The following is a 199,206-nucleotide window of genomic DNA, read 5'->3' as shown; positions in this document are numbered from 1 at the left end:
TAGCCGCGAAGAATCCAACGCGGTGCATGGCACCGGCTGCGCCGGTGTTCGCGGCTAAAGCCGCTCCCACAGGGCCCTGCTAATTCAATGAGTTATGTGCAGTTCTATGGGGGCAGGCCTTTCAGGCCTGCATCGCCGTCACGAACTGGCGCACCATCGAACCTGCATCCCGCCTGCAAGCCATCGCCACAGTACTCTTACACCCTCCTTCCAGCGCCACGAAGCTGACTGAGGCTGGCGCAATCTCACGCATGCATTCCGGCAACAACGCCACCCCAAACCCCGCCTGAATCAGCTGCAACTGGGTGGTCTTGCGCGACAGCACCTGCGCCGCGCGCGGGAAAAAGCCTGCCTCCATGCACATCGAGGCCGACAGGTAGCTCAGCCCGCCACGGTCCCGGTGCGGAATGGAAATGAAGCGCTCTTCCCGCAGTTGTTCCAGTTTCACCTGTGGCGCGCTGGCCAAGGGATGCGCGGCGGCGACCGCCAGCAGCAGGGGTTCGCTGAACAGTTCATGCAGCACCACCCCTTCATGCTGGCGCAGCACCGGCAAGCGCAGCAGGCCGATATCCAACCGCCCGGCAGCGATATCCTCCAGTTGCGCCTCCGACGACTGCTGGGCAATTTCCAGCGAAACCCCTGGGTTGTCGCGCAAGTAGCCGCCCAGGCGAGCCAGCAACGGGCCGGTCAGCGGTACGGTACTGGAGTGGTTCAGGCGCAGGCTGCCCTGCAACCCTTCGCCAATATCGCGGGTAACCCTCTCGGCCTGCGCCAGGTCGGCCAGCAAGCGCCGCGCCCGTTCCAGGAAGGCCTGGCCAGCCAGTGTCAGCCGCGGCAGGCGCGCTGTGCGCTCGAACAGCGGCGTGCCCAGTTGCTGCTCCAGTTCCTTGATCTGCCGGCTCAGCGCCGACTGGGCGATGTACAGCCGCTCGGCGGCAGCGCTGAAGCTGCCGCATTCGGCGATTTCCACGAAGTAACGCAATTGGCGGATCGACGTCATGTCATGCCTTTTCGAGATGAGTGTGGCGACAAAGGCATATTAGTCGGCATGGCTCATGGCTGGCTAACCTTTGCCTGTCTTCCCAGGAGCTGCTGCCATGCTCGCCCAACTGTCGTTTTCCGGCCTTGACTGGCTGTCCATCCTGCTTGGTGTCGGCGCTGCCTACATCGTCTTCGGCATCGCCGGTTTCGGCACCGCGCTGGTGGCCGGCCCAGTGCTGATCCACTTCATGCCGCTGTCGCGGATCATCCCGCTGCTGGTGCTGCTGGACTTCGTCGCCGCCTTCGGCAACCTGTTGCCCTCGCGCCGTGATGTCGTGCGCGGCGAACTGCTGCGGCTGCTGCCGTTCATGGCCATTGGCTGCACGCTGGGCGTGGTATTCCTGCTACAGCTGAAGTCCGACCTGTTGCTGCTGCTGATGGGCCTGTTCGTCACGGCCTATGCCTTGTACGGGCTGGCGGTGAAGGTGCGGCCGGCCAGTTTGTCGGGTTTCTGGGCAATGCCGATGGGCACGGCAGGCGGGCTGTTCGGTGCCTTGTTCGGCAGCGGCGGCTTCCTTTATGCCCTGTACCTGAGCGCGCGGCTGGAGGTGAAGGAGCAGGTGCGCGCTACCCAGAGCGCGCTGATCAGTTGCAGTACGGTGGTGCGCCTGACACTGTTCCTGATCGCAGGTGTCTATGCCGACCAGAACCTGCTGCTGCTCGCCGCCTGCCTGTTGCCGGTCATGCTCGTCGGCCTCTGGGTAGGGCGCAGGCTCACCCACCGGCTGTCCCGCGAAGCTTTCGTGCGCCTGGTCACCTGGCTGGTGCTGGCCAGCGGCCTGGCGCTGATCGGTCGCTACCTGAGCGCCTGAGCAGGCGGTAGAATTGCGCCAATACCGCAGTTTTTTCAGGCTTGTCCCGTTCATGAACACCCAGAGCATCATCGTTCCCAAGCTGTCTACCGTCCCGGTGCACGAAGCCCGGGCCCGCGCCATCCTGCGCTGGCTGGTGCGCGAGAAAGTCGTCGAGGAACAGCTGACCACCTGTGGCCGCACCGGCAACCGCATGGGCCATGCCCTGGCCGAAGGTGCCCGCAAAGTGGCCCTGCACCCGCAGAAACTGCCCTTCGGCGAGCAGGTCAACGGCCTGGAGGTAATGCTCAAGCGCTGCATCTATACCCCTACCGAAGGTTTCCTCGAAGAGGCCGGTTGCCCCGAGTGCCGGCGCGAGGTGGGTGAGCCGCTGTTCGAAAGCCTGGAAGAATGGATGCCGGCGGTGAGCGACAACTTCACCTGCCCGTTGTGCGGCTTCGAAGATGACATCAATGGCTTCATTTACCTGCAGCCATGTGCCTTTTCCAACCTGGGGTTCATCTTCAACAACTGGGGCGAGGCCGGGTTCACCCAGGCCTTTCTCGACAGCTTCGCCGACTGGCTCGACCAGCCGGTGACCGTGGTACAGGTAAAACTGCCACAAGGCTGACCGAAGGCCCTTATTTTGCATTGAGCGGCGCGCCGTGCATGAGTATAATGGCGCGCTTCCATTTTTCCCGCCCGGGAGCCCCCGCGATGCTGCGTATCAGCCAAGAAGCCCTGACCTTCGACGATATCCTCCTTGTACCTGGCTATTCCGAGGTACTGCCCAATGAAGTCAGTCTCAAGACCCGTTTGACCCGCGGCATCGAGCTGAACATTCCGCTGGTTTCCGCTGCCATGGATACCGTGACCGAAGCGCGCCTGGCCATTGCCATGGCCCAGGAAGGCGGCATCGGCATCATCCACAAGAACATGACCATCGAACAGCAGGCCAGCGAAGTCCGCAAGGTCAAGAAGTTCGAGGCTGGCGTGGTCAAGGACCCGATCACCATCGACGCCGACGCCACCGTGCGCGACCTGTTCGACCTGACCCGCCTGAACAACATCTCCGGCGTTCCGGTGCTGGCGAACGGCGACCTGGTCGGCATCGTCACCTCCCGTGACGTGCGCTTCGAAAGCCGCCTGGACGCCAAGGTCCGCGACGTGATGACCCCGAAAGAGCGTCTGGTCACCGTCCGCGAAGGCGCCGACAAGAACGAAGTCCGTGAGCTGCTGCACAAGCACCGCCTGGAAAAAGTCCTGATCGTTGACGACAAGTTCAACCTCAAGGGCATGATGACCGTCAAGGACATCGAAAAGGCCAAGGCCTACCCGCTGGCCAGCAAGGACGACCAGGGTCGCCTGCGCGTCGGCGCCGCGGTCGGCACCGGCAAGGACACCGGCGAGCGCGTTGCCGCCCTGGTGGCTGCTGGCGTTGACGTGGTGGTGGTCGACACCGCCCACGGTCACTCCAAAGGTGTGATCGACCGCGTTCGCTGGGTCAAGGAAACCTACCCGCAAGTGCAGGTGATCGGCGGCAACATCGCCACCGGCGCTGCCGCCAAGGCTCTGGCCGAAGCTGGCGCTGACGCGGTCAAGGTCGGTATCGGCCCGGGCTCGATCTGCACCACCCGTATCGTTGCCGGTGTCGGCGTGCCGCAAATCAGCGCCATCGCCAACGTTGCCGCTGCACTGGAAGGCACTGGCGTGCCGCTGATCGCCGACGGCGGCATCCGCTTCTCGGGTGACCTGTCCAAGGCCATCGTCGCCGGCGCTTCCTGCGTGATGATGGGTTCGATGTTCGCCGGTACCGAAGAGGCTCCGGGTGAAGTCGAACTGTTCCAGGGCCGTTCCTACAAGGCCTACCGCGGCATGGGCTCGCTGGGTGCCATGGCACAGGCGCAAGGCTCGTCCGACCGCTACTTCCAGGACTCCTCGGCCGGCGCCGAGAAGCTGGTACCGGAAGGCATCGAAGGCCGTGTTCCCTACAAGGGCGCCCTGGCCGCGATCATCCACCAGCTGATGGGCGGCCTGCGTTCGTCCATGGGCTACACCGGCAGCGCAACCATCGAAGAGATGCGCACCAAGCCGGAATTCGTGCGCATCACCGGTGCCGGCATGGCCGAGTCCCACGTGCATGACGTGCAGATCACCAAAGAAGCCCCTAACTACCGCGTAGGCTGAGGCTTCAAGCAATACAAGCATGCGGGGCTGTCATGACAGCCCCGCGTCGTTTCCGATTTCCACTGACGAGATTGAGTCATGGCCCTCGACATTCACGCTCACCGCATCCTGATCCTCGATTTCGGTTCCCAGTACACCCAGCTGATCGCCCGCCGCGTGCGCGAAATCGGCGTGTACTGCGAGCTGCATCCGTTCGACATGGACGATGAAGCGATCCGCGAATTCAACCCGCGCGGCATCATCCTCGCCGGCGGCCCCGAGTCGGTCCACGAAGCCAACAGCCCGCGCGCCCCGCAGGCGGTGTTCGACCTGAACGTACCCGTGCTGGGCATCTGCTACGGCATGCAGACCATGGCCGAGCAGATGGGCGGCAAGGTCGAAGGTTCCGACCTGCGTGAATTCGGTTATGCCCGCGTGGACGTGGTCGGCAAGAGCCGCCTGCTCGACGGCATCGAAGACCACATCGACGCCGACGGCGTACTGGGCCTGGACGTGTGGATGAGCCACGGCGACAAGGTCACCCAGATGCCGGGCAACTTCCACGTACTGGCCAGCACCCCGAGCTGCCCGATCGCCGGCATGTTCGACGACGCGCGCGGCTACTACGGCGTGCAGTTCCACCCGGAAGTGACCCACACCAAGCAGGGCGGTCGCATCCTGTCCCGCTTCGTGCAGGACATCTGCGGCTGTGAAGCCCTGTGGACTCCGTCCAACATCGTCGAAGACGCCATTGCCCAGGTGCGTGAGCAGGTTGGTTCGGCCAACGTCCTGCTGGGCCTGTCCGGCGGCGTCGACAGCTCCGTCGTTGCCGCACTGCTGCACCGCGCCATCGGCGACCAACTGACTTGCGTATTCGTCGACAACGGCCTGCTGCGCCTGCACGAAGGCGACCAGGTGATGGCCATGTTCAAGGAGAACATGGGCGTCAAGGTCATCCGCGCCGACGCTGAAAAGCAGTTCCTCGACAACTTGGCCGGCGAAGCCGACCCGGAGAAGAAGCGCAAGATCATCGGCCGCACCTTCATCGACGTGTTCGATGCCGAAGCCAGCAAGCTGGAAAACATCCAGTTCCTCGCCCAGGGCACCATCTACCCGGACGTGATCGAATCGGCTGGCGCCAAGAGCGGCAAGGCCCACGTGATCAAGTCGCACCACAACGTCGGTGGCCTGCCTGAGGAAATGAACCTCAAGCTGGTCGAGCCGCTGCGTGAACTGTTCAAGGACGAAGTGCGCAAGATCGGCCTGGAGCTGGGCCTGCCGTACGACATGGTCTACCGCCACCCGTTCCCGGGCCCGGGCCTGGGCGTGCGTATCCTCGGTGAAGTGAAGAAGGAATACGCCGACATCCTGCGTCGCGCCGACCACATCTTCATCGAAGAGCTGCGCAAGGCCGACTGGTACCACAAGACCAGCCAGGCATTCGTGGTGTTCCAGCCGGTCAAGTCGGTTGGCGTCGTTGGCGATGGCCGTCGCTACGCCTGGGTCGTGGCCCTGCGTGCCGTCGAGACCGTGGATTTCATGACCGCGCGCTGGGCGCACCTGCCGTACGAACTGCTGGAAACCGTCAGCGGCCGTATCATCAACGAAATCGACGGTATCTCGCGCGTTACCTACGACGTGTCGAGCAAGCCGCCGGCCACTATCGAGTGGGAATGATCCCGCGTCCGGCATAAACCGGCAGCGACTTGCGTACAAAGTCCAGAAGCCCGCTTGATTGCGGGCTTCTGGTTTTAGCAGTCTGACAATTTGGCAGGCTGGCTCCGGTCGGAACCTTTTTCTGGTCCTTGTTCGCTATCGAATACCCAAAGCCCGAAGCCACGCATCGACCTGCCCAAACGCATCTAGCTGCCACTGTTCTGGGGTGCGATCGCCCAAGATCTGTGTTTCTTCAACAAAGCCGCGTACACAAGTGGGGCCAAAGCCCTCTACGCAGTCGAACTTTTTGGCGATAAATGTATAGCCGGCCTTTCCACTGGCTCATTTCGACCATTTCAGTTTCTCTTGTCGAAGAAAATCAGCCGCCTCGCGTCCTCGCTCTCCCGATTTGGAGAGATCAAGGTAGGTCTGCACAGGGCTGGTGCAAATGACTCCGGGGGCGGGCTCCACGATGTCGTCTAATAATCCTTGATCATCAAGCAGATAAACGATCACGTTCTCCCCTTTGTTACTGGGAGATAGTTTCAGAGTCGAGCGCAGTTTTTCCATCCCCTGCAAATCGGCGTAGAAGTAGTGGGTTCCAGTGCGTCCATACGGTGCCAGCCACATTGCTGCGGTAAACGAAGCCATTGCTGCAGTTACTTTCCCGTCTTGCTGTGGATGAAGCGTACGGATAGCTTCGTCAAACAATGCGCCATGCAGCGTCGTGTAAAAGCCTATTCGTTTGTGTGGGGGCGGTTCGTAATCCTCGCGCCAGGCATCGAGTAAAGCATCAGGATCAGACAGGAATATCCCTTGCTCTGAGCGTTCGGCCCACTCACGGTCCAGCAGCCCTGAGCGAACGTTGCTCACCAGGCCGAGACTGACACCAGCTGCTTCCGCCAGCTCAGCAACTCGCCATGGGTGCGCAGGCTCACGCAGAAGGCGCCGTAATACCTGAGCTGACTTTGGCTTGAACAAGGAGCGCAGTTCACGTCGTTCGGCTGTTGGTTTGCTGGCGACCTGACGAGAAATGAAGAACGTGCCAAAGGCAAACCGGGCATTCCCCTCCAGGTCGAGATACGCGACGTTGTACTGCCTGCACAATGCTTGAGCTTCGACTGACAAATAGGGCGCGATCAGTACAGGGACTACCGACTCAGGCTGGCGCCGTACATAGTCCTGTAGATGGAGTAGCGCAGCGCGAACATGACGAGGTTGCGCATTTGATTTCACCTCAGCTACCAGTGTGTGCCGTTCGCCGAATACCTCGAGTTGGGCGACCAGGTCTATTTCGTCGTTTCGCTTGGCTAAGCTGACTTCCAGCCGCTCGGCAGCCGGGACCTCGGCCAGGATGCTGCGGAGTGCATCGGCAGACCGCTCTTCAATTTTCATTGGATCTGCTAATTTCATCATCCGTTGAAAATAGGGCTTTTAATGAAAATCTGTCAAGTTTTTCAGTCGAATCACCAATTTCAGCGCTTGTTGAAAACATCTTTTTGACTGAAATTCGAGATACAGGGAGCCTGGAACCCTACTCGGCCCCGGGAGAATGCCCGAAATACGCCTTGTAGGCATGGCAGAAATTGGCAGGGTTGGCGTAGCCGACATGGTAGGCAACCTGCGATACCTGCCATCGACGCTCCAGCAGAAGGGCGCGGGCCAGTTCCATTCTTTGTTGCCGAACGTATTGCAGGAGCGACCGGCCGTATTCGTGGCTGAACGCGCGGCGCATGGTGGTTTCGCTCACCCCCAATTGGCGAGCGAGGGCTGCAGCAGTGGGCGGGGCGTTCAGGTTTTCGTCGAGCTGGCGGCGCGTTTCAACGGCCAGATCGCGGCGCCCCCGGTCCTGAATCTTCTCGGCAGACCTGTGCCCGATCAGGTGGTTGGCCAGCTCCAGCACGATGGCCAGGCTCAGGCTCTCGCAATGCAGGCGCCTGAGCCCGCCGGTGTAGGGCGACAGATAGAGCTGCTGGAACAGGCGGCTCACCGCTGGGCACTGTGGCAACTGGTCGAAGCGCATGCCATCGGCGACCAGCGCCAGCAGAGGCTTCAGCTGCGCGTCGTCCCGGGCCAGCTCGTGCAGGTAATCGCCAGCAATACGTACCCCGGCCATACGGGCGTGACTGTTGGCGGGCAATTGGTCCTGCGCCTCCAGGCTTTCACCAAGGCCCAGTATGTGCAATTCGCCAGGGGCATAACTGTTGAGCCTTCCGTCCACCGTGTGCTGCCACGCCCCGTCGAACACCTGCACGATGCACAGGCTTTGCGGCAGCACTTTGTCGATCTTCAGCGGCTCCGGAAATTGCAGGTTGCAATCGAAGTACTGCAACCCGTCGTGTACCGTCTGCGCCCGATAGTGGCCGGACGCGCTGCCCATCACCCGTGCGCTGCTCGCGTCCAGTACACCGGCCTCGGCGAGTGACCCGGGGCTATCGAATGAAAAGTCGGTGTCGAGGTAGGGGCTGATCGATCGCATGTGCGCTAGGCATCCTTGGCTGAGGGCGGCATGGCCGGAAATGGTAACGCGTGCACATTTTCAGCGACAGCCATTGTGCGCACGGCGCTGTCTGTTGTGCGAACCGGTCAGCGGGGTTGGCTATTCGGACCAGGCTTATTTCAATGGGCGTTTGTTCCGATTCAGGATGGAAAAGACATGCTCGCTTATCGCAAATGGACTGCCCTTCTGGTGGCTGCGCTCAGCCTGTGGCTGGGCCAGGTTCACGCTGAAGAACGGCCGGAAGTGGCTGACCAGGTAATTGCCTACACGGGGACGCAAGGTGCCAAGGTGTGGACGCTGCGCATCGGTGAACGCGCCGCCAACGAAGCGCTGGTACAAATCGAGGGCGTCGATCACGACTGGAACATGCGCATCCAGAAAATGCAGGTGGAGAAAACCAGCAGGGATACCCGTTACTCCACCACCGTGGATGGCAAGAAATACGTTGTGCTGATCATCCAGGGCAACTGGGGCGGCGAACTGTATCTGCCGGGTGAGGCTCAGGCAATGCAGGTCGGCTATTCGGAAGGGCTGTCGCATCAGGGCAATGCCCAGGCATTCCTTACCGATTACCTGGCAGCACAGAACACGGAGGCGCAATGACCATGGGCGAGTTCAACGACCCGCTGTCCGAACTGTCTGGCTCGCTCGGCCAGGACTATGAGCAAAGCCGTGCCGCCCAGCGCGACCGAGTGATCGCTGAGCTCAAGCAAGTGATCGAGCGCGTGCCCGAGCAGAGCGAGTTCACCAACTCCCGGCGTTACCGGGTCTGGGGGCCAATATTGTTGCTGGGTTCCCTGATCATCACGGCCGTGACATTCAACCCTGAACGCTTGGGGGCAGTTGCAGCTGGTGTCTTCATCACCTTGATTGCAGCAGCGGTGACCTGGCAACACCGTAATGCCGGTACCCAGGTATTCATGCGCCTGACCCGCCGGCAATTGTTTGTCGATACGCTGGATGCACCGGTAGACCTGGCGGAAGTGGAAGACGTTTCGGTCAAGGATGAAGGGCTGGTCATGGTGCAGACGCTGGAAATGAGCAGCGAAGCCGTCCTGCCAAAGCATCATGTGGTGAAACTGCAGTTCTTCGGTAACCAGGCCATGGTGTTGAAGAAACCGCGACCGCAGATCCGCATCATGTCCGCAGGCCTGGCGAGCAACGGACGCAAGCTGGGGAACGAGGAAGTGCTCGCGCTGCTGGCGGCCTACCGCGATGCGGCACATGCGCAACGGCAACTGGATCTGTTGCAGACCGATGGATAACGGCGAACGCGAAGCCCACCTCGCGTACCTGCAGGAGCAGGCTGATGGCCCCACCGACAGCTTTGTACTGCTGGAGCGCTCGCTCGGCAAGGCGCTGGCCTGCGCTGTGATTGGCCTGCTGTTCGGTGCACTGGGGATATGGCTGACCGCTCTGGCGGTGCAGTTCAGTCCCGGTGCCAGCAGCGGTGTCCTCTGGCTGATGTCTGGTTTCGGTCTCGGCCTGGCCGGCGTCGGGGTGGCGGGGCTAGCCTGCGCCGTCGTGCTATACCGCCGGCACGGCAAGCGAGTGCTGAGCGTAACGCCAGATACCCTGTGCTTCGCCAACGCGCAGGCGCCGACCCCACTGCATTCCTTCGACGGTTTCGAGGTCGAGCAGGGTTACTTCACCACCCGGCTGATCTTTACCGTGTCGGCGTTCAGCCATGCACCAGCGCTGGCACCGGCCTGTTTCAGGGCGCTGGCCTCGCCTGACGCGGTGGTCGTCGCGGGCGGCTTGCGCGTCAGGCTGTGGTTGTGCACGCCCGTCGTGGCCGGGCGACGCCTTGGCCTGCAGGAACTGGTGGATCTGCTTTATGCCTATGTGCAAGCGGCCCAGGCCAGGCGTACGTTGGCGCAGTTGTATCCGGGCGTGGCGCGTCTGGGTGAAGCGGCCAGATGAGCCTGATCGTGACCATTGGCGCTATGGGGCAATGAGGCGCTTCGGTTGGGGCCTGATCCTGCTGCTGCTGCCACTGGTGCTGTTCGGCTGGGGTAAAGTGCAGTACTGGCGGGCTGACACGGCGCAGGATCAGGCCCGGACCATACGGCAATGGCTGGCTGCCCCCAGTGAGACGTTGCTACGGCAATTGCCGTGGGAAGCCCGCAAGGAGCTTGCCAGGCATCTCGATCCGCGGCAGGCCCTGCAGCGCCAACTGGACCTGCTCGATGCGGATCGCCACTGGGTAAGCGTACGCAAGATGATGGCCAGTGTGAGCTGCTGGCTGGCGGTGGCCGCTTTGCTGGCAGGCCTCTGGGCCTGGCTCAAGCTGAAGTTGGACGCCTGGCGGGCGCTGCGTTCTGCGGCCTACCTGCATGAGCGCATGATGGCCAGCTGGCAGGGCCTGGGCTGTTGCTTGAGCATTTACATGGTCATGCTTGCCGGTTCGCTTTGCCTGTCGTTGCTCTACGAGGCAAGTTCCGGAGCGAGCCGCGCAGCGCAGGGCGGCATGACGGTGCTGATCGTGGTGCTGCCGCTGGCCTCTGTTCTGGTTGTGTGTGTTCGCCAGGTCTGGCGAATGCGTCGGCAGTGGCCGCTGATGCAGTCTCCGACCGCCAGTTTTCTAGCCCGCCCGCTCGGCAGGCAGGCGACTCCAGCGGTGTGGCAGTGGATCGAGACCTTGGCAGCGCAACTGCACGCGCCGGCCCCGGACCATATCGTGGTCGGGCTTGACCAAGGGTTTTTCGTCACCAGCGTCCCGATCCTGCTGCAGCCCGACGGGCAGGTCCTCAGGGGGCGCACATTGTATCTGCCTCTACCTTGCCTGGCCGCCTTGAGCCAGGCCGAGGCGGCCTCGATCATCGGTCACGAACTGGGCCATTTCAGGCGCCGTGATACGGAGCGGGGCAGCGAAACCAGTGCGCGATTCAGCCTGATGTGCGCGCATTATTCGGCCATGGTCGGCGACGAGGATGCTCCGCGCTGGGTGGTTCGGCCCACCTTGTGGCTGGCCGGGCAGTTCTTGCACCATTTCCAGCTTGCGGTTCATCACTGGGGGCGTGCACAGGAATTGCTGGCTGATCGGGCAGGTGCCGAGGTCGCTGGCCCGAAGCTGTTCGTACAGGCGCTGTTACGGGTGATTGCCCTGGGTCAGGTGATCGACGGCTTGTTGGTCGCACACGGTGGCAGCAACCTTTTGCAGGCGCTGGCGGCGCACCTGCAAGGCACGCCGTTGCAACTGGGCGAGGAAGTGTTGGGGCTGGCCACTACTCATCCGTTCGATACGCACCCCGACATAGCCACGCGTCTGAACAACCTGGACATCCTGCTCGACCCGCACTTGCTGCAGGTGGCCTTGCGCGTGCCGTCCGTTGGGGACCAGCAATGGTTCAACGACCTTTGTCTGGCCCCCGACAGCACGTGCGATAGCAAGGCTGCTGGTAGCATCCAAAGAGACTTCACTTAATATTTCCCATTTGCAGGTGTATCGTATTCGCCCTTCATCGTCAGCCATGCTGGCAGCTTGATTGCGCAGAACACGAGGTACCCGCACCGATGTCCTTCACCCGTCGACAAATGCTCAAGGGCCTGACCGGCCTGGTTGTGGTTGGCCTGGGCGCCGGTGGCGCGGCGCGTTACTGGCTGGGCAAGGTCGAAGATGACAACGCCGGCCATGACTACGAGCTGATCGCAGCGCCCTTGGACGTGGAACTGGTGCCTGGGCACAAGACCGAGGCCTGGGCCTTCGGCCCGTCGGCACCGGGTACCGAACTGCGCGTGCGCCAGGGTACCTGGCTGCGGGTGCGCTTCATCAACCACCTGCCGGTCGAAACCACCATCCACTGGCACGGTATCCGCCTGCCGCTGGAAATGGACGGCGTGCCCTATGTGTCGCAACTGCCGGTCAAGCCGGGCGAGTATTTCGACTACAAGTTCCGTGTGCCGGATGCCGGCAGTTACTGGTACCACCCGCACGTCAGCAGCTCCGAAGAGCTGGGCCGTGGCCTGGTCGGCCCGCTGATCGTCGAGGAGCGCGAGCCGACCGGCTTCCAGCATGAGCGCACGCTCAGCCTGAAGAACTGGCACGTGGACGAGCAGGGCGCCTGGTTGCCGTTCAGCATCCCGCGTGAGGCGGCGCGCAACGGCACCGCCGGGCGCCTGATCACCATCAATGGCCAGGCCGATTCGGTCACCGAGCTGCCAGCCGGCCAGGTTGTGCGGGTGCGTCTGCTTAACCTGGACAACACCTGGACCTACCGCATCAACCTCAAGGGCAACTGCGAGGCAAGAATCTATGCCCTGGACGGCAACCCGGTAACCCCGCGCCCATTGGACGATGACTACTGGCTCGGCCCAGGCATGCGTATCTGCCTGGCTATCCGTATTCCCGAGGCGGGGGAGGAGATCTCCCTGCGCGACGGTTTCGTGCGCCTGGGCACCCTGCGTTCGGTGGCCAGTAACGACGCGCCGAGCGACTGGCCGCCGGCGCTACCGCCCAACCCGATCGCCGAGCCGGACCTGGAGAATGCCGAAAAGCTCAACTTCAATTTCGAGTGGGCGGCGAAAGTCTCGGTCACTACGGACCAGGATAGGCCGTCGAGCATGTGGCAGATCAACGGCCAGGCCTGGGATATCACCGACAAGACTTGCGCCGATCGGCCGATTGCCACGCTGAAGAAGGGCAAGAGCTACATCTTCGAGCTGAAGAACATGACCCAGTACCAGCACCCGATCCACCTGCACGGCATGAGCTTCAAGGTGATCGGCTCCAACCGCCACGACATCAAGGAGCCGTGGTTCACCGATACCTACCTGCTGGGCAAGAACGAGCGCGCCCAGGTGGCGCTGGTGGCGGATAACCCGGGCACCTGGATGTTCCACTGCCACGTCATCGACCACATGGAAACCGGCCTGATGGCCGCGATCGCGGTGGTCTGATGCGCCCGCAGATCATCGATCGCAGCCGCGATCAGGAATTCATGCGCCTGGCCCTGGCCCTGGCCGCCGAAGGCGCGGCCATGGGCGAGGTGCCGGTGGGCGCGGTACTGGTGCAGCATGGGCAGGTGATCGGGCAGGGCTTCAATCGGCCGATCATCGACAGTGACCCCAGTGCGCACGCCGAGATGGTGGCCATTCGCGCGGCGGCGAAATCCGCCAGCAACTACCGGCTGCCCGGCAGCACCCTGTATGTGACCCTGGAACCGTGCAGCATGTGTGCGGGGTTGATCGTGCATTCGCGGGTGATGCGGGTGGTGTACGGCGCGCTGGAGCCCAAGGCGGGGATCGTGCAGAGCCAGGGGCAGTTCTTCGGGCAAGGCTTCCTGAACCACCGGGTGATGGTGGAGGGCGGGGTGCTGGCGGAGGAGTGCGGGCAGATCCTCAGTGACTTCTTCAAGGCTCGCCGGGCCAAGTCTTGACCTGTTCCGGCCCCTTCGCGGGTAAACCCGCTCCCACAGGAATACCACTATCTTCAAAACCTGTGATGTACCTGTGGGAGCGGGTTTACCCGCGAAGAGGCCGGTGCAGGCCTACATCGGCGGCGACTGCTCTGCCGGCTTGTCCTTGTTCACCCCGGGCACATGCAGGCTGCCCTCGGCCACCTGGCCTTCGAGCTGCGGCTGGGTCACCCAGGTGAGGATGTCGTAGTAGCGACGGATGTTGGCCACGAAATGCACCGGCTCGCCGCCACGTGCATAACCGTATTTGGTCTGCCGATACCACTGCTTCTGCGAAAGCCGCGGCAGCATCTTCTTCACGTCCAGCCACTTGTTCGGGTTGAGCTTCTCGCGCTTGGCCAGGGTGCGGGCGTCTTCCAGGTGGCCGGTGCCGACGTTGTAGGCGGCCAGGGCGAACCAGGTGCGGTCCGGTTCCTGGATGCTATCGTCGAGCTCTTCCTTGATCTTCATGAAGTACTTGGCGCCGCCCTGGATGCTCTGCTTCGGGTCCAGGCGGTTGGACACGCCCATCGCCTGGGCGGTGCGCTGGGTCAGCATCATCAGGCCGCGCACGCCGGTCTTGGAGGTGACCTCGGGCTGCCACATCGATTCCTGGTAGCCGATGGCGGCCAGCAGGCGCCAGTCCACCTGCTCGACCTTGGCGTAGCTCTTGAAGTGCTTCTCGTACTTGGGCAGGCGCTGCTGCAGGTGCTGGGCGAAGGTGTAGGCACCCACATAGCCCAGTACGTCGACATGGCCGTAGTAGCGGTCCTTCAGGCGTTGCAGGGTGCCGTTCTTCTGTGCCTTGTCGAGGAACTCGTTGACCTCGTTGAGCAGGCTGTTGTCTTCACCGGCCGCTACCGCCCAGCGCTGGTCGCGGGTGTCGCCCAGGTCGAAGGCAACCCGCACGTTGGGGAAGTACACCTGGTTCATCGCCAGCTCGTTGGAGTCGACCAGGGTCAGGTCGATCTGGCCTTCGTCGACCATGCGCAGCAGGTCGACCACCTCGACGGCGTCGGATTCTTCGTATTCCAGGCCCGGGTACTGCTTTTTCAGCTCGGCCAGCTGGTCGGCGTGGCTGCTGCCCTTGAGCACCATGATCTTCTTGCCGACCAGGCCCTTGGCGTTGGTGGGGCGCGTGCGGCCGTTGCGGTAGATGACCTGTGGGGTCACTTCCAGGTAAGGGTGGGAGTACCTGACCTGGGCCTTGCGCCGCTCGCTGGTGACCAGGCCGGCCGCTGCCAGCACCGGGCCGGAGGGCTTGCCGAGGCTGTCGTACAGCTCGTCGAGGTTGTCGGCGGTCTCGATCTGCAGCTTCACGCCGAGATCCTCGGCGAAATGCTGGACCAGCTCGTACTCGAAGCCGGTTTCGCCGTTGCGGTCCTGGAAGTAGGTAGCCGGGCTGTTGCGGGTGATCACGCGCAGCACGCCATCCTCCTTCACGCGCTCGAGGGTGCTGGGTTTTTCAACGCAGGCACCGAGCAGCAGAAAGAGTCCGGTTGCGAAAAGCCATCTGGCGCAACGCTGGCGCAAAGCAGTGTGGGCGAACATAGGTTGCAGTATACGCAAAGGACTGGCCCAACCATATCTCGACAACTGTTAGCTTGTCTGGTAGCGCTTTATGTGCAATGGCGGCCTGGTCCCCTTGTAGGAGCGGCCTTGTGTCGCGATGGGGCGCGCAGCGGCCCCGGGATATTTGCGGCGGAGCTGAAAATCCGGGGCCGTTGCGCGCCCCATCGCGACACAAGGCCGCTCCTACAGGGCGAGCGAGGCAGGTGTATTTTTTTGACCCGCAAGTCCGGTTCCGCCGCCCGGCAGCCGTGGCTTAGAGCGGGTGCCGAAACCCTTCGAATTAGGCTAGAATGCACGGCCTCTAAGCACACCCCTTCCTGAGGCTGTCCCGACGATGTTGATCCTGCGCGGCGCTCCTGCCCTTTCTGCCTTTCGCCACGGTAAATTACTCGAGCAACTGAGCCAGAAAGTCCCCGCTGTTACTGGTTTGTATGCCGAATTTGCCCACTTCGCCGATGTCGACGGCGAGCTGACCGCCGACCAGCAGCAGGTGCTGGGGCGTCTGCTCAAGTACGGCCCGAGCGTGCCGGTACAGGAGCCGAGCGGCCGCCTGTTCCTGGTCGTGCCGCGCCTGGGCACCATTTCGCCGTGGGCCAGCAAGGCCAGCGACATCGCCCACAACTGCGGCCTGCAGTCGATCCAGCGCCTGGAGCGCGGTATCGCCTACTACGTTGCCGGCAACCTGAGCGAAGCCGACGCCGAACTGATCGCCGCCGAGCTGCACGACCGCATGACCCAGCGCGTGCTCGGCCAGCTGGAGCAGGCCGCTGACCTGTTCAGCCATGCCCAGCCCAAGCCGATGACCTCGGTGGACATCCTCGCCGGTGGCCGTGACGCCTTGGCCAAGGCCAACATCGACCTGGGCCTGGCCCTGGCCGAAGACGAGATCGACTACCTGGTCAACGCCTTCCAGGGCCTCAAGCGCAACCCGAACGACATCGAACTGATGATGTTCGCCCAGGCCAACTCCGAGCACTGCCGCCACAAGATCTTCAACGCCAGTTGGGACATCGACGGCCAGGCTCAGGAAAAGAGCCTGTTCGGCATGATCAAGAACACCTACCAGATGCACAACGAAGGTGTGCTGTCTGCGTACAAGGACAACGCCTCGGTGATCGTCGGCAACGTTGCCGGCCGTTTCTTCCCGAACCCTGAAACCCGCCAGTACGGCGCGGTGCAGGAGCCGGTGCACATCCTGATGAAGGTCGAGACGCACAACCACCCGACCGCCATCGCCCCGTTCTCCGGCGCCTCCACTGGCTCCGGCGGTGAAATCCGCGACGAAGGCGCGACCGGCCGTGGCGCCAAGCCCAAGGCAGGCCTGACCGGCTTCACCGTTTCCAACCTGCGTATCCCGGGCTTCGAACAGCCGTGGGAGCAGGCCTACGGCAAGCCTGAGCGCATCGTCGACGCCCTCGACATCATGATCGAAGGCCCACTGGGTGGCGCTGCGTTCAACAACGAATTCGGTCGCCCGGCGCTGACCGGCTACTTCCGTACCTTCGAGCAGGCCATCAACACCCCGCACGGTGAAGAAGTGCGCGGCTACCACAAGCCGATCATGCTGGCCGGTGGCATGGGCAACATCCGTGAAGACCACGTGCAGAAGGGCGAGATCACCGTCGGCGCCAAGCTGATCGTGCTCGGTGGCCCGGCCATGCTGATCGGCCTGGGCGGCGGCGCCGCTTCGTCGGTGGCTACCGGTGCCAGCTCGGCTGACCTGGACTTCGCTTCGGTACAGCGCGAAAACCCGGAAATGGAGCGCCGTTGCCAGGAGGTCATCGACCGCTGCTGGCAGCTGGGCGACAACAACCCGATCGCCTTCATCCACGACGTTGGCGCCGGCGGTATCTCCAACGCCTTCCCTGAGCTGGTCAACGACGGTGGCCGTGGTGGCCGCTTCGAACTGCGCAACGTGCCCAACGACGAGCCGGGCATGGCCCCGCACGAAATCTGGAGCAACGAATCGCAGGAGCGTTACGTGCTGGCGGTCAGCGCCGTCGACTTCGAGCGCTTCAAGGCAATCTGCGAGCGTGAGCGTTGCCCGTTTGCCGTAGTGGGTGAAGCGACTGAAGAGAAGCACCTGACCGTAAGCGACAGCCATTTCGGCAACACGCCGGTAGACATGCCGCTCGACGTACTGCTGGGCAAGCCGCCACGCATGCACCGTTCGGTTACCCGCGAAGCCGAGCTGGGCGATGACTTCGACCCGAGCAAGCTGGACCTGGACAACGCCGTTCAGCGCGTCCTCAGCCACCCGGCCGTGGCCAGCAAGAGCTTCCTGATCACCATCGGCGACCGCACCATCACCGGCCTGGTAGCTCGTGACCAGATGGTCGGCCCGTGGCAGGTACCGGTGGCCGACTGCGCCGTCACCGCCACCAGCTTCGACGTCTACACCGGTGAAGCCATGGCCATGGGCGAGCGTACCCCACTGGCGCTGCTGGATGCCCCGGCGTCCGGCCGCATGGCAATTGGCGAGACACTGACCAACCTGGCTGCCTCGCGCATCGAGAAGCTGTCTGACATCAAACTGTCGGCCAACTGGATGTCTGCCGCCGGCCACCCAGGTGAAGACGCCCGCCTGTACGACACCGTCAAGGCTGTCGGCATGGAGCTGTGCCCGGAGCTGGGCATTACCATTCCGGTCGGCAAAGACTCGATGTCGATGAAGACCAAGTGGAGCGACGAGGGCGTCGAGAAGAGCGTTACCTCGCCAATGTCGCTGATCATCACCGGCTTCGCCCCGGTCACCGACATCCGCAAGACCCTGACCCCGCAACTGCGCATGGACAAGGGCGAGACCGACCTGATCCTGATCGACCTGGGCCGCGGCAAGAACCGCATGGGCGCCTCGATCCTGGCACAGACCTACGGCAAGATCGCTGCCCAGGCACCGGACGTCGACGACGCCGAAGACCTGAAGGCGTTCTTCGCCGTGATCCAGGGCCTGAACGAAGATGGCCACCTGCTGGCCTACCACGACCGCTCCGACGGCGGCCTGGTCACCACCGTGCTGGAAATGGCCTTCGCCGGCCACTGCGGCCTCGACCTGCACCTCGACCCGCTGACCGACAGCCAGGGCGACGTGCCGGCCATCCTCTTCAACGAAGAGCTGGGCGCGGTCATCCAGGTTCGCCAGGATGCCACCCCCGATGTACTGGCACAGTTCAGCGCCGCTGGCCTGGGTGAAGGCTGCGTCGCGGTGATCGGCAAGCCGGTCAACAACGGTGAAGTGTCCATCAGCCTGAACGGCGAAGTGCTGTTCGACGACGACCGCCGCATGCTGCAGCGCCAGTGGGCCGAGACCAGCTACCAGATCCAGCGCCTGCGCGACCACGCCGACTGCGCCGACCAGGAATTCGACCTGCTGCTCGAGGAAGACAACCCGGGCTTGTCGGTCAAGCTGGGCTTCGACGTCAACGACGACATCGCCGCGCCGTACATCAAGAAGGGCGTGCGCCCGCAAGTGGCCATCCTGCGCGAGCAGGGCGTCAACGGCCAGGTCGAGATGGCAGCCGCCTTCGACCGTGCCGGCTTCGCCGCCATCGACGTGCACATGAGCGACATCCTCGCTGGCCGTGTCGACTTCGAGGCCTTCAAGGGCCTGGTCGCCTGCGGTGGCTTCTCCTACGGCGACGTGCTGGGTGCCGGTGAAGGCTGGGCCAAGTCGGCGCTGTTCAACAGCCGCGCCCGTGACGCCTTCCAGGCCTTCTTTGAGCGTACCGACAGCTTCGCCCTGGGCGTGTGCAACGGTTGCCAGATGATGTCCAACCTGCACGAGCTGATCCCGGGCACCGAGCACTGGCCGCACTTCGTGCGCAACCGCTCGGAGCAGTTCGAGGCGCGTGTGGCCATGGTCGAAGTGCAGAAGTCCAACTCGATCTTCCTGCAGGGCATGGCCGGTTCGCGCATGCCGATCGCCATCGCCCACGGTGAAGGCCATGCCGAGTTCGCCAGCGAAGAAGCACTGCTGGCAGCCGACCTGTCCGGTTGCGTGGCCCTGCGCTACGTCGACAACCACGGCAAGGTCACCGAAGCCTACCCGGCCAACCCGAACGGCTCGCCGCGTGGTATCACCGGCCTCACCAGCCGCGACGGCCGCGTGACCATCATGATGCCGCACCCGGAGCGCGTGTTCCGTGCTGTGCAGAACTCCTGGCGCCCGGATGAGTGGCAGGAAGATGCCGCGCTGATGCGTATGTTCCGTAACGCACGGGTGTGGGTGAACTAAGGCGTGTACAAGCTCGCCTTCTTCGTCCCCGCCAGCCACGTCGAAGTGGTCAAGGCCGCTGTGTTCGCCGCGGGTGGCGGGCGCATCGGCGACTATGACCACTGCGCCTGGCAGACGCTGGGCCAGGGCCAGTTCCGCCCGCTGGACGGCAGCCAGCCGTTCCTCGGGCAAACCGGCCAGGTCGAGGTGGTGGAGGAGTGGAAGGTGGAGCTGGTGGTGGCTGACGACCTGATTGCCCAGGTCGTCGCTGCACTCAAGCAGAGCCACCCGTACGAGACGCCAGCCTACGAAGTCTGGCGGCTCGCCGAGTTCTAGACCGCATCAAGGCTATTCGCGGGTAAACCCGCTCCCACAGGGATCGCACAACCCTCGGATATTGTGCGATCCCTGTGGGAGCGGGTTTACCCGCGAAGAGGCACTACAATCCAGCCACAATCTCCTTGCCCTGCCCAGGCCGCTTCAACCACCCACAAGCCAGCAACCCCACCTCGAACAGCACCCACATCGGCACCGCCAGCATCGTCTGCGAAAACACATCCGGCGGCGTCAGGATCATCCCCACCACAAAGCAGCCGACGATCACGTAGGGCCTGCTGCGTCGCAACGTAGCCACATCGGCCAACCCCACCCAGACCACGATAAACGTCGCTACCGGGATCTCGAACGCCAGCCCGAACGCCAGAAACAGCGCCAGGATAAAGTCCAGGTACTGGCTGATATCGGTCATCATCGCCACGCCCTCTGGTGTCACGCTGGCAAAGAAGCCGAACATCATCGGGAACACCAGGAAGAAGGCGAAGGCCATGCCGGCGTAGAACAGCACGATGCTCGACACCAGCAACGGCAGGGCAATGCGCCGTTCACGGCGGTACAGCCCCGGCGCCAGAAAGCCCCAGGCCTGCTGCAGCAGCAGCGGCATGGCGACGAACACTGCGCACATCGCGGTCAGCTTGAACGGTGTAAGGAACGGCGAAGTGACGCTGGTGGCGATCATGCTCGCACCTTCCGGCAAGAAGCGCCGCAGCGGTTCGGAGATCAGCGTGTACAGCGTCTGGGCGAAGGGGAACAGCCCGGCGAACACCAGCGCCACCAGCGCCAAGCAACGCACCAGGCGTTTGCGCAGGTCGCGCAGGTGTTCGGTCAGCGGCATGCTCGCCGCCGGGTCCATGGCAATGCTCATGAAAGGTTTTCCTTGGGGGGAGCGACCGTGGCCGCATCATTGGCCGGCTCCGCGTTCAGGCTGATGCCTTGGCGGATCTCCTGTTCCAGGCGCTGCAAAGGCGCACTGTCGAGAGTGGGTAGCTCGACAGCGGGCAGTTCGATCTCCCGCTCTACCTGCGTGCGCAGGGCGTGCATGGCCCTGCGTGCCTGGCCCAGGCCGCGCCCGAGGGTGCGTGCCGCCACCGGCAGGCGCTCCGGGCCTAAAACCAACAGCGCGACGATGCCGACCAGCAGCAACTCGCTGAAGCCTACCTCGAACATCAGGGCTGACGGTCCGCTTGAGGCTGTTGTGTGGCCTGGCCAGTCAGCGGTGCCTGTTGCTGCACCTGCGCCTGGCCAGGGGCGTTGGCGTCATTGTCGCCGCCCATGGACTTGCGAAAACCCTGGATCGCCTCGCCCATATCGCTGCCCAGGCCTTTGAGGCGCTTGGTACCAAACAGCAGGAATACGATCAGCAGTACGATCACCAGTTGCCAGATTCCAATGCCACCCATTGCGACCACTCCTGTAAGGTCATGAAAAGGAAAGACAATCCTGCCTCGCGCAGATGACGTACACATGACGAACGGTCACTGCCATCTACCTGCAACACCGGGCGTGTTGACTGGCGTCTTTATTCGGACAGAGGCAGGCAAGGATGGGTGGCAGGCAACAGCAGGGCGCGGCCCTGCTGATGGTGATGGTGGTGCTGGCGATGCTGGCGGCGGGCATGGCCTGGCTGGTGGAAGATGGCCGGCGCCAGGTCGATGATGTGCGCCTGTTGCACCAGCGGGTGCAGGCGCGGGCGATGGAGCAGGCCGGCCTGGCCTATGCCGAGCAGGCCCTGCGTGACCCCAGCTGGCGGCTTAGCCCGCTGTTCTGGCAGGCCTTGCGCGGGCAGCCGTTGAACTACGATTTTGGCGCCGGCCAGGCGCAGTTGCGGGTGCGCGATCAGCACACCTGTTTCAACGTCAATGCGCTGCTTGGCGCTGACGGCGAGCGTGCTGCGCGCCAGTTGCGTTACCTGCTGGGCGACGACATGGCTGCCGAGCGCCTGGTCGATGCCCTGGCCGACTGGCTGGATGCCGACAGCGATACCCGCCTGCAGGGCGCCGAGAGCGCCCAGTACCTGCGCCAGCAACCACCGCGCCTGGCGGCCAACCAGCCAATGCTCGATACCAGCGAGCTGAACCTGCTATTGGAACCGGATGCCAGCCGCCAAAGCCGTTACCCAATGCTGTGCGCCTTGCCGCAGACCAGCGGCTGGCGGCTGAATGCCAATGCCTTGGGGCTGGAGCATCTGCCGTTGCTGGAAGCGCTGTATGAAGGGCGTTATCCGCGCTCGTTGCTCAGCCGCATCATCAGCGGCCGGCCGGCGTCGGGGTATGTGGATGCAACTGCGCTACGCCAGGCCCTGGGGGCGGTGGATGACGAAACCTTCGAGCGCTTGAGCGAAGGGCTGCTGCTGAACAGCGGGTACTTCCTGTTGCAGCTGTCGTTCGCGGAGGAGGGGCGGGTGATACGCAGCGAGTTCCAGGTGGAGGCGCTGGGGGTGGTGCAATGGCATGCCCGGGTGCCGGCGCAGCAAGTGCGGGTGCGTAGCCGTGAGCCGACGGTGTGGTAGGGCTTGAGATTGCCGGGGCTGCTTTGCAGCCCATCGCGACACAAGGCCGCTCCTACAGGGGAATGCGATCCCTTCGAACGGTTGAGCGCAGCGAGTTCCAGGTGGAGGCGCTGGGGGGCAATGGCATGCCCGGGTGCCGGCGCAGCAAGTGCGGGTGCGTAGCCGCGAGCCGATGGTGTGGTAAGGCTTGAGATTGCCGGGGCTGCTTTGCAGCCCTATCGCGACACAAGGCCGCTCCTACAGGGGGAATGCGATCCCTTGTAGGAGCGGCCTTGTGTCGCGATAGGGCCGCAAAGCGGCCCCCGTGCACAGATCGATCAGGCGGTGCCGATCTCCCCGCCATCGATACGCTGGATCACCACCGTCGCAGCCCGCGGCCTTACCGTGGTACCTGTCGGGGTGGCATCGGTGGCCTTGTCGGTATACGGCCAGTTCTCCGGGTGCTGGATGTTGACGAACAGCGTCTTGTTGTCCGGGGTAAAGGTAATCCCGGTCACTTCGCAGCCATTCGGCCCGACGAAGAAGCGGCGCAGGTCCACCTGGTTCTGTGCGTTCACCGGCACCTGCTTGCCGCTGGCATCCACCAGGTTGGTGGGGATCACTGCCAGCAGCTGGTCGTTGGTGTAGTCGGTCACGGTGCTCTCGCCGTTGTCGGTCTCGAACCACAGCACGCCACGGCTATCGAAGCTCATGCCGTCCGGGCTGGCGAACTGGTTCAGTTCGGTCAGGCCGGAGCGGTTGATGTCGGCGGTGCCGGCGGCGTTGGCGCCGAACACGAAGATGTCCCAGGTGAAGCTCAGCTGGTCGTCGCTGTCGTGCCAGCGGATGATGTGGCCGTGACGGTTCGGGCCGCGCGGGTTGGCTGCATCGACCTTTTCCGGGGTGCGCGCGCTGTTGTTGGTCAGGGTCAGGTACACGTCGCCGTTGAGCGGGTTGACCGTGGTCCATTCCGGGCGGTCCATCGGCGTTGCGCCCACGGCATCGGCAGCACCGCGGGTGTTGAGGATGATGCCCGGCAGGTCGCCATACAGTGCGCCCAGGGTACTGCCGCCAGTGGTGGCGGTGCCTACGTCCAGCAGCAGCCATACACCGGTGCCGTCGGCATTGAAGCGGGCGACGTAGAGCTTGCCCTGGTCGAGGTACTTGGCGCCGGTGGCCAGGCGGTCGGCCGGGTTGGCGTCGGCGGCGTCCCACACTGCGGTGGACACCCACTTGTACAGGTACTCGTTGTTCGAGTCGTCACCCATGTACCACACCAGCGGCTTGCCGGCGACGGGCAGGCCCGGGGCGCAGCCTTCGTGGCGGAAGCGGCCCAGCGCCGTGCGCTTGGTGGCCAGGGTGTTGCTGTTGTACGGGTCGATTTCGACGATATAGCCGTAGGTGCTGGCTTCGTTGCGGTAGTCGTCGGTGGCGCTGGCGCCTTTGACGGTGACGTCGAAACGGGCGAATTCGTCGGCCACTTCGCTGCTGTCACCGGCCGCGGTTTCCCACTTGTATTGGCCGCTGGAGGTGCCCACGCCAATGCGGCGCTGGTCTTCGGGGCGGGTGCCCTTGTTGACGAAGATGCCTGGCCAGTTCTCTTCACAGGTCAGGTAGGTGCCCCACGGGGTATAGCCGTTGCCGCAGTTGTTGTTGGTACCGCGGCAGTGGGTGCCGGCGGTGGAGTACTTGGTCTTGACGTGCTCGGTACCCCGTAGCGGGCCGGTGATTTCCATGCGCGAGGCGGTAGTGAAGCGGCGGTTGAGCGGGTCGTTGTCGACCACCTGCCAGCGGCCGCCGATTTTCTGCAGGCGCACCACGCCGGCGCCGTGGGCGTTGATTTCCTTGCGCACTTCCTCGACCGGGCGCTTGCCGTTCACATCGGTGGTCGGGCCGGCAGGGTGCAGGGCGGCGGTGTCGATGTACTCGAAGTTGATCGCCAGCAGGCCGTCTTCGGAGCTGCCATTGATGGGGAAGAAGTGCATGCCGTCATGGTGCATGCCCATGGCGTTGGCCTGGTCGGTCGAGGTGTTGCTGCCGTCGGACTTCCACGGGTTGCCGTTGCTGTTGATCGGCGTGCCCCAGGGCGCCAGCACGTAGGCGCTGTAGCCGGCGGCAACCACGCAGGCGTCGGTGCGCGAGCCCGGGATGGACTGGAAGCCCAGTGCCAGTTTCGGCACTTCCGGCTCAGTCACGGGTGGCTCGGTGACCGGCGGCTCGGTGACCGGATCATCGTGATCGGAACCACCACCGTCGAAGCAGCCTGTCAGGCCGGTACCGGCAATCATGGCGATGGCGGCTCCCAGGCTGCCGCGCATCACGCTGCGGCGGCTCAGGTAGGCGTCCATGACGCTGGCCATCGGCAGGTTGCCGCTTTGGTTCCGGTCCAGGTTGTCGCCGGTATCTCGACTCATCAGGGTGTCCTTATGTTGGCTGAGTTAGAGGAAACCGCGACTTTAGTGCGCAAATATGATGATTCATTGGCAGAAATGTTAAGGGGGTTTTAAAACAACTTGCTCTTAGAAGTGTGCTGTACAGATCACTTTGGAATGGCTGTCGGATTTCTGCCATCAAACTGTAATGCCAACGCCGCAACATCCGGGGCCCTGAATGAACATGGATAAGGATGGCGGGTTCGATGGCAAGCAGTGTGCACAGGCGCGAAGTGATCGGCTGGATGGGTATCGGTGCTTTGGCTCCGTTGCTCGGCGCCTGCTCCGCCTTCCCTGGGCAGCAGGGCGGCAACGCCAGCCTCGACCTGCTGTATGTGGCCGATACCCTCGATGCCCGCCAGCCTGGCCAGGCGGTGGTGCCGGCCACCCGCCTGGGGCCGGTCAGCCACCTGGGCCGCGCCCCATGGATGACCGGCAGCAGTGCCAGCATCGCCTACCCGAAACTGGCGCCGCTGCTCGATGCCAGCCAGGCTGCATCTGCCCAGCTGGGCGGCTACGCGGTGCTGGCTGCGTTGCTCGAGCAGCTGCGCGGCGAGGCTGGGGCGGGCAACAGCCTGACCCTGGAAAACGGCCAGGGCTGGAATGGCAGTGGCCTGGCCTACCTGACCCAAGGCGAAAGCGGCCTGCAGGGCAGCCAGCTGCTGGGCAGCGAAGCGCGGGTCAGCAGCGACGAGCGCGTGCTGTGGCCACAGCGCAGCCCGGCGCTGTATCGCCAGGCTGGCGCCGTTACCCTGGGCGCCGGGCTGGCAGACACGCAACGCCTGGCGTTGGGCCTGGAAGCCTTGCACGTCTTCGAACGCGGCGGTGCACGTATTGCCGTGGTCGGCGTGACCGACCCCTACGCCCAGGACCAGAAAGCCTCCCTTAAACAGTGGTACCAGTCATTGCAGCCGGTGTTCGAACAAGCCCGGCGCGAGGCCGACCTGGTGGTGGCCATGGCCGATGTCGGTACCGGGCCGGGTCTGTGGCTGGCCGAGCGGGTGGCGCAGATCGACGTGCTGCTGTGTGCCCGCGGCCAGGACCTGTGGCCGGCGCCGGTCGAGGTGAGCCAGGCCAGCGGCCGCCGCGTGCCGGTGCTGTTCGCCGGTTGCCGGGGCAGCGGCGCCTTCCGCCTGCGCTGCCAACGCGTGGCCGGGCTGTGGCAGTTCGACGGGCGTTTCTTCCCGGCCTTTGAGCAACAGCTGGCACCCGTCGCGCAACAGCGTGTCGGGGCATTGCAGGCAGAATTGCGCCAGCAGCGCGCCGGCCACGCGGCCTGGCTCGATCAGCCGCTGGCCCGCGCGCCCCAGGCGCTGTGGCGCCGCGATACCCGAGGCGGCAGCTGGGACCGCCTGCTGCATCAGGCCCTGGCCGACGACAGCAGCATGCCGGTGCTGCTGCCGGGCCTGCGTTACGACTACCCGCTGCCCGCCGGGGCGGCCATTACCCGCGAACACCTGATCAGCCTCACCGGTGGCTACCCGGCACCGGTGGTCGAAGCGCCGGCCCGGCAGGTCGAGCAAGTGTTGGAAAACGCTGCGGAGCAACTGTTCGGCGACCCGCTGCTGCTGGACAACAGCCAGGACCTGCCGCGCTGGCAGGGCCAGGCCTGGCGTGTCAGCTACAGCCCGCAAGGCAAGCGCATCAGTGGCCTGGAACCGGTGCAGGGCCTGTGCCGCACCTTTGGCCTGCAATTCGAAACCCAGGCCGGCGAGCCGCTGTGGCAACGGGTCGAAGCCTGGCTCGCCCGCCAGGCGAGCGACTGGCAACTTGCGCCGCTGCAACTGCCCGAAGTGCGCTACGTGCAGGGGCACCCGGGCTGGCACCCAAGGCAACTGGCCTCGTGATGCTCGCCTCGCGCCTGCTGACTGGCGCTGGCCTGACCCTGGCCGGCTGGCTGGCCGCCCAGTGCGTGCTGCAACTGGGCCGCCAGCCGCAACCGGCCACTGCGCCCGCCGCGCCCGCCAAGCCGCTGCCTGGCTTGATGGTCGGCCAATGGCAGGTACCCGTCGACGACGGCGCCATCGCCATCACCCGTCTGCCATTGCAATACCTGGGTGGCCTCAAGGCCCAGCCGCTGGCCTCCAGTGTGGTGGTGCTGCGCTATGGCGAGCAGGTGCGCACCTTGGCCCGCGGCCAGCGCCTGGCACCAGGGATCGTGCTGCAGGACATCGACAGCGATGGCCTGATTTTCAACAACCAGGGGCGGCGTGAACGCCTGCCCTGGCCGCCACGCTCCGCCGTGACCGGCTTCAAGCGGCAAGGATGAACGATGCCTGTTAGATATTGCGTGGCGGCCGCGCTGAGCCTGGCCCTGTCCATGGCCTGTGCTGAAGAGCCGGTGTTCGACGACAACGGCACGCCCATGTACGAGGTGAACTTCGTCGACACCGAACTGGGCGAGTTCATCGACAGCGTGTCGCGCATAACCGGCACCACCTTCATCGTCGACCCCCGGGTCAAGGGCAAGGTCACCGTGCGCACCGTCGACCTGCACGACGCCGATGCCATCTACGACATCTTCCTGGCCCAGCTGCGCGCCCAGGGCTACGCCACTGTCGACCTGCCCAACGGCAGCGTGAAGATCGTTCCCGACCAGGCCGCTCGCCTGGAGCCGGTGCCGGTGGAGGCGGGAGGGCAGCAGGGGGAAGGCAGCGACAGCGTGGCCACGCGGGTATTCAATGTGCGCAACGCCGCCAGCGAGCAGGTGCTGGGCATTCTCAAACCCCTGATCGACCCACGGGTCGGTGTGATCACACCTTATCCGGCGGCGCACCAGTTGGTAGTTACCGACTGGCGCAGCAACCTGGAACGTATCGCCAGCTTGCTGCGCCAGCTCGACCGCCCCCAGGACGCACCAGGCAGCGGCAGTACCCAGGTCATCTACCTGCGCCATGCCAATGCGGGCGAAGTGGTCAAGGTGTTGCGCGGGCTCAGCCAGGAAGGCATGGCGCCCTCTGAAGGTGCGGGCGAAGCAGAGGGCAAGGACAGGCCCGTAGTGCCTGTCGCCGGAGGCTCGGGCATCCGCCTGGAATACGAAGAAGGCACCAACGCCGTGGTCATGGTCGGCCCCGACAGCGAGCTGGCCGCCTACCGCGCCATCGTCGAGCAGTTGGACATCCGCCGTGCCCAGGTAGTGGTGGAAGCGATCATCGCCGAGGTGTCCGACAGCAGCGCCCAGGAACTGGGCGTGCAGTGGCTGTTCGCTGACGAGAAGTTCGGTGCCGGTATCGTCAATTTCGGCAGCAACGGGGTAAACATCGCCAGCATCGCCGGGGCCGCTGCCAGTGGCGACAACGAGGCCCTTGGCGACCTGCTGTCCAGCACCACCGGCGCCATGGCGGGTATCGGCCATTTCGGCGGCGGCTTCAACTTCGCCATGCTGGTCAACGCGCTGAAGGGCAAGAGCGGCTTCAACCTGCTGTCCACGCCCACCCTGCTGACCCTGGACAACGCCGAGGCGTCGATCCTGGTCGGCCAGGAAGTGCCCTTCGTCACAGGATCGGTGACGCAGAACAATGCCAACCCGTACCAGACCATCGAGCGCAAGGAAGTCGGGGTGAAGCTGCGCATCAAGCCGCAGATCAACGTCGACAACAGCGTGCGCCTGGACATCGTCCAGGAAGTGTCGTCGATTGCCGACACTACGGCTGCCAGCGACGTGATCACCAACAAGCGCGAGATCAAGACCAAGGTCATGGTCGAGGACAACGGCCTGGTGATCCTCGGCGGCCTGATCAGCGACGAACTGAGCACCAGCGACCAGCGCGTGCCGCTGCTTGGCGATATCCCTTACCTGGGCCGGCTGTTCCGCTCCGACGCCACCAAGAACACCAAGCAGAACCTGATGGTGTTCATCCGCCCGCGCATCCTGCGTGACGGGCCGAGCCTGGCCGGGCTCAGCGAAGACAAGTACCGCACCTTGCAGCAGACCACACCGCTGCAGTTGCCCGACCTTGCGGATGCGCAAGACGCTACGCCGTTGTTGCAGGTGTTCCCCTCCAGCCGTGCACGGCTGGAAGGCGGTGACTGGTGATGCTGCCTTATCGCCAGGCACGGCAGAGCGGGGTGGCCATGGCCCCTGCGGAGCAGGGCTGGCAGCTATGGTTGCGGCACGACGCCGACAGCGCCCAATTGCAGGAGCTGCTGCGCGTGCACGGCCAGCCCAGCCTGCTCGAATACCTGGAGCCTGCACTGTTCGACGAACGCCTCGGCCAGCTGTACCAGGCCGGCGATGCTGCCACCGAGGCGCTGATCGAAGGCATCGGCGACCAGGTCGACCTGGACAGCCTGATGAGCGAAATGCCGCGCATCGAGGACCTGCTGGAAAGCGACGACGAAGCCCCGGTGATCCGCCTGATCAACGGCCTGTTCGGCCAGGCCCTGCGCCTGCGCGCTTCGGACATTCATATAGAAACCTTCGAGCAGAGCCTGGTGGTGCGCCTGCGGGTCGATGGCCACCTGCGCGAAGTGTTGCGCCCACCGCGTGCGCTGTCGGCCATGCTGGTGTCGCGGATCAAGGTCATGGCCCGTCTGGACATCGCCGAAAAGCGCCAGCCCCAGGATGGCCGTATCACCCTGCGTGCGGCGGGGCGCGAAGTGGATGTGCGGGTCTCGACACTGCCCGGCATCCACGGTGAACGGGTGGTGATGCGCGTGCTCGACAAGCAGGCCAGCCTGCTGGCGCTGGGCAACCTGGGCATGCCGGCGGCGGTGTTGCAGGGCCTGCGCAGTTGCCTGGCACGGCCCAACGGCATCGTGCTGTCCACGGGGCCGACCGGTTCGGGCAAGACCACTACCCTGTATGCCAGCCTCAACAGCCTCAACGACGGCAGCCGCAACATCCTCACTGTCGAGGACCCGGTGGAATACGCTATCGCCGGCATCGGCCAGACCGCTATCAACCCGCGTGCCGGGCTGACCTTTGCCAGCGGCCTGCGCGCCATCCTGCGCCAGGACCCGGACGTGATCATGCTCGGCGAAATCCGTGACCAGGAGACCGCGCAGATCGCCGTGCAAGCCAGCCTCACCGGCCACCTGGTGTTGTCCACGCTGCACACCAACAGTGCGGTGGGCGCGGTGACCCGCCTGCGCGACATGGGCATCGAACCGTTCCTGATCGCCTCGTGCCTGCGCGGCGTACTGGCCCAGCGCCTGGTGCGGCGCTTGTGCAGTTGCGCCGTCGCGCACCCGCTGCAGCCGGCGGAACGCGACCTGTGGCCCGAGCTGGCGGCGCTGGGCAGCAGCTACCACGCGGTGGGCTGCGAGCAATGCCAGGGCAGCGGGTATGTCGGGCGCCTGGGCCTGTATGAATTCATCGAGCTGGATGCCGGGCTGATCGGCCTGTTGTACGACGGCGCCAGTGAACTGGCCATGCAGGACTACCTGGCCGAGCGCCGGCAGAGCCTGGTGGCGATGGCCAGCGACTGCCTGGCCCGTGGCGAGACCAGCCTGGCCGAAGTACTACGCGTGGTGCAGGGCTGAGCCATGCCGACCTATCGCTACCAGGCCGTCGACCTCGCCGGCAAGACCCACAAGGCCAGCTTGCAGGCCGACAGCGAACGCCACGCCCGCCAGTTGTTGCGTGAGCAGGGCCTGTTTGCCCGCCGCTTGCAGCGTCACGAAGCCGGCACCCGGCAACCCCGGCGCCAGCGCCTGAGCCGCGCCCAGCTGTGCGAACTGACTCGTCAGCTGGCCACCCTGACCGGTGCCGGCATCCCTCTGGTCGACGCCCTGGCAACCCTGGAACGGCAACTGCGCCAGCCCGCCCTGCACAGTGTGCTGGTGGCCTTGCGCGGCTCGTTGGCCGAAGGCCTGGGCCTGGCCCGCAGCCTGGCGCGTCAGGGGGCGCCGTTTGCCGGCCTGTACTGCGCGCTGGTCGAGGCCGGCGAGCGGTCCGGGCGCCTGGCCCAGGTGCTGACCCGCCTTGCCGACCACCTGGAGCAGGTACAACGACAACAGCACAAGGCACGTACCGCGCTGATCTACCCCACCGTGTTGATGGGAGTGTCGCTTGCCGTGGTGGTAGGCCTGATGACCTTCGTCGTACCCAAGCTCACCGAACAATTCGCCCATGCCGGGCAGAGCCTGCCGCTCATTACATCGCTGCTGATCGGCCTGAGCCAAGGGCTGGTGCAGGCCGGGCCCTGGCTTTTGGGGCTGGCCCTGTTGCTCGGCGCGCTCGGCGGCTGGTTGCTGCGCAAGCCGCACTGGTGCCTGCGCCGCGACCAGCTGCTGCTACGCCTGCCACATATCGGCAGCCTGCTTCAGGTGCTGGAAAGCGCGCGCCTGGCACGCAGCCTGGCAATCCTCAGCGGCAGCGGCGTGGCCCTGCTCGAAGCCCTGCAAGTGGCCACCGAAACCGTCGGCAACCGGCGTATCCGCCTGGCCATGGAGCAGGTGCGCCAGCAGGTGCAGGGCGGCACCAGCCTGCATCGCGCACTGGATGCCAGCCAGCAGTTCCCGCCGCTGCTGGTGAACATGGTCGGCAGCGGCGAGGCCAGCGGCACTTTGGCCGACATGCTCGAGCGCGTGGCCGACGACCAGGAGCGCGGCTTCGCCCGCCAGGTCGATACCGCCATGGCGCTGTTCGAACCCCTGATGATCCTGGTGATGGGCGCCGTGGTGCTGTTCATCGTGCTGGCGGTGCTGTTGCCGATCATGCAACTCAACCAGGGCCTGCAACTGTGACGACAAGGAGTACTGCCATGCAGCATCGACGTAACCGCCAGCGCGGTTTCACCCTCATGGAAATCATGGTGGTGATCTTCATCATCGGCCTGCTGATCGCCGTGGTCGCGCCCAGCGTGCTGGGCAACCAGGACAAGGCCATGAAGCAGAAAGTGATGGCCGACCTGGCCACCCTGGAGCAGGCGCTGGACATGTACCGCCTGGACAACCTGCGCTTCCCCAGTAGCGAGCAGGGCCTGGCCGCGCTGGTGAAAAAGCCGGCCCAGGAACCGCTGCCACGGGCCTGGCGCAGCGACGGCTACGTGCGCCGCCTGCCGGACGACCCGTGGGGTACCCCGTACCAGTACCGCATGCCCGGCGAGCATGGCCGGGTCGACGTGTACTCGCTGGGCGCCGACGGCCTGCCGGGCGGCGAAGGCCAGGATGCCGACCTGGGTAACTGGGAGCTGTAACGGGTGCGTCGTCAGCGGGGCTTCAGCCTGATCGAATTGCTGGTGGTGCTGGCCATCGCCGGGCTGATGACCGGATTGGCGGTGGCCGGGTTCGGCAACAGCCAGGCCAGTGTCGACCAGGCGCTGCAACGGCTGGCGAGCGAGATCCGGGCGCAGGCCGCGCTGGCCCGGCATACCGGGCAGCTGCGCGGGCTGCGCTGGAATGGCCAGCGCCCGGAGTTCGTCCGGCGCGAGGGTAATGGCTGGGAGGTCGAAGCTGTCGCCCTTGGTGACTGGCCCAAGGGCCTGCGCCCGGACTGGCCGGCCAGCCCACAGCCGCGCCTGTTGTTCACCCCGCATGGCTGGGCGCAACCGGGCAACGTGCGCTGGCGCTGGGCCGATGGCAGCGAGCAATGGGCCTGGAGCCGCGATGGCCGCTTGCAGGTGGTGGTCGCCCCATGAAGCGGCATCAGCGTGGTTTCACCCTGCTTGAGGTGACCGTGGCCCTGGCGATTGCCGCGGTGCTGGCAGTGATCACCAGCCAGGTTTTGCGCCAGCGCCTGGCGGTGCAGGACAACCTGCAGCAACACCGCCTTGGCCTGCTATGCGCGCGAGAACTGCAAACCCGCTTTGCCGTCGAGCAGTACTGGCCGGCGGCAAACCAGGTTGGAGGTGAACTGAGCCAGGGCGGCCAGCGCTGCCACTGGCAACTGCAGCTGCGCCGCACCGGCGTACGTGACCTGCGCCGTGGCGAGCTGCTGTTGTTCGCCGACCGCGACCAGCGCCTGCCGCTAGGCCAGTACACCGTGTTTCTGGAGCGGCCATGAGTTACAGAAACCGTGAAGCTTGCGCGGTCCCTGTGGGAGCGGGCATGCCCGCGAAGCAGGCGACTCGGTGTATGGCACCAGCTTCGCCGGTGTTCGCGGGCGCGCCCGCTCCCACAGGAAGGGCGCATACCCGTCAGCCCTGGACCCAGCCCAGCAAGCACCGCCAGGCCGGCCTGCCCCTGGAGCGGCCATGAGTTACAGAGATTGTGAAGCTTGCGCGGTCCCTGTGGGAGCGGGTTTACCCGCGAAGCAGGCACCGCGGTGCATGGCACCGGCTGCGCCGGTGTTCGCGGGCGCGCCCGCTCCCACAGGGAGGGCGTATACCCGTCAGCCTTGGACCCAGCCGAGCAAGCACCGCCAGGCCGGCCTTACCCTGATCGAGCTGATGGTCGCCCTGGCACTCACTGCTGTGCTCGGCATCATGCTCGCCGCCCTGGTCAACGGCTGGCTCAAGGTTCGCGAGCGCCTGCAGGTCACCGCGCAGGAAACCTCGGTGCTGGACTTCTGCCTGGCTCTGGAGCGTCGCTTCGATAGCCCGGTAATGCGCCGGGTCTACGACCAGCGCCTGCCCTTGGCAAGCCGCTGGCTGGACTGGCAACCGGCAAGCAACCAGTTGCTCTGGGTCGCCAGCACCGGCATGCCGGAAGCCGAGGGCGGCTCGCGCCTGCAGCGCCAGCGCCTGCGCTTCGAGGCCCGCGAGCAGCGCCTGCTGCTGGAAAGCTCGGCCGACCTCTACGCCGCCGCCGCCCCACGCTGGGTCCAGCGCGAGCGGCTCGACCGGGTCAGCGCCATGAATGTTCTCTATTACCAGGGCGGCCGCTGGCTGGCCTGGCCTTCCGACCAACCTGCGCACCCCGGCCGTGGCGTGCGTCTGGAACTGCAGCGTGACGGAGCACCCTATGTCTGCACCTTCGCCCTCCCGTGGGGGCGCTCATGAAGTTTGAATGGCGGCGGCGCAGCTCGACCCAGCCGTGGTTGTTGCTGCGACCAGGCGTTGTCTGGCACTGGGCGCTGGCCGAGGGCGGCCTTGTGCAACGCCAAGGGCAGGGCGAGCCCCCGGCGAACCTGCAGGCCCGTGTGGCGTTGATCCTGCCTGCCGAGGCCTGCAGCTACTTCCGCGTGCCGGCACCGCCGGGGCTCAAGCGTGAAGAATGGCCGCTGTTGCTCGAAGACCGCTTGCTGCAGGCCATTGACGAGGTGACATGCGCCTGCCTGGCCCGCGAGCCCGGCCATCTTCGGTTACTGGTAGTGGCTCGTCAGCAACTGGAGGACTGGCGCGGGCAGTGCGCCGAATGGGGCTTGCAGGTGGCACGTTGCTGGGCAGAACTACAGCTGCTGCCGCCGCCCGAGTCGGGACATGCCTGGCAATGGCAGCGCACACCCGGCATGTATTTGTACAAAGGGCTGGCCGAAGACAGGCAGGAGCACTGGCTGGCCTGGCCGGATGCATTGGGCGAGGTGCCACGGCAACCGTGGGCGGAGCTGCAAAAGGTTCCGCTGAGCGGTGACTGGCCCAGTACGCTGGCACCGCTCGATTCATTGCCCGGCCTGTTCGAGCGTACCCGCAAGGTGCGCTCGCTGCCAGTGGTGTCCCGGCCGCAGCAACGGCTGCTCGCGGCCTGTCTGGTACTGGCTGCCGTCTGGGGCGGGCTGTGGTTGAGCAAGCAGTGGGCCCAGGCGCAACTCTGGCGCAGCCAGGTCGTCGCCGTGACCGGTGAGCAGGCCAGCCCCCGGCAAGCCGCGCAGGCCCTCAAGCGCCTGCGCGAAAATGAATTGCAACAGCAGCTGCGCACGCGCCAGCTTGAAGACCTGCAGGCGGCGTTGCAGGCCTGGCTGCGTGACCACCCCGGCTGGCGCCTGCAAGCGGTGCGCTTCGATGGCCAGCGCTGGCACCTGCGTCTGGAGGGTGAAGGCAGTGCGCCGCCATGGAGCGACATGGCAACAGCTGCCGGGGCCTCGGTCCAGGTGCAGGACGGCCAAGTGGTGTTCGACCTGGGAGCAGCCTCATGAACCGGGACTGGGTACAGCGTCATCGCTTGAAGTTCGCCTGGGCACTGATTGCCCTGTTGCTGACCTTCCTGGCCCTGCGCGCAGGCCTTGCGCAATGGCGCGAGCTCAGCCAGTGGCGCGGGCTGGCCGAACAGGCCGCCAGCCTGCAAGGCGGCCCGGGGCTGAACCTGGAGCGGCTCCGACAGTCGGCCCAGGCGCGGCAGATCGAACTGGCCGAGGTCGATGCGCAGGGCAAGACCTGGCAACTGCGTGGGCAGGTGGCAGACGAGCGCGTACTGCAAGGCTGGTTGCAAAGCCTGCGTGCAGAAGGTGCACAGCTACTGCAATGGGGGCTGGAGCAGGATGGCAAGGGCCTGCGCTTCAATCTGGTGATGCAGCCATGAGCCGCAAGGGCATGGCGTGGGTTGTGCTGGTGTTCGTGGTGTCGGTATTGGTTGAGCTTCCGGCCAATTGGGTGGTGCGTGCATTCGGCCTGCCAATGCGTGACGCCAGTGGCAGCCTGTGGCAAGGCCAGGCCCAACAGTTGGGCCCCGTCGGGCCTTTGCACTGGACGGTCCAGCCTTGGCGCTTGCAGGCGAATGCGCAGCTGGGCTTTCAGGGCCAGGCCTGGCAGTTGCGCGCCGAAGGCTGGCCGTGGCGCTGGCGGCTCGACGCCTCTGCGGTGGGCGCCCAGGCGACCGTTCCGACGGATTACCGCCTGGCGGGACAGTGGCAGGGGGCATTGCGAATTCAGGGGGCAGGGCGCCAATGCCTTGCCAGCGAAGGCCGCATGACGGTAACCGACCTTGCCCTGAGCGAGCCCTGGTCACTGGGCCTGGGGCAGGGCTGGCTGGAAATGGACTGCCAAAGCGGCTGGCGCCTGCGCGGGCAGTTGGTGCAGCAGGGGCAGCATCAACTGGCCGTGGATGCCGACCTGCCAGGGCGCCGGGTGCAGGTAGTGTTCGAGTTGCAGTCGGAGGCGGCGCTGACGCCTTTGTTGCGTGGGGTGCAGTGGCTTGGGCCGCAGGCATTGGCAGGGCAGCAAGACTTGCGTTGGTAAGGGGAAATGCGTGGAGATTGCATGAAGGCTGGGAGGTGATCGGTTTGAGTCTTGAGTGGGGCGCATATCGAGCGCCGCGCGGGCGGCACTCGATCGGGCAGACGCCTGAAATGCCCCGACAAACCTCAGGGCCGAATTTCGATCAACGTGCCATCCCGCACCAGGTCCCACACTTCCTGCATGTCGCGGTTACGCATGGCAATACAGCCGTCCGTCCAGTCCAGGGTGTGGAAGTACCACTCCGGATACTCGTCGTTGATCGGCGTGCCATGGATCATGATCATGCTGCCGGCGCTCACCCCTTCGCGGGTGGCACGGGCGGCATCGGTGATGTTCGGGTAGTTGATGTGCATGGCCAGGTTGAAGCGGTCGCTCTGCTTGCGCCAGTCCAGCCAGTACAGGCCCTCGGGGGTTTTCTTGTCGCCTTCGCGCTCCTTGGCGCCCTTTGGCTGCTTGCCCAGCGAGATACGGTAGGTCTTCAGCGGTTCGCCACGGCTGATCAGCTGCAGGCGGCGCTCGGACTTGATCACCAGTACCTTGTCGATCAGCGGTTGCATGGCCTGCTGCGAAGGCGATGGGGTTTGCGCTGCCGGCTGGGGCTTGCGGATGATGGTCTCGGTGAAGGCCGCCTGGGACACCGAGGTAACGCAAAGGCAGAAAAGGGCAAGCAACCAGCGCATGTAACGGTATCCCTGAAGGCTTCTAGGTGGTGGGCGAGACGTTCATCGGCGGCAGGTATTCATGGCCTATGGGGTAGTGCTGCCCGATGCGATCGCGATAGTAGCATTCTAGTGTGCGAGTGACGGTGCGGAAAGCCAGCTCGCCCCACGGTATCTCATGTTCCTCGAACAGTCGCACCTCCAGGCTTTCGACACCGACCGCGAAATCAAGGTCCGCCAGCTCGGCGCGGAAGAACACGTGCACCTGGTTGATGTGTGGCAGGTCGAACAGCTGGTACAGGTTCATGCTGCCGACCTGGGCGCAGGCCTCCTCGACGGTTTCGCGACGGGCGGCCTGGTCCAGGGTTTCGCCGTTTTCCATGAAACCGGCAGGCAAGGTCCAGAAACCGCGGCGTGGCTCAATGGCGCGCCGGCACAGCAGCACCTGGCTGCCCCAGGTCGGCAACACGCCGGCTACGATGTTGGGGTTCTGGTAATGGATGGTCTGACAAGACTCGCAGACATACCGCAGGCGGCTGTCGCCATCGGGGATCCGCTGAGTGACCGGCTGGCCGCACGCGCTGCAGAATTTCATGTGTCGTTCCTTTTTACTCTGGGCTATCTTGGCGCGCCGGCCGTGCTGCCGCAAGCGCACGGGGCTTGGGTGCTTCGCGCCTTTGGTGCATCATGCAAGGCAGGCCTTGGATACGAGCGTGCGCAATGCTGGACGAGCTACTTCGCCGAATGAGCAACCACCAACCCGCATCACTGGAAACCGACCGGCGGTTCCCCGAAGCGGCGGTCCTCTTGCCCATTACCCGCAGCGAAGCGCCCGAACTGGTCCTGACCCTGCGCGCCAAGGGCCTGTCCACCCACGGCGGCGAAGTGGCCTTTCCCGGTGGCCGCCGCGACCCGGAAGACCCGGACCTGGTGTTCACCGCGCTGCGTGAAGCCGAAGAAGAAATCGGCCTGCCGCCAGGCCTTGTGGAAGTGATCGGCCCACTCAGCCCGCTTATTTCGCTGCACGGCCTGAAAGTGACGCCATTCGTCGGGATCATCCCCGATTTTGTCGAATACCGTGCCAATGATGCCGAGATCGCGGCAGTATTCACCGTGCCCCTGGAATTCTTCCGCCAGGACCCGCGCGACCATACCCACCGTATCGATTACCAGGGGCGCAGCTGGTATGTGCCCAGCTATCGCTATGGCGAATACAAGATCTGGGGGTTGTCGGCGATCATGATCGTCGAACTGGTCAACCTGCTGTTCGATGCCGGCATCAGCCTGCACCAGCCCCCTGAGCGTTACATCGAAAACTGAGCGGGGCCAACCCCGTCGTCTGCGTTGCAGCCTGAGGAGCAAGCATGAAATACCGCCTGGGCGACCTGCGGGTCGAGAGCCACCCCACCAGTTGGGCCGCACCCAACGCCACGCTGATCGGCAAGGTGCGCCTGCAGGCCGATGCCAGCGTGTGGTTTGGCGCGGTGCTGCGCGGGGACAACGAGCTGATCGACATTGGCGAGGGCAGCAACGTGCAGGATGGCACGGTGATGCACACCGACATGGGCTCGCCGCTGACCCTGGGCAAGGGCGTGACCGTTGGCCACAACGCCATGCTGCATGGTTGCACAGTGGGCGACTACAGCCTGGTCGGTATCAACGCGGTCATCCTCAACGGCGCACGCATCGGCAAGCATTGCATCATCGGCGCCAATGCGCTGATTGCAGAAGGCAAGGAGATCCCCGACGGTTCGCTGGTGATGGGCTCGCCGGGCAAGGTGGTGCGCGAGCTGACCGAACAGCAGAAGCGCATGCTCGAAGCCAGTGCCGCGCATTACGTGCACAATGCCCAGCGTTATGCACGGGAGTTGGTGGTTGACGATGAGTGATGTGGTAGAGCGGCCGGTGGCCTCGCCGTGCGTGAGTATCTGTGCGCTGGACGAGCAGGATATCTGCACAGGTTGCCAGCGAACCGTGGCCGAGATCGGCCGCTGGGGGCGGATGGACAACGACGAGCGCAGGGCGGTGCTGAAGCTGTGCCATGAGCGGGCAGTAGCTGCCGGCCTGATTATCGGTCGCTAAATACCTTGTCGGCTTCATCGCCGACCATGTAGGAGCGGCCTTGTGTCGCGATGGGCTGCAAAGCAGCCCCAGTAATTTGTGCATCAGCGCTGAAATCCAGGGGCTGCTTTGCAGCCCATCGCGACACAAGGCCGCTCCTACAGGGAGTACCGTTGCCTGCCGATGAAGCCAGCGGTAATCTGTGCGGCTTGCCCACAGACTACCCGCCATGTTCTATCTGATTGCCTACATCAGCAGCGTAGTGCTGATCAACTACGCCTTCTCCAGCGCGCCACACCTGGACATCATCTGGTCCGCCTGGGGCGGCCTGGTGTTCATCCTGCGCGACATGGTGCAGACCCGCTTCGGCCATGGCGCCCTGGCCGCCATGCTGGCAGCACTGGTGCTGTCCTATGTCACTTCGGAGCCGGCCATCGCCCTGGCCAGCGCCACCGCGTTCTTCATTTCCGAACTGATCGACTGGCTGGTGTTCAGCATCACCCGCCGGCCGCTGCGCGACCGCTTGTGGCTGAGTTCGGCGCTGAGCATCCCGGTGGACACCTTCATCTTCTTCGGCATGATCGGCGCCCTGACCCCAGCCGTGATTGGCACCGCCATGGCCTCGAAATTCGCCGGTGTCACCGCCGTGTGGCTGGCCATGGCATTTCGCGCCCGGCGGGCCGCCGTGGCGGGTTGATGGTGTAGAATAGCGGTCCTTTTTCAGCGGGCGGCGCCAAGCCTGGTGCGGCCCCGGACGCCTTCGAGGACCTGAAATGACCCGTATCGGAACCCCCTTGTCGCCCACCGCGACCCGTGTACTGCTCTGCGGCTGTGGCGAGCTGGGCAAGGAAGTGGTGATCGAGCTGCAGCGCCTGGGCGTCGAAGTGATCGCCGTCGATCGCTACGCCAATGCCCCGGCAATGCAGGTGGCGCACCGCAGCCACGTGGTCAACATGCTCGATGGCGTGGCCCTGCGCGCGGTGATCGAGGCCGAGAAGCCGCACTACATCGTCCCTGAAATCGAAGCCATCGCCACCGCCACCTTGGTCGAGCTGGAAAACGAAGGCTTCAACGTGGTGCCGACCGCCCGCGCCACCCAGCTCACCATGAACCGTGAAGGCATCCGCCGCCTGGCCGCCGAAGAACTGGACCTGCCAACCTCGCCGTACCATTTCGCCGACACCTACGAAGACTACGCCAAGGCCGTGGCCGATGTTGGCTACCCATGCGTGGTCAAACCGGTGATGAGCTCGTCGGGCAAGGGCCAGAGCCTGCTGCGCAGCGATGCCGACCTGCAGAAGTCGTGGGACTACGCCCAGGAAGGCGGCCGCGCCGGCAAAGGCCGGGTCATCGTCGAGGGCTTCATCGACTTCGAATACGAAATCACCCTGCTGACCGTGCGCCACGTTGGCGGCACCACCTTCCTCGAGCCAGTCGGCCACCGCCAGGAGAAGGGCGACTACCAGGAATCGTGGCAGCCGCAGGCCATGAGCCCGAAGGCGCTGGCCGAGTCGCAGCGGGTGGCCAAGGCAGTCACCGATGCCCTGGGCGGTCGTGGCCTGTTTGGCGTGGAACTGTTCGTGAAGGGCGACCAGGTGTGGTTCAGCGAAGTCTCGCCACGCCCGCATGACACCGGCCTGGTGACCCTGATTTCCCAGGACCTGTCGCAGTTTGCCCTGCATGCCCGGGCCATTCTTGGCCTGCCGATTCCGGTAGTGCGCCAGTTCGGCCCTTCGGCTTCGGCGGTGATCTTGCCCGAGGGGCAGTCGCAGCAGACCAGCTTTGCCAACCTGGGCGCGGCGCTGAGCGAGCCGGATACCGCCATTCGCCTGTTCGGCAAGCCGGAAATCAACGGTACCCGCCGCATGGGCGTGTGCCTGGCGCGTGACGAGTCGGTCGAAGCGGCGCGTGCCAAGGCGACCCGTGCTTCGCAGGCGGTCAAGGTCGAGTTCTGATCCGATTGGGGCTGCGTTGCAGCCCTTCGCGGGCACGCCCGCTCCCACAGGTTTCGGCGCTACCCCTGTGGGAGCGGGCGTGCCCACGAAGGGCCGCAACACGGCCCCAATTACTTCCAGATGCGTATTGCGGGTCTCTTTCAGGCACCGCACGGCAATCAAGCTGATCACCGCCGCCACCGACACATAACCCCCCACCCAGCTCAACCCACCCATGCTCACCAGCTTCTGGGCAAAGAACGGTGCCGCCGATGCGCCGACGATGCCGCCCAGGTTATACGCCGCCGAAGCGCCGGTATAACGCACGTGGGTCGGGAACAGTTCAGGCAGCAGTGCCCCCATCGGCGCAAAGGTCACGCCCATCAGGAACAGTTCGATGGCCAGGAACAGCGCCACACCTGCGGTCGACCCCGAAGTCAGCAGCGGCTCCATGGTAAAGCCCGAGGCCACTGCCAGCAGGCCGCCGACGATCAGCACCGGTTTGCGCCCGTAGCGGTCGCTGAGCCAGGCCGACAGTGGTGTGGCCAGGGCCATGAACACCACCGCGAAGCACAACAGGCCAAGGAACGTCTCGCGGCTGTAGCCCAGCGTGGTCACGCCATAGCTCAGCGAGAACACGGTGGAGATGTAGAACAGCGCGTAGCACACCACCATCGCCGCTGCGCCCAGCAGGGTCGGCAGCCAGTATCTGGAAAACAGGTCGACCACCGGCATTTTCACTCGCTCGTGGCGGGCGACGGCCTTGGCGAACACCGGGCTTTCTTCAAGCTTCAGGCGCACATACAGGCCCACCAGTACCAGCGCGGCGCTGAGCAGGAACGGAATGCGCCAACCCCAATCGCGGAACTGCTCGTCGCTGAGCACCAGGGCCAGGGTCAGGAACAGGCCGTTGGCAGCCAAAAAGCCGATCGACGGGCCCAGCTGCGGGAACATGCCGAACCAGGCGCGCTTGCCTTCCGGCGCGTTCTCGGTGGCCAGCAAGGCCGCGCCACCCCATTCGCCACCCAGGCCCAGGCCTTGGCCAAAGCGCAGCAGGCAGAGAATGATCGGCGCCCATACACCAATGCTGTCGTAGCCCGGCAGCACGCCGATGGCCGTGGTGGACACGCCCATCAGCAGCAGCGAGGCGACCAGGGTCGACTTGCGGCCGATACGGTCGCCAAAGTGGCCGAACAGTGCCGAGCCCAGCGGGCGCGCCAGGAAGGCGATACCGAAGGTGAGGAAGGCCGCCAGCATCTGCGCGGTGCCTGACCCGGACGGGAAGAACACCGGGCCGATCACCAGGGCGGCGGCAGTGGCGTAGACGTAGAAATCGTAGAACTCGATGGCGGTGCCGATGAAGCTGGCGGTGGCTACCCGCGCGGGCGAGTTGACCGGTGCGGCAGGCGCTTCGGCATAGGTGCTGCTGGTTGTCATTGAATAGGTCCCTGACAGTCTGGTCCGGCTCCATTGGGATAAGCCCCGCGGCGTGCAATGCAAAAGGGCAGGCACGGTGGCGCGGGCGCCGGAGCGTTTTGTTGTTGTGTGCGCCCGACTGACGATAGCCCAAGGGGGATAGGGGCGGGGGCGGGCACTGTTCGGGGTGTTGAAGCAGGACCGCAGGGCGTGTCAGTGGAGCGGACTGGCCGTGGAGCGCCGGGTGCGGGTAGCAGGCGGGACGGCGGGGCTGGGTAAGCGTGACCCGAGTATAGCTATCGGGTCACGGTCCACACCAGTACCTTGCTGGCACAATTGTCCTCTGTTTCGAGGATTTCCAGGCGATAGCGGCCGATCTTCAGGCAAACGGCGCTTTCCGGGATGCTTTCCAGCGCTTCGGTGACCAGCCCGTTGAGGGTTTTCGGCCCGCCGTCGCAGGGCAGGTGCCAGCCCAGGCTGCGGTTGATCTCGCGCAGCGAAGCGGTGCCGTCTATGACAAAGGTGCCATCGGGCTGCGGGTGCACGTGAGGGTTGTCCAGGCTGTGTTCATCCTCGAACTCGCCAACGATCTCCTCGAGGATGTCTTCCAGGGTGACGATCCCCAGCACTTCGCCGTACTCGTCCACCACCACGCCCATGCGGCGCTGCTGTTTGTGGAAGTTCAGCAGCTGCATTTGCAGGGGCGTGCTCTCGGGCACGAAATAGGGCTCGTAGCAGGCGCCGAGCAGCATCTCCAAGGTCAGCTCGGCCTTGGGCAGCAGGTGGCTGATCAGCTTGGTATTGAGGATTGCTTCAACCTGGTTGATGTCGCTGTGGTACACCGGCAGGCGGGTGTGGCGGCTGACGATCAGTTGCTCGATGATGCGCTCGATCGGCTCGTCGAGGCTGATGCCGTCCACTTCGTTGCGCGGTACCAGGATGTCGTTGACGGTCATCTTGTCCAGTGACTGCAAGCCGTCGAGCAGGCCGTGGCGCGGTGCTTCGTGTTCCTCATCCTCGTCGAACTCGTCGGCTTCCTGCGGGTGCAGGGCCACGGCCGTGGGTTGCACGCGGAACGGACGCAGGATCAGTTTGGCAATGCCATCCAGCAGGTAGGCCAGCGGTTGCAACAGGGCGAGGGGTGCTTTCAGCAGGCTGGTGCCGAGGCTGACGAACGCCTGCGGGTTGCGCCGGGCCAGGCGCCGCGGCAGGTATTCGGCAAACACCAGCAGGACGAGGGTGGCGGCCAACCCGGCCAGCCAGAAGCCGTGCTCGCCGCTATGGCGCTGGCCAACCAGGCAGGCCAGGCCCAGCACCAGCAGCTTGCCCAGGCTGGCGCACAGCACCAGGGCCTGGGCCGGCAGCACGGGCTGGCCATCCTCGCCGGTGCGCAGCGCGCCATTGAGTTGCAGGCGGGCGGCATCCACCGCGGTGAACAGCGCCGACCACAACAGCGCCAGTGCCAGGGTGCCGAATAGCGGTGCGTACGGCAGGGTATCCATGGGCGGCCGTCAGATATGCAGGATGAATTCGCGAACCAGCTTGCTGCCGAAATAGGCCAGCATCAGCAGGCAGAAACCGGCCAGCGTCCAGCGGATGGCCTTGTGGCCACGCCAGCCCAGGCGGGTGCGGCCCCACAGCAGCACGCTGAACACCACCCAGGCGACACAGGCCAGCAGGGTCTTGTGTGCCAGGTGCTGGGCGAACAGGTTGTCGAGGAACAGCCAGCCGGAGATCAGCGACAGCGACAGCAGGCACCAGCCGGCCCAGAGGAAGCCGAACAGCAGGCTTTCCATGGTTTGCAGCGGCGGGAAGTTGCGGATCAGCCCGGACGGGTGCTTGTTCTTCAGCTGGCGGTCCTGCAGCAGCAACAGCAGTGCCTGGAACACCGCGATGGTGAACAGCCCGTAGGCCAGGATCGACAGCAGGATATGCGCGAGGATGCCCGGCTCTTCGTTGACCAGCGGCACCGTGCCGGGGGGCGCGAACTGGGCCAGCAGCGCGGTCACCGCGCCCAGCGGGAACAGCAGCACCAGCAGGTTTTCCACGGGTATGCGCAAGCAGGCCAGCAGAGTCAGGGCGATGACCGCCACGGCGATCAGGCTGGCGGCACTGAAGAAGTCCAGGCTCAGGCCCAGCGGGGTGATCAGCTGGAAGAACAGCGCACCGGCCTGGGCGAGTACCGCGAAGGCACCCAGCAGGGCAAGCAGGCGCTTGTCGGCCTTGCGGTTCTGGGCAAGGTAAGAGCCCTGGTAGATTGCCGCAGCTATATATAGGCCGGCGGCGATCAGGTTGGGGATGAGGCTGGGTGAGGAGAACATAAGTCCTGGTTGGCGAGCCTTAAAGAGACGGAGTTTGGCATAGATCGCGCTGGTCTAGGAAGACTGGCAGACCGCGGTGCGGCATTCGCGGGTGAACCCGCTCCCACAGGTACGGCGCCGGTTTCGAATGTGGTGCAGACCCTGTGGGAGCGGGTTCACCCGCGAAGAGGCCGGCACAGCCACCGAATATCTACCAGGCCGCCAGCAAGGTGTGCGCCGCCGCCGCACTTCGCTATAATCGCCGCCTTGCTGTGCCCGGCGGGTATGCATTCCCCCCTGGGCGCCTGACAAACCTCGGCTTTTACTGGGCCTGAAAGGATCACCATGTTCGAAAACCTGACCGACCGCCTGTCACAGACGCTGCGCCATGTCACCGGCAAGGCCAAGCTGACCGAAGACAATATCAAGGACACGCTGCGCGAAGTGCGCATGGCCCTGCTCGAGGCCGACGTTGCCCTGCCGGTGGTCAAGGATTTCGTCAACAGCGTCAAGGACCGTGCAGTCGGCACCGAAGTATCGCGCAGCCTGACCCCGGGCCAGGCGTTCGTGAAGATCGTCCAGGCCGAGCTGGAAAGCCTGATGGGCGCGGCCAACGAAGACCTCGCGCTGAACGCCGCCCCGCCCGCCGTGGTGCTGATGGCCGGCCTGCAGGGCGCCGGTAAGACCACCACCGCCGGCAAGCTGGCGCGCTTCCTCAAGGAGCGCAAGAAAAAGAGCGTGATGGTGGTGTCCGCCGACGTCTACCGCCCGGCAGCGATCAAGCAGCTGGAAACCCTGGCCAACGACATCGGCGTCACCTTCTTCCCGTCCGACATCAGCCAGAAGCCGGTGGCCATCGCCGAAGCGGCCATCCGCGAAGCCAAGCTGAAGTTCATCGACGTGGTCATCGTCGACACCGCCGGCCGTCTGCACATCGACGCCGACATGATGGACGAGATCAAGGCGCTGCATGCCGCGGTCAAGCCGATCGAGACCCTGTTCGTGGTCGACGCCATGACCGGTCAGGACGCCGCCAACACCGCCAAGGCCTTTGGCGAGGCGCTGCCGCTGACCGGCGTGGTGCTGACCAAGGTCGACGGTGACGCCCGTGGCGGTGCCGCGCTGTCGGTGCGTGCCATCACCGGCAAGCCGATCAAGTTCATCGGTATGGGCGAGAAGACCGAAGCCCTCGAACCGTTCCACCCCGACCGCGTCGCCTCGCGCATCCTCGGCATGGGTGACGTGCTCAGCCTGATCGAGCAGGCCGAGCAGAACATCGACAAGGCCAAGGCCGACAAGCTGGCCAAGAAGCTGAAGAAGGGCAAGGGCTTCGACCTCGAAGACTTCCGCGACCAGCTGCAGCAGATGAAGAACATGGGCGGCCTCGGCGGCCTGATGGACAAGCTGCCGAGCATCGGCGGGGTCAACCTGTCGCAGATGGGCAACGCCCAGGGCGCCGCCGAGAAGCAGTTCAAGCAGATGGAAGCGATCATCAACTCCATGACCCCGGCCGAGCGCCGTGATCCGGAGCTGATCAGCGGCTCGCGCAAGCGCCGTATCGCCATCGGTTCCGGCACCCAGGTGCAGGACGTCGGCCGCCTGATCAAGCAGCACAAGCAAATGCAGAAGATGATGAAGAAATTCTCCGCCAAGGGCGGCATGGCCAAGATGATGCGCGGCCTTGGCGGGATGCTGCCGGGCGGCGGCATGCCGAAGCTGTAAACCCTATTCCGGGGGCCTGCCGTTTGTCCGGCAGGCGCCCAGAACCCCCGCCGTGGCGGGGCAATGGCCGCGGATTTCGCGGCTCAACCGGCAGATCTGGACGGCAGGGCAGGGCCTTGCCGAAAAAGTCATTTGCAAATGTCCGTGTATTCCCCGAGAATATGCGGCCTTTTGGGCACCCGTGTGCCTATTTGGCATTCAGATTTGCAGTACCAGCTGCTGTATCAACTGCAGCACCGACTATAGGAACGATGTTCACATGGTAACCATTCGTCTGGCCCGTGGCGGCTCGAAAAAGCGCCCATTCTACCACCTGACCGTGACCAACTCGCGTAACGCCCGTGACGGCCGTTTCGTTGAGCGCGTAGGTTTCTTCAACCCGATCGCTGCTGGCGCCGAAGTCAAGCTGTCGGTCAACCAAGAGCGCGTCAACTACTGGCTGAGCCAGGGTGCACAGCCGTCTGAGCGCGTTGCTCAGCTGCTGAAGGACGCTGCCAAGGCTGCTGCCTGAGTAGTATGAACGCGACGCCAGAAAAGGCTGACGACCTCATCGTCGTTGGCAAGATTTTTTCGGTTCACGGCGTTCGCGGCGAGGTGAAGGTGTATTCCTTTACCGATCCGATTGAAAACCTGTTGGATTATCCGCGCTGGACGCTTCGGCACGAAGGCAAGGTAAAGCAGGTCGAGCTGGTCAACGGTCGTGGCTCCCAGAAGGGCCTGGTCGTGAAACTGAAAGGCCTCGATGATCGTGATGAAGCCCGTCTTCTGAGCGGTTACGAAATCTGCATTCCGCGGAGCCTTTTGCCCAACCTGGCTGCTGACGAGTACTACTGGTACCAGTTGGTGGGCCTGAAGGTCATCAACCAGGACGAACAACTGTTCGGCAAGGTCGATCACCTGTTGGAGACCGGTGCGAACGATGTAATGGTGGTCAAGCCCTGCGCAGGCAGCCTGGATGATCGCGAGCGTCTGTTGCCCTATACGGCGCAATGCGTGCTCGACATCGACCTGGAAGCAGGCGTGATGCGGGTTGAATGGGACGCGGACTTCTAAACGATGGGTAACCTTCGCGTAGACGTCATCACGTTGTTCCCCGAGATGTTCTCGGCCATCACGGAGTACGGCATTACCAGCCGCGCGGTGAAACAGGGGTTGCTTCAGGTGACTTGCTGGAACCCGCGGGACTACACCACAGATCGTCACCACACGGTGGATGATCGGCCGTTTGGCGGTGGTCCGGGCATGGTGATGAAAATCAAGCCTCTGGAAGACGCCCTGGTTAGCGCCAGGCAAGCGACCGGAGCAGCGGCGAAGGTGATCTACCTTTCGCCACAAGGCCGCAAGCTGACTCAGCAGGCGGTCAAAGGCCTGGCCGAACAGGAATCGTTGATCCTGATCGCCGGTCGTTATGAAGGCATCGACGAGCGCTTTATCGAGGCTCATGTCGATGAGGAGTGGTCGATTGGCGACTATGTGCTTTCCGGTGGCGAGCTGCCGGCCATGGTACTGATCGATGCGGTTACACGGCTGCTGCCCGGAGCTTTAGGGCATGTGGATTCGGCGGAAGAAGATTCCTTCACCGACGGTCTGCTCGATTGCCCGCACTACACCCGGCCTGAGGTGTATGCGGATCAGCGTGTTCCCGACGTGTTGCTAAGTGGCAACCATGCACACATCCGGCGTTGGAGAATGAAGCAGTCCCTTGGTAGGACCTTCGAACGACGCGCCGATCTTCTGGAAAGTCGCTCGCTTTCTGGAGAAGAGAAGAAGCTGCTCGAGGAATATCTCCGCGAGCGGGACGATAGTTAAACGTATCGATGGTGGATCACGTATCCATCTTAGGAGCACAGCATGACCAACAAGATCATCCAGCAGCTCGAAGCCGAGCAGATGAGCAAGGAAATCCCGACCTTCGCACCAGGCGACACCGTTGTCGTTCAGGTTAAAGTGAAGGAAGGTGAGCGTTCCCGTCTGCAGGCGTTCGAAGGCGTCGTTATCGCCAAGCGTAACCGCGGTCTGAACAGCGCCTTCACCGTGCGCAAGATCTCCAGCGGCGTTGGCGTAGAGCGTACCTTCCAGACCTACAGCCCGCAAATCGACAGCCTGGCCGTGAAACGTCGTGGTGACGTGCGTAAAGCCAAGCTGTACTACCTGCGCGACCTGTCCGGCAAAGCCGCTCGCATCAAGGAAAAACTGTCCTGAGTGCAGTTTGCCCGGTGGCCAAGGCCGCCTAGCGAGAAAAAAGCAGCCTTCGGGCTGCTTTTTTGCGTTTTGAACCCCCGAAGATGTGATTGCCATGACTACCCGAGACCAGGAAATCCTGCGCCGCACCGAGCTGTCGGTGACCCGCGTGACCAAGGCGGTGTTCCCCAACACCACCAACCACCACAACACCCTGTTCGGCGGCACCGCCCTGGCCTGGATGGACGAAGTGTCGTTCATCGCCGCCACGCGCTTCTGCCGCCTGCCGCTGGTGACGGTGTCCACTGACCGCATCGACTTCAAGCACCCGATCCCGGCGGGCTCGATCGTCGAGTTGGTGGGGTCGGTCATCAAGGTGGGTAATACCAGCTTGCAGGTGCAGGTGGATGTGTTCGTCGAGAACATGTACCTGGACGGGCGCGAGCGAGCGATTCATGGGGTGTTCAGCTTCGTCGCCATCGACGAGGACAAGCGGCCGGTGCCGGTTTTGCCCCAGGCCTGAGTTCTCCTGCACTGGCCCTTTCGCGGCTAAAGCCGCTCCCACAGGGATCGCACATACCTCAAGGGCGGTGATATCTCTGTGGGAGCGGCTTTAGCCGCGAAGAGGCCAGTACAGACAACAATTATGCTGCTGTGAAACACTAAGCCACCTCCAACACCCAGCAGCCCCGAATGCCCGCCCTAGACCACCCCCTGATCGACCAGTTCCTCGACGCCCTGTGGCTTGAAAAGGGTCTGTCCGACAACACCCGCATGTCCTACCGCAGCGACCTGGCTCTGTTCAACGGCTGGCTGCAGGAGCACAGCGTCAGCTTGCCCGACGCCGGCCGCGACCTGATTCTCGACCACCTGGCCTGGCGCCTCGACCAGGGCTACAAGCCACGCTCCACGGCACGCTTCCTGTCCGGCCTGCGCGGCTTCTTCCGCTACCTGTTGCGGGAAAAGCTGGTGGCCATCGACCCGACCCTGCAAGTCGACATGCCGCAACTGGGCAAGCCGCTGCCCAAGTCGTTGTCCGAAGCCGACGTCGAAGCCTTGCTGCAGGCCCCGGACCTGGGCGAAGCCATCGGCCAGCGTGACCGCGCCATGCTCGAAGTGCTTTACGCCTGCGGCCTGCGGGTCACCGAACTGGTCAGCCTGGCCCTCGACCAGGTCAACCTGCGCCAGGGCGTGCTGCGGGTGATGGGCAAGGGCAGCAAGGAGCGCCTGGTGCCCATGGGCGAAGAGGCGGTGGTGTGGCTGCAACGCTACCTGCGCGATGGCCGCGCCGAACTGCTCAATGGCCGCCCCAGCGATGTCTTGTTCCCCAGCCAGCGTGGCGAGCAGATGACCCGCCAGACCTTCTGGCATCGCATCAAGCACCATGCCCGGGTCGCCGGCATCGACAAACCGCTGTCGCCGCACACCCTGCGCCATGCCTTCGCTACTCATCTGCTCAACCATGGCGCCGACCTGCGCGTGGTGCAGATGCTGCTGGGCCACAGTGACCTGTCGACCACGCAGATCTACACCCATGTCGCCAAGGCCCGCCTGCAGCAATTGCACGCCCAGCACCACCCGCGTGGATGAATGTTTTTCATGTTCCGCCGACCGGTCCTTGCAAGGCCCTTCACCGGCGGTGTGATGTGGTAGGCTTGGGCGGTTTGCACCAAGGGCCGCACGGTCACCGCGTATTTTCCGCAGGTGGCGCCCTCCGGCCCCTGTCCGCCTTCAGGAGTTCCCATGCGCGTGACCCAGTTTTTCGCCGCCGCCGCGTTGGCGCTGGCCAGTACCTTTGCCGTTGCTGCGGCAACCGACAGCAATGCCACTGCCGAGCAGGCCATCCGTAAGTCGTTGCAGAACCTCGAGCTGGAAGTGCCCGTCGAAAGCGTGGCCAGCAGCCCGGTCAGTGGCCTGTATGAAGTCAAGCTGCAGGGCGGCCGCGTGCTTTATGCCAGCGGCGACGGCCAGTTCGTGATGCAGGGCTACCTGTTCCAGATCCAGGACGGCAAGCCGGTCAACCTCACCGAGAAGACCGAGCGCCTGGGCATTGCCAAGCTCATCAACGGCATTCCAGCCGCCGAGATGGTGGTTTATCCTGCCAAGGGCGAGACCAAGTCGCACATCACGGTATTCACCGACACCACCTGCCCGTACTGCCACAAGCTGCACGCCGAGGTGCCCGAGCTCAACCGCCGCGGTATCGAAGTGCGCTATGTCGCCTTCCCGCGTCAGGGTCTCGGTTCGCCGGGTGACCAGCAGTTGCAGGCCGTCTGGTGTTCCAGCGACCGCCGTGCGGCGATGGACAAGATGGTCGAGGGTGAGGAAATCAAGGCCGCCAAGTGCGCCAACCCGGTCAGCAAGCAGTTCCAGCTGGGCCAGTCGATCGGCGTCAACGGCACGCCGGCGATCGTCCTTGAAAGCGGCCAGGTCATTCCGGGCTACCAGCCGGCACCGCAGGTCGCCAAGCTGGCGCTGGCCAAGTAATCCAATTCAGTACGCCGTCGTCATGGGGTGACGGCATGTTTCACGGTCGGCATAGGTGTCGGCCGTTCAATGGGGAGTTCACAGTGAAACCGGTCAAAGTAGGCATCTGTGGGTTGGGGACCGTCGGTGGCGGAACCTTCAATGTACTTCAGCGCAACGCCGAGGAGATCGCCCGCCGTGCCGGGCGCGGTATTGAAGTGGCACAGATTGCCATGCGCTCGCAGAACCCGAACTGCCAGATTACCGGTACCCCCATTACCGCTGATGTGTTCGAAGTTGCGAGCAACCCGGAAATCGACATTGTCATCGAGCTGATCGGTGGCTACACCGTGGCCCGCGAGCTGGTGCTCAAGGCCATCGAAAACGGCAAGCACGTGGTCACCGCCAACAAGGCGCTGATTGCCGTGCACGGCAATGAAATCTTCGCCAAGGCCCGCGAGAAGGGCGTGATCGTCGCCTTCGAAGCGGCCGTGGCCGGTGGCATCCCGGTGATCAAGGCCATCCGCGAAGGCCTGTCGGCCAACCACATCAACTGGCTGGCCGGCATCATCAACGGCACCGGCAACTTCATCCTCACCGAAATGCGTGAGAAGGGCCGCGCCTTCCCGGACGTGCTGGCCGAAGCCCAGGCGCTGGGTTACGCCGAAGCGGACCCGACTTTCGACGTTGAAGGCATCGATGCCGCGCACAAGCTGACCATCCTGGCTTCGATCGCTTTCGGCATCCCGCTGCAATTCGACAAGGCCTACACCGAAGGCATCACCCAGCTGACCACTGCTGACGTGAATTATGCCGAGGCCCTGGGCTACCGCATCAAGCACCTGGGTGTGGCTCGCCGCACTGCCGAAGGTATCGAGCTGCGCGTACACCCGACGCTGATCCCGGCCGACCGCCTGATCGCCAACGTCAACGGCGTGATGAACGCCGTCATGGTCAACGGCGACGCCGCCGGTTCCACCCTGTACTACGGCGCCGGTGCCGGCATGGAGCCTACCGCTTCGTCGGTGGTCGGCGATCTGGTCGATGTGGTCCGTGCCATGACCTCCGACCCGGAAAATCGCGTACCGCACCTGGCCTTCCAGCCGGATTCGCTGTCGGCCCACCCGATCCTGCCGATCGAGGCCTGTGAAAGCGCCTACTACCTGCGCATCCAGGCCAAGGATCACCCGGGCGTACTGGCCCAGGTGGCCAGCATCCTCTCGGAGCGTGGCATCAACATCGAGTCGATCATGCAGAAGGAAGCCGAGGAACAGGACGGCCTGGTGCCGATGATCCTGCTGACCCATCGCGTGGTCGAGCAGCGTATCAACGACGCCATCGTCGCCCTGGAAGCCCTGCAGGACGTGGTCGGCAAGGTCGTGCGCATTCGCGTCGAGCAGCTCAACTAACAATAGTGCCGGCGGGCCGCCAGTGCGGCCCCGGCCCCAGCATCGAAGGTTTGCACCCATGCGCTATATCAGTACCCGCGGCCAGGCTCCGGCCCTCAATTTCGAAGACGTCCTGCTGGCTGGCCTGGCCAGCGACGGCGGCCTGTACGTCCCGGAAAACCTGCCACGCTTCACCCAGGAAGAAATCGCCTCGTGGGCCGGCCTGCCGTACCACGAACTTGCCTTCCGGGTGATGCGCCCGTTCGTCGAAGGCAGCATCGCCGACGCCGACTTCAAGAAGATCCTCGAAGAAACCTACGGCGAGTTCGCCCACGCCGCGGTTGCCCCGCTGCGTCAGCTGAACAGCAACGAGTGGGTGCTGGAGCTGTTCCACGGCCCGACCCTGGCGTTCAAGGACTTCGCCCTGCAACTGCTCGGCCGCCTGCTGGACCACGTGCTGGCCAAGCGCAACGAGCGCGTGGTGATCATTGGCGCCACCAGCGGTGACACCGGTTCCGCCGCCATCGAAGGTTGCCGTCGTTGCGACAACGTCGACATCTTCATCCTGCACCCGCACCAGCGCGTGTCGGAAGTGCAGCGCCGGCAGATGACCACCATCTTCGGCGACAACATCCACAACATCGCCATCGAAGGCAACTTCGACGACTGCCAGGAAATGGTCAAGGCCAGCTTCGCCGACCAGTCGTTCCTCAAGGGCACCCGCCTGGTTGCGGTCAACTCGATCAACTGGGCGCGGATCATGGCCCAGATCGTCTACTACTTCCACGCTGCCCTGCAGCTGGGTGGCCCGGCGCGTTCCGTGGCGTTCTCGGTGCCGACCGGCAACTTCGGCGACATCTTCGCCGGCTACCTGGCACGTAACATGGGGCTGCCGGTCAGCCAGCTGATCGTCGCCACCAACCGCAACGACATCCTGCACCGCTTCATGAGCGGCAACCAGTACGTCAAGGAAACCCTGCACGCGACTCTGTCGCCGTCGATGGACATCATGGTCTCGTCCAACTTCGAGCGCCTGCTGTTCGACCTGCACGGCCGCAACGGCGGCGCCATTGCCGAACTGATGGCCAACTTCAAGCAAGGTGGCGGCTTCAGTGTCGAGCAAGACCGCTGGACCGAAGCGCGCAAGCTGTTCGACTCGCTGGCAGTGAGTGACGAGCAGACCTGCGAAACCATCGCCGAAGTGTTCGCCGCCACCGGCGAAGTGCTTGACCCGCACACCGCAATCGGCGTCAAGGCCGCCCGTGAGTGCCGCCGTAGCCTGGACACGCCGATGGTGGTGCTGGGTACCGCGCACCCGGTCAAGTTCCCGGAAGCGGTGGAGAAGGCCGGTGTTGGCAAGGCGCTGGAGCTGCCGGCGCACCTCAGCGACCTGTTCAGCCGTGAAGAGCGTTGCACGGTGCTGGCCAATGACCTGAAGGCTGTGCAGGGCTTTGTCAGCCAGCATGGCAACCGCGGCAAGCCACTGTAACGGCGTTGCTTTCCGGGGCTGCTACGCAGCCCTTTCGCGACACAAGGCCGCTCCCACAGGAGAATCGCGTTCCCCTGTAGGAGCGGCCTTGTGTCGCGATGGGCCGCAAAGCGGCCCCAAAATCTAGGCCTTTTCCCACATCTCCATCAGAAACTTCCTATTCGGCCCGCCCAGCGCAAAGCCTAAATTAGCCGGTCCTCCCATCAGGAGCGGCTCATGCACCAGCCCTACGTGTTGATCCACCAGGCTCGCCCATCCCATCAGATCCTCCTGCACCAGGCCCTCAATGCCCAAGGCATGTTCCATGTGCGCATCAGCGAAACCAGCGCAGACCTCGACGCCTGCCTGAACGCCGATCACCGCCCCGATCTGTTGATCCTTGACCACGCCATGCCAACCCGGGCCGGCCTTGCCTTGCTCGAACACCAGCACCGAACCCGCGCTTTGCTGTTCGTCGGCCAGGCTACCCCCAAGCGCCACAACCTTGCCCAAGAGGCCAGAAACCGGGGCCTGTGGGTGCTCGCCGAACTGCCCTGGCCGCTGTCGATGCCAAGCCTGCAGCGTGCCCTGCAAGCACTGCAGGCGCGCCCGTGGCGGCGTATTCAAACTGTCACGTCCGCCCCGCATGCTCACTGAAGCAGCCGCGGTGTAACGAACTTTCCGCTGCGCCTGTTGGTCAGTTCCTCTATATCCCACCACGCAGCGAGTGATCCGGATGGAAAGAATCTGCAGACTGCTCAACGAAGCCCTGACCCCCTATCAGACCCACCTCGGCGTCGCCGATGCCCAGGGTAATCGCCAATTGACCATTCACGACCGCCTCGCCGGCATCACCCTGCGGCGCACGGTGAGCGAGCGCCAGTTGCAGGAACAAAGCCTGTTGATCGACCTGGTGGATGGCCTGCACCGCGACCTGCAGATCGCCGAAGGGCGTTTGCAGCCCTGTGTGATCGCGGCATTGCAGCAGCGCCAGCAACCCCATGGAACCTTTGCCTGAGTGGTTTATCAGACACTGTAGGGGCAGCCGGGCCAGTGCTTTGCTCCGGCGCTGGCAAGGCTGTCACGGGAAGCCCCCAAGGGCTTTCGCTTGGCCCCGGGCGTGTTTCCCCAGCGCCCGGGGTTTCTTTTTGAGTTGCCTGCACCGGCCCTATCGCCGGCAAGCCAGCTCCCACAGTTACTGCACATGGCTTGAGGTTGATGCGGTCGAGGTGGGAGCTGGCTTGCCGGCGATAGGGCCGGTGCAGGCAATCAGTGGCCTTCGAAGAAACGCTTGCTCTCTTCCAGGTAATCTTCCTGCAACGCCGGGTCCAGCCAGCGTGCATACAACCCCGGCAACACATCCCGGCGCAAGGCAGGCAGCAGTTGGTCGATGTGCACAATCGCTTCACGCCCCAGCTCGCTGTTCGAACAACCTACATGCAGAAACTGGTAGCGGTTGACCCCTTGCACAGGATGAAACCGGTAGTCAGCCAGTGCCCCGCCTTGCTGCTCCACCAGGTAGCGCACTTCGGGCCAGTAGCCGAGCACCATGCGCAGGCGCCCGAGCTGTTGCATCTGTAGCAGGTTGGCGGTGGCGTCGTTGCCGTAGTGGCGGCTGAACGCGCTGTCGGGCAACTGGCGCAGGATGGCGTCGATCTGCGTGCCATAGCTGCGCTCGGCGACAACCCCCAGCTTCAGCGGGGCCTTGCTCAGCAGGCCATGCAGGTCTACCTCCTGGCCGTCGAGGTAAGGCGCCACCAGCGCCTCGCTGTCCTTGCGCAGCACCAGGCCGCCACTGAGCACGCCCAGGGAGGGCACGGAAAACCTCACATATTCGGCGCGTTCCGGCGTCCACAGCAGGGTCGGGTCGCAGGTGAAGCTTTTCGGGTCCTGCAGCATCTGGATGCCGCGGGCGCGGTTGACCCGCACGATGCTGTGGTCGTACTCGGGCATCTGCCTGATCAGCAGGGGCAACAGCTGGTCGATCACCCCTTGGCCTTTCTCCGGCCCTTCCAGAATGGTGAACGGCGGCAGGTCGCGTACCAGCCAGAAGAGGCGCTCCTTGGCGCTGACAGGCTGCAACAGCAATGCGGGCAGCAGCCCGCACAGCAGGACCAGGTGACGTAGGCAACGGGCAGCGCGCATGGACCAGGGCCGCGCCAGGGTCAGACCGTGCCTGCTGCGCGCAGGCTGGCGATGGCCGCCGCGTCGTAGCCCAGGTTGCCGAGCAGCGCTTCGGTGTGTTCGCCCAGCGCCGGGCCTACCCACTCGGTGGAGCCTGGGGTGTCCGACAGCTTGGGCACGATGCCCGGCATGCGGAATGGCTTGCCGTCCGGCAGCTTGGCCTGCAGGAACATTTCGCGTGCCAGGTACTGCGGGTCGTTGAACATGTCCTCGGCCGAATAGATGCGGCTGGCCGGCACTTCGGCGGTGTTCAGCACCTGTATCAGTTGCTCCAGCGGCAGGCTGTTGGCCCAGCGGTCGATTACCCCGTACAGCTCGTCACGGCGCAGGTCGCGGCCATCGTTGGTGGCCAGGGTCGGGTCGTCGGCCAGGTCGGTGCGGCCAATGGCCTGCATGAAGCGCTTGAAGATCGCATCGCCGTTGGCGCCGATCTGCACATGCTTGCCGTCGGCGCTGGTGTGAATGGAGGAGGGCGTGATGCCCGGCATGATGTTGCCGGTGCGTTCGCGGATAAAACCGAACACATCGAACTCCGGGACCATGCTTTCCATCATGGCGAAGATCGCTTCGTACAGGGCCACGTCCACCACTTGGCCCTGGCCGCCGTTGACTTCACGGTGTCGCAGCGCCATCAGTGCGCCGATCACCCCCCACAGGGCAGCAATCGAGTCACCGATGGAAATGCCCGTGCGCACCGGTGGGCGGTCGTCGAAGCCGGTGATGTAGCGCAGGCCGCCCATCGACTCGCCCACGGCGCCGAAGCCCGGCTGGTCCTTCATCGGCCCGGTCTGGCCGAAGCCCGACAGGCGCACCATTACCAGGCGCGGGTTGAGCGCGTGCAGCACGTCCCAGCCCAGGCCGAGTTTTTCCAGCACGCCCGGGCGGAAGTTCTCGATCAGGATGTCGGCGTCGGCCAGCAGGCGCTTGAGAATCTCGCGGCCCTCTGGGTGCTTGAGGTTGAGGGTGAGCGACTGCTTGTTGCGAGCCTGCACGAACCACCACAGCGAGGTGCCCTCGTACAGCTTGCGCCATTTGCGCAACGGGTCGCCACCATCGGGCGATTCGACCTTGACTACCTCGGCGCCGAATTCGGCACAGATGCGCGAGGCGAACGGGCCAGCGATGAGGGTGCCGAGTTCGACAACTTTTAGACCGGCGAGGGGTTTGCTGGGCGTAGTCATGGGGCATCCGTGGCAGCTGGGCAGATGCGTGGTTTTATCATAGGTCCGAAGCGGCAGATACTGCTGCGGGGCAACGAAGGGCAGTATCGGTTAGACTGTGTCACTTTTTCTCTGCGCAAGAAGCCCGTCGACCATGGCCCAGCCGTCCACCACCTACAAATTCGAACTGAACCTGACCGACCTCGACCGCGGCGTGTACGAAAACGTCCGTCAGACCATCGCCCGCCACCCTTCGGAAACCGAAGAGCGCATGGCCGTACGCCTGCTGGCCTATGCCCTGTGGTACAACGAGAACCTGTCGTTCGGCCGTGGCCTGTCCGATGTGGACGAAGCGGCGCTTTGGGAAAAGAGCCTGGACGATCGCATCCTGCACTGGATCGAAGTGGGCCAGCCGGACGCCGACCGACTGACCTGGTGTTCGCGCCGCACCGAGCGTACCAGCCTGCTGGCCTACGGCAGCCTGCGCGTATGGCAGAACAAGGTGGTAGACGCGGTCAAGGGCTTGAAGAACCTGAGCATTGCCGCCGTGCCGCAGGAGGTGCTGGAAACTCTCGCCACCGACATGCCCCGCACCATCAAGTGGGACGTGATGATCAGTGAAGGCACCTTGTTCGTCACCGACGACCGTGGCCAGCACGAAGTGCAGCTGGAGTGGCTGCTTGGTGAGCGCGGCTGAAGCACCCCATGCGTATCGAACCTCGCCCGCTGCCGCCGACCCTGCCATTCCTGGGTAACCTGCCACCCTTGCTGACCCGCCTGTACGCTGCGCGCGGCGTGCAGAGCGAGGCCGAGCTGGACAAAAGCCTCGCGCGCCTGCTGCCGTACCAGCAGCTGAAGGGCATCGAGGCCGGTGTGGATCTGCTGGTCGAGGCTATCGACCAGCGCCAGCGCATCCTCATCGTCGGCGACTTCGATGCCGACGGCGCCACTGCCAGCACTGTCGGCGTGCTGGGCCTGCGCCTGCTGGGCGCGGCCCATGTCGACTACCTCGTGCCCAACCGCTTCGAATACGGTTACGGCCTGACCCCGGAAATCGTCGAGGTGGCGCTGCAACGCCAGCCGCAGCTGCTGATCACCGTGGACAACGGTATTTCCAGCGTCGACGGTGTGGCAGCCGCCAAGGCCGCCGGGCTCAAGGTGCTGGTCACCGACCACCACCTGCCCGGTGCGGAGTTGCCCGACGCCGACGCCATCATCAACCCCAACCAGCCGGGCTGCAGTTTCCCAAGCAAGGCGCTGGCCGGGGTAGGGGTGATCTTCTACGTGCTGATGGCCCTGCGTGCGCGCCTGCGTAGCCTGGGGCGCTACGAAACGCAGCCGCAGCCGAACATCGGCGAATTGCTCGACCTGGTTGCCCTGGGCAGCGTCGCCGACGTGGTGCCATTGGATGCCAACAACCGCATCCTGGTGCACCAGGGCCTCGAGCGCATTCGCGCCGGCCGCGCCCGGCCGGGGCTCAAGGCCATTCTTGAAGTGGCCCGTCGCGATCACCGGCGCATCACCTCGACCGACCTTGGCTTCATCCTGGGCCCGCGGCTGAACGCTGCCGGGCGCCTGGACGACATGAGCCTGGGCATCGAATGCCTGCTGTGTGAAGACGCGGCCCTGGCCCAGGACATGGCCCAGCAGCTGGACGACCTGAACCAGGACCGCAAGTCCATCGAACAGGGCATGCAGCGCGAGGCCCTGGCCCAGCTCAAGGACCTGCCTGTCGAGTCGATGCCATATGGCCTGTGCCTGTTCGATGCCGACTGGCACCAGGGGGTTATCGGTATTCTGGCTTCGCGCCTGAAGGAGCGTTACCACCGGCCGACCATCGCTTTCGCCGACGCTGGCGAGGGCATGCTCAAAGGGTCGGCGCGTTCGGTGCCGGGGTTCCATATTCGCGATGCGCTGGATGCCGTGGCGGCGCGCCACCCGCAGTTGATCAGCAAGTTCGGCGGCCACGCGATGGCGGCGGGGTTGTCGTTGCCTGAGGCCAATTTCCCGGCATTTGCCGAGGCGTTCGACGAAGAAGTGCGACGCCAGCTGCGCGAAGAGGACCTGACCGGTCGGCTGTTGTCCGACGGCAGCCTGGCGGTGGAGGAGTTCCACCTCGACCTGGCCAAGGCCCTGCGCCATGCCGGGCCCTGGGGGCAGCACTTCCCCGAGCCGCTGTTCCATGGCGTGTTCCAGCTGGTGGAGCAGCGCGTGGTGGGCGAGCGGCACCTGAAGGTGGTGCTCAAGAGCGAGTGCGGCTCGGTGCGGCTGGACGGCATTGCCTTTGGCATTGACCGCGAAGTGTGGCCGAACCCGACGGTGCGTTGGGTCGAGTTGGCGTACAAGCTGGATGTGAACGAGTTTCGTGGCAATGAAAGTGTGCAGTTGATGATTGCCCACATGGAGCCGCGTTGACGGTAGATACCGCCGCTGCTGACGGCCTGGCGTTGGCCCGTTGTGGGAGCGGGTTCACCCGCGAACACCGGCGAAGCCGGTGCCATCCACCGCGTCGCCTGCTTCGCGGGTAAACCCGCCCACAAGGCTCTGCGGCGGGCTGGCGAATGTGCTCCATGTGCGATCGATGATCACATCAAACTCAGCGCGCCATACCTAACTCGGCATCATCCATCAGCGCCTTGGCCATTGCACTGAGATAGTGCGCAGCCCAGATCATCATGGGTTTCTCATCCATCAGCCCGACGATGGTCAACTCCCGCACATAGCCCATCAATTCCGAAGCCTGATCGCGGGCGTCTCGGCACGGAATGCCCGCTTCGATGCGAAATAATGGGTGGGTCTGGTTTTCACCCTGAAAGAAAGTGGTCTTGCCGACGGTGAACTGGGTGTCTTCTGTAGTCATTTTTCTAGCAATTCCTTGAAGGTTAAAGGAGTTGCCACCGCCGTTTCCACACGAAGGGCGGCAACTGTATGCAGGGTGGAAAACCGGCCTTCAAGGAACCCGGTAGGCCAAAAGGCCTCCCGCACACAGCTGCCATTACGACAGGAACTTGAAGGTTGACCGGGTTTCCACACCCGCATCGCTGGATTTCAGCGACCTGAAAAGACTAAGTGGCAGTGTTTCCAGGAACAATCAGACGCCTGTCGACAGAACATGTAGGGTATTTCCTCAGGCCAGGTGTCACCAGATCCGACTCGTAGGGGATATCTGAAATGCCTGTCAGAGGGCTTGCCTTTAGCGACGGTCAGGGCTGCCATGTGCCTGCCTTGAGAGTGATGTCGCCTAGGAGATCGAGCGCCGCCCGCGCGGCGCTTCGCAGCACAAGGCTGCTCCTACATCTGTTTCGGGCCAGTTAATCCTGAGGCAAAGGCGCGCGCCCCCTGGCGTTCACCTCGATATTGCGTCGGGCAAACAAGGCGGTCGTGTGCGCAGGTACAGGCGTTACTGGCCCGAAACAGATGTAGGAGCAGCCTTGTGCTGCGAAGCGCCGCGCGGGCGGCGCTCGATCTCATAGGCGCCACCACTCTCGATCCAACCCCCCCCTCGCATCCCACCCGAAATCCCATGGAACCTCCCCCCCAACCATTCTGGTCTAGTCTGAAGTTATGACCGGACCTGGGCCAGGGACGTGCAATTGAGTGTCCGGGCCGGATCACCATTGGAGTCCTTGGGAGGTGCCCTCATGAGCCTGCTGCTCGAGCCTTACACCCTGCGTCAGCTGACCCTGCCCAACCGCATCGCCGTTTCGCCGATGTGCCAGTATTCCGCCGTCGATGGCCTGGCCAACGATTGGCACCTCGTCCATTTAGGCAGCCGCGCCGTGGGTGGCGCTGGCCTGGTAATCACTGAAGCCGTGGCGGTGACCGCCGATGGCCGCATCACCGCTGAAGACCTCGGCCTGTGGGACGACGCTCAGATCGCCCCGCTGCAACGCATCACCCGTTTCATCACCGCCCAGGGGAGCGTGCCCGGTATCCAGCTGGCTCACGCCGGGCGCAAGGCCAGCACCTATCGCCCGTGGCTGGGCAAGCAAGGCAGCGTCAAGCTCGAAGAGGGCGGCTGGCAGCCGGTGGGCCCGTCGAAAATCGCCTTCGACCCGCAGCACACCGCGCCGCGTGAATTGACCAAGGATGAAATCGATCAGGTGATCGCCGCCTTCGTCGCCTCGACCGAGCGCGCCCTGAAGGCCGGTTTCAAGGTGGTCGAGATCCACGCCGCCCATGGCTACCTGTTGCATCAGTTCCTGTCGCCGCTGAGCAACCAGCGTCGCGACGAATACGGCAGTTGCTTCGAAAACCGCATCCGCCTGACCCTGCAGGTGGTCGAGGCCGTGCGCAAGGTCTGGCCTGCCGAGTTACCGCTGTTCGTGCGGGTATCGGCGACCGACTGGGTCGAGGACGGCTGGAACCCGGATGAAACCGTCGAACTGGCCCGCCGCCTGCGTGGCTTGGGCGTCGACCTGATCGACGTGTCCTCCGGCGGCACCTCGGTCAACGCCGAAATCCCCACCGGCCCGGGCTACCAGACGCGCTTCGCCGAGCGTGTGCGCAAGGAATCGGAAATCGCCACCGGCACCGTGGGCATGATCACCGAACCTGCCCAGGCCGAGCACATTCTGCGCACTGGCCAGGCCGACATCATCTTCCTCGCCCGCGAACTGCTGCGCGACCCTTACTGGCCGCTGCACGCCGACGACGACCTGGGTGGCAACAAAGCTACCTGGCCTGCGCAATACCAGCGTGCCACCAGCCGGGCCAACCCGATTCACGAGTCGGACCTGCGGGATTGACCTGACCCAAGCATTACGCGGTCGTTGTAGGAGCGGCCTTGTGTCGCGAAAGGGCTGCGAAGCGGCCCCAGGTTTCCAGCTCTGCCGCTGATATTGCCGGGGCCGCTTTGCGGCCCTTTCGCGACACAAGGCCGCTCCTACAACGACCGCGTCGGCATCTCAATTCAGCTATAGGCAGCCTTGCTGAGAATATCGCTTACCCACTGGTTGATACTCTTCTCGGCCAGCTCGGCCTTGGCCGCCACACTGGCATGAAGGGTAGGCTCCAGGCGCAGGCTGAGCTTGCCGGAGTAGGTTTTCTGTGGCTCACGGCCCAGGCGTTGGCAAGTCTCAAGATAATCGTCCACGGCGTCTTCAAATGCCTGGCGCAGCTCACTGATCGATTCGCCATGGAAACCGATCACATCGCGAATACCTGCGACATGGCCGATCAGTAACTGGTCTTCGTCGCTGTATTCGATACGAGCGGCGTAGCCGCGGTAGGTCATGACATTCATGGTATTACTCCTGCCTGCTCGAGGAACTGGCGGGCGTCTCTTAGTTGATAGGGCTTGGCGTGCCTGTCCGGATGAGGGCGATGGAAGGTTGCTACAGCGCCATTGAGTTCAAAGCGAACCCGTGACCCTCTTCCTTCGATGACCCGGGCACCCAGTGATACCAACATTGACTCCAGTCGCACCCATTCCAGCGTCCTGGGAACCGGCTTTTTCAGTACTGCTTCGAGTGTGGCTTGCTGATGGTTATTCATGGTATCAGATTATGATACCAATGAGAGGGGCTCAATGGATGAGTAGTAGGATGAAGGGGATCGTGCTTGAAGGAAACGTCTGAGATGTTGACCGAGGGGATGCAAAGCCCCTCGGTCAACACGACCGCTTAATGCTTGATCATCACATGCCGCACACAGGTGTAGTCCTCCAGCCCATACATTGACATGTCCTTGCCATACCCCGAATGCTTCTGCCCGCCATGGGGCATTTCGCTGACCAGCATGAAGTGGGTGTTCACCCATGTGCAGCCATACTGCAGGCGCGCTGCCAGGCGGTGGGCGCGGCCGGTGTCGCGGGTCCATACCGATGAGGCGAGGCCGTAGTTGGAGTCGTTGGCCCATTCCAGCGCCTGCGCTTCGTCGTTGAAGCGGGTCACCGACACTACCGGGCCGAACACTTCGTTACGCACGATTTCGTCGTCCTGCAGGGCGTCGGCCAGCACGGTCGGTTCGAAGAAGAAACCGTCGCCATCAATCGCCTTGCCACCGGTAACCAGGCGAATGTGCGGCTGGGCGATGGCCCGTTGCACCAGCCCTGCGACCTTGTCGCGGTGCTGGGCACTGATCAGTGGCCCCAGTTCGGTGTCCTCGGCTTCCTGCAGGCCTGGCTTTAGGCTGGCCACTGCGGCCCCCAGGCGTTCGACGAAACGATCATAGATGCCATCCTGCACGTACAGCCGACAGGCGGCGGTGCAGTCCTGGCCGGCGTTGTAGAAGCCGAAGGTACGGATGCCGTCGATGGCGGCATCGATGTCGGCATCGTCGAACACCAGCACCGGGGCCTTGCCGCCCAGTTCCATGTGCATGCGTTTCACGCTGTCGGCGGTGGCGCTGATGATGTGCGCGCCGGTGGGGATCGAGCCGGTCAGCGACACCATGCGCACCTTGGGGTGGTTGACCAGCGGGTTGCCGACCGTCTGGCCACGGCCGAAGAGGATGTTCAGCACCCCCGGTGGCAGCAGGTCCTGGGCCAGTTCGCCGAGGCGCAGGGCGGTCAGCGGGGTCAGCTCGGAGGGTTTGATCACCACCGTGTTGCCGGCAGCCAGGGCCGGGGCGATCTTCCACGCCAGCATCATCAACGGGTAGTTCCACGGTGCGATCGAGGCCACCACGCCCAGCGGGTCGCGGCGGATCATCGAAGTATGGCCCGGCAGGTATTCGCCGGCTGCCGAGCCGCCCAGGCAGCGCGCCGCACCGGCGAAGTAGCGGAACACGTCGGCAATTGCCGGGATCTCGTCATTCAGCGCGGCGCTCAGCGGCTTGCCGCAGTTCTGCGATTCCAGTCGGGCCAGTTCATCGCCATGGGCTTCGATAGCGTCGGCCAGCGCCAGCAAGGCTTGCGAGCGTTCCTTGGGGCTGGTTTGCGACCAGCTGTCGAAGGCCTGGTCGGCGGCGCGCACGGCGCTGTCCACCTGGGCCTCGCTGGCTTCGTTGATCTGCGCCAGGGCACTGCCCAGCGCCGGGTTGAGCACGGTCCAGGCCGGGCCTTCGCCAGCGACCAGCTGGCCATTGATCAGCATCTGCGTTTGCATCGGGGACTCCTCCAGGGTCATTTGCCGCTGCCCGCGACGCTTTCACCGCCACGGGTCAGGTAATAGGCGCCAAGGATCGGCAGCATGGTCACCAGCATCACCAGCATGGCGACCACGTTGGTCACCGGCACGTCGCGCGGGCGGCTGAGCTGGTTGAGCAGCCAGATCGGCAGGGTGCGTTCGTGGCCGGCAGTGAAGGTGGTGACGATGATTTCGTCGAACGACAGGGCAAAGGCCAGCATGCCACCGGCCAGCAGCGCCGAGCCGAGGTTGGGCAGGATGATGTAGCGGAAGGTCTGCCAGCCGTCGGCGCCCAGGTCCATCGAGGCTTCGATCAGGCTCTGCGAAGTACGCCGCAGGCGGGCGATCACGTTGTTGTAGACGATCACCACGCAGAACGTGGCGTGGCCGACCACGATGGTGAACACCCCGGGCTCGATCCCCAGGGTCTTGAACGCCGAGAGCAGGGCGATACCGGTGATGATGCCGGGCAGGGCGATGGGCAGGATCAGCATCAGCGAAATGCTCTCCTTGCCGAAAAAGCTGCGCCGGTACAGCGCCGCCGAGGCCAGCGTGCCGAGCACCAGGGCGATCAGCGTGGCCAGGCAGGCCACTTGCAGTGACAGCTTGATCGCTTCCAGCACATCGGGCCGGGCGAAGGCCACGGCGAACCACTTCAGGGTAAAGCCCTTGGGCGGGAAGCTGAACGCCGCGTCTTCGGTGTTGAAGGCATACAGGAAGATGATCAGGATCGGGAAGTGCAGGAACAGCAAGCCGCCCCAGGCCGCCAGGCGCAGCCCGGTCGAGGCTTTTTCAGAGTGCATCGAAGGCCCCCAGTCGCTTGACGATGGACAGGTACACCGCGATCAGCACGATCGGCACTAGGGTGAACGCGGCGGCCATCGGCATGTTGCCGATCGCCCCTTGCTGGGCATAGACCATGCTGCCGATGAAGTAGCCGGGTGGGCCGATCAGCTGCGGCACGATGAAGTCGCCCAGGGTCAGCGAGAAGGTGAAGATCGAGCCGGCGGCAATGCCCGGGATCGACAGCGGCAGTATCACCTGCACGAAGGTTTGCCCGGGCCGGGCGCCGAGGTCTGCCGAGGCTTGCAGCAGCGATGGCGGCAAGCGTTCCAGCGAGGCCTGGATCGGCAGGATCATGAACGGCAGCCAGATGTACACGAACACCATGAAGCGCCCCAGGTGCGAAGTCGACAGCGTGCTGCCGCCCACGCCCGGCACCGCCAGCACCGTTTGCAGCAGGGTATCCAGGTGCAGTTGCTGGACGAACCATTGGGCCACGCCACCCTTGGCCAGCAGCAAGGTCCAGGCGTAGGTCTTGACGATGTAGCTGGCCCACATCGGCATCATCACTGCGATGTAGAAAAATGCCTTGGTCTTGCCGCTGGTGTAGCGCGCCATGTAGTAGGCGATGGGGAAGGCCAGCACCGCGCTGGCCAGCGACACCGCCAGCGCCATTCCCAGGGTGCGCAGGATGATGTCGAAGTTCGACGGGTTGAACAGCGCGGCGAAATTGCCCAGGGTCAGGTCCGGGGTCACCGCCATGGTGAAGTCGTCGAAGGTATAGAAGCCTTGCCACAGCAGGTTCAGCAGCGAACCCAGGTAGATAGCGCCGAACCAGGTCAGCGGTGGGATCAGCAGCAGGGCCAGGTACAGGTTGGGGCGCCGGTACAGCAGGTTGGACAGGCCGCGCAGTGTGCTCATGTCAGCGGCCCTCGGTTTCCTGCAGCACCGTCATGGCTTCGCGGGGCCAGTGCGCCTGTACCCGTTGCCCGGGTTGCCAGGCCTGTGCCTGCGCCTGCCAGCGGTCGTTGGCCTGGCTCACCGCCAGCAGCTGGCCGCTGTCCAGTTGCAGCTCGTAGCGGGTGGCACTGCCCTGGTACTGGATATCGCGCAGCTGGCCGCTGACCTGGACGTGCTGGCCGGCTGTGGCCGGGTCGCCGAGGCGGATGTGTTCGGGGCGGATGGAGAAGGGCGCCGGGCTGCCATTGAGGGCCATGGCCAGTTCGCCACGCACCACATTGGAGGTGCCGACAAATTCGGCGACGAAGGTGGTGGCCGGTTGCATGTAAAGGTTGCGCGGGGTGTCGACCTGCTCGATACGGCCGCGGTTGAACACTGCGACGCGATCGGACATCGACAGCGCCTCGGTCTGGTCGTGGGTGACGAAGATGAAGGTGATGCCCAGCTGGCGCTGCAGCTTTTTCAGCTCGCCCTGCATCTGTTCGCGCAACCTAAGGTCCAGCGCGCCAAGCGGCTCGTCCAGCAGCAGTACCCGTGGCCGGTTGACCAGCGCGCGGGCCAGGGCCACGCGTTGGCGTTGGCCACCGGACAACTGCACTGGCTTGCGTGCGCCGTAGCCGGCCAGGGCCACCATTGCCAGGGCTTCTTCGGCGCGGCTGTGGCGTTCGGCCTTGGCCACGCCTTTTACCTTCAGGCCGTAGGCGATGTTGTCCAGTACGTTCATGTGCGGGAACAGGGCGTAGTCCTGGAATACGGTGTTGACGTCGCGCTGGTAGGGCGGTACGCCCGCAGCCTCGACACCGTGGATGCGGATCGAACCGCTGCTGGGTTGCTCGAAGCCGGCGATCAGGCGCAGGCAGGTGGTCTTGCCCGAACCAGAGGGGCCGAGCATGGAGAAGAATTCGCCATCGATGATGTCGATGCTGACCTGGTCGACGGCCTTGACCTCGCCGAAGGTGCGGGAAACCTGGGTGAACTGGACGGCTAGGGGCATGCATAGGCTCCGGACAACTGGCTTACTCCTGTGCTGGCCTCTTCGCGGGTGAACCCGCTCCTACAGGTTCATCACCGCCTGTAAGGGTGGTGCTTTACCTGTGGGAGCGGGTTCACCCGCGAAGAGGCCGGCACAGGCATTCAGGTAACCTCAGCGCCCGCCCATGATCGCAATGTAATCCTGGGTCCAGCGGCTATACGGCACGAACTTGCCGCCCTGGGCCTGCGGGGTTTTCCAGAAGGCGATCTTGTCGAAGTTGTCGAAACCGTTGGTCTTGCAGCCCTCGGCCCCCAGCAGCTCGCTGCCGGTGCAGGCCGCCGGCACCGCCGGCAACGAACCGAACCAGGCCGCCACATCACCCTGTACTTTCGGCTGCAGCGACCAGTCCATCCATTTGTAGGCACAGTTGGGGTGCTTGGCCTCGCTGTGCAGCATGGTGGTGTCGGCCCAGCCGGTCGCGCCTTCCTTGGGAATGGTCGAGGCCACGGGCTGCTTCTCGGCCTTGAGGCCATTGACCATGTAGCCCCAGGAGCTGGAGGCAACCACGCCTTCGTTCTTCACGTCGCTCATCTGCACCGTGGCGTCATGCCAGTAGCGGTGGATCAGCGGTTGCTGCTGGCGCAGCAGCTCCAGCACGGCCTTGTACTGCGCTTCGCTCAGCTCGTACGGGTCCTGGATGCCCAGCTCCGGCTTGGCTGCCTTCAGGTACAACGCCGCATCGGCGATGTAGATCGGCCCATCGTAGGCCTGCACGCGGCCCTTGTTCGGCTTGCCGTCGGGCAGGTTCTGCGGCTCGAACAGCACGCCCCAGCTGGTAGGCGCCTGCTTGAACACATCGGTGTTGTACAGCAGCACGTTCGGCCCCCATTGGTAAGGGGTGCCGTAGACCTGCTTGTCGACCACGTACCAGCCACCGTTCTGCAGCCGTGGGTCGATGTTCTTCCAGTTGGGGATCAAGGCGGTGTTGATCGGCTGTACCCGCTTGCCCGCGATCAGCCGCAGCGAGGCATCGCCCGAGGCGGTGACCAGGTCGTAGCCGCCCTTGGTCATCAGGCTGACCATCTCGTCCGAGGTGGCGGCGGTCTTGACGCTGACCTTGCAGCCGGTTTCCTTCTCGAATCCGGTCACCCAGTCGTAGGCCTTGTCGCTTTCACCGCGCTCGATGTAGCCGGGCCAGGCGACGATGTCCAGGCGGCCCTCGCCGGGCCCCAGGGCCTTGGGCGGTTCGGCAGCCTGCAGGCTGGCGTTGGCCAGCACGGCGCAGGCGGTTGCGCCGAGCAATGCGGTCTTGTGCACTGACATGGTGTTCCCTCTTCTTGGAGATTTTGGTCGGGGCAGTCATCAAGCAAGCCGTGAAGCGATCGTCATGAACGTGGTGCGGTTAGCGCGGTATTGGCGATATCGAGTCTAGTTGGCTTTTTGCCAGCCAATGCAACATCCGGAAGCAAATCCCCCCATGGCGATCGGGCGGGCAGGGCTTAACCTGACGGCTCCCTTGGCCAACGTGGAGACCGTTTGATGAATACCCGGGGATTGCTCGACCAGTTGCTCAAGTCCGGCCAGGACTTGCTCGCCAGCCAGGCCGGCAAGGGCAGCTCTGGCAAGCCAGGCGCCAGTGCCGGCGGCCTTGGCAGCCTGCTTTCCGGTGCCGGTGGCGGCGCCCTGGCGGCGGGCGCCATGGGCTTGCTGCTGGGCAACAAGAAGGCCCGCAAATATGGCGGCAAGGCCCTCACCTATGGCGGCCTGGCCGCGCTCGGTGTGCTGGCCTACAAGGCCTACGGCAACTGGCAGGCGCGCCAGCAGGTGGCCGCCACCGAGCCACAGACCGTCGACCGCCTGCCGCCGGCCCAGGCCGAGCTGCACAGCCAGGCGGTACTGCGGGCGCTGGTGGCGGCGGCCAAGTCCGATGGCCATATCGACGAACGCGAGCGTGCGCTGATCGAGGGTGAATTCACCCGCCTGGACAACGACCGCGAGTTGCAGCACTGGCTGCATGCCGAGCTGAACAAGCCGCTGGACCCGGCCGAAGTGGCCCGTGCCGCGCAAACGCCGGAAATGGCCGCCGAGATGTACCTGGCCAGCGTGATGATGGTCGACCAGGAAAACTTCATGGAGCGCGCCTACCTGGACGAACTGGCCCGCCAGCTGCGCCTGGACCCGGCCCTGCGTCAGGAACTGGAAAGCCAGGCAAGGCAGGCGGTAGTGCAGTAGCAGCGCTTGTCACGACATTTTCAGCGTCTGTGAGATCGAGCGCCGCCCGCGCGGCGCTTCGCAGCGCAAGGCTGCTCCTACATCTGTTTCGGGCCAGTAACGCCTGTACCAATGCACGCGACCGCCTTGTTTGTCCGGCATGACATCGGGGTGGACGCCAAGGGGACGCGCGCCTACGGTGCAGGAATGATTGGCCCGAAACAGATGTAGGAGCAGCCTTGCGCTGCGAAGCGCCGCGCGGGCGGCGCTCGATCTCACAGGCGCTGAAAATATCGCGACAAGCACCCGGTAGCTTTTACTCCATTCCCACATTTCAGCCGCATGAGCGCTGGGCGCCTGGGCTATACTTCGGCGATTTTTCCCGCTCGTTGTGAATTCCTGAGGGCTGAATGTGAAGAACTGGACCTTGCGCCAACGGATCCTGGCAAGTTTCGCCGTGATCATCGCCATCATGCTGCTGATGATCGTGGCCGCCTACTCGCAGTTGGTGACCATCGCATCCGCCGAGCAGGCAGTGGGGACCGACAGCATTCCCGGCCTCTACTACAGCTCGATGATCCGCAGTGCCTGGGTCGACAGTTACGTCACCAGCCAGCAGCTGGTGGGGCTGTCCAATCACCGCGAATTCACCTCGGCCGACGCGGAGCTGTTCAAGAGCTTCCAGGACCGCCTGAAAGAGCACATGGCCAGCTACCAGGGCACCATTCAGGATGATGACGACCAGGCGCGCTTCGACGCCTTCATCCAGATGGAAGTTGCCTACCTCAAGATCGTCGACCAGGTGCTGGAAGCCTATCGACAGCGCAACTATGCGGAAGCCCAGCGGTTGATCACCGATGTGCTCACCCCAGCCTGGCTCGAAGGCCGCAAGCACCTGAACGAAGTGATCGAGCACAACCGCGCCTCCGCCGACACCGACACCAACGAGATCGTCGGCGCCGTAAGCACGGCCAAAGGTAGCATGATAGTTTCGCTGCTGCTGGCGATCATCGCCGCCGGTATCTGCGGCCTGTTGCTGATGCGCGCCATCACCGCGCCCATGCAGCGCATTGTCCATGCCCTCGACAAACTGCGCTCGGGCGACCTGAGCATGCGCCTGAGCCTGGACCGCAAGGACGAATTCGGCGCCATCGAAAGCGGCTTCAACGAAATGGCCGAGGCCCTGGCCAACCTGGTGGCCCAGGCCCAGCGTTCGTCGGTGCAGGTGACCACCTCGGTGACCGAAATCGCCGCAACCTCCAAGCAACAGCAGGCCACCGCCACCGAAACGGCCGCCACCACCACCGAAATCGGCGCCACCTCGCGGGAAATCGCCGCCACTTCGCGTGACCTGGTGCGCACCATGACCGAGGTCACCTCGGCCGCCGACCAGGCCTCCAGCCTGGCCGGTTCCGGTCAGCAGGGCCTGGCACGCATGGAAGAAACCATGCACCAGGTGATGGGCGCCGCCGACCTGGTCAACGCCAAGCTGGGCATCCTCAACGAAAAGGCCAGCAACATCACCCAGATGGTGGTGACCATCGTCAAGGTCGCCGACCAGACCAACCTGCTGTCGCTCAACGCTGCCATCGAAGCGGAAAAGGCCGGCGAGTACGGCCGCGGCTTTGCCGTGGTAGCCACCGAAGTGCGCCGCCTGGCCGACCAGACCGCCGTGGCCACCTACGATATCGAGCAGATGGTGCGCGAGATCCAGTCGGCGGTGTCGGCCGGGGTCATGGGCATGGACAAGTTTTCCGAAGAAGTGCGCCGCGGCATGTTCGAAGTGCAGCAGGTGGGCGAACAGCTCAGCCAGATCATCCACCAGGTGCAGGCCCTGGCACGGCGAGTGCTGATGGTCAACGAAGGCATGCAGGCACAGGCCACCGGTGCCGAGCAGATCAACCAGGCGCTGGCCCAGCTCAGCGATGCCAGCACCCAGACGGTCGAATCGCTGCGCCAGGCCAGTTTCGCCATCGATGAGCTGAGCCAGGTGGCCGCTGGCCTGCGTGGCGGCGTGTCGCGCTTCAAAGTCTGACTGCGATGAACGACTTGCAACCGCGCGCCGCGCGGGCGGTCAACGCCAAGGGGGCGTTGTACCTGCAGTTTCGCATCCGGGAGCAACGCTTTGCCCTGAGCGTGCACGAAGTGATCGAGGTGCTGCCGCGCCAGCCGCTCAAGCCGATCGCCAAGGCGCCTGCCTGGGTCGCAGGCATCCTTGCACACCGGGGCCTGCTGGTACCGGTGGTCGACCTGGCGGCATTGAGCTTCGGCCAGCCGGCGGCGCAGCGCACCAGTACCCGCCTGGTGCTGGTGCACTACCGAGGCGGCCTGCAGCTTGGCCTGATCCTGGAGCAGGCCACCGAAACCCTGCGTTGCCACCCCGACGAGTTCCAGCCGTATGGCGTGGACAGCGGTGAAGCCCCGTACCTGGGGCCGGTGCGTCAGGACGAGCAGGGCTTGTTGCAGCGCATCGAAGTCAACGATCTGCTGCCCGATGCCGTGCACGAGTTGCTGTACGCGGATGATCCGACAGGGATGCCGACATGAACGAACAGCATTTTTTCCGCTTCCTGCGCGAACGCATCGGCCTGGACGTGGAGTCGGTGGGCGCGCCCATGGTCGAGCGTGCGCTGCGCCAGCGCTGCGTGGCCGTGAACGCTGCGGACCTGGATGATTACTGGCTGCACCTGCAGCAGTCGATGGATGAGCAACAGGCGCTGATCGAAGCGGTCATCGTCCCGGAAACCTGGTTCTTCCGTTACCCCGAGTCCTTCACCGCCTTGGCCAGCCTGGCGCACAAGCGCCTGGCCGAGCTGGCCGGGGCGCGCCCGCTGCGCCTGCTCAGCCTGCCTTGCTCGACAGGCGAGGAACCCTATTCGCTGGCCATGGCCTTGCTCGATGCCGGTATCGCGCCGGGGGCGTTCATGATCGACGGCATGGACATCAGCCCCAGTTCCGTGGCCAAGGCCGGGCAGGCCGTGTACGGGCGCAATGCCTTCCGTGGCAGCGACCTGGGCTTTCGCGAGCGTTACTTCGATGCCCTCGAAGAAGGCCACCTCCTGCATGAGCGGGTGCGCGAGCAAGTCAGCCTGCAGGTGGGCAACGTGCTCGATCCGGCGCTGGCCAGCCGCGATGGCCTGTACGACTTCGTGTTCTGTCGCAACCTGCTGATCTATTTCGACGTGCCGACCCAACAACGGGTGTTCGAAGTGCTCAAGCGCTTGTTGCACCCACAGGGTGTGCTGTTCATCGGCCCGGCCGAAGGCAGCTTGCTGGCGCGATTGGGCATGCGCCCGCTGGGGATTGCCCAGTCGTTCGCCTACGTGCGCCAGGAGGGTGGCGGCGCTGCGCTGGCTACGCCCCCGGTCCAGCCCTTGCGGCGCACATCGCCAGCACCGGCCAAGCCAGGCTATCCGTTACCGAGCGCAGCGTCGTCACCGCGCCCACTGCGAGTGCTGCCCGTGGCCGTCAAGCCAGCGCCGGCGCGCGAGCACAAGCGCGAGGAGGCAAGCGAGTTGCTGGCCAGCATTGCCCGGCTTGCCAATGCCGGCGCCAGCGAGCAAGCCCGTGCCGAATGCCAGCGCTACCTGGGCCAGTTCGCGCCTTCGGCGCAGGTTTACTACTGGCTGGGGCTGCTCAGCGATACCGAAGGCGATGCGCAGCAGGCACTGACCCACTATCGCAAAGCCCTGTACCTGGAACCGCAGCACCCTGAGGCGCTGGTGCACCTGGCGGCCTTGCTGGCGGCCCAGGGCGACCTTGCCGGTGCCCGGCGCCTGCAGGAGCGCGCCGCACGGGTTGGCAGGGAGTCTGAACGATGAAGGAATCCGCGATGCAATTGCTCGCCGAGGATGACGCGCACATCGACGACTGCTGGAACCGCATTGGCGTGCACGGCGACAAGCAGTGCCCGCTGCTGGAACGTCACGTTCACTGCCGCAACTGCGAGGTATATGCCGCAGCGGCCACACGCCTGCTCGACCGCTACGCGCTGATGCAGGACCACCAGGCTGCCGCGGCGCCACCGGTCGAGGAAAACACCGGCCGCTCCATGCTGCTGTTCCGCCTGGGCGAAGAGTGGCTGGCGCTGGCCACCGCCTGCCTGGCCGAAATTGCCCCGCTGCAGGCGGTGCATTCGCTGCCGCACCAGCGCTCGCGGGTGTTGCAGGGGGTGGCCAACGTGCGCGGTGCGCTGGTGCCGTGCCTGTCACTGGCCGACCTGCTGGGTGTGCAGGCCAGCGCTGCCGAGCAACGTAGCGGCCGGGCGATGCCACGCATGCTGATCCTGGCTGCGGATGGCGGGCCGGTGGTGATGGCGGTCGAGGAAATCGACGGCATTCACCGGCTCGACCCGCTGCTGCTGGGCAGCGGCCAGGACGCCTCCCACTTCACCGCAGCGGTCCTGCAATGGCGTGGCCGCAGCGTGCGGGTGCTGGACGATCAACACTTACTGTCTGCCGTGCAGCGGAGCCTGTCATGACCCCAGAGCAAATGCGCGACGCATCGTTGCTCGAACTGTTCAGCCTGGAGGCCGAGGCGCAGACCCAGGTGCTCAGCGTCGGCCTGATGGCACTGGAGCGTAATCCCACGCAGGCCGACCAGCTCGAGGCTTGCATGCGCGCGGCCCACTCGCTGAAGGGCGCGGCGCGGATTGTCGGGGTGGACGCTGGCGTCAGCGTCGCCCACGTCATGGAGGACTGCCTGGTGGCCGCCCAGGAGGGCCGCCTGCGGCTGAGCGCCGAGCATATCGATACCCTGTTGCAGGGCACCGACCTGTTGATGCGCATCGCCACGCCTGGCGATGCCGGGGCGCAGGCGACCCTGCCGGTGTTCCTTGCGCAAATGGCCAACCTGCTCGACCCGGGGGCGGCAGCCGTGCCCCCCGCGCCGCCAGCCGTGCCAGCGCTGCCGGAAGCGCCGGTGCAAACCGTGCAAACCGAACCTTTGCCGCTGCCTGTCGAACCCTTGGAGCCTGAGCCCGAGCCCGAGCTGGCCCCACGTCGCAAGGCCGGCAAGCGCACTGGCGAAGGTACGGAGCGGGTGCTGCGGGTCACCGCCGATCGCCTCAACAGCCTGCTCGACCTGTCCAGCAAGTCGCTGGTGGAAACCCAGCGGCTCAAGCCTTACCTGGCCACCCTGCAGCGCCTCAAGCGCATGCACGGCCAGGGCATGCAGGCGCTTGATGGCCTGCGCATGCAACTGGAGGACAGTGGCCAGAGCAGCGAGGTGCTCGAAGCCCTGGCACAGACCCAGCGCCTGCTGGCGGAAACCCAGCAGATCCTGCAGCAGCAGGCTGCCGACCTGGACGAGTTCGGCTGGCAGGCCAGCCAGCGCGCACAATTGCTGTACGACACCGCGCTGGCCTGCCGGATGCGGCCGTTTGCCGATGTGCTGACCGGCCAGAGCCGCATGGTGCGCGACCTTGGCCGTTCGCTGGGCAAGCCGGTGCGGCTGCTGGTGGAAGGGGACAAGACCCAGGTCGACCGCGATGTGTTGGAAAAGCTCGAAGCACCGCTGACCCACCTGTTGCGCAATGCGGTCGACCACGGCATCGAGCTGCCCGAGCGGCGCCTGCTGGCGGGCAAGGCGGAGGAGGGGGTGATCCGCCTGCGGGCCTCGCACCAGGCCGGAATGCTCAGCCTGGAACTGATCGACGACGGTGCCGGCATCGACCTCGAGCGCCTGCGCAGCAGCATTGTCGGGCGTGCCCTGTCGCCCGCTGACACAGTGGCGCGGATGAGCGAGCAAGAGTTGCTGACGTTCCTGTTCTTGCCCGGTTTCAGCCTGCGCGACAAGGTCACCGAGGTGTCCGGGCGCGGCGTGGGCCTGGATGCGGTGCAGCACATGATCCGTGAACTGCGCGGTTCGATCGAGCTGACCCAGCTGGCCGGGCAGGGCTGCCGTTTCCACCTGCAGGTGCCACTGACCCTGTCGGTGGTGCGCAGCCTGGTGGTCGAGGTGGGCGGCGAGGCGTATGCCTTCCCGCTCGCCCATATCGAACGCACGCTGGAAGTGAGCGCCGAAGAGATCGTGCAGATCGAGGGGCGCCAGCACTTCTGGCACGAAGGCCGGCACATCGGCCTGGTGGCGGCCAGCCAACTGCTCAACCGCCCGGCCGGGCAAACGCAGGAGAGCAGCCTGCGGGTGGTGGTGATCCGCGAGCGCGAGCAACTGTACGGCGTGGCCGTGGAGCGGCTGGTGGGCGAGCGGGTGCTGGTGGTGATGCCGCTCGACCCACGGCTGGGCAAGGTGCAGGACATTTCTTCCGGCGCCTTGCTCGACGATGGCTCGGTGGTGCTGATCGTCGATGTCGAGGACCTGCTGCGCTCGGTGGAGAAACTGCTCAGCACCGGCAGCCTGGAACGCATCGAGCGCGGCAGCAGCGGCGCCCGTGGCGTGGCGCGCCAGCGCATCCTGGTGGTCGACGATTCGCTGACCGTGCGAGAACTGCAGCGCAAGCTGCTCGGCAACCGTGGCTACGACGTGGCCGTGGCGGTGGATGGCATGGACGGCTGGAACGCCTTGCGTGGCGAAGACTTCGACCTGCTGATCACCGACATCGACATGCCGCGCATGGACGGCATCGAGCTGGTCACCCTGGTGCGCCGCGACCAGCGCCTGCAATCGCTGCCGGTGATGGTGGTGTCCTACAAGGACCGTGAGGAAGACCGACGGCGTGGCCTGGATGCCGGCGCCGACTACTATTTGGCAAAGGCCAGTTTCCATGACGATGCGTTGCTGGATGCTGTAGTTGAGCTGATCGGAGGTGCTCAGGGATGAAGATCGCCATCGTCAACGACATGCCCATGGCCGTGGAGGCGCTGCGCCGGGCGGTCGCCTTGGAGCCGGCGCATGAGGTGGTATGGGTGGCCAGCAATGGCGCCGAGGCGGTGCAGCGCTGCACCGAGCAGCAGCCAGACCTGATCCTCATGGACCTGATCATGCCGGTCATGGATGGCGTCGAGGCCACCCGGCGGATCATGGCCGAAACCCCATGCGCCATCGTCATCGTCACGGTCGACCGCAAGCAGAACGTGCACCGGGTGTTCGAAGCCATGGGCTACGGCGCCCTCGACGTGGTATACACGCCGGCGCTGGGCGCGGGCGATCCCCGTGAAGCGGCGGCGCCACTGCTGCGCAAAATCCTCAATATCGGCTGGCTGATCGGCCAGCAGCGTGCGCCTGCCGCCCGCCCGGTGGCCACGCCGCTGCGCGAGGCTTCCCAGCGCCGCGGCCTGGTGGCGATCGGCTCGTCGGCAGGTGGCCCTGCGGCGCTGGAAGTGTTGCTGCAGGGCCTGCCGGCGGCGTTTCCGGCGGCCATCGTGCTGGTCCAGCATGTGGACCAGGTGTTTGCCGCGGGCATGGCCGAATGGCTCAGCAGCGCTGCCGGGCTGCCGGTGCGCCTGGCCCGGGAAGGCGAGCCGCCGCAGCCGGGGCAGGTGTTGCTGGCAGGCACCAATCACCACATCCGCCTGCTACAGAACGGCCAACTGGCCTACACTGCCGAACCTGTCAATGAAATTTACCGGCCCTCGATCGATGTGTTCTTCGAGAGTGTGGCGCGCTATTGGACCGGCGATGCGGTGGGCGTGTTGCTTACCGGCATGGGCCGCGATGGTGCCCAGGGCCTGAAGCTGATGCGCCAGCAGGGCTTCCTGACCATTGCCCAGGACCAGGCCAGCAGTGCGGTGTACGGGATGCCCAAGGCCGCTGCGGCCATCGATGCCGCAGTGGAAATCCGCCCGCTGGAACGCATAGCCGGGCGCTTGATGGAATTTTTCGCAAAATGACGAAGTGTATTGAATCACGCCGCCAGGCCGGCAGTGATCGGGTGAACAGGTATGAATGATTTACCGATCGAAGGTTTCACGACCCCCAACGAGAACTCGGCGATGGTGCTGCTGGTCGACGACCAGGCCATGATCGGCGAGGCGGTGCGGCGTGGCCTGGCCCATGAAGAGAACATCGACTTCCACTTCTGCGCCGACCCGCACCAGGCGGTGGCCCAGGCCGTGCGCATCAAGCCCACGGTGATTTTGCAGGACCTGATCATGCCTGGCCTGGACGGGCTGACCCTGGTGCGTGAATACCGCAACAACCCGGCGACCCAGGATATCCCGATCATCGTCCTGTCGACCAAGGAAGACCCGCTGGTCAAGAGCGCGGCCTTTGCTGCCGGGGCCAACGATTACCTGGTCAAGCTGCCGGATACCATCGAGCTGGTGGCGCGCATCCGCTATCACTCGCGTTCCTACCTGACCCTGTTGCAGCGCGACGAGGCCTACCGCGCCCTGCGCGTCAGCCAGCAGCAACTGCTCGATACCAACCTGATGCTGCAGCGGCTGATGAACTCCGATGGCCTGACCGGGTTGTCCAACCGCCGCCACTTCGACGAGTACCTGGAACTGGAGTGGCGCCGGGCCATGCGTGAGCAGCAGCAGTTGTCGCTGCTGATGATCGACGTGGACTACTTCAAGGCCTACAACGACAGCTTTGGCCACCTGGCCGGTGACGAGGCCTTGCGCCAGGTGGCCGAGGCGATCCGCGGCTCGTGCTCGCGGCCAACCGACCTGCCGGCGCGCTATGGTGGCGAGGAATTCGTCCTGGTATTGCCCAACACCACGCCGGGCGGGGCACGGCTGGTGGCCGAGAAGCTGCGCCAGACCGTGCTCGGCCTGGGCATCCCGCACACCGCGCCGGTGCCCGACTCGTATCTGACCGTGAGCATTGGCCTGGCCACCCAGACTCCGTCCATCGGCAGCCATAGCCGGCAACTGATCTCGGCTGCGGACAAAGGCCTGTACCAGGCCAAGAATGGTGGGCGCAACCAGGTTGGTATCGCCTGACAGGGCCTGCACCGTACCCTTGTAGGAGCGGCCTTGTGTCGCGATGGGGCGCGCAGCGGCCCCGGAATTCAGCTTCGCAGCAGATACTGCAAGGGGCCGCTGCGCGCCCCATCGCGACACAAGGCCGCTCCTACACGAGTAATTGCGGCCATTCGGGCGCCCGGCGGGTCTGCCGCCCTGCGGCGGACTCGGTTATACTCGCAGGCTTTTCACCGAATTCGTGCGAGTAGCCAGCCCATGGAAATCCAACCGATCCTGAACACCATCAAGGACCTCACCGAGCGTTCCCAGTCCATTCGGGGGTATCTTTGACTACGATCACAAGCATGACCGCCTGATCGAAGTCAACCGCGAGCTGGAAGACCCCAACGTCTGGAACAAGCCCGAGTACGCCCAGGCCCTGGGCCGCGAGCGTGCCATGCTGGCACAGGTCGTCGAGACCCTGGACAAGCTGTCCGGTGGCCTGGCCGACTGCCAGGACCTGCTCGACATGGCCGTCGAGGAAAATGACGAAGGCGCCGTCGGCGACGTCGTGACCGAACTGGAAGGCCTGGAAGAAAAACTGGCCCAGCTCGAGTTCCGTCGCATGTTCAGCGGCGAGATGGACATGAACAACGCCTACCTGGACATCCAGGCCGGCTCCGGTGGTACCGAGGCGCAGGACTGGGCCAACATCCTGCTGCGCATGTACCTGCGCTGGGCCGACAAGCGTGGTTTCGATGCCACCATCATCGAGCTTTCCGAAGGTGAAGTCGCCGGCATCAAGGGCGCCACCGTGCATATCAAGGGCGAGTACGCCTTCGGCTGGCTGCGCACCGAGATCGGCGTGCACCGCCTGGTACGCAAGAGCCCGTTCGACTCAGGTGCCCGTCGCCACACCTCGTTCTCGGCGGTGTTCGTGTCGCCCGAGATCGACGACAAGGTCGAGATCGAGATCAACCCGGCCGACCTGCGTATCGACACCTACCGTTCCTCCGGTGCCGGTGGTCAGCACGTGAACACCACCGACTCGGCGGTGCGTATTACCCACGTACCGACCAACACCGTGGTGGCCTGCCAGAACGAACGCTCCCAGCACGCCAACAAGGACACCGCCATGAAAATGCTGCGGGCCAAGTTGTACGAGCTGGAAATGCAGAAGCGCAACGCCGCCTCGCAGGCGCTGGAAGACAGCAAGTCGGACATCGGCTGGGGCCACCAGATCCGCTCCTACGTGCTGGATGACTCGCGTATCAAGGACCTGCGTACCGGTGTCGAGCGCAGCGACTGCCAGAAGGTGCTGGACGGCGACCTCGACCAGTACCTGGAAGCGAGCCTCAAGCAGGGGCTGTAAACCGCACACAACCGCCGCGGTACCTGGCCTGGGGCCGGTATCGCGTGCCCTGCCCGAAAGGGGCACCGAACACCTGATGGAAAGAATGACGAAATGAGCGACCTCAAGACCGAAGCGCAAGACCTGCAACAGGAAGAAAACGCCCTGATCGCCCTGCGCAAGGAAAAGCTTGCCGCCGAGCGCGCCAAAGGCAATGCCTTCCCCAATGACTTCCGTCGCGACAGCTACTGCAACGACCTGCAGAAGCAGTATGCGGACAAGACCAAGGAAGAACTGGAAGCTGCAGCGATTCCGGTCAAGGTTGCCGGCCGCATCATGCTCAACCGCGGCTCGTTCATGGTCATTCAGGACATGACTGGCCGTATCCAGGTCTACGTCAACCGCAAGACCCTGCCGGAAGAAACCCTGGCCGCGGTCAAGACCTGGGACCTGGGCGACATCATCAGCGCCGAAGGCACCCTGGCCCGTTCCGGCAAGGGCGACCTGTACGTCGAAATGACCAACGTGCGCCTGCTGACCAAGTCGCTGCGCCCGCTGCCCGACAAGCACCACGGCCTGACCGACACCGAGCAGCGCTACCGCCAGCGTTACGTCGACCTGATGGTCAATGAAGAAACCCGCCACACCTTCCGTGTGCGTTCGCAGGTGATCTCGCACATTCGCAAGTTCCTCATCGAGCGCGACTTCCTCGAAGTCGAGACGCCGATGCTGCAAACCATCCCGGGTGGTGCTGCGGCCAAGCCGTTCGAAACCCACCACAACGCCCTGGACATGGCCATGTTCCTGCGTATCGCGCCGGAGCTGTACCTCAAGCGCCTGGTGGTTGGTGGCTTCGAGAAGGTGTTCGAGATCAACCGCAACTTCCGTAACGAAGGCGTTTCGACTCGTCACAACCCTGAATTCACCATGCTCGAGTTCTACCAGGCCTACGCCGACTACCGCGACAACATGGACCTCACCGAGGAACTGTTCCGCGAGCTGGCGCAGCTGGTACTGGGCACTACCGACGTGCCGTACGGCGACAAGGTGTTCCACTTCGGCGAGCCGTTCGCCCGCCTGTCGGTATTCGACTCGATCCTCAAGTACAACCCGGAGCTGACCGCTGCCGACCTGCAGGACGTCGACCGCGCCCGCGACATCGCCAAAAAGGCCGGCGCCAAGGTGCTGGGCCACGAAGGCCTGGGCAAGCTGCAGGTGATGATTTTCGAAGAGCTGGTCGAGCACAAGCTGGAGCAGCCGCACTTCATTACCGAGTACCCGTTCGAAGTGTCGCCGCTGGCCCGTCGCAACGACGACAACCCGGCTGTTACCGACCGTTTCGAGCTGTTCATCGGTGGCCGCGAGATCGCCAACGCCTACTCCGAGCTCAACGATGCCGAAGACCAGGCCGAGCGCTTCCTGGCCCAGGTGGCCGAGAAGGACGCTGGTGACGACGAAGCCATGCACTACGACGCCGACTTCGTTCGCGCCCTGGAGTACGGCATGCCGCCGACTGCAGGTGAAGGCATCGGCATCGACCGCCTGGTGATGCTGCTGACCAACTCGCCGTCGATCCGCGACGTGATCCTGTTCCCGCACATGCGTCCGCAGGCCTGAGTGAATTGAATGAGCCGCCTTTCGAGGCGGCTTTTTCTTGCCCGTACACTTGAATTGCCTGTACCGGCCCTTTCGCGGCTAAAGCCGCTCCCACAGGGACCCCACTACCCTCAGGCTGGTGCGGTCCCTGTGGGAGCGGCTTTAGCCGCGAAGAGGCCGGCACTGACGAAACACTGTCCATGAGGTACACCCCGTGACACCCGCAATGCCTCACCAGGGCGCCGCCGGCATCGCCACCGCCGTCGCCGAAAGCGTGCAATACCAAGGCCGCAAGACTGCCCGCCAGGGCAGCGAGCAGCGTCGCCAACTGATCCTCGACGCCGCCATGCGCATTGTCGTGCGCGATGGCGTACGCGGTGTGCGCCATCGCGCCGTCGCCGCCGAGGCCGGTGTGCCATTGTCGGCCACCACCTACTACTTCAAGGATATCGAGGACCTGCTCACCGATACCTTTGCCCAGTACGTCGAACGCAGCGCCGCCTACATGGCCAAGCTGTGGGCCAATACCGAGGTGGTGTTGCGCCAGTTGCTGGCCGAGGGTGACGGCAGCCCGCAGGCGCGGGCACGCCTGGCTGACGAGGTAGCGCGCATGACAGCCGACTACGTACAGCGGCAACTGTTGAACCGCCGCGACTTCCTGATGGCCGAGCAGGCCTTCCGCCAGGAGGCGCTGCTTTGCCCGCGCCTGGCTCAACTGGTGTGCGCCCATGAACAGATCCTGCTGCATGGCACCCGCCAATTGCTGCAGGTGGTGGGCTCGCAGCAACCGGAACAGGACGCCCAAATGTTGACGGCGATTATCGAGCAGATGGAATATCAGGGCCTGCTCAAGGATGCGAACGCGCAAGCCGATGGGCAGATGCTCGCTATGCTTAGCCGATACCTGCAGCTGGTGCTGGCATCGGCCTGAGCCGAGACCGACTTTTCAAGGAGAACCTGATGAAAGCCTGGCGTGTGGTGTTGTTGACTTTGTCATTCCTGCTGCTGGGCGGTTGTCTGGTGACCTTCCACGAGCCCTTGCCGAGCAACCAGGCGGCGCCCAAGGCCCTGCTGGGCAAGTGGAGCAGCAAGGACGCCTGGGGCGAGCCGCTGAAGCTGGTGATCAGCCGTAGCGGCGGCGATGCCTACAAGGCAGTGGCCACGGCCAAGGGCAAGGCCCCCGAGGAATACGTGTTCACCGTGTCGCGCCACGGCAACCGCTGGTACCTGTCGGCTGGCGTGCCGAAGCGCCTGGGTGGCAACTTCCTGATCGGCGGTTTCGATATCGTCGATGGCAAGGAACTGGTGGTCTACAACCTGGATGTCGAGCAGGTGCAGCAGGCGGTGGACAAGAAGGAGCTGACCGGGCGCAGCACCGAGGTGCCGGAGGACAACGGCGACGGCGTGCTGATCGACAGCCCGTCGGCGCGGGTGCTGGCGTACCTGGACGACCCGGCCAACTCCGACCTGTTCGTTGAAGTGGCGCGGTTCCAGCGTTCCGGCAAATGACCGCGCTGGCTTCTTCGCGGCTGAAGCCGCTCCCACAGGGATTGCAGTACCTGTAGGAGCGGCTTTAGCCGCGAAGAGGGCGGTTCAGGCAATGCAAGGCTTGGCACTTTGTTCCAATAAGGAGTCCCCCGGTGGACGAATACCAGCAAACCATCCGTGCCCTGTCCGACCGCATCGTCGCGGCCCAGACCCCGATCCGGGTGCTGGACGCGGTGAAGTGGGACGACAACATCCGCCAGGGCTTCCTCAAGGCCAAGGGCAAGGAGCCGCCGGCCGTCGACCGTGCCTACTACCAGTCGCGCCCGCTGGCGTTCGACTCCAGCGCGGTCAAGGCCGAGTTCCAGGGCATCGAGCGCGACATCATTCGCCAGCTCGGCCAGTTCAACCCGGTCGGGCAGATCATGAAGCGCATGTGCCGCGAATACCGCATGGTGGTGCGCATGCTCGAAGCGCGCGGCACCGAGGATTTCGGGCTGATCTCCCAGGAACTGTACGGCGCTGCCTCGGATGCCTTCCACGCTGGTGATCCGACCTTGGCCGACCTCGGCCTGATGCTGTCGGACTACCTGAACAACATCGATGGCCGTGGCGACCTCAAGGACGAACCGAAGAACCTCACGGCCAAGGAGGCCGTGGAAATCCTCCAGCACCGGCTGAACAAGGTGTTCGGCGAGGCCGAGGAGACCATCCGTGTGTTCGAGTCCGACGGCATCGTCGCCGATGCCGCGGCCGGGGCCGACTACATCAAGGTGCGTGCCGACGCCATGTTCAACGCCCGTGACGTGCGCGCCCTGGAGGTGCACGAAGGGCTGGTGCATGTTGGCACCACGCTCAACGGCCTGAACCAGCCGATCTGTACCTTCCTGGCCAAGGGCCCGCCCTCGTCGACGGTGACCCAGGAAGGCCTGGCCATCCTCATGGAGGTGATCGCCTTCGCCTCCTACCCCAGCCGCCTGCGCAAGCTCACCAATCGCACCCGCGCCATCCACATGGTCGAGGAGGGTGCCGATTTCATGCAGATCTACAACTTCTTCCGCGAGCAGGGGTTCGAGATGGCGCAGAGCTACAGCAACGCCAGCCGGGTGTTCCGTGGGTCGGTGCCCAATGGCCTGCCATTTACCAAGGACTTGTCCTACCTCAAAGGCTTCATCATGGTTTACAACTACATTCAGTTGGCCGTGAAGAAGGGCAAGCTCGAACAGATCCCGTTGCTGTTCTGTGGCAAGACCACCCTGGAAGACATGCGTACCCTGCGACAGCTGGTAGAGGAAGGCCTGGTCGAGCCGCCCAAGTACCTGCCCGAGCAGTTCCGCGACCTCAATGCGCTGTCGGCCTGGATGTGCTTCTCCAACTTCCTCAACCACCTGAGCCTGGACCGCATTGAAGCCGACTACGCGAACATTCTCTGAGTGCTGCCGCCTGCTGGCCCTGGGTTTGATCCTGCTGGGCCTGGGCGGTTGCAGCAGCCTGCTGTTCTATCCCGAGCGCGGCCAGCCGTTCACGCCCGAGCGGGCCAAGCTCGAGTACCGCGATGTCACCCTGACCACTGCTGATGGCATCCGCCTGCACGGCTGGTGGTTGCCGGCCAAGGCCGGGGTCGAGGTCAAGGGCACGGTGCTGCACCTGCATGGCAATGGCGGCAACCTGCCTGGGCACCTGGGCGGCAGCTACTGGCTGCCGGAACAGGGCTACCAGGTGTTGATGATCGATTACCGCGGCTATGGCCTGTCCCAGGGCGAGCCGAGCCTGCCCGAGGTGTACCAGGACATCGCCGCGGCCATGGCCTGGCTGGAGCAGGCCCCCGAGGTCAAGGGCAAGCCGCTGGTACTGCTGGGGCAGAGCCTTGGCGGGGCCATGGCCATTCACTACCTGGCGGCCCACCCGGAGCAGCGCCAGCGTTTCAGTGCCCTGGTGTTCGACGGTGTGCCGGCCAGTTACCGTGCGGTCGGGCGCTTTGCCCTCAGCACCTCGTGGATGACCTGGCCGCTGCAGGTGCCGCTGTCGTGGCTGGTGCCGGACGGCGACAGCGCGATCCGCTCGATCGAGCAGCTGAGCAGCCCGCCCAAGCTGTTCTTCCACAGCATCGACGACACCCTGGTGCCGATGGACAATGGCATCCGCCTGTACCAGCACGCGCCAGCGCCGCGGGTGCTGCAGCTGACCCGTGGTGGCCACGTGCAGACCTTCGCCGACCGGACCTGGCGCCAGGTGATGCTGCGTTTCCTCGACGACCCCAGCCATTTCAACGGCCTGCGGCGGCTGGCCGAAGTACCCAATTACCCTGACGAGAAGAACAAGCAATGAGTGAAGAACGCAACGCCATCCCGCTGATCCTGACCGGTGTCGGCAGCATCATCGTGACGGTGGGGGCCTTGTGGTACTACGGTTACCTGCATTTTGCCAAGCCCGAGGATGCCCTGTTGTTGCAGGACTTCACCATGCTCAAGACCATCCCCGGCGAGGACTACAAGGTCTCGCTGGACCCGGCGGCACAAGTGGCCCAATGCGTCGATGGCGTGCTGGTGCTGTTCGACACCCAGCAGAAAGGCCTGACCGGGGTGCTGGTGGACAACCGCAAGCGCGCGGTGCGTTGCATGGGCGAGGAAACCCCGCAGCAGGTGCAGTGAGCCATTATCTCTGCTGCCTGTGCTGGCCCTTTCGCGGCTAAAGCCGCTCCTACAGGGACCGCGCCAGTCCCTGTGGGAGCGGCTTTAGCCGCGAAGAGGCCGGAACAGGCAAAAGAAAGCCCCGCTTCGATCGCGGGGCTTGTCAGTTCAGCTAGCCAGCCTTACTGCTGTACCTGGCTCACCGAGCGTGGTGCTACCGGCTGGTTGTCGTTGGAGATGGTCACCTCCACCCGACGGTTCTGCGCACGCCCCGAATTGCTCGAGTTGTCCGCTACCGGGTACTCCTTGCCATAGCCCTGGGCGACGATGCGCGCCGGGTCGACGCCGGCACGTACCAGTGCCATGCGCACGCTGTTGGCGCGGCGCTCCGACAGGCCCTGGTTGTAGTTGGCCGAGCCGACGCTGTCGGTGTAACCCTCGACGATCACCTTGCGTTCCGGGTTTTCCTGGAGGAACTGCGCCAGCTTGGTGACGTTCGGGTAGGCGTTGCTCTTGAGTTCGGCCTTGTTGAAGTCGAACAGCACGTCACCGAAGGTGACCAGCGTGCCGCGGTCGGTCTGCTTGGCGTTGAGGCTGTCCTGCAGCTTGGCGATCTGTGCGTCGCGGGCGTCCAGCTTGGCCTGGGCGCGCTGGGCCGAGGCGTTCTTCAGTTCGCCTTCGGCGGTGCGCAGGGCGATGGTCTGCTTGGCCACCTCGACGCGCTGGTTGGTCAGGTAGGCCAACTGGTCGACCTTCTTCTCGTCTTCACGGTCCATGTAGGCCTTGTCGGCCTTGTTCAGCCAGTCCTGGGCGTCCTTGGTCTCCAGCGCGGCAACCTTGCTCGATTGCGGGTCGCTCTGCAGCGAGGAGAAGTTGGTGCGGGCCGATTCGAGGTTGGCGTTAGGGTCGTGCGAGCAGGCAGCAAGGCCGACGCTCAGGGCCAGCAGGGCGGGAATCATGACGTAGTTGCGCATAGTGTTCATCCTTTGATCGTGTGCGAAGGCCGAGGTGGGCGGGGCAGGGCTCACTGAGCGCTGCGCAGGCCTTCCTCACGTACGTCCTGAACGCCCTCGCGGGCATCCTGCACGGCCTTCTGGGCCTTGGCCGCCTGGGCCTTGCGTTCGGCGAGGCGGGCGTCCCACTCGGCCTGTTCGGCCAGGCGCCTGGCGTCGTCGTACTTCTTGTCATGCATGGCGATCTCGGCCTGCTTGAACTTGTCCTGTGCCGCTTTCATTTCCACGGCGGCGAACTCGGTGCCGCCAGCGCTGACGGCCGAGTTCACGGCGGACTGGGTGACTGCATACTGCTCGGTGGGCGGGTTGCCCGCACAGCCGGCCAGGACCAGGCTGCTGCCCAGGGCCAGCGCTGCCAGCTTGAACCCGCGCACATGAGTGGATGAGGGTTTGTAGATGCGGGTGTTCTTGGTGGTCAGTTCCATTGGATCACTCCTGTTTACGACGTTGTCCGTAGCAGTCCATCGCTCGTTCCCTGACACGTGCACGCGCTTCAGCTCAACGGTGCACAACGGCAGGTGTGCAGGGTTTTAGCGTGATGGCTATTGGCTGTGACTGGCGCGTTTTTCGGATAGTTCAGAAAAAATTGATCATGTTTGGGGTTTGTGGCGCCTGGGAGATCGAGCGCCGCCCGCGCGGCGCTTCGCAGCGCAAGGCTGCTCCTACATCTGTTTCGGGCCAATTATTCCTGTGAGGTTTGTGCGCGAACGCTTTGGGGCATGGCTCGATATCGCGTTGTACGAACAAGGCGGTCGCGTGCACTGGCACAGGCGTTACCGGCCCGAAACAGATGTAGGAGCAGCCTTGCGCTGCGAAGCGCCGCGCGGGCGGCGCTCGATCTCCCGGGCGCTACAAAACTCATGACCTACACCTTCGCTATTCGCTATCGGCCCCAGGGTTGCTCAGGGCGTGCAGATGCTTTCGCGAAAGTGACAGAAAGCGCGGTGTAGGACCGATGTCCTCGTACAGCGGGTCGCCTTCCTCATCGGTGGCAATGACCTGGCGGCCTTGCACATAGGGGAAGCTGGCTTCCAGTTCCTCGAGGGCTGCCGCGACCAGCTCACCGAGCAGTTCCTCGGCGGTGCGCTTGGGGTACATGTCGATCAGCGCGGCCAGGCGCGCTTCGGACTCAAGGTCCAGATGCAGGACATGGCCCGTGGGGCTGAGGGTACCGGCGGCATTCTGTTCCCAGTGCTGGGCGAGTTCACGGATTTTCATGATGACCTCTGTTGACGCCTGAAAGGGCTGCAATGCATGGGAGTGTCGTGCTTTCACTTTAGTTTGCTTTGGCCGATCACGGCTTGCCATCGGCGCCTGGCTGTGGGCACTCTTGGGGCGAATACCGCGCACCCCTGTGGGAGCGGGTTCACCCGCGAACACCGGCGCAGCCGGTGCCAGGCACCGCGCTGGATGCTTCGCGGGTGAACCCGCCCCCACAGGGGATCGCGTAAAGGCTGAAAAAGGGATGCAATGCGCCAGAGCCGCGCCGGAGAGAGGGCCAATGACCGATATCGATGTGCGTTTGCGTGAAGATGTCCATGTGTTGGGTGAGCTGCTCGGCGACACCATTCGCCAGCAGCATGGCGAGGCGTTCCTGCAGAAGATCGAGGACATCCGCCACAGTGCCAAGGCCGACCGCCGCGTTGCCGGCGAGCAACTGAGCTCGACCCTGGCGGACCTGGCCGATGAAGACTTGCTACCCGTGGCCAGGGCCTTCAACCAGTTCCTTAACCTGGCCAACATGGCCGAGCAGTACCAGTTGATCCGCCGCCGCGACGCCGACCAGCCCGAGCCGTTCGAGGCCCGGGTGCTGCCCGAGCTGCTGGCGCGCCTGAAGCAGGCCGGGCACAGCAATGATGCCCTGGCCCGGCAATTGGCCAAGCTCGACATCCAGCTGGTGCTCACCGCTCACCCCACCGAAGTGGCCCGCCGCACCCTGATCCAGAAGTACGACGCCATCGCCGGCCAACTGGCAGCCCAGGACCACCGCGACCTGACCCCGGGCGAACGCCAGCAGGTGCGCGAGCGCCTGCGCCGGCTGATCGCCGAGGCCTGGCACACCGAAGAAATCCGCCGCACCCGACCGACGCCGGTGGACGAAGCCAAGTGGGGCTTTGCGGTGATCGAGCATTCGCTGTGGCACGCCATCCCCAGCCACTTGCGCAAGGTCGACAAGGCCCTGCTGGAGGCTACCGGCCTGCGCCTGCCGCTGGAGGCGGCGCCGATCCGCTTCGCCTCGTGGATGGGCGGTGACCGTGATGGCAACCCCAACGTGACCGCAGCGGTCACCCGCGAAGTCCTGCTGCTGGCGCGCTGGATGGCTGCCGACCTGTTCCTGCGCGACATCGATGCGCTGGCGTCCGAGTTGTCCATGCAGCAGGCCGACGATGCCCTGCGCGAGCGGGTCGGCGACAGTGCCGAACCCTACCGTTCGCTGCTCAAGCAACTGCGCGATCGCCTGCGGGCGACGCGCGCCTGGGCGCATTCGGCATTGACCAGCAGCCAGCCGGCCAGTGCCGAGGTGCTGGTGGACAACCGCGACCTGATCGCGCCGCTGGAGCTGTGCTACCAGTCCCTGCACGCCTGCGGCATGGGTGTGATCGCCGAAGGCCCGTTGCTCGACTGCCTGCGCCGCGCCGTGACCTTCGGCCTGTTCCTGGTCCGCCTGGACGTGCGCCAGGACGCCGCCCGCCACCGTGATGCGTTGAGCGAGATTACCGACTACCTGGGCCTGGGGCGCTATGCCGACTGGGATGAAGAGCAGCGCATCGAGTTCCTCCAGGCCGAGCTGAAAAACCGCCGGCCACTGCTGCCCGCGCACTTCAAGCCACAGGCCGATACCGCCGAGGTACTGGCCACCTGCCGGGAAATTGCCGCCGCGCCGGCCGCCTCGCTGGGCTCTTACGTCATCTCCATGGCCGGTGCTGCCTCGGATGTGCTGGCGGTGCAGCTGCTGTTGAAGGAGGCCGGCCTGACTCGGCCCATGCGCGTGGTGCCGCTGTTCGAGACCCTGGCCGACCTCGACAATGCCGGCCCGGTGATGCAGCGCCTGCTCGGCCTGCCAGGCTACCGCGCCAACCTGCGCGGCCCGCAGGAAGTGATGATCGGCTATTCCGACTCGGCCAAGGACGCTGGTACCACGGCTGCGGCCTGGGCGCAGTACCGGGCCCAGGAAAACCTGGTGCGTATCTGCGCCGAGCACCAGGTCGAGTTGCTGCTGTTCCACGGCCGTGGCGGCACGGTAGGCCGCGGCGGTGGCCCGGCCCACGCGGCGATCCTGTCGCAGCCACCGGGTTCGGTGGCCGGGCGCTTCCGCACCACCGAGCAGGGCGAGATGATCCGCTTCAAGTTCGGCTTGCCGGGCATCGCCGAGCAGAACCTGAACCTGTACCTGGCCGCCGTGCTCGAAGCCACCTTGTTGCCACCGCCACCACCGCAGCCGGCCTGGCGCGAGGTGATGGACCAGCTGGCCGCCGATGGCGTCAAGGCCTACCGCGGCGTGGTGCGGGAGAACCCCGATTTTGTCGAGTACTTCCGCCAGTCCACCCCGGAGCAGGAACTGGGGCGCCTGCCGCTGGGCAGCCGCCCGGCCAAGCGCCGCGCCGGTGGCATCGAAAGCCTGCGGGCCATTCCGTGGATCTTCGGCTGGACCCAGACCCGTCTGATGCTGCCGGCCTGGCTTGGCTGGGAAACGGCATTGAACAATGCCCTGGCCCGTGGCCAGGGTGAACTGCTGGCGCAGATGCGCGAGCAATGGCCGTTCTTCCGCACCCGCATCGACATGCTCGAGATGGTGCTGGCCGAGGCCGATGCGCAGATCGCCGAGGCCTACGACGAACGTCTAGTGCAACCGCACTTGCTGCCTTTGGGTGCGCACCTGCGCGACCTATTGTCGCAGTCGTGCCAGGTGGTACTGGGCCTTACCGGGCAGCCGGTGCTACTGGCGCACAGCCCCGAGACGCTGGAATTCATCAGCCTGCGCAATACCTATCTGGACCCGTTGCACCGCCTGCAGGCCGAGTTGCTGGCCCGCTCGCGCAGCCGCGAAGCCGCTCTGGACAGCCCGTTGGAGCAGGCCTTGCTGGTGACTGTGGCGGGTATTGCAGCCGGCCTGCGCAACACCGGCTGAGGGTAGGCCTGGGGCTTCCCGGGCAGGTACCGTGCGGGGCGTGGAAGTGGGCGAAGAGGGTGGTTGCGCCGGGCGCAACCGCCTGCCAGGCCAGCCGTAGGTGGCGCATTCCTGCAACTTTGGGACGCTTGTCTGGCTGCCGGGCGCTGTGTATCTTGAGCAGCCTTCTGACCGATTTATGGTCATACCCGATTTTCCGGACTTGGCCCTGGTCGCCGAATCCATTGAATTTCATAAAAAAATTTGAGGAGCACGAGATGCGCGTAATTCTGCTGGGAGCTCCCGGGGCCGGTAAAGGTACTCAGGCAAAGTTCATCACCGAAAAGTTCGGTATCCCCCAGATTTCCACCGGTGACATGCTGCGTGCCGCCGTCAAGGCCGGTACCCCGCTGGGCCTGGAACTGAAGAAAGTCATGGATGCCGGCCAGCTGGTCTCCGACGAGTTGATCATCAGCCTGGTCAAGGAGCGCATCGCCCAGCCTGATTGCGCCAAGGGCTGCCTGTTCGATGGCTTCCCACGTACCATCCCGCAAGCCGAAGCCATGGTCGCTGCCGGTGTCGACATCGACGCCGTCGTGGAGATCGCCGTGGACGACGAGGAAATCGTCGGCCGCATGGCTGGCCGCCGCGTGCACCTGGCCTCGGGCCGCACCTACCACATTCAGTACAACCCGCCGAAAGTGGAAGGCAAGGACGACGAGACGGGTGAAGACCTGATCCAGCGTGATGACGACAAGGAAGAGACCGTTCGCCATCGCCTGTCGGTCTACCACAGCCAGACCAAGCCGCTGGTGGACTTCTACCAGAAGCTGTCCGCCGCCAATGCCGGCAAGCCGAAGTACAGCCACATCGAAGGCGTCGGCTCGGTCGAAGCCATCACTGCCAAGGTCCTGGCAGCCCTGAGCTGATCCAGCGCCCGACGCACCTCGACAACGGCCCGCTTGCGGGCCGTTGTCGTTTGTGGCCCTGTTGCCACATGCGATCCCTGTAGGAGCGGCCTTGTGTCGCGATGGGGCGCGCAGCGGCCCCAAAAACTCAGCTTCGCCGCGAAAATTGCAGGGGCCGCTTTGCGGCCCATCGCGACACAAGGCCGCTCCTACAGGGACCGCGCCAGCCGAGCGGGCAATGGCCGTACGGCTGCCCCTTCGGGACACAACGCCGCCGCTGCTCTATACTGCCGCTCTTTTCCCCCTAGTACCTGGATACCCGTTCGATGACCACCCTCCTGGCCCTGGATACCGCCACCGAAGCCTGTTCCGTCGCACTGCTGCATGACGGCAAGGTAACCAGCCATTACGAGGTGATCCCGCGCATGCATGCCCAGAAGCTGCTGCCGATGATCAAGCAGCTGCTGGCCGAGTCCGGCGTGGCGCTGAATGCGCTGGATGCCATCGCCTTTGGCCGTGGCCCGGGCGCGTTCACCGGCGTGCGCATTGCCATCGGTGTGGTCCAGGGCCTGGCCTTCGCCCTGGAGCGCCCGGTTTTGCCGGTGTCCAACCTGGCCGCACTGGCCCAGGGCGCGCTGCGCGAGCACGGCGTGCAGCAAGTGGCGGCCGCCATCGATGCGCGCATGGATGAAGTGTATTGGGGCTGCTATCAGGCCACCGAGGGCGAAATGCGCCTGGTCGGCCAGGAGGCAGTGCTGCCGCCCGAGCAGGTGGTGCTGCCGGCGGGCAGCGCTGGCGAGTGGTTCGGTGCCGGTACCGGTTGGGGCTATGCCGAGCGCCTGGCGGTGCAGGTGGCAGCCAGCAATGCCAGTGCCTTGCCCAACGCCCTGGACATCCTCAGCCTGGCCAGCTTTGCCTGGGCACGCGGCGAGGCGATCGTTGCCGAACAGGCACAACCGGTCTACCTGCGCGATAATGTAGCGACACCCAAGAAGCGCTGAGTGTTGTTCGTCGGTTATCGCCGATGACACTAAAACCTTTTGCGCGATCTGTGGTCCAGTTATCACTCGAGCATTAGCGATGGAACCCTGATGCTGCTAAATTGCCATCATTGGTTCTGAGTGCTCATGCCATGCGTATCGACGGTTTCTCATCGCAGTCCTACCCGATCAAGCGCACCCCACGCAAGGCAGCGGTGCGTGACGAGGCCATCGATGATGCCGAGGTGATCGAGGAGGTCGAAACCGCCCCTCAGGAAGCCACCGCCCGCCGTCGCAGCGGTGGCCTGCCAGCCCGCCAGCAGGACATGATCTTCCCCCGCGCCCGTGACCGCCGCACCGCTACCGCATTGGCCAGCTACCTGAGCACCGCCGGTTTTACCGACTGGGACATGGAAGTGCTGGGGCTCGACCTGTACATTTAGTGGATGAGTCCATCACCACTGCCTTATTTTCTCGGTTGCCCGTCCTGGAGCGAAAACGCCTGGCGCGACTACCTGTATCCCGCCGACGCCAACAGCAGTGAAATGCTCGGCTACTACAGCCAGGTGTTCAACGCCGTCGAGGGCAATACCACTTTCTACGCACGTCCCGCACCCGGCACCATTGCGCGCTGGGCGCAGATCATGCCCGAACACTTCCGCTTCACTGCCAAGTTCCCGCGGGACATCAGCCATGAAGGCGACCTGCGCGATCAGCTGGAACCGGCCTTTGACTTCACCCGCCTGATGGCCCCGCTGGGCCAGCGCGTAGCGCCGTACTGGCTGCAGTTGCCGGCCCAGTTCAGCCCCGCACGGCTGGGCGAGCTTTGCCACTTCCTTGACGAAGTCGGAGTGCCGGTGGCCGTGGAGGTGCGCAACCAGGCCTTCTTCGCCAAGGGTGAAGAAGAGCGGTTGCTCAACCGCCTGCTGCATGAGCGTGGCGTGGAGCGTATCTGCCTCGACCCGCGTGCCTTGTTCAGCTGCACCTCCCGTGACCCCGCCGTGCTGCATGCGCAGGCGAAGAAGCCCAAGGTACCGCCACGCCCGGCAGCCTTCAGCCAGCACCCGCAGGTGCGCTTCATCGGCCACCCGCAGCTGGAGGCCAACGAGGCCTTTCTTACCCCCTGGGTGGACAAGGTCGCCGCCTGGATCGAGGAAGGCCGCAACCCCTACATCTTCCTGCACACCTCGGACAACCGCCTGGCCGCCGCGTTGGCCCAGCGCTTTCACCAACGCCTGATGCAGCGCCTGCCGGGCCTTGCCGCGTTGCCGGAATTGCCGCGCACCCCCGAGGTCGAACAACTGGGGCTACTCTGACCTTTTCCTGACTGCCGGAGGTTGAACCATGGATGTGCAAACCCTGCGAGCCGAAGCCTTCAAGGCCCTGCACGAGCGTGACAGCGCCTTCGTCATCCCCAACCCGTGGGATGCCGGCTCGGCCAAGTTGCTGGCCAGCCTGGGCTTCGAGGCGCTGGCCACCACCAGTGCAGGCCTGGCTTTCAGCCTGGGCCGTCCGGACGCCGAAGGCGCCTTGAGCCTGGACGATACCCTCGATAATGCTGGCGAGATTGTCGACGCTACCCCCTTGCCGGTGGCCGCTGACCTGGAGAACGGCTTTGGCGACCTGCCCGAAGATTGCGCCCAGACCATTCTGCGGGCCGCCGAAGTCGGCTTGGTGGGTGGCTCTATCGAGGATGCCAGTGGTCACAGCGATACGCCGATCTATGATTTCGGGCTGGCAGTAGAGCGTGTGCGCGCAGCCGTGCAGGCCGCACGCAGCCTGCCGTTCCCGTTCACCCTGTGCGCCCGGGCAGAGAACCTGCTGCACGGGCGCATGGACCTGGACGATACCATCCTGCGCCTGCAGGCCTATGCCGAGGCCGGTGCTGATGTGCTCTATGCGCCCGGGCTGCGTACTGTCGAGGAAATCCGCGCGGTGGTGCAGGCCGTCGCGCCGCGGCCGGTGAATGTGCTGATGGGCATGGCGGGCGTGCCGCTGAGCGTCAACCAGTTGCAGGACCTGGGTGTACGCCGCATCAGCGTCGGCTCGTCGCTTGCCCGTGCCGCGTTGGGGGCCTTCCACCGGGCTGCGCTGGAGATTCGCGATGAGGGCACCTTCGGCTACGGTGAGCAGGCGCTGCCGTTCGCCCAACTCAACGACCTGTTCCGCCGCTGATGAGGGCCGTGCTGGCGTTGCTGGCCGGCCTGTCGTTGCTTGCGGGGCTGGCCTGGCACCTGGGTTGGCGGCTGCCCGCCGCGTGGAACCCGTGGGCGCCGCTGGACGTGCGTCAGCCCCCCAACCTGCTGACCCCCTACAAGCTGTCCCGCCTTCGTGATGACCCGATGCTGTGTCGCCTGGCACTTCAAACCAGCCAGTTGCGCTACCGGGCACAAGCCGACAGTTCGGCTGCTGCCGACTGCCCATTGCGAAACGTATGGCGTATCGACGGTGGTCAGGCGCGGCTCGGCGGCAGCTTCCTGGCCAGTTGTCCGTTGGCAGTGGCGTATGCACTGTTCGAAAACCATGGCCTGCAGCCTGTAGCGCAACGGGTGTTGGGGCAGCCGGTGGTTCAGGTCGACCACCTGGGCAGTTTTGCCTGCCGCAATGTCTACCACCGCAAGCAGGGCCGGCTGAGCCAGCACGCCACGGCCGATGCCTTGGACATCAGTGGCTTTCGCCTGCGGGACGGCCAGCGCATCGTCCTTGCGCGGGACTGGCAGGCGGGCGGGCAGAAAGCGGAATTCCTTCGTCAGGTGCAGCAGGCGGCCTGTGACAGCTTCAGCACGGTACTGGGGCCGGACTACAACGCTGCACACCACAACCACTTTCATGTGGACATGGGCCGCTGGCAGATCTGTCGTTGAGCGTGGGCGCGTTCAGGCGTGGGCGCGCACGTTGTTCAGCACCACCGGGCGTGCCCAGTGGATGTCGAACTCCAGGTCGGTCTGCTGCTTGGCCAGGGTGGCGTCATCGAACGGTTCGGGCGCCGGGTCCAGCAGGTTGGTCTCGAACTCGGCGATCGGCAGGAACAGCGAGCGTGGGGTAGGGCCGGGGCCGGGTTCGGCAATCGGGTGACCTTGGCTCATCACCACCGGGCGTAGCCAGCTGTTGCTGATGTCGAGCTGGCGCTGCTGCTCGATCAACTCGACTGCGCTGAACGGCTCGGGGGCGGGCGGCAGCAGGTTGGCTTCGAGTTCTGCCTTGGGCAGGAACAGTGGCTCGGGCGGTGCCACCTCGGTGTCGTGTACCGGGCAGGCACGCTGGGCGTCGATCAGGGCCAGCGCACGGGCGCCGCCGATCGGCTCGCCGCTGCTCTGGTCGTATTGCACGAACGACTGGCTGACGCTGTCTACCGGCTCTTCCTGCTGCTCGGCCATGGCCCGGGCAAAAAAATCCTGCCACAGGTGGCTGACGCCCCCGAGTGCCTGGGTGTTGTGCTGACTGTAGTTGCCGACAGGCGACAGGTAGGTCAAGCCGATGGGAAGAGTATCTGACATGGCAGTCGCGCGCGTTGTGCTCTGGCAGAATAGCGGGATATTGCCTGTATCGGCCGAAGTAGCCGGTACATTAACGGCTGGGTTCAATTTCTAGGTGTGAATGATGGAAGAGCAGGGCACAGGTATCCGGGTCGAGGCGCTGTCGGCTGAATTCGAGGCGCAAGCCGCTGCATGGGCACAGCGCCTTGAGTTGCCGCTGCTGGACGATGCTGCCGGGTTTGCCGTGCAGGTGGGCGTTGATGGCTTGCAGATCCAGCAATTGGGCCCGCAGGCCCCGGGGCCGGTGCGGGTCGACTTTGTCGAAGGCCAGGCCGCGCACCGGCGCATGTTCGGTGGTGGCAACGGGCAGATGATCGCCAAGGCGGTGGGCATTGCCCAAGGCGTGCGTCCGCAGGTGCTGGATGCCACCGCCGGGCTGGGCAAGGACGCGTTCGTGCTGGCCAGCCTGGGCTGCCAGATGACCCTTATCGAACGCCAGCCGCTGATTGCCGCGTTGCTGGAGGATGGCCTGGCGCGGGCGCGGTCGGATGAAGAGGTGGGGCCGATCGTGGGGCGCATGCGCCTGCTGACCGGCAACGCCATCGAGCGCATGCGCGCCTGGGAAGGCGAGGCGCCACAGGTGATCTACCTCGACCCGATGTTCCCGCACCGGGACAAGAGTGCGCTGGTGAAGAAGGAAATGCGTGTGTTCCGCCCATTGGTCGGTGATGACCTGGATGCCCCGGCCCTGCTCGAAGCTGCCCTGGCGCTGGCCAGCCACCGGGTGGTGGTGAAGCGGCCGCGCAAGGCGCCGGCCATCGACGGGCCGAAGCCGAGCCACAGCCTGGAGGGCAAGTCGAGCCGGTATGACATTTACCCGAAGAAGGCCCTCAAGGCCTGAGCTTTCCCGATGTGGCCGGCTAGCGCGGGTCATTGTGGGAGCGGGCGTGCCCGCGAAGTCGGCAACTCGGTGCCTGGCACCGGCTCCGCCGGTGTTCGCGGGCACACCCGCTCCCACAATGACCGCGCTGCTTGAATGCCATGTATGTCATTGACATTGCTTCAGGGGCGGAATGCCCGCAAGAACACCCCAACTACCTCGCGCACATGCGCCTCGGCCTCATCCCCCTCCAGCGGCCCCGCGCACCCCAGCAGCAATCGGTAATCCGGTGCGCCCTTGACCAGGCAGAAGAAGTGCTCCGCCGCACGCAGCGGGTTGTCGATGCGCAGCAGCCCGCGCTCGTGCGCCCCGCGCAGCAATGCTTCCATCCCCGCCAGCACGCGCTTGGGCCCGGCTTCGTAGAAGTACTCGCCAAAGCTCGGGTCCAGGCTGCCCTGGGCCATGATCAGGCGGCTGAGCTTGACCGCTTCATCGCTGCTGATCAGCGCCTGGAAGCCACGGGCAATGGTCAGCAGCACCTCTTCCAGCGGCGCCCCCTCGGGGTACTCGAACAGCAGGTCGGGCAACTGGATCTGGCAGGTTGCCATGACCGCCGAGCCGAAAAGCGTCTGCTTGTCGGTGAAGTGGCTGTATACGGTGAGCTTTGAAACACCTGCCGCCGCAGCGACCGCATCCATGCTGGTGTTGGCGTAGCCAAGGCTGAGGAACAGGGCCTTGGCTGCTTCGAGAATCGCCTCGCGTTTGGCCAGATCCTTGGGCCGGCCCGGGCCGATGGGGGCGTCGTTGGACATTGTGGTCTGCATCTGGTTAAAGAAACACCATCTTAACGGGTCAGGCGCCATCCGGCTAAAGCCTGCGGGCAAAACCTGCTGTTTGTCAGCGAAAAGCTGATCGACAGTGAGGTAGGAGATCGAGTGCAACAAAGCCCAACGCATGGCGAAAAATTGACGGGTTCCAGATGCGCTGGACCCGCTCGGGGTAGTTGCCGAACTCGCGCGCACTGGCGGAATGAAAGTGCTGGTGCTCAAGGGGGTGTACGAGACCGTCCCCGTTGCCCAGGCCATCGAGGAGGGCGTGCTTGGCATCGTACTGGTCGAGGATTCGCCGTCGAGGCGAGTGCTTTGGCGGAGAAGAACACGATCTCCGTCGGTCTTGGTCGCAGTCAAGGTCACCAGGTTGTTGGCGGTCAGGATCTTCGAGTCATCGGGGTTACTGGTGTCGGGGTGCACGATGGCGCGAAGCTGGTCGAGGGTAACGGAACCGTTGCTGGCGACGCTTACGGTGAACACCAGATGGTTGCCGATGGCGAACGGCCTTCCACCACGGCGCCATTGAGCGACAGGTTGACTGCCGAGCCGGTGGCCGTGTCGGTCAGGCCAGAGGCGCTCGTCACGACGCGCAGGGCATAGGTGAGCGTACCGGCACCATCGTTGCCGAAGGCCGAGGTGAAGTTGGCGGCGATGCCGATGAACACCTTGTTCAGCAGATTGACGGCATCGTCAGGATTGCCCGTGTTCGGGTGCTTCAGCGGCTGGTATTCCACCGTCTAGATCTTGCCGCCTCTTCCCGGCATCCGTTGCCTGATTTAATATACTCTCCAGTACAAATATTGAATGTGCCCTCCGCGAAAGGATTCATCATGTTGCGCCATGCCTTGTCCATCGCTCTGTCCGCCGCTGCCGTGCTGTTGCTGGCGGCGTGCGGCCAGGAAGCCGCCCCACCTGCAGCGCCGCGCCCGGCGCTGGTGGTGCAGCCGCAGCCGGCCGAAGCCGCTGCCGACAGTTACCCCGGCGAAGTGCGGGCGCGCTTCGAGCCGGAACTGGCTTTCCGCATTAGCGGCAAGGTCAGCAAACGCCTGGTCGAGGAAGGGCAGCGGGTCAAGGCCGACCAGCCGCTGGCCGAGCTGGACCCGCAGGATGTGCGCCTGCAACTGGAAGCCAACCGTGCCCAGCTGGCGGCCGCCGAGGCCAACCTGTCGCTGGTGCGCGCCGAGCGCGATCGCTACCAGAAGCTGCTGGACCGGCAGATGGTCAGCCATTCCCAGTTCGACAACGCCGAAAACCTCTACCGCGCCGGCCTGGCCCGGCTGAAACAGGCCAAGGCCGAGTTCGACGTGGCTGGCAACCAGGCTGAATATGCTGTGCTGCGCGCACCCCAGGCCGGGGTGATTGCCAAGCGCCAGGTGGAAGTGGGCCAGGTGGTCGCCGCAGGGCAGACCGTGTTCACCCTGGCCGCCGATGGCGAGCGGGAAGTGGCCATCGGCCTGCCGGAGCAGCAGTTCGCCCGCTTCGCCGTGGGCCAGCCGGTGAGCGTGGAGTTGTGGTCGCACCCGCAAGAGCGCTTTCAGGGGCGTATCCGCGAGTTGTCACCGGCCGCCGACCCGCGTTCGCGCACCTTTGCTGCCCGCATCGCCTTTACCACGGCCGCCACGCCGGCGGAGCTGGGCCAGAGCGCCCGGGTGTTCATCGCCCACGAAGGGCTGATCCCGCTGGCGGTGCCGCTGTCGGCAGTCACTGCGGAAAACGGCCAGGCCTACGTCTGGCGGGTCAACAAGGACAGCCGCCTGGAGCGGGCAGTGGTGCGCCTGGGGCCCTACGGCGCCGACAGCGTGCCCGTGCTCGAAGGCCTCGCTCCCGGCGACTGGGTAGTCGCCGCGGGTGGCCATGTATTACGCGAGGGCCAGGAGATACGCCCCGTGGACCGTACCAACCGCGTAGTGAACCTGACGGCCAAGGAGTAAGTCCCGATGGGTTTCAACCTTTCTGCCTGGGCGCTGCGCAACCGCCAGATCGTCCTGTTCCTGATGATCCTGCTGGCGGCCATTGGCGCCATGTCCTACACCAAACTCGGCCAGAGCGAGGACCCGCCGTTCACTTTCAAGGCCATGGTCATCCGTACCCTGTGGCCCGGTGCCACTGCCGAGGAAGTGTCGCGCCAGGTCACCGAGCGTATCGAGAAGAAGCTGATGGAAACCGGCGAGTACGAGCGGATCGTGTCGTTCTCTCGCCCGGGCGAATCGCAGGTCACCTTCATGGCCCGCGACTCGCTGCATTCCAAGGACATCCCCGAGCTGTGGTACCAGATCCGCAAGAAGGTCGCGGACATCCGCCACACCTTGCCGCCGGAAATCCAGGGCCCGTTCTTCAATGACGAGTTCGGCACTACCTTCGGCAATATCTATGCGCTGACGGGTGAGGGCTTCGATTACGCGGTGCTCAAGGACTATGCCGACCGTATCCAGATCCAGTTGCAGCGGGTCAAGGACGTGGGCAAGGTCGAGCTGATCGGCCTGCAGGACGAGAAAATCTGGATCGAGCTGTCCAACCTCAAGCTGGCCACCCTCGGCGTGCCGCTGGAGGCCGTGCAGCAGGCCCTGCAGGAGCAGAATGCGGTCAGCACCGCCGGCTTCTTCGAAACGCCCAGCGAGCGCCTGCAACTGCGGGTGAGCGGGCGCTTCGACAGCGTCGAGCAGATTCGCCAGTTCCCCATCCGCGTGGGGGACCGCACCTTCCGTATCGGCGATGTGGCCGAGGTGCACCGCGGCTTCAACGACCCACCCGCACCGCGCATGCGCTTCATGGGCGAGGATGCCATTGGCCTGGCGGTTTCGATGAAGGACGGCGGCGACATCCTGGTGCTGGGCAAGGCATTGGAAAGCGAGTTCGAGCGCCTGGCGCGCAGCCTGCCGGCCGGCATGGAGCTGCGCAAGGTCTCGGACCAGCCAGCGGCGGTCAAGGCTGGCGTGGGCGAGTTTGTCCAGGTGCTGGTCGAGGCGCTGGTCATCGTGCTGCTGGTGAGCTTCTTCTCGCTGGGCCTGCGCACGGGGCTGGTGGTGGCGCTGGCCATCCCGCTGGTGCTGGCCATGACCTTCGCCGCCATGCACTACTTCGGCATCGGCCTGCACAAGATCTCCCTTGGCGCGCTGGTGCTGGCCCTGGGCTTGCTGGTCGATGATGCGATCATTGCCGTGGAGATGATGGCGATCAAGATGGAGCAGGGCTACGACCGCCTCAAGGCGGCCAGCTACGCCTGGAGCAGCACCGCCTTCCCGATGCTCACCGGCACCCTGATCACGGCGGCGGGCTTCCTGCCCATTGCCACGGCAGCCTCCAGTACGGGCGAATACACCCGTTCGATCTTCCAGGTGGTGACCATCGCCTTGCTGACCTCCTGGGTGGCCGCCGTGGTATTCGTGCCTTACCTGGGCGAGCGCCTGCTGCCGGACTTGGCCAGGCTGCATGCCGCGCGCCATGGCAAGGATGGCCACGCGCCAGACCCTTACGCCACACCGTTCTACCAGCGGGTGCGGCGTGTGGTGGAGTGGTGCGTGCGGCGGCGCAAGACGGTGATCCTGCTGACTATTGCCGCCTTTGTCGGCAGTATCCTGCTGTTCCGCTTCGTGCCCCAGCAGTTCTTCCCGGCCTCCGGGCGGCCGGAACTGATGGTCGACCTGAAACTGGCCGAGGGTGCCTCGCTGGCCAACACCGCCGAGCGGGTCAAGCAACTGGAGGCGTTGCTCAAGCAGCAGGAGGGTATCGACAACTACGTGGCCTATGTGGGCACCGGTTCGCCGCGTTTCTACCTGCCGCTGGACCAGCAGCTGCCGGCGGCCAGCTTCGCCCAGTTCGTGGTACTGGCCAAGTCGATGGAAGACCGCGAGCGCCTGCGCAGCTGGCTGATCAGCACCGTGGACCAGCAGTTCCCCGACCTGCGTGCCCGGGTCACCCGCCTGGAAAACGGCCCGCCCGTGGGTTACCCGGTGCAGTTCCGGGTGACTGGCGAGCACATCGAGACGGCGCGTGCGCTGGCCCGCGAAGTGGCCGACAAGGTGCGCCAGAACCCGCATGTGGTCAACGTTCACCTGGACTGGGAGGAGCCGAGCAAGGCGGTGTTCCTCGAGATCGACCAGGACCGCGCCCGCGCCCTGGGCGTGAGCACCGCGCACCTGTCGAGCTTCCTGCAAAGCTCGCTGACCGGCACCACGGTCAGCCAGTACCGCGAGGACAACGAGCTGATCGAGATCCTGCTGCGCGGCACCCGCCAGGAACGCAACGAGCTGGGCAACCTCGGCAGCCTGGCATTGCCGACCGACAATGGCCAGAGCGTGGCGCTGTCGCAGGTTGCGACTCTGGAGTACGGCTTCGAGGAAGGCATCATCTGGCACCGTAACCGCTTGCCGACGGTGACCGTGCGCGCCGATATCTACGACAAGGAGCAGCCGGCGACGCTGGTGAAGCAGATAGAACCGACCCTGCATGACATCCGCGCCAAGCTGCCGGATGGCTATTTGTTGGAAGTGGGCGGCACGGTGGAGGACTCAGAGCGCGGGCAGAAGTCGGTGAATGCCGGCATGCCGCTGTTCGTGGTGGTGGTGCTGAGCTTGCTGATGATCCAGCTGCGCAGCTTCTCGCGCACGGTGATGGTGTTCCTCACCGCGCCGCTGGGGCTGATTGGCGTGACCCTGTTCCTGCTGGTGTTCCGCCAGCCGTTCGGCTTTGTCGCCATGCTCGGCACCATTGCCCTGGCGGGGATGATCATGCGCAACTCGGTGATCCTGGTGGACCAGATCGAGCAGGACATCGCGGCGGGGCTGGAGCGCTGGCAGGCGATCATCGAAGCCACGGTGCGGCGCTTCCGCCCGATCGTGCTGACCGCACTGGCAGCGGTGCTGGCGATGATTCCGTTGTCGCGCAGTGTGTTCTACGGGCCGATGGCGGTGGCGATCATGGGCGGGTTGATCGTGGCCACGGTGCTGACCCTGCTGTTCTTGCCGGCGTTGTATGCGGCTTGGTTCAGGGTGAAGAAGGGCTGAAGGCCGCAGGGGAGGGCTTTGCCCTCCTATCGCGACACAAGGCCGCTCCCACAAAGGTCCTGCATTCGCCGATCTATGTAGGAGCGGCCTTGTGTCGCGATGGGCTGCAAAGCAGCCCCCAGGGGGCCCTCAGAGGGCGCCGAAGACCTTCTTGGCCAGGCTGGTAGCCGCTTCAGCCGGGTTCTGGCGAATGCTCTGCTCCTGCTTGGCAATCATCTCGAACAGGCCATCCAGTGCCTTTTCAGTCACGTAGTTCTCGATGCTGGCGCTCTTGGCATCGACCACACCCAACGCCACGGCCTGCCCGGCAAAGTTGTTGTACTGCTGAGCCAGGCCAACCTTGTCGGTAGCCTGCTTGACGATCGGCAGGAACTTGGCGCGGATCTGCTCGCGGCTGCTCTTGTTCAGGTACTGGGTAGCCGAGTCGTCACCGCCGCTGAGGATGCCCTTGGCATCGGTCACGCTCATGTTCTTCACGGCATCTACCAGAATCGCCTGGGCCTGCGGCACGGCAGCCTCGGCGGCCTTGTTCATGCTGGTTTCCAGGGCTTCGACCTGTTCACCCTTGCCGAACATCTTCATCGCCTTGGCGGCCTTGCCCAGGTTGCCTGGCAGTTCGATGCGCACGTCCGGGTTGTTGCTGAAGCCGCCCGGGGTGCTCAGCTGCTTGACGGCCAGTTGTGCGCCTTGGGTCAGGGCATCCTTCAGGCCGCCGGTGGCGTCTTTCTGGGTCAGGTCGCCCAGCGACAGGGCCAGGGCACTGGCCGACAGCAGCAGGCCGGCGCACAGGGTGGTGAAACGCAGGGAAGTGCGGATCATGAAGCTTTCCTTGTAGACAGATGAATACGGGTATCAGCGAACCGGATCGACCTTGATCCGCACGGGCTGTGGGTCAGTGCCGTCGAGCATGACGCCGTGATGTTCGGTGTTGATGAACAGCAGCTTGCCGTCCAGCTCGATGCGCGCGCTTACCGCATAGCGGTGGCCGGGCTTGACCTGGGCCGGGTCGAAGGTGAGGTGAAACGGCAGCGGTACGTTGCCTTTGACCGGGCCGGCCTGGCGGGCCAGGGTCACCGCCGGGGCGTCCATCAGCGAGACGTCCTGCAGTTCCACGCTGAGGGTGGCGGCAGGTGGCAGGGCGCTGCGCTGCAGGTAGAAGACTTCGCCATCCAGGCTGGCCTGGTTGGACGGGGTGTGGCTGGAACAGGCTGCGAGCAAGGATGCGCAACACAGCATAAAGAGCTTTTTCATGGTATCTCCGAAGTCCTTGGCGTTGGCTTGTGGCCAACCCCAGGGACTTTAGCGGATTTTCCCGGCTGATAAAGCCTCAGATGGTGGAAGTTTCCAGCCCGTCTTCACGGTGCAATGCCACCTGGCGGATCGACAGGCGCAGCTCCGCCGACAGCACGCGCTTGGCCACGCCTTCGGCCAGCTCGCCGAGCTTGTCGTGATAACCCAGCTTGCCCTGGGCATCTGCATGCAGCACGCCTTGCTCGAGCAGGGTCTGGATGAAGTGGCGGAACAAGGTCTTGTCGAAGAACTCCGGAGCGTTCAGGCCGTGCAGGATCGACAGGCGCTGGGCCATCATCACGCACAGGTCTTCCAGTTCTTCGGCGCTGAGGCTGTTCTGGCCGCTGTTCAGCAGCAGCGAGGTGGCCATGTAGAAACGCTGCAGGGTCTGGGTGATGGTGCGGGCGAGCAGGGTCAGCAACACGAACTGCCGCGAGCTGGGTGCCGGGCGAATGTAGGTGTCGTTGTCCTGGCGCAGCAGCCCTTGCTCGACCAGTGCGGTCAGCCACTGGTCGATCACCGCATCCAGTTGCTCCGGCGTCCAGCGCAGGAACAGTTCGGCCTGCAGGTAGGGGTACAGCGCGTGCACATACTGGCCCAGCAGTTCGCGGCTCATGCGCGAACTGCTGAGGAAGAAGCTGGCCAGCAGCGCCGGCAGGGCGAAGATGTGCAGCACGTTGTTGCGGTAATAGGTCATGAGTACCGCGTTGCCTTCATCCAGATACAGGATGCGGCCCAGGGCGTCCTTCTGCACGGCCACCAGGTTCATGCCGCGCACGTGCTCGATCAGCGCTTGGCCGTCGCCGTCGGGCAGGGTGGTGTGCGGCGAGTAGGGCACCTGGCGCAGCAAGGCCAGGTACAGGTCGAGCACGCGGGTCAGGGCGCGCTCGTCCAGGGCCAGGCGGCTGGTGGACAGCAGCGCCAGGGCTACCAGGTTGACCGGGTTGATCGCGGCCGCCTCGTTGAGGTGGCGGGCCACGGTTTCGCCCAGGCGGGTGGTGGTGGCGTTGAGCCAGGCCGGGCGGTATTGCGGGCCGTGGTCCTGTTCACGCCAGCCGGGCTGTTGCTGGTCGAGGAAGCCGGCCAGGCGGATCGGCTCGCCGAAGTTCACGTATACCTGGCCAAAGCGCTGCTTGAGCGCGCCGAACACCTTGAAGATATCGAAGATCGACTCTTTCTTCTTGCTGGCACCGCGCAGCTCGCCCAGGTAGGTGCGGCCTTCGAGCACGCGCTCGTAGCCGATGTACACCGGCACGAACACGATCGGCGTGCGCGACGAACGCAGGAAGCTGCGCAGGGTGATGGCCAGCATCCCGGTGCGCGGCTGCAGCATGCGCCCGGTGCGCGAGCGGCCGCCTTCGACGAAGTACTCGACCGGGAAGCCCTTGGTGTACAGGGTGTGCAGGTACTCGTTGAACACCGCGGTGTACAGCGGGTTGCCCTTGAACGTGCGGCGCATGAAGAAGGCACCGCCACGGCGCAGCAGGTTACCCACCAGCGGCATGTTGAGGTTGATGCCCGCGGCCACGTGCGGCGGTGTCAGGCCGTTGCGGAACAGCAGGTACGACAGCAGCAGGTAGTCGATATGGCTGCGGTGGCACGGCACATAGATCACTTCGTGGCCGGGGGCGATGCCTTGCACCTGCTCGATGTGGTTGACCTTGATGCCGTCGTAGATCTTGTTCCAGAACCAGCTCAGCACCACTTCGAGGAAGCGGATGGCGGTGTAGGTGTAGTCCGAGGCGATCTCGTTGCCATAGCGCAGAGCCTGGGCTTCGGCCTTGGCCAGCGGCAGGTTTTCGCGCTGCGCCTCATCGACGATGGCCTGGCGCACCTGGGGCGCGTGGATCAGGCCCTTGACCAGGTTGCGCCGATGCGAGATGTCCGGGCCGATGACGGCGGTCTTGAGGTTGCGAAAGTGCACGCGCATCAGGCGCTGGGCCATGCGCACGGTGCGCTCGTGGCCCTTGTTGTGCTGTACCAGTTCGCGCAGGTGGATGGGCGCGGAGAACTGCACCCGGGTCTTGCGCCCGAGGATCAGCACGGTCAGCAGCCGGCGCAGGCGCCCGGTAACCGCCCAGCTGTCGGCGAACAGCAACTTCCACGGGCTGGATTCACTTGCCGGGGTCTGGCCCCAGAACACACTGACCGGAATGATCTGCGCATCCTCTTCGGCATGCTGGCTGACGGCGGCGACCAGGCGCTCCAGGGTAGGCGGGGCGCCGCGCTTGTCATGACGGCCGAGCCAGTCCGGGTCCGGGGTCAGGTAGAAGAATGCCGCCGGTTCCTGCAGCGGGCCAACCGCCACCGGCAGCACCGGGCGCGGCAGGCCTGCCTTGGTGCATTCATGGTCGAGCACGGCCAGGTCGGTGAGCGCGGGCGAGGGCAGGGCATAGAAAACCGGGCGGCTGCGGTCGAGCTTGAGGGTGAGGGAGGACTGGTTGATGGTCTCGGAGCGCACCCACAGGTACAACAGGCGACGCAGGGCGCCGAAGATCAGGCGGCGCAGGGGGGAACGGGTCATGGGGTGTGTGCCCTGGGTGTGATTTTCAGGTGGGTATCCAGCCAATTAGTCTGCCGTATCCGCGCAAGTTCAGCAAAAATCGCCGAACGGCGCGACGGTCATCAAATTTTTTTGTTCTGTGTCATATACTCGGCCTGCCACTTGCAAGATATTTGCGCAAGCGGCGTCGACACAGGGAGGGACTCTGTGTCTGCAAGGCGATCTTCACAATAAAAATCCGGAGTAGTTCAGATGTCGTCTCGTGAGACTGGGAATGTAAAGTGGTTCAACGATGCCAAGGGTTATGGCTTCATTCAGCGCGAAGGTGGTGCGGATGTATTCGTCCACTATCGGGCGATCCGCGGTGAGGGGCATCGTACCCTGGTCGAAGGACAGCGGGTGGAATACGCCTGCGTGCAGGGCCAGAAAGGCCTGCAAGCCGAGGACGTGGTAGGCCTCTGAGCCTCTGCTGTAATGGCCGGCTGACGCGGCCTGTGTTGGAGCGGCCTTGTGTCGCGAAAGGGCTGCGTAGCGGCCCCGACAACAGGTGCCGTGCCGCCATTGTCAGGGGGCCGCTTTGCGGCCCTTCGCGACACAAGGCCGCTCCTACAGGAATCAACCTCCGGTACGCCAGGTGATTTCCTCTTCACCGTCGGCGCTGATGCGGACCCAGCGGTCGGCATCTTCTTCCCCATCTTCCTCCACCCAGCCACCTGGCGCGCAGCGCACTTCCACGCCCAGTGCGGCGAATGCGGCGCGGGCGCAGGCAACGTCATCGGCCCACGGCGTCTGGTCACTTTCAAGGTACAGGCTGTTCCATTTCCCTACAGCCTTGGGTAACCAGGTGACCGGAATGTTACCGGCCTGGCATTTGAAGGTATGGCCTTTCTGCTTCCATTCGCTGCATGGGCCGATTGCCTGGGCGAGCCACTCGGCAATCTGCTTGTGGTCGACGTCGGCGTCCTTCAGGTAGATCTCGATATCAGGTTGGCGCATAAGGGCTCCGGGTGTGCTCAGTCTTGGCGCACGAAATAGTCATAACGCATGGAAACCGTGACCTCGAACGGCTCGGGCTGGTCGATCACCCGGGCACGCTTTTCGGCACTGGCGCGCCAGCCGTGCGGTGTCATGGCCAGCAGGTCGGCGCGGGCCTTGGGCGCGGCCAGGCTCAGGCGGAACTCCAGGGTTTCGCTGTGGGCATGGGCCATGCCTTCGGGGACCAGGGCCAGGTGTTTGTCGTCGGCGTAAGGGCGTACTTCATCGTAGAGCACTTCGCGCAGCTCCATCAGGTGGCCGCTGGTGGGGCCGACCCGCATCAAGCCGCCGCCGGGGCTGAGCAGGCGCTTGGCCTCGGCCCAGTCCAGCGGGCTGAACACGCTGGCGATGAACTGGCAGCTGGCGTCGGCCAGCGGCACGCGGGCCATGCTGGCGACCATCCAGGTAACCTCGGGCGCGCGGCGGCAGGCACGCTTGACCGCCTCACGGGAGATGTCCAGGGCGTAGCCGTCGGCAGCCGGCAGGGCCTGGGCGATCTGCGCGGTGTAGTAACCCTCGCCACAGCCGATGTCCAGCCAGGCACCGGGCTGGCGCTCGGCGGCCAGCTCGGCCAGGCGGCGCGCCACCGGCGCGTAGTGGCCGGCGTCGAGGAAATCGCGGCGGGCTTCGACCATGGCCTGGTTGTCACCCGGGTCGCGGCTGTTCTTGTGCTGCACCGGCAGCAGGTTCAGGTAACCCTGGCGGGCGCGGTCGAAGCGGTGGCCGGCCGGGCACACCACACCGTTGTCGAGCCGGCTCAGCGGTGCCTGGCAAAGAGGGCAGGCGAGCATCAGGCGAGCAACCGGACCAGGGTCTGGTAATAGATTTCGGTCAGCAGGTCGAGGTCGCTGGCCAGGATCCGCTCATCCACCTGGTGGATGGTGGCGTTGACCGGGCCGAGCTCGACCACCTGGGTGCCCATGGTGGCGATGAAGCGGCCATCGGAAGTACCGCCGCTGGTGGACGGCTGGGTGTCGCGGCCGGTGACGCCTTTGATGCTGGCCGAGACGGCGTCCAGCAGTTCGCCCGGTTCGGTGAGGAACGGCAGACCCGACAGTGCCCAGTCGATCGACCAGTCCAGTTCATGCTTGTCGAGGATCGCCGACACCCGCGCCTGCAGGCCTTCGACGGTCGACTCGGTGGAGAAGCGGAAGTTGAACAGTGCGGTCAGCTCGCCCGGGACCACGTTGGTGGCGCCGGTGCCGGAGTTGAGGTTGGAGATCTGGAAACTGGTCGGGGGGAAGAACGCATTGCCTTCGTCCCAGTGCTCGGCCGCCAGTTCCGCCAGGGCCGGTGCGGCCAGGTGGATCGGGTTGCGCGCCAGGTGCGGGTAGGCCACATGGCCCTGCTTGCCGCGCACGGTCAGCTTGGCGCCCAGCGAGCCACGGCGGCCGTTCTTGACCACGTCACCCAGCAGGGTGGTGCTGGAGGGTTCGCCGACGATGCACCAGTCCAGGCGCTCGTTGCGTGCTTTCAGGCGCTCGACCACGGCCTTGGTGCCATGGTGGGCCGGGCCTTCCTCGTCGCTGGTGATCAGGAACGCGACCTTGCCGCGGTGGTCCGGGTAGTCCTGCACGAAGCGCTCGCTGGCAATCACCATGGAGGCCAGGCTGCCTTTCATGTCGGCGGCGCCACGGCCGCAGAGCATGCCGTCGGCGTCGATCAGCGCTTCGAACGGCTCATGCTGCCATTGCTGCACCGGGCCGGTCGGTACCACGTCGGTGTGGCCGGCAAAACACAGCACCGGGCCATTCTGGCTGCCGTGGGTGGCCCAGAAATTGTCGACGTCCTCGAAGCGCATCGGCTCGAGCTGGAAGCCCACGGCGCCCAGGCGGTTCATCATCTGCGCCTGGCAGTCGGCGTCGACGGGGGTGACCGAGGGGCGGCGGATCAGGTCGCAGGCCAGTTGAAGGGTAGGCGAGAGCTCGGCAGGGGCCGTCATGGGGGACTCCGGGGCAAGGCAAGGCGGGGAAATCTGAGGGGCGTTATCTTATATCAAACCGTCAGGCCAATGGGGCCGCTTTGCGGCCCATCGCGACACAAGGCCGCTCCTACAGGCGATCTCGCCATATCTGACGGGATGCGATCCCCTGTAGGAGCGGCCTTGTGTCGCGATAGGGGCGCAAAGCGCCCCCGGCATTCTCAAGCCTGCTGCGCCTCGACGGCCTTTTCCCCAGGCTTGGGCAGCGAAGACAGGAACGCCATCACCAGCGCCGCCACATAAGGCAACGACTGCACCAGCAACATCGCCACCCAGAAGCGCATGTCCGAGCTCGGCAGCCCCTGTACCAGGTAGATGCCCAGCGCTGCGCCCCACAGCAGCAACATGATGAACAGCTCTTCCCGCGCCTCGGAAATCGCCACCAGCAGCCCGTGGCTGTCGGCGTTCTTCGGTGTGCGGAAGAACGGCATGCTGCTGGTGAAGAACCCGTACAGCACCGCCTTGGCAATGGTATGCGACAGCGCCAGCCCGGCCAGCGCCGCAGCAAAGGCATCCTTCAGGTTCACCCCTACCGCGCGGCGGTAGAGGAAGATGATCTTGCCGACCTTGAAGAAGAACAGTGCCAGCGGTGGAATGGCAAAGATCATCAGCGGCGGGTCGACCCGGTGCGGCACGATGATCATCGCCGCCGACCACAGCAGCGCGCCGATGGTGAAGAAGATGTTCATGCCATCGGCGATCCATGGCAGCCAGCCGGCCAGGAAGTGGTAGCGCTGGCCGCGGGTCAGCTCGCTGCCCTTGCCGCGCAGCAGGGCGCTGGCGTGGTGCTTGATGATCTGGATGGCGCCGTAGGCCCAGCGGAAGCGTTGCTTCTTGAAGTCGATGAAGGTGTCGGGCATCAGGCCCTTGCCGTAGCTGTTGTGGGCATAGGCGGCCGACAGGCCCTTCTCGAATACCCGCAAGCCCAGTTCGGCGTCCTCGCAGATGCACCACTCGGCCCAGCCCAGCTCTTCCAGCACGCTGCGCCGGGTCATGGTCATGGTGCCGTGCTGGATGATCGCGTCACGGTCGTTGCGGGTGACCATGCCGATGTGGAAGAAGCCCTTGTACTCGCTGTAGCAAAGCTTCTTGAAGGCGCTTTCGTGCTGGTCGCGGTAGTCCTGCGGCGACTGCACCACGGCAATCTTCGGGTCGGCGAAGTGCGGCACCATGTGCTTGAGCCAGTTGCGGTCGACGCAGTAGTCCGAGTCGATCACCGCGATCACTTCGGCATCCTTGGCGGTGTGCGGGATCAGGTAGTTCAGCGCGCCGCCCTTGAAACCGGCCAGGGGCGCGACGTGGAAGAACCTGAAGCGCTCGCCGAGCTTCTCGCAATGGGCCTTGAGCGGTTCCCACACGGCCGGGTCCTTGGTGTTGTTGTCGATCACCAGCACTTCGTAGTCGGGGTAGTCCAGCGCGGCCAGGGCATCGAGGGTCTGTTTGACCATTTCCGGCGGCTCGTTGTAGCACGGCACATGCACCGACACCTTGGGCCGGTAGGCGCTGTCGGCCTGCACCGGCAGGAATTCGCGCCGGCGCTTGTGTATCCATACCGCCTCGGCCAGCTCGTGGGCCTCGGTCAGCAGCACGATGAACACGCCCAGCGCGCCGAGGGCCAGCAGCACGCCCACGGTCAGGCTGAACCAGGTGCTGTATTGCTGGCTGTAGTCGTAGGCGATCCATACCAGCACCGACCCGCACAGGAAGGTGATGAAGGTCAGGAAGGTGCGGCCGCGCTGGCGCAGGGCCGAACCGTCGATGAACAGCACCATCAGGGCAATCATCGCCAGCACCACCGAGGCCACCGCCAGGGCGCGCCATTGCGGGATCGCCACCACCGGGCCGTCAAAGTTGAATTTTTGCTGGCGTTCGGCGTTGTACACGCCCCAGTAGGCGCCCACCGAGCCTTCGTCACTGGCCTTCCACGGCTGGTCGTAGGCCTCGATGACGAAGTAATTGTAACCACGGCGGTTGAGGGTGTTGACCAGGGTACGCAGGTAGATGGCCTGGTCGGCCTGGGTGGCATCGGCGCCGCCGCGCATGCGGCCGTTGCTCGGCCAGCCGACTTCCGACAGCAGCAGGGGTTTGCGCGGGAACTGGTGCTTCAGTTCGCGGGCGCGGTCGAGCACGAACTCGACCGAATCCTTCATCGGCACGAACTCCCAGTACGGCAGGATGTGCGCGGCAATCAGGTCGACGTGCTTGGCCAGCTGCGGGTTTTCCTTCCAGATGTGCCATTGCTCACTGGTGGTCACCGGCACCTTTACTGCTGCGCGTACTCGGTCCAGGTACTTGATCAGGTTTTCCGGGGTGACTTCTTCGCGGAACAGTGCCTCGTTACCGACCACAACCCGCACCACGCTGCGCGAGGTGTTGGCCAGCTGGATGGCCGTGGCGATTTCGCGTTCGTTGCGCTCCAGGTCCGGGCTGATCCAGATGCCCAGCGTCACCCGCAGGCCGAATTCCTCGGCCAGGCGCGGGATATCCGCCTGGGTGCCCTCCACGGTGTAGATCCGGATGCTGTCGGTCAGTTTGCTCAACTGCTCCAGGTCCTGGCGCATCTCGTCGTCACTGGGGTACTGGCCCTTCTGCGGGCTTTCGCCCAGACGGAACGGTGAATACGAGAATCCAGAGATCTGTTCTGGCCAGGCGGGGGCGGAGACCGGGCGGTTGATCAGTGCCCAGAACCCGGTGAACAACGCGGCGATGGCCAGGACCACGACCAGGTTCAGGCCGAATTTACGTGAAGACATTGTCGTCCATATGTGTCGAAGTGATAGGACATTAAAGCAGGGTTGGTAGTCTCTTTCCTAACGATGCAGGCCATGGGCCCGCTGGCATATAATGCGCGCCGGTTTTTTGGGGTATGAACATGAGCACAGAAGATCCACGCTTCGCCGGCGTTGCCCGGCTGTATGGCGACCAGGGGCTGCACCGTCTGGGCCAGGCCCATGTGGCCGTGGTCGGTATTGGCGGGGTAGGCTCGTGGGCGGCGGAAGCGCTGGCCCGCAGTGGCGTGGGCGAGATCACCCTGTTCGACCTCGACGATGTGTGCGTGAGCAACACCAACCGCCAGGCCCATGCCCTGGATGGGCAGGTGGGGCGGCCCAAGGTCGAGGTCATGGCCGAGCGCCTGCGGGCGATCAACCCGGCGTGCACGGTGCATGCAGTGGCCGACTTCGTCACCCGCGACACCATGGTCGAGTACATTACCGAGAACCTAGACTGTGTGATCGACTGCATCGACAGCGTCATGGCCAAGGCGGCGCTGATTGCCTGGTGCCGGCGGCGCAAGATCGCCATCGTCACCACGGGTGGCGCCGGTGGGCAGATCGACCCGACACAGATCCAGATCGCCGACCTGAACAAGACCTTCAACGACCCGCTGGCCTCGCGGGTGCGTTCCACCCTGCGCCGCGACTACAACTTCTCGCGCAATGTCAGCCGCAACTATGGCGTGCCATGCGTGTTCTCCAGCGAACAGCTGCGCTACCCCAAGGGCGATGGCAGCGTTTGCCTGCAGAAAAGCTTCGTGGGTGAGGGCGTGCGGCTGGACTGCGCGGGTGGCTTTGGCGCGGTGATGATGGTGACCGCGACCTTTGGCATGGTGGCGGCGAGCAAGGCGGTGGAAAAACTGGTAGCGGGGGCGCGGCGGCCTTCGGAGCGGATCAAGCCTGAATAACTGTTTCTGCCCCACTCGGTCCTTGTAGGAGCGGCCTTGTGTCGCGAAAGGGGCGCGTAGTGGCCCCAGGTTCCCAGTTCCACCACAGAGATTGATGGGGCCGCTTTGCGGCCCTTTCGCGACACAAGGCCGCTCCTACAGGTACAGCGCCAGCCAAAACGCCACGCGATACCTGTGGGAGCGGGCGAGCCCGCGAAGAGGCCAGCACCGATTCAACGGTTGGACGCCAGCTCCGCCATCCGCTGCAACACCGCATGCAGCCCATTGCTGCGCGACGGCGAAAGCTGGCGCTCCAGGCCCAGCTGAGTGAACCACTCACGCAGATCGAGCCCGGCGAGCTCTTCACTGGCCAACCCCTGCACCCGCACCAGCAACAGCGCCAGCAGCCCACGCAACAGGCGTGCATCGCTGCTGGCCTTGAACCGCCACAGGCCCTCGACCTGCTCGGCCACCAGCCATACCAGGCTTTCGCAGCCATGCACCCGGTTGGCCTCGGTCTTTTCAATGTCCGCCAGCGGTTCCAGCCGGTCGCCCCATTGCATCAGCAGCCGCGCACGCTGTTCCCAGCCCTTGCCCTGCTCGAAAGCTTCCAGCGCCTGGCGCGCCTGATCCGGCAGGGTCATCGCAACAGCTCCAGGCCTTGATCCAGCGCCGCGAAGAAACGCTGCAAGTCATCGCTGTCGTTATACAGCCCCAATGACACGCGGATTGCACCCTCCAGGCCCAGGCCCTGCAGCAGCGGCATGGCACAGTGGTGCCCGGCACGCACGGCAATGCCTTGCTCGGTCAGCAGGTGGGCGATGTCGGCGTTATGCACGCCGTCGATGACGAAACTGGCAAGGGCCGCCTGTGGCGTGCCCAGGATGCGCACGCCATCGCGGTCCGCCAGGCCACGCAGCAGGTACTGGTGCAGGCTGGTTTCATGGGCTTCGAGCGCCTGGGCATCGAGGCTGGCCAGGTAGTCCAGGGTTGCACCCAGGCCGATCACCCCGGCGATCGGCGGCGTGCCTGCCTCGAACCCCAGCGGTGCCGGGCGGAAGCTGGCGCTGTGGTATTCGGCCAGTTGCACCATCTCACCGCCGAACTGCCAGTGGTGCAGCAGTTCCAGCGCCTGGCTGCGGCCGTACAGCACACCGACGCCTTCCGGGCCGTACAGCTTGTGGCTGGAGAACACATAGAAGTCGCAGCCAAGCTGCTGCACATCATGGCGGCCATGCACCACGCCCTGGGCACCGTCGACCACGGTCAGCGCGCCTTGGGCGCGGGCATGGGCCAGCAGCGCCGGCAGCGGCTGCCAGGTACCCAGTACGTTGGACAGCTGGCTCACCGCCAGCACCCGGGTGCGCGGGCCGATCAGTTGAAGCGCCTGGTCCAGGTCGATGCGGCCATGGGCATCCAGCGGCAGCACCACCAGGCGCAGGTTGCGCCGGCGCGCCAGCTGTTGCCAGGGCAGCAGGTTGGCATGGTGCTCCAGGGTACTGACGGCAATTTCGTCACCGGCCTCGAAGCGGTGTTCCAGGCCATAGGCCAGCAGGTTCAGCGCCGAAGTGGCACCGTGGGTGAAGATGATCTGCCGCGAGTCTGCCGCATTGAGCCAGGCGGCAACCTTGTCGCGGCTGGTTTCGAAGGCCTGGGTCGCCAGTGCGCCGGGCAAGTGCTGGGCTCGGTGCACGTTGGCCGCGCCATGGCCGTAGTAATGGCTCAGGGCGTCGAGCAGGGCTTGCGGCTTCTGGGTCGTGGCGGCGCTGTCCAGGTAGGTCTGGTGCTGCCGTTGCAGGGCGGCGATGGCGGGAAAATCGGCACGCCAGGGGGAGGGCTGAAACATGGTCGCGGGGCCTGGAATGAAAATCGGGTCTGGCGTGGTGCCAGACCCGATCTTAACATTTCAAACGCTGAGAATCCGCTGTTCGCGAGCAAGCTCGCTCCGGCAGCGGTTGAAGGGTTCTCAGTTGTGCGCGTGCAGCGCCTCGTTCAGCTCGATGGCCGACTTGTGGGTCTTGCACTCCACCGCGCCGTTCAGCGAGTTGCGGCGGAACAGCAGGTCGGTCTGGCCGGCCAGGTCGCGGGCCTTGACCACTTTGACCAGCTGGTTGTTCTCGTCCAGCAGGTTCACCTTGGTACCGGCGGTGATGTACAGGCCGGCTTCGACGGTGTTGCGGTCGCCCAGCGGAATGCCGATACCGGCGTTGGCGCCGATCAGGCAGCCTTCGCCAACCTTGATGACGATGTTGCCGCCACCGGACAGGGTGCCCATGGTCGAGCAGCCGCCGCCCAGGTCCGAGCCCTTGCCGACGAATACGCCAGCGGAAACGCGGCCTTCGATCATGCCCGGGCCTTCGGTGCCAGCATTAAAGTTGACGAAGCCTTCGTGCATGATGGTGGTGCCTTCGCCGATGTAGGCGCCCAGGCGCACGCGGGCGGTGTCGGCGATACGCACGCCGGCCGGGACCACGTAGTCGGTCATTTTCGGGAACTTGTCCACCGAGAACACTTCCAGCAGCTCGCCCTTCAGGCGCGCTTCCAGTTGCAGTTCGGCGAGTTCGGCCAGGTCGACCGCGCCCTGGTTGGTCCAGGCCACGTTCGGCAGCAGCGGGAAGATGCCGGCCAGGCTCACGCCGTGCGGCTTGACCAGGCGGTGCGACAGCAGGTGCAGCTTGAGGTAGGCCTCTGGGGTCGAGGTCAGCGCGGCGTCTTCGGCCAGCAGGGTGGCGACCAGCGGCTTGTGGCTTTCGGCCAGGCGGGTCAGCAGGGCGGCCTGGGCGGCATCCACGCCTTTCACAGCTTCGGCCAGTTGCGCGGCCTGGGCGTTGCTGAAGGCGATGGCCTGGTTGCCACCTTGGTAACCGAGAACAGGGGCTACTGCAGCGACCAGTTCGGCGCTCGGGTTGAGCAGCGGTTGTGCGTAGAACACTTCCAGCCAGGCGCCCTGGCGGTTCTGGGAGCCGACACCGAAGGCCAGGCTGAACAGGGTATTGGACATGTGATTACCTCGTGCGAAATAGGGTAGGGGCTCAGGCCAGGGCAGCGGCGTACAGGTCGGGCTTGAAGCCGACCAGAGTGCGCGCGCCAAGGTCGAGCACCGGGCGCTTGATCATCGACGGCTGGGCCAGCATCAGCTCGACGGCCTTGGCCTGGTCGAGGTCGGCCTTGCTGGCGTCGTCCAGCTTGCGGAAGGTGGTGCCGGCACGGTTGAGGATGACTTCCCAGCCGTGTTCGTCGCACCAGCGGTTCAGGCTGTCACGGTCGATGCCTTGGGCCTTGTAGTCGTGGAATTCGTAGGCGATGGCCTGGTCTTCGAGCCAGGTACGTGCCTTTTTCATGGTGTCACAGGCTTTGATGCCGTAGAGCGTGTAGGTCATTTGTGTACATTGGGGATCACAGGCTGCCCCAATCTCTCCGTTTTCCGATTTCAGTCGCGGGATTATGCGGGAACGATCCTGTGAGCGCCACGGGTGTGCATGTCTTGGGTCTTGCAGTGTGTCGGAGACCGAGCGCCGCCCGCGCGGCGCATCGCAGCACAAGGCTGCTCCTACATCTGTTTCGGGCCAGTAACGCCTGTGCCAGTGCACGCGACCGCCTTGTTCGTACAACGCGATATCGAGCCATGCGCCAAAGCGTTCGCGCACAAAACTCACAGGAAAAATTGGCCCGAAACAGATGTAGGAGCAGCCTTGTGCTGCGAAGCGCCGCGCGGGCGGCGCTCGATCTCACAGGCACTGCAAGACTCAGGCATGCATCTGCCGGGCGATAAGGGGTCGAGCCTGCGCCACCGACAAACCGCAGTATCATCATGTTACATATTCATCCGCCACCTGCGACTATCGTGCAGCGGCCCCGATTCCCCCATCGCCGCTAACATATTGTTTCAATGGCGATGTTTCGCCCTGTTGTCGTTTCTGGTTCACAAAGGAAGCTTTCCCGGATGCAGTCCGCCTACACCGTCCTCATCCTGCTGACGCTGGTCAGCGTGTCGAAGCTGGTCGGCCGCATGATTCCGCTGCCCTTGCCGCTGGTACAGATCGCCGCCGGCGCCTTGCTTGCGTGGCCGACACTGGGCCTGCATGTGGCACTGGACCCCGAGCTGTTCCTGTTCCTGTTCCTGCCGCCGTTGCTGTTCGCCGACGGCTGGCGCATTCCCAAGCGCGAGTTGTGGCGCATTCGTGGGCCGGTGGTGGCGCTGGCCGTGGGTCTGGTGCTGTTTACCGTGGTCGGGGCCGGTTACTTCATTCACTGGCTGCTGCCGAGCATCCCGCTGCCCGTGGCCTTCGCCCTGGCCGCAGTGTTGTCGCCAACCGACGCCGTGGCGGTTTCGGCCATTACCCAGGACCGCCTGCCCACCCCGCTGATGCACATGCTCCAGGGCGAGGCCCTGATGAACGATGCCTCGGGCCTGGTGACCTTCAAGTTCGCCCTGGCGGCGGCGATCACCGGGGTTTTCTCGCTGACCGACGCAAGCTTCAGCTTCGTACTGGTCGCCCTGGGCGGCCTGGCGGTGGGCGTGGCCCTGAGCTGGCTGATCGGCCGCCTGCGTGCCTGGATGATCGCCCGCGGCTGGGACGACCCGGCCACCCACGTGGTGTTCATGTTGCTGCTGCCGTTCGCTGCCTACGTGCTGGCCGAGCGCCTGGGCGTGTCGGGCATCCTTTCGGCGGTGGCGGCTGGCATGATGCAGAGCTGGCTCGACCTGCTGCCACGGCAGACCAGCACGCGCCTGCTCAACCGCAGCGTGTGGTCGCTGCTGGAGTTCGCTTTCAACGGCCTGATCTTCCTGCTGCTGGGCCTGCAGTTACCGGACATCATCAAGGCCGTGGTCAGCCATGAACCCACCGTCTGGCCGACCCTGGCCTGGCGCTGCCTGGACGTGGTGGCGATCTTTGTGGCGCTGATCTTGCTGCGGTTCATCTGGGTCCAGAGCATCTGGCGCTCGATCGGTGTGGTACGCCGCTGGCGCGGCAAGCCGGCGCTGGTGCTGATGCCCACGGCGCGCTCCTGCTGGTTGCTGACCCTGGGTGGTGTGCGTGGTGCGGTCACCCTGGCCGGCGTGATGTCGATTCCGTTGCTGATGGGAGCAGGCAAGGCCTTCCCGGAGCGTGACCTGCTGATCTTCATTGCGGCCGGGGTGATTCTGCTGTCGTTGATCAGTGCCTGTATCGCGTTGCCGCTGTTGCTGCGCGGGGTGACCAAGAGCCCGGACGAGCGCTTGCATCAGGAAGTGCAGGAGGCCTGGCGACGCACGGCCGAGGCGGCGATCCATGCGCTGGAGGCAGAGGAAGTGATCGACAGCAATGCGCCGCAGGATGCCGCGCAGGCGACCCTGGCGACCGAGTTGAAGGCGCGCTTGATGGCGGAATACCGCGATGAGCTGGACAGCTACAACGACAGTGCCGAAGCCAAGGCGCTGGCCGAGCAGATGGACCTGCTGGAGCGGCGTTTGCGCTTGCGGGCGCTGCGGGCGCAGCGGCTGGAGCTGTATGAGCTGCATCGCCAGCATCTGGTGGGGGATGAAGTGGTGCGGCAGGTGCTGGGTGAGCTGGATATGAGTGAAGCGAACCTAGGGTCAGTCAGGTAGACCGCAGGGGGCCGCTTTGCGGCCCTGTGGGAGCGGGTTTACCCGCGAATCAGGCGACGCGGTGCATGGCACCGGCTGTGCCGGTGTTCGCGGGTAAACCCGCTCCTACAGGTACTGCACAACACTCGAGAGTTGTACGGCCCCTGTCGAATCAGCGGTTCTGCAGGAACTCGCGAATCCGCTCCGCCGCCTCGATGCACTCGGCCAGCGGTGCAACCAGTGCCATGCGCACACGCCCGGCGCCCGGGTTCACGCCATCCACTTCGCGCGACAGGTACGACCCCGGCACCACCGTCACATGCTGGGCCTCGAACAGGTCGCGAGTGAACTCGGCATCGCCGCCGGGCACCTTGGCCCACAGGTAGAAGCTGCCATCCGGGCGCTGCACGTCCAGCACCGGCTGCAGGATATCCAGCACGGCATCGTACTTGGCGCGGTACTGGTCGCGGTTCTCGCGCACATGCGCCTCGTCCTGCCAGGCAGCGATGCTGGCCAGCTGGGTTTGTACCGGCATGGCGCAGCCGTGGTAGGTACGGTACAGCAGGAACGGCTTGATGATCTCGGCGTCACCGGCGACGAAGCCCGAGCGCAGGCCCGGCAGGTTGGAGCGCTTGGACAGGCTGTGGAATACCACGCAGCGCTTGAAGTCGCTGCGGCCCAGTTCCGCACATGCAGTCAGCAGGCCTGGTGGCGGGGCATCCTCGTCGAAGTACAGCTCGCTGTAGCACTCGTCGGCGGCAATCACGAAGTCGTGCTCGTCGGCCAGGGCAATCAGCTTCTTCAGGGTGTCCATCGGCACCAGTGCGCCGGTGGGGTTGCCCGGCGAGCACAGGAACAGGATCTGGCAACGCTTCCACACTTCAGCCGGCACGGCGTCGAAGTCGGGGTTGAAACCGTTGCTTTCCAGGCACGGCAGGTAGTGCGGGGTGGCACCGGCCAGCAGCGCTGCGCCTTCGTAGATCTGGTAGAACGGGTTGGGGCTGACCACCAGGCCGTCATCGGCGCGGTTGACCACGGCCTGGGTGAAGGCGAACAGCGCTTCACGGGTGCCGTTGACCGGCAGGATGTGGCGGTCGGCATCCAGCCAGCCGGCGGGTACGCCGAAGCGCCGCTCGCACCACTGGCCGATGGCCTGGCGCAGGGCGGGCAGGCCGATGGTGCTCGGGTACACCGCCAGCTTGTCGAGGTTGTCGGCCATGGCCTGGGCGACGAACGCCGGCGATTCGTGCTTCGGCTCACCGATCGACAGGGCGATGGCGCGCTTGTCCGCCGCAGGTGCAACGCTGCCCAGCAGGGCGCGGAGTTTTTCGAACGGGTAGGGCTGAAGCTGGGTCAAGGCATGGTTCATCGGCGCAAGGTCTCGTCAATCGTCTAGTCGTTAAAAGGTCACGCGGGTGGGGCTGGCATCGCTGGCCTGGCCGGCCTGCAGCTGCTGGACGATGGCTTCCTGCAGTCGGCTGCACAGCTGTGGGTCGGACAGCGGCTGGTTGTCGGCATCGGTGATGAAGAACACGTCTTCCACCCGCTCGCCAAGGGTGGCGATCTTGGCGTTCTGCAGCGACAGGTCGAACTCCAGGAAGATCCGCCCCAGCCGGGCCAGCAGGCCTGGGCGGTCGGGCGCGGTGATTTCGAGGATGGTCACCGGCCGCTGGGCATCGTTGAGGATGGTCACCTGTGGCGGGAAGTCGAAGTGCTTGAGCTGGCGCGGTACCCGGCGCTGGATGATGGTCGGGTAGTCCTCGGGGTTGCGCAGCGCTTCGGTCAGGCCGTCGCGAATCTGCTTGACCCGCTGCGGGTTGTCGCCGATCGAGCCGCCGTCGTTGTCCAGCACGATGTAGGTGTCGAGGGTGAACTGGCTGCTCGAGGTGATGATCCGCGCGTCATGAATGTTCAGGTTCAGCTGCGACATGGCCGCCACCGTCACGGCGAAAAAGTCGTGCTGGTCGGGGGCATAGATGAAGATCTGCGTGCCACCCTCGAACTCGCGCTGGGTGGTTTCCTTGATCAGCACCAGCGGCCCGCCATCGGCCGGCTGCTGGAGGATCGCGTCACTGTGCCAGGCCACGTCGGCGGCGGTGTGCTTGAGGAAGTAGTCATCGCCCAGCTGCGACCACAGCTGCTCGACGTCGTCCGGGTCGGTGCCTTCGCGCACCAGGATATCCAGCGCCGCCGATTGGGTCTGGCGAATCTGCTCCTCGCGGTCCAGCGGGTTTTCCAGGCCACGGCGCAGGGCGCGCTTGGTCTCGGTGTACAGCTGGCGCAGCAGGCTGGCCCGCCACGAGTTCCACAGGCTGGGGTTGGTGGCGTTGATATCGGCCACGGTCAGCACGTACAGGTAGTCCAGGCGCGTCTCGTCGCCCACGTGCAGGGCAAAATCGTTGATCACCTGAGGGTCGGACAGGTCCTTGCGCTGGGCGGTGGTCGACATCACCAGGTGGTTCTGCACCAGCCAGACGATCAGCCGGCTGTCCCAGGCCGGCAACTGGTGGCGCTCGCAGAACTTCTGCGCATCCACGGCGCCCAGCTCGGAATGGTCGCCCTGGCGGCCCTTGCCGATGTCGTGGTACAGACCGGCCAGGTAGATCAGCTCGGGCTTGGGCAGGCGGCCCATGAGCTTGCTGGCCAGCGGGAATTTCTCGGACACCGGCGTGTATTGCAGCTTGCGCAGGTGCTTGATGAGGTTGAGGGTGTGCGCATCGACCGTATAGATGTGGAACAGGTCGTGCTGCATCTGCCCGACGATCAGGCCGAACTCCGGCAGGTAGCGGCCGAGGATGCCGTAGCGGTTCATCCGCCGCAGGTTGCGGTGGATGCCGATTTCGCATTTGAACAGCTCGATGAACAGGCTGGTGTTGCGGATATCGGTGCGGAAGGTATCGTCGATCAGGTGCCGGTGCTCGCGCAGCAGCCGCACGGTATCGGCGCGTACGCCCTTGATCTCGGGGTGCTGGGCCATCAGCACGAAGATTTCCAGCATGGCGAACGGCGTGCGCTTGAACACGTTCGGCCTGGCCGCTTCTATGTAGCCGTCATGCAGGCGGAAGCGCGCGTTCAGCGGCTGGGTGGTGCCGCTGTCGTCATCGGCGAGGATGACCTCCTCGAAGTGCTGGATGATCAGGTCGCACAGCTGGCTGATGCTCATCACCACCCGGTAGTACTGCTGCATGAACTGCTCGATCGCCCGCTTGGGGTTGTCGTCGCTGTAGCCCAGCAGCGCGGCGATGCTGCGCTGGTGGTCGAACAGCAGGCGGTCCTCGGCGCGCCCGGCCAGCATGTGCAAGGCGTAGCGCACCCTCCACAGGAAGTCCTGGGACGAGGCCAGCAGCTCGTTCTCGCTTTCCAGCAGGAAACCTTCGCCGGCCAGCGCGTGCAGGTTGAGGGTGCCGTACTGGCGGCGGGCCACCCACAGCACTGTCTGGATGTCGCGCAGGCCGCCGGGTGAACCTTTCACATTGGGTTCGAGGTTGTACTCGGTGTCGTTGTACTTGTGGTGGCGGGCCTTGAGTTCGGCTCGCTTGGCCAGGAAGAAGTCCTTGCTCGGCCACATGTGCGCAGTGCTGGTCACCTCCAGCATGCGCTGGCGCAGGGCCTCGGGGCCGGCAATGGTGCGGCTTTCCATCAGGTTGGTGATGACCGTCAGGTCGGCACGGGCCTGCTCGGCGCACTCGTCGACGGTGCGCACGCTCTGGCCCACTTCCAGGCCGATGTCCCACAGCAGGGTGAGAAACCGTTCGATGGCGTCGCGGTACTGCTCGTGTTCGGCAGCACCCAGCAGGATCAGCAGGTCGATATCCGAATGCGGGTGCAGCTCGCCGCGCCCGTAGCCACCCACCGCGACCAGGGCGATGCCGCTCTGGTCGCCCCAGTCGAACTGGTTCCAGGCCTGTTGCAGGATGTTGTCGACGAGCCAGGCACGGGCCTCGATCAGTGGGCGGATTTCGCTGCCACTGCGGAAACGCTTGTCAAGCACCTCGCCGGCCTGGCGGATGGCTTTCTTGAAGGCGGCGATGGGGCTCGCCTTGAGGGCCAGTTCCGCCTGGAACTGGCCGCGGTCGAACAGCTCGGGGTCCACCTGGGGCATCGCGTCACGTTCCTGTCGTGGGGGTGGCCTGTGGGAGTGAGGTCAGGCCGAGGTGCGCGGGATGGTGTCGTCCTTGCGCAGGGTGAAGATCTCGTAGCCGGTCGCGGTCACCACCAGGGTGTGTTCCCACTGGGCCGAGAGCTTGCGGTCCTTGGTGATGGCGGTCCAGCCGTCGCCCAGCACCTTGGTGTCGGCCTTGCCCTGGTTGATCATCGGCTCGATGGTGAAGGTCATGCCTTCCTTCAGCTCCATGCCGGTGCCGGCGCGGCCATAGTGCAGGATCTGCGGCTCTTCGTGGAACACCTTGCCGATGCCGTGGCCGCAGAACTCGCGCACCACCGAGAAGCCGTTCTTTTCAGCGTGCTTCTGGATCACTTCGCCGATGTCGCCCAGGCGGCAGCCCGGCTTGACCAGTTCGATGGCCTTGTACATGCACTCCTGGGTGACCTTGGACAGGCGCTCGGCCCATACCGGCACGGTGCCGACGTGGAACATGCGGCTGGTGTCGCCGTGGTAGCCGTCCTTGATCACGGTGACGTCGATGTTCAGCGTGTCACCGTCCTTGAGCGGCTTGTCGTTGGGGATGCCGTGGCAGACCACATGGTTGATCGAGGTGCAGATCGACTTCGGGTAGCCCTTGTAGTTGAGCGGTGCCGGGATGGCCTGCTGGACGTTGACGATGTAGTCGTGGCACAGGCGGTCCAGCTCTTCGGTGGTGACACCGGGCTTGACGTGTTCCTCGATCATTTCCAGCACGTCGGCGGCCAGGCGGCCAGCGATGCGCATCTTCTCGATGTCTTCTGCGGTCTTGATGGTGACGGTCATTACAGGCTCTCTACAGCGCCGCATGCGGCGCGAACAAACGGGAAAGGCCGGATTCTAGCAGAGCAGGGCGCCGATCGGTCGGGATAAAGGCGGCCATGCTGCTGTCTACAGCTGGCATTCTGGCGCGAAAGCCGGGGTGCTGCAAAAACCGCTGACGGACGCAACAGTATCCGGGTTCCGTTCGGCCGCGGTCTGTGGTATAAAATGCGCCGCTTTCGGGGACGACCCCGTCAGCACTTAACCCACACACGTGTCGACACGATGACCTGGGTGCCCCGAGTTGCAGAATTCGCGGGTTGGTCATTGGGATACGTGGAGGCCCAACCCGACTTATCAAGGAACTATCATGTCCCAAGTCAACATGCGCGATATGCTGAAGGCCGGTGTGCACTTCGGCCACCAGACCCGTTACTGGAACCCGAAAATGGGCAAGTACATTTTCGGCGCGCGTAACAAGATCCACATCGTCAACCTGGAAAAAACCCTGCCAATGTTCAACGACGCTCTGTCGTTCGTAGAGCGCCTGGCCCAGGGCAAGAACAAGATCCTGTTCGTCGGCACCAAGCGTTCCGCCGGCAAGATCGTCGCCGAGCAAGCTGCTCGTTGCGGTTCGCCGTACGTTGACCACCGTTGGTTGGGCGGCATGCTGACCAACTACAAGACCATCCGCGCTTCGATCAAGCGTCTGCGCGACCTGGAAACCCAGGCCGAAGACGGCACTTTCGCCAAGCTGACCAAGAAAGAAGCCCTGATGCGCTCCCGCGACCTGGAAAAACTGGATCGCAGCCTGGGCGGCATCAAGGACATGGGCGGTCTGCCAGACGCTCTGTTCGTTATCGACGTTGATCACGAGCGCATCGCGATCACCGAAGCCAACAAGCTGGGCATCCCGGTTATCGGCGTTGTCGATACCAACAGCAGCCCGGAAGGTGTTGACTACATCATCCCAGGTAACGATGACGCCATCCGCGCTATCGAGCTGTACATGACTTCGATGGCTGACGCAGTCATCCGCGGCCGTAACAACGTTGCCGGCGGCACCGAAGTTTACGCTGAAGAAGCGGCTGCACCTGCTGCCGAGTAATTAGACGCTAGCGTCGACTTGGCACGCAAAAAGGGGGCTCTGCCCCCTTTTTGCCACCTTGAAATCCTGCTGTCAGCATCGGCCCCGCATCATGGGCTCGCTGAGATAAACACAGCGGATTTGCAGAATTGAACGCCCGTGACGAACGGGTGGAATGGTTGAAAAACTTTCCAAGAGGATTTTGAAATGGCAGCAATTACTGCAGCGCTGGTCAAAGAACTGCGCGAGCGTACCGGCGAAGGCATGATGGATTGCAAGAAGGCCCTGGAAAAGGCCGGCGGCGACATCGAAAAAGCCATTGACGACATGCGTGCCTCGGGCGCCATCAAGGCCGCCAAAAAGGCTGGCAACGTCGCTGCTGAAGGCGCTATCGCCGTCAAGACCGACGGTAAATCCGCCGTCCTGCTGGAAGTGAACTCGCAGACCGACTTCCTGGCCCTGCAAGACGACTTCAAGAACTTCGTTGCCGACAGCATCGAAGAAGCCTTCGCCCAGAAGCTGACCGACGCTGCTCCGCTGATCGCCTCGCGTGAAGCTGCTCGTGAAGCCCTGGTTGCCAAGTGCGGCGAGAACGTCAACATCCGTCGCCTGGTGCGCGTTGAAGGTGACGTTGTCGGTGCCTACCTGCACGGCAACAAGATCGGCGCTGCCGTTGTCCTGAAAGGCGGCGACGTCGATCTGGCCAAGAACATCGCCATGCACGTTGCAGCTTCGAACCCTGAGTTCCTGCTGCCGTCGGAAGTATCGGCCGAAGCCATCGAGCGCGAGAAGGGCGTCTTCCTGCAGCTGAACGCTGACAAGATCGCCGGCAAGCCGGAAAACATCGTCGAGAACATGATCAAAGGTCGTATCTCGAAGTTCCTGGCCGAAGCCTCGCTGGTCGAGCAAGCCTTCGTCATGAACCCGGAAGTCAAGGTTGGCGAGCTGGCCAAGAAAGCCGGTGCTGAAATCGTTTCCTTCACCTACTTCAAAGTAGGCGAAGGCATCGAGAAGCCAGTCGACGACTTCGCTGCTGAAGTTGCCGCTCAGGTAGCTGCTGCCAAGCAGTAAGACAGCCCCGTCTGTCGCCCCGAAGAGGCTGCCCGCTCACGCGCGCAGCCTCTTTGTCAAAACGGCGAAGGGTTTATAAAACCTGCCGCCGCTGGCACCAAAACGGTGCCACGCTACAGTTAGCAGGCTGCAAACAGCCCGCACGAATTTTCTAAAAGTACGCCGCAGGAGAGACTCGCAATGGCTCAGCAGGTGAGTGGTCGCCAACCTCGCTATAAACGCATTTTGCTCAAACTTAGCGGCGAGGCCCTGATGGGCTCGGAAGACTTCGGGATCGACCCGAAAGTGCTGGATCGCATGGCCCTCGAAGTTGGCCAGCTGGTAGGGATCGGTGTCCAGGTCGGCCTGGTGATCGGTGGTGGCAACCTGTTCCGCGGCGCCGCGCTCAGCGCAGCCGGCATGGACCGCGTCACCGGTGACCACATGGGCATGCTGGCCACCGTGATGAACGGCCTGGCCATGCGCGACGCGCTGGAGCGCTCGAACATCCCGGCCCTGGTCATGTCGGCCATTTCCATGGTCGGTGTCACCGATCATTACGATCGTCGCAAAGCTATTCGCCACCTCAACTCCGGGGATGTGGTAATTTTCTCCGCCGGTACCGGCAACCCGTTCTTCACCACCGACTCCGCAGCCTGCCTGCGCGCCATCGAAATCGATGCCGACGTGGTGCTGAAGGCGACCAAGGTCGATGGTGTGTACACTGCCGATCCATTCAAGGACCCGCATGCCGAGAAGTTCGATCACCTGACCTACGACGAGGTCCTGGATCGCAAGCTGGGTGTGATGGACCTGACCGCAATCTGCCTGTGCCGTGACCACAAGATGCCATTGCGGGTATTCAACATGAACAAGCCTGGCGCCCTGCTGAACATCGTGGTGGGTGGCGCTGAAGGTACTCTGATCGAGGAAGGCCAAGCATGATCAACGACATCAAGAAAGACGCGCAGGAGCGCATGACCAAGTCCCTCGAGGCCCTGGCCCGCAACCTGGCGGCAATCCGCACCGGTCGCGCCCACCCGAGCATCCTGGACAGCGTCAAGGTCCCGGCCTGGGGTAGCGAGATGCCGCTGAACCAGGTGGCCGCGATCACCGTCGAAGATGCCCGCACCCTGAAGATCGTCGCTCACGACAAGAACCTCAGCGCCGCCATCGAGAAGGCCATCCTCACCTCCGACCTGGGCCTGAACCCGTCCAGTGCCGGCACCACCATCCGCGTGCCGATGCCGGCCCTGACCGAGGAAACCCGCAAGGGCTACACCAAGCAGGCCAGCGGCGTTGCCGAGGATGCCAAGGTAGCCGTGCGCAACGTGCGCCGTGACGCCCTGGCCGACCTGAAGAAGCTGACCAAGGACAAGGAAATCAGCGAAGACGAAGAGCGTCGTGCCGCTGACGAAATCCAGAAACTGACCGACAAGTACGTTGCCGAAGTCGATGCCGCCTTCAAAGCCAAGGAAAAGGACCTGATGGCCGTCTAAGGCCGGGGTTTTTTAATGGAAAAGACCAAGCCAGCGGCGCCGTCCTCGGTGCCGCGTCATGTCGCGATCATCATGGATGGCAACAACCGCTGGGCGAAAAAGCGCCTGTTGCCCGGCGTTGCCGGGCACAAGGCGGGTGTCGACGCCGTTCGCGCGGTCATCGAAGTCTGTGCCGAGTCCGGGGTCGAGGTGCTGACCCTGTTCGCCTTCTCCAGTGAGAACTGGCAGCGCCCCGCCGAAGAGGTCGGTGCGCTGATGGAGCTGTTCTTCTCGGCCCTGCGCCGCGAGGCCAAGCGCCTCAACGAGAACAACATCAGCCTGCGTATCATCGGTGACCGTTCGCGTTTCCATCCCGAGCTGCAAGCCGCCATGCGCGAGGCCGAGGCGCTGACCGCCGGCAACAACCGCTTCATCCTGCAGATCGCGGCCAACTACGGTGGCCAGTGGGACATCGCCCAGGCCGCCCAACGGCTGGCGCGGGAAGTGCAAGCCGGGCACCTGCGCCCGGAAGACATCACCCCGGGCCTGCTGCAGACCTGCCTGGCAACCGGCGAGCTGCCGCTGCCGGACCTGTGCATCCGCACTGGTGGCGAGCACCGCATCAGCAACTTCCTGTTGTGGCAGCTGGCCTACGCCGAGCTGTATTTCTCCGACCTTTACTGGCCGGACTTCAAACACGAGGCCATGCGCAACGCCCTGGCCGATTTCGCTTCGCGCCAGCGCCGCTTCGGTAAGACCAGCGAGCAGGTCGAGGCTGGAGCTCGTGCTTAATGCTTAAACAACGCATCATTACCGCGCTGATCCTGCTGCCGATCGCGCTGGGTGGCTTCTTCCTGCTCAACGGTGGGGATTTCGCCCTGTTCATCGGCTTCGTGGTGACCCTCGGCGCCTGGGAGTGGGCGCGCCTGGCCGGGCTCATGGCCCAGCCGCTGCGCATCGCCTATGCCGTGGTCGTCGCCGGAGCGCTGATGTTGCTGTACATCCTTCCGGAGCTGGCACCCTGGGTGCTGGGCGCTGCGGTGATCTGGTGGGGGTTGGCCACCTGGCTGGTGCTTACCTACCCGCGCAGCAGCGAGCTGTGGGCCAGTGCCGCCTGCCGGTTGCTGATCGGCCTGCTGGTATTGCTGCCTGCCTGGCAGGGGCTGGTGCTGCTCAAGCACTGGCCGCTGGGTAACTGGCTGATCCTGTCGGTCATGGTGTTGGTGTGGGCTGCCGATATTGGCGCGTACTTCTCCGGCCGTGCCTTCGGCAAGCGCAAGCTGGCGCCTCAGGTCAGCCCCGGCAAGAGCTGGGAAGGCGTATATGGCGGCCTGGCGGTCAGCCTGGTGATCACCCTGGTGGTCGGTATCAGCCGCGACTGGGGCTTCGGCCAGATCCTGCTGGGCCTGCTGGGTGCCGCGCTGGTGGTCATGTCTTCGGTGGTCGGTGACCTGACCGAAAGCATGTTCAAGCGCCGTTCCGGCATCAAGGACAGCAGCAACCTGTTGCCCGGCCATGGCGGGGTGCTCGACCGCATCGACAGCCTGACTGCGGCGATCCCGATTTTCGCCGTGCTGCTGTGGGCCGCCGAATGGGGTGTGATGTGAGTCGTCCGCAGCGTATTACCGTGCTCGGGGCCACCGGCTCCATCGGCCTGAGCACGCTGGATGTCATCGCGCGCCATCCCGACCGCTACCAGGTGTTCGCCCTGAGTGGCTATTCGCGTATCGACGAATTGCAGGCCCTGTGCGTGCGTCATCGCCCGGCATTCGCTGTGGTGCCGAGCGCCGAGGCGGCCGCGCGACTGCGCGAAAGCCTGGCAGCAGCGGGCTGCGCTACCGAGGTGCTGGAAGGCGAGGCCGGGCTGTGCCAGGTGGCTTCTGCGTCGGAAGTGGACGCAGTGATGGCGGCCATCGTCGGCGCCGCCGGCCTGCGCCCCACCCTGGCGGCGGTCGAGGCGGGCAAGAAGGTGTTGCTGGCCAACAAGGAGGCGCTGGTGATGTCCGGCGCGCTGTTCATGGAGGCAGTGCGGCGCAGTGGCGCCGTGCTGCTGCCGATCGACAGCGAGCACAATGCGATTTTCCAATGCATGCCCGGCGACTACGCGCGCGGCCTGAGTGCCGTCGGCGTACGCCGGATCCTGCTCACCGCCTCCGGTGGCCCGTTCCGCGAGACCCCCGTCCAGGCGCTGCTGGATGTCACCCCGGAACAGGCCTGTGCGCACCCCAACTGGTCCATGGGGCGCAAGATTTCCGTGGATTCGGCGAGCATGATGAACAAGGGGCTGGAGCTGATCGAGGCCTGCTGGTTGTTCGATGCCGCACCGGCCAAGGTCGAGGTGGTGGTGCACCCGCAGAGCGTGATCCACTCCCTGGTGGATTATGTCGACGGTTCGGTGCTGGCGCAGCTGGGTAACCCGGATATGCGTACGCCTATCGCCAACGCCCTGGCCTGGCCCGAGCGGATCGATTCCGGGGTGGCACCGCTGGACCTGTTCGCCATCGCCCGTCTGGATTTCCAGGCGCCCGACGAACAGCGCTTCCCTTGCCTGCGCCTGGCGCGGCAGGCTGCCGAGGCCGGCAACAGCGCACCGGCCGTGCTCAATGCGGCCAACGAGGTTGCGGTCGAGGCATTTCTCCAGCGGCGTATCCGCTTCCCGGAGATCGCGGGTATGATCGAACAGGTGCTCGATCAGGAGCCCGTCGTACCGCTGCCGTCGCTGGACGCGGTGTTCGCCGCCGACCAGCGTGCCCGGGAGCTTTCCCGTGAGTGGCTGAGGCGTCACGGTCGCTGATGCAGGCCCGCCACGGTTCACGAGGGGGCTGGGCATGATGCCAGCCCGCTGAACATCATTCGGAGATGGATATGACAGCGCTCTACATGATTATCGGCACCCTCGTAGCCTTGGGTGTACTGGTCACTTTCCATGAATTCGGCCACTTCTGGGTGGCACGCCGCTGCGGTGTCAAGGTGCTGCGCTTCTCGGTGGGCTTCGGCACGCCGCTGCTGCGCTGGCATGACCGCCATGGCACCGAGTTCGTGGTCGCTGCGATCCCGCTGGGTGGTTACGTCAAGATGCTCGACGAGCGCGAGGGTGACGTGCCGCCGGCGCTGATCGAGCAGTCGTTCAACCGCAAGTCCGTGCGCCAGCGCATCGCGATCGTCGCGGCGGGCCCGGTTGCCAACTTCCTGCTGGCCATCCTGTTCTTCTGGGTGCTGGCGATGCTGGGTACCCAGCAGATCCGCCCGGTGATCGGTGCGGTCGATGCTGGCAGCCTGGCAGCATCGGCAGGCCTGACCGCAGGTCAGGAAATCGTCTCCATCGACGGCAAGCCGACCAATGGTTGGTCTGCGGTCAACCTGCAACTGGTTCGCCGCCTGGGCGAGAGCGGCACCCTGCAGGTTGGCGTGCGTGAAGAGGGCGCCAGCGCCGAGCGCCAGCTGCAGGTGAAGCTGGACAGCTGGCTCAAGGGCGCCGACGAGCCGGACCCGATCCAGTCCCTTGGGCTGCACCCTTGGCGCCCGGCGATCGTGCCGGTGTTGGCCGAGATCGATCCGAAGGGGCCGGCTGCCGCTGCGGGCCTGAAAACCGGTGACAAGCTGCTGGCCCTCGATGGCGTGGCAGTGAGCGAATGGCAGCAGGTGGTCGATGCCGTGCGGGCCCGCCCGCAAGTCAAGGTTGTGGTGCGTGTCGAGCGCGATGGTGCTGCGCTGGACGTCCCGGTCACCCTGGCGCGCAAGGGCGAGGGCAAGGCGGCCGGCGGCTATCTTGGCGCCGGGGTAAAAGGTGGCGAATGGCCTGCCAACATGCTCCGCGAAGTCAGCTACGGCCCGCTGGATGCGGTGGGTGAAGGCTTGTCACGCACCTGGAACATGAGCGTCCTGACCCTTGAATCGCTGAAGAAAATGCTGTTCGGGGAGCTCTCGGTAAAAAACTTGAGCGGACCGATAACCATTGCTAAAGTGGCGGGCGCTTCAGCCCAGTCCGGCGTGGGGGATTTCCTGAATTTCCTGGCCTACCTGAGCATAAGCCTGGGGGTTCTTAACCTGCTGCCCATCCCGGTTCTGGATGGGGGGCATTTGCTGTTTTACCTGGTCGAGTGGGCGCGCGGTCGTCCGCTGTCGGATCGGGTGCAAGGTTGGGGGGTCCAGATCGGTATCAGTTTGGTCATAGGGGTGATGTTGCTCGCCCTGATCAACGATCTGGGTCGACTATAAAGCTTCGCTCAATTGCGAAACCTGCCGTCTTGTTGCGGCGGGCTGTTTATTGCCAGTTGGAATAAAAGGACTTCATGAAACGTCTGCTGCTAACTGCGGTCATGTCCGCACTGATGATCGCTGAAGTTCACGCCGAGTCCTTCACCATCTCCGATATCCGCGTCAACGGCCTGCAGCGGGTTTCCGCCGGCAGTGTCTTCGGTGCCTTGCCGCTGAACGTCGGCGACCAGGCCGATGACCGCCGACTGGTGGAGTCGACCCGTTCCCTGTTCAAGACCGGCTTCTTCCAGGACATCCAGCTGAACCGCGATGGCAATGTCCTGATCATCAACGTGGTCGAGCGCCCTTCGGTGTCGAGCATCGAGATCGAAGGCAACAAGGCCATCAGCACCGAAGACCTGATGAAGGGCCTGAAGCAATCCGGCCTGGCCGAAGGCGAGATCTTCCAGCGTGCCACCCTCGAAGGTGTGCGTAACGAACTGCAGCGCCAGTACGTGGCCCAGGGCCGCTACTCGGCCGAGGGCGACGCCGAGGTGGTGCCGCAGCCGCGCAACCGTGTGGCGCTGAAGATCAAGATCAACGAAGGCACCGTCGCCGCCATCCAGCACATCAACATCGTTGGCAACAACGTGTTCGACGACGAGACCCTGGCGCAGCTGTTCGAGCTGAAGACCACCAACTGGCTGTCGTTCTTCAAGAACGACGACAAGTACGCCCGCGAAAAGCTCTCCGGTGACCTGGAGCGCCTGCGTTCCTACTACCTGGACCGCGGCTACATCAACATGGACATCGCCTCCACCCAGGTGTCCATCACGCCGGACAAGAAACACGTCTACATCACCGTCAACATCAACGAAGGCGAGAAGTACACCGTCCGCGACGTGAAGCTGTCCGGTGACCTGAAGGTGCCGGAAGACCAGGTCAAGTCGCTGCTGCTGGTGCAGCCCGGCCAGGTGTTCTCGCGCAAGGTGATGACCAGCACTTCCGAGCTGATCACCCGCCGCCTTGGTAACGAAGGCTACACCTTCGCCAACGTCAACGGCGTGCCGCAGCCGAACGATGAAGACCACACCGTCGACATCATGTTCGTGGTCGACCCGGGCAAGCGTGCCTACGTCAACCGCATCAACTACCGCGGCAACACCAAGACCGAAGACGAAGTGCTGCGTCGCGAAATGCGCCAGATGGAAGGCGGCTGGGCCTCGACCTACCTGATCGACCAGTCCAAGACCCGTCTGGAACGCCTGGGCTTCTTCAAGGAAGTGAACGTCGAGACCCCGCCGGTGCCGGGCACCGACGACCAGGTCGACGTCAACTACAGCGTCGAAGAACAGGCCTCCGGCTCGATCACCGCCAGCGTCGGTTTCGCCCAGAGCGCCGGCCTGATCCTCGGTGGCTCGATCAGCCAGAGCAACTTCCTCGGTACCGGTAACAAGGTGTCGATCGGCCTGACCCGTTCGGAATACCAGACCCGCTACAACTTCGGCTTCGTTGACCCCTACTTCACTGCCGATGGCGTGAGCCTGGGCTACAACGCCTTCTACCGCAGCACCGACTACGACGACCTCGACGTCGACGTGGCCAGCTACGCGGTGGACAGCTACGGTGCGGGCGTCAGCCTCGGTTACCCGATCAGCGAGACATCGCGCCTGACCTATGGCCTGAGCGTGCAGCAGGACAAGATCAAGACCGGCAAGTACACCGTTGACGAGATCTTCGATTTCCTCGAAGAGGAAGGCGACAACTTCCTGAACTTCAAGGCCTCGATCGGCTGGTCCGAGTCGACCCTGAACAAAGGTGTGCTGGCAACCCGTGGTCACTCCCAGAGCCTGACCCTGGAATCCACCATTCCGGGCAGCGACCTGTCGTTCTTCAAGCTCGACTACCGCGGCCAGCTGTTCAAGCCGATCACCAACGACTACACCCTGCGCCTGCACACCGAGCTGGGTTATGGTGACGGTTATGGCAGCACCTCTGGCCTGCCGTTCTACGAGAACTACTTCGCGGGTGGCTTCAACTCCGTCCGTGGCTTCAAGGACAGCAGCCTGGGCCCACGCAGTACCCCAAGCCGCGGCGAGGCCAACGGTGGCAAGCCGGGTACCATCGCCGACCCGGACCAGGATCCGTTGCCGTTTGGTGGCAACGTACTGGTACAAGGTGGTGTCGAGCTGCTGTTCCCGCTGCCGTTCGTCAAGGACCAGCGTTCGCTGCGCACTTCCGTGTTCTGGGACGTGGGTAACGTGTTCGACACCAATTGCGGCAACCAGCCGGATTGCGAGAAGGTCGGTTTCTCGGGCATGGCCAGTTCGGTCGGCCTGGGCGTGACCTGGATCACCGCACTGGGCCCGCTGAGCTTCAGCCTGGCAATGCCGGTCAAGAAGCCGGACGATGCCGACACCCAGGTGTTCCAATTCTCTCTGGGCCAGACCTTCTGAGGTCGGCCCTCGCTTAATGACAACGGTTTATCCAGGAGTGCATCGTGCGTAAGTTGACCCAACTGGCCGTAGTGGCCGCGGCGCTGGTCGCCACCCCGGCTTTCGCCGAAATGAAGGTTGCCGTCCTGAACTATCAGATGGCCCTGCTGGAGTCGGATGCCGCCAAGAAATACGCGGTGGATGCCGAGAAGAAGTTCGGTCCGCAACTGACCAAGCTGAAAAGCCTGGAAAGCAGCGCCAAGGGCATCCAGGACCGTCTGATCAAGGGCGGCGACAAGATGCAGCAGCAGGAGCGCGAGCGCCTGGAGCTCGAGTTCAAGCAGAAGGCCCGTGACTTCCAGTTCCAGTCCAAGGAACTGAACGAAGCCAAGGCCGTTGCCGACCGCGACATGCTCAAGCAGCTGAAGCCGAAGCTGGATGGCGCTGTCGAGGAAGTGATCAAGAAAGGCGGTTACGACCTGGTCCTCGAGCGTGGCGCGGTCATCGATGTCAAGCCTCAGTACGACATCACCCGCCAGGTCATCGAGCGCATGAACCAAGCCCGTTGATATGACCGTGACCATGACGCTAGGCCAGTTGGCCGAGGCCCTCGGCGCCACCCTCAAGGGGCCCGAGGCGCTGCAGATTACCGGGCTGGCCACCTTGCAGGAGGCTGGCCCAGGTCAGTTGAGCTTCCTCGCCAACCCGCAGTACCGCAAATTCCTGGATAGCAGCCAGGCGGCCGCGGTGCTGCTGAAGGCGGCGGACGCCGAAGGCTTTGCCGGCAATGCGCTGATCGTCGCCGATCCGTACCTGGCCTACGCGCGCATTTCCCACCTGTTCGACCCCAAACCCAAGGCTGTGGCGGGTATTCATCCCAGCGCCGTGGTGGCCGAGGACGCGCAGGTGGACGCCAGTGCCAGCATCGGGCCGTTCGCGGTCATCGAAAGCGGTGCGCGCATCGCGGCCAATGTCAGCGTGGGTGCACACAGCGTGGTCGGTGCCCGTTGCGTGATCGGTGAAGGTGGCTGGCTGGCCCCACGGGTCACCCTGTACCATGATGTGACCATCGGCAAGCGTGTGGTCATCCAGTCGGGTGCGGTGATCGGCGGTGAAGGCTTCGGCTTTGCCAACGAGAAGGGCGTGTGGCGCAAGATCGCCCAGATCGGTGGTGTAACCATCGGCGACGACGTGGAAATCGGTGTCAACACCGCGGTCGATCGTGGCGCGCTGTCGGATACGCGGATCGCTGATGGGGTCAAGCTCGATAACCAGATCCAGATCGCCCACAACGTGCAGATCGGTGAGCACACGGCCATGGCCGCCTGCGTCGGAATTTCCGGCAGCACGCGCATCGGCAAGCATTGCACCATTGCCGGAGGTGTCGGCATGGTGGGCCATATCGATGTCTGTGATAACGTTTTCGTGTCCGGGATGACCATGGTGACCCGTTCGATCACCGAACCGGGTGCCTATTCTTCCGGCACTGCCATGCAGCCACTGGCTGAATGGCGCAAGAGCGCCGCGCGTATCCGCCACCTGGACGACATGGCCAAGCGTCTCCAGCAGCTGGAAAAACGCGTCGATACCGTGACCTCAGGTGGCCAGCCGACATCAGAAGGCTGATACCATTCCCTGAGCAAGAGTGAACAGTCGCTAGCTGGCTCCTCTTTGGACTGCAAAAGGAGCGTGTGGTCAGCACCTGCGCTCCCTATTCTTATTACAGGCTTCCCCCCCGAAATGATGGACATCAACGAGATTCGCGAATACCTGCCTCACCGTTACCCGTTCCTGCTGGTGGACCGCGTGACGGAGCTGGACTACGAGGCCCAGAGCATTCGTGCCTACAAGAATGTCAGCATCAACGAGCCGTTCTTCAACGGCCATTTCCCGGCTCACCCGATCATGCCGGGCGTCCTGATCATCGAAGCCATGGCACAGGCCGCGGGTATCCTCGGTTTCAAGATGCTCGACGCCAAGCCGGCCGATGGCACCCTGTACTACTTCGTCGGCTCCGACAAGCTGCGTTTCCGTCAGCCGGTACTGCCGGGTGACCAGTTGGTGCTGGAAGCCAAGTTCCTCAGCCGCAAGAGCATGATCTGGAAATTCGAGTGCCGCGCCCTGGTCGACGGCAAGCCGGTTTGCTCGGCAGAAATCACCTGCGCGGAACGCTCCCTATGAATTCGATTGATCCTCGGGCCATTATCGACCCGTCGGCCAAGCTGGCCGATGGTGTCGAGGTCGGCCCCTGGTCGATCGTTGGCCCCGATGTGGAAATCGGGGAGGGCACCGTTATCGGCCCGCATGTTGTGCTCAAAGGGCCGACCCGCATCGGCAAGCACAACCGTATCTTTCAGTTTTCCTCGATCGGCGAAGACACCCCGGACCTCAAGTACAAGGGTGAGCCGACGCGCCTGGTGATCGGCGATCACAATGTGATCCGCGAAGGGGTGACCATTCACCGCGGCACCGTCCAGGACCGTGCGGAAACCACCGTGGGCGACCACAACCTGATCATGGCCTATGCCCACATCGGCCACGACAGCGTCATCGGCAACCACTGCATCCTGGTCAACAACACGGCCCTGGCCGGCCATGTACACGTGGGGGACTGGGCGATCCTGTCCGGCTACACCCTGGTGCACCAGTACTGCCATATCGGTGCCCACGCGTTTTCCGGCATGGGCACGGCGATCGGCAAGGATGTCCCGGCCTTCGTCACCGTGTTCGGCAGCCCGGCCGAAGCCCGCAGCATGAACTTCGAAGGCATGCGCCGCCGGGGTTTCAGCGACGAGGTGATCCATGTGCTGCGCCGTTGCTACAAGATCGTCTATCGCCAGGGCCTGACCGTCGAAGACGCGCTCAAGGAGCTGGACGAACTGGCTGCGAAGCACCCTGAGGTCGATCTGTTCCGTCAGTCGATCGTGAACTCCGCCCGCGGCATCACCCGCTGACATGGCCCAGCTTTGCGTAGCCTTGGTCGCAGGTGAGGCCAGCGGCGACATTCTCGGTTCCGGCTTGATGCGTGCCATCAAGGCGCGCCACCCCGACGTACGGTTCATCGGCGTTGGCGGCCCCTTGATGGAAGCCGAAGGCCTGCAATCCTATTTCCCCATGGAACGCCTGGCCGTCATGGGCCTGGTCGAAGTTCTGGGGCGCCTGCGCGAGTTGCTCAAGCGCCGCAAGCTGCTGATCGAGACCCTGATCGGCGAAAAGCCCGATGTGTTCATCGGCATCGATGCCCCCGACTTCACCCTCAACATCGAACTGAAACTGCGTCAGGCCGGGATCAAGACCGTGCACTACGTCAGCCCGTCGGTCTGGGCCTGGCGGCAGAAGCGTGTGCTGAAGATTCGCGAAGGCTGCGACCTGATGCTGACGCTGTTGCCATTCGAGGCGCGGTTCTATGAAGAGCAGGGCGTACCGGTGCGCTTCGTCGGCCACCCGTTGGCCGACACCATCCCGCTCGAAGCCGACCGCCCTGCCGCACGTGCCGCGCTGGGCCTGGGCGAAGGGCCGGTGGTCGCGTTGATGCCGGGCAGCCGGGGCGGCGAAGTAGGGCGGCTGGGCGCACTGTTCCTGGATGCTGCCGAACGGCTGCGCCAGCAGGTACCGGGCGTGCGTTTCGTGCTGCCCTGCGCCAATGCCGCACGTCGCGCCCAGGTCGAGCAGATGCTCGAAGGGCGCCAGCTGCCGCTGACCCTGCTCGATGGCCAGTCGCACCAGGCCCTGGCGGCCTGTGACGCGGTGCTGATCGCCTCGGGTACCGCCACCCTCGAAGCACTGCTGTACAAGCGACCGATGGTGGTGGCCTATCGCCTGGCGCCCCTGACCTACTGGATCCTCAAGCGCCTGGTAAAGAGCCCCTACGTGTCGTTGCCGAACCTGCTGGCCCAGCGCGTGCTGGTACCCGAGTTGCTGCAGGATGGCGCCACCAGCGAAGCCCTGGCCAATACCCTGGCGCCGCTGGTGGCCGATGGCAGCCAGCAGACCGAAAGTTTCGACGAAATTCACCGCACCCTGCGCCGTGACGCCTCCAACCAGGCGGCCGAGGCGGTACTGGCCTTGCTCAAGGACCGCTGACATGCAAATTGGACTGGACTTCAACCTGGTCGAAGACCTGGTCGCCGGCGTCGACGAAGTGGGCCGTGGCCCGCTGTGCGGCGCGGTGGTGACCGCGGCGGTGATCCTCGACCCGGCGCGCCCGATCCTCGGCCTGAACGATTCGAAGAAACTCACCGAAGCCAAGCGCGAGGCGCTGTTCGACGAGATCTGCGAAAAGGCCCTGAGCTTCTGCATCGCCCGCGCCGAGGTCGAGGAAATCGACCGCCTGAACATCCTGCATGCGACCATGCTGGCCATGCAGCGCGCCGTGGAAGGCCTGCACATTACACCGAAGCTGGCCCTGATCGACGGCAACCGCTGCCCGAAACTCGCCGTACCGGCGTCGCCGGTAGTCAAGGGCGATAGCCAGGTGCCGGCCATCGCGGCGGCGTCGATCCTGGCCAAGGTGACCCGTGACCGGGAGATGAGCGCATTCGAGCTGATCTACCCGGGTTATGGCATTGGCGGACACAAGGGCTACCCAACCCCAGTGCACCTCGAGGCGCTGGCACGCTTGGGGCCTACGCCCATTCATCGGCGTTCCTTTGCCCCTGTGCGGGCCGCGTGGGATGCACGTGAAGGCGTCACCGACTCCCTTATCTGAGCTCTGGGGCCGCCTTGCGGCCCGATCGCGACACAAGGCCGCTCCTACAGGCGATCGCGTAACTTCTGTAGGAGCGGCCTTGTGTCGCGACAGGGCTGCGAAGCAGCCCCAAAAAAACATCCCCATTTAAGCTACAATCCCGCCCTTGTCGTTCAGCACTGCTACAGGATCTTCCATGTCGGTTCCCTTCGTTCACCTGCGCGTCCACTCCGAATTCTCGCTGGTCGACGGCCTGGTGCGGATCAAGCCGCTGGCCAAGGCGCTGGCCGGGATGAACATGCCGGCGGTGGCGATCACCGACCAGAGCAACATGTGCTCGCTGGTCAAGTTCTACAAGACTGCCATGGGCGCCGGCATCAAGCCGATCTGCGGCGCTGACCTGTGGCTGGCCGCTGCCGACCCGGAAGCACCGCTGTCGCGTATCTGCTTCCTGGCCATGAACCCCAAGGGCTACCGCAACCTCACCGAGCTGATCTCGCGCGGCTGGACCGAGGGCCAGCGCAACGGCCTGGTCATCCTCCAGCGTGAATGGATCGCCCCCGCCAGCGAGGGCCTGATCGCCCTTTCCGCAGGCAAGGAAGGCGATATCGGCATGGCCTTGCTGGCCGGCAAGGACGATGAAGCCGAGGCCCTGCTGCAAGACTGGATGGGCATGTTCCCCGAGCGCTTCTACGTCGAAGTGCAGCGCACCAACCGCGCCCGCGACGAGGAGTACGTGCACGCCGCCGTGGCGTTGGCCGACAAGTTCGGCGCTCCGCTGGTGGCAACCAACGATGTGCGCTTCATCAAGCAGTCCGACTTCGACGCCCACGAAACCCGAGTATGCATCGGTGAGGGGTGGACCCTCGACGACCCGCGTCGGCCAAGGATGTACAGCGACCAGCAGTACCTGAAGTCGGCCGAGGAAATGGCCGAGCTGTTCAGCGACCTGCCCGATGCCATCGCCAACACTGTCGAGATCGCCAAGCGCTGCAACATCCAGGTGCAGCTGGGCAAGTACTTCCTGCCCGACTTCCCAACGCCCAACGGCATGGGCATCGATGACTACCTGCGGCATGTGTCCCACGAAGGCCTGGAAGAGCGCCTGGCGGTGCTGTGGCCGAAAGAGACCACGCCCAATTACGAAGAGAAGCGCCAGGTCTACCTGGACCGCCTGAAGTTCGAACTGGACATCATCATCCAGATGGGCTTCCCCGGTTACTTCCTGATCGTCATGGACTTCATCAAGTGGGCCAAGAACAACGACGTACCGGTTGGCCCGGGCCGAGGATCGGGTGCCGGCTCGCTGGTGGCGTACGTGCTGAAGATCACCGACCTCGATCCGCTGGCCTACGACCTGCTGTTCGAGCGCTTCCTCAACCCTGAACGTATTTCCATGCCCGACTTCGACGTCGACTTCTGCATGGATGGCCGTGACCGGGTGATCGACTACGTGGCCGAAGCCTATGGCCGCAACGCGGTCAGCCAGATCATCACCTTCGGTACCATGGCGGCGAAGGCGGTGGTGCGAGACGTGGCGCGGGTACAGGGCAAGTCCTACGGCCTGGCCGACCGCCTGTCGAAGATGATCCCCTTCGAAGTGGGCATGACCCTGGAGAAGGCCTACGAGCAGGAAGAGATCCTGCGTGACTTCCTCAAGGGCGACGAAGACGCCCGCGAGATCTGGGACATGGCCCTGAAGCTCGAGGGCGTGACGCGCGGTACCGGCAAGCACGCCGGTGGTGTGGTCATCGCCCCGACCAAGCTCACCGACTTCTCGCCGATCGCCTGTGACGAAGAGGGCGGCGGCCTGGTAACCCAGTTCGACAAGGATGACGTCGAGGCTGCCGGCCTGGTGAAGTTCGACTTCCTCGGCCTGCGGACCCTGACCATCATCAAGTGGGCGATGGAGATCATCAACCGCGAGCAGGCCAAGAAGAACCTGCCCGACGTCAACATCGACTTCATCCCGCTGGACGACCGCAAGACCTACGAGCTGTTGCAGAAGGCCGAAACCACGGCGGTGTTCCAGCTTGAATCGCGTGGCATGAAGGAGCTGATCAAGAAGCTCAAGCCCGACTGTCTGGAAGACCTGATCGCACTGGTGGCACTGTTCCGCCCGGGCCCGCTGCAATCGGGCATGGTGGACGACTTCATCAACCGCAAGCACGGTCGCGCCGAGCTGGCTTACCCGCACTCCGACTATCAGTACGAGGGCCTGAAACCGGTACTGGCACCGACCTACGGCATCATCCTGTACCAGGAGCAGGTGATGCAGATCGCCCAGGTCATGGCTGGCTATACCCTCGGCGGCGCCGACATGCTGCGCCGTGCGATGGGTAAGAAAAAGCCCGAGGAAATGGCCAAGCAGCGCGGTGGTTTCATCGAAGGCTGCGTGGCCAACAATATCGATGCGGATCTTGCGGGTAACATTTTCGACCTGGTAGAGAAGTTCGCCGGCTACGGCTTCAACAAATCCCACTCCGCCGCCTATGGCCTGGTGTCGTACCAGACCGCCTGGCTGAAAACCCACTACCCGGCGCCATTCATGGCTGCGGTGTTGTCGGCGGATATGCACAACACCGACAAGGTGGTGGTGCTGGTCGAGGAAGTGCGCAGCATGAAGCTGCGCCTCGACGCGCCGGACGTGAACTTCTCCGACTTCAAGTTCACCGTCAACAATGACGGGCGCATCGTCTACGGCCTGGGCGCCATCAAGGGCGTCGGCGAAGGCCCGGTGGAGGCGATCGTCGAGGCCCGCGCCCAGGGTGGCCCGTTCAAGGACCTGTTCGATTTCTGTGAGCGCATCGACCTCAAGCGGGTGAACAAGCGTACCCTCGACGCGCTGATCCGCAGTGGCGCGCTGGACCGCCTGGGCCCGCACTTCCATGACGAGATCAAGGCCTACCACGCCAACATCGACATCAACCGTGCAACCTTGCTCTCGGCGCTGGGCGAGGCCATCAAAGCTGCCGAGCAGGCCGCCCACACCGCCGACAGTGGCCACGTCGACCTGTTCGGCGGCATGTTCGAAGCGGCGGATGCCGACGTCTACGCCAACCACCGCAAGGTGCGCGAACTGACCCTCAAGGAACGCCTGAAGGGCGAGAAGGACACCCTCGGCCTGTACCTCACCGGCCACCCGATCGACGAGTACGAGACCGAGATCCGCCGCTTCGCCCGCCAGCGCATCATCGACCTCAAGCCGTCACGCGAAACCCAGACCATCGCCGGCATGATCATTGCCCTGCGGGTGATGAAGAACAAGAAGGGCGACAAGATGGGCTTCGTCACCCTGGACGACCGCTCCGGGCGCATCGAGGCGTCGCTGTTTGCCGACGCCTTCATGGCGGCACAGTCCTTGCTGCAGACCGATGCCATGGTGGTGGTCGAAGGCGAGGTCAGCAACGACGATTTCTCTGGTGGCCTGCGCCTGCGGGTGAAGCAGGTGATGACCATGGAGGATGCGCGCACCAAGCTGGCCGAGAGCCTGCGCCTGAAGGTGGCACACGAAGCGCTCAAGGGCGACCGGCTGAAGTGGCTGGGCGAGCTGATTACCCGCCATCGCGGCGCTTGCCCGATCACCCTCGAGTACACCGGCAGCGACGCCAAGGCCATGCTGCAGTTCGGCGAGCAGTGGGCGATCGACCCGGCCGATGGGCTGATTCAGGCGCTGCGTGACCAGTTCGGGCGTGAGAACGTCTTCCTGCAATATCGTTGAACCGACAAAAATTTAATCTCGACCTGAATGCGCCTGATCCCTTAAGGTAGGGCGCCAAACGGATCAACCGGCCGGCCGCCTGGCCGTAGACCCAAGACGGATGACTATGAACCCGAATTTTCTCGATTTCGAACAGCCGATTGCCGACCTGCAAGCCAAGATCGAAGGCCTGCGCCTGGTAGGCAACGACAACTCGCTGAACATCAGCGATGAAATTGCCCGTCTGCAAGACAAGAGCAACACCCTGACCGAAAGCATCTTCGGCAACCTGACCAGCTGGCAGATCGCCCGCCTGGCCCGTCATCCGCGTCGTCCTTACACCCTGGACTACCTGGAGCACATCTTCACCGAGTTCGAAGAGCTGCACGGCGACCGCCACTTCGCCGACGACGCTGCCATCGTCGGTGGTACCGCGCGCCTGGACGGCAAGCCGGTCATGGTCATCGGCCACCAGAAGGGCCGTGAAGTGCGCGAGAAGGTACGCCGCAACTTCGGCATGCCGCGCCCTGAAGGCTACCGCAAGGCCTGCCGCCTGATGGAAATGGCCGAGCGCTTCAAGATGCCGATCCTGACCTTCATCGACACTCCGGGCGCCTACCCGGGCATCGACGCCGAAGAGCGCAACCAGAGCGAGGCCATCGCCTGGAACCTGCGCGTGATGGCGCGCCTGAAAACCCCGATCATCGCCACCGTGATCGGCGAGGGTGGTTCCGGCGGTGCGCTGGCCATCGGCGTGTGCGACCAGTTGAACATGCTGCAGTACTCCACCTACTCGGTGATCTCGCCGGAAGGCTGTGCCTCGATCCTGTGGAAGACTGCCGACAAGGCAGCCGATGCAGCCGAGGCCATGGGCATCACTGCCGAGCGCCTGAAGAGCCTGAACATCGTCGACAAGGTCATCCAGGAGCCGCTGGGCGGCGCCCACCGTGACCCGGCGAAGATGTCGGAAAGCATCCGTGCCGACCTGGTACAGCAGCTGGACATGCTCGGCAAGCTCGACCATGACGCGCTGCTGGCCCGCCGTTACGATCGCCTGATGAGCTACGGTCTCTGAGACACCCTGGGGCCGCTATGCAGCCCTTTCGCGACACAAGGCCGCTCCTACAGGGGATTGCGTAATCCTGTAGGAGCGGCCTTGTGTCGCGAAAGGGGTGCGCAGCGCCCCCGGCAATCTCAAGCCATGTGAGGCCCCAATGATCAACCTCACCCCCTGGCTCAACGCCCCCACCTGGTACATCGCCTTCTCCGGCGGCCTCGATTCCACCGTCCTCCTGCACCTGCTGGCCGACTACGCCCGCAATCACGCATCCCCTCCACTGCGCGCCCTCCACGTCCACCACGGCCTGCAATCCGCCGCCGATGCCTGGCCCGCCCACTGCCAAACCGTCTGCGACAATCTCGGCATCGAACTCCAGGTCATCCACGTCCAGGTCGCCCCCGGCGCCAGCCTCGAACAGGCCGCCCGCGACGCCCGCTATGCTGCCTTCAGGCAAGCCCTCGGCCCAGGCGACATCCTGTTCACCGGCCAGCACCGCGACGACCAGGCCGAAACCCTGCTGTTCCGCCTGCTGCGCGGCGCAGGCCTGCGTGGCCTGGCTGCAATGCCGGGGCAGCGGGCGCTAGGGCAGGGCAGCCTGGTCAGGCCATTGCTGGGCTGTTCCCGCCAGCAACTGCAGGACCATGCCCAGGCCAATGGGCTGGCCTGGATCGAAGATCCGTCAAACGCTGACACACAATTTGCCCGCAACTACCTGCGCAGCGAAGTGTTTCCGCTGCTTAAGCAACGTTGGCCGCAGGCCAGCCAGAACCTGGCCCGCGCCGCCGAGCACCTGGGCGAAGCCCAAGGCCTGCTGGACGAGCTGGCCCAGGACGACCTGGCGCTCGCCGGGGAGGGCGCGCCGGTGGCTTGGCCGGGGCTGGACTCCCTCGACCTGGCTACTCTGGTGGCGCTGTCGCCGGCCCGTCAGCGCAATGCCCTGCAATACTGGCTGAGCCGCCGTACCCGCCTGCCCGACACCCGGCACTGGGCCGGCTGGGCGGACCTGCGCGATGCCGCCGCCGATGCCCAGCCCGCCTGGCAGCTTGCCGATGGGCAACTGCTGCGCAGTCATGGGCGCATCTGGTGGTTGAGCGGTGACTGGCTGCAGCTGCCCGTCGGCAAACTGGCCTGGGCCGATCCCGCCAAGCCTTTGCCGTTGCCGGGTAACGGCAGTGTGCGTCTTGTTGGCGCAGCGCCGCTGCACGGCTTGCGCATTGCCTACCGTCAGGGCGGTGAAGTGCTGGACCTCCCCGGCCGCGGCCGGCGCGACCTCAAGCGCCTGCTCAACGAGCTGCAGGTGCCGCTTTTCCTGCGCCCGCGCTTGCCACTGCTGTACCAGGGCGAGCGCCTGCTGGCGGTGGCCAACCTGCCCGGGCTGGTGCAGGCTGATTGCCAGCTTTCCTGGCAGTTGCCGACGAACGCGCAAGGTTTGAGCTGAAGGGTACATTCGGGTAGACTACCCTCCCTTCTTGATACAGCTTCTGTGGGTTCCGCGAAAACACAGGAGTTGCCGATTACCAAGCAGTTTTTTGCTGGGCTGATTCTGGAAATGACGAGCGAGCTCCATGCCGGGGATACCCCTGGTCTGTACAGACGCGGCAGTTTTTCGAGATGCACTGTGATTGACGCAGGTGATCGGGGGCTTCGGCCTTCCTTCGCTTTCTCCGGCGGCGCTGGCCGCCTTAACGCAGACTTCTAGGGTTTTTCATGACGCGCTACATATTCGTCACGGGCGGTGTTGTTTCTTCATTGGGGAAAGGCATTGCCTCGGCTTCCCTGGCGGCCATCCTGGAAGCGCGGGGCCTGAAGGTCACCATGCTCAAGCTGGATCCGTACATCAACGTCGATCCGGGCACCATGAGCCCGTTCCAGCACGGTGAAGTGTTCGTCACCCACGATGGCGCCGAGACCGACCTCGACCTGGGCCACTACGAGCGGTTCATCCGCACCACCATGACCCAGAACAACAACTTCACCACCGGCCGCATCTACGAGCACGTACTGCGCAAGGAGCGTCGTGGTGACTACCTGGGCGCGACCATCCAGGTCATCCCGCACATCACCGACGAAATCAAGCGTCGCATCATCAAGGGTGCCGGCGATGCCGACGTGGCCCTGGTGGAAATCGGCGGTACCGTGGGTGACATCGAGTCGCAGCCGTTCCTCGAGGCCATCCGCCAGCTGCGCGTCGAAGTGGGCTCCAAGCGCGCCATGCTGATGCACCTGACCCTGGTCCCGTACATCGCCACCGCTGGCGAGACCAAGACCAAGCCGACCCAGCACTCGGTCAAGGAGCTGCGCTCCATCGGCCTGCAGCCTGACGTGCTGATCTGCCGCTCCGACCACCCGGTCGATGCTTCGTCGCGTCGCAAGATCGCGCTGTTCACCAACGTTGAAGAGCGTGCGGTGATTTCGCTGGAAGACGTCGACACCATCTACAAGATCCCGGGCGTGCTGCACGCACAGGGCCTGGACGACTTCGTCGTCGAGCGTTTCGGCCTGCAGTGCAATGGCGCCGACCTGTCCGAGTGGGACCAGGTGGTCGATGCCAAGCTCAACCCCGAGCACGAAGTGACCATCGCCATGGTCGGCAAGTACATGGAGCTGCTGGATGCGTACAAGTCGCTGATCGAAGCGATGAGCCACGCCGGCATCACCAACCGCACCAAGGTCAACCTGCGCTACATCGACTCGGAAGACATCGAGAACCAGGGCACCAGCCTGCTCGAAGGCGCCGATGCCATCCTGGTACCGGGCGGTTTCGGCCTGCGCGGCGTGGAAGGCAAGATCACCGCGGTGCAATACGCCCGTGAGAACAAGGTGCCGTACCTGGGTATCTGCCTGGGCATGCAGGTGGCCGTGATCGAATTCGCCCGTAACGTGATGGGCTGGAAAGACGCCAACTCCACCGAGTTCGACCGCAACAGCGGCCACCCGGTCGTCGGCCTGATCACCGAGTGGGCCGATGCCACCGGTGCCGTCGAAACCCGCAGCGAAGCCTCCGACCTGGGTGGCACCATGCGCCTGGGTGCACAGGACTGCCAGCTGGCCGCCGGCTCCAAGGTGCACGACTGCTACGGCAAGGACGTGATCACCGAGCGTCACCGTCACCGCTACGAAGTGAACAACAACCTGCTGCCACAACTGGTCGACGCCGGCCTGGTGGTTTCCGGCCGTTCCGAAGACGGTGCGCTGGTGGAAGTGGTCGAGTCCAAGGACCACCCATGGTTCGTCGCCTGCCAGTTCCACCCGGAATTCACCTCGACTCCGCGTGACGGCCACCCGCTGTTCAGCGGCTTCGTCAAGGCAGCCCTGGCTCAGAAGAACAAGGCCTGATCAATGACCCAGAAGATCATTCGCGTCGGTAACATCGAGATCGCCAACGACAAGCCGTTCGTCCTGTTCGGCGGCATGAACGTCCTGGAGTCCCGTGACCTGGCAATGAAGGTCTGCGAGGAGTACGTGCGGGTGACCGAGAAGCTCGGTATCCCGTACGTGTTCAAGGCCAGCTTCGACAAGGCCAACCGTTCGTCGGTAACCTCGTACCGTGGCCCGGGCATGGAAGAGGGGCTGAAGATCTTCGAAGAGATCAAGCGCACCTTCAACGTGCCGGTCATCACCGACGTGCACGAGCCTTACCAGGCCGAGCCTGTAGCCAAGGTGTGCGACATCATCCAGCTGCCGGCCTTCCTGTCGCGGCAGACCGACCTGGTGGTGGCCATGGCCAAGACCGGCGCGGTGATCAACATCAAGAAGGCCCAGTTCCTCGCACCCCAGGAAATGAAGCACATCCTGACCAAGTGCGAGGAGGCCGGTAACGACCAGTTGATCCTCTGCGAGCGTGGTTCGAGCTTCGGCTACAACAACCTGGTGGTGGACATGCTCGGCTTCGGCATCATGAAGCAGTTCGAGTACCCGGTGTTCTTCGATGTGACCCACGCCCTGCAGATGCCGGGTGGTCGCGCCGATTCCGCCGGTGGTCGCCGCGCCCAGGTCACCGACCTGGCCAAGGCCGGCATGAGCCAGGGCCTGGCCGGGCTGTTCCTCGAAGCCCACCCCGACCCGGACAACGCCAAGTGCGATGGCCCATGCGCCCTGCGCCTGGACAAACTGGAGCCGTTCCTGGCCCAGCTCAAGCAACTGGACGACCTGGTGAAAAGTTTTCCGACGGTAGAAACCGCGTAAAGCTCGATTCTCGGGTAAAGTACCGTCCGATCCACCCCTGACCAGTCGGTCAGGGGTTCCCTTCACCCGGCCTGCCCACTGCAAGTCCGCCCGGTGAACGTCAAGAATTTCCTAAGCTAAGTTGTTTTCGTCAATTCTGGAGTGCTTACAACAATGGCAAAAATCGTCGACATCAAAGGTCGTGAAGTTCTCGATTCGCGTGGCAACCCCACCGTGGAAGCCGATGTACTGCTCGACAACGGCATCATCGGCAGCGCCTGCGCGCCGTCCGGTGCTTCCACTGGCTCGCGCGAAGCGCTGGAGCTGCGTGATGGCGACAAGAGCCGTTACCTGGGCAAGGGCGTGCTGAAGGCCGTCGCCAACATCAACGGCCCGATCCGTGACCTTCTGCTGGGCAAGGACCCTGCCGACCAGAAGGGCCTGGACCGCGCCATGATCGAACTGGACGGTACCGAGAACAAGGCCAAGCTGGGCGCCAACGCCATCCTGGCCGTTTCCCTGGCTGCCGCCAAGGCCGCTGCCCAGGACCAGGACCTGCCGCTGTACGCGCACATCGCCAACCTGAACGGCACCCCGGGCCAGTACTCGATGCCGGTACCGATGATGAACATCATCAACGGTGGCGAGCACGCCGACAACAACGTCGACATCCAGGAGTTCATGGTTCAGCCAGTTGGCGCCAAGACCTTCTCCGACGGCCTGCGCATGGGCACCGAAATCTTCCACCACCTCAAAGCCGTGCTGAAGGCCCGTGGCCTGAACACCGCCGTTGGTGACGAGGGTGGTTTCGCCCCTAACCTGGCTTCCAACGAAGACGCCCTGGGCGCCATCGCCGAAGCCGTCGAGAAAGCCGGCTACAAGCTGGGCACCGACGTGACCCTGGCCCTGGACTGCGCGGCTTCCGAGTTCTACGAAGACGGCAAGTACAACCTGTCTGGCGAAGGTAAGTCGTTCGACGCCGAAGGCTTTGCCGAGTACCTGAAAGGCCTGACCGAGCGCTTCCCGATCATCTCGATCGAAGACGGCCTGGACGAGTCCGACTGGGCTGGCTGGAAGATCCTCACCGACAAGATCGGCACCAAGGTGCAGCTGGTTGGCGACGACCTGTTCGTGACCAACACCAAGATCCTCAAGGAAGGCATCGAGAAGGGCATCGGTAACTCGATCCTGATCAAGTTCAACCAGATCGGCTCGCTGACCGAAACCCTGGAAGCCATCCAGATGGCCAAGGCTGCTGGCTACACCGCGGTGATTTCGCACCGTTCCGGTGAAACCGAAGACTCGACCATTGCCGACCTGGCCGTGGGTACCGCTGCTGGCCAGATCAAGACTGGCTCGCTGTGCCGTTCCGACCGCGTTTCCAAGTACAACCAGCTGCTGCGCATCGAAGAGCAACTGGGTGCCAAAGCGGTTTACCGCGGTCGTGCCGAGTTTCGCGGCTAAGCAAGAGATGGTAAAAAGACAGCAGCCGGAGTTGTAGGAACGTTCGTACTGTTCTTTCCTACATTCCAACGGGTTTCTGTCGACGAAGCCTGGCCTCGGCCAGGCTTCGTGCTATTCGAGGCCCCGAAGTAAAAAGTACCCGGCAGCCTTTTTAACCTGGATAACGTGATGCGCAGTCCCTATTGGTTGTTCCTCGTCCTGCTCCTGCTGCTGGGTGGCCTGCAGTACCGCCTGTGGGTGGGTAATGGCAGCCTGGCGCAAGTGACCGAGCTGAAGCAGCAGATTGCCGAGCAGCATGCCGAAAACGAGCGCTTGCTCGAGCGCAACCGCGTGCTCGATGCCGAAGTGCTGGAGCTGAAAAAAGGCATGGAGACCGTTGAAGAGCGGGCTCGCCACGAATTGGGGATGGTCAAAGAGGGCGAAACCCTCTTCCAGTTGCCACAGAAATGATCGAAACCTTACCGGCCTTCTGGGCCGTGATTCCTGCTGCGGGCGTAGGTGCCCGCATGGCTGCCGACCGCCCCAAGCAGTACCTGGAGCTGGCCGGGCAGACCATTCTCGAGCACAGCCTCGACTGTTTTCTTGGCCACCCGATGCTCAAGGGCGTGGTGGTCAGCATTGCCGAAGATGACCCGTACTGGCCTCGCCTGCGCTGTGCCAGCGACCCGCGCATCCAGCGCGCCGCAGGCGGCCGCGAGCGTGCCGACTCGGTACTCAATGCCTTGCTGATGCTGCATGCCCAAGGGGCGGCGGACAGCGACTGGGTGCTGGTGCATGATGCCGCGCGACCGAACCTGGCGCGCAGCGATCTGGACAAGCTGTTGTCGGAGTTGGCGGACGACCCGGTGGGTGGTCTGCTGGCGGTGCCGGCGCGCGATACCCTCAAGCGGGCCGATGCCGATGGTCGGGTGGGCGCTACCGTCGACCGCAGCACCATCTGGCAGGCCTATACGCCGCAGATGTTCCGCCTGGGGGCGTTGCATCGGGCGCTGGCCGAGTGCCTGGTGTCGGATGTGCTGGTAACCGACGAGTCCTCCGCCATCGAGTGGTCCGGCCAGGCGCCGCGGCTGGTCGAAGGGCGCAGCGACAACATAAAGGTAACCCGGCCGGAAGACCTGGAGTGGTTGCGCCAGCGTTGGGCAGGGCGCCGCTGAATTTCTTGCTCCTGTGCCGGCCTCTTCGCGGGTAAACCCGCTCCCACAGGTATCGCACATCCCTTAAAGTTTGCGCTGTACCTGTGGGAGCGGGTTTACCCGCGAAGAGGCCAGACCGGTCAGCACAAGGTTTCAGTTCAAACGATACTCCGGCAGCCCCGCCAACCCTTCCTTCAGGTAATCCACCAGCCGCCGTACCTTCGGCGACAGGTGCCGTTGCTGCGGATACAGCGCCCACACTGCGGTATTCGGTGGCTGGTGCGCCTCCAGCAACGACACCAGCGCACCACTGTTCAAGTGCTCCAGCACGTAGTAATCCGGCAACTGGCACAACCCCATCCCCTGCAGCGCCGCGTCCAGCACCGCCTGCCCGCTGTTGCAACGCCAGTTGCCCTGCACTCGCTGGCTGATCTCGCGGCCGTCCTGCTGCAGCGCCCACAAATCCGAGCTGCCCACCAGGCAATTGTGCCGCGCCAGTTCCGACAGGCTGTGTGGCCGACCGTAACGTTCCAGGTAGGCCGGCGAAGCGCACAGGTACATGCGCCGGGGCGCCAGGCGGGTTGCCACCAGTCGTGAATCGGCCAGCCGGCCCAGGCGGATGGCCAGGTCCATGCCTTCATGCACCAGGTCGAGGGTATGGTTGCTCAGTTCCACATCCACCCGCAGCTGCGGGTACAGCGCCATGAACCGTGTCACCAGCGGCACGATGAAGCGCTCGCCATAAGCCACCGCGCAGGTCATGCGCAGCAACCCCTTGGGCTCGCTGGCCAAGTCGCCCATGGCGCGCAGGGCTTCCTCGCGGCCATCCTGCAGGCGCTGGCAGTGCTGCAGGAATGTCTGCCCGGCCTCGCTCAGGGTCACCCGCCGGGTACTGCGGTACAGCAGGCGCGTCTGCAGCCGTTCCTCCAGCCGGGCGATCTGCCGGCTGATGTGCGACGAGGAAACCCCCAGGCGCTCGGCGGCCGCGGTGAACTGGCCCGACTCGGCCACGGCGACGAACTCGTCGATGCCTTCCCAGCGGCTGCTCATTGATTATCCCTGTATGGCAATAATGTTTTGTCTTTGGCCGGATTATTCATCAAAAGGCGGTGAATTACACTGCCAGACTGAATCGACCCTCTGTCTGGAGACCTTTGATGATCAAGTCCCGTGCTGCCGTAGCCTTCGAAGCCAAGAAACCCCTGGAAATCGTCGAAGTCGACGTGGCCATGCCCAAGGCCGGTGAAGTGCTGCTGCGCGTGGTCGCCAGCGGTGTCTGCCACACCGACGCCTACACCCTGTCGGGCGCCGACCCGGAGGGCATCTTCCCGTCGATCCTCGGCCACGAAGGTGGCGCGATCGTCGAGGCGGTAGGCGAGGGCGTCACCTCGGTCGCCGTCGGTGACCACGTCATCCCGCTGTACACCCCGGAATGCGGCAAGTGCAAGTTCTGCCTCTCGGGCAAGACCAACCTGTGCCAGGCCATCCGCGCCACCCAGGGCAAGGGCCTGATGCCGGACGGCACCACGCGCTTCTCCTACAAAGGCCAGCAACTGTTCCACTACATGGGTACCTCGACCTTCTCCGAGTACACCGTGCTGCCGGAAATCTCCGTGGCCAAGATCCAGAAAGAAGCGCCGCTGGAAAAGGTCTGCCTGCTGGGTTGTGGTGTCACCACCGGTATCGGCGCGGTGCTCAACACCGCCAAGGTCAAGCCGGGTGACACCGTGGCCATCTTCGGCCTGGGCGGCATCGGCCTGTCGGCAGTGATCGGTGCGGTCAAGGCCAAGGCGTCGCGCATCATTGCCATCGACATCAACCCGGCCAAGTTCGAAATCGCCCGCCAGCTGGGTGCCACCGACTGCATCAACCCGAAAGACTACGACCGCCCGATCCAGGAAGTGATCGTCGACCTCACCGACGGCGGCGTGGACTTCTCCTTCGAGTGCATCGGCAACGTGCAGCTGATGCGTGCTGCGCTGGAGTGCTGCCACAAGGGCTGGGGCGAATCGGTGATCATCGGCGTGGCCGGTGCCGGCCAGGAAATCGCCACTCGTCCGTTCCAGCTGGTCACCGGCCGCGTATGGCGTGGTTCGGCGTTCGGTGGCGTACGTGGCCGCAGCGAGCTGCCAAGCTACGTGGAAATGTCCGAGAAGGGCGAGATCCCGCTGGATACCTTCATCACCCACACCATGGGCCTGGAAGACATCAACAAGGCCTTCGACCTGATGCACGAAGGCAAGAGCATTCGCAGCGTGATCCACTTCTGAGGTTTGCCATGAGCCTGGATAACATCTCCTGCCAGAAGAGCTTTGGCGGCTGGCACAAGCGTTACCGGCATCACTCCAAGGTGCTGGGTTGCGACATGGTGTTCGCCGTCTACCTGCCGCCGCAGGCCGAACAGGGCGAGAAGCTGCCGGTGCTGTACTGGCTCAGCGGCCTCACCTGCACCGACGAGAACTTCATGCAGAAGGCCGGCGCCCAGCGCCTGGCCGCGGAGCTTGGGTTGATCATCGTCGCCCCCGACACCAGCCCGCGTGGCGAGCAGGTGCCGGGCGACCCGGACGGTGCCTGGGACTTCGGCCTGGGTGCCGGCTTCTACCTCAATGCCACTCAGCAGCCTTGGGCCCAGCACTACCGCATGCACGACTATGTGGTGGAGGAGTTGCCCGCGTTGATCGAGGCGCACTTCCCGGCTTCGGGCGAGCGCAGCATCAGTGGCCACTCCATGGGTGGGCATGGCGCGCTGGTGTGCGCCTTGCGCAACCCAGGGCGCTACCGCTCGGTGTCGGCGTTCTCGCCGATCAGCAACCCGATGGATTGCCCGTGGGGCGAGAAAGCCTTCAGCCGCTACCTGGGTGAAGACCGTGCGCGCTGGCGCGAGTGGGATGCCAGCGTGCTGCTGGCCGAGACCCCGGCCGGCGAATGCCCGCCGTTGCTGGTGGACCAGGGCGACCGCGACGACTTCCTCGAGAAGCAGCTCAAGCCTGAAGCCCTGGAGCAGGCGGCACGCAAAGGTGGGCATGAACTGACCTTGCGCCTGCAACCTGGCTATGACCACAGCTACTACTTCATCGCCAGCTTCATCGAGGAGCACCTGCGTCATCATGCGGTGGCATTGGGGCGGGTGTAAGGCGTAGCTGCGCGATCGCCTGTAGGAGCAGCCTTGTGCTGCGAATGGGCTGCGAAGCAGACCCTGGGTCTAACGCTATCGCCGATATTGCCGGGGCCGCTTTGCGGTCCATTCGCAGCACGAGGCTGCTCCTACAACGACGGCCCCAATACTGGCTAAAGCAGGTAGAATCACGCCCTGACTCATTCAGGGCGTTTTTCTATGCGTATTGGCCACGGCTACGATGTGCACCGCTTCTGCGACGGTGATTTCATTACCCTGGGCGGGGTGCGTATCCCCCACAAATACGGCCTCCTGGCCCACTCCGATGGCGACGTGCTGCTGCACGCCCTGAGCGATGCCTTGCTTGGCGCGGCGGCGCTGGGTGACATCGGCAAACACTTCCCCGACACCGATCCGCAGTTCAAGGGCGCCGACAGCCGGGTGCTGCTGCGCCATGTAGTCGGCATCGTCCAGGCCAAGGGCTGGAAGGTCGGCAACATCGACGCCACCATCGTCGCCCAGGCGCCGAAGATGGCCCCGCACATCGAGACCATGCGCAAGCTGATCGCCGAAGACCTGCAGGTCGAACTCGACCAGGTCAACGTCAAGGCTACCACCACCGAGAAGCTCGGCTTCACCGGCCGCGAGGAGGGCATCGCCGTGCATTCGGTAGCCCTGCTGCTGCCAGCATGACCGAACTGGAACTGCTGGGCCCGCGCGCATCGGGCCAACCACTGGGTACCGCCGTCCTCAAGGCGGTGGCCGAGGATTTCCAGGTCGACGAAGTACTGGACATCCCCCTGTCGGGCCACGGCGAGCACCTGTGGCTGTGGGTCGAGAAGCGTGACCTGAACACCGAGGAGGCGGCCCGCCGCCTGGCCCGTGCTGCTGGGGTGCCGGTGCGCACGATCAGCTACGCCGGCCTCAAGGACCGCCAGGCCCTGACTCGCCAGTGGTTCAGCCTGCACCTGCCAGGCAAGGCCGACCCGGACCTGTCGCGTGCCGAGGATGCCAGCCTGCGTGTGCTCAAGCAGGTGCGCCACCAGCGCAAGCTGCAGCGCGGTGCGCATTCGGCCAACGGCTTCACGCTGCGCCTGACTGCCCTGGCTGCCGATCACCAGGCGGTGGATGCACGCCTGGAACAGCTCAAGCAGCACGGTGTGCCGAATTATTTCGGCACCCAGCGCTTCGGCCACGGTGGCGGCAACGTTCACGACGCTCTCGATTGGGCCGCACGCAAGGCCCTGCCCGAACAGCGCAACGTGCGTTCGCGGTTGCTCTCGGCCGGGCGCAGCTACCTGTTCAACCAGGTGCTGGCAGCCCGTGTTGCCGACGGCAGCTGGGCGCAGGCCCAGGTGGGCGACCTGCTGGCGTTCACCGACAGCCGCAGCTTCTTCCCGGCGGGTGAGGCGGAATGTGCCGACCCGCGCCTGGCGATTCTCGACCTGCACCCGACCGGCCCGATGTGGGGCGCGGGCGATTCGCCGGCCGCCGGTGTCACCGCACAGCTGGAAAACACCGTCGGCGCGCGTCAGCCAGCACTTTGCCAGTGGCTGGCCTTGGCGGGCATGGATCACGAACGACGCATTCTGCGGCTCCCTATTGGCGGTCTTACGTGGCATTATCCGGAGCCTGATATCCTGCAACTGGAATTCGTCCTTCCGGCCGGATGCTTCGCCACCGTGGTGGTGCGCGAAGTCGTGGATCTGGTGTCGGCGGGGCAGACGGACAGCTCATGCGTATTCTGATTTCGAACGACGACGGTGTTACCGCACCCGGCATCGCCGCGCTGCACGCTGCGCTGGCGGATTACGCCGAGTGCGTGGTTATTGCCCCGGATCAAGACAAGAGCGGCGCCAGCAGTTCGCTGACGCTGGACCGGCCACTGCATCCGCAGACCCTGGCCAATGGCTTCATCAGCCTCAACGGCACGCCCACCGACTGCGTGCACCTGGGGCTCAATGGGCTGTTGCCACAGGCGCCGGACATGGTCGTGTCGGGGATCAACCTCGGTGCCAACCTGGGCGACGACGTGCTCTATTCGGGCACGGTCGCGGCCGCGTTGGAAGGCCGTTTCCTCGGCGGTACCTCGCTGGCGTTTTCGCTGTTGTCGCGCCAGCCGGACAACCTGCCGACCGCGGCCCATATCGCCCGCCGTCTGGTCGAGGCGCAGTCGCGCCTGGCCTTGCCGCCGCGCACCGTGCTCAACGTCAACATCCCCAACCTGCCGCTGGAGCACATTCGTGGCATCCAGCTCACCCGCCTCGGTCACCGGGCGCGGGCGGCGGCGCCGACCAAGGTGGTCAACCCGCGCGGCAAGGAAGGCTACTGGATCGCCGTGGCCGGGGATGCCGAGGATGGTGGCCCGGGTACCGACTTCCACGCGGTGATGCAAGGCTATGTATCGATCACTCCGCTGCAGCTCGACCGCACCTTCAGTGATGCCTTCGAGCAGCTCGACGGTTGGCTGGAGGGCCTGCTCTGATGCGCGAGGACGATATGCTGCGGCGTGGCATCGGCATGACCTCCCAGCGTACCCGGGAGCGGCTGATCCAGCGCCTGTGCGAGGAGGGCGTTTCGAACACCAAGGTGCTCGACGTGATCCGTCGTACCCCGCGCCACCTGTTCGTCGACGAGGCGCTGGCGCATCGCGCCTACGAAGACACCGCGCTGCCGATCGGCCACAACCAGACCATCTCGCAACCGTTCATGGTTGCCCACATGAGCGAGCTGCTGCTCGAGGCCGGGCCGCTGGACAAGGTGCTGGAGATCGGCACCGGCTCGGGCTACCAGACGGCAATCCTGGCCCAGTTGGTCGAGCGGGTGTTCTCGGTGGAACGCATCAAGGTGTTGCAGGACCGGGCCAAGGAGCGCCTGGTGGAACTGAACCTGCGCAACGTGGTGTTCCGCTGGGGCGACGGTTGCGAAGGCTGGCCGGCGCTGGCGCCGTACAACGGCATCATCGTCACCGCCGTGGCGCCGGAAGTGCCGCAGGCATTGCTCGACCAGCTGGCGCCCGGTGGCCGTATGGTGATCCCGGTGGGGCCAGCCGGCGAAACCCAGCAGCTGATGCTGATCGTGCGCGAGGAGCATGGATTCTCCCGCCGCGTGCTGGGGGCAGTGCGCTTCGTACCGCTGCTCAACGGCCCGCTGGCCTGAACACTGCTGGTTCGAGCCGCGCGATATTTTTGCGCCAGCACCGAATTCTTGCAGCAACGCCCTGTCTATCTGGCGGGGTGAAGCGCTAGCGCACAGCGTGTGCCATGGCTTTGCAGCAGTCTTTCACCAACCCTGCCAATGCGGGCGGGCTTGGTTATAATTGCAATAATATTGCATTTCTTGTCTTCATATCGTTTTCGGCACCATGAGGGGAGCGCGGGTGGGTCACACAGTCATTCGGCAGCGCAAGGACGGGTCGGGTTTCACGCTTCTGGTGATTGCACTGGCCATGGGCACGCTACTGGTGGGTTGCTCGAGCACCAGCAGCAACAGCGCGCGGGTGGTCGACCGCAATAACACCGTGCCCAAGCGCCCGGCGGTAACCACCGGGCAGTACATCGTCAAACCTGGCGATACGCTGTTCTCCATTGCCTTCCGTTATGGCTGGGACTACAAGGAACTGGCTGCGCGCAACGGCATCGCGGCGCCTTACACCATTCGCCCGGGGCAAGCGATTCGTTTCAGCAGCGGCTCTGCGGGCAGCACCACGGTGGTGTCCAGCCCGTCGTCGTCGAGCAAGACCACGGTCATCCGGCGGCCTGTAGGAAGCACCAGCACGCCCCCTGCCAGCACCAGCAAACCGGCCACGCCGGCAGCCTCCAGCAGCGCCCCGGTGGTCGCCACGGTGCCTGCCGCGGAGCGCGCGGTAGGCGGCTGGACCTGGCCTGCCAATGGCGTGCTGATTGGAAAATTCGCTTCAAACGGTAGTTTGAATAAAGGCATTGATATCGCCGGTGATTTGGGACAGCCTGTTTTTGCTGCGTCTGATGGTGCAGTGGTGTACGCCGGGAGTGGCTTGAGGGGCTACGGCGAACTGATCATCATCAAGCACAGCGATACCTACGTCAGTGCCTACGGCCATAACCGCAGGCTGTTGGTTCGGGAGGGGCAGCAGGTCAAGGCAGGGCAGTCGATTGCTGAAATGGGGTCCACGGGCACAGATCGGGTGAAGCTGCATTTCGAGATTCGCCGCCAGGGCAAACCCGTCGATCCGCTCCAGTTCCTGCCACGTCGTTGACCGTTGTACCCGGCCTGTTCCTGTGATGTAGAGGGGACAGGCTCCAGCGCTGCCAGGGAGATAGGTGCCGCTCGAGTCTGAGTTCGAACTCAGCAAAGGACTATAACAATGGCTCTCAGTAAAGAAGTGCCGGAGTTTGACATCGACGATGACCTGCTTCTGATGGAGACGGGTATCGTTTTGGAAACGGATGTGGTGTCAGACGAACCTGCTGTATCTTCGGTTCGGACGAGGGCCAAGTCGGGCTCTTCGCTCAAGCAACACAAGTATATCGATTACAGCCGGGCGCTCGATGCCACCCAGTTGTATCTCAACGAGATCGGATTCTCGCCTCTGCTTTCGCCGGAAGAGGAAGTGCATTTTGCGCGCCTGTCGCAAAAGGGCGACCCTGCCGGCCGCAAGCGCATGATCGAAAGCAACCTGCGCCTGGTTGTAAAAATTGCCCGTCGTTACGTGAACCGCGGCCTGTCGCTGCTCGACCTGATCGAGGAGGGCAACCTGGGGCTGATCCGTGCCGTCGAGAAGTTCGACCCGGAGCGTGGTTTCCGGTTCTCGACCTATGCGACCTGGTGGATTCGCCAGACCATCGAGCGGGCGATCATGAACCAGACCCGCACCATTCGCTTGCCGATCCACGTGGTCAAGGAACTGAACGTCTACCTGCGCGCTGCGCGCGAGCTGACCCAGAAACTGGACCACGAACCCTCGCCAGAAGAAATCGCCACGCTGCTGGAGAAACCGGTCGCCGAGGTCAAGCGCATGCTGGGCCTGAACGAGCGGGTGTCTTCGGTGGATGTGTCGCTCGGCCCGGATTCGGACAAGACCCTGCTCGATACCCTGACCGACGACCGCCCGACCGACCCGTGCGAACTGCTGCAGGATGACGACCTGTCGCAGAGCATCGACCAATGGCTGGGCGAGTTGACCGACAAGCAGCGTGAAGTGGTGGTGCGCCGCTTTGGCCTGCGCGGGCATGAAAGCAGCACCCTGGAAGATGTAGGCCTGGAGATTGGCCTGACCCGTGAGCGGGTGCGGCAGATCCAGGTTGAGGGGCTCAAGCGTTTGCGTGAGATCCTCGAGAAGAACGGCCTGTCCAGTGAGTCGTTGTTCCAGTAGCGGAAGCCTGCAACACAAAACGCCCCGATGATTTCGGGGCGTTTTTGTATGTTTCGATCAGAGGTACCCCATTCAAAATTGCCGGGGGCGCTTTGCGCCCCTTTCGCGACACAAGGCCGCTCCCACAGGTATTTCATCGCCTTCGAATGCGCCACTATCCTGTAGGAGCGGCCTTGTGTCGCGAAAGGGCTGCAAAGCAGCCCCAAGACATTATGTACTGCGCTACCCCAGTAACATCGCGTGTAAGCCTTTGCTTACTTGTTTTGTAAGCCTTCTATGTACGCTTCAGTAAATCATCGTCGTATCCAGATCCTGCGTTTTCCCAACTCATTGAAAAACCTGGCTTATTCAGCTGTGAGGAAATGTGTCACCTGCAACACCCTGTGAGGTTTAGCGGTTGCCCGCCCGGCTCAAGTCGCTAGTATTCGAACTGTGCACAGGGACATGCACAGGCTTTCAGGAGGAAAGCCAGGGACGTCGCAAGAGGCGATTTCATCAGGATGATGTTTGGGACAAGCAGGGACTACGGAAAAAATGTGGGCGGGTCAAACCGCCCCTTTTTTTTGCCCGCAGAAAACAAAAAAGGCCCCAAGGGGCCTTTTTCGTGTCCGGACGCTATCAGCGCTCCAGGTCTGCAATCTTGCCAGTCTTGCCATCCCACTCTTCAGCGTCCGGCAGGGCGTCCTTACGCTCGGTGATGTTCGGCCAGATTTCCGCCAGTTCGGCGTTCAGCTCGATGAAGTTCTCCATGCCCGCAGGCACTTCGTCTTCCGAGAAGATGGCTTGCGCTGGGCATTCCGGCTCGCACAGGGCGCAGTCGATGCACTCGTCCGGGTGGATGACCAGGAAGTTCGGGCCTTCGTAGAAGCAGTCCACCGGGCAGACTTCCACGCAGTCGGTGTATTTGCATTTGATGCAGTTGTCGGTGACGACGAAGGTCATTTCTAATTCTCTCCTCAGGCGACGGCGGCGGCCCTTCCTCTCAGGGCCGCGCGGTTTGCGGGCATGTGGCTGCAGGCCAGGCTAATAACCTGCAGCACCAGCAAACCGCGGCGGATTCTACCAGCTTGTAGTGGGCGCCGTTATAACAGGTTCTTTAGTTGATATAGCATTTCGATAGCTTGACGCGGGGTCATGTCGTCCAGCTGCAGCTTGCCCAGCTTCTCGATGGCCGGGTGTGGCAGGCTGGCGAACAGGTCGCTCTGGTGCGGGACCTGTGGCACGTCCTTGGCCTTTTGGGCCGGAGGCTGTTCATGCGGCAGGCTGGTGGTCTCCAGCCTCGCCAGGTGTTCACGGGCACGCTGGATGACGACCGTCGGCACGCCGGCCAGCTGCGCCACGGCCAGGCCGTAGCTCTGGCTGGCAGGGCCAGGCAGCACGTGGTGCAGGAACACGATGCGTTCGTTGTGCTCGGTGGCGTTCAGGTGCACGTTGGCCACCAGTGGCTCGCTTTCCGGCAGCACGGTGAGCTCGAAGTAGTGCGTGGCGAACAGCGTGTAGGCACGCAGCTGGGCCAGGCGCTCGGCTGCGGCCCAGGCCAGCGACAGGCCGTCGAAGGTACTGGTGCCACGGCCCACTTCGTCCATCAGCACCAGGCTGCGGTCGGTGGCGTTGTGCAGGATGTTGGCGGTTTCGCTCATCTCGACCATGAAGGTCGAGCGGCCGCCGGCCAGGTCGTCGCTGGAGCCGATGCGGGTGAAGATGCGGTCGACCAGCGACAGCTCACAGTTGGCAGCCGGCACGAAGCTACCGATATGCGCCAGCAGCACGATCAGGGCGGTCTGGCGCATGTAGGTGGACTTACCGCCCATGTTCGGGCCGGTGATGATCAGCATGCGTGTGCTGTTGTCCAGGCCCAGGTCGTTGGCCACGAACGGCGTGGTCAATACCTGTTCCACCACAGGGTGGCGGCCCTGCTCGATGCGCAGGCACGGCTCGTCGACGAAGCGCGGGCAGTTCAGGTCCAGGTTCAGTGCACGTTCGGCCAGGTTGCTGAGCACGTCCAGTTCGGCCAGGGCGGCGGCGCTGTCCTGCAGCGGTGCCAGGTGGCTGATCAAGGTTTCCAGCAGGGCGTCGTAGAGCATCTTTTCGCGGGCCAGGGCGCGGCTCTTGGCCGACAGGGCCTTGTCCTCGAACGCCTTCAGCTCCGGGGTGATGAAGCGCTCGGCGCCTTTCAGGGTCTGGCGGCGGATGTAGTCGCCCGGGGCCTGCTCGGCCTGCTTGGTCGGCAGCTCGATGAAGTAGCCATGCACCCGGTTGTAGCCGACCTTGAGGTTGGCCAGGCCGGTGCGGGCCTTTTCCCGGGCTTCCAGGTCGATCAGGAACTGGCCGGCGTTCTCGCTGATCGCCAGCAGCTCGTCCAGTTCGTTGTCATAACCGGCCTTGAGCACGCCGCCATCGCGGATCACCGCCGGCGGGTTGTCGATGATCGCCCGTTCCAGCAGGCTGGCCAGTTCGGGGTAGGTGCCGGTAATGGCGGCCAGGCGTGCCAGGTGCGGCGCCTCCAGCTCGGCCATGGCGTTCTGCAGCTCGGGCAGCGCGCCCAGGGCATCGCGCAGGCGTGCCAGGTCGCGTGGGCGGGCGTTGCGCAGGCCGATACGGGCGAGAATCCGCTCGATATCGCCGATTTCCTTGAGCTGCGGCTGCAGCTTCTCGAAGCGGTAGCCGTCGAGCAGGCAGCGGATCGAGTCCTGGCGTGCCTGCAGCACCTTGAGGTCGCGCAACGGGCGGTTCAACCAGCGGCTCAGCAATCGGCTGGCCATGGCGGTCTGGCAGCGGTCGATCACCGACTGCAGGGTGTTGTCACGGCCGCCGGCCAGGTTGATGTCCAGCTCCAGGTTGCGGCGGCTGGCGCCGTCGAGGATGACCGTGTCGTCCAGGCGTTCGTGGCGCAGGCTGCGCAGGTGCGGCAGGGCAGTGCGCTGGGTTTCCTTGGCGTAGATCAGCAGGCAACCGGCGGCGCCGATGGCCAGGGTCAGCTTGTCGCAGCCAAAGCCCTTGAGGTCCTTGGTCGCGAACTGCTGGCACAGGGCCTTGCGCGCCGAGTCGCGGTCGAAGTCCCATGGCGCACGGCGACGGGCGCCCGGGCGTTTCTCGGCAGGCAGGTCGCGCGGCCAGTCGTCGGGGATCAGCAGCTCGACCGGGTTCAGGCGCTCGAGCTCGGCCAGCAGGTTTTCCCAGCCCTTGATCTCCTGCACGCTGAAGTTGCCACTGGTGATGTCCAGTACGGCCAGGCCGAACAGGCGCTCGTCACCGAGCAGCGCGGCAATCAGGTTGTCGCGACGCTCGTCGAGCAGGGCCTCGTCACTGACCGTACCCGGGGTGATGATGCGCACCACCTGGCGTTCCACCGGGCCCTTGCTGGTGGCGGGGTCACCAATCTGCTCGCAGATCACCACCGATTCGCCGAGCTTGACCAGCTTGGCCAGGTAGCCTTCCAGCGAATGGAACGGAATCCCGCACATGGGGATGGACTGGCCGGCCGACTGACCGCGCGCGGTCAGGGTGATGTCCAGCAGCTTTGCGGCTTTTTTCGCATCTTCGTAGAAGATCTCGTAGAAGTCGCCCATGCGGTAGAACATCAGCTGGTCCGGGTGCTGGTTCTTCAGCTTCCAGTACTGCTGCATCATCGGGGTGTGTGCGGAGAAGTCGGAAATTGCTTTATTCATCAAGGGCTTAGAAAGTAGGTCTCAATATTGTGGGGCAAATTGGGGCGTTCTGTGTTGCATGCGCGACGCCGAGACCCACCGGATTTTCAAGCCGCATAGGTTAACACGGCTACCCGGCAGGCTGTACCTGCAAGTCCGGCGAGTGCACAGGGATGCGCTGAAGGCGGGTTGACATCATGGTGCCTCCATGGAGAATTGCCTGCCTTCGCCCATCAGGGATGACTTGCCTGACGCATTCGCGGTGGCCCGCGACCCGGTAAAAAGATATTGCAACAGGTTGATTAGTGCAGTGAGCGCAATTCGTTTTGATGTAGATGCGGTTTTTTGTATTTCCCTCGACACCCGCGCTGACCGGCGCACGCTGTTCAGCGAAACCATCGGGCGACAGCTCGACAACGAAGTGCACTTTCATGTCGTCGAGAAAAACAGCGACCCCAAGCGCGGTTGCTACGAGTCCCATCAGCAACTGGCCCGTCATGCGCTGGACAATGGCCTCGATCGAATCCTGATCTTCGAAGACGATGCCAAGGCCTATGAGTTCGAACCTTCGCGGGTGCGCTGGGTAAACCGCTTCATGCAGAAACGGCCCTTCGAGGCCTTGCACCTGGGCTATTCCATGGGGCGAACCTGGCTGACCTGGTTCCCGTTCATCGCCCGCGGGCGGGTGGTGGCGCTGCATGCCTATGTGCTGTCGCGCGAGGGCTGCCGGATCCTGGCAGAGACGCCCTACGATGGCACCCCGGTGGATGTGGTGGTCAAGCACCGGATCCGCCAGCACTGCGTGTTCCCCATGATGTTCCGCCAGCACGCCGCCGCCGTGGCCGGTAGCGACCTGGAACAGGTGGTGCGCAATGAGGACGAGTGGTGGGAGCGCAACTGGGCCAAGCATCGTCGTTCACCGATGAAGAACATCTGGCGGACCGTGCTTCGGCTGAATTTCTGATTGGTGTGGGCTTGGGGTGCATGCCTTGAGAGGTTTGGCGCCTGCGAGATCGAGCGCCGCCCGCGCGGCGCTTCGCAGCACAAGGCTGCTCCTACATCTGTTTCGGGCCAGTTATTCCTGAGGCGAAGGCGCGCGCCCATTGGTGTCCACCTCGATTTCGTGCCGGGCAAACAAGGCGGTCGCGTGCACTGGCACAGGCGTTACTGGCCCGAAACAGATGTAGGAGCAGCCTTGTGCTGCGAAGCGCCGCGCGGGCGGCGCTCGATCTCATAGGCGGCAAAAATCCAGAGGCGAACATCCTCATGCCCAGCACGCCGCCAGACGCCCATTCCCCATCTCTGAAATGCTAGGGTAGAGGGCAGCCTTCAAGGAGCCCGACATGGACCCGATCACCACGCTTGCCACCCGCCTGGGTGAACACCTGCGCCGCTTCAACGCGCAGGTGACCACCGCCGAATCCTGCACCGGTGGCGGCATCGCCGAGGCCATCACCCGCGTGCCCGGCAGCTCGGCCTGGTTCGAGGCTGGGTACGTGACCTATTCCAACACCCAGAAAACCCGTCAACTGGGAGTGCCCGCGGCGTTGTTCGGCCAGGTTGGCGCGGTCAGCCAGGAAGTGGTCGAAGCGATGGTCCGCGGCGCCCAGGCCGCCAGCGGCGCGCGCTTTGCCGTGGCGGTGAGCGGCGTGGCCGGGCCGGACGGTGGTTCGCCGGCCAAACCGGTGGGCACCGTGTGGCTGGCCTGGGGCGACGGCAACCACGTGTTCAGCGAGCGGCGCCAGTTCGACGGCGACCGCGAGGCGGTGCGCCGACAGACGGTGATCGCCGCGTTAGACGGCTTGTTACAGCTTGGTGCCGAGTAAATCGACGACAGGGGTTTGCGCGGGCGCTTGCCTGTGGAATAATACTGGCTACTTATACAGGTATTCCGGCCGTCAGGGCCAAGTCGAACACGTGAGGATTTCAATGGACGACAACAAGAAGCGCGCCTTGGCTGCGGCCCTGGGTCAGATCGAACGCCAATTCGGCAAGGGCGCCGTCATGCGCATGGGCGACCACGAGCGCCAGGCTATCCCTGCCATCTCCACCGGCTCGCTGGGCCTGGACATTGCCCTGGGCATCGGCGGCCTGCCAAAAGGCCGTATCGTCGAGATCTACGGCCCGGAATCGTCGGGTAAGACCACGCTGACCCTGTCGGTCATCGCCGAAGCCCAGAAAAACGGCGCCACCTGCGCCTTCGTCGACGCCGAACACGCCCTCGACCCCGAGTACGCCGGCAAGCTGGGCGTCAACGTCGACGACCTGCTGGTTTCGCAGCCGGACACCGGCGAACAGGCCCTGGAAATCACCGACATGCTGGTGCGTTCCAACGCTGTTGACGTGATCATCGTCGACTCCGTGGCTGCTCTGGTACCGAAGGCCGAGATCGAAGGCGAGATGGGTGACATGCACGTGGGCCTGCAGGCGCGCCTGATGTCCCAGGCGCTGCGCAAGATCACCGGTAATATCAAGAACGCCAACTGCCTGGTCATCTTCATCAACCAGATCCGTATGAAGATTGGCGTGATGTTCGGCAGCCCGGAAACCACCACCGGTGGTAACGCCCTGAAGTTCTACGCCTCGGTGCGTCTGGATATCCGCCGTACTGGCGCGGTCAAGGAAGGCGACGAGGTGGTCGGTAGCGAAACCCGCGTCAAGATCGTCAAGAACAAGGTTTCGCCGCCATTCCGTCAGGCCGAGTTCCAGATCCTCTACGGCAAGGGTATCTACCGTAACGGCGAGATCATTGACCTGGGTGTTTCCCAAGGCCTGGTCGAGAAGTCCGGTGCCTGGTACGCCTACCAGGGCAACAAGATCGGTCAAGGTAAGGCAAACGCTGCCAAGTACCTGGCTGAGAACCCGGCTATTGGTGCCGAGATCGAGAAGCAGATTCGCGAGAAGCTGCTGACCTCTGGTGCTGTTGCGGCTGCTGGTAAGGCTGCTGCTGCCGAAGCCGATGCCGATGACATGGCCGACGCTGACGCCGGTTATTGATTGCGCGGTAGATAGCCGAACATGTCCGCCGTACTCGACACCCCCGTCGCCATTCGGCGGACAGCCATGGACCTGCTCGCGCGACGTGAGCACGGTCGCGTCGAGCTGACGCGCAAGTTGCGTCAGCGCGGCGCTTCGGACGAGCTGATCGAGCCTGAGCTCGACCGGCTCGCCGAAGAAGGGCTGCTTAGCGAAGCCCGTTACCTCGAAAGTTTTATCCGATACCGATCCAGCTCTGGCTACGGCCCTGCGCGTATTCGCGAAGAGCTAGGCCAGCGCGGTTTGGCGCGTGCTGATATCGAGCAGGCGCTACGCGAGAGCGAGGTGGACTGGGGCGAGCGCATGCGTGACGTATGGCAGCGCAAGTTTGCTGGTCAGCGCCCGCAAGATCCCCGCAGCCGTGCCCAGCAGACCCGGTTTCTGGCTTACCGGGGTTTCCCCATGGACATGATCGGCCGCCTGCTCAGTGGGCGTGATATCGACGATTACTGAAGACTGGGGCCGCTTTGCGGCCCTTCGCGGGCTTGCCCGCTCCCACAGGTTTGGTGCAAGGTTCAGAAAATGCGCGGTCCCTGTGGGAGCGGGCAAGCCCGCGAAGGGCTGCAAAGCAGCCCCAATCCAGCCGGCAAAGGTTATCTGACCGGCATTAGGGTTTACCCGCGAGTACCGGCAACGCCGCTCCCACAGGTTGCGCGGCGCTTGGAAATTTGTTCGACAATCAACTGACCTTCAACGCCTCCCTGGCCCGCTGCGTGGTATGCATGGGCTGCGGCTTGGCCCAGTTCTCCGGCAGGTTGATGAAGTCCACCAGCTCGCGCAGCCTGCCCTGGTCCCGGCCATTGAAGGCAAATGACAAACGGGTCAGGTGGCTGAAGTTGCCCACTTCGTGCTCGGCACTGCTGTCAGGTTGCTGGTGATACTTGCCACTCAGGCGCAAGTCGGCAAAGCCTTCCTGGATGTCATACAGCGCCGCCTCGCTGAGCGGGTGATGCATACGGATCACGAACTGGCTCTTCAGCCAGCGGCTGGAGTGGTAGTTGCTGTAGAACTGGTTGATTTCTTCCACTGCCTCGTCAGCGCTGTGCACCAGGCGCAGCAGTTTCAGGTCGCTGGGCAGGATGTAGCGGTTTTCCTCCAGTTGGCGGCTGATGAAGTCCAGGCAGTCGCGCCAGAAGCTGCCACCTGGCGAATCCAGCAGCACCACCGGTACCAGCGGGCTCTTGCCGGTCTGGATCAGGGTCAGCACCTCCAGCGCTTCATCCAGAGTGCCGAAGCCACCCGGGCACAGCACCAGGGCATCGGCCTCCTTGACGAAGAACAGCTTGCGGATGAAGAAGAAATGGAACGGCAGCAGCTTGTCGGTGCCGTCCACCGTGGGGTTGGCGTGTTGTTCGAAGGGCAGGGTGATGTTGAACCCCAGGCTGTGGTCGCTGCCGGCGCCTTCGTGGGCAGCTGCCATGATACCGCCGCCGGCACCGGTGATGACCATCAGGTCGGAGCGTGCCAGGGTTGCGCCCAGCTCGCGGGCCAGGGCGTACATCGGGTGCTCTAGCGGAGTGCGCGCCGAGCCGAACACGGTCACCTTGCGCCGGCCCTTGTAGCGTTCCAGGGTGCGGAACGAATGGTCCAGTTCGCGCAGGGCCTGCAGGGTGATCTTGGCGCTCCAGCGGTCGGTGTCGTCATGGGCCATGCGCAGGATGGTCAGCATCATGTCGCGGTACAGCGGCAGGTTGGGGCTGTTCGGTGCCACCAGTTGCAGTTGTGCGTCGATGTTGCTCAGGTCGATGTTGTTGTCGCGGAAGTGGCTGAACAGCAGTTCACTCGATTGGTAAGGCATGCAACGTCTCCTTCTGCACCAATACCTCTGACCTCAATCTAGACCCTTGCGCTCAATTGTGCCGGGGGTGTTCGGCACAGCCGCCCGTCGGCATGCAGCCACGGGGGATGCGGGTTTGGTTAACTGGGTAAAGCGAAACGTGTCGATGCAGGAGGTGGCGGTATGCATCGCTTGATCATCGAAGTGGACCGGCAGCTTTACCAGCAGCTGGAGAATGCGGCCCAGGTGCATCACCTGAGCCTGGAGGCCGAATGCCGGCGCAGGCTGTCGGGGCTGGAATGCCAGTCGCGCTACCTGCAGGCGCTGCTGGCAGAGATGCGCGCCGATGCCGCTGAAGGGCGCTGGCGCGCCCGTGAAGACGAGAAGGCGTAGCGATCGAAGTGTTGGTTACTTCTTCTTGTTGCCGGCCACGCAGCTGGCATTGTCGAACGCCTGGTCCATGATCGGCTGGTTGGTCTTGTAGACCGTGAAGCGGTAGACCATGACCGCGCCTTTGGACATCAGGTTGCGGAAACCGCTGTTGCGGCAGACGCTGTCACCCAGCTGGCTGCGTACCTGTTCGGGGTTGGCCTGCATGCGCGCGGCATGGTCCTGGCGCACGCTCAGGTGGTTGACCAGTGCCTTGCCTTCCACGGTGTAACCCTGGTCGAGGATGTCCTCGTTGATGGCTCGCGGGGTGCCGACACTGCTCTCTTTGGCCACCTTCTGCAGCATGTTGTTCAGGTCGTATTCCTGCTTGGAAGCCGCCTGGGCTGCCAGGGGCAGGGCGAGCAGCAGGCTCAGGGCGGGGACGATACGGCGCAGCATGAATCTCTCCTGGTTCGATGACTGGCGCTTTGACATGCGCGGGTCGACGGCGTTCCCTGAAAATCGCGCAGGCGCGAGGCTGGGGTACGGTAAAAAACAGCGATTATAAGGACCGCGCCGCCACCTGCACAGCAATTGCCCCCTGTTCTGGTAGACTGGCGCCCTTAGTTTTTTCCGAGTCATCCTTGTGTCCATTCCCAACCTGTCCAGAGGCCTGCCGGCATGAGCCATGCGGTAGCGCGCCTGCGCGCCGAACGCCTGGCCCGCAGCAACAAGCCCTTCATCGCCCGTGGTTCGCGTGCCGAGCGCTGCCCCGATTGCCGGGTCATCGCCACTCATTGCCTGTGCGCCTGGAAGCCGCGGGTGCAGGCCGAATCCGGCGTGTGCCTGTTGATGCATGACACCGAGCCGCTGAAGCCCACCAATACCGGCTGGCTGATCGCCGACCTGATCGAGGACACCTCAGCCTTCGGCTGGCTGCGTACTTCGGTCGACGAACGCTTGCTGGCGTTGCTGGGCGATCCGCGTTGGCAGCCCTACATCGTCTTCCCTGGCGAATTCGTTGCCCAGGAGCGGGTGGTCAGCGAGGTAGTGCGCGAGCCGGGCAAGCGCCCGCTGTTCATCCTGCTGGATGCCACCTGGACCGAAGCGCGCAAAATGTTCCGCAAAAGCCCGTACCTTGACCGCTTCCCGGTGTTGAGCCTGCAGGCCGAGCAGATGTCCCGCTACCGCCTGCGCCGCTCCAAGCGCGACGATCACTTCTGCACCGCGGAAGTCGCTGCCATGTGCCTGGACCTGGCCGGCGATACCCAGGCCTCGCAGGCGCTGGACGCCTACCTGGATGTGTTCAGCCTGCATTACCTGAGCGGCAAGCGGCGCCTGCCGCTGGACGAGCAGGACGACACCCACCAGCGTTTGCATACCTTCCTATAGTCCAAGGGGCACAACCCCTGCTTTGGTTCATAATGACCCTTACCCGAGTGCCCGACACAGAACAGGATCCCCAGATCGATGGCCACTTACGAAATCCTGATTGCCGATGACCACCCGCTGTTCCGTGGCGCCTTGCGCCAGGCCGTTACCCTCGGCCTGGGCCCGGATGTACGCCTGGTTGAAGTCGCCAGCATTGCCGAACTGGAAACCCGTCTGAGCGAAAAAGCCGACTGGGACCTGGTGTTGCTGGACTTGAACATGCCGGGTGCCTACGGTTTTTCCGGGCTGGTGCTGCTGCGCGGGCAATACCCGCAGATCCCCGTGGTGATGGTATCGGCGCAGGAAGAGGCCGCAGTGGTGGTCAAGTCCCGCGAGTTTGGCGCCAGTGGCTTCATTCCCAAGTCCAGCACCCTGGAAGTGATCCAGGATGCGGTGCGCAAGGTGCTCGACGGCGAGGTCTGGTGGCCGCCGCAGGCGTTCGAAAAGGTCGATGTCTCGGCCGAGGCCAAGGCCGCCAGCGAAGGCCTTGCCAGCCTCACGCCGCAGCAGTTCCGCGTGCTGACCATGGTCTGCGAAGGCTTGCTGAACAAGCAGATCGCCTATGAGCTGAACGTGTCGGAAGCGACCATCAAGGCCCACGTGACCGCGATCTTCCGCAAGCTGGGTGTGCGTACCCGCACCCAGGCGGCGTTGTTGCTGCAACAACTTGAATCGGTTGCCAGCAGCTGAGTGCGCGTGGCTTCACGCTTTTTTGACCCGCGCCGGTCTAGTCTGCTGGCCTTTCCGTTGTGAAGTGACTCACATGACATCGCCATTCAAGGGCCAGACCGGCCTCAAACGTATCTTCAACGCCGCCGGCTATTCGCTGGACGGCCTGCGCGCCGCCTTCAAGGGCGAGGCCGCGTTCCGCCAGCTGGTGCTGCTCAACGTGCTGTTGGTCCCGATCGCCTTCTGGCTGCCGGTCAGCCGTGCGGAGCGGGCGATCATGATCGCCGTGTGCCTGTTGGGCTTGATCGTCGAACTGTTCAATTCGGCGGTGGAAGCAGCCATCGACCGCATTTCGCTGGAGCGCCACCCGCTGTCGAAAAACGCCAAGGACATGGGCAGCGCCGCGCAACTGGTGGCACTGACCATGGTGGCGCTGGTGTGGGGTGTGATCCTGCTTTAAGCGATTGGTGGCAACACGATCTCGTCACTGCGGGTGAAGCCCGCAGTGAAGTTGCGGCACAGTTCGAGAAATTCGCGCATGGCCGAGGTCTGGTACTTCTGTTTGTGCCAGATGAAGTAGAACTGGCGCATCAGGTCCAGCTCCGGGGTTTCTACCGCTACCAGGCTACCGCGGCGGAAGGCGTCACGCAGGGCCAGGCGCGAGATGCAGCCGATGCCCAGGCCCGACTCCACCGCGCGCTTGATCGCTTCGGTGTGTTCCAGCTCCAGGCGGATGTTGAGGTTGGTGCGGTGGTGGCGCATGGCCTGGTCGAAGGTCAGGCGCGTGCCCGAGCCCTGTTCGCGCAGGATCCACGCTTCCTGGGACAAGGTCTGTACATCGGCGCGGCCCAGCTTGGCCAGCGGGTGCTGCGGCGCGCAGAACACCACCAGCTCGTCCTCGACCCAGGGCTGCACTTCCAGGTCCGGGTGGTTGCAATCGCCTTCGATCAGACCCAGATCAATTTCGTAATGCGCCACCTGTTGCACGATATGCGCAGTGTTCTGCACATGCAGCTTCACCTGGCTTTCCGGGTGCACCTGCATGAAGCTGCCGATCAGCAGGGTGGCCAGGTAGTTGCCGATGGTCAGCGTGGCGCCGACCGCCAGCGAGCCGAAACCGGACTTGCCGTTGAGCAGGTCTTCGATTTCCTTGGCCTGGTCGAGCAGGGCCACGGCCTGCGGCAACAGTTGCTGGCCCAGGGCGTTGAGGCTCAGGCGCTTGCCGGCGCGGTCGAACAGCTGGCAGCTGGACTGGCGCTCAAGCTCGGTGATCGAGGTGCTGGCTGCCGACTGCGACAGGGCCAGCACACTGGCGGCGCGCGAAACGCTCTGGTGCTGGGCCACGGCAACGAAGACTTGCAGCTGACGAAGTGTAAATCGCATATCGATATAACCGATAACACATATCTTGATAATCCAGTTAACAGATATTGTCGCTGCCCCTAAACTATCGCGCAACTGCGCGTCTTGCGCGCGCCGCGTCTTTCTTCAGGAGCCCCATTAAATGAGCAACATGAACCACGAACGTGTCCTCAGTGTGCACCACTGGAACGACACCCTGTTCAGCTTCAAGTGCACTCGCGACCCGGGCCTGCGCTTCGAGAACGGTCAGTTCGTGATGATCGGCCTGCAACAAGAAAGCGGCCGTCCGCTCATGCGCGCCTATTCCATTGCTTCGCCGAACTGGGAAGAGCACCTGGAGTTCTTCAGCATCAAGGTGCCGGACGGTCCGCTGACCTCGCAGCTGCAGCACCTGAAGGAAGGCGACGAGATCATCATCAGCAAGAAGCCTACCGGTACCCTGGTACTCGACGACCTGAACCCGGGCAAGCACCTGTACCTGCTGAGCACCGGCACTGGCCTGGCACCGTTCATGAGTGTCATCCAGGACCCGGAAACCTACGAGCGCTTCGAGAAGGTGATCCTGGTGCACGGCGTGCGCTACGTGAACGAAGTGGCCTACCGCGAGTTCATCACCGAGCACCTGCCGCAGAACGAATTCTTCGGTGAGTCGGTTCGCGACAAGCTGATCTACTACCCGACCGTGACCCGTGAACCGTTCGAAAACCAGGGCCGCCTGACCGACCTGATGCGCAGCGGCAAGCTGTTCAGCGACATCGGCCTGCCACCGATCAACCCGCAGGACGACCGCGCGATGATCTGCGGCAGCCCGAGCATGCTCGACGAGACCAGCGAAGTACTGGACAGCTTCGGCCTGAAGATCTCCCCGCGCATGCGCGAGCCGGGTGATTACCTGATCGAGCGTGCCTTCGTCGAGAAGTAAGGCGCAGGCTGATGCAAAGAAGGCGACCCTTGGGTCGCCTTTCTTGTGCCTGTGATTCATGTATCGCCAGCATTGGCCTCTTCGCGGGTAAACCCGCTCCCACAGGGGTACCACTGACCTCAGGCCTTGTGATATCCCTGTGGGAGCGGGTTTACCCGCGAAGAGGCCGGATCAGGCAAGACACAATCTATTCGACGCGCGTCTCGCCGCTATACACCAATATCTCCCGACACCGCTTGCACAGGTAGCGCCGCCCCTGGCGCACCAGCTTGTGCCGCTGCGCGGTAAACGGGAAGTCGCTCTGCGGGCACGGGCAGCGGTAGATGTAGCGGGTCACCACGCGCCGTTGCACTTCGTAGTTGTGGCAACGGTTGGGCGGCAGTTCATACACCCCGCGCATGATCAGCTGCCACTCCTCGCCATGGGCCTGGATGCGGTCGCCGAACAGCTGGTGGGCCACCAGGTGTGCCACTTCATGGGCCACGGTCTGGCGCAGGAAGTCCTCCTGGTTTTCGCGGTAAAGCTGCAGGTTGAAGCGCAGCAGGTTCTCGTGCAGGTGGGCGACACCGGCTTTTTGCCCGCGCAGCTTGAAGCTGACTTCCGGGCGCGGGAAGGGGCGTTTGAAGAAGGTTTCAGCTTGCTGGTAACAGGTTTCGACGCGTTGTCTGAGCAGCTCGGGCATGGCGGGGTGGTTCTCCTGACCGGGCATTATGCCGCAACCCCGGGCAGCCTGCCGAGCCACCGGTCAGCGCACAGCCAGAGGCCGCCTTGCGGCGGCCTCAGGTTGATGCCCCAGTGTTGGTCGAGTCTGTTCTAGTTGGTGTAGACGGGCCCCACGCCCAGTCCCCAGATGATCACCGTGGCGGCCATGATCGCCACCAGTACCACAAGGCCCACCGCCAGCACCGAGCTGGAGAACAGGAAGCCTTCGTCGGACGGTATGTTCATGAACGTCGGCAAACCGACGTACAGCAGGTACACCGTGTAGCAGATGGCGGCGGTGCCAATCAGCATGCCCAGCCACAGGTGCGGGTACAGTGCCGCCAGGCCGCCGATGAACAACGGGGTGGCGGTGTAGGTGGCAAAGGCGATGCACTGTGCCATGGACGGGTTGGCATCGTAGGTGCGAGCCATCCAGTGGATGAACGCCCCCATTACCGCCACCCCGGCAAGCATCGCCAGGTACGACATGATGCTCATCCAAATGGCGCTTTCCATGGTCAGCATCACCGCTGGCCGGTCGCCGATCACCCAGCCGACCTGGGTGGTACCGATGAACGCCGAAATGGCGGGGATCGCAGCCAGGATCAGGGTGTGCGTCAGGTACATGTGGCTGATGGTTTCTTCTTCGCCACGAATTTCCCGCCATTCCTGGTCGGGATGGGTAAACAGCCCCACAACGTGATGAATCATGCCGATCACTCCTCTCAATGTTGCCAAACGCCCCCCAGATGGAGCGCAAGCGGCCCGAGGCCCGAACACCGAAGCAAGCGGTAATGTGGCCTTATGTCGCAGTATAGGAAGCCGTTACCTGCATAAACCGAGCTTTTTAGAGCAAATTGCGCTGTAAGGCGCGCTGTTGATTACAATGAAGTCTTTATCGGAATGCCTACAGCGCCGCCGCGTTTGTGCGTAAAATAGCCGGCTTTTGTCACACCTCGCGGATCCAAGCGCTATGGGCACCCTCTCGGTCAACCAGAACAAACTGCAAAAACGCCTGCGTCGTCTCGCCGGCGAAGCCATCACCGACTACAACATGATCGAGGATGGCGACAAGGTCATGGTCTGCCTGTCCGGCGGCAAGGACAGCTACACCATGCTCGACGTTCTGTTGCACCTGCAGAAGGTGGCACCGATCAAGTTCGAGATCGTCGCGGTGAACATGGACCAGAAGCAGCCGGGTTTCCCCGAGCATGTGCTGCCGGCCTACCTCAAGGAACTGGGTGTCGAGTACCACATCGTCGAGAAGGACACCTACTCGGTGGTCAAGGAGCTGGTCCCCGAGGGCAAGACCACCTGCTCGCTGTGCTCGCGCCTGCGCCGTGGCACCCTGTACACCTTCGCCGACGAAATCGGCGCGACCAAGATGGCGCTGGGGCACCACCGGGACGATATCGTCGAAACCTTCTTCCTCAACATGTTCTTCAACGGCGCGCTCAAGGGCATGCCGCCGAAGCTGCGCGCCGACGATGGCCGCAACGTGGTGATCCGCCCGCTGGCCTACTGCAGCGAGAAGGATATCCAGGCCTACTCGGACATGAAGGAATTCCCGATCATCCCGTGCAACCTGTGCGGTTCGCAGGAAAACCTGCAGCGCCAGGTGGTCAAGGACATGCTGGTGGAGTGGGAGCGCAAGCACCCGGGGCGTACCGAGAGCATTTTCCGCGCCCTGCAGAACGTGGCACCGTCGCAGCTGGCTGACCGCAACCTGTTCGACTTCACCAGCCTGAAGATCGACGAAAACGCGACCCCGCGTTTCCTTGACGTGCTGAACATCTGAGCCCATGCGCGATTACCAGTGGTTGCACGAGTACTGCCTGAACCGCTTCGGCTCGGCCCAGGCCCTGGAGGCCTTCCTGCCGCAGCCGCGCACACCGGCGCAACTGCGTGATCTCAGCGATGACCGCTACCTGTCGACCTTGGCCCTGCGCGTGTTCCGCGCCGGGCTCAAGCACAGCTTGGTGGATGCCAAGTGGCCGGCGTTCGAGCAGGTGTTTTTCGGCTTCGACCCGGAGAAGGTGGTATTGATGGGCGCCGAGCACCTCGAGCGGCTGATGCACGACGAGCGCATCATCCGCCACCTGGGCAAGCTCAAGAGCGTGCCGCGCAATGCGCAGATGGTTCTTGACGTGGCCAAGGAGAAGGGCAGTTTCGGCGCCTTCATCGCCGACTGGCCGGTGACTGACATCGTCGGTTTGTGGAAGTACCTGGCCAAGCACGGCAACCAGCTGGGCGGGTTGTCGGCACCGCGCTTCTTGCGCATGGTCGGCAAGGACACGTTCATCCCTACCGATGACATGGCTGCGGCGTTGATTGCGCAGAAGGTGATCGACAAGCCGCCGACCAGCCAGCGGGACCTGGCCTTGGTGCAGCAGGCGTTCAACCAGTGGCATGCCGAGAGTGGGCGGCCGCTGTGCCAGTTGTCGGTGATGCTGGCGCATACCGTCAACCATTGAGATTTGTGTTGGCCTCTTCGCGGGCATGCCCGCTCCCACAGGGATCGCACCGCATTTGAGGCTTGCGCTGTACCTGTGGGAGCGGGCAAGCCCGCGAAGAATCTAACTGCCTTCGCCGGCCATGCGCCGCTCGTGCTGGAACTTCCAGCGCACATACAGCAGCCCGGCAATGAACAGCCCCAGGCTCACCAGCACTTCTACCCAGCCAAATACCGCCCGCGCCGGGTCGAACGCCGCCAGCACGCCCTTGATGAAATAGATATTCACCACGAAGCAGGTCCAGGCATGTGCGCGGGCGCTGCCTGTCAGCATGCCCGGCAGCAACAGCAGCAACGGCACCAGTTCGATCGCCAGGATCACCTCGACCCGCGCCCCGTGCAGGTTGGCGAACCACAGGTTGTTCACCACCAGCAGGGCAATCAGGCCGAAGAAGAACGCCAGGCTCAACGCCCGCGTCAGGCGCAGACGCGGTGCCAGCCATTCCAGCGCCGGCAATACCTTGGGCTTCTTAGCCACGTGCGGCCTCCAGGGCCTTGGCGGTGGTCGCCAGGCGTTGGCCAAGGGCGCGGCACAGGGCTATCTCGTGCTGGTCGAGCTCGCGCTTGCCGTCGGCGCCAGCATGATGGCTGGCGCCATACGGGGTGCCGCCGCCGCGGGTCTCGAGCAGTGCCGATTCGCTGTACGGCAGGCCCATTACCAGCATGCCGTGGTGCATCAGTGGCAGCATCATCGACAGCAGGGTGGTTTCCTGCCCGCCATGCAAGCTGGCGGTTGAGGTGAACACGCCCGCCGGCTTGCCGACCAGTTCACCGCCCAGCCACAGGCTGCTGGTGCCATCCAGGAAGTACTTGAGCGGCGCTGCCATGTTGCCGAAGCGGGTCGGGCTGCCCAGTACCAGGCCGGCGCAGTGGCGCAGGTCGTCCAGGGTGGCGTACAGCGCGCCACTGGCCGGGATGTCCGGGGCCACTGCTTCGCACTCTGTGGAAATCGCCGGCACCGTGCGCAGGCGGGCTTCCATGCCGGCCAGCTCGATGCCGCGGGCGATGTGCCGGGCCATCTCGCTGGTCGAACCGTGGCGGCTGTAATACAGCACCAGGATGTAGGGCTGGCTCACGGCAGGATCTCCAGTACTTTCTCGGGCGGTCGGCCGACCACGGCCTTGTCACCGACGACCAGGATCGGCCGCTCGATCAGCTTGGGGTGCCGGGCCATGGCCTCGATCAGTTGTGCGTCGGTCAGTGCCGGGTCGGCCAGGTTCAGCTCCTTGTACTCGTCCTCGCCGGTACGCAGCAGCTGGCGCGCGGCGATGCCCAGCTTGCCGAGCAGGGCCTTCAGGGTGGCAGCGTCGGGCGGGGTCTCGAGGTAGCGCACGATGGTCGGCGCCAGGCCGCGAGCTTCGAGCAGTTCCAGGGCGCCGCGGGATTTCGAGCAGCGCGGGTTATGATAGAGCGTGAGGTCGGTCATGTCGGGTCGCATCCAGCAGGGTGTGGCGGCTATTCTAACCGCAGCGACTGACCAATTTGCTTTAAAACTCGAGAAGGATTGACCCATGGCAAGGCGTCTGGCAGCAGTACTGGCCATCACCGCGAGCCTGTTGCTCGGTGGTTGCGGTGCCGATTATGGCGTGGACCAACACGGTAATACGGTTAAGGCCGAACAGATCGACGGGCACTGGCTGGTGCTCAACTACTGGGCCGAATGGTGCGGGCCGTGCCGTACCGAAATCCCTGAACTGAACGCGGCAGCCAAGCAGTGGGCGGCCGACGGTATCAAGGTGGTGGGGGTGAACTTCGATGGCTTGCAGGGGCAGGAGCTGAAGCAGGCTGCCGAAACCCTGGGCATCGCTTTCACCGTATTGGCGCAGGACCCGGCCGAGCGCTATGACCTGCCACGAAGCGAGGCATTGCCGGTGACCTACATCATCGATGACAAGGGCAAGGTGCGGGAACAGTTAATGGGTGAGCAGACCCTGGAAGGGCTGCAGGCCAAGATCAAGGCACTGAAGGGCGCCTGATGCATTTTGGGGCTGCTTTGCAGCCCATCGCGACACAAGGCCGCTCCTACAGGAGATCGCATTCCCCTGTAGGAGCGGCCTTGTGTCGCGATGGGCCGCAAAGCGGCCCCGGCAATATTCAGCCTTCCTCAGGCCAGAAGCGCAGCGGCTTGCCTTCGGCCGGCCAGAAACGCATCTGCTCGATAGGCGACACATCCCAGCGCTGCACTGTTTCCAGCGCCTGCAGGAAGCGCTTTTCCTGCTCCATCAACGCCGGTGCGCAGAGCTTGCGGGTCTTGCCGACCTTGCCGAAGCTCAGGTGCTCGCCGTCCAGTGTGTACGGCGCGAACCAGTGGTTGCAGCCGCCATTGCCATAGGCACGGCCATCGCTGGCCAAGGTCAGAGTCAGGTGGCTGTAGTCGATCAGCGGCCGTTCGCCAATCCACTCCAGCACGTAGCTGCGCTCCTGCTGCAGCTTGGAAGGTTCCGCGGCGCAGCCGAGCAGGCCGGTGGCAATCAGCACGCCGGTCAGCAGATTCTTCACTCGGCGCTCTCCTGGCAACGCGGGCACAGGTGTTTTTCGCCACGGCTGGCCCAGCCCAGCTCGGCAACCCGCGCGCTGGCGGCAGGCTGGCGGGCTTTCTTGCCCAGCTTGGCGTCCACCGCGAACTCGAAGTCCAGCACGGCGTCGCAGCTGTCGCACGCAACCTGCCAGGTGAGGATTTCGAGCTCGTTGAACACCGGGCCGCTGGCCACGGCAACCCACTGGCCGCGTGGGTTGATCAGGTGGCGCACGCTCTCCACTGTCAGGCGCATGGACAAGTCCTTGCTGCCCTTGAGGGTGACCAGCAGGGTGTCGCCTTTGTGCATCGAACCGCCGTTGCCGGTGACCTGATAGCGGCCCGGCACCAGGGCGCGGCACTCGATCAGGGTGTGTTGCGGGTTGAAAAGGGTGTAGCGGAAATCGTGCTCGACCATGGGTCCTCCAGAAATGCCGCGTATCCTAGCACTAACCCATCACCAGATTCTGTGGATTGCCTGCCGCCCAGCGGTTGATGTTGTCCAGCGTGGTCGCGGCGATGGCATCCAGTGCCTCGCGGGTAAGGAACGCCTGGTGGGCAGTGATGATCACGTTGGGGAAGGTCAGCAGGCGGGCCAGTACGTCGTCCTGCAGCGGCAGGTCGGAGCGGTCTTCGAAGAACAGCTGGGCTTCTTCTTCGTAGACGTCCAGCCCCAGGTAGCCGAGCTGGCCGCTCTTCAGCGCGTCGATCAGCGCCGGGGTGTCGACCAACGCGCCGCGGCCGGTGTTGATCAGCATGGCGCCGGGCTGCAGCTGGGCCAGGCTTTGTGCATTGATAAGGTGCCGGGTGTGCTCGGTCAGCGGGCAGTGCAGGCTGATGACGCGGGCTTCGCGCAGCAGCTCGGGCAATGGCAGGTAGCGCGCGCCCAAGGCCAGCAGGTCGGGGTTGGGGTAAGGGTCATAGGCCAGCAACTGGCAGCCGAAACCGGCCATGATGCGGGCAAAGGCGGTGCCGATCTGGCCGGTACCGACCACGCCGACGGTCTTGCCGTGCAGGTCGAAGCCGGTCAGCCCGTGCAGGGTGAAGTCACCCTCACGGGTGCGGTTGTAGGCCCGGTGCAGGCGCCGATTCAGGGCCAGGATCAGCGCCACGGCGTGTTCGGCCACGGCGTGCGGCGAGTAGGCCGGCACTCGCACTACGGTCAGGCCCAGGCGCTGGGCGGCGGCCAGGTCGACATGGTTGTAGCCGGCCGAACGCAGGGCGACCAGGCGCGTGCCGCCTGCGGCCAGGCGTTGCAGCACCTGGGCGTCGAGCTCGTCATTGATGAAGGCGCAGACCACCTGGTAGCCATCGGCCAGGGCAGCGGTGTCGAGGGTCAGGCGGGCGGGCTGGAAGTGCAGGTCCAGTGTGGTGCCGCTGGCGGCACGGGTGAAGCTTTCCTGGTCGTAGTGCTGGCTGCTGAACAACAGGGCGCGCATGGTGGGGCTTCCTTTGCAGTGGTCTGGAGATTGTAGTCAGCGACGTTTGCCCGCTATTGACCCATGCCGGCCAGGCACATTCTTTGTAGGAGCAGCCTTGTGCTGCGAAGAGGCCGGTGCAGGCGGCCATTAATGTATCGCCTGTACTGGCCTCTTCGCAGCACAAGGCTGCTCCTACAAAGAATGTGCTCGGGCTTCAGGCGCTCAATCTGGCCTGCGCCGCCAAGCGGTTGATTGCCGCATCCAGTTCGTCCAATGCCTGCTGTGCCAGCGGGTTTTCCTGCTTGAGCAAGGTCTCGCTGCGCTGGCACGCGGCCCGCAACTGCGGCACGCCGCAATAACGCGAGGCGCCGTTCAGGCGGTGCACCTGTTCGATCAGGCCGTTGCGGTCGTCGGCCTCGCGGGCAGCGCGTATGGCTTCGCGGTCGGCTTCCAGCGAGGTCAGCAGCATGCTCAGCATATCGGCCGCCAGGTCCGCCTTACCGGCGGCCAGGCGCAGGCCTTCCTCGGGGTCCAGCACCTTCAGGTCATCACCGTTGGCCAGTTGCTCGGCCAGGCGTTCCTGCTGTGGCGCGCCCAGGCTAAGGCCGGTCCATTTCATCACCACCTGGGCCAGCTGCCGTTCGCTGATCGGCTTGGTCAGGTAGTCGTCCATGCCACCGTGCAGCAACGCGCGTTTCTCGTTGGCCATGGCGTGGGCGGTGAGGGCGACGATCGGCAGCGGGTTGCCGCTTTGGGTGTTTTCCCACAAGCGAATCTGCTCGGTGCAGGCGCGGCCGTCCATGCCGGGCATCTGCACGTCCATCAGCACCAGGTCGAACGGCTCGTCCTGCACCGCCTGCACCGCCGCATAGCCGTTGTCGACGGCCAGCACCTCGGCGCCCAGGTCTTCGAGCAGGGTCTGCACCAGCAGCAGGTTGGCGGGGTTGTCGTCGACGCAGAGGATCTTCGGCTGGCGCTGGCCGTTGACGCTGTTCACCTCGCCCTGCGGGCGGCGCGGTTGCACCAGTTCCAGCAACAGGCGGCGCAGTTTGCGCGTGCAGGTCGGCTTGGACAGCAACTGGCCATGGCCGTTGGGCAGGTACGGGTGGTACAGCGCCTGCTCGGTGGTCGGGCACAGCACCACGCACTGGCAATGGTAGCGCTCGAGCTGCTGGTGGTAATGGCCCAGCTGCTCGGGCGACAGGTTGCCAAGGTTGGCCCCGAGCACGGCGAACTCGAACGGCAAGCCAGCCTGGCTGGCGGCCTGCACACCCTGCAGCAGCTGGTCGTAGGAGGCGAACAGGCTGACGCTGAGGCCGCAGTCTTCCAACTGGTGTTCCAACGCCTGGCGCGCCAGCTCGTGGCCGTCGACGATGGCTGCGCGGCGGCCCAGCAGCGGTTGCAGCGGCAACTCCTCGACACCATCGTGGGCCTTGGGCAGGTTGAGGCTGATCCAGAACTGCGAACCCTCGCCCGGGGTGCTGTCGACGCCGATCTCGCCGCCCATCTGCTCGATCAGGCGCTTGGAAATCACCAGCCCCAGGCCGGTGCCGCCGGGCTGGCGGGCCAGCGAGTTGTCGGCCTGGCTGAAGGCCTGGAACAGCGTACGCACATCCTGTGGCGACAGGCCGATGCCGGTGTCCTGCACGCTGATGCGCAGCTGCGCACTGTCTTCGTGCTCGTCTTCGAGCATGGCGCGCACGACGATGGTGCCTTCGCGGGTGAACTTGATGGCGTTGCTGACCAGGTTGGTAAGGATCTGCTTGAGCCGCAACGGGTCGCCGATCAGCGACGACGGGGTATCGCGGTAGATCAGGCTGAGCAGCTCCAGCTGCTTGGCGTGGGCGGCCGGGGCGAGGATGGTCAGGGTGTCCTGGATCAGGTCGCGCAGGTTGAAGGGGATGCTGTCGAGCACCAGCTTGCCGGCCTCGATCTTGGAGAAGTCGAGGATCTCGTTGATGATCCCCAGCAGGTTGTCGGCGGATTTCTCGATAGTGCTCAGGTAGTCCAGCTGGCGCGGTGTCAGCTCGCTTTTCTGCAGCAGGTGGGTGAAACCGAGGATACCGTTGAGCGGGGTGCGGATTTCGTGGCTCATGTTGGCCAGGAATTCCGACTTGATGCGGCTGGCTTCCAGGGCTTCCTTGCGCGCCATGTCCAGCTCGATGTTCTGGATCTCGATGGTTTCCAGGTTCTGGCGAACGTCCTCGGTGGCCTGGTCGATGCTGTGCTGCAGCTCTTCGTGGGCGTTGTGCAGGGTTTCGGCCATGCGGTTGATGCCGCGCGCCAGTTCGTCCAACTCATGGCTGCCCATGGCCGGCAGGCGTTCCTCGAGGTGGCCGTCTTTGAGCTGGTTGACCGCGTGCTTGATGCGCTTGATCGGGTCGTTGATGGTGCGGCTCATGCGCAGTGCCAGCAGGCCGCTGAGCACCAGGCAGGCGAGGATCAGCAGCAGGCTGGTGAACAGGTTGCGGTAGCCGCGCAGCAGGGTGCCGTCGTGGGACAGCTCGATCTCGACCCAGCCCAGCAGGCGTTCGGATTCGGCCGGCACGGCATCGGTGGCCAGGTCGCGATGGTGGCCGAACACCGGCATCAGGTAGCGTGTGGCGTCATTGCCGCTGCGCTGCAGCAGCTGGGTGCCGGTGCCGCCGCTGGGTGGCTGGTTGAGCATGCTCGGGCCGGCGTGGGCCAGGCGCGTGCGGTCCGGGGCCAGGAAGGCGACCGCACGCACATCGGCCTGCTCCAGGGTTTGTGCGGCAATGCGCTCAAGTTGCGCCGGTGCCAGCTTGGCCATGGCGGGTGCGGCCAGTGGCGCCAGTTGCTCGGCGATCATCTTGCCGCGTTGCAGCAGCTGGGTGCGCAGGTCGTTCTGTTGCAGCCAGGTGAAGTAACTACCCAGCACCAGGGCCATCAGGCCGGCCGGCAGCAGGGCCAGCAGCAGGACCCGGCTGCGAATTCCCAAGCGATCGAGCACACTCGCCTCCTGTCATGTGCCTGGACGCCGTCAAGCGATGACGGCCAAGCCGGGAAGTTACTCCGCCTGCCGCGCTATTGCACCTCTTTAGTACGTGTTTTGCGCCCTTGCAGGGGCTTTGGTCGCAGGGCGGTTGCCTGGCAGGCGCTGGATACTCAATAATTGCGCAATTGAGAATGCATGGCAGTTGCCAATGAATCCTGTAGCTATTCACAACTCCAATATCCTCGCCATCGAGGATGACCCGGTCCTCGGTGCCTACCTGCACGAAGAGCTGCAGCGCGGCGGCTTCCAGGTGACCTGGTGCCGCAATGGCCTGGAGGGCCTGGAGACGGCGGGGCGCCAGGCTTTCGACGTGGTGCTCATGGACATCCTGCTGCCCGGGCTCAACGGCCTGGATGCCCTTGCACAGTTGCGCAAGCGCAGCGCCACGCCGGTGATCCTGATGTCGGCGCTGGGCGCCGAGGCCGACCGCATCAGCGGTTTTCAGCGCGGTGCCGACGACTACCTGCCCAAGCCGTTCAGCATGGCCGAGCTGCAGGTACGCATCGAGGCCATCCTGCGCCGCGTGGCCCTTGAACGGCGCCATCAAGCCCCGCAGGCGCGTGCCGGCAGCGGCGAACTGCAATACGACGAGGCGCTGTGCGACGTGCGCCTGGAGGGTCGCCTGGCCGGCCTGACTCCCAGCGAATACCGCCTGCTCGACATCCTCAACCGCAACCTCGACGAAGTGCTGAGCAAGCCGTTCCTCTACCAGCAAGTGCTGCAGCGGGGCTATTCGCGGCATGACCGCAGCCTGGACATGCACGTCAGCCAGATCCGCCGCAAGCTCAAGGGCATCGGCTATCACGAACGGCAGATCCGCACCGTGTGGGGCAAGGGCTACGTACTCAGCGCCAGCGAGGCGGAGTGACCCATGCTCGACCGCCACTCGCTGTTCTGGAAGCTGGCGATCCTGCTGGTGGGCTTCTGCCTGCTGATGATCGGCCTCAGCTACACCTGGGGCCGGCACATGGAAACCCAGAACGCCTTCCTCTCGGAGCCGGCGCGGCAGGCCTTGCGTGGCTACGCTGCCGAGGCCGAGCAGGCCTGGCGCAGTGGTGGGCGGGCAGGGCTGGACCGTTGGGTGGCGGCGATGCACCAGCGCGAACGCGGCTGGGTTGGCGTGCTCGACCTCAACCTGCGGCCGCTGGACAGCGCCAGCCTCGACCCGCAGATCATGCAGCGGCTGACCCGCCTGCGCGGTGTCGACTGGCCGATGAGCCGGCGCAGCGTCGAGCAGCCGTGGCTGCGCATACCGTTCGCGGGTGCTCCGGAGCAGGGCCTGCTGGTGATCGAACTGCCGCAGCGCTTCAACCCCGGGCAGTACCGCATGCTGTGGCGCATCGTCACCAACGGCATCATCCCCGGCCTGTTCACCCTGCTGTTGTGCGTGGGCCTTTACCGCATGCTGATCGTGCCGTTGAACCAGTTGCGCGAGCAGGCCAATGCCTGGCGCGCCGACCAGTTGTCGGCGCGCCTCGACCCACGCACCATCGCCCGGCATGACGAGTTGGGCGAACTGGCCCGGGCCTTCGACCAGATGGCCGAGCGGCTGCAGGGTACGGTAGCCATGCAGCAGCAGTTGCTGCGTGACCTGTCCCACGAAATGCGTACGCCACTCAGCCGGCTGCGGGTGGCCTGCGATGGCGAAACCGACCTGCAGCGCCTGCGTGAACGCCTTACGCGGGAGGTGGACTGCATGCAGCAGCTGGTCGAGGACACCCTGCAACTGGCCTGGCAGGACGCCGAGCGTGCGCCGATGAACCTGGAGCCGATCGAGGTGCAGGCGCTGTGGGAGCTGCTGGCCGAGAATGCCAGCTATGAAAGCGGCTGGTCGCTGGCGCGGCTGCGCTGCGAAGTGCCGGCCGACTGCTGGGTGCAGGGCAACCTGAACCACCTGGCCCAGGCGCTGGAGAACCTGTTGCGCAATGCCATTCGTCATTCGCCGGCCGATGGTGTGGTGCGCCTCGGTGGGCAGCGTGAAGGCGGGTATTGGTGGTTGTGGCTGGAAGACGAAGGCGGAGGCGTGGCTGAAGAAGACCTGGAGCGGATCTTTGCACCGTTCTCGCGGCTGGACGGTTCGCGGCCCGGGGATGGCGGTTTCGGCCTGGGGCTGAGCATTGCCCGCAGTGCCATCCAGCGCCAGGGTGGCACCTTGTGGGCGCAGAATGGCAAGCGCGGGCTGCGGTTGTGGATGAGATTGCCGTTACATGTGCCGGCCTCACCACAGCGCTTGAATTTAACGCGGTCCCTGTAGGAGCGGCCTTGTGTCGCGATGGGGCGCGCAGCGGCCCCTAGGTTTCAGCTTCGCCGCATATATTGCCGGGGCCGCTGCGCGCCCCATCGCGACACAAGGCCGCTCCTACAAAGGCCGTGCACGCAATACACGCCGATATATAGCTTGTAGCTATATTCACCACAGATTGCGTGATATGGCCGGGAAGGGTTTGCCGGTATGATAGGCACCCCTGCCGTCCGGATTGTGAAATACGCCATGACCTTGCAGTACCCAACCATCGCCGATTGCGTCGGCAATACGCCCCTGGTTCGCCTGCAGCGTATCGCTGGCGAAACCAGCAACACCCTCCTGCTCAAGCTCGAAGGTAACAATCCCGCCGGCTCGGTGAAGGACCGCCCGGCACTGTCGATGATCACCCGCGCCGAACTGCGCGGCCAGATCAAGCCCGGCGACACCCTGATCGAAGCCACCTCCGGCAACACCGGCATCGCCCTGGCGATGGCTGCGGCGATCAAGGGCTACAAGATGATCCTGATCATGCCCGACAACTCCACCGCCGAGCGCAAGGCCGCCATGACCGCCTACGGCGCCGAGCTGATCCTGGTGACCAAGGAAGAGGGTATGGAAGGCGCCCGTGACCTGGCCGAGAAGCTGCAGGCCGAAGGCCGCGGCCTGGTGCTGGACCAGTTCGCCAACGGCGACAACCCCATCGCCCACTACAACAGCACCGGCCCCGAGATCTGGCAGCAGACCCAGGGCTCCATCACCCATTTCATCAGCTCCATGGGTACCACCGGTACCATCATGGGCTGCTCGCAGTACCTCAAGGAACAGAACCCGGCGGTGCAGATCGTCGGCCTGCAACCAATGGAAGGCTCGGCCATTCCGGGCATCCGCCGCTGGCCCGAGGAATACCTGCCGAAAATCTTCGACGCCAGCCGTGTCGACCGCGTGGTCGACATGTCGCAGCAGGAAGCCGAGGAAACCACCCGCCGCCTTGCCCGTGAAGAGGGCATTTTCTGCGGCGTGTCTTCCGGTGGTGCAGTCGCGGCCATGCTGCGCCTGTCCCGCGAGGTGGAAAATGCCACGATGGTCGCGATCATCTGCGACCGCGGCGATCGTTACCTGTCCACCGGCCTGTTCGACCCGAGCTAAATGTCCAAGAAGAAAAGCAACAGCGGCCTGCGCTTCCAGCCGGCCGGCGGCAACCGCAGCCCCCAGGTCCCGGTGGGCAAGAAGCAGCGCCTGGAAATAGAGCGCCTGGCCGGTGACGGCCGGGGTATTGCCTTCCACGAAGGGCGCACCTGGTTCGTCAGTGGCGCCCTGGCCGGCGAGGCCGTGGAGGCGCGGGTGCTCAATGCCCGTGGCAAAGTGGTCGAGGCTCGCCTTGAGCGCCTGCTGCAGGCCAGCCCCGAGCGCCGTCAGGCACCATGCCGGTATTACGAGCGCTGCGGTGGCTGCAACCTGCAGCACCTGCCGCACGAAGCGCAGCTGGCGCTCAAGCAGCGCACCCTGGCCGAGCAGCTGCAGCGGGTGGCCGGCGTGCAGCCCGAAGAATGGGCCGCACCGCTGAGCGGGCCGGAGTTCGGTTACCGGCGCCGCGCCCGCGTGGCCGTGCGCTGGGACGCCAAGGCGCGCCAGCTGGAGGTCGGCTTCCGCGCCGAAGCCAGCCAGGACATCATCGCCATCGACGATTGCGCGGTGCTGGTACAGCCCTTGCAATCGATTCTGCGCCACTTGCCGACCGTGCTGCGCTCGCTGAGCAAGCCGCAGGCGCTGGGCCATGTGGAACTGTTCAGCGGCACTGCCGAGGCGCTGCTGGTGCGCCATGTCGCGCCGTTGCCGGCTGAAGACCTGGCCAGGTTGCAGGCATTCTGCGAGCAGGCCAATGCCCAGCTGTGGCTGCAGGGCGAAGGTGAGCCGGCGCCAGTGGACCCAGCCGCGCAACTGGGCTTTGCCCTGGCGCCCTGGCAGCTGGAACTGGCCTGGCGCCCAGGTGACTTCGTGCAGGTGAATGCCCAGGTCAACACGGCGATGATCGAGCAGGCCCTGGCCTGGCTGGCACCCCAGGCCGACGAGCGCGTGCTGGACCTGTTCTGCGGCCTGGGCAACTTCGCCCTGCCGCTGGCCCGCCAGGCGCGCGAGGTGGTAGCTGTGGAAGGTGTGCAGGCCATGGTCGATCGGGCCGCGGCCAATGCCCGAAACAACAATGTGCATAACGCACGGTTTTTTCAGGCCGATTTATCGCAGCCTTTGGCAGGCGCCGGATGGGCCGCCGAGGGCTTTTCTGCGGTACTCTTGGATCCACCGCGCGACGGTGCTTTCGAGGTGGTGCAAGGCATCGCCCGCCTCAAGGCCAGAAGGCTGGTCTATGTATCGTGCAACCCGGCCACGCTGGCGCGAGACGCCCAGGTGCTGGTCGGCCAGGGGTACCGGTTAAAAAGGGCCGGGATTCTCGACATGTTTCCTCAGACGGCGCATGTCGAGGCCATGGCGTTATTCGAAGCGGGCTAGCTGACTGGCCCCTTGGTGCGGCTTTCACGGAAGGGTGGCCGCACGGTGATTGCCAGCGCACCCGCGTGGTGCGCTGTATGGAAAGGTAAAACAAAGATGGTACAGGTGAGAGTGCACCAGCCGGTCAACACCGACGGCAGTATCAATCTCGAAGCATGGTTGGACCATGTGGTAAGCGTCGATTCGGCACTGGATCGCGCAGCGCTGAAAGAGGCCTGCGAGTTTGCCCATGAAGTCGAGATAAAGGGCAACCCGGCCAAGCATTCCTGGGCGGACGGTACGTCCAGCTTCCAGGCGGGCCTGGAGATCGCCGAAATCCTCGCCGACCTCAAGCTCGACCAGGATTCCCTGGTGGCGGCGGTCATCTACCGCTCGGTGCGCGAGGGCAAGGTGACCCTGGCCGAGGTCAGCCAGCGCTTTGGCCCGGTGGTGTCCAAGCTGATCGACGGTGTGCTGCGCATGGCCGCCATCAGCGCCAGCCTCAGCCCGCGCCAATCGCTGGTGCTGGGTTCGCAGGCGCAGGTCGAGAACCTGCGTAAGATGCTTGTGGCCATGGTCGACGACGTGCGCGTGGCACTGATCAAGCTGGCCGAGCGTACCTGCGCGATCCGTGCGGTCAAGGCCGCCGACGACGAGAAACGCCTGCGTGTCGCGCGTGAGGTGTTCGACATCTATGCGCCGCTGGCCCACCGCCTGGGTATCGGCCACATCAAGTGGGAGCTGGAAGACCTGTCCTTCCGCTACCTCGAACCCGACCAGTACAAACAGATTGCCAAGCTGCTGCACGAGCGCCGGCTGGACCGCGAGCGCTTCATCAGCGAGGTGATGAACCAGCTGCAGAACGAGCTGCTGGCCACTGGCGTCAAGGCTGACATCAGCGGCCGGGCGAAACATATCTATTCGATCTGGCGCAAGATGCAGCGCAAAGGCCTGGAGTTCAGCCAGATCTACGACGTGCGGGCGGTCCGCGTGCTGGTGCCGGAAATCCGCGACTGCTACACCGCGCTGGGCATCGTGCACACCCTGTGGCGGCATATCCCCAAGGAGTTCGACGACTACATCGCCAACCCCAAGGAGAACGGCTATCGCTCGCTGCACACCGCGGTGATCGGCCCCGAGGGCAAGGTGCTGGAGGTGCAGATCCGTACCCACGGCATGCACGAGGAAGCCGAGCTTGGGGTTTGCGCCCACTGGCGTTACAAAGGCACCGACGTCAAGTCCAGCTCCAACCATTACGAAGAGAAGATCTCCTGGCTGCGCCAGGTGCTGGAGTGGCACGAAGAGTTGGGCGACATCGGTGGCCTGGCCGAGCAGCTGCGGGTCGACATCGAACCGGACCGGGTCTACGTGTTCACCCCGGACGGCCACGCCATCGACTTGCCAAAGGGTGCCACGCCGCTGGACTTTGCCTACCGCGTGCACACCGAAATCGGCCACAACTGCCGCGGCGCCAAGATCAACGGGCGCATCGTGCCGCTCAACTACAGCCTGCAGACCGGCGAGCAGGTCGAGATCATCACCAGCAAGCATGGCAACCCCAGCCGTGACTGGTTGAACTCCAACCTGGGCTACGTCACCACCTCGCGGGCGCGGGCCAAGATCGTGCACTGGTTCAAGCTGCAGGCACGCGACCAGAACGTCGCTGCCGGCAAGACCTTGCTCGAACGCGAGCTCAGCCGCCTGGGCCTGCCGCAGGTAGATTTCGAGCGCCTGGCCGAGAAGACCAACGTCAAGACCGCCGAGGACATGTTCGCCTCGCTCGGTGCTGGCGACCTGCGCCTGGCGCACCTGGTCAACGCCGCCCAGCAGTTGCTGGAGCCCGAGCGCATCGAGCAGATCGAACTGGTACCGCGCAAGCCTACCGGGCCGCGTACCGGCAAGCGTGGCGACATCCAGATCCAGGGCGTCGGCAACCTGCTGACGCAGATGGCTGGCTGCTGCCAGCCGCTGCCGGGTGATGCCATCGTCGGCTACATCACCCAGGGCCGCGGCGTGAGCATCCACCGCCAGGACTGCGCCTCGGTGCTGCAGTTGGCGGGCAAGGAGCCGGAGCGCATGATCCAGGTAAGCTGGGGGCCGATCCCGGTGCAGACCTACCCGGTCGACATCGTCATCCGTGCCTACGACCGCCCGGGCTTGCTGCGCGATGTGTCGCAAGTGCTGCTGAACGAGAAGATCAACGTGCTGGCGGTGAACACCCGCTCGAACAAGGAAGACAACACCGCGCTGATGTCGCTGACCATCGAGATTCCAGGCCTGGATGCGCTGGGGCGCCTGCTGGGGCGGATCTCGCAGTTGCCGAACATCATCGAGACGCGGCGTAATCGTACCCCTTGAGACCGCGGTGCCTGCTTCGCGGGCTTGCCCGCTCCCACAGGCAAGATGCAGATTTCGAAACCTGCATGCATCCTGTGGGAGCGGGCAAGCCCGCGAAGAAGCCACCACCGAAGGACCTGCCTGAATGACCTACACCCTCGAAGACCTGCTGCACCTCATGGCCCGCCTGCGCGACCCGCAGTACGGCTGCCCGTGGGACCTGAAGCAGAACTACGCGAGCATCGTCCCGCACACCATCGAAGAGGCCTACGAGGTTGCCGACACCATCGAGCGTGGCGACTTCGAGCACCTGCAAGGTGAGCTGGGCGACCTGCTGTTCCAGGTGGTCTACTACAGCCAGCTGGCCCGCGAGGAAGGGCGTTTCGAGTTCGACGGCGTGGTCGACAGCATCACCCGCAAGCTCATTCGCCGTCACCCGCATGTATTCCCCACCGGCGAGCTGTACGCGCCGGTGGACACCCCCAGCCTGAGCGAGGCCCAGGTCAAGTCACGCTGGGAAGAAATCAAGGCTGAAGAGCGGGCGGAAAAGAGCCAGCCCGAACAGCTGTCGCTGCTCGACGACGTACCAGCGGCATTGCCGGCGTTGTCGCGGGCAGCCAAACTGCAAAAGCGCGCGGCCACGGTCGGTTTCGACTGGCCTGCGGCATTGCCGGTGCTGGACAAGGTCCGCGAAGAGCTGGACGAAGTGCTGCAGGCCATGGCCGACGGCGATGTCGATGCGCTCGAGGATGAAATCGGCGACCTGCTGTTTGCTGCCGTCAACCTGGCCCGCCACCTCAAGCATGACCCGGAACACGCCCTGCGCCGTGCCAATCGCAAGTTCGAGCGGCGTTTCCGCTTCATCGAACAGGCATTGCGCGACAGTGGCCGACCCATCGAAGATTGTAACCTTGACGAACTGGATGCCCTTTGGGGTGAAGCCAAACGTCAGGAAAAGAACCTGCCCAGCTGCGGCTGAGCTGTTGCATAAGTGAGTGAACATTCATGAGCCTTTCCCTTCGCGACCAACTGCTCAAAGCCGGTCTGGTCAACCAGAAACAGGTTTCCCAGGCCAACAAAGCCGAGAAGAAACAGAAGCGCCTGGAGCACAAAGGCCAGGTCGAGGTGGACGACAGCCAGCAGCGCTTGGCCAAGGAAGCCATGGCCGAGAAAGCCAAGCGTGACCAGGAACTGAACCGCCAGCAGCAGGAAAAAGCCGAGCAGAAGGCCCGCGCCGCGCAGATCAAGCAGTTGATCGAAGCGACTCGCCTGCCGAAGCTGAGCACCGAGGACTACTACAACTTCGTCGACGACAAGAAGGTCAAGCGCATTGCCGTCAATGCCTTGATGCGGACCAAGCTGAGCAATGGTGCGCTGGCCGTGGTGTCGTTTGCCGGCGGTTACGAGGTGATCCCTCGTGAGGCGGCGGTGAAGATCCAGGAGCGCGACCCCAACCGTATCCTGTTGCTGAATACCCATGTCGAGGAAGCGGACGAGGACGACCCGTACGCGGCCTACAAGATCCCTGATGATCTGATGTGGTAACCACGAAAAACCCCGCCTTGGCGGGGTTTTTCATTTGAAGATGGGTCATTGCGTGGCGCGCTGGTTTTCCAGGTTTTCCAGCTCTGTACGGTACTGGTGTGCTTCATGTTCGTTGTGGAACATCCCCACCAGCTGGCCCTGTTGGTGCACATCCCAGATCCGCACGCCAGCGGTCAGGGCTTCGTGGGACATTTTCGATTCGTCGCGTTCGGTTACTTGGACTGTCATCGTTAAACTCCACTGCTTCAGTTGGCTGCGACACTGTGTCGCACAACCTCTTTATAAAGTTTGTTAGCAGGCTAAGTAAATAAAACCGGCATGAAACAAGTTTCATGATCAGCCTTTGGGCCGGCAGGTGCGCTTTTGTAGGAGCGGCCTTGTGTCGCGATGGGGCGCGCAGCGGCCCCGGCAATCTTGCGTTGAAGCAAAGACCCTGGGGCCGCTGCGCGCCCCATCGCGACACAAGGCCGCTCCTACAGGCGTCGGTGCAAGGCAGGCACAAAAAAGCCCCGCACAAGGCGGGGCTTCGGGTACTGCAGGCAGCGCTGGCTCAGTTGCCCTTCACCGGCTTGCCATCGACCGTGCCATCCTGCAGCACGATCACGTATTCCTTGCCATCGGTCTCGACCTGGCGCAGTTGCACCAGGAGGTAGTCCCAGTTCTTGGCGAACCAAAGCTCGGTGATGCGCTTGCTCTGGCTTGGGTCGCGCACGCGCTCGACCTTCACCGCATCGACCTGGCCGGTCTTGGTAGTGACCTTTTCGGTGCCCAGCACGCGGAAGTCGTAGGTGTCGATCTCGTCACCGTCGACTACCTGGTAGGTCATGCTCTTCTTGCCGGCGGCCACGTCATGCTGCAGGGCCAGCTGGTAGGACGACTTGTCCAGCACGCCACGGTTCAGCGGCAGGGTGATGGCATCGCCACGGTCGCTGCCGGTGACCTTCTTGCTGTTCCAGTCGAAGGTCAGGTCGACCTTCTTGGCCTTGCCCAGGCCGCCACGCTCGAAGTGGTACTTCTGCGGCAGCAGGGTGTCGTTGTCCAGGCGCAGGGTGCTTTGCTCGGTCAGGCTGGCGATCATCATGGAAGCCTTGAAGTTAAGGTCCCAGGTACCGTTGGCATTCTTGACCAGGCTGCGCTCGGCGGTGCCGCTCATGGGCAGTTGCTTCCAGTCTGCGGTATAGCTGGCCGAGAACGGCTTCAGATCAGCTGCCTGGAGGGGCAGGGCGAGCACGGCGAGAGCCAAGAGCAGGGCGCGACGCATAAATTCTCCTAGGATCGAATCAAGTGACCGCTGGCCGCCAGGGGCTGGCCATCCAGTAATGCACCCTGTTCGCCAAGGCGCAAGCGCCCTTCGGCGAACCAGCGCACCGCCAGCGGGTAGATCAGGTGTTCCTGGCGGTGTACCCGCTGGGCCAGGCTTTCGACGGTGTCGTCAGACGCCACCGGTACCACAGCCTGTACGACCAGTGGGCCGCCATCGAGTTCCTCAGTCACGAAGTGTACGCTGCAGCCATGCTCGGCGTCGCCTGCCTCCAGCGCCCGGCGGTGGGTATGCAGGCCCTTGTACTTGGGCAGCAGCGACGGGTGGATGTTGAGTAGGCGGCCCTGGTAGTGGCGCACGAAGTCGCCACTGAGGATGCGCATGAAACCGGCCAGCACCACCAGGTCCGGGGCGAAAGCGTCGATGCGCGCCATCAGCGCGGCATCGAAGGCTTCACGGCCGTCGAACTGGGTGTGATCGAGCACGACGCTGTCGATGCCGGCCGCCGCGGCGCGTTGCAGGCCGTAGGCATCGACGCGGTTGGAAACCACCGCACGGATGCGCACCGGGCTGTCCTGGCCTTGGCAGCTGTCGATCAGGGCTTGCAGGTTGCTGCCGGAGCCCGACAGCAGTACCACTACATTGCAGGTCTTGCTTGGCATCAGTGTGCCTTGAGGTTCTGCAGCTCGACCTGGGCAGCGCCCTCGGCGGCTTCGGCGATGTGGCCGATCACCCATGGCTGCTCGCCAGCGGCGCGCAGTTCGTTCAGGGCAGCTTCTACCTGATCCTGAGCCACGCAGATGACCATGCCGACGCCGCAGTTCAGCACGCGGTGCATTTCATGCTCGTCGACGTTGCCTTTTGCCTGCAGGAAGTCGAACACCGCCGGGCGCTGCCAGCTGGCCACGTCGATGACCGCCTGGGCGTTGGCCGGCAGTACGCGCGGGATGTTGTCCAGCAGGCCGCCACCGGTGATGTGGGCCATGGCCTTGACCGCGCCGGTGTTCTTGATCAGTTGCAGCAGCGGCTTGACGTAGATGCGGGTCGGCGCCATCAGCAGGTCGGTCAGCGGCTTGCCGTCCAGCTGGGTGTTCTCGATGTCGGTGGCGGACACTTCGAGGATCTTGCGGATCAGCGAGTAGCCGTTGGAGTGCGGGCCCGAGGACGGCAGGGCGATCAGTGCGTCGCCAGTGGCAACCTTGGAGCCGTCGATGATCTCGGCCTTTTCCACCACGCCGACGCAGAAGCCGGCCAGGTCGTAGTCTTCGCCTTCGTACATGCCAGGCATTTCGGCGGTTTCACCACCAACCAGCGAGCAGCCGGCCAGTTCGCAACCGGCACCGATGCCGGTGACCACGGTGGCGGCCACGTCGACGTTCAGTTTGCCGGTGGCATAGTAGTCGAGGAAGAACAGCGGCTCGGCGCCGCACACTACCAGGTCGTTGACGCACATGGCGACCAGGTCCTGGCCGATGCTGTCGTGCTTGTTCAGGTTCAGTGCCAGGCGCAGCTTGGTGCCGACGCCGTCGGTGCCGGAGACCAGCACCGGCTGCTTGTAGCCGGCCGGGATCTCGCAGAGGGCGCCGAAGCCGCCCAGGCCACCCATGACTTCAGGGCGTGCGGTGCGTTTTGCCACGCCCTTGATGCGTTCGACCAGTGCTTCGCCGGCGTCGATGTCTACACCGGCGTCCTTGTAGCTCAGGGAGGGTTGCTTGCTCATTGATCCAGGCCTTTAGGAGGGAGGGATTCTTAAAAACGACCATGACGGCCAAGGCCGGCTGGTAAGCGGCGGCTGCCTGAAACGTCAGTGGTCTGTGAAGGCGCGCGATTTTATCAGGGTTGCCGGGCAGCGGCCATCCTCAGGCCGACGGGCAGGGCATGAAAATAGGTAAAAAGTTGGGGGTGTTCGCCACGAGAGGTGTGGCGCTTGTGAGATCGAGCGCCGCCCGCGCGGCGCTTCGCAGCACAAGGCTGCTCCTACATTTGTTTCGGGCCAGTAACGCCTGTGCCAGTGCACGCGACCGCCTTGTTTGTCCGGCACGATATCGAGGTGGACACCAAGGGCCCGCGCGCGTCTGCCCCAGGAATAACTGGCCCGAAACAGATGTAGGAGCAGCCTTGTGCTGCGAAGCGCCGCGCGGGCGGCGCTCGATCTCGCAGGCGCCACAAGGGCCGCGCCATGCACGCTCAGGCTCTGAACCTGTTGCGGCGAACACCTGTCAGACCCATCACATCTCCCAGGCAATCTCCGCAACCAATCTTTCATCCTCGCGACTGGTTACCTTGCGCCCCCATGTATAAGGTATAGGCATTGCGGTAAATGGACAGGAATCCTCCATGCGTCTCTTCAATATTCTGGCAGTCGGTTGCCTGGCCCTGATCTCGGCCACAGCCCAGGCTGAAAGTGTCTCCGGCCTGTACCAGGTGCGCGAACCGGTATCCGGGCAGGGCGCCGAAGCCCGTGCCGCGGCTACCGTCCAGGCCCTCGATACCTTGGTTACGCGCCTGACCGGCGACCCCAAGGCAGCGCAAAGCCCGGCATTGGCCGGGCTGCGCAAGGACCCGCAGCAAATCATCAACCAGGTCGCCAGCGAAGCCGGGCCACCCGAGTCGGTGCTGGTCGAGTTCGACCCTGGCAGTACCGAACGGGCCTTGCGCAAGGCCGGCCTGGCCTTGTGGGGCAGCAACCGCCCCTCGATCCTGGGCTGGTGGCTGAACGACAGTGCCGAAGGCAGCAACCTGGTCGGTGACGGCCAGGCCAGCGCCCAACCCCTGCGCCGCGCCGCGCAGCACCGTGGCCTGCCGTTGCGCCTGCCGCTGGCCGACCTGCAGGAGCAACTGGTGGCCAATGCCGAGCAGATCGAAGGCAGTGACCCTGCGGCGTTGCGCGAAGCCTCAGGGCGCTACGGCGCCGATGCCTTGCTGGCGGTGCATGCCCGGGAAGCCGACGGCAAGTGGCAGGGCAAATGGCAGCTGTGGCTGGGCGACCAGCGTGAACAAGGCACTGCCGAAGGTGCCGACCCGGCAGCACTGGCCGACGCCGTGATGCTGGCGCTCAGCAGCCGCCTGGCGCCGCGTTACGTCACCCGCCCGGGCGCCAGCAGCCAGTTGCAGGTGCAAGTGCAGGGGATGAACCTGCAGCGCTACGCCGAGCTGGCCCGCGTGCTCGAACCCTTTGGCCCGCGCCTGCAGATGGCCGAAGGCAGCACCCTGACCTACGGCGTGACCGCCAACCGCGAACAGCTGCGCGCCCAGCTTGGCCTGGCCAAGCTGCAGGAAGTACCGGTAGAGCAGGCGCCTGCTGTGCAGCCCCCTCCAGCTCCCGCAGACGCTGCCGGCGCTGGGCAACCAGTGCCGGCCCAGCCAGCACCCAAGCCGTTCGACGGTTTGCGTTTTCGCTGGTAAGGGGAGCACACCGTGACCGACGTACGTCGTTGGATCTGGCTGGGCGTTGCCCTGCTGGTCGCCGTGCTGCTTTACAGCCTGCACAACATTCTTACCCCGTTCCTGGTCGGCATCCTGCTGGCCTACCTGGCCGACCCGCTGGTCGACCGCCTGGAGCGCCTGGGGCTGTCGCGCACCTGGGGCGTGGTGGTGGTTTTCGGCCTGTTTACCTTGCTGTTGCTGGCCTTGCTGCTGGTATTGGTGCCGCTGCTGGCCAAGCAGCTGGTGCGCCTGTACGAACTGGCGCCGCAGATGCTCGACTGGCTCGAGCACGTGGCGCTGCCCTGGGTGCAGAGCCGCCTGGGCCTGGCTGACGGCTTCTGGAAGTTCGACAAGATCAAGGCCGCCATCGGCACGCACATGGGCCAGACCACCGATATCGTCGGCGTGCTGCTGTCCCATGCCACTGCATCGAGCCTGGCGCTGATGGCCTGGCTGGCCAACATGGTGCTGATCCCGGTGGTGGGCTTCTATCTGTTACGCGACTGGGACCTGATGATGGCCAAGCTGCGTGGCCTGTTGCCGCGCCAGCGTGAGCCGCAAGTGATGGGCCTGGCGGGCGAATGTCATGAGGTGCTGGGGGCGTTCGTGCGCGGGCAATTGATGGTGATGGTGGCCCTGGGCATCATCTATTCGGCCGGGCTGATGCTGGTGGGGCTGGAACTGGGGCTGCTGATCGGCATGCTCGCCGGGCTGGCTGCCATCGTGCCGTACATGGGCTTCATCATAGGTATCGGCGCGGCCTTGGTGGCTGGCCTGTTCCAGTTCGGTGGCGATTTGTACCCGATGCTGGGTATCGTCGCGGTGTTCATGGTCGGGCAGGCGCTGGAAGGCATGGTGCTGACCCCGCTGCTGGTCGGCGACCGTATCGGCCTGCACCCGGTGGCGGTGATCTTCGCGATCCTGGCCGGCGGTGAGCTGTTCGGCTTTACCGGGGTGTTGCTGGCGCTGCCGGTGGCGGCGGTGATCATGGTGCTGCTGCGGCATGTACATGACCTGTACAAGGAATCGGACATGTATGCCGGGGATATCGACCCGGAGTTGTGATCCCGGGGCCGTTTGGCTGCACTGCCCTTTGTAGGAGCGGCCTTGTGTCGCGACGGGGCGCGCAGCGGCCCCAGGATATCTGCCCTGGCTCAGGATTGCCGGGGCCGCCTTGCGGCCCATCGCGACACAAGGCCGCTCCTACAGGGCACGTATTGCAGGCTTTTGGCGCGCAACTCGTTGATTTTACTTGTGCTATCCGCTGCCGTGATTGTGCGCCCCGCGCTGCGGGTATAGACTTTGCACATTGTTCACCAAAGGCCCCCTGCGGTCCTGTCGACCGCCCGCGAGCATGAAACCACCGATCCAGTTGCCCCTGGGTGTGCGCCTGCGCGATGACGCCACCTTCATCAACTACTATCCGGGCGCCAATGCCGCGGCATTGGGCTACGTCGAGCGGCTATGCGAAGCCGACGCCGGCTGGACCGAGAGCCTTATCTACCTGTGGGGCAAGCAAGGTGTTGGCCGTACCCACCTGCTACAGGCCGCCACCCACCGCTTCCAGCAACGCGGCGAGCCAGCCGTCTACCTGCCACTGGCGCAATTGCTCGATCGTGGCGTAGGGCTGCTCGACTACCTGGCCCAGTACGAACTGGTGTGCATCGACGACCTGCACGTGATCGCCGGCAAGGCTGATTGGGAAGAGGCCATGTTCCACCTGTTCAACCGCCTGCGTGACAGCGGCCGGCGCCTGCTGCTGGCTGCCTCGGCATCGCCGCGCGAACTGCCGATCAAGCTGCCCGACCTGAAGTCGCGGCTGACCCTGGCCCTGGTGTTCCAGATGCGTGGTCTGTCCGACGAAGACAAGCTGCGTGCCCTGCAACTGCGTGCTTCGCGCCGTGGCCTGCACCTTACCGACGAAGTCGGTCACTTCATCCTCACCCGCGGCGCACGCAGCATGAGTGCGTTGTTCGACCTGCTCGAACGTCTCGACCAGGCCTCGTTGCAGGCACAACGCAAGCTCACCATCCCGTTCCTCAAGGAAACCCTGGGTTGGTAACCCCGAAAACGCTGGGCCAGAGCGGCAAAACAAAAAAGTCACATCTTTTTCGATAAAATTTGCAAATGGTCATGATAGAGGGCATAGTTTCACCCTTCTAAAGGATTACAGACACGGTCGTGCCCATGCTGAAGCGCTTCGCACCCCTCGTGCCACTCGCACTTGTGACCCTGCTTTTTGGCTGCGCGGCCCAAGGCCCAGCTTCTCATTCAGAGTTGCAGCCCCAGGACCACTCCCCGATCGCCGCACAATCGGCGTTCAAGGCCAAAGCCTCGTCCTCGTCGGTATTCGGCGAGCCGGAAGAGCTGGCCACCGAAGATGACCTGGAGGCTTTCTCCAGCAGCAAGCCTTACCAGTTGCCAGTTCTGGCTGACAGCATTCTCGAGCGCGGCATGTCGCTGATCGGCACCCGCTACCGCTTCGGTGGTACCTCGGAGAAGTCCGGCTTCGACTGCAGTGGTTTCATCGGCTACCTGTTCCGCGAAGAGGCGGGCGTGACCCTGCCGCGTTCCACGCGTGAAATGATCAACGTCGATGCCCCGAAAGTGGCCCGCAACAAGCTCAAGCCAGGTGACCTGCTGTTCTTCAGCACCAATGGTCGCGGCCGCGTCAGCCATGCCGGCATCTACCTGGGTGACAACCAGTTCATCCACTCCAGCAGCCGCCGCAGTGGTGGCGTGCGCATCGACAGCCTCGGTGACCGCTACTGGAGCAAGACCTTCATCGAAGCCAAGCGTGCCTTGGCCATGGCGCCGACCACCAATATCGCGCGCAACTGATAGCAAAATGATATATCCTGCCGCGGCGGCGATGCTTTGAAAAAAGCTCGCCGCCGTGCGCATTTATAGAAAGCGTCTAATCTAAATTCTCAATTCTTTTCGGCTGCGGCCCAGCGGACTCAGACAGGATGTTCTGGCCATGGTAAAGATGGCGCGCTTCGCATTTATCTCCTTGGCAGCCTTGCTGGCTGCCTGCTCCAGCCGTGCGCCTGCGCCGGCCCCTGTGGTACAGCCGCAGGTAACCTATAGCCAGCCCAGCCCTTCGCCGATTGCCGATGACGTGCTGATGCGTGCTATCGGCCTGGTGGGCACGCCTTATCGCTGGGGCGGCAACACGCCGGACTCCGGTTTCGATTGCAGTGGCCTGATCAAGTACGTCTACCGTGATGCTGCCGGCATAAGCCTGCCGCGTTCGACGCGTGAGATGATCGTCATGCGCGCGCCAACCGTGGATGCCAAGGCGCTGCAGTCCGGTGACCTGGTGTTCTTCGCCACCAGTGGCGGCTCGCAGGTCAGCCATGCCGGCATTTATGTCGGGGAAGGGCGCTTCGTGCATGCACCTTCCAGCGGTGGCACGGTGCGCCTGGACTACCTGTCCAACAGCTACTGGGCCAAGGCTTACCTGCAGGCCAAGCGCGTCATTCCGCAAGGGCATCTGGCGCAGAACCCCTGAGGACAGGCGGGGCTTTGCTCACCCGCCAGACCACATTGCCGACATCATCGGCTACCAGCACGCCGCCACGCCCGTCGGTGATTACGCCGACCGGGCGCCCTTGGGCTTTGCCATGCTCATCCAGAAAACCGGTAAGCAGGTCTACGGGCTTGCCCGAGGGCTTTCCTGACGGGTCGAACGGCACGAAAATCACCTTGTAGCCACTGTGTGGCTTGCGGTTCCACGACCCGTGCTGGCCCACGAATGCCCCTTGTTCGAAGGGCGTTGGTAGCCCATTCGGTTCGGCGAATGCCAGCCCCAGCGATGCCGTGTGTGGGCCCACGGCGTAGTCGGGCACCAGCGCCTGGGCTACTTTTTCAGGCGCTGGCGGTTGCACGCGCTCGTCCACGTGGCGGCCGTAGTAGCTGTAGGGCCAACCATAGAAACCGCCGTCCTTCACGGAAGTGATGTAGTCCGGTACCAGATCGCTACCGATCTCGTCACGCTCGTTGACTGCCGTCCACAACGCGCCGCTGTGCGGCTCCCAGGCCAGGCCGTTAGGGTTGCGCAGGCCGGTGGCGAACAGGCGGTGCTGGCCGCTGGCGGGGTCCACTTCCCAGACCGCGGCGCGTCCCTGTTCCTTGTCCATACCGTTTTCGCCTACGTTGCTGTTGGAGCCGACCGTCACGAAAAGCTTCTTGCCATCGGGGCTGGCGATGACGTTCTTGGTCCAGTGGTGGTTGAGCGGCCCGCCTGGCAACTCGACTACCGGCTGGCCTTCATTGCGAATTTGCATGGCGCCGGGCTCGTAGTGAAAGCGCAGCAGCCTGTCGGTGTTGGCGACGTAGAGGTCCTTGCCGACCAGGGCCATGCCGAACGGTGAGTTGAGCTCTTCGATGAAGGTCGTGCGGATTTCAGCCACGCCGTCGTGGTCGGCATCACGTAGCAGGGTAATGCGGTTGGCGCTGGGCACGCCTGCACCTGCCCGCTTCATCACCTTCTTCATGACCCAACCGCGCAGGCCCTTGCCATCTTCGGGTTTGGGCGGGGCATTGGTTTCAGCTACCAGCACGTCTCCGTTGGGCAGCAGGTATAGCCAGCGAGGGTGGTCGAGCCCGCTGGCGAACGCTTTCACCTGAGTGCCTGGTGCTGCTTCGGGCTTGGCGTCCTTGTGCCAGCCCACTGCCGGGGCGATATTCACAGTGGGGAGGGTGGTCTTGACCGGAGCAGGCAGCTGGGGGGTTGGGCCACTGCCGTCGAGTACATTCAGCAGGGCGGTTTCGCCGCAGGCAGTCAGGCTGGCGGCCAATAGCCAAGGCATCAGGTGTTTCATGGGCGGCATCCTCCTAAGAAGGCCTATGGAACTGAGAGGTCGGCGACGTTCGCCGGGTTCCCGGGAACCATCCAACTGCCGTTGCCGTTGCCGTTGCCGTTGCCGTTGCCGTTGCCGTTGCTTTTGCTTTTGCTTTTGCTTTTGCTTTTGCTTCTAAGCGCGCGGTAGTTCAGGCACCGCCGATTGCGACTTCAGGAGGCCGAGCGAAGGGACTGCGGAGGGAGGTGACGGGCATGGATGCCCGTCA

Annotated in this window: 189 protein-coding genes and 2 pseudogenes; 128 read left to right on the top strand and 63 right to left on the bottom strand. The window is 64.2% G+C overall.

The genetic code is table 11. The features are described from left to right. Positions 1-121 precede the first annotated feature (121 nt). Positions 122-1,000: a LysR family transcriptional regulator gene (locus ACGLHT_RS13365; RefSeq protein WP_274078575.1), complete on the bottom strand. Its 879-nt coding sequence runs from the start codon at positions 998-1,000 to the stop codon at positions 122-124. A gap of 97 nt (positions 1,001-1,097) precedes the next feature. Between ACGLHT_RS13365 and ACGLHT_RS13360 the strand changes: the two genes are divergently transcribed. The 4 genes from ACGLHT_RS13360 (at position 1,098) to guaA (ending at position 5,675) form a co-directional block, all read left to right on the top strand. Further along, positions 1,098-1,853 (top strand): sulfite exporter TauE/SafE family protein, encoded by a 756-nt coding sequence (locus ACGLHT_RS13360; protein WP_137163085.1) that lies wholly within the window; start codon positions 1,098-1,100, stop codon positions 1,851-1,853. 52 nt (positions 1,854-1,905) lie between these two features. Further along, entirely contained in the window at positions 1,906-2,463 is a 558-nt protein-coding gene (locus tag ACGLHT_RS13355; RefSeq protein ID WP_075043909.1) for a sugar ABC transporter ATPase, read from the top strand. A gap of 86 nt (positions 2,464-2,549) precedes the next feature. Next, positions 2,550-4,019 (top strand): IMP dehydrogenase, encoded by a 1,470-nt coding sequence (guaB, locus tag ACGLHT_RS13350; RefSeq protein ID WP_013971138.1) that lies wholly within the window; start codon positions 2,550-2,552, stop codon positions 4,017-4,019. 78 nt (positions 4,020-4,097) lie between these two features. Then, entirely contained in the window at positions 4,098-5,675 is a 1,578-nt protein-coding gene (gene guaA, locus ACGLHT_RS13345; protein ID WP_013971139.1) for a glutamine-hydrolyzing GMP synthase, read from the top strand. 321 nt (positions 5,676-5,996) lie between these two features. On the opposite strand, the gene ACGLHT_RS13340 is transcribed toward guaA, so the two are convergent. Continuing rightward, on the bottom strand, positions 5,997-7,049 hold the full coding sequence (locus tag ACGLHT_RS13340) for a type IV toxin-antitoxin system AbiEi family antitoxin (protein WP_256220388.1): 1,053 nt from the start codon (positions 7,047-7,049) through the stop codon (positions 5,997-5,999). 139 nt (positions 7,050-7,188) lie between these two features. Further along, entirely contained in the window at positions 7,189-8,133 is a 945-nt protein-coding gene (locus ACGLHT_RS13335; protein WP_274078577.1) for a helix-turn-helix transcriptional regulator, read from the bottom strand. A gap of 177 nt (positions 8,134-8,310) precedes the next feature. Here ACGLHT_RS13335 and ACGLHT_RS13330 point away from each other — a divergent pair, with 177 nt between their 5' ends. The 6 genes from ACGLHT_RS13330 (at position 8,311) to tadA (ending at position 13,532) form a co-directional block, all read left to right on the top strand. After that, positions 8,311-8,757 (top strand): hypothetical protein, encoded by a 447-nt coding sequence (locus tag ACGLHT_RS13330; RefSeq protein WP_274078578.1) that lies wholly within the window; start codon positions 8,311-8,313, stop codon positions 8,755-8,757. After that, positions 8,754-9,419 carry a hypothetical protein gene (locus ACGLHT_RS13325; RefSeq protein ID WP_025337884.1) on the top strand — a complete coding sequence of 222 codons (666 nt, stop codon included), beginning with the start codon at positions 8,754-8,756 and terminating at the stop codon, positions 9,417-9,419. Before ACGLHT_RS13330 ends, ACGLHT_RS13325 begins: the two co-directional genes overlap by 4 nt. Continuing rightward, positions 9,379-10,077, top strand: a complete 699-nt coding sequence (locus ACGLHT_RS13320) for a hypothetical protein (protein WP_274119707.1) — start codon at positions 9,379-9,381, stop codon at positions 10,075-10,077. Before ACGLHT_RS13325 ends, ACGLHT_RS13320 begins: the two co-directional genes overlap by 41 nt. A 76-nt stretch (positions 10,078-10,153) precedes the next feature. After that, positions 10,154-11,581: a M48 family metallopeptidase gene (locus tag ACGLHT_RS13315; protein WP_274119706.1), complete on the top strand. Its 1,428-nt coding sequence runs from the start codon at positions 10,154-10,156 to the stop codon at positions 11,579-11,581. Positions 11,582-11,670: 89 nt separating this feature from the next. Continuing rightward, a complete protein-coding gene (locus ACGLHT_RS13310) occupies positions 11,671-13,053 on the top strand; it encodes a multicopper oxidase family protein (protein WP_137163090.1) in 1,383 nt (460 codons plus the stop codon). Next, the gene (gene tadA, locus ACGLHT_RS13305) at positions 13,053-13,532 is read left to right on the top strand and encodes a tRNA adenosine(34) deaminase TadA (protein WP_063911428.1); all 480 of its coding nucleotides are present in this window, start codon (positions 13,053-13,055) and stop codon (positions 13,530-13,532) included. The genes ACGLHT_RS13310 and tadA overlap by 1 nt, the downstream gene beginning before the upstream one ends. Positions 13,533-13,643: 111 nt before the next feature. Here tadA and mltF read toward each other — a convergent pair whose 3' ends face one another. Then, the gene (gene mltF / locus ACGLHT_RS13300; protein ID WP_013971158.1) at positions 13,644-15,101 is read right to left on the bottom strand and encodes a membrane-bound lytic murein transglycosylase MltF; all 1,458 of its coding nucleotides are present in this window, start codon (positions 15,099-15,101) and stop codon (positions 13,644-13,646) included. A 355-nt stretch (positions 15,102-15,456) separates the two neighbouring features. Here mltF and purL point away from each other — a divergent pair, with 355 nt between their 5' ends. After that, positions 15,457-19,356 (top strand): phosphoribosylformylglycinamidine synthase, encoded by a 3,900-nt coding sequence (gene purL, locus ACGLHT_RS13295; protein WP_274119705.1) that lies wholly within the window; start codon positions 15,457-15,459, stop codon positions 19,354-19,356. Positions 19,357-19,359: 3 nt separating this feature from the next. Beyond that, positions 19,360-19,671 carry a hypothetical protein gene (locus ACGLHT_RS13290; RefSeq protein WP_015269114.1) on the top strand — a complete coding sequence of 104 codons (312 nt, stop codon included), beginning with the start codon at positions 19,360-19,362 and terminating at the stop codon, positions 19,669-19,671. A gap of 103 nt (positions 19,672-19,774) precedes the next feature. On the opposite strand, the gene tatC is transcribed toward ACGLHT_RS13290, so the two are convergent. From tatC to tatA, 3 genes are read right to left on the bottom strand one after another with little or no spacing between them, the layout of a single operon-like run. Further along, positions 19,775-20,536, bottom strand: coding sequence for a twin-arginine translocase subunit TatC (gene tatC / locus ACGLHT_RS13285; protein ID WP_274119704.1), 762 nt, complete (start codon positions 20,534-20,536; stop codon positions 19,775-19,777). Continuing rightward, entirely contained in the window at positions 20,533-20,838 is a 306-nt protein-coding gene (gene tatB / locus ACGLHT_RS13280) for a Sec-independent protein translocase protein TatB (protein ID WP_025337891.1), read from the bottom strand. The genes tatC and tatB overlap by 4 nt, the downstream gene beginning before the upstream one ends. Further along, positions 20,838-21,071 (bottom strand): twin-arginine translocase TatA/TatE family subunit, encoded by a 234-nt coding sequence (tatA, locus tag ACGLHT_RS13275; RefSeq protein WP_274119703.1) that lies wholly within the window; start codon positions 21,069-21,071, stop codon positions 20,838-20,840. Before tatA ends, tatB begins: the two co-directional genes overlap by 1 nt. Positions 21,072-21,214: 143 nt before the next feature. On the opposite strand from tatA, the gene gspK reads away from it, so the two are divergent. Next, positions 21,215-22,180: a type II secretion system minor pseudopilin GspK gene (gspK, locus tag ACGLHT_RS13270; RefSeq protein ID WP_274119702.1), complete on the top strand. Its 966-nt coding sequence runs from the start codon at positions 21,215-21,217 to the stop codon at positions 22,178-22,180. 317 nt (positions 22,181-22,497) lie between these two features. On the opposite strand, the gene ACGLHT_RS13265 is transcribed toward gspK, so the two are convergent. Continuing rightward, positions 22,498-24,573, bottom strand: a complete 2,076-nt coding sequence (locus ACGLHT_RS13265; protein ID WP_137163094.1) for a PhoX family phosphatase — start codon at positions 24,571-24,573, stop codon at positions 22,498-22,500. A 224-nt stretch (positions 24,574-24,797) separates the two neighbouring features. Here ACGLHT_RS13265 and ACGLHT_RS13260 point away from each other — a divergent pair, with 224 nt between their 5' ends. From ACGLHT_RS13260 to ACGLHT_RS13205, 12 genes are all read left to right on the top strand, one after another. Beyond that, entirely contained in the window at positions 24,798-26,438 is a 1,641-nt protein-coding gene (locus ACGLHT_RS13260) for a lipoprotein UxpA (protein WP_274119701.1), read from the top strand. Continuing rightward, entirely contained in the window at positions 26,435-26,860 is a 426-nt protein-coding gene (locus tag ACGLHT_RS13255) for a pilus assembly protein PilZ (protein ID WP_170978813.1), read from the top strand. The genes ACGLHT_RS13260 and ACGLHT_RS13255 overlap by 4 nt, the downstream gene beginning before the upstream one ends. A gap of 3 nt (positions 26,861-26,863) precedes the next feature. Continuing rightward, on the top strand, positions 26,864-28,627 hold the full coding sequence (gspD, locus tag ACGLHT_RS13250; protein ID WP_075043924.1) for a type II secretion system secretin GspD: 1,764 nt from the start codon (positions 26,864-26,866) through the stop codon (positions 28,625-28,627). Further along, entirely contained in the window at positions 28,627-30,075 is a 1,449-nt protein-coding gene (locus ACGLHT_RS13245) for a GspE/PulE family protein (RefSeq protein WP_085691727.1), read from the top strand. Before gspD ends, ACGLHT_RS13245 begins: the two co-directional genes overlap by 1 nt. Before the next feature lie 3 nt (positions 30,076-30,078). Continuing rightward, positions 30,079-31,281, top strand: a complete 1,203-nt coding sequence (gene gspF / locus ACGLHT_RS13240; protein WP_274119700.1) for a type II secretion system inner membrane protein GspF — start codon at positions 30,079-30,081, stop codon at positions 31,279-31,281. Between the two features lie 17 nt (positions 31,282-31,298). Continuing rightward, complete coding sequence (gene gspG, locus ACGLHT_RS13235) at positions 31,299-31,733, top strand: type II secretion system major pseudopilin GspG (protein WP_137163096.1); 435 nt, start codon at positions 31,299-31,301, stop codon at positions 31,731-31,733. A 3-nt stretch (positions 31,734-31,736) separates the two neighbouring features. Continuing rightward, complete coding sequence (gene gspH / locus ACGLHT_RS13230; RefSeq protein WP_274119699.1) at positions 31,737-32,174, top strand: type II secretion system minor pseudopilin GspH; 438 nt, start codon at positions 31,737-31,739, stop codon at positions 32,172-32,174. Further along, positions 32,171-32,539: a type II secretion system protein GspI gene (locus ACGLHT_RS13225; RefSeq protein ID WP_025337901.1), complete on the top strand. Its 369-nt coding sequence runs from the start codon at positions 32,171-32,173 to the stop codon at positions 32,537-32,539. The genes gspH and ACGLHT_RS13225 overlap by 4 nt, the downstream gene beginning before the upstream one ends. A gap of 265 nt (positions 32,540-32,804) precedes the next feature. Further along, positions 32,805-33,476: a prepilin-type N-terminal cleavage/methylation domain-containing protein gene (locus tag ACGLHT_RS13220; RefSeq protein ID WP_394519477.1), complete on the top strand. Its 672-nt coding sequence runs from the start codon at positions 32,805-32,807 to the stop codon at positions 33,474-33,476. Then, positions 33,473-34,549, top strand: a complete 1,077-nt coding sequence (gspL, locus tag ACGLHT_RS13215) for a type II secretion system protein GspL (RefSeq protein WP_274119698.1) — start codon at positions 33,473-33,475, stop codon at positions 34,547-34,549. The genes ACGLHT_RS13220 and gspL overlap by 4 nt, the downstream gene beginning before the upstream one ends. After that, positions 34,546-34,932, top strand: a complete 387-nt coding sequence (gene gspM / locus ACGLHT_RS13210) for a type II secretion system protein GspM (protein WP_274079216.1) — start codon at positions 34,546-34,548, stop codon at positions 34,930-34,932. Before gspL ends, gspM begins: the two co-directional genes overlap by 4 nt. Beyond that, positions 34,929-35,588: a general secretion pathway protein GspN gene (locus tag ACGLHT_RS13205; protein ID WP_274079217.1), complete on the top strand. Its 660-nt coding sequence runs from the start codon at positions 34,929-34,931 to the stop codon at positions 35,586-35,588. Before gspM ends, ACGLHT_RS13205 begins: the two co-directional genes overlap by 4 nt. Before the next feature lie 125 nt (positions 35,589-35,713). Here the strand turns inward: ACGLHT_RS13205 and ACGLHT_RS13200 are convergent, their stop codons facing one another. Together ACGLHT_RS13200 and ACGLHT_RS13195 are read right to left on the bottom strand one after the other, a co-directional pair. After that, positions 35,714-36,268 (bottom strand): murein L,D-transpeptidase family protein, encoded by a 555-nt coding sequence (locus tag ACGLHT_RS13200; RefSeq protein ID WP_025337906.1) that lies wholly within the window; start codon positions 36,266-36,268, stop codon positions 35,714-35,716. A gap of 22 nt (positions 36,269-36,290) precedes the next feature. Beyond that, a complete protein-coding gene (locus tag ACGLHT_RS13195) occupies positions 36,291-36,842 on the bottom strand; it encodes an NUDIX hydrolase (RefSeq protein ID WP_274119697.1) in 552 nt (183 codons plus the stop codon). 125 nt (positions 36,843-36,967) lie between these two features. Here ACGLHT_RS13195 and ACGLHT_RS13190 point away from each other — a divergent pair, with 125 nt between their 5' ends. The 5 genes from ACGLHT_RS13190 (at position 36,968) to purT (ending at position 40,263) form a co-directional block, all read left to right on the top strand. Then, a complete protein-coding gene (locus ACGLHT_RS13190; protein ID WP_085691720.1) occupies positions 36,968-37,567 on the top strand; it encodes a CoA pyrophosphatase in 600 nt (199 codons plus the stop codon). A 44-nt stretch (positions 37,568-37,611) separates the two neighbouring features. Further along, on the top strand, positions 37,612-38,136 hold the full coding sequence (locus ACGLHT_RS13185; RefSeq protein WP_015269134.1) for a gamma carbonic anhydrase family protein: 525 nt from the start codon (positions 37,612-37,614) through the stop codon (positions 38,134-38,136). Continuing rightward, the gene (locus ACGLHT_RS13180; RefSeq protein ID WP_025337908.1) at positions 38,129-38,329 is read left to right on the top strand and encodes a DUF1289 domain-containing protein; all 201 of its coding nucleotides are present in this window, start codon (positions 38,129-38,131) and stop codon (positions 38,327-38,329) included. The genes ACGLHT_RS13185 and ACGLHT_RS13180 overlap by 8 nt, the downstream gene beginning before the upstream one ends. Positions 38,330-38,537: 208 nt before the next feature. Next, the gene (locus tag ACGLHT_RS13175) at positions 38,538-39,005 is read left to right on the top strand and encodes a VUT family protein (protein WP_014754324.1); all 468 of its coding nucleotides are present in this window, start codon (positions 38,538-38,540) and stop codon (positions 39,003-39,005) included. 76 nt (positions 39,006-39,081) lie between these two features. Next, positions 39,082-40,263: a formate-dependent phosphoribosylglycinamide formyltransferase gene (gene purT / locus ACGLHT_RS13170; RefSeq protein ID WP_025337909.1), complete on the top strand. Its 1,182-nt coding sequence runs from the start codon at positions 39,082-39,084 to the stop codon at positions 40,261-40,263. A gap of 108 nt (positions 40,264-40,371) precedes the next feature. Here the strand turns inward: purT and ACGLHT_RS13165 are convergent. The 3 genes and pseudogenes from ACGLHT_RS13165 to ACGLHT_RS13155 form a co-directional block, all read right to left on the bottom strand. Then, positions 40,372-41,679: pseudogene (locus ACGLHT_RS13165) on the bottom strand (MFS transporter); the annotation flags it as partial. 275 nt (positions 41,680-41,954) lie between these two features. Further along, entirely contained in the window at positions 41,955-43,160 is a 1,206-nt protein-coding gene (locus ACGLHT_RS13160) for a transporter associated domain-containing protein (protein ID WP_274079218.1), read from the bottom strand. Between the two features lie 9 nt (positions 43,161-43,169). Next, positions 43,170-43,979, bottom strand: coding sequence for an inner membrane protein YpjD (locus ACGLHT_RS13155; RefSeq protein ID WP_025337912.1), 810 nt, complete (start codon positions 43,977-43,979; stop codon positions 43,170-43,172). A 324-nt stretch (positions 43,980-44,303) separates the two neighbouring features. On the opposite strand from ACGLHT_RS13155, the gene ffh reads away from it, so the two are divergent. The 12 genes from ffh (at position 44,304) to ACGLHT_RS13095 (ending at position 54,201) form a co-directional block, all read left to right on the top strand. After that, the gene (ffh, locus tag ACGLHT_RS13150) at positions 44,304-45,680 is read left to right on the top strand and encodes a signal recognition particle protein (RefSeq protein WP_013971189.1); all 1,377 of its coding nucleotides are present in this window, start codon (positions 44,304-44,306) and stop codon (positions 45,678-45,680) included. A 259-nt stretch (positions 45,681-45,939) separates the two neighbouring features. Next, positions 45,940-46,191 (top strand): 30S ribosomal protein S16, encoded by a 252-nt coding sequence (rpsP, locus tag ACGLHT_RS13145; protein ID WP_003259424.1) that lies wholly within the window; start codon positions 45,940-45,942, stop codon positions 46,189-46,191. A 5-nt stretch (positions 46,192-46,196) separates the two neighbouring features. Continuing rightward, positions 46,197-46,733 carry a ribosome maturation factor RimM gene (gene rimM, locus ACGLHT_RS13140; protein ID WP_025337913.1) on the top strand — a complete coding sequence of 179 codons (537 nt, stop codon included), beginning with the start codon at positions 46,197-46,199 and terminating at the stop codon, positions 46,731-46,733. Between the two features lie 3 nt (positions 46,734-46,736). Then, positions 46,737-47,489, top strand: a complete 753-nt coding sequence (gene trmD, locus ACGLHT_RS13135; protein ID WP_003252146.1) for a tRNA (guanosine(37)-N1)-methyltransferase TrmD — start codon at positions 46,737-46,739, stop codon at positions 47,487-47,489. 42 nt (positions 47,490-47,531) lie between these two features. Beyond that, positions 47,532-47,882, top strand: a complete 351-nt coding sequence (rplS, locus tag ACGLHT_RS13130; RefSeq protein WP_003252148.1) for a 50S ribosomal protein L19 — start codon at positions 47,532-47,534, stop codon at positions 47,880-47,882. 94 nt (positions 47,883-47,976) lie between these two features. Continuing rightward, on the top strand, positions 47,977-48,384 hold the full coding sequence (locus ACGLHT_RS13125) for an acyl-CoA thioesterase (protein ID WP_025337914.1): 408 nt from the start codon (positions 47,977-47,979) through the stop codon (positions 48,382-48,384). A gap of 170 nt (positions 48,385-48,554) precedes the next feature. Next, positions 48,555-49,451 carry a site-specific tyrosine recombinase XerD gene (gene xerD, locus ACGLHT_RS13120; protein ID WP_025337915.1) on the top strand — a complete coding sequence of 299 codons (897 nt, stop codon included), beginning with the start codon at positions 48,555-48,557 and terminating at the stop codon, positions 49,449-49,451. Between the two features lie 153 nt (positions 49,452-49,604). After that, positions 49,605-50,348 carry a thioredoxin fold domain-containing protein gene (locus tag ACGLHT_RS13115; protein WP_025337916.1) on the top strand — a complete coding sequence of 248 codons (744 nt, stop codon included), beginning with the start codon at positions 49,605-49,607 and terminating at the stop codon, positions 50,346-50,348. Between the two features lie 83 nt (positions 50,349-50,431). Further along, positions 50,432-51,736 carry a homoserine dehydrogenase gene (locus tag ACGLHT_RS13110; RefSeq protein WP_046616085.1) on the top strand — a complete coding sequence of 435 codons (1,305 nt, stop codon included), beginning with the start codon at positions 50,432-50,434 and terminating at the stop codon, positions 51,734-51,736. 58 nt (positions 51,737-51,794) lie between these two features. After that, complete coding sequence (thrC, locus tag ACGLHT_RS13105; RefSeq protein ID WP_010952565.1) at positions 51,795-53,204, top strand: threonine synthase; 1,410 nt, start codon at positions 51,795-51,797, stop codon at positions 53,202-53,204. A 216-nt stretch (positions 53,205-53,420) separates the two neighbouring features. Continuing rightward, positions 53,421-53,840: a response regulator gene (locus ACGLHT_RS13100; protein ID WP_137163105.1), complete on the top strand. Its 420-nt coding sequence runs from the start codon at positions 53,421-53,423 to the stop codon at positions 53,838-53,840. A 79-nt stretch (positions 53,841-53,919) separates the two neighbouring features. Further along, positions 53,920-54,201: a DUF3509 domain-containing protein gene (locus ACGLHT_RS13095; protein WP_025337919.1), complete on the top strand. Its 282-nt coding sequence runs from the start codon at positions 53,920-53,922 to the stop codon at positions 54,199-54,201. A 251-nt stretch (positions 54,202-54,452) separates the two neighbouring features. Here the strand turns inward: ACGLHT_RS13095 and ACGLHT_RS13090 are convergent, their stop codons facing one another. Next, positions 54,453-55,328, bottom strand: coding sequence for a TIGR02285 family protein (locus tag ACGLHT_RS13090; RefSeq protein ID WP_274119695.1), 876 nt, complete (start codon positions 55,326-55,328; stop codon positions 54,453-54,455). 20 nt (positions 55,329-55,348) lie between these two features. Continuing rightward, a complete protein-coding gene (locus ACGLHT_RS13085; protein ID WP_085587608.1) occupies positions 55,349-56,548 on the bottom strand; it encodes a CaiB/BaiF CoA-transferase family protein in 1,200 nt (399 codons plus the stop codon). Positions 56,549-56,681: 133 nt separating this feature from the next. Between ACGLHT_RS13085 and ACGLHT_RS13080 the strand changes: the two genes are divergently transcribed. Further along, on the top strand, positions 56,682-57,224 hold the full coding sequence (locus ACGLHT_RS13080) for a YaeQ family protein (RefSeq protein WP_013971198.1): 543 nt from the start codon (positions 56,682-56,684) through the stop codon (positions 57,222-57,224). 8 nt (positions 57,225-57,232) lie between these two features. Continuing rightward, positions 57,233-58,942, top strand: coding sequence for a single-stranded-DNA-specific exonuclease RecJ (gene recJ, locus ACGLHT_RS13075; RefSeq protein ID WP_085601932.1), 1,710 nt, complete (start codon positions 57,233-57,235; stop codon positions 58,940-58,942). A gap of 181 nt (positions 58,943-59,123) precedes the next feature. Here the strand turns inward: recJ and ACGLHT_RS13070 are convergent, their stop codons facing one another. Next, positions 59,124-59,387, bottom strand: a complete 264-nt coding sequence (locus ACGLHT_RS13070) for a DUF3077 domain-containing protein (protein WP_025337923.1) — start codon at positions 59,385-59,387, stop codon at positions 59,124-59,126. Between the two features lie 781 nt (positions 59,388-60,168). Between ACGLHT_RS13070 and ACGLHT_RS13065 the strand changes: the two genes are divergently transcribed. After that, the gene (locus tag ACGLHT_RS13065) at positions 60,169-61,275 is read left to right on the top strand and encodes an NADH:flavin oxidoreductase/NADH oxidase (RefSeq protein ID WP_137163107.1); all 1,107 of its coding nucleotides are present in this window, start codon (positions 60,169-60,171) and stop codon (positions 61,273-61,275) included. A 164-nt stretch (positions 61,276-61,439) separates the two neighbouring features. Here the strand turns inward: ACGLHT_RS13065 and ACGLHT_RS13060 are convergent, their stop codons facing one another. The 7 genes from ACGLHT_RS13060 to ydcS form a co-directional block, all read right to left on the bottom strand. Further along, positions 61,440-61,772 (bottom strand): type II toxin-antitoxin system HicB family antitoxin, encoded by a 333-nt coding sequence (locus tag ACGLHT_RS13060; RefSeq protein ID WP_013971202.1) that lies wholly within the window; start codon positions 61,770-61,772, stop codon positions 61,440-61,442. Beyond that, positions 61,769-62,023, bottom strand: coding sequence for a type II toxin-antitoxin system HicA family toxin (locus ACGLHT_RS13055; RefSeq protein ID WP_075043950.1), 255 nt, complete (start codon positions 62,021-62,023; stop codon positions 61,769-61,771). Before ACGLHT_RS13055 ends, ACGLHT_RS13060 begins: the two co-directional genes overlap by 4 nt. Before the next feature lie 128 nt (positions 62,024-62,151). Further along, positions 62,152-63,576 (bottom strand): gamma-aminobutyraldehyde dehydrogenase, encoded by a 1,425-nt coding sequence (locus ACGLHT_RS13050; protein ID WP_274119694.1) that lies wholly within the window; start codon positions 63,574-63,576, stop codon positions 62,152-62,154. A 17-nt stretch (positions 63,577-63,593) separates the two neighbouring features. Continuing rightward, positions 63,594-64,400: an ABC transporter permease gene (locus ACGLHT_RS13045; protein ID WP_025337926.1), complete on the bottom strand. Its 807-nt coding sequence runs from the start codon at positions 64,398-64,400 to the stop codon at positions 63,594-63,596. After that, complete coding sequence (locus ACGLHT_RS13040; RefSeq protein ID WP_274079222.1) at positions 64,390-65,301, bottom strand: ABC transporter permease; 912 nt, start codon at positions 65,299-65,301, stop codon at positions 64,390-64,392. Before ACGLHT_RS13040 ends, ACGLHT_RS13045 begins: the two co-directional genes overlap by 11 nt. Position 65,302: 1 nt before the next feature. Continuing rightward, a complete protein-coding gene (locus tag ACGLHT_RS13035) occupies positions 65,303-66,334 on the bottom strand; it encodes an ABC transporter ATP-binding protein (protein WP_274119693.1) in 1,032 nt (343 codons plus the stop codon). A 150-nt stretch (positions 66,335-66,484) separates the two neighbouring features. Beyond that, complete coding sequence (gene ydcS, locus ACGLHT_RS13030) at positions 66,485-67,636, bottom strand: putative ABC transporter substrate-binding protein YdcS (protein ID WP_274119692.1); 1,152 nt, start codon at positions 67,634-67,636, stop codon at positions 66,485-66,487. Positions 67,637-67,852: 216 nt separating this feature from the next. Here ydcS and ACGLHT_RS13025 point away from each other — a divergent pair, with 216 nt between their 5' ends. From ACGLHT_RS13025 to ACGLHT_RS12955, 15 genes are all read left to right on the top strand, one after another. Further along, entirely contained in the window at positions 67,853-68,545 is a 693-nt protein-coding gene (locus tag ACGLHT_RS13025) for a tellurite resistance TerB family protein (protein WP_039612799.1), read from the top strand. A 391-nt stretch (positions 68,546-68,936) separates the two neighbouring features. Beyond that, on the top strand, positions 68,937-70,559 hold the full coding sequence (locus ACGLHT_RS13020) for a methyl-accepting chemotaxis protein (RefSeq protein ID WP_394519457.1): 1,623 nt from the start codon (positions 68,937-68,939) through the stop codon (positions 70,557-70,559). Positions 70,560-70,564: 5 nt separating this feature from the next. Next, positions 70,565-71,071, top strand: a complete 507-nt coding sequence (locus ACGLHT_RS13015; protein WP_025337931.1) for a chemotaxis protein CheW — start codon at positions 70,565-70,567, stop codon at positions 71,069-71,071. After that, positions 71,068-72,345: a protein-glutamate O-methyltransferase CheR gene (locus ACGLHT_RS13010; protein ID WP_274079226.1), complete on the top strand. Its 1,278-nt coding sequence runs from the start codon at positions 71,068-71,070 to the stop codon at positions 72,343-72,345. The genes ACGLHT_RS13015 and ACGLHT_RS13010 overlap by 4 nt, the downstream gene beginning before the upstream one ends. Continuing rightward, positions 72,342-73,004 (top strand): chemotaxis protein CheW, encoded by a 663-nt coding sequence (locus tag ACGLHT_RS13005; protein WP_137163114.1) that lies wholly within the window; start codon positions 72,342-72,344, stop codon positions 73,002-73,004. Before ACGLHT_RS13010 ends, ACGLHT_RS13005 begins: the two co-directional genes overlap by 4 nt. Beyond that, positions 73,001-75,304 (top strand): hybrid sensor histidine kinase/response regulator, encoded by a 2,304-nt coding sequence (locus ACGLHT_RS13000; protein WP_274119691.1) that lies wholly within the window; start codon positions 73,001-73,003, stop codon positions 75,302-75,304. The genes ACGLHT_RS13005 and ACGLHT_RS13000 overlap by 4 nt, the downstream gene beginning before the upstream one ends. Then, positions 75,301-76,314, top strand: a complete 1,014-nt coding sequence (wspF, locus tag ACGLHT_RS12995; protein WP_394519453.1) for a Wsp signal transduction system protein-glutamate methylesterase WspF — start codon at positions 75,301-75,303, stop codon at positions 76,312-76,314. Before ACGLHT_RS13000 ends, wspF begins: the two co-directional genes overlap by 4 nt. Positions 76,315-76,365: 51 nt before the next feature. After that, a complete protein-coding gene (gene wspR / locus ACGLHT_RS12990) occupies positions 76,366-77,370 on the top strand; it encodes a Wsp signal transduction system regulator diguanylate cyclase WspR (RefSeq protein ID WP_085618259.1) in 1,005 nt (334 codons plus the stop codon). A 237-nt stretch (positions 77,371-77,607) separates the two neighbouring features. After that, positions 77,608-78,703 (top strand): peptide chain release factor 2 gene (gene prfB, locus ACGLHT_RS12985; protein ID WP_108480361.1). Its coding sequence is split into 2 segments (ribosomal slippage): positions 77,608-77,679 and positions 77,681-78,703, totalling 1,095 coding nucleotides; the frame shifts between segments, so codons are not numbered across the junction. A gap of 93 nt (positions 78,704-78,796) precedes the next feature. Next, the gene (lysS, locus tag ACGLHT_RS12980; protein WP_013971217.1) at positions 78,797-80,299 is read left to right on the top strand and encodes a lysine--tRNA ligase; all 1,503 of its coding nucleotides are present in this window, start codon (positions 78,797-78,799) and stop codon (positions 80,297-80,299) included. A 205-nt stretch (positions 80,300-80,504) separates the two neighbouring features. Continuing rightward, a complete protein-coding gene (locus ACGLHT_RS12975; protein WP_025337938.1) occupies positions 80,505-81,209 on the top strand; it encodes a TetR/AcrR family transcriptional regulator in 705 nt (234 codons plus the stop codon). 29 nt (positions 81,210-81,238) lie between these two features. Further along, on the top strand, positions 81,239-81,787 hold the full coding sequence (locus tag ACGLHT_RS12970) for a hypothetical protein (protein WP_003258915.1): 549 nt from the start codon (positions 81,239-81,241) through the stop codon (positions 81,785-81,787). A 131-nt stretch (positions 81,788-81,918) separates the two neighbouring features. Beyond that, positions 81,919-83,196 carry a flavohemoglobin expression-modulating QEGLA motif protein gene (locus tag ACGLHT_RS12965; protein ID WP_025337939.1) on the top strand — a complete coding sequence of 426 codons (1,278 nt, stop codon included), beginning with the start codon at positions 81,919-81,921 and terminating at the stop codon, positions 83,194-83,196. Beyond that, positions 83,168-84,091, top strand: coding sequence for an alpha/beta hydrolase (locus ACGLHT_RS12960; protein WP_137163117.1), 924 nt, complete (start codon positions 83,168-83,170; stop codon positions 84,089-84,091). The genes ACGLHT_RS12965 and ACGLHT_RS12960 overlap by 29 nt, the downstream gene beginning before the upstream one ends. Continuing rightward, entirely contained in the window at positions 84,088-84,414 is a 327-nt protein-coding gene (locus tag ACGLHT_RS12955) for a hypothetical protein (RefSeq protein WP_137163118.1), read from the top strand. Before ACGLHT_RS12960 ends, ACGLHT_RS12955 begins: the two co-directional genes overlap by 4 nt. 161 nt (positions 84,415-84,575) lie before the next feature. On the opposite strand, the gene ACGLHT_RS12950 is transcribed toward ACGLHT_RS12955, so the two are convergent. The 3 genes from ACGLHT_RS12950 to ACGLHT_RS12940 form a co-directional block, all read right to left on the bottom strand. Further along, a complete protein-coding gene (locus ACGLHT_RS12950; RefSeq protein WP_025337942.1) occupies positions 84,576-85,367 on the bottom strand; it encodes an OmpA family protein in 792 nt (263 codons plus the stop codon). A 50-nt stretch (positions 85,368-85,417) separates the two neighbouring features. Beyond that, on the bottom strand, positions 85,418-85,831 hold the full coding sequence (locus ACGLHT_RS12945; RefSeq protein ID WP_112250987.1) for a DUF4398 domain-containing protein: 414 nt from the start codon (positions 85,829-85,831) through the stop codon (positions 85,418-85,420). Positions 85,832-86,282: 451 nt separating this feature from the next. Next, positions 86,283-86,624, bottom strand: a complete 342-nt coding sequence (locus tag ACGLHT_RS12940; RefSeq protein ID WP_137163119.1) for a pilin assembly protein — start codon at positions 86,622-86,624, stop codon at positions 86,283-86,285. A gap of 283 nt (positions 86,625-86,907) precedes the next feature. On the opposite strand from ACGLHT_RS12940, the gene ppc reads away from it, so the two are divergent. From ppc to ACGLHT_RS12905, 7 genes are all read left to right on the top strand, one after another. After that, positions 86,908-89,535, top strand: coding sequence for a phosphoenolpyruvate carboxylase (gene ppc, locus ACGLHT_RS12935; RefSeq protein ID WP_274119690.1), 2,628 nt, complete (start codon positions 86,908-86,910; stop codon positions 89,533-89,535). 257 nt (positions 89,536-89,792) lie between these two features. Further along, positions 89,793-90,443 carry an adenylate kinase gene (gene adk, locus ACGLHT_RS12930; RefSeq protein WP_003259830.1) on the top strand — a complete coding sequence of 217 codons (651 nt, stop codon included), beginning with the start codon at positions 89,793-89,795 and terminating at the stop codon, positions 90,441-90,443. A 305-nt stretch (positions 90,444-90,748) separates the two neighbouring features. Then, positions 90,749-91,423 (top strand): tRNA (adenosine(37)-N6)-threonylcarbamoyltransferase complex dimerization subunit type 1 TsaB, encoded by a 675-nt coding sequence (tsaB, locus tag ACGLHT_RS12925; RefSeq protein ID WP_137163121.1) that lies wholly within the window; start codon positions 90,749-90,751, stop codon positions 91,421-91,423. A 131-nt stretch (positions 91,424-91,554) separates the two neighbouring features. Continuing rightward, positions 91,555-91,845 carry a hypothetical protein gene (locus ACGLHT_RS12920; RefSeq protein WP_025337946.1) on the top strand — a complete coding sequence of 97 codons (291 nt, stop codon included), beginning with the start codon at positions 91,555-91,557 and terminating at the stop codon, positions 91,843-91,845. A gap of 3 nt (positions 91,846-91,848) precedes the next feature. Further along, complete coding sequence (locus ACGLHT_RS12915) at positions 91,849-92,718, top strand: DUF72 domain-containing protein (RefSeq protein WP_085587642.1); 870 nt, start codon at positions 91,849-91,851, stop codon at positions 92,716-92,718. 28 nt (positions 92,719-92,746) lie between these two features. Next, positions 92,747-93,577 (top strand): oxaloacetate decarboxylase, encoded by an 831-nt coding sequence (locus tag ACGLHT_RS12910; RefSeq protein WP_025337948.1) that lies wholly within the window; start codon positions 92,747-92,749, stop codon positions 93,575-93,577. Beyond that, positions 93,577-94,266: an extensin family protein gene (locus tag ACGLHT_RS12905; protein ID WP_274119689.1), complete on the top strand. Its 690-nt coding sequence runs from the start codon at positions 93,577-93,579 to the stop codon at positions 94,264-94,266. Before ACGLHT_RS12910 ends, ACGLHT_RS12905 begins: the two co-directional genes overlap by 1 nt. A 12-nt stretch (positions 94,267-94,278) precedes the next feature. On the opposite strand, the gene ACGLHT_RS12900 is transcribed toward ACGLHT_RS12905, so the two are convergent. Then, positions 94,279-94,899, bottom strand: coding sequence for a hypothetical protein (locus ACGLHT_RS12900; RefSeq protein WP_025337950.1), 621 nt, complete (start codon positions 94,897-94,899; stop codon positions 94,279-94,281). Positions 94,900-95,002: 103 nt separating this feature from the next. On the opposite strand from ACGLHT_RS12900, the gene ACGLHT_RS12895 reads away from it, so the two are divergent. Beyond that, complete coding sequence (locus tag ACGLHT_RS12895; protein WP_274119807.1) at positions 95,003-95,779, top strand: class I SAM-dependent methyltransferase; 777 nt, start codon at positions 95,003-95,005, stop codon at positions 95,777-95,779. A 161-nt stretch (positions 95,780-95,940) separates the two neighbouring features. On the opposite strand, the gene ACGLHT_RS12890 is transcribed toward ACGLHT_RS12895, so the two are convergent. Together ACGLHT_RS12890 and ACGLHT_RS12885 are read right to left on the bottom strand one after the other, a co-directional pair. After that, positions 95,941-96,582, bottom strand: coding sequence for a TetR/AcrR family transcriptional regulator (locus ACGLHT_RS12890; RefSeq protein ID WP_274119806.1), 642 nt, complete (start codon positions 96,580-96,582; stop codon positions 95,941-95,943). A gap of 336 nt (positions 96,583-96,918) precedes the next feature. Further along, a pseudogene (locus ACGLHT_RS12885) lies at positions 96,919-97,322 on the bottom strand (DUF5801 repeats-in-toxin domain-containing protein); the annotation flags it as partial. A 96-nt stretch (positions 97,323-97,418) separates the two neighbouring features. Between ACGLHT_RS12885 and ACGLHT_RS12880 the strand changes: the two are divergent. Further along, positions 97,419-98,519 carry an efflux RND transporter periplasmic adaptor subunit gene (locus tag ACGLHT_RS12880; protein ID WP_274079233.1) on the top strand — a complete coding sequence of 367 codons (1,101 nt, stop codon included), beginning with the start codon at positions 97,419-97,421 and terminating at the stop codon, positions 98,517-98,519. Between the two features lie 6 nt (positions 98,520-98,525). Continuing rightward, complete coding sequence (locus ACGLHT_RS12875; protein WP_274119688.1) at positions 98,526-101,591, top strand: efflux RND transporter permease subunit; 3,066 nt, start codon at positions 98,526-98,528, stop codon at positions 101,589-101,591. 129 nt (positions 101,592-101,720) lie between these two features. On the opposite strand, the gene ACGLHT_RS12870 is transcribed toward ACGLHT_RS12875, so the two are convergent. The 3 genes from ACGLHT_RS12870 to plsB all read right to left on the bottom strand — a co-directional run bounded on the left by ACGLHT_RS12870 (position 101,721) and on the right by plsB (position 105,405). Then, positions 101,721-102,410 carry a DUF4197 domain-containing protein gene (locus ACGLHT_RS12870; protein ID WP_025337957.1) on the bottom strand — a complete coding sequence of 230 codons (690 nt, stop codon included), beginning with the start codon at positions 102,408-102,410 and terminating at the stop codon, positions 101,721-101,723. A gap of 33 nt (positions 102,411-102,443) precedes the next feature. Further along, positions 102,444-102,842, bottom strand: a complete 399-nt coding sequence (locus ACGLHT_RS12865) for a YbaY family lipoprotein (protein ID WP_274119687.1) — start codon at positions 102,840-102,842, stop codon at positions 102,444-102,446. Between the two features lie 76 nt (positions 102,843-102,918). After that, entirely contained in the window at positions 102,919-105,405 is a 2,487-nt protein-coding gene (gene plsB / locus ACGLHT_RS12860; RefSeq protein WP_274119686.1) for a glycerol-3-phosphate 1-O-acyltransferase PlsB, read from the bottom strand. 231 nt (positions 105,406-105,636) lie between these two features. Here plsB and ACGLHT_RS12855 point away from each other — a divergent pair, with 231 nt between their 5' ends. Further along, the gene (locus tag ACGLHT_RS12855) at positions 105,637-105,846 is read left to right on the top strand and encodes a cold-shock protein (protein ID WP_003252255.1); all 210 of its coding nucleotides are present in this window, start codon (positions 105,637-105,639) and stop codon (positions 105,844-105,846) included. Between the two features lie 153 nt (positions 105,847-105,999). Here the strand turns inward: ACGLHT_RS12855 and ACGLHT_RS12850 are convergent, their stop codons facing one another. The 4 genes from ACGLHT_RS12850 to ACGLHT_RS12835 form a co-directional block, all read right to left on the bottom strand. Beyond that, entirely contained in the window at positions 106,000-106,380 is a 381-nt protein-coding gene (locus ACGLHT_RS12850) for a hypothetical protein (protein WP_039614802.1), read from the bottom strand. Positions 106,381-106,397: 17 nt separating this feature from the next. Beyond that, positions 106,398-107,210 carry a putative RNA methyltransferase gene (locus ACGLHT_RS12845; RefSeq protein ID WP_025337963.1) on the bottom strand — a complete coding sequence of 271 codons (813 nt, stop codon included), beginning with the start codon at positions 107,208-107,210 and terminating at the stop codon, positions 106,398-106,400. After that, a complete protein-coding gene (gene dapE, locus ACGLHT_RS12840) occupies positions 107,210-108,361 on the bottom strand; it encodes a succinyl-diaminopimelate desuccinylase (protein WP_137163163.1) in 1,152 nt (383 codons plus the stop codon). The genes ACGLHT_RS12845 and dapE overlap by 1 nt, the downstream gene beginning before the upstream one ends. 200 nt (positions 108,362-108,561) lie before the next feature. Then, on the bottom strand, positions 108,562-111,153 hold the full coding sequence (locus ACGLHT_RS12835) for a glycosyltransferase (protein ID WP_075043974.1): 2,592 nt from the start codon (positions 111,151-111,153) through the stop codon (positions 108,562-108,564). 119 nt (positions 111,154-111,272) lie between these two features. Here ACGLHT_RS12835 and tcdA point away from each other — a divergent pair, with 119 nt between their 5' ends. Further along, entirely contained in the window at positions 111,273-112,082 is an 810-nt protein-coding gene (gene tcdA, locus ACGLHT_RS12830; RefSeq protein WP_274119685.1) for a tRNA cyclic N6-threonylcarbamoyladenosine(37) synthase TcdA, read from the top strand. Between the two features lie 212 nt (positions 112,083-112,294). On the opposite strand, the gene ACGLHT_RS12825 is transcribed toward tcdA, so the two are convergent. The 4 genes from ACGLHT_RS12825 to ACGLHT_RS12810 all read right to left on the bottom strand — a co-directional run bounded on the left by ACGLHT_RS12825 (position 112,295) and on the right by ACGLHT_RS12810 (position 115,441). Next, positions 112,295-112,705, bottom strand: coding sequence for a SufE family protein (locus ACGLHT_RS12825; RefSeq protein WP_274119684.1), 411 nt, complete (start codon positions 112,703-112,705; stop codon positions 112,295-112,297). Further along, complete coding sequence (locus tag ACGLHT_RS12820) at positions 112,702-113,907, bottom strand: cysteine desulfurase (protein WP_274119683.1); 1,206 nt, start codon at positions 113,905-113,907, stop codon at positions 112,702-112,704. Before ACGLHT_RS12820 ends, ACGLHT_RS12825 begins: the two co-directional genes overlap by 4 nt. A gap of 120 nt (positions 113,908-114,027) precedes the next feature. After that, the gene (dapD, locus tag ACGLHT_RS12815; protein ID WP_025337969.1) at positions 114,028-115,062 is read right to left on the bottom strand and encodes a 2,3,4,5-tetrahydropyridine-2,6-dicarboxylate N-succinyltransferase; all 1,035 of its coding nucleotides are present in this window, start codon (positions 115,060-115,062) and stop codon (positions 114,028-114,030) included. A 31-nt stretch (positions 115,063-115,093) separates the two neighbouring features. After that, positions 115,094-115,441: an ArsC family reductase gene (locus ACGLHT_RS12810; RefSeq protein WP_025337970.1), complete on the bottom strand. Its 348-nt coding sequence runs from the start codon at positions 115,439-115,441 to the stop codon at positions 115,094-115,096. Between the two features lie 563 nt (positions 115,442-116,004). Between ACGLHT_RS12810 and ACGLHT_RS12805 the strand changes: the two genes are divergently transcribed. Beyond that, positions 116,005-117,651 (top strand): Na+/H+ antiporter, encoded by a 1,647-nt coding sequence (locus ACGLHT_RS12805; RefSeq protein WP_013971247.1) that lies wholly within the window; start codon positions 116,005-116,007, stop codon positions 117,649-117,651. A gap of 151 nt (positions 117,652-117,802) precedes the next feature. Here the strand turns inward: ACGLHT_RS12805 and dapC are convergent, their stop codons facing one another. The 3 genes from dapC to map are packed head-to-tail and all read right to left on the bottom strand — an operon-like array spanning position 117,803 to position 122,557. Further along, positions 117,803-118,999: a succinyldiaminopimelate transaminase gene (dapC, locus tag ACGLHT_RS12800; RefSeq protein ID WP_085618294.1), complete on the bottom strand. Its 1,197-nt coding sequence runs from the start codon at positions 118,997-118,999 to the stop codon at positions 117,803-117,805. Positions 119,000-119,029: 30 nt separating this feature from the next. Beyond that, positions 119,030-121,732 (bottom strand): [protein-PII] uridylyltransferase, encoded by a 2,703-nt coding sequence (locus tag ACGLHT_RS12795; protein WP_274119682.1) that lies wholly within the window; start codon positions 121,730-121,732, stop codon positions 119,030-119,032. 42 nt (positions 121,733-121,774) lie between these two features. Continuing rightward, entirely contained in the window at positions 121,775-122,557 is a 783-nt protein-coding gene (gene map / locus ACGLHT_RS12790) for a type I methionyl aminopeptidase (protein WP_025337973.1), read from the bottom strand. A gap of 346 nt (positions 122,558-122,903) precedes the next feature. Here map and rpsB point away from each other — a divergent pair, with 346 nt between their 5' ends. The 23 genes from rpsB to ispD all read left to right on the top strand — a co-directional run bounded on the left by rpsB (position 122,904) and on the right by ispD (position 149,009). Then, entirely contained in the window at positions 122,904-123,641 is a 738-nt protein-coding gene (gene rpsB, locus ACGLHT_RS12785; RefSeq protein WP_003252287.1) for a 30S ribosomal protein S2, read from the top strand. 186 nt (positions 123,642-123,827) lie between these two features. After that, positions 123,828-124,691 carry a translation elongation factor Ts gene (tsf, locus tag ACGLHT_RS12780; RefSeq protein ID WP_013971250.1) on the top strand — a complete coding sequence of 288 codons (864 nt, stop codon included), beginning with the start codon at positions 123,828-123,830 and terminating at the stop codon, positions 124,689-124,691. Positions 124,692-124,871: 180 nt separating this feature from the next. Next, a complete protein-coding gene (gene pyrH, locus ACGLHT_RS12775; protein ID WP_003252294.1) occupies positions 124,872-125,615 on the top strand; it encodes a UMP kinase in 744 nt (247 codons plus the stop codon). Further along, positions 125,612-126,169, top strand: coding sequence for a ribosome recycling factor (gene frr, locus ACGLHT_RS12770; RefSeq protein ID WP_025337974.1), 558 nt, complete (start codon positions 125,612-125,614; stop codon positions 126,167-126,169). Before pyrH ends, frr begins: the two co-directional genes overlap by 4 nt. Before the next feature lie 15 nt (positions 126,170-126,184). After that, positions 126,185-126,940: a polyprenyl diphosphate synthase gene (gene uppS / locus ACGLHT_RS12765; protein ID WP_015269194.1), complete on the top strand. Its 756-nt coding sequence runs from the start codon at positions 126,185-126,187 to the stop codon at positions 126,938-126,940. Beyond that, positions 126,940-127,755, top strand: coding sequence for a phosphatidate cytidylyltransferase (locus ACGLHT_RS12760; protein WP_137163166.1), 816 nt, complete (start codon positions 126,940-126,942; stop codon positions 127,753-127,755). Before uppS ends, ACGLHT_RS12760 begins: the two co-directional genes overlap by 1 nt. Further along, entirely contained in the window at positions 127,752-128,942 is a 1,191-nt protein-coding gene (gene ispC / locus ACGLHT_RS12755) for a 1-deoxy-D-xylulose-5-phosphate reductoisomerase (protein WP_274119681.1), read from the top strand. The genes ACGLHT_RS12760 and ispC overlap by 4 nt, the downstream gene beginning before the upstream one ends. Positions 128,943-129,013: 71 nt before the next feature. After that, the gene (rseP, locus tag ACGLHT_RS12750) at positions 129,014-130,366 is read left to right on the top strand and encodes an RIP metalloprotease RseP (RefSeq protein ID WP_274119680.1); all 1,353 of its coding nucleotides are present in this window, start codon (positions 129,014-129,016) and stop codon (positions 130,364-130,366) included. A gap of 74 nt (positions 130,367-130,440) precedes the next feature. After that, entirely contained in the window at positions 130,441-132,801 is a 2,361-nt protein-coding gene (gene bamA / locus ACGLHT_RS12745) for an outer membrane protein assembly factor BamA (protein WP_394519429.1), read from the top strand. Positions 132,802-132,845: 44 nt separating this feature from the next. Further along, positions 132,846-133,349: an OmpH family outer membrane protein gene (locus ACGLHT_RS12740; protein WP_015269197.1), complete on the top strand. Its 504-nt coding sequence runs from the start codon at positions 132,846-132,848 to the stop codon at positions 133,347-133,349. A gap of 1 nt (position 133,350) precedes the next feature. Further along, positions 133,351-134,406, top strand: a complete 1,056-nt coding sequence (gene lpxD / locus ACGLHT_RS12735) for a UDP-3-O-(3-hydroxymyristoyl)glucosamine N-acyltransferase (protein WP_025337979.1) — start codon at positions 133,351-133,353, stop codon at positions 134,404-134,406. 114 nt (positions 134,407-134,520) lie between these two features. After that, complete coding sequence (gene fabZ, locus ACGLHT_RS12730; RefSeq protein WP_004375427.1) at positions 134,521-134,961, top strand: 3-hydroxyacyl-ACP dehydratase FabZ; 441 nt, start codon at positions 134,521-134,523, stop codon at positions 134,959-134,961. After that, positions 134,958-135,734, top strand: coding sequence for an acyl-ACP--UDP-N-acetylglucosamine O-acyltransferase (gene lpxA / locus ACGLHT_RS12725; protein WP_025337980.1), 777 nt, complete (start codon positions 134,958-134,960; stop codon positions 135,732-135,734). Before fabZ ends, lpxA begins: the two co-directional genes overlap by 4 nt. 1 nt (position 135,735) lies before the next feature. Then, positions 135,736-136,863 carry a lipid-A-disaccharide synthase gene (lpxB, locus tag ACGLHT_RS12720; protein WP_137163169.1) on the top strand — a complete coding sequence of 376 codons (1,128 nt, stop codon included), beginning with the start codon at positions 135,736-135,738 and terminating at the stop codon, positions 136,861-136,863. A gap of 1 nt (position 136,864) precedes the next feature. Next, positions 136,865-137,488, top strand: a complete 624-nt coding sequence (gene rnhB / locus ACGLHT_RS12715) for a ribonuclease HII (RefSeq protein ID WP_013971261.1) — start codon at positions 136,865-136,867, stop codon at positions 137,486-137,488. A gap of 175 nt (positions 137,489-137,663) precedes the next feature. Then, positions 137,664-141,188 (top strand): DNA polymerase III subunit alpha, encoded by a 3,525-nt coding sequence (gene dnaE / locus ACGLHT_RS12710; protein ID WP_274120470.1) that lies wholly within the window; start codon positions 137,664-137,666, stop codon positions 141,186-141,188. Positions 141,189-141,294: 106 nt separating this feature from the next. After that, positions 141,295-142,242 carry an acetyl-CoA carboxylase carboxyl transferase subunit alpha gene (gene accA / locus ACGLHT_RS12705; protein WP_046616627.1) on the top strand — a complete coding sequence of 316 codons (948 nt, stop codon included), beginning with the start codon at positions 141,295-141,297 and terminating at the stop codon, positions 142,240-142,242. Between the two features lie 139 nt (positions 142,243-142,381). Further along, the gene (tilS, locus tag ACGLHT_RS12700) at positions 142,382-143,665 is read left to right on the top strand and encodes a tRNA lysidine(34) synthetase TilS (RefSeq protein WP_274120469.1); all 1,284 of its coding nucleotides are present in this window, start codon (positions 142,382-142,384) and stop codon (positions 143,663-143,665) included. Positions 143,666-143,934: 269 nt separating this feature from the next. Further along, complete coding sequence (locus ACGLHT_RS12695) at positions 143,935-145,563, top strand: CTP synthase (protein ID WP_274120468.1); 1,629 nt, start codon at positions 143,935-143,937, stop codon at positions 145,561-145,563. Between the two features lie 3 nt (positions 145,564-145,566). After that, positions 145,567-146,412, top strand: coding sequence for a 3-deoxy-8-phosphooctulonate synthase (gene kdsA / locus ACGLHT_RS12690; RefSeq protein ID WP_025337985.1), 846 nt, complete (start codon positions 145,567-145,569; stop codon positions 146,410-146,412). 153 nt (positions 146,413-146,565) lie between these two features. After that, positions 146,566-147,855 carry a phosphopyruvate hydratase gene (eno, locus tag ACGLHT_RS12685; RefSeq protein ID WP_025337986.1) on the top strand — a complete coding sequence of 430 codons (1,290 nt, stop codon included), beginning with the start codon at positions 146,566-146,568 and terminating at the stop codon, positions 147,853-147,855. 168 nt (positions 147,856-148,023) lie between these two features. Further along, positions 148,024-148,305, top strand: a complete 282-nt coding sequence (ftsB, locus tag ACGLHT_RS12680) for a cell division protein FtsB (protein ID WP_004375443.1) — start codon at positions 148,024-148,026, stop codon at positions 148,303-148,305. Further along, the gene (gene ispD / locus ACGLHT_RS12675) at positions 148,302-149,009 is read left to right on the top strand and encodes a 2-C-methyl-D-erythritol 4-phosphate cytidylyltransferase (RefSeq protein WP_085619276.1); all 708 of its coding nucleotides are present in this window, start codon (positions 148,302-148,304) and stop codon (positions 149,007-149,009) included. Before ftsB ends, ispD begins: the two co-directional genes overlap by 4 nt. A 132-nt stretch (positions 149,010-149,141) precedes the next feature. Here the strand turns inward: ispD and ACGLHT_RS12670 are convergent, their stop codons facing one another. Then, positions 149,142-150,038: a LysR substrate-binding domain-containing protein gene (locus ACGLHT_RS12670; RefSeq protein ID WP_015269205.1), complete on the bottom strand. Its 897-nt coding sequence runs from the start codon at positions 150,036-150,038 to the stop codon at positions 149,142-149,144. Between the two features lie 107 nt (positions 150,039-150,145). On the opposite strand from ACGLHT_RS12670, the gene ACGLHT_RS12665 reads away from it, so the two are divergent. From ACGLHT_RS12665 to rpoS, 8 genes are all read left to right on the top strand, one after another. Continuing rightward, positions 150,146-151,258, top strand: coding sequence for an S-(hydroxymethyl)glutathione dehydrogenase/class III alcohol dehydrogenase (locus tag ACGLHT_RS12665; protein WP_016712915.1), 1,113 nt, complete (start codon positions 150,146-150,148; stop codon positions 151,256-151,258). An 8-nt stretch (positions 151,259-151,266) separates the two neighbouring features. Continuing rightward, complete coding sequence (gene fghA, locus ACGLHT_RS12660) at positions 151,267-152,121, top strand: S-formylglutathione hydrolase (protein ID WP_025337989.1); 855 nt, start codon at positions 151,267-151,269, stop codon at positions 152,119-152,121. Between the two features lie 201 nt (positions 152,122-152,322). Beyond that, positions 152,323-152,796 carry a 2-C-methyl-D-erythritol 2,4-cyclodiphosphate synthase gene (ispF, locus tag ACGLHT_RS12655; protein ID WP_015269207.1) on the top strand — a complete coding sequence of 158 codons (474 nt, stop codon included), beginning with the start codon at positions 152,323-152,325 and terminating at the stop codon, positions 152,794-152,796. Beyond that, on the top strand, positions 152,793-153,851 hold the full coding sequence (gene truD, locus ACGLHT_RS12650; protein WP_137163174.1) for a tRNA pseudouridine(13) synthase TruD: 1,059 nt from the start codon (positions 152,793-152,795) through the stop codon (positions 153,849-153,851). The genes ispF and truD overlap by 4 nt, the downstream gene beginning before the upstream one ends. Continuing rightward, the gene (surE, locus tag ACGLHT_RS12645; RefSeq protein WP_025337991.1) at positions 153,839-154,588 is read left to right on the top strand and encodes a 5'/3'-nucleotidase SurE; all 750 of its coding nucleotides are present in this window, start codon (positions 153,839-153,841) and stop codon (positions 154,586-154,588) included. Before truD ends, surE begins: the two co-directional genes overlap by 13 nt. 35 nt (positions 154,589-154,623) lie before the next feature. Continuing rightward, on the top strand, positions 154,624-155,262 hold the full coding sequence (locus tag ACGLHT_RS12640; protein ID WP_015269209.1) for a protein-L-isoaspartate(D-aspartate) O-methyltransferase: 639 nt from the start codon (positions 154,624-154,626) through the stop codon (positions 155,260-155,262). Between the two features lie 220 nt (positions 155,263-155,482). Continuing rightward, complete coding sequence (locus ACGLHT_RS12635) at positions 155,483-156,340, top strand: peptidoglycan DD-metalloendopeptidase family protein (RefSeq protein ID WP_025337992.1); 858 nt, start codon at positions 155,483-155,485, stop codon at positions 156,338-156,340. A gap of 108 nt (positions 156,341-156,448) precedes the next feature. Next, a complete protein-coding gene (gene rpoS, locus ACGLHT_RS12630) occupies positions 156,449-157,456 on the top strand; it encodes an RNA polymerase sigma factor RpoS (protein WP_013971277.1) in 1,008 nt (335 codons plus the stop codon). Between the two features lie 618 nt (positions 157,457-158,074). Here the strand turns inward: rpoS and fdxA are convergent. Continuing rightward, positions 158,075-158,398 carry a ferredoxin FdxA gene (fdxA, locus tag ACGLHT_RS12625; protein WP_004375459.1) on the bottom strand — a complete coding sequence of 108 codons (324 nt, stop codon included), beginning with the start codon at positions 158,396-158,398 and terminating at the stop codon, positions 158,075-158,077. 140 nt (positions 158,399-158,538) lie between these two features. After that, positions 158,539-161,112, bottom strand: a complete 2,574-nt coding sequence (gene mutS, locus ACGLHT_RS12620; protein ID WP_025337993.1) for a DNA mismatch repair protein MutS — start codon at positions 161,110-161,112, stop codon at positions 158,539-158,541. A 301-nt stretch (positions 161,113-161,413) separates the two neighbouring features. Between mutS and ACGLHT_RS12615 the strand changes: the two genes are divergently transcribed. The 4 genes from ACGLHT_RS12615 to recX all read left to right on the top strand — a co-directional run bounded on the left by ACGLHT_RS12615 (position 161,414) and on the right by recX (position 164,592). After that, positions 161,414-162,067: a hypothetical protein gene (locus ACGLHT_RS12615; protein WP_025337994.1), complete on the top strand. Its 654-nt coding sequence runs from the start codon at positions 161,414-161,416 to the stop codon at positions 162,065-162,067. A gap of 379 nt (positions 162,068-162,446) precedes the next feature. Beyond that, positions 162,447-162,929: a CinA family protein gene (locus ACGLHT_RS12610; RefSeq protein WP_025337995.1), complete on the top strand. Its 483-nt coding sequence runs from the start codon at positions 162,447-162,449 to the stop codon at positions 162,927-162,929. A gap of 103 nt (positions 162,930-163,032) precedes the next feature. Further along, complete coding sequence (gene recA / locus ACGLHT_RS12605) at positions 163,033-164,100, top strand: recombinase RecA (protein ID WP_015269214.1); 1,068 nt, start codon at positions 163,033-163,035, stop codon at positions 164,098-164,100. Positions 164,101-164,121: 21 nt separating this feature from the next. Beyond that, the gene (gene recX, locus ACGLHT_RS12600) at positions 164,122-164,592 is read left to right on the top strand and encodes a recombination regulator RecX (RefSeq protein WP_085619270.1); all 471 of its coding nucleotides are present in this window, start codon (positions 164,122-164,124) and stop codon (positions 164,590-164,592) included. A gap of 226 nt (positions 164,593-164,818) precedes the next feature. Here recX and ACGLHT_RS12595 read toward each other — a convergent pair whose 3' ends face one another. After that, complete coding sequence (locus ACGLHT_RS12595; RefSeq protein ID WP_025337997.1) at positions 164,819-165,937, bottom strand: LOG family protein; 1,119 nt, start codon at positions 165,935-165,937, stop codon at positions 164,819-164,821. Positions 165,938-166,099: 162 nt separating this feature from the next. On the opposite strand from ACGLHT_RS12595, the gene ACGLHT_RS12590 reads away from it, so the two are divergent. Then, positions 166,100-166,309: a hypothetical protein gene (locus ACGLHT_RS12590; RefSeq protein ID WP_025337998.1), complete on the top strand. Its 210-nt coding sequence runs from the start codon at positions 166,100-166,102 to the stop codon at positions 166,307-166,309. Between the two features lie 15 nt (positions 166,310-166,324). Here the strand turns inward: ACGLHT_RS12590 and ACGLHT_RS12585 are convergent, their stop codons facing one another. Then, the gene (locus ACGLHT_RS12585) at positions 166,325-166,744 is read right to left on the bottom strand and encodes a quorum-sensing-regulated virulence factor family protein (protein WP_013971343.1); all 420 of its coding nucleotides are present in this window, start codon (positions 166,742-166,744) and stop codon (positions 166,325-166,327) included. 222 nt (positions 166,745-166,966) lie between these two features. Between ACGLHT_RS12585 and ACGLHT_RS12580 the strand changes: the two genes are divergently transcribed. The 3 genes from ACGLHT_RS12580 (at position 166,967) to ACGLHT_RS12570 (ending at position 168,845) form a co-directional block, all read left to right on the top strand. Continuing rightward, positions 166,967-167,677 (top strand): tRNA-uridine aminocarboxypropyltransferase, encoded by a 711-nt coding sequence (locus tag ACGLHT_RS12580; protein WP_025337999.1) that lies wholly within the window; start codon positions 166,967-166,969, stop codon positions 167,675-167,677. 78 nt (positions 167,678-167,755) lie between these two features. Then, on the top strand, positions 167,756-168,406 hold the full coding sequence (gene erdR / locus ACGLHT_RS12575) for a response regulator transcription factor ErdR (protein ID WP_025338000.1): 651 nt from the start codon (positions 167,756-167,758) through the stop codon (positions 168,404-168,406). Positions 168,407-168,479: 73 nt separating this feature from the next. Then, a complete protein-coding gene (locus tag ACGLHT_RS12570) occupies positions 168,480-168,845 on the top strand; it encodes a diacylglycerol kinase (RefSeq protein ID WP_004375479.1) in 366 nt (121 codons plus the stop codon). Here the strand turns inward: ACGLHT_RS12570 and finR are convergent. After that, positions 168,842-169,768: a LysR family transcriptional regulator FinR gene (gene finR, locus ACGLHT_RS12565; protein WP_004375481.1), complete on the bottom strand. Its 927-nt coding sequence runs from the start codon at positions 169,766-169,768 to the stop codon at positions 168,842-168,844. The two genes, ACGLHT_RS12570 and finR, sit on opposite strands and share 4 nt — an antisense overlap. A 121-nt stretch (positions 169,769-169,889) precedes the next feature. Here finR and fpr point away from each other — a divergent pair, with 121 nt between their 5' ends. Continuing rightward, positions 169,890-170,669: a ferredoxin-NADP reductase gene (gene fpr, locus ACGLHT_RS12560; RefSeq protein WP_004375483.1), complete on the top strand. Its 780-nt coding sequence runs from the start codon at positions 169,890-169,892 to the stop codon at positions 170,667-170,669. A gap of 187 nt (positions 170,670-170,856) precedes the next feature. Here fpr and ACGLHT_RS12555 read toward each other — a convergent pair whose 3' ends face one another. Beyond that, the gene (locus ACGLHT_RS12555; RefSeq protein ID WP_025338002.1) at positions 170,857-171,351 is read right to left on the bottom strand and encodes a SprT family zinc-dependent metalloprotease; all 495 of its coding nucleotides are present in this window, start codon (positions 171,349-171,351) and stop codon (positions 170,857-170,859) included. A 131-nt stretch (positions 171,352-171,482) separates the two neighbouring features. Next, on the bottom strand, positions 171,483-172,082 hold the full coding sequence (locus ACGLHT_RS12550) for a Yip1 family protein (protein WP_012270925.1): 600 nt from the start codon (positions 172,080-172,082) through the stop codon (positions 171,483-171,485). A gap of 262 nt (positions 172,083-172,344) precedes the next feature. Between ACGLHT_RS12550 and ttcA the strand changes: the two genes are divergently transcribed. Both ttcA and ACGLHT_RS12540 read left to right on the top strand, forming a co-directional pair. Then, complete coding sequence (ttcA, locus tag ACGLHT_RS12545; protein ID WP_012270926.1) at positions 172,345-173,169, top strand: tRNA 2-thiocytidine(32) synthetase TtcA; 825 nt, start codon at positions 172,345-172,347, stop codon at positions 173,167-173,169. Between the two features lie 4 nt (positions 173,170-173,173). Then, positions 173,174-173,845, top strand: a complete 672-nt coding sequence (locus tag ACGLHT_RS12540; protein WP_274120467.1) for a DNA-3-methyladenine glycosylase I — start codon at positions 173,174-173,176, stop codon at positions 173,843-173,845. A 102-nt stretch (positions 173,846-173,947) separates the two neighbouring features. On the opposite strand, the gene ACGLHT_RS12535 is transcribed toward ACGLHT_RS12540, so the two are convergent. From ACGLHT_RS12535 to arsC, 3 genes are read right to left on the bottom strand one after another with little or no spacing between them, the layout of a single operon-like run. Continuing rightward, positions 173,948-174,361, bottom strand: a complete 414-nt coding sequence (locus ACGLHT_RS12535) for a DUF2069 domain-containing protein (protein WP_075043999.1) — start codon at positions 174,359-174,361, stop codon at positions 173,948-173,950. Continuing rightward, on the bottom strand, positions 174,354-174,959 hold the full coding sequence (gene wrbA / locus ACGLHT_RS12530) for an NAD(P)H:quinone oxidoreductase (protein ID WP_025338005.1): 606 nt from the start codon (positions 174,957-174,959) through the stop codon (positions 174,354-174,356). The genes ACGLHT_RS12535 and wrbA overlap by 8 nt, the downstream gene beginning before the upstream one ends. After that, complete coding sequence (gene arsC, locus ACGLHT_RS12525; RefSeq protein WP_025338006.1) at positions 174,956-175,309, bottom strand: arsenate reductase (glutaredoxin); 354 nt, start codon at positions 175,307-175,309, stop codon at positions 174,956-174,958. Before arsC ends, wrbA begins: the two co-directional genes overlap by 4 nt. An 85-nt stretch (positions 175,310-175,394) precedes the next feature. On the opposite strand from arsC, the gene ACGLHT_RS12520 reads away from it, so the two are divergent. After that, positions 175,395-175,859, top strand: coding sequence for a TlpA disulfide reductase family protein (locus ACGLHT_RS12520; RefSeq protein WP_015269224.1), 465 nt, complete (start codon positions 175,395-175,397; stop codon positions 175,857-175,859). Positions 175,860-175,977: 118 nt separating this feature from the next. Here ACGLHT_RS12520 and ACGLHT_RS12515 read toward each other — a convergent pair whose 3' ends face one another. The 4 genes from ACGLHT_RS12515 to ACGLHT_RS12500 form a co-directional block, all read right to left on the bottom strand. After that, positions 175,978-176,382, bottom strand: a complete 405-nt coding sequence (locus ACGLHT_RS12515; RefSeq protein WP_004375489.1) for an META domain-containing protein — start codon at positions 176,380-176,382, stop codon at positions 175,978-175,980. Further along, positions 176,379-176,816, bottom strand: coding sequence for a hypothetical protein (locus ACGLHT_RS12510; protein ID WP_004375491.1), 438 nt, complete (start codon positions 176,814-176,816; stop codon positions 176,379-176,381). Before ACGLHT_RS12510 ends, ACGLHT_RS12515 begins: the two co-directional genes overlap by 4 nt. A 31-nt stretch (positions 176,817-176,847) precedes the next feature. After that, the gene (locus ACGLHT_RS12505) at positions 176,848-177,837 is read right to left on the bottom strand and encodes a 2-hydroxyacid dehydrogenase (protein WP_137163178.1); all 990 of its coding nucleotides are present in this window, start codon (positions 177,835-177,837) and stop codon (positions 176,848-176,850) included. Positions 177,838-178,033: 196 nt separating this feature from the next. Next, positions 178,034-180,790, bottom strand: coding sequence for a response regulator (locus tag ACGLHT_RS12500; RefSeq protein WP_075044003.1), 2,757 nt, complete (start codon positions 180,788-180,790; stop codon positions 178,034-178,036). 193 nt (positions 180,791-180,983) lie between these two features. On the opposite strand from ACGLHT_RS12500, the gene ACGLHT_RS12495 reads away from it, so the two are divergent. The 7 genes from ACGLHT_RS12495 (at position 180,984) to ACGLHT_RS12465 (ending at position 189,446) form a co-directional block, all read left to right on the top strand. Then, entirely contained in the window at positions 180,984-181,703 is a 720-nt protein-coding gene (locus tag ACGLHT_RS12495; protein WP_025338009.1) for a response regulator transcription factor, read from the top strand. A 3-nt stretch (positions 181,704-181,706) separates the two neighbouring features. Beyond that, entirely contained in the window at positions 181,707-183,089 is a 1,383-nt protein-coding gene (locus ACGLHT_RS12490; protein ID WP_274120466.1) for a sensor histidine kinase, read from the top strand. A gap of 237 nt (positions 183,090-183,326) precedes the next feature. After that, on the top strand, positions 183,327-184,226 hold the full coding sequence (cysM, locus tag ACGLHT_RS12485; RefSeq protein ID WP_274120465.1) for a cysteine synthase CysM: 900 nt from the start codon (positions 183,327-183,329) through the stop codon (positions 184,224-184,226). Continuing rightward, entirely contained in the window at positions 184,227-185,585 is a 1,359-nt protein-coding gene (rlmD, locus tag ACGLHT_RS12480; RefSeq protein ID WP_061551293.1) for a 23S rRNA (uracil(1939)-C(5))-methyltransferase RlmD, read from the top strand. Positions 185,586-185,681: 96 nt separating this feature from the next. Then, entirely contained in the window at positions 185,682-187,922 is a 2,241-nt protein-coding gene (relA, locus tag ACGLHT_RS12475) for a GTP diphosphokinase (RefSeq protein WP_085593188.1), read from the top strand. A 124-nt stretch (positions 187,923-188,046) separates the two neighbouring features. Next, positions 188,047-188,880: a nucleoside triphosphate pyrophosphohydrolase gene (gene mazG, locus ACGLHT_RS12470; protein WP_137163182.1), complete on the top strand. Its 834-nt coding sequence runs from the start codon at positions 188,047-188,049 to the stop codon at positions 188,878-188,880. A 26-nt stretch (positions 188,881-188,906) separates the two neighbouring features. Then, the gene (locus ACGLHT_RS12465) at positions 188,907-189,446 is read left to right on the top strand and encodes a DUF2058 domain-containing protein (RefSeq protein ID WP_025338014.1); all 540 of its coding nucleotides are present in this window, start codon (positions 188,907-188,909) and stop codon (positions 189,444-189,446) included. A gap of 45 nt (positions 189,447-189,491) precedes the next feature. Here ACGLHT_RS12465 and ACGLHT_RS12460 read toward each other — a convergent pair whose 3' ends face one another. From ACGLHT_RS12460 to purM, 4 genes are all read right to left on the bottom strand, one after another. Further along, on the bottom strand, positions 189,492-189,674 hold the full coding sequence (locus tag ACGLHT_RS12460) for a hypothetical protein (protein ID WP_075044007.1): 183 nt from the start codon (positions 189,672-189,674) through the stop codon (positions 189,492-189,494). A gap of 322 nt (positions 189,675-189,996) precedes the next feature. Beyond that, positions 189,997-190,707 carry a DUF3108 domain-containing protein gene (locus ACGLHT_RS12455; protein ID WP_137163183.1) on the bottom strand — a complete coding sequence of 237 codons (711 nt, stop codon included), beginning with the start codon at positions 190,705-190,707 and terminating at the stop codon, positions 189,997-189,999. A gap of 8 nt (positions 190,708-190,715) precedes the next feature. Then, positions 190,716-191,369 (bottom strand): phosphoribosylglycinamide formyltransferase, encoded by a 654-nt coding sequence (purN, locus tag ACGLHT_RS12450; RefSeq protein ID WP_137163184.1) that lies wholly within the window; start codon positions 191,367-191,369, stop codon positions 190,716-190,718. Beyond that, positions 191,369-192,427: a phosphoribosylformylglycinamidine cyclo-ligase gene (gene purM / locus ACGLHT_RS12445; RefSeq protein ID WP_085593182.1), complete on the bottom strand. Its 1,059-nt coding sequence runs from the start codon at positions 192,425-192,427 to the stop codon at positions 191,369-191,371. Before purM ends, purN begins: the two co-directional genes overlap by 1 nt. A gap of 617 nt (positions 192,428-193,044) precedes the next feature. On the opposite strand from purM, the gene ACGLHT_RS12440 reads away from it, so the two are divergent. The 5 genes from ACGLHT_RS12440 (at position 193,045) to ACGLHT_RS12420 (ending at position 197,647) form a co-directional block, all read left to right on the top strand. Next, on the top strand, positions 193,045-194,112 hold the full coding sequence (locus ACGLHT_RS12440) for a DUF2066 domain-containing protein (RefSeq protein WP_075044009.1): 1,068 nt from the start codon (positions 193,045-193,047) through the stop codon (positions 194,110-194,112). 12 nt (positions 194,113-194,124) lie between these two features. Beyond that, a complete protein-coding gene (locus ACGLHT_RS12435; protein ID WP_085665678.1) occupies positions 194,125-195,198 on the top strand; it encodes an AI-2E family transporter in 1,074 nt (357 codons plus the stop codon). A gap of 289 nt (positions 195,199-195,487) precedes the next feature. Then, on the top strand, positions 195,488-196,195 hold the full coding sequence (gene hda / locus ACGLHT_RS12430) for a DnaA regulatory inactivator Hda (RefSeq protein WP_013971369.1): 708 nt from the start codon (positions 195,488-195,490) through the stop codon (positions 196,193-196,195). Positions 196,196-196,320: 125 nt separating this feature from the next. Beyond that, positions 196,321-196,974, top strand: a complete 654-nt coding sequence (locus ACGLHT_RS12425) for a C40 family peptidase (RefSeq protein WP_025338020.1) — start codon at positions 196,321-196,323, stop codon at positions 196,972-196,974. 139 nt (positions 196,975-197,113) lie between these two features. Then, positions 197,114-197,647 (top strand): C40 family peptidase, encoded by a 534-nt coding sequence (locus ACGLHT_RS12420; protein WP_137163185.1) that lies wholly within the window; start codon positions 197,114-197,116, stop codon positions 197,645-197,647. Here the strand turns inward: ACGLHT_RS12420 and ACGLHT_RS12415 are convergent. Beyond that, positions 197,613-198,959, bottom strand: a complete 1,347-nt coding sequence (locus tag ACGLHT_RS12415; protein WP_137163186.1) for a sorbosone dehydrogenase family protein — start codon at positions 198,957-198,959, stop codon at positions 197,613-197,615. The genes ACGLHT_RS12420 and ACGLHT_RS12415 overlap by 35 nt on opposite strands. Positions 198,960-199,206: the final 247 nt, after the last annotated feature.

It is taken from the genome of Pseudomonas sp. PsB (assembly GCF_043658375.1).
Classification (GTDB): Bacteria; Pseudomonadota; Gammaproteobacteria; order Pseudomonadales; family Pseudomonadaceae; genus Aquipseudomonas; species Aquipseudomonas putida_Z.
The sequence above is the reverse complement of the archived record's forward strand: the minus strand, read 5'-3'. Positions and strand labels throughout refer to the sequence as shown.

Bases quoted from the DNA above. Each gene is read 5' to 3' on its own strand.
- ACGLHT_RS12760 (WP_137163166.1), top strand. From the start codon at position 126,940: ATGCTTAAACAACGCATCATTACCGCGCTGATCCTGCTGCCGATCGCG.
- ACGLHT_RS13090 (WP_274119695.1), bottom strand. From the start codon at position 55,328: ATGCGCGCTGCCCGTTGCCTACGTCACCTGGTCCTGCTGTGCGGGCTG.
- ACGLHT_RS13080 (WP_013971198.1), top strand. From the start codon at position 56,682: ATGGCCCAGCCGTCCACCACCTACAAATTCGAACTGAACCTGACCGAC.
- rpoS (WP_013971277.1), top strand. From the start codon at position 156,449: ATGGCTCTCAGTAAAGAAGTGCCGGAGTTTGACATCGACGATGACCTG.
- xerD (WP_025337915.1), top strand. From the start codon at position 48,555: ATGCCCGCCCTAGACCACCCCCTGATCGACCAGTTCCTCGACGCCCTG.
- ACGLHT_RS12610 (WP_025337995.1), top strand. From the start codon at position 162,447: ATGGACCCGATCACCACGCTTGCCACCCGCCTGGGTGAACACCTGCGC.
- ACGLHT_RS12920 (WP_025337946.1), top strand. From the start codon at position 91,555: ATGCGTATCGACGGTTTCTCATCGCAGTCCTACCCGATCAAGCGCACC.
- rimM (WP_025337913.1), top strand. From the start codon at position 46,197: ATGAACGCGACGCCAGAAAAGGCTGACGACCTCATCGTCGTTGGCAAG.
- ACGLHT_RS13220 (WP_394519477.1), top strand. From the start codon at position 32,805: ATGGCACCGGCTGCGCCGGTGTTCGCGGGCGCGCCCGCTCCCACAGGG.
- ACGLHT_RS13155 (WP_025337912.1), bottom strand. From the start codon at position 43,979: ATGTTCTCCTCACCCAGCCTCATCCCCAACCTGATCGCCGCCGGCCTA.
- ACGLHT_RS13190 (WP_085691720.1), top strand. From the start codon at position 36,968: ATGCTGGACGAGCTACTTCGCCGAATGAGCAACCACCAACCCGCATCA.
- ACGLHT_RS13050 (WP_274119694.1), bottom strand. From the start codon at position 63,576: ATGCAAACGCAGATGCTGATCAATGGCCAGCTGGTCGCTGGCGAAGGC.
- ACGLHT_RS12520 (WP_015269224.1), top strand. From the start codon at position 175,395: ATGGCAAGGCGTCTGGCAGCAGTACTGGCCATCACCGCGAGCCTGTTG.
- ACGLHT_RS12440 (WP_075044009.1), top strand. From the start codon at position 193,045: ATGCGTCTCTTCAATATTCTGGCAGTCGGTTGCCTGGCCCTGATCTCG.
- ACGLHT_RS13025 (WP_039612799.1), top strand. From the start codon at position 67,853: ATGAATACCCGGGGATTGCTCGACCAGTTGCTCAAGTCCGGCCAGGAC.
- ACGLHT_RS12555 (WP_025338002.1), bottom strand. From the start codon at position 171,351: ATGCCCGAGCTGCTCAGACAACGCGTCGAAACCTGTTACCAGCAAGCT.
- purL (WP_274119705.1), top strand. From the start codon at position 15,457: ATGTTGATCCTGCGCGGCGCTCCTGCCCTTTCTGCCTTTCGCCACGGT.
- truD (WP_137163174.1), top strand. From the start codon at position 152,793: ATGACCGAACTGGAACTGCTGGGCCCGCGCGCATCGGGCCAACCACTG.
- gspM (WP_274079216.1), top strand. From the start codon at position 34,546: ATGAACCGGGACTGGGTACAGCGTCATCGCTTGAAGTTCGCCTGGGCA.
- dnaE (WP_274120470.1), top strand. From the start codon at position 137,664: ATGTCGGTTCCCTTCGTTCACCTGCGCGTCCACTCCGAATTCTCGCTG.
- ACGLHT_RS13055 (WP_075043950.1), bottom strand. From the start codon at position 62,023: ATGAATAACCATCAGCAAGCCACACTCGAAGCAGTACTGAAAAAGCCG.
- ACGLHT_RS12490 (WP_274120466.1), top strand. From the start codon at position 181,707: ATGCTCGACCGCCACTCGCTGTTCTGGAAGCTGGCGATCCTGCTGGTG.
- ACGLHT_RS13060 (WP_013971202.1), bottom strand. From the start codon at position 61,772: ATGAATGTCATGACCTACCGCGGCTACGCCGCTCGTATCGAATACAGC.
- ACGLHT_RS12955 (WP_137163118.1), top strand. From the start codon at position 84,088: ATGAGTGAAGAACGCAACGCCATCCCGCTGATCCTGACCGGTGTCGGC.
- erdR (WP_025338000.1), top strand. From the start codon at position 167,756: ATGGCCACTTACGAAATCCTGATTGCCGATGACCACCCGCTGTTCCGT.
- guaB (WP_013971138.1), top strand. From the start codon at position 2,550: ATGCTGCGTATCAGCCAAGAAGCCCTGACCTTCGACGATATCCTCCTT.
- lysS (WP_013971217.1), top strand. From the start codon at position 78,797: ATGAGCGACCTCAAGACCGAAGCGCAAGACCTGCAACAGGAAGAAAAC.
- kdsA (WP_025337985.1), top strand. From the start codon at position 145,567: ATGACCCAGAAGATCATTCGCGTCGGTAACATCGAGATCGCCAACGAC.
- ACGLHT_RS12895 (WP_274119807.1), top strand. From the start codon at position 95,003: ATGGAAGAGCAGGGCACAGGTATCCGGGTCGAGGCGCTGTCGGCTGAA.
- ffh (WP_013971189.1), top strand. From the start codon at position 44,304: ATGTTCGAAAACCTGACCGACCGCCTGTCACAGACGCTGCGCCATGTC.
- rplS (WP_003252148.1), top strand. From the start codon at position 47,532: ATGACCAACAAGATCATCCAGCAGCTCGAAGCCGAGCAGATGAGCAAG.
- rpsB (WP_003252287.1), top strand. From the start codon at position 122,904: ATGTCCCAAGTCAACATGCGCGATATGCTGAAGGCCGGTGTGCACTTC.
- tcdA (WP_274119685.1), top strand. From the start codon at position 111,273: ATGAGCACAGAAGATCCACGCTTCGCCGGCGTTGCCCGGCTGTATGGC.
- ACGLHT_RS12415 (WP_137163186.1), bottom strand. From the start codon at position 198,959: ATGAAACACCTGATGCCTTGGCTATTGGCCGCCAGCCTGACTGCCTGC.
- ACGLHT_RS13325 (WP_025337884.1), top strand. From the start codon at position 8,754: ATGACCATGGGCGAGTTCAACGACCCGCTGTCCGAACTGTCTGGCTCG.
- tsf (WP_013971250.1), top strand. From the start codon at position 123,828: ATGGCAGCAATTACTGCAGCGCTGGTCAAAGAACTGCGCGAGCGTACC.
- ACGLHT_RS13180 (WP_025337908.1), top strand. From the start codon at position 38,129: ATGAGTGATGTGGTAGAGCGGCCGGTGGCCTCGCCGTGCGTGAGTATC.
- purM (WP_085593182.1), bottom strand. From the start codon at position 192,427: ATGAGCAAGCAACCCTCCCTGAGCTACAAGGACGCCGGTGTAGACATC.
- pyrH (WP_003252294.1), top strand. From the start codon at position 124,872: ATGGCTCAGCAGGTGAGTGGTCGCCAACCTCGCTATAAACGCATTTTG.
- ACGLHT_RS13095 (WP_025337919.1), top strand. From the start codon at position 53,920: ATGGAAAGAATCTGCAGACTGCTCAACGAAGCCCTGACCCCCTATCAG.
- tatA (WP_274119703.1), bottom strand. From the start codon at position 21,071: ATGGGTGGCATTGGAATCTGGCAACTGGTGATCGTACTGCTGATCGTA.
- ACGLHT_RS12880 (WP_274079233.1), top strand. From the start codon at position 97,419: ATGTTGCGCCATGCCTTGTCCATCGCTCTGTCCGCCGCTGCCGTGCTG.
- ydcS (WP_274119692.1), bottom strand. From the start codon at position 67,636: ATGTCAGTGCACAAGACCGCATTGCTCGGCGCAACCGCCTGCGCCGTG.
- map (WP_025337973.1), bottom strand. From the start codon at position 122,557: ATGACCGTCACCATCAAGACCGCAGAAGACATCGAGAAGATGCGCATC.
- lpxA (WP_025337980.1), top strand. From the start codon at position 134,958: ATGAATTCGATTGATCCTCGGGCCATTATCGACCCGTCGGCCAAGCTG.
- ACGLHT_RS13065 (WP_137163107.1), top strand. From the start codon at position 60,169: ATGAGCCTGCTGCTCGAGCCTTACACCCTGCGTCAGCTGACCCTGCCC.
- ACGLHT_RS12855 (WP_003252255.1), top strand. From the start codon at position 105,637: ATGTCGTCTCGTGAGACTGGGAATGTAAAGTGGTTCAACGATGCCAAG.
- ACGLHT_RS12900 (WP_025337950.1), bottom strand. From the start codon at position 94,899: ATGTCAGATACTCTTCCCATCGGCTTGACCTACCTGTCGCCTGTCGGC.
- ACGLHT_RS13040 (WP_274079222.1), bottom strand. From the start codon at position 65,301: ATGAGCACACTGCGCGGCCTGTCCAACCTGCTGTACCGGCGCCCCAAC.
- ACGLHT_RS13185 (WP_015269134.1), top strand. From the start codon at position 37,612: ATGAAATACCGCCTGGGCGACCTGCGGGTCGAGAGCCACCCCACCAGT.
- ACGLHT_RS13100 (WP_137163105.1), top strand. From the start codon at position 53,421: ATGCACCAGCCCTACGTGTTGATCCACCAGGCTCGCCCATCCCATCAG.
- accA (WP_046616627.1), top strand. From the start codon at position 141,295: ATGAACCCGAATTTTCTCGATTTCGAACAGCCGATTGCCGACCTGCAA.
- frr (WP_025337974.1), top strand. From the start codon at position 125,612: ATGATCAACGACATCAAGAAAGACGCGCAGGAGCGCATGACCAAGTCC.
- ACGLHT_RS12425 (WP_025338020.1), top strand. From the start codon at position 196,321: ATGCTGAAGCGCTTCGCACCCCTCGTGCCACTCGCACTTGTGACCCTG.
- ACGLHT_RS12540 (WP_274120467.1), top strand. From the start codon at position 173,174: ATGCGCGATTACCAGTGGTTGCACGAGTACTGCCTGAACCGCTTCGGC.
- ACGLHT_RS13005 (WP_137163114.1), top strand. From the start codon at position 72,342: ATGAAGGAATCCGCGATGCAATTGCTCGCCGAGGATGACGCGCACATC.
- ACGLHT_RS12580 (WP_025337999.1), top strand. From the start codon at position 166,967: ATGAGCCATGCGGTAGCGCGCCTGCGCGCCGAACGCCTGGCCCGCAGC.
- gspG (WP_137163096.1), top strand. From the start codon at position 31,299: ATGCAGCATCGACGTAACCGCCAGCGCGGTTTCACCCTCATGGAAATC.
- ACGLHT_RS13085 (WP_085587608.1), bottom strand. From the start codon at position 56,548: ATGACTACGCCCAGCAAACCCCTCGCCGGTCTAAAAGTTGTCGAACTC.
- ACGLHT_RS12825 (WP_274119684.1), bottom strand. From the start codon at position 112,705: ATGACCCTGCCGGATCAGGCGCGCCAGGCGCTGGAAGCTTTCGAGCAG.
- cysM (WP_274120465.1), top strand. From the start codon at position 183,327: ATGACCTTGCAGTACCCAACCATCGCCGATTGCGTCGGCAATACGCCC.
- ACGLHT_RS12875 (WP_274119688.1), top strand. From the start codon at position 98,526: ATGGGTTTCAACCTTTCTGCCTGGGCGCTGCGCAACCGCCAGATCGTC.
- bamA (WP_394519429.1), top strand. From the start codon at position 130,441: ATGAAACGTCTGCTGCTAACTGCGGTCATGTCCGCACTGATGATCGCT.
- ACGLHT_RS13045 (WP_025337926.1), bottom strand. From the start codon at position 64,400: ATGCACTCTGAAAAAGCCTCGACCGGGCTGCGCCTGGCGGCCTGGGGC.
- ACGLHT_RS13015 (WP_025337931.1), top strand. From the start codon at position 70,565: ATGAACGACTTGCAACCGCGCGCCGCGCGGGCGGTCAACGCCAAGGGG.
- ACGLHT_RS12970 (WP_003258915.1), top strand. From the start codon at position 81,239: ATGAAAGCCTGGCGTGTGGTGTTGTTGACTTTGTCATTCCTGCTGCTG.
- ACGLHT_RS13000 (WP_274119691.1), top strand. From the start codon at position 73,001: ATGACCCCAGAGCAAATGCGCGACGCATCGTTGCTCGAACTGTTCAGC.
- ftsB (WP_004375443.1), top strand. From the start codon at position 148,024: ATGCGCAGTCCCTATTGGTTGTTCCTCGTCCTGCTCCTGCTGCTGGGT.
- fabZ (WP_004375427.1), top strand. From the start codon at position 134,521: ATGATGGACATCAACGAGATTCGCGAATACCTGCCTCACCGTTACCCG.
- dapC (WP_085618294.1), bottom strand. From the start codon at position 118,999: ATGAACCATGCCTTGACCCAGCTTCAGCCCTACCCGTTCGAAAAACTC.
- guaA (WP_013971139.1), top strand. From the start codon at position 4,098: ATGGCCCTCGACATTCACGCTCACCGCATCCTGATCCTCGATTTCGGT.
- rpsP (WP_003259424.1), top strand. From the start codon at position 45,940: ATGGTAACCATTCGTCTGGCCCGTGGCGGCTCGAAAAAGCGCCCATTC.
- ACGLHT_RS12810 (WP_025337970.1), bottom strand. From the start codon at position 115,441: ATGACCTACACGCTCTACGGCATCAAAGCCTGTGACACCATGAAAAAG.
- ACGLHT_RS12465 (WP_025338014.1), top strand. From the start codon at position 188,907: ATGAGCCTTTCCCTTCGCGACCAACTGCTCAAAGCCGGTCTGGTCAAC.
- ACGLHT_RS13265 (WP_137163094.1), bottom strand. From the start codon at position 24,573: ATGAGTCGAGATACCGGCGACAACCTGGACCGGAACCAAAGCGGCAAC.
- ACGLHT_RS13245 (WP_085691727.1), top strand. From the start codon at position 28,627: ATGCTGCCTTATCGCCAGGCACGGCAGAGCGGGGTGGCCATGGCCCCT.
- lpxB (WP_137163169.1), top strand. From the start codon at position 135,736: ATGGCCCAGCTTTGCGTAGCCTTGGTCGCAGGTGAGGCCAGCGGCGAC.
- trmD (WP_003252146.1), top strand. From the start codon at position 46,737: ATGGGTAACCTTCGCGTAGACGTCATCACGTTGTTCCCCGAGATGTTC.
- ACGLHT_RS12585 (WP_013971343.1), bottom strand. From the start codon at position 166,744: ATGCTGCGCCGTATCGTCCCCGCCCTGAGCCTGCTGCTCGCCCTGCCC.
- relA (WP_085593188.1), top strand. From the start codon at position 185,682: ATGGTACAGGTGAGAGTGCACCAGCCGGTCAACACCGACGGCAGTATC.
- ACGLHT_RS13200 (WP_025337906.1), bottom strand. From the start codon at position 36,268: ATGCGCTGGTTGCTTGCCCTTTTCTGCCTTTGCGTTACCTCGGTGTCC.
- ACGLHT_RS12595 (WP_025337997.1), bottom strand. From the start codon at position 165,937: ATGCCTTACCAATCGAGTGAACTGCTGTTCAGCCACTTCCGCGACAAC.
- ACGLHT_RS13320 (WP_274119707.1), top strand. From the start codon at position 9,379: ATGCGCAACGGCAACTGGATCTGTTGCAGACCGATGGATAACGGCGAA.
- ACGLHT_RS12550 (WP_012270925.1), bottom strand. From the start codon at position 172,082: ATGATTCATCACGTTGTGGGGCTGTTTACCCATCCCGACCAGGAATGG.
- ACGLHT_RS12640 (WP_015269209.1), top strand. From the start codon at position 154,624: ATGACCTCCCAGCGTACCCGGGAGCGGCTGATCCAGCGCCTGTGCGAG.
- ACGLHT_RS12460 (WP_075044007.1), bottom strand. From the start codon at position 189,674: ATGACAGTCCAAGTAACCGAACGCGACGAATCGAAAATGTCCCACGAA.
- fpr (WP_004375483.1), top strand. From the start codon at position 169,890: ATGAGCAACATGAACCACGAACGTGTCCTCAGTGTGCACCACTGGAAC.
- rseP (WP_274119680.1), top strand. From the start codon at position 129,014: ATGACAGCGCTCTACATGATTATCGGCACCCTCGTAGCCTTGGGTGTA.
- ACGLHT_RS12940 (WP_137163119.1), bottom strand. From the start codon at position 86,624: ATGAAAATCCGTGAACTCGCCCAGCACTGGGAACAGAATGCCGCCGGT.
- ACGLHT_RS13125 (WP_025337914.1), top strand. From the start codon at position 47,977: ATGACTACCCGAGACCAGGAAATCCTGCGCCGCACCGAGCTGTCGGTG.
- recA (WP_015269214.1), top strand. From the start codon at position 163,033: ATGGACGACAACAAGAAGCGCGCCTTGGCTGCGGCCCTGGGTCAGATC.
- plsB (WP_274119686.1), bottom strand. From the start codon at position 105,405: ATGACCCGTTCCCCCCTGCGCCGCCTGATCTTCGGCGCCCTGCGTCGC.
- rlmD (WP_061551293.1), top strand. From the start codon at position 184,227: ATGTCCAAGAAGAAAAGCAACAGCGGCCTGCGCTTCCAGCCGGCCGGC.
- finR (WP_004375481.1), bottom strand. From the start codon at position 169,768: ATGCGATTTACACTTCGTCAGCTGCAAGTCTTCGTTGCCGTGGCCCAG.
- thrC (WP_010952565.1), top strand. From the start codon at position 51,795: ATGCGCTATATCAGTACCCGCGGCCAGGCTCCGGCCCTCAATTTCGAA.
- gspD (WP_075043924.1), top strand. From the start codon at position 26,864: ATGCCTGTTAGATATTGCGTGGCGGCCGCGCTGAGCCTGGCCCTGTCC.
- ACGLHT_RS12820 (WP_274119683.1), bottom strand. From the start codon at position 113,907: ATGTTTCAGCCCTCCCCCTGGCGTGCCGATTTTCCCGCCATCGCCGCC.
- gspF (WP_274119700.1), top strand. From the start codon at position 30,079: ATGCCGACCTATCGCTACCAGGCCGTCGACCTCGCCGGCAAGACCCAC.
- ACGLHT_RS12850 (WP_039614802.1), bottom strand. From the start codon at position 106,380: ATGCGCCAACCTGATATCGAGATCTACCTGAAGGACGCCGACGTCGAC.
- ACGLHT_RS13195 (WP_274119697.1), bottom strand. From the start codon at position 36,842: ATGAAATTCTGCAGCGCGTGCGGCCAGCCGGTCACTCAGCGGATCCCC.
- wspR (WP_085618259.1), top strand. From the start codon at position 76,366: ATGAATGATTTACCGATCGAAGGTTTCACGACCCCCAACGAGAACTCG.
- ACGLHT_RS12795 (WP_274119682.1), bottom strand. From the start codon at position 121,732: ATGCCCCAGGTGGACCCCGAGCTGTTCGACCGCGGCCAGTTCCAGGCG.
- ACGLHT_RS12835 (WP_075043974.1), bottom strand. From the start codon at position 111,153: ATGTCTTCACGTAAATTCGGCCTGAACCTGGTCGTGGTCCTGGCCATC.
- wspF (WP_394519453.1), top strand. From the start codon at position 75,301: ATGAAGATCGCCATCGTCAACGACATGCCCATGGCCGTGGAGGCGCTG.
- eno (WP_025337986.1), top strand. From the start codon at position 146,566: ATGGCAAAAATCGTCGACATCAAAGGTCGTGAAGTTCTCGATTCGCGT.
- tatB (WP_025337891.1), bottom strand. From the start codon at position 20,838: ATGTTCGAGGTAGGCTTCAGCGAGTTGCTGCTGGTCGGCATCGTCGCG.
- ACGLHT_RS12695 (WP_274120468.1), top strand. From the start codon at position 143,935: ATGACGCGCTACATATTCGTCACGGGCGGTGTTGTTTCTTCATTGGGG.
- ppc (WP_274119690.1), top strand. From the start codon at position 86,908: ATGACCGATATCGATGTGCGTTTGCGTGAAGATGTCCATGTGTTGGGT.
- mazG (WP_137163182.1), top strand. From the start codon at position 188,047: ATGACCTACACCCTCGAAGACCTGCTGCACCTCATGGCCCGCCTGCGC.
- ACGLHT_RS12495 (WP_025338009.1), top strand. From the start codon at position 180,984: ATGAATCCTGTAGCTATTCACAACTCCAATATCCTCGCCATCGAGGAT.
- ACGLHT_RS12910 (WP_025337948.1), top strand. From the start codon at position 92,747: ATGGATGTGCAAACCCTGCGAGCCGAAGCCTTCAAGGCCCTGCACGAG.
- ACGLHT_RS13365 (WP_274078575.1), bottom strand. From the start codon at position 1,000: ATGACGTCGATCCGCCAATTGCGTTACTTCGTGGAAATCGCCGAATGC.
- ACGLHT_RS12915 (WP_085587642.1), top strand. From the start codon at position 91,849: ATGAGTCCATCACCACTGCCTTATTTTCTCGGTTGCCCGTCCTGGAGC.
- gspK (WP_274119702.1), top strand. From the start codon at position 21,215: ATGGGTGGCAGGCAACAGCAGGGCGCGGCCCTGCTGATGGTGATGGTG.
- ACGLHT_RS13205 (WP_274079217.1), top strand. From the start codon at position 34,929: ATGAGCCGCAAGGGCATGGCGTGGGTTGTGCTGGTGTTCGTGGTGTCG.
- ACGLHT_RS12975 (WP_025337938.1), top strand. From the start codon at position 80,505: ATGCCTCACCAGGGCGCCGCCGGCATCGCCACCGCCGTCGCCGAAAGC.
- ACGLHT_RS12950 (WP_025337942.1), bottom strand. From the start codon at position 85,367: ATGCGCAACTACGTCATGATTCCCGCCCTGCTGGCCCTGAGCGTCGGC.
- ACGLHT_RS13310 (WP_137163090.1), top strand. From the start codon at position 11,671: ATGTCCTTCACCCGTCGACAAATGCTCAAGGGCCTGACCGGCCTGGTT.
- ACGLHT_RS12865 (WP_274119687.1), bottom strand. From the start codon at position 102,842: ATGAAAAAGCTCTTTATGCTGTGTTGCGCATCCTTGCTCGCAGCCTGT.
- lpxD (WP_025337979.1), top strand. From the start codon at position 133,351: ATGACCGTGACCATGACGCTAGGCCAGTTGGCCGAGGCCCTCGGCGCC.
- tsaB (WP_137163121.1), top strand. From the start codon at position 90,749: ATGACCACCCTCCTGGCCCTGGATACCGCCACCGAAGCCTGTTCCGTC.
- ACGLHT_RS12670 (WP_015269205.1), bottom strand. From the start codon at position 150,038: ATGAGCAGCCGCTGGGAAGGCATCGACGAGTTCGTCGCCGTGGCCGAG.
- ispF (WP_015269207.1), top strand. From the start codon at position 152,323: ATGCGTATTGGCCACGGCTACGATGTGCACCGCTTCTGCGACGGTGAT.
- ACGLHT_RS13225 (WP_025337901.1), top strand. From the start codon at position 32,171: ATGAAGCGGCATCAGCGTGGTTTCACCCTGCTTGAGGTGACCGTGGCC.
- ACGLHT_RS12945 (WP_112250987.1), bottom strand. From the start codon at position 85,831: ATGGAACTGACCACCAAGAACACCCGCATCTACAAACCCTCATCCACT.
- ACGLHT_RS13360 (WP_137163085.1), top strand. From the start codon at position 1,098: ATGCTCGCCCAACTGTCGTTTTCCGGCCTTGACTGGCTGTCCATCCTG.
- ACGLHT_RS12665 (WP_016712915.1), top strand. From the start codon at position 150,146: ATGATCAAGTCCCGTGCTGCCGTAGCCTTCGAAGCCAAGAAACCCCTG.
- dapD (WP_025337969.1), bottom strand. From the start codon at position 115,062: ATGTCCAATACCCTGTTCAGCCTGGCCTTCGGTGTCGGCTCCCAGAAC.
- fghA (WP_025337989.1), top strand. From the start codon at position 151,267: ATGAGCCTGGATAACATCTCCTGCCAGAAGAGCTTTGGCGGCTGGCAC.
- ACGLHT_RS12510 (WP_004375491.1), bottom strand. From the start codon at position 176,816: ATGGTCGAGCACGATTTCCGCTACACCCTTTTCAACCCGCAACACACC.
- dapE (WP_137163163.1), bottom strand. From the start codon at position 108,361: ATGACGGCCCCTGCCGAGCTCTCGCCTACCCTTCAACTGGCCTGCGAC.
- tadA (WP_063911428.1), top strand. From the start codon at position 13,053: ATGCGCCCGCAGATCATCGATCGCAGCCGCGATCAGGAATTCATGCGC.
- ACGLHT_RS13335 (WP_274078577.1), bottom strand. From the start codon at position 8,133: ATGCGATCGATCAGCCCCTACCTCGACACCGACTTTTCATTCGATAGC.
- mltF (WP_013971158.1), bottom strand. From the start codon at position 15,101: ATGTTCGCCCACACTGCTTTGCGCCAGCGTTGCGCCAGATGGCTTTTC.
- ACGLHT_RS13330 (WP_274078578.1), top strand. From the start codon at position 8,311: ATGCTCGCTTATCGCAAATGGACTGCCCTTCTGGTGGCTGCGCTCAGC.
- ACGLHT_RS13260 (WP_274119701.1), top strand. From the start codon at position 24,798: ATGGCAAGCAGTGTGCACAGGCGCGAAGTGATCGGCTGGATGGGTATC.
- ACGLHT_RS12570 (WP_004375479.1), top strand. From the start codon at position 168,480: ATGACATCGCCATTCAAGGGCCAGACCGGCCTCAAACGTATCTTCAAC.
- ACGLHT_RS13175 (WP_014754324.1), top strand. From the start codon at position 38,538: ATGTTCTATCTGATTGCCTACATCAGCAGCGTAGTGCTGATCAACTAC.
- recX (WP_085619270.1), top strand. From the start codon at position 164,122: ATGTCCGCCGTACTCGACACCCCCGTCGCCATTCGGCGGACAGCCATG.
- ACGLHT_RS12505 (WP_137163178.1), bottom strand. From the start codon at position 177,837: ATGCGCGCCCTGTTGTTCAGCAGCCAGCACTACGACCAGGAAAGCTTC.
- purT (WP_025337909.1), top strand. From the start codon at position 39,082: ATGACCCGTATCGGAACCCCCTTGTCGCCCACCGCGACCCGTGTACTG.
- recJ (WP_085601932.1), top strand. From the start codon at position 57,233: ATGCGTATCGAACCTCGCCCGCTGCCGCCGACCCTGCCATTCCTGGGT.
- hda (WP_013971369.1), top strand. From the start codon at position 195,488: ATGAAACCACCGATCCAGTTGCCCCTGGGTGTGCGCCTGCGCGATGAC.
- ACGLHT_RS13160 (WP_274079218.1), bottom strand. From the start codon at position 43,160: ATGGATACCCTGCCGTACGCACCGCTATTCGGCACCCTGGCACTGGCG.
- purN (WP_137163184.1), bottom strand. From the start codon at position 191,369: ATGCCAAGCAAGACCTGCAATGTAGTGGTACTGCTGTCGGGCTCCGGC.
- arsC (WP_025338006.1), bottom strand. From the start codon at position 175,309: ATGACCGACCTCACGCTCTATCATAACCCGCGCTGCTCGAAATCCCGC.
- ACGLHT_RS13035 (WP_274119693.1), bottom strand. From the start codon at position 66,334: ATGCCCCTAGCCGTCCAGTTCACCCAGGTTTCCCGCACCTTCGGCGAG.
- ACGLHT_RS12805 (WP_013971247.1), top strand. From the start codon at position 116,005: ATGCAGTCCGCCTACACCGTCCTCATCCTGCTGACGCTGGTCAGCGTG.
- ttcA (WP_012270926.1), top strand. From the start codon at position 172,345: ATGGGCACCCTCTCGGTCAACCAGAACAAACTGCAAAAACGCCTGCGT.
- ACGLHT_RS12845 (WP_025337963.1), bottom strand. From the start codon at position 107,210: ATGCTCGCCTGCCCTCTTTGCCAGGCACCGCTGAGCCGGCTCGACAAC.
- ACGLHT_RS13070 (WP_025337923.1), bottom strand. From the start codon at position 59,387: ATGACTACAGAAGACACCCAGTTCACCGTCGGCAAGACCACTTTCTTT.
- ACGLHT_RS12455 (WP_137163183.1), bottom strand. From the start codon at position 190,707: ATGCGTCGCGCCCTGCTCTTGGCTCTCGCCGTGCTCGCCCTGCCCCTC.
- ACGLHT_RS13355 (WP_075043909.1), top strand. From the start codon at position 1,906: ATGAACACCCAGAGCATCATCGTTCCCAAGCTGTCTACCGTCCCGGTG.
- adk (WP_003259830.1), top strand. From the start codon at position 89,793: ATGCGCGTAATTCTGCTGGGAGCTCCCGGGGCCGGTAAAGGTACTCAG.
- ispD (WP_085619276.1), top strand. From the start codon at position 148,302: ATGATCGAAACCTTACCGGCCTTCTGGGCCGTGATTCCTGCTGCGGGC.
- ACGLHT_RS13115 (WP_025337916.1), top strand. From the start codon at position 49,605: ATGCGCGTGACCCAGTTTTTCGCCGCCGCCGCGTTGGCGCTGGCCAGT.
- ACGLHT_RS12870 (WP_025337957.1), bottom strand. From the start codon at position 102,410: ATGATCCGCACTTCCCTGCGTTTCACCACCCTGTGCGCCGGCCTGCTG.
- ACGLHT_RS13340 (WP_256220388.1), bottom strand. From the start codon at position 7,049: ATGAAAATTGAAGAGCGGTCTGCCGATGCACTCCGCAGCATCCTGGCC.
- ACGLHT_RS12590 (WP_025337998.1), top strand. From the start codon at position 166,100: ATGCATCGCTTGATCATCGAAGTGGACCGGCAGCTTTACCAGCAGCTG.
- tatC (WP_274119704.1), bottom strand. From the start codon at position 20,536: ATGAGCATTGCCATGGACCCGGCGGCGAGCATGCCGCTGACCGAACAC.
- tilS (WP_274120469.1), top strand. From the start codon at position 142,382: ATGATCAACCTCACCCCCTGGCTCAACGCCCCCACCTGGTACATCGCC.
- gspL (WP_274119698.1), top strand. From the start codon at position 33,473: ATGAAGTTTGAATGGCGGCGGCGCAGCTCGACCCAGCCGTGGTTGTTG.
- uppS (WP_015269194.1), top strand. From the start codon at position 126,185: ATGGAAAAGACCAAGCCAGCGGCGCCGTCCTCGGTGCCGCGTCATGTC.
- fdxA (WP_004375459.1), bottom strand. From the start codon at position 158,398: ATGACCTTCGTCGTCACCGACAACTGCATCAAATGCAAATACACCGAC.
- rnhB (WP_013971261.1), top strand. From the start codon at position 136,865: ATGCAAATTGGACTGGACTTCAACCTGGTCGAAGACCTGGTCGCCGGC.
- surE (WP_025337991.1), top strand. From the start codon at position 153,839: ATGCGTATTCTGATTTCGAACGACGACGGTGTTACCGCACCCGGCATC.
- ACGLHT_RS12420 (WP_137163185.1), top strand. From the start codon at position 197,114: ATGGTAAAGATGGCGCGCTTCGCATTTATCTCCTTGGCAGCCTTGCTG.
- ACGLHT_RS12905 (WP_274119689.1), top strand. From the start codon at position 93,577: ATGAGGGCCGTGCTGGCGTTGCTGGCCGGCCTGTCGTTGCTTGCGGGG.
- ACGLHT_RS13010 (WP_274079226.1), top strand. From the start codon at position 71,068: ATGAACGAACAGCATTTTTTCCGCTTCCTGCGCGAACGCATCGGCCTG.
- ACGLHT_RS12890 (WP_274119806.1), bottom strand. From the start codon at position 96,582: ATGCAGACCACAATGTCCAACGACGCCCCCATCGGCCCGGGCCGGCCC.